General features: G+C 50.1%; 215 protein-coding genes, 7 tRNA genes, 1 other RNA gene and 1 pseudogene (2 of these 224 only partly in view). 98 read left to right on the top strand and 126 right to left on the bottom strand.

The genetic code is table 11. The annotated features are described in order from the left end of the window. Both M0220_RS16540 and metH read right to left on the bottom strand, forming a co-directional pair. Positions 1–825 carry the 5' portion of an MATE family efflux transporter gene (locus M0220_RS16540; RefSeq protein ID WP_264018251.1) on the bottom strand. The gene continues 492 nt to the left of window position 1, outside the view, so 825 of the gene's 1,317 nt are visible here — the first part of the coding sequence; it begins with the start codon at positions 823–825; its stop codon lies beyond the left edge, outside the window. A 10-nt stretch (positions 826–835) separates the two neighbouring features. After that, the gene (metH, locus tag M0220_RS16535) at positions 836–4,531 is read right to left on the bottom strand and encodes a methionine synthase (protein ID WP_264018250.1); all 3,696 of its coding nucleotides are present in this window, start codon (positions 4,529–4,531) and stop codon (positions 836–838) included. A 287-nt stretch (positions 4,532–4,818) separates the two neighbouring features. On the opposite strand from metH, the gene nfuA reads away from it, so the two are divergent. Further along, entirely contained in the window at positions 4,819–5,430 is a 612-nt protein-coding gene (gene nfuA, locus M0220_RS16530) for a Fe-S biogenesis protein NfuA (RefSeq protein WP_030072999.1), read from the top strand. 73 nt (positions 5,431–5,503) lie between these two features. Here nfuA and M0220_RS16525 read toward each other — a convergent pair whose 3' ends face one another. Further along, complete coding sequence (locus M0220_RS16525; protein WP_264018249.1) at positions 5,504–6,538, bottom strand: DNA-binding protein; 1,035 nt, start codon at positions 6,536–6,538, stop codon at positions 5,504–5,506. A gap of 198 nt (positions 6,539–6,736) precedes the next feature. Between M0220_RS16525 and M0220_RS16520 the strand changes: the two genes are divergently transcribed. Beyond that, a complete protein-coding gene (locus tag M0220_RS16520) occupies positions 6,737–7,936 on the top strand; it encodes a tyrosine-type recombinase/integrase (protein ID WP_264018248.1) in 1,200 nt (399 codons plus the stop codon). Between the two features lie 37 nt (positions 7,937–7,973). Further along, positions 7,974–8,393, top strand: coding sequence for a SufE family protein (locus M0220_RS16515; RefSeq protein WP_030072993.1), 420 nt, complete (start codon positions 7,974–7,976; stop codon positions 8,391–8,393). A gap of 30 nt (positions 8,394–8,423) precedes the next feature. Here M0220_RS16515 and yidD read toward each other — a convergent pair whose 3' ends face one another. From yidD to M0220_RS16485, 6 genes are read right to left on the bottom strand one after another with little or no spacing between them, the layout of a single operon-like run. Then, on the bottom strand, positions 8,424–8,699 hold the full coding sequence (gene yidD, locus M0220_RS16510; RefSeq protein WP_232222383.1) for a membrane protein insertion efficiency factor YidD: 276 nt from the start codon (positions 8,697–8,699) through the stop codon (positions 8,424–8,426). 56 nt (positions 8,700–8,755) lie between these two features. After that, positions 8,756–9,223 (bottom strand): phosphoribosyl-AMP cyclohydrolase, encoded by a 468-nt coding sequence (hisI, locus tag M0220_RS16505; protein WP_030072991.1) that lies wholly within the window; start codon positions 9,221–9,223, stop codon positions 8,756–8,758. Continuing rightward, positions 9,223–9,672 (bottom strand): transcriptional repressor, encoded by a 450-nt coding sequence (locus M0220_RS16500; protein WP_030072989.1) that lies wholly within the window; start codon positions 9,670–9,672, stop codon positions 9,223–9,225. Before M0220_RS16500 ends, hisI begins: the two co-directional genes overlap by 1 nt. 31 nt (positions 9,673–9,703) lie before the next feature. Continuing rightward, positions 9,704–10,702, bottom strand: a complete 999-nt coding sequence (locus M0220_RS16495; RefSeq protein WP_264018247.1) for an alpha-L-glutamate ligase-like protein — start codon at positions 10,700–10,702, stop codon at positions 9,704–9,706. Next, positions 10,699–12,222 (bottom strand): inactive transglutaminase family protein, encoded by a 1,524-nt coding sequence (locus M0220_RS16490; RefSeq protein ID WP_030072986.1) that lies wholly within the window; start codon positions 12,220–12,222, stop codon positions 10,699–10,701. The genes M0220_RS16495 and M0220_RS16490 overlap by 4 nt, the downstream gene beginning before the upstream one ends. 38 nt (positions 12,223–12,260) lie before the next feature. Beyond that, entirely contained in the window at positions 12,261–13,097 is an 837-nt protein-coding gene (locus tag M0220_RS16485; RefSeq protein ID WP_030072984.1) for an ATP-dependent zinc protease family protein, read from the bottom strand. A gap of 222 nt (positions 13,098–13,319) precedes the next feature. Here M0220_RS16485 and M0220_RS16480 point away from each other — a divergent pair, with 222 nt between their 5' ends. Then, on the top strand, positions 13,320–13,856 hold the full coding sequence (locus tag M0220_RS16480) for a DUF3833 domain-containing protein (RefSeq protein WP_030072983.1): 537 nt from the start codon (positions 13,320–13,322) through the stop codon (positions 13,854–13,856). Positions 13,857–13,974: 118 nt separating this feature from the next. On the opposite strand, the gene M0220_RS16475 is transcribed toward M0220_RS16480, so the two are convergent. The 4 genes from M0220_RS16475 to gorA all read right to left on the bottom strand — a co-directional run bounded on the left by M0220_RS16475 (position 13,975) and on the right by gorA (position 18,084). Then, on the bottom strand, positions 13,975–14,367 hold the full coding sequence (locus M0220_RS16475; protein WP_030072981.1) for an ectoine synthase: 393 nt from the start codon (positions 14,365–14,367) through the stop codon (positions 13,975–13,977). Between the two features lie 101 nt (positions 14,368–14,468). Next, positions 14,469–15,737: a diaminobutyrate--2-oxoglutarate transaminase gene (gene ectB / locus M0220_RS16470; protein ID WP_264018246.1), complete on the bottom strand. Its 1,269-nt coding sequence runs from the start codon at positions 15,735–15,737 to the stop codon at positions 14,469–14,471. 114 nt (positions 15,738–15,851) lie between these two features. Beyond that, a complete protein-coding gene (gene ectA / locus M0220_RS16465; protein WP_030072977.1) occupies positions 15,852–16,430 on the bottom strand; it encodes a diaminobutyrate acetyltransferase in 579 nt (192 codons plus the stop codon). A gap of 271 nt (positions 16,431–16,701) precedes the next feature. Next, complete coding sequence (gene gorA, locus M0220_RS16460) at positions 16,702–18,084, bottom strand: glutathione-disulfide reductase (RefSeq protein WP_264018245.1); 1,383 nt, start codon at positions 18,082–18,084, stop codon at positions 16,702–16,704. A gap of 171 nt (positions 18,085–18,255) precedes the next feature. Here gorA and can point away from each other — a divergent pair, with 171 nt between their 5' ends. After that, positions 18,256–18,903, top strand: coding sequence for a carbonate dehydratase (gene can, locus M0220_RS16455; protein ID WP_030072973.1), 648 nt, complete (start codon positions 18,256–18,258; stop codon positions 18,901–18,903). Between the two features lie 59 nt (positions 18,904–18,962). Here the strand turns inward: can and M0220_RS16450 are convergent, their stop codons facing one another. The 6 genes from M0220_RS16450 to M0220_RS16425 form a co-directional block, all read right to left on the bottom strand. After that, the gene (locus M0220_RS16450; RefSeq protein WP_264018244.1) at positions 18,963–19,493 is read right to left on the bottom strand and encodes a c-type cytochrome; all 531 of its coding nucleotides are present in this window, start codon (positions 19,491–19,493) and stop codon (positions 18,963–18,965) included. A 43-nt stretch (positions 19,494–19,536) separates the two neighbouring features. Then, complete coding sequence (gene msrA / locus M0220_RS16445; RefSeq protein WP_030072969.1) at positions 19,537–20,154, bottom strand: peptide-methionine (S)-S-oxide reductase MsrA; 618 nt, start codon at positions 20,152–20,154, stop codon at positions 19,537–19,539. Between the two features lie 9 nt (positions 20,155–20,163). Next, a complete protein-coding gene (tamB, locus tag M0220_RS16440) occupies positions 20,164–24,171 on the bottom strand; it encodes an autotransporter assembly complex protein TamB (RefSeq protein WP_264018243.1) in 4,008 nt (1,335 codons plus the stop codon). A gap of 9 nt (positions 24,172–24,180) precedes the next feature. Further along, entirely contained in the window at positions 24,181–26,034 is a 1,854-nt protein-coding gene (tamA, locus tag M0220_RS16435; RefSeq protein WP_030072964.1) for an autotransporter assembly complex protein TamA, read from the bottom strand. Between the two features lie 82 nt (positions 26,035–26,116). After that, on the bottom strand, positions 26,117–26,965 hold the full coding sequence (locus tag M0220_RS16430; RefSeq protein ID WP_030072962.1) for a hypothetical protein: 849 nt from the start codon (positions 26,963–26,965) through the stop codon (positions 26,117–26,119). A gap of 9 nt (positions 26,966–26,974) precedes the next feature. Then, positions 26,975–28,267, bottom strand: coding sequence for a nucleotide sugar dehydrogenase (locus M0220_RS16425; RefSeq protein ID WP_264018242.1), 1,293 nt, complete (start codon positions 28,265–28,267; stop codon positions 26,975–26,977). Positions 28,268–28,432: 165 nt separating this feature from the next. On the opposite strand from M0220_RS16425, the gene ubiG reads away from it, so the two are divergent. Both ubiG and M0220_RS16415 read left to right on the top strand, forming a co-directional pair. Continuing rightward, positions 28,433–29,176 carry a bifunctional 2-polyprenyl-6-hydroxyphenol methylase/3-demethylubiquinol 3-O-methyltransferase UbiG gene (gene ubiG, locus M0220_RS16420; protein WP_030072959.1) on the top strand — a complete coding sequence of 248 codons (744 nt, stop codon included), beginning with the start codon at positions 28,433–28,435 and terminating at the stop codon, positions 29,174–29,176. Continuing rightward, the gene (locus M0220_RS16415) at positions 29,177–29,845 is read left to right on the top strand and encodes an HAD-IA family hydrolase (RefSeq protein ID WP_030072957.1); all 669 of its coding nucleotides are present in this window, start codon (positions 29,177–29,179) and stop codon (positions 29,843–29,845) included. It begins immediately after the preceding gene. 154 nt (positions 29,846–29,999) lie between these two features. Here M0220_RS16415 and M0220_RS16410 read toward each other — a convergent pair whose 3' ends face one another. The 13 genes from M0220_RS16410 to M0220_RS16350 all read right to left on the bottom strand — a co-directional run bounded on the left by M0220_RS16410 (position 30,000) and on the right by M0220_RS16350 (position 40,966). Further along, on the bottom strand, positions 30,000–30,761 hold the full coding sequence (locus M0220_RS16410) for a YciK family oxidoreductase (protein WP_030072955.1): 762 nt from the start codon (positions 30,759–30,761) through the stop codon (positions 30,000–30,002). A 32-nt stretch (positions 30,762–30,793) separates the two neighbouring features. After that, positions 30,794–31,585, bottom strand: coding sequence for a tol-pal system protein YbgF (ybgF, locus tag M0220_RS16405; protein ID WP_264018240.1), 792 nt, complete (start codon positions 31,583–31,585; stop codon positions 30,794–30,796). Positions 31,586–31,668: 83 nt separating this feature from the next. Further along, positions 31,669–32,214 carry a peptidoglycan-associated lipoprotein Pal gene (gene pal / locus M0220_RS16400; RefSeq protein ID WP_030072951.1) on the bottom strand — a complete coding sequence of 182 codons (546 nt, stop codon included), beginning with the start codon at positions 32,212–32,214 and terminating at the stop codon, positions 31,669–31,671. 46 nt (positions 32,215–32,260) lie between these two features. Then, the gene (tolB, locus tag M0220_RS16395; protein ID WP_030072949.1) at positions 32,261–33,547 is read right to left on the bottom strand and encodes a Tol-Pal system beta propeller repeat protein TolB; all 1,287 of its coding nucleotides are present in this window, start codon (positions 33,545–33,547) and stop codon (positions 32,261–32,263) included. Next, on the bottom strand, positions 33,547–34,713 hold the full coding sequence (gene tolA / locus M0220_RS16390; RefSeq protein WP_264018239.1) for a cell envelope integrity protein TolA: 1,167 nt from the start codon (positions 34,711–34,713) through the stop codon (positions 33,547–33,549). The genes tolB and tolA overlap by 1 nt, the downstream gene beginning before the upstream one ends. A gap of 13 nt (positions 34,714–34,726) precedes the next feature. After that, positions 34,727–35,164 carry a protein TolR gene (gene tolR / locus M0220_RS16385; RefSeq protein ID WP_030072945.1) on the bottom strand — a complete coding sequence of 146 codons (438 nt, stop codon included), beginning with the start codon at positions 35,162–35,164 and terminating at the stop codon, positions 34,727–34,729. 11 nt (positions 35,165–35,175) lie between these two features. Then, the gene (gene tolQ, locus M0220_RS16380; RefSeq protein WP_030072943.1) at positions 35,176–35,871 is read right to left on the bottom strand and encodes a protein TolQ; all 696 of its coding nucleotides are present in this window, start codon (positions 35,869–35,871) and stop codon (positions 35,176–35,178) included. Positions 35,872–36,000: 129 nt separating this feature from the next. After that, positions 36,001–36,393, bottom strand: a complete 393-nt coding sequence (gene ybgC, locus M0220_RS16375; RefSeq protein WP_318784687.1) for a tol-pal system-associated acyl-CoA thioesterase — start codon at positions 36,391–36,393, stop codon at positions 36,001–36,003. After that, positions 36,390–37,427 (bottom strand): Holliday junction branch migration DNA helicase RuvB, encoded by a 1,038-nt coding sequence (gene ruvB, locus M0220_RS16370; RefSeq protein WP_030072937.1) that lies wholly within the window; start codon positions 37,425–37,427, stop codon positions 36,390–36,392. Before ruvB ends, ybgC begins: the two co-directional genes overlap by 4 nt. A gap of 42 nt (positions 37,428–37,469) precedes the next feature. After that, positions 37,470–38,078, bottom strand: a complete 609-nt coding sequence (ruvA, locus tag M0220_RS16365) for a Holliday junction branch migration protein RuvA (protein ID WP_030072935.1) — start codon at positions 38,076–38,078, stop codon at positions 37,470–37,472. 70 nt (positions 38,079–38,148) lie between these two features. Continuing rightward, the gene (gene ruvC, locus M0220_RS16360) at positions 38,149–38,706 is read right to left on the bottom strand and encodes a crossover junction endodeoxyribonuclease RuvC (protein WP_264018238.1); all 558 of its coding nucleotides are present in this window, start codon (positions 38,704–38,706) and stop codon (positions 38,149–38,151) included. Between the two features lie 130 nt (positions 38,707–38,836). Continuing rightward, positions 38,837–40,618 carry an aspartate--tRNA ligase gene (gene aspS, locus M0220_RS16355; RefSeq protein WP_264018237.1) on the bottom strand — a complete coding sequence of 594 codons (1,782 nt, stop codon included), beginning with the start codon at positions 40,616–40,618 and terminating at the stop codon, positions 38,837–38,839. 66 nt (positions 40,619–40,684) lie between these two features. After that, positions 40,685–40,966 (bottom strand): FmdB family zinc ribbon protein, encoded by a 282-nt coding sequence (locus M0220_RS16350; protein WP_264018236.1) that lies wholly within the window; start codon positions 40,964–40,966, stop codon positions 40,685–40,687. 202 nt (positions 40,967–41,168) lie between these two features. Between M0220_RS16350 and M0220_RS16345 the strand changes: the two genes are divergently transcribed. Beyond that, positions 41,169–42,119 (top strand): D-2-hydroxyacid dehydrogenase, encoded by a 951-nt coding sequence (locus tag M0220_RS16345; RefSeq protein WP_264018235.1) that lies wholly within the window; start codon positions 41,169–41,171, stop codon positions 42,117–42,119. Between the two features lie 11 nt (positions 42,120–42,130). On the opposite strand, the gene yccX is transcribed toward M0220_RS16345, so the two are convergent. Next, a complete protein-coding gene (gene yccX, locus M0220_RS16340) occupies positions 42,131–42,406 on the bottom strand; it encodes an acylphosphatase (RefSeq protein ID WP_264018234.1) in 276 nt (91 codons plus the stop codon). A 172-nt stretch (positions 42,407–42,578) separates the two neighbouring features. Next, positions 42,579–43,478, bottom strand: a complete 900-nt coding sequence (locus M0220_RS16335) for a YihY/virulence factor BrkB family protein (RefSeq protein ID WP_030072926.1) — start codon at positions 43,476–43,478, stop codon at positions 42,579–42,581. A gap of 162 nt (positions 43,479–43,640) precedes the next feature. On the opposite strand from M0220_RS16335, the gene M0220_RS16330 reads away from it, so the two are divergent. Then, positions 43,641–44,735 (top strand): bifunctional nicotinamide-nucleotide adenylyltransferase/Nudix hydroxylase, encoded by a 1,095-nt coding sequence (locus tag M0220_RS16330; RefSeq protein ID WP_030072924.1) that lies wholly within the window; start codon positions 43,641–43,643, stop codon positions 44,733–44,735. 47 nt (positions 44,736–44,782) lie between these two features. Here M0220_RS16330 and M0220_RS16325 read toward each other — a convergent pair whose 3' ends face one another. From M0220_RS16325 to M0220_RS16295, 7 genes are all read right to left on the bottom strand, one after another. After that, the gene (locus M0220_RS16325) at positions 44,783–45,700 is read right to left on the bottom strand and encodes a LysR substrate-binding domain-containing protein (protein ID WP_030072922.1); all 918 of its coding nucleotides are present in this window, start codon (positions 45,698–45,700) and stop codon (positions 44,783–44,785) included. A 53-nt stretch (positions 45,701–45,753) separates the two neighbouring features. Next, entirely contained in the window at positions 45,754–47,172 is a 1,419-nt protein-coding gene (cls, locus tag M0220_RS16320; protein ID WP_030072920.1) for a cardiolipin synthase, read from the bottom strand. 117 nt (positions 47,173–47,289) lie between these two features. After that, the gene (locus tag M0220_RS16315; RefSeq protein WP_030072918.1) at positions 47,290–48,795 is read right to left on the bottom strand and encodes a fumarate hydratase; all 1,506 of its coding nucleotides are present in this window, start codon (positions 48,793–48,795) and stop codon (positions 47,290–47,292) included. Between the two features lie 180 nt (positions 48,796–48,975). Continuing rightward, entirely contained in the window at positions 48,976–49,800 is an 825-nt protein-coding gene (gene nei / locus M0220_RS16310) for an endonuclease VIII (RefSeq protein WP_264018233.1), read from the bottom strand. A 3-nt stretch (positions 49,801–49,803) separates the two neighbouring features. Continuing rightward, positions 49,804–51,828, bottom strand: a complete 2,025-nt coding sequence (gene uvrB / locus M0220_RS16305) for an excinuclease ABC subunit UvrB (RefSeq protein ID WP_030072914.1) — start codon at positions 51,826–51,828, stop codon at positions 49,804–49,806. 26 nt (positions 51,829–51,854) lie between these two features. After that, a complete protein-coding gene (locus tag M0220_RS16300) occupies positions 51,855–52,262 on the bottom strand; it encodes an OsmC family protein (RefSeq protein WP_030072912.1) in 408 nt (135 codons plus the stop codon). Next, positions 52,262–52,459, bottom strand: coding sequence for a hypothetical protein (locus M0220_RS16295; RefSeq protein WP_030072910.1), 198 nt, complete (start codon positions 52,457–52,459; stop codon positions 52,262–52,264). Before M0220_RS16295 ends, M0220_RS16300 begins: the two co-directional genes overlap by 1 nt. A 207-nt stretch (positions 52,460–52,666) precedes the next feature. Between M0220_RS16295 and ygfZ the strand changes: the two genes are divergently transcribed. Next, complete coding sequence (gene ygfZ, locus M0220_RS16290; protein WP_030072908.1) at positions 52,667–53,635, top strand: CAF17-like 4Fe-4S cluster assembly/insertion protein YgfZ; 969 nt, start codon at positions 52,667–52,669, stop codon at positions 53,633–53,635. Here ygfZ and M0220_RS16285 read toward each other — a convergent pair. From M0220_RS16285 to M0220_RS16250, 8 genes are all read right to left on the bottom strand, one after another. After that, positions 53,612–54,409 carry a TatD family hydrolase gene (locus tag M0220_RS16285; RefSeq protein WP_030072906.1) on the bottom strand — a complete coding sequence of 266 codons (798 nt, stop codon included), beginning with the start codon at positions 54,407–54,409 and terminating at the stop codon, positions 53,612–53,614. The genes ygfZ and M0220_RS16285 overlap by 24 nt on opposite strands. Before the next feature lie 16 nt (positions 54,410–54,425). After that, the gene (locus M0220_RS16280; protein ID WP_264018232.1) at positions 54,426–56,015 is read right to left on the bottom strand and encodes a peptide chain release factor 3; all 1,590 of its coding nucleotides are present in this window, start codon (positions 56,013–56,015) and stop codon (positions 54,426–54,428) included. 246 nt (positions 56,016–56,261) lie between these two features. Further along, positions 56,262–56,471, bottom strand: coding sequence for a putative motility protein (locus M0220_RS16275; protein ID WP_030072901.1), 210 nt, complete (start codon positions 56,469–56,471; stop codon positions 56,262–56,264). A 105-nt stretch (positions 56,472–56,576) separates the two neighbouring features. Then, a complete protein-coding gene (locus M0220_RS16270; RefSeq protein ID WP_264018231.1) occupies positions 56,577–57,818 on the bottom strand; it encodes an NAD(P)/FAD-dependent oxidoreductase in 1,242 nt (413 codons plus the stop codon). A 535-nt stretch (positions 57,819–58,353) separates the two neighbouring features. After that, positions 58,354–58,428 (bottom strand) — tRNA-His (locus M0220_RS16265). Between the two features lie 40 nt (positions 58,429–58,468). Then, positions 58,469–58,543, bottom strand: a tRNA-His gene (locus tag M0220_RS16260). 58 nt (positions 58,544–58,601) lie between these two features. Next, positions 58,602–58,678, bottom strand: a tRNA-Arg gene (locus M0220_RS16255). A 92-nt stretch (positions 58,679–58,770) separates the two neighbouring features. Then, positions 58,771–58,847, bottom strand: a tRNA-Pro gene (locus M0220_RS16250). Between the two features lie 232 nt (positions 58,848–59,079). Between M0220_RS16250 and folD the strand changes: the two genes are divergently transcribed. After that, positions 59,080–59,946, top strand: coding sequence for a bifunctional methylenetetrahydrofolate dehydrogenase/methenyltetrahydrofolate cyclohydrolase FolD (gene folD / locus M0220_RS16245; protein ID WP_030072896.1), 867 nt, complete (start codon positions 59,080–59,082; stop codon positions 59,944–59,946). A 50-nt stretch (positions 59,947–59,996) separates the two neighbouring features. Continuing rightward, entirely contained in the window at positions 59,997–60,704 is a 708-nt protein-coding gene (gene mtnN / locus M0220_RS16240; RefSeq protein WP_264018230.1) for a 5'-methylthioadenosine/S-adenosylhomocysteine nucleosidase, read from the top strand. 134 nt (positions 60,705–60,838) lie between these two features. On the opposite strand, the gene pyrC is transcribed toward mtnN, so the two are convergent. After that, on the bottom strand, positions 60,839–61,876 hold the full coding sequence (gene pyrC, locus M0220_RS16235) for a dihydroorotase (RefSeq protein ID WP_264018229.1): 1,038 nt from the start codon (positions 61,874–61,876) through the stop codon (positions 60,839–60,841). 149 nt (positions 61,877–62,025) lie between these two features. On the opposite strand from pyrC, the gene M0220_RS16230 reads away from it, so the two are divergent. The 3 genes from M0220_RS16230 to M0220_RS16220 are packed head-to-tail and all read left to right on the top strand — an operon-like array spanning position 62,026 to position 64,299. After that, entirely contained in the window at positions 62,026–62,442 is a 417-nt protein-coding gene (locus M0220_RS16230; protein ID WP_030072890.1) for a hypothetical protein, read from the top strand. Positions 62,443–62,449: 7 nt separating this feature from the next. Then, positions 62,450–63,724 carry an ATP-binding protein gene (locus M0220_RS16225; RefSeq protein WP_264018228.1) on the top strand — a complete coding sequence of 425 codons (1,275 nt, stop codon included), beginning with the start codon at positions 62,450–62,452 and terminating at the stop codon, positions 63,722–63,724. Between the two features lie 35 nt (positions 63,725–63,759). Continuing rightward, positions 63,760–64,299: a response regulator transcription factor gene (locus tag M0220_RS16220; protein ID WP_030072886.1), complete on the top strand. Its 540-nt coding sequence runs from the start codon at positions 63,760–63,762 to the stop codon at positions 64,297–64,299. Between the two features lie 51 nt (positions 64,300–64,350). Here M0220_RS16220 and M0220_RS16215 read toward each other — a convergent pair whose 3' ends face one another. Together M0220_RS16215 and hybE are read right to left on the bottom strand one after the other, a co-directional pair. After that, positions 64,351–65,124 (bottom strand): 3-hydroxybutyrate dehydrogenase, encoded by a 774-nt coding sequence (locus M0220_RS16215; protein ID WP_264018227.1) that lies wholly within the window; start codon positions 65,122–65,124, stop codon positions 64,351–64,353. 91 nt (positions 65,125–65,215) lie between these two features. Next, positions 65,216–65,665: a [NiFe]-hydrogenase assembly chaperone HybE gene (gene hybE / locus M0220_RS16210; RefSeq protein WP_264018226.1), complete on the bottom strand. Its 450-nt coding sequence runs from the start codon at positions 65,663–65,665 to the stop codon at positions 65,216–65,218. Positions 65,666–65,807: 142 nt separating this feature from the next. Between hybE and M0220_RS16205 the strand changes: the two genes are divergently transcribed. Further along, on the top strand, positions 65,808–66,071 hold the full coding sequence (locus M0220_RS16205) for a GrxA family glutaredoxin (protein ID WP_030072880.1): 264 nt from the start codon (positions 65,808–65,810) through the stop codon (positions 66,069–66,071). Between the two features lie 134 nt (positions 66,072–66,205). Further along, positions 66,206–66,973, top strand: coding sequence for a VOC family protein (locus tag M0220_RS16200; protein WP_030072878.1), 768 nt, complete (start codon positions 66,206–66,208; stop codon positions 66,971–66,973). A 41-nt stretch (positions 66,974–67,014) separates the two neighbouring features. Here the strand turns inward: M0220_RS16200 and M0220_RS16195 are convergent, their stop codons facing one another. Beyond that, a complete protein-coding gene (locus M0220_RS16195; RefSeq protein ID WP_030072876.1) occupies positions 67,015–67,680 on the bottom strand; it encodes a CoA transferase subunit B in 666 nt (221 codons plus the stop codon). A gap of 45 nt (positions 67,681–67,725) precedes the next feature. After that, entirely contained in the window at positions 67,726–68,424 is a 699-nt protein-coding gene (locus M0220_RS16190; RefSeq protein ID WP_009724478.1) for a CoA transferase subunit A, read from the bottom strand. A gap of 147 nt (positions 68,425–68,571) precedes the next feature. On the opposite strand from M0220_RS16190, the gene M0220_RS16185 reads away from it, so the two are divergent. The 3 genes from M0220_RS16185 (at position 68,572) to M0220_RS16175 (ending at position 71,402) form a co-directional block, all read left to right on the top strand. Further along, positions 68,572–69,465, top strand: a complete 894-nt coding sequence (locus M0220_RS16185; protein WP_264018225.1) for a LysR family transcriptional regulator — start codon at positions 68,572–68,574, stop codon at positions 69,463–69,465. A 165-nt stretch (positions 69,466–69,630) separates the two neighbouring features. Beyond that, positions 69,631–70,512, top strand: a complete 882-nt coding sequence (locus M0220_RS16180) for an acyltransferase (RefSeq protein ID WP_030072872.1) — start codon at positions 69,631–69,633, stop codon at positions 70,510–70,512. A gap of 83 nt (positions 70,513–70,595) precedes the next feature. Then, complete coding sequence (locus tag M0220_RS16175) at positions 70,596–71,402, top strand: LysM peptidoglycan-binding domain-containing protein (protein WP_264019240.1); 807 nt, start codon at positions 70,596–70,598, stop codon at positions 71,400–71,402. A gap of 157 nt (positions 71,403–71,559) precedes the next feature. Here M0220_RS16175 and gcvT read toward each other — a convergent pair whose 3' ends face one another. Continuing rightward, entirely contained in the window at positions 71,560–72,672 is a 1,113-nt protein-coding gene (gene gcvT, locus M0220_RS16170) for a glycine cleavage system aminomethyltransferase GcvT (RefSeq protein WP_264018224.1), read from the bottom strand. A gap of 93 nt (positions 72,673–72,765) precedes the next feature. Continuing rightward, positions 72,766–74,184: an alanine/glycine:cation symporter family protein gene (locus tag M0220_RS16165; protein ID WP_264018223.1), complete on the bottom strand. Its 1,419-nt coding sequence runs from the start codon at positions 74,182–74,184 to the stop codon at positions 72,766–72,768. 411 nt (positions 74,185–74,595) lie between these two features. Between M0220_RS16165 and gcvH the strand changes: the two genes are divergently transcribed. Beyond that, entirely contained in the window at positions 74,596–74,985 is a 390-nt protein-coding gene (gene gcvH, locus M0220_RS16160; protein ID WP_030072864.1) for a glycine cleavage system protein GcvH, read from the top strand. 78 nt (positions 74,986–75,063) lie between these two features. Next, positions 75,064–77,958: an aminomethyl-transferring glycine dehydrogenase gene (gene gcvP, locus M0220_RS16155; RefSeq protein WP_264018221.1), complete on the top strand. Its 2,895-nt coding sequence runs from the start codon at positions 75,064–75,066 to the stop codon at positions 77,956–77,958. Between the two features lie 39 nt (positions 77,959–77,997). Here the strand turns inward: gcvP and M0220_RS16150 are convergent, their stop codons facing one another. After that, positions 77,998–78,900 (bottom strand): LysR family transcriptional regulator, encoded by a 903-nt coding sequence (locus M0220_RS16150; protein WP_264018220.1) that lies wholly within the window; start codon positions 78,898–78,900, stop codon positions 77,998–78,000. Between the two features lie 175 nt (positions 78,901–79,075). On the opposite strand from M0220_RS16150, the gene ppnN reads away from it, so the two are divergent. The 3 genes from ppnN to M0220_RS16135 all read left to right on the top strand — a co-directional run bounded on the left by ppnN (position 79,076) and on the right by M0220_RS16135 (position 81,591). Continuing rightward, positions 79,076–80,458, top strand: a complete 1,383-nt coding sequence (gene ppnN / locus M0220_RS16145; RefSeq protein WP_030072858.1) for a nucleotide 5'-monophosphate nucleosidase PpnN — start codon at positions 79,076–79,078, stop codon at positions 80,456–80,458. 86 nt (positions 80,459–80,544) lie between these two features. Next, a complete protein-coding gene (locus M0220_RS16140; RefSeq protein WP_264018219.1) occupies positions 80,545–81,270 on the top strand; it encodes a sulfite exporter TauE/SafE family protein in 726 nt (241 codons plus the stop codon). Between the two features lie 120 nt (positions 81,271–81,390). After that, positions 81,391–81,591: a hypothetical protein gene (locus M0220_RS16135; protein ID WP_030072854.1), complete on the top strand. Its 201-nt coding sequence runs from the start codon at positions 81,391–81,393 to the stop codon at positions 81,589–81,591. Positions 81,592–81,791: 200 nt separating this feature from the next. Here the strand turns inward: M0220_RS16135 and M0220_RS16130 are convergent, their stop codons facing one another. From M0220_RS16130 to M0220_RS16105, 6 genes are all read right to left on the bottom strand, one after another. After that, complete coding sequence (locus tag M0220_RS16130; protein WP_264018218.1) at positions 81,792–84,536, bottom strand: HAD-IC family P-type ATPase; 2,745 nt, start codon at positions 84,534–84,536, stop codon at positions 81,792–81,794. Positions 84,537–85,335: 799 nt separating this feature from the next. Continuing rightward, a tRNA-Pro gene (locus M0220_RS16125) sits at positions 85,336–85,412 on the bottom strand. Positions 85,413–85,537: 125 nt separating this feature from the next. Beyond that, complete coding sequence (locus tag M0220_RS16120; RefSeq protein WP_030072848.1) at positions 85,538–86,347, bottom strand: inositol monophosphatase family protein; 810 nt, start codon at positions 86,345–86,347, stop codon at positions 85,538–85,540. Between the two features lie 90 nt (positions 86,348–86,437). Further along, positions 86,438–86,896 (bottom strand): anti-virulence regulator CigR family protein, encoded by a 459-nt coding sequence (locus M0220_RS16115; protein ID WP_264019238.1) that lies wholly within the window; start codon positions 86,894–86,896, stop codon positions 86,438–86,440. A gap of 93 nt (positions 86,897–86,989) precedes the next feature. Beyond that, positions 86,990–87,379 carry a pilin gene (locus M0220_RS16110; RefSeq protein ID WP_035536546.1) on the bottom strand — a complete coding sequence of 130 codons (390 nt, stop codon included), beginning with the start codon at positions 87,377–87,379 and terminating at the stop codon, positions 86,990–86,992. 94 nt (positions 87,380–87,473) lie between these two features. After that, complete coding sequence (locus M0220_RS16105) at positions 87,474–87,881, bottom strand: pilin (protein WP_264018217.1); 408 nt, start codon at positions 87,879–87,881, stop codon at positions 87,474–87,476. Positions 87,882–88,122: 241 nt separating this feature from the next. Here M0220_RS16105 and pilB point away from each other — a divergent pair, with 241 nt between their 5' ends. The 6 genes from pilB to M0220_RS16075 all read left to right on the top strand — a co-directional run bounded on the left by pilB (position 88,123) and on the right by M0220_RS16075 (position 94,000). Beyond that, positions 88,123–89,877 carry a type IV-A pilus assembly ATPase PilB gene (pilB, locus tag M0220_RS16100; protein WP_030072841.1) on the top strand — a complete coding sequence of 585 codons (1,755 nt, stop codon included), beginning with the start codon at positions 88,123–88,125 and terminating at the stop codon, positions 89,875–89,877. Between the two features lie 8 nt (positions 89,878–89,885). Continuing rightward, entirely contained in the window at positions 89,886–91,115 is a 1,230-nt protein-coding gene (locus M0220_RS16095) for a type II secretion system F family protein (protein ID WP_264018216.1), read from the top strand. Between the two features lie 41 nt (positions 91,116–91,156). Beyond that, on the top strand, positions 91,157–92,002 hold the full coding sequence (locus M0220_RS16090) for a prepilin peptidase (RefSeq protein ID WP_264018215.1): 846 nt from the start codon (positions 91,157–91,159) through the stop codon (positions 92,000–92,002). 40 nt (positions 92,003–92,042) lie between these two features. Then, on the top strand, positions 92,043–92,639 hold the full coding sequence (coaE, locus tag M0220_RS16085) for a dephospho-CoA kinase (RefSeq protein ID WP_264018214.1): 597 nt from the start codon (positions 92,043–92,045) through the stop codon (positions 92,637–92,639). A gap of 67 nt (positions 92,640–92,706) precedes the next feature. Beyond that, the gene (yacG, locus tag M0220_RS16080; RefSeq protein WP_030072834.1) at positions 92,707–92,940 is read left to right on the top strand and encodes a DNA gyrase inhibitor YacG; all 234 of its coding nucleotides are present in this window, start codon (positions 92,707–92,709) and stop codon (positions 92,938–92,940) included. Positions 92,941–93,127: 187 nt separating this feature from the next. Continuing rightward, on the top strand, positions 93,128–94,000 hold the full coding sequence (locus M0220_RS16075) for a hypothetical protein (protein ID WP_030072832.1): 873 nt from the start codon (positions 93,128–93,130) through the stop codon (positions 93,998–94,000). A 14-nt stretch (positions 94,001–94,014) separates the two neighbouring features. On the opposite strand, the gene M0220_RS16070 is transcribed toward M0220_RS16075, so the two are convergent. From M0220_RS16070 to M0220_RS16030, 9 genes are all read right to left on the bottom strand, one after another. Beyond that, positions 94,015–94,350, bottom strand: coding sequence for a hypothetical protein (locus tag M0220_RS16070; protein WP_030072830.1), 336 nt, complete (start codon positions 94,348–94,350; stop codon positions 94,015–94,017). A 1,064-nt stretch (positions 94,351–95,414) separates the two neighbouring features. After that, positions 95,415–95,789 (bottom strand): histone-like nucleoid-structuring protein, MvaT/MvaU family, encoded by a 375-nt coding sequence (locus tag M0220_RS16065; protein WP_264018213.1) that lies wholly within the window; start codon positions 95,787–95,789, stop codon positions 95,415–95,417. 290 nt (positions 95,790–96,079) lie between these two features. Then, the gene (gene rpsA, locus M0220_RS16060; protein WP_264018212.1) at positions 96,080–97,756 is read right to left on the bottom strand and encodes a 30S ribosomal protein S1; all 1,677 of its coding nucleotides are present in this window, start codon (positions 97,754–97,756) and stop codon (positions 96,080–96,082) included. A gap of 184 nt (positions 97,757–97,940) precedes the next feature. Beyond that, entirely contained in the window at positions 97,941–98,630 is a 690-nt protein-coding gene (cmk, locus tag M0220_RS16055) for a (d)CMP kinase (RefSeq protein ID WP_264018211.1), read from the bottom strand. Beyond that, complete coding sequence (locus tag M0220_RS16050) at positions 98,620–100,926, bottom strand: bifunctional prephenate dehydrogenase/3-phosphoshikimate 1-carboxyvinyltransferase (RefSeq protein ID WP_404813838.1); 2,307 nt, start codon at positions 100,924–100,926, stop codon at positions 98,620–98,622. Before M0220_RS16050 ends, cmk begins: the two co-directional genes overlap by 11 nt. Further along, positions 100,923–102,014 carry a prephenate dehydratase gene (gene pheA / locus M0220_RS16045; RefSeq protein ID WP_030072822.1) on the bottom strand — a complete coding sequence of 364 codons (1,092 nt, stop codon included), beginning with the start codon at positions 102,012–102,014 and terminating at the stop codon, positions 100,923–100,925. Before pheA ends, M0220_RS16050 begins: the two co-directional genes overlap by 4 nt. A gap of 5 nt (positions 102,015–102,019) precedes the next feature. Next, on the bottom strand, positions 102,020–103,123 hold the full coding sequence (gene serC, locus M0220_RS16040) for a 3-phosphoserine/phosphohydroxythreonine transaminase (protein WP_030072820.1): 1,104 nt from the start codon (positions 103,121–103,123) through the stop codon (positions 102,020–102,022). Continuing rightward, positions 103,107–105,866 carry a DNA gyrase subunit A gene (gyrA, locus tag M0220_RS16035; RefSeq protein ID WP_030072818.1) on the bottom strand — a complete coding sequence of 920 codons (2,760 nt, stop codon included), beginning with the start codon at positions 105,864–105,866 and terminating at the stop codon, positions 103,107–103,109. The genes serC and gyrA overlap by 17 nt, the downstream gene beginning before the upstream one ends. A gap of 152 nt (positions 105,867–106,018) precedes the next feature. Beyond that, positions 106,019–106,453: an acyl-CoA thioesterase gene (locus M0220_RS16030; protein ID WP_030072816.1), complete on the bottom strand. Its 435-nt coding sequence runs from the start codon at positions 106,451–106,453 to the stop codon at positions 106,019–106,021. A 178-nt stretch (positions 106,454–106,631) separates the two neighbouring features. Here M0220_RS16030 and M0220_RS16025 point away from each other — a divergent pair, with 178 nt between their 5' ends. From M0220_RS16025 to M0220_RS15965, 13 genes are all read left to right on the top strand, one after another. Continuing rightward, positions 106,632–107,570, top strand: a complete 939-nt coding sequence (locus tag M0220_RS16025; RefSeq protein WP_030072814.1) for a recombination-associated protein RdgC — start codon at positions 106,632–106,634, stop codon at positions 107,568–107,570. Between the two features lie 58 nt (positions 107,571–107,628). Further along, a complete protein-coding gene (locus M0220_RS16020; protein WP_030072812.1) occupies positions 107,629–108,810 on the top strand; it encodes a 1-acyl-sn-glycerol-3-phosphate acyltransferase in 1,182 nt (393 codons plus the stop codon). A 170-nt stretch (positions 108,811–108,980) separates the two neighbouring features. Continuing rightward, positions 108,981–109,262: a hypothetical protein gene (locus tag M0220_RS16015; protein WP_030072810.1), complete on the top strand. Its 282-nt coding sequence runs from the start codon at positions 108,981–108,983 to the stop codon at positions 109,260–109,262. A 114-nt stretch (positions 109,263–109,376) separates the two neighbouring features. Then, positions 109,377–111,413, top strand: a complete 2,037-nt coding sequence (gene metG, locus M0220_RS16010; protein ID WP_030072808.1) for a methionine--tRNA ligase — start codon at positions 109,377–109,379, stop codon at positions 111,411–111,413. A 91-nt stretch (positions 111,414–111,504) separates the two neighbouring features. Continuing rightward, positions 111,505–113,106, top strand: coding sequence for a sensor domain-containing diguanylate cyclase (locus M0220_RS16005; protein ID WP_264018210.1), 1,602 nt, complete (start codon positions 111,505–111,507; stop codon positions 113,104–113,106). Then, the gene (rsxA, locus tag M0220_RS16000) at positions 113,103–113,684 is read left to right on the top strand and encodes an electron transport complex subunit RsxA (RefSeq protein WP_009724749.1); all 582 of its coding nucleotides are present in this window, start codon (positions 113,103–113,105) and stop codon (positions 113,682–113,684) included. The genes M0220_RS16005 and rsxA overlap by 4 nt, the downstream gene beginning before the upstream one ends. A gap of 5 nt (positions 113,685–113,689) precedes the next feature. Then, positions 113,690–114,292 carry an electron transport complex subunit RsxB gene (gene rsxB, locus M0220_RS15995; protein ID WP_030072803.1) on the top strand — a complete coding sequence of 201 codons (603 nt, stop codon included), beginning with the start codon at positions 113,690–113,692 and terminating at the stop codon, positions 114,290–114,292. Then, a complete protein-coding gene (gene rsxC / locus M0220_RS15990) occupies positions 114,279–115,958 on the top strand; it encodes an electron transport complex subunit RsxC (RefSeq protein ID WP_264018209.1) in 1,680 nt (559 codons plus the stop codon). The genes rsxB and rsxC overlap by 14 nt, the downstream gene beginning before the upstream one ends. Then, positions 115,955–117,004, top strand: a complete 1,050-nt coding sequence (locus M0220_RS15985) for an RnfABCDGE type electron transport complex subunit D (protein ID WP_264018208.1) — start codon at positions 115,955–115,957, stop codon at positions 117,002–117,004. Before rsxC ends, M0220_RS15985 begins: the two co-directional genes overlap by 4 nt. After that, positions 117,001–117,660 (top strand): electron transport complex subunit RsxG, encoded by a 660-nt coding sequence (gene rsxG / locus M0220_RS15980; protein ID WP_264018207.1) that lies wholly within the window; start codon positions 117,001–117,003, stop codon positions 117,658–117,660. The genes M0220_RS15985 and rsxG overlap by 4 nt, the downstream gene beginning before the upstream one ends. Then, positions 117,657–118,358, top strand: a complete 702-nt coding sequence (locus tag M0220_RS15975) for an electron transport complex subunit E (RefSeq protein WP_030072795.1) — start codon at positions 117,657–117,659, stop codon at positions 118,356–118,358. The genes rsxG and M0220_RS15975 overlap by 4 nt, the downstream gene beginning before the upstream one ends. Positions 118,359–118,373: 15 nt before the next feature. Further along, a complete protein-coding gene (gene nth / locus M0220_RS15970) occupies positions 118,374–119,012 on the top strand; it encodes an endonuclease III (protein ID WP_264018206.1) in 639 nt (212 codons plus the stop codon). A gap of 30 nt (positions 119,013–119,042) precedes the next feature. After that, positions 119,043–120,113 (top strand): carboxysome shell carbonic anhydrase, encoded by a 1,071-nt coding sequence (locus M0220_RS15965; protein WP_264018205.1) that lies wholly within the window; start codon positions 119,043–119,045, stop codon positions 120,111–120,113. 12 nt (positions 120,114–120,125) lie between these two features. Here M0220_RS15965 and M0220_RS15960 read toward each other — a convergent pair whose 3' ends face one another. Next, complete coding sequence (locus M0220_RS15960; RefSeq protein ID WP_264018204.1) at positions 120,126–121,184, bottom strand: tRNA-queuosine alpha-mannosyltransferase domain-containing protein; 1,059 nt, start codon at positions 121,182–121,184, stop codon at positions 120,126–120,128. 165 nt (positions 121,185–121,349) lie between these two features. Between M0220_RS15960 and M0220_RS15955 the strand changes: the two genes are divergently transcribed. Genes M0220_RS15955 through M0220_RS15940 form a run of 4 tightly spaced genes read left to right on the top strand, consistent with a single transcriptional unit; the run spans position 121,350 to position 126,740 of the window. After that, on the top strand, positions 121,350–121,724 hold the full coding sequence (locus tag M0220_RS15955; protein ID WP_030072786.1) for a response regulator transcription factor: 375 nt from the start codon (positions 121,350–121,352) through the stop codon (positions 121,722–121,724). Continuing rightward, positions 121,721–123,781 carry a 3'-5' exonuclease gene (locus M0220_RS15950; RefSeq protein ID WP_030072784.1) on the top strand — a complete coding sequence of 687 codons (2,061 nt, stop codon included), beginning with the start codon at positions 121,721–121,723 and terminating at the stop codon, positions 123,779–123,781. Before M0220_RS15955 ends, M0220_RS15950 begins: the two co-directional genes overlap by 4 nt. Further along, entirely contained in the window at positions 123,778–123,981 is a 204-nt protein-coding gene (locus tag M0220_RS15945) for an Asp23/Gls24 family envelope stress response protein (protein ID WP_030072782.1), read from the top strand. The genes M0220_RS15950 and M0220_RS15945 overlap by 4 nt, the downstream gene beginning before the upstream one ends. A gap of 2 nt (positions 123,982–123,983) precedes the next feature. Continuing rightward, complete coding sequence (locus M0220_RS15940; RefSeq protein ID WP_030072780.1) at positions 123,984–126,740, top strand: sensor histidine kinase; 2,757 nt, start codon at positions 123,984–123,986, stop codon at positions 126,738–126,740. Between the two features lie 3 nt (positions 126,741–126,743). Here the strand turns inward: M0220_RS15940 and M0220_RS15935 are convergent, their stop codons facing one another. From M0220_RS15935 to M0220_RS15925, 3 genes are read right to left on the bottom strand one after another with little or no spacing between them, the layout of a single operon-like run. Continuing rightward, positions 126,744–127,871 (bottom strand): DUF294 nucleotidyltransferase-like domain-containing protein, encoded by a 1,128-nt coding sequence (locus M0220_RS15935; RefSeq protein WP_030072778.1) that lies wholly within the window; start codon positions 127,869–127,871, stop codon positions 126,744–126,746. A 34-nt stretch (positions 127,872–127,905) separates the two neighbouring features. Next, complete coding sequence (locus M0220_RS15930) at positions 127,906–128,232, bottom strand: HlyU family transcriptional regulator (RefSeq protein ID WP_030072777.1); 327 nt, start codon at positions 128,230–128,232, stop codon at positions 127,906–127,908. A 53-nt stretch (positions 128,233–128,285) separates the two neighbouring features. Continuing rightward, positions 128,286–129,506, bottom strand: coding sequence for an argininosuccinate synthase (locus tag M0220_RS15925; protein WP_030072775.1), 1,221 nt, complete (start codon positions 129,504–129,506; stop codon positions 128,286–128,288). Positions 129,507–129,715: 209 nt separating this feature from the next. Here M0220_RS15925 and rnt point away from each other — a divergent pair, with 209 nt between their 5' ends. Then, positions 129,716–130,384: a ribonuclease T gene (gene rnt / locus M0220_RS15920; protein WP_030072773.1), complete on the top strand. Its 669-nt coding sequence runs from the start codon at positions 129,716–129,718 to the stop codon at positions 130,382–130,384. Between the two features lie 205 nt (positions 130,385–130,589). Beyond that, entirely contained in the window at positions 130,590–131,849 is a 1,260-nt protein-coding gene (locus M0220_RS15915; RefSeq protein ID WP_030072771.1) for a 6-phosphofructokinase, read from the top strand. 88 nt (positions 131,850–131,937) lie between these two features. Here M0220_RS15915 and M0220_RS15910 read toward each other — a convergent pair whose 3' ends face one another. Beyond that, positions 131,938–133,653: a bifunctional protein-serine/threonine kinase/phosphatase gene (locus M0220_RS15910; RefSeq protein ID WP_030072769.1), complete on the bottom strand. Its 1,716-nt coding sequence runs from the start codon at positions 133,651–133,653 to the stop codon at positions 131,938–131,940. Between the two features lie 278 nt (positions 133,654–133,931). Between M0220_RS15910 and ppa the strand changes: the two genes are divergently transcribed. From ppa to purH, 8 genes are all read left to right on the top strand, one after another. Beyond that, entirely contained in the window at positions 133,932–134,462 is a 531-nt protein-coding gene (ppa, locus tag M0220_RS15905) for an inorganic diphosphatase (RefSeq protein WP_009724723.1), read from the top strand. A 233-nt stretch (positions 134,463–134,695) separates the two neighbouring features. Beyond that, a complete protein-coding gene (gene dsbD / locus M0220_RS15900) occupies positions 134,696–136,579 on the top strand; it encodes a protein-disulfide reductase DsbD (protein WP_264018203.1) in 1,884 nt (627 codons plus the stop codon). A 296-nt stretch (positions 136,580–136,875) separates the two neighbouring features. Beyond that, positions 136,876–137,337 carry an acetyl-CoA carboxylase biotin carboxyl carrier protein gene (accB, locus tag M0220_RS15895; protein ID WP_030072766.1) on the top strand — a complete coding sequence of 154 codons (462 nt, stop codon included), beginning with the start codon at positions 136,876–136,878 and terminating at the stop codon, positions 137,335–137,337. Between the two features lie 30 nt (positions 137,338–137,367). Further along, complete coding sequence (accC, locus tag M0220_RS15890) at positions 137,368–138,708, top strand: acetyl-CoA carboxylase biotin carboxylase subunit (protein ID WP_030072764.1); 1,341 nt, start codon at positions 137,368–137,370, stop codon at positions 138,706–138,708. A 123-nt stretch (positions 138,709–138,831) separates the two neighbouring features. After that, positions 138,832–139,743 (top strand): 50S ribosomal protein L11 methyltransferase, encoded by a 912-nt coding sequence (prmA, locus tag M0220_RS15885; RefSeq protein ID WP_264018202.1) that lies wholly within the window; start codon positions 138,832–138,834, stop codon positions 139,741–139,743. 98 nt (positions 139,744–139,841) lie between these two features. Next, positions 139,842–140,882: a tRNA dihydrouridine synthase DusB gene (gene dusB, locus M0220_RS15880; RefSeq protein ID WP_084180449.1), complete on the top strand. Its 1,041-nt coding sequence runs from the start codon at positions 139,842–139,844 to the stop codon at positions 140,880–140,882. Continuing rightward, positions 140,879–141,202: a DNA-binding transcriptional regulator Fis gene (fis, locus tag M0220_RS15875; protein WP_030072758.1), complete on the top strand. Its 324-nt coding sequence runs from the start codon at positions 140,879–140,881 to the stop codon at positions 141,200–141,202. The genes dusB and fis overlap by 4 nt, the downstream gene beginning before the upstream one ends. Positions 141,203–141,262: 60 nt before the next feature. Beyond that, a complete protein-coding gene (gene purH / locus M0220_RS15870; RefSeq protein ID WP_030072756.1) occupies positions 141,263–142,843 on the top strand; it encodes a bifunctional phosphoribosylaminoimidazolecarboxamide formyltransferase/IMP cyclohydrolase in 1,581 nt (526 codons plus the stop codon). 123 nt (positions 142,844–142,966) lie between these two features. On the opposite strand, the gene M0220_RS15865 is transcribed toward purH, so the two are convergent. After that, positions 142,967–144,424 carry an NAD-dependent succinate-semialdehyde dehydrogenase gene (locus tag M0220_RS15865; protein WP_030072754.1) on the bottom strand — a complete coding sequence of 486 codons (1,458 nt, stop codon included), beginning with the start codon at positions 144,422–144,424 and terminating at the stop codon, positions 142,967–142,969. Between the two features lie 119 nt (positions 144,425–144,543). Next, a complete protein-coding gene (folE, locus tag M0220_RS15860) occupies positions 144,544–145,095 on the bottom strand; it encodes a GTP cyclohydrolase I FolE (protein ID WP_030072751.1) in 552 nt (183 codons plus the stop codon). A 297-nt stretch (positions 145,096–145,392) separates the two neighbouring features. On the opposite strand from folE, the gene M0220_RS15855 reads away from it, so the two are divergent. Beyond that, complete coding sequence (locus tag M0220_RS15855) at positions 145,393–145,986, top strand: hypothetical protein (protein ID WP_030072749.1); 594 nt, start codon at positions 145,393–145,395, stop codon at positions 145,984–145,986. Between the two features lie 46 nt (positions 145,987–146,032). On the opposite strand, the gene M0220_RS15850 is transcribed toward M0220_RS15855, so the two are convergent. Both M0220_RS15850 and M0220_RS15845 read right to left on the bottom strand, forming a co-directional pair. Further along, a complete protein-coding gene (locus M0220_RS15850; protein WP_030072747.1) occupies positions 146,033–147,007 on the bottom strand; it encodes a serine/threonine protein kinase in 975 nt (324 codons plus the stop codon). Between the two features lie 33 nt (positions 147,008–147,040). Then, positions 147,041–147,640 carry a ComF family protein gene (locus tag M0220_RS15845; RefSeq protein ID WP_264018201.1) on the bottom strand — a complete coding sequence of 200 codons (600 nt, stop codon included), beginning with the start codon at positions 147,638–147,640 and terminating at the stop codon, positions 147,041–147,043. Positions 147,641–147,843: 203 nt separating this feature from the next. Between M0220_RS15845 and M0220_RS15840 the strand changes: the two genes are divergently transcribed. The 3 genes from M0220_RS15840 to M0220_RS15830 all read left to right on the top strand — a co-directional run bounded on the left by M0220_RS15840 (position 147,844) and on the right by M0220_RS15830 (position 149,846). Further along, a tRNA-Leu gene (locus M0220_RS15840) sits at positions 147,844–147,928 on the top strand. 175 nt (positions 147,929–148,103) lie between these two features. Next, on the top strand, positions 148,104–148,733 hold the full coding sequence (locus tag M0220_RS15835) for a hypothetical protein (RefSeq protein ID WP_264018200.1): 630 nt from the start codon (positions 148,104–148,106) through the stop codon (positions 148,731–148,733). 39 nt (positions 148,734–148,772) lie between these two features. Next, a complete protein-coding gene (locus tag M0220_RS15830) occupies positions 148,773–149,846 on the top strand; it encodes a hypothetical protein (RefSeq protein WP_264018199.1) in 1,074 nt (357 codons plus the stop codon). Positions 149,847–149,932: 86 nt separating this feature from the next. On the opposite strand, the gene M0220_RS15825 is transcribed toward M0220_RS15830, so the two are convergent. Then, the gene (locus tag M0220_RS15825) at positions 149,933–150,694 is read right to left on the bottom strand and encodes an SDR family oxidoreductase (RefSeq protein WP_264018198.1); all 762 of its coding nucleotides are present in this window, start codon (positions 150,692–150,694) and stop codon (positions 149,933–149,935) included. A gap of 228 nt (positions 150,695–150,922) precedes the next feature. Here M0220_RS15825 and M0220_RS15820 point away from each other — a divergent pair, with 228 nt between their 5' ends. The 4 genes from M0220_RS15820 (at position 150,923) to M0220_RS15805 (ending at position 154,511) form a co-directional block, all read left to right on the top strand. Then, entirely contained in the window at positions 150,923–151,390 is a 468-nt protein-coding gene (locus M0220_RS15820; RefSeq protein WP_264018197.1) for an FxsA family protein, read from the top strand. Positions 151,391–151,619: 229 nt separating this feature from the next. Continuing rightward, positions 151,620–151,913: a co-chaperone GroES gene (locus M0220_RS15815; protein ID WP_030072732.1), complete on the top strand. Its 294-nt coding sequence runs from the start codon at positions 151,620–151,622 to the stop codon at positions 151,911–151,913. 58 nt (positions 151,914–151,971) lie between these two features. Continuing rightward, complete coding sequence (gene groL, locus M0220_RS15810) at positions 151,972–153,615, top strand: chaperonin GroEL (RefSeq protein ID WP_030072731.1); 1,644 nt, start codon at positions 151,972–151,974, stop codon at positions 153,613–153,615. Between the two features lie 161 nt (positions 153,616–153,776). Next, positions 153,777–154,511: an RNA methyltransferase gene (locus tag M0220_RS15805; protein ID WP_264018195.1), complete on the top strand. Its 735-nt coding sequence runs from the start codon at positions 153,777–153,779 to the stop codon at positions 154,509–154,511. Between the two features lie 75 nt (positions 154,512–154,586). Here the strand turns inward: M0220_RS15805 and M0220_RS15800 are convergent, their stop codons facing one another. From M0220_RS15800 to fabI, 4 genes are all read right to left on the bottom strand, one after another. Continuing rightward, the gene (locus tag M0220_RS15800) at positions 154,587–155,933 is read right to left on the bottom strand and encodes a Na+/H+ antiporter family protein (protein WP_264018194.1); all 1,347 of its coding nucleotides are present in this window, start codon (positions 155,931–155,933) and stop codon (positions 154,587–154,589) included. A 153-nt stretch (positions 155,934–156,086) separates the two neighbouring features. After that, on the bottom strand, positions 156,087–157,340 hold the full coding sequence (locus M0220_RS15795) for an acetate/propionate family kinase (RefSeq protein ID WP_264018193.1): 1,254 nt from the start codon (positions 157,338–157,340) through the stop codon (positions 156,087–156,089). A 2-nt stretch (positions 157,341–157,342) separates the two neighbouring features. After that, positions 157,343–158,773, bottom strand: a complete 1,431-nt coding sequence (locus M0220_RS15790; protein ID WP_030072722.1) for a bifunctional enoyl-CoA hydratase/phosphate acetyltransferase — start codon at positions 158,771–158,773, stop codon at positions 157,343–157,345. Positions 158,774–158,831: 58 nt separating this feature from the next. Continuing rightward, positions 158,832–159,605, bottom strand: a complete 774-nt coding sequence (gene fabI / locus M0220_RS15785; protein ID WP_264018192.1) for an enoyl-ACP reductase FabI — start codon at positions 159,603–159,605, stop codon at positions 158,832–158,834. A 333-nt stretch (positions 159,606–159,938) separates the two neighbouring features. Between fabI and M0220_RS15780 the strand changes: the two genes are divergently transcribed. From M0220_RS15780 to M0220_RS15750, 7 genes are all read left to right on the top strand, one after another. Then, complete coding sequence (locus M0220_RS15780) at positions 159,939–161,354, top strand: GntP family permease (RefSeq protein ID WP_264018191.1); 1,416 nt, start codon at positions 159,939–159,941, stop codon at positions 161,352–161,354. A gap of 72 nt (positions 161,355–161,426) precedes the next feature. Next, on the top strand, positions 161,427–162,638 hold the full coding sequence (locus tag M0220_RS15775) for an MFS transporter (protein WP_030072715.1): 1,212 nt from the start codon (positions 161,427–161,429) through the stop codon (positions 162,636–162,638). Continuing rightward, positions 162,635–162,766, top strand: a complete 132-nt coding sequence (locus M0220_RS15770; RefSeq protein ID WP_264018190.1) for a hypothetical protein — start codon at positions 162,635–162,637, stop codon at positions 162,764–162,766. Before M0220_RS15775 ends, M0220_RS15770 begins: the two co-directional genes overlap by 4 nt. A gap of 133 nt (positions 162,767–162,899) precedes the next feature. Further along, entirely contained in the window at positions 162,900–163,664 is a 765-nt protein-coding gene (locus M0220_RS15765; RefSeq protein ID WP_264018188.1) for a DUF1538 domain-containing protein, read from the top strand. Beyond that, the gene (umpB, locus tag M0220_RS15760) at positions 163,664–164,479 is read left to right on the top strand and encodes a Na,Li,K/H(+) antiporter subunit UmpB (RefSeq protein WP_030072711.1); all 816 of its coding nucleotides are present in this window, start codon (positions 163,664–163,666) and stop codon (positions 164,477–164,479) included. Before M0220_RS15765 ends, umpB begins: the two co-directional genes overlap by 1 nt. Further along, on the top strand, positions 164,469–164,822 hold the full coding sequence (locus tag M0220_RS15755; RefSeq protein WP_030072709.1) for a P-II family nitrogen regulator: 354 nt from the start codon (positions 164,469–164,471) through the stop codon (positions 164,820–164,822). Before umpB ends, M0220_RS15755 begins: the two co-directional genes overlap by 11 nt. A gap of 10 nt (positions 164,823–164,832) precedes the next feature. Beyond that, positions 164,833–165,249: a CBS domain-containing protein gene (locus M0220_RS15750; RefSeq protein ID WP_051690165.1), complete on the top strand. Its 417-nt coding sequence runs from the start codon at positions 164,833–164,835 to the stop codon at positions 165,247–165,249. Here M0220_RS15750 and M0220_RS15745 read toward each other — a convergent pair. The 3 genes from M0220_RS15745 to M0220_RS15735 are packed head-to-tail and all read right to left on the bottom strand — an operon-like array spanning position 165,239 to position 167,919. Then, complete coding sequence (locus M0220_RS15745) at positions 165,239–166,177, bottom strand: metal ABC transporter permease (protein WP_301583708.1); 939 nt, start codon at positions 166,175–166,177, stop codon at positions 165,239–165,241. The genes M0220_RS15750 and M0220_RS15745 overlap by 11 nt on opposite strands. Before the next feature lie 14 nt (positions 166,178–166,191). Beyond that, positions 166,192–167,016: a metal ABC transporter ATP-binding protein gene (locus M0220_RS15740; protein WP_035536538.1), complete on the bottom strand. Its 825-nt coding sequence runs from the start codon at positions 167,014–167,016 to the stop codon at positions 166,192–166,194. Positions 167,017–167,022: 6 nt separating this feature from the next. After that, positions 167,023–167,919, bottom strand: coding sequence for a metal ABC transporter solute-binding protein, Zn/Mn family (locus tag M0220_RS15735; RefSeq protein WP_404813864.1), 897 nt, complete (start codon positions 167,917–167,919; stop codon positions 167,023–167,025). A 192-nt stretch (positions 167,920–168,111) separates the two neighbouring features. Here M0220_RS15735 and mntR point away from each other — a divergent pair, with 192 nt between their 5' ends. Together mntR and M0220_RS15725 are read left to right on the top strand one after the other, a co-directional pair. Continuing rightward, entirely contained in the window at positions 168,112–168,624 is a 513-nt protein-coding gene (gene mntR, locus M0220_RS15730; RefSeq protein WP_051690164.1) for a manganese-binding transcriptional regulator MntR, read from the top strand. A 236-nt stretch (positions 168,625–168,860) separates the two neighbouring features. Continuing rightward, a complete protein-coding gene (locus tag M0220_RS15725) occupies positions 168,861–170,141 on the top strand; it encodes an MgtC/SapB family protein (protein ID WP_030072698.1) in 1,281 nt (426 codons plus the stop codon). Between the two features lie 102 nt (positions 170,142–170,243). On the opposite strand, the gene M0220_RS15720 is transcribed toward M0220_RS15725, so the two are convergent. The 5 genes from M0220_RS15720 to M0220_RS15700 form a co-directional block, all read right to left on the bottom strand. Then, entirely contained in the window at positions 170,244–170,588 is a 345-nt protein-coding gene (locus tag M0220_RS15720; RefSeq protein WP_264018186.1) for a hypothetical protein, read from the bottom strand. Between the two features lie 164 nt (positions 170,589–170,752). Continuing rightward, positions 170,753–171,514, bottom strand: a complete 762-nt coding sequence (locus M0220_RS15715; RefSeq protein ID WP_264018185.1) for a DUF3750 domain-containing protein — start codon at positions 171,512–171,514, stop codon at positions 170,753–170,755. Between the two features lie 155 nt (positions 171,515–171,669). Beyond that, an RNA gene (ffs, locus tag M0220_RS15710) (signal recognition particle sRNA small type) lies at positions 171,670–171,766 on the bottom strand. A gap of 56 nt (positions 171,767–171,822) precedes the next feature. Next, positions 171,823–171,899: transfer RNA gene (locus M0220_RS15705), tRNA-Met, on the bottom strand. Positions 171,900–172,018: 119 nt separating this feature from the next. Further along, positions 172,019–172,951: a choline ABC transporter substrate-binding protein gene (locus M0220_RS15700; RefSeq protein ID WP_264018184.1), complete on the bottom strand. Its 933-nt coding sequence runs from the start codon at positions 172,949–172,951 to the stop codon at positions 172,019–172,021. Positions 172,952–173,155: 204 nt separating this feature from the next. Between M0220_RS15700 and betI the strand changes: the two genes are divergently transcribed. The 11 genes from betI to M0220_RS15645 all read left to right on the top strand — a co-directional run bounded on the left by betI (position 173,156) and on the right by M0220_RS15645 (position 187,902). Beyond that, a complete protein-coding gene (gene betI, locus M0220_RS15695) occupies positions 173,156–173,764 on the top strand; it encodes a transcriptional regulator BetI (RefSeq protein WP_030072644.1) in 609 nt (202 codons plus the stop codon). 10 nt (positions 173,765–173,774) lie between these two features. Then, positions 173,775–175,244, top strand: a complete 1,470-nt coding sequence (betB, locus tag M0220_RS15690) for a betaine-aldehyde dehydrogenase (RefSeq protein WP_264018183.1) — start codon at positions 173,775–173,777, stop codon at positions 175,242–175,244. Positions 175,245–175,343: 99 nt separating this feature from the next. Then, positions 175,344–177,020, top strand: a complete 1,677-nt coding sequence (gene betA, locus M0220_RS15685) for a choline dehydrogenase (RefSeq protein WP_264018182.1) — start codon at positions 175,344–175,346, stop codon at positions 177,018–177,020. Positions 177,021–177,219: 199 nt separating this feature from the next. Next, a complete protein-coding gene (locus M0220_RS15680; RefSeq protein WP_264018181.1) occupies positions 177,220–179,706 on the top strand; it encodes an acyl-CoA dehydrogenase in 2,487 nt (828 codons plus the stop codon). Positions 179,707–180,011: 305 nt separating this feature from the next. Further along, on the top strand, positions 180,012–181,100 hold the full coding sequence (locus tag M0220_RS15675) for an ABC transporter ATP-binding protein (RefSeq protein WP_264018180.1): 1,089 nt from the start codon (positions 180,012–180,014) through the stop codon (positions 181,098–181,100). A 1-nt stretch (position 181,101) separates the two neighbouring features. Then, entirely contained in the window at positions 181,102–182,199 is a 1,098-nt protein-coding gene (locus M0220_RS15670) for an ABC transporter ATP-binding protein (RefSeq protein ID WP_264018179.1), read from the top strand. Further along, positions 182,196–183,083, top strand: a complete 888-nt coding sequence (locus M0220_RS15665; protein ID WP_030072632.1) for a carbohydrate ABC transporter permease — start codon at positions 182,196–182,198, stop codon at positions 183,081–183,083. Before M0220_RS15670 ends, M0220_RS15665 begins: the two co-directional genes overlap by 4 nt. A gap of 1 nt (position 183,084) precedes the next feature. Further along, complete coding sequence (locus tag M0220_RS15660; RefSeq protein WP_030072630.1) at positions 183,085–183,981, top strand: carbohydrate ABC transporter permease; 897 nt, start codon at positions 183,085–183,087, stop codon at positions 183,979–183,981. A gap of 14 nt (positions 183,982–183,995) precedes the next feature. Beyond that, entirely contained in the window at positions 183,996–184,268 is a 273-nt protein-coding gene (locus M0220_RS15655) for a DUF2160 domain-containing protein (RefSeq protein WP_009724636.1), read from the top strand. A 72-nt stretch (positions 184,269–184,340) separates the two neighbouring features. Beyond that, a complete protein-coding gene (locus tag M0220_RS15650; RefSeq protein ID WP_264018178.1) occupies positions 184,341–186,080 on the top strand; it encodes an ABC transporter substrate-binding protein in 1,740 nt (579 codons plus the stop codon). A 166-nt stretch (positions 186,081–186,246) separates the two neighbouring features. Next, on the top strand, positions 186,247–187,902 hold the full coding sequence (locus M0220_RS15645; protein ID WP_264018176.1) for a glycerol-3-phosphate dehydrogenase/oxidase: 1,656 nt from the start codon (positions 186,247–186,249) through the stop codon (positions 187,900–187,902). Between the two features lie 76 nt (positions 187,903–187,978). On the opposite strand, the gene glpK is transcribed toward M0220_RS15645, so the two are convergent. The 5 genes from glpK to M0220_RS15620 form a co-directional block, all read right to left on the bottom strand. After that, a complete protein-coding gene (gene glpK / locus M0220_RS15640) occupies positions 187,979–189,463 on the bottom strand; it encodes a glycerol kinase GlpK (protein ID WP_030072624.1) in 1,485 nt (494 codons plus the stop codon). A gap of 163 nt (positions 189,464–189,626) precedes the next feature. Next, a complete protein-coding gene (locus M0220_RS15635; protein WP_030072622.1) occupies positions 189,627–190,385 on the bottom strand; it encodes a DeoR/GlpR family transcriptional regulator in 759 nt (252 codons plus the stop codon). Positions 190,386–190,515: 130 nt separating this feature from the next. Beyond that, complete coding sequence (locus tag M0220_RS15630; RefSeq protein ID WP_264018175.1) at positions 190,516–192,369, bottom strand: SLC13 family permease; 1,854 nt, start codon at positions 192,367–192,369, stop codon at positions 190,516–190,518. 152 nt (positions 192,370–192,521) lie between these two features. Next, on the bottom strand, positions 192,522–193,325 hold the full coding sequence (locus M0220_RS15625) for an enoyl-CoA hydratase-related protein (RefSeq protein ID WP_264018174.1): 804 nt from the start codon (positions 193,323–193,325) through the stop codon (positions 192,522–192,524). A gap of 25 nt (positions 193,326–193,350) precedes the next feature. Next, complete coding sequence (locus M0220_RS15620) at positions 193,351–194,328, bottom strand: NADPH:quinone reductase (protein WP_264018173.1); 978 nt, start codon at positions 194,326–194,328, stop codon at positions 193,351–193,353. A 201-nt stretch (positions 194,329–194,529) separates the two neighbouring features. Here M0220_RS15620 and M0220_RS15615 point away from each other — a divergent pair, with 201 nt between their 5' ends. Both M0220_RS15615 and nfo read left to right on the top strand, forming a co-directional pair. Then, the gene (locus tag M0220_RS15615) at positions 194,530–195,297 is read left to right on the top strand and encodes a glycerophosphodiester phosphodiesterase family protein (protein ID WP_030072614.1); all 768 of its coding nucleotides are present in this window, start codon (positions 194,530–194,532) and stop codon (positions 195,295–195,297) included. A gap of 36 nt (positions 195,298–195,333) precedes the next feature. Then, a complete protein-coding gene (gene nfo, locus M0220_RS15610; protein WP_264018172.1) occupies positions 195,334–196,209 on the top strand; it encodes a deoxyribonuclease IV in 876 nt (291 codons plus the stop codon). Here nfo and M0220_RS15605 read toward each other — a convergent pair. Next, on the bottom strand, positions 196,179–196,766 hold the full coding sequence (locus M0220_RS15605) for a helix-turn-helix domain-containing protein (protein ID WP_264018171.1): 588 nt from the start codon (positions 196,764–196,766) through the stop codon (positions 196,179–196,181). The two genes, nfo and M0220_RS15605, sit on opposite strands and share 31 nt — an antisense overlap. Positions 196,767–196,916: 150 nt before the next feature. Between M0220_RS15605 and M0220_RS15600 the strand changes: the two genes are divergently transcribed. Next, positions 196,917–198,125 carry a benzoate/H(+) symporter BenE family transporter gene (locus M0220_RS15600; RefSeq protein WP_264018170.1) on the top strand — a complete coding sequence of 403 codons (1,209 nt, stop codon included), beginning with the start codon at positions 196,917–196,919 and terminating at the stop codon, positions 198,123–198,125. Positions 198,126–198,688: 563 nt separating this feature from the next. Here the strand turns inward: M0220_RS15600 and M0220_RS15595 are convergent. Further along, positions 198,689–199,123, bottom strand: coding sequence for a hypothetical protein (locus M0220_RS15595; protein ID WP_264018169.1), 435 nt, complete (start codon positions 199,121–199,123; stop codon positions 198,689–198,691). 242 nt (positions 199,124–199,365) lie between these two features. Here M0220_RS15595 and M0220_RS15590 point away from each other — a divergent pair, with 242 nt between their 5' ends. Together M0220_RS15590 and M0220_RS15585 are read left to right on the top strand one after the other, a co-directional pair. After that, entirely contained in the window at positions 199,366–201,099 is a 1,734-nt protein-coding gene (locus M0220_RS15590) for a proline--tRNA ligase (protein WP_264018168.1), read from the top strand. Positions 201,100–201,170: 71 nt separating this feature from the next. After that, positions 201,171–201,686: a lytic transglycosylase domain-containing protein gene (locus tag M0220_RS15585; RefSeq protein ID WP_232222370.1), complete on the top strand. Its 516-nt coding sequence runs from the start codon at positions 201,171–201,173 to the stop codon at positions 201,684–201,686. Here the strand turns inward: M0220_RS15585 and M0220_RS15580 are convergent. The 6 genes from M0220_RS15580 to M0220_RS15560 form a co-directional block, all read right to left on the bottom strand. Beyond that, complete coding sequence (locus M0220_RS15580) at positions 201,683–202,906, bottom strand: PqqD family protein (protein WP_264018166.1); 1,224 nt, start codon at positions 202,904–202,906, stop codon at positions 201,683–201,685. The two genes, M0220_RS15585 and M0220_RS15580, sit on opposite strands and share 4 nt — an antisense overlap. 31 nt (positions 202,907–202,937) lie before the next feature. Beyond that, positions 202,938–203,216 (bottom strand): hypothetical protein, encoded by a 279-nt coding sequence (locus M0220_RS15575; protein ID WP_264018165.1) that lies wholly within the window; start codon positions 203,214–203,216, stop codon positions 202,938–202,940. Between the two features lie 218 nt (positions 203,217–203,434). Continuing rightward, on the bottom strand, positions 203,435–204,511 hold the full coding sequence (locus M0220_RS15570; protein ID WP_084180443.1) for a GGDEF domain-containing protein: 1,077 nt from the start codon (positions 204,509–204,511) through the stop codon (positions 203,435–203,437). A 44-nt stretch (positions 204,512–204,555) separates the two neighbouring features. Continuing rightward, entirely contained in the window at positions 204,556–205,068 is a 513-nt protein-coding gene (locus M0220_RS15565; RefSeq protein ID WP_264018164.1) for a hypothetical protein, read from the bottom strand. Between the two features lie 228 nt (positions 205,069–205,296). After that, positions 205,297–205,422 (bottom strand): cytochrome c oxidase subunit CcoM, encoded by a 126-nt coding sequence (gene ccoM / locus M0220_RS17450; protein ID WP_009724614.1) that lies wholly within the window; start codon positions 205,420–205,422, stop codon positions 205,297–205,299. A 255-nt stretch (positions 205,423–205,677) separates the two neighbouring features. Further along, positions 205,678–206,196: an FKBP-type peptidyl-prolyl cis-trans isomerase gene (locus M0220_RS15560; RefSeq protein WP_030072591.1), complete on the bottom strand. Its 519-nt coding sequence runs from the start codon at positions 206,194–206,196 to the stop codon at positions 205,678–205,680. 118 nt (positions 206,197–206,314) lie between these two features. Here M0220_RS15560 and M0220_RS15555 point away from each other — a divergent pair, with 118 nt between their 5' ends. Further along, positions 206,315–207,685 carry an AmpG family muropeptide MFS transporter gene (locus M0220_RS15555; RefSeq protein WP_030072589.1) on the top strand — a complete coding sequence of 457 codons (1,371 nt, stop codon included), beginning with the start codon at positions 206,315–206,317 and terminating at the stop codon, positions 207,683–207,685. 2 nt (positions 207,686–207,687) lie between these two features. Here the strand turns inward: M0220_RS15555 and M0220_RS15550 are convergent, their stop codons facing one another. Both M0220_RS15550 and M0220_RS15545 read right to left on the bottom strand, forming a co-directional pair. After that, positions 207,688–209,508, bottom strand: coding sequence for an SEC-C domain-containing protein (locus tag M0220_RS15550; protein WP_030072587.1), 1,821 nt, complete (start codon positions 209,506–209,508; stop codon positions 207,688–207,690). Positions 209,509–209,590: 82 nt separating this feature from the next. Next, complete coding sequence (locus M0220_RS15545; RefSeq protein ID WP_264018163.1) at positions 209,591–210,838, bottom strand: ABC1 kinase family protein; 1,248 nt, start codon at positions 210,836–210,838, stop codon at positions 209,591–209,593. Between the two features lie 195 nt (positions 210,839–211,033). Here M0220_RS15545 and M0220_RS15540 point away from each other — a divergent pair, with 195 nt between their 5' ends. After that, positions 211,034–212,968, top strand: coding sequence for a DNA topoisomerase III (locus tag M0220_RS15540; RefSeq protein WP_264018162.1), 1,935 nt, complete (start codon positions 211,034–211,036; stop codon positions 212,966–212,968). 5 nt (positions 212,969–212,973) lie between these two features. Here M0220_RS15540 and M0220_RS15535 read toward each other — a convergent pair whose 3' ends face one another. Genes M0220_RS15535 through M0220_RS15520 form a run of 4 tightly spaced genes read right to left on the bottom strand, consistent with a single transcriptional unit; the run spans position 212,974 to position 216,778 of the window. Continuing rightward, positions 212,974–213,693 carry a ZIP family metal transporter gene (locus M0220_RS15535; RefSeq protein WP_030072581.1) on the bottom strand — a complete coding sequence of 240 codons (720 nt, stop codon included), beginning with the start codon at positions 213,691–213,693 and terminating at the stop codon, positions 212,974–212,976. 60 nt (positions 213,694–213,753) lie between these two features. After that, a complete protein-coding gene (locus M0220_RS15530) occupies positions 213,754–215,697 on the bottom strand; it encodes a M48 family metallopeptidase (protein ID WP_264018161.1) in 1,944 nt (647 codons plus the stop codon). A gap of 25 nt (positions 215,698–215,722) precedes the next feature. Beyond that, positions 215,723–216,316: a LemA family protein gene (locus M0220_RS15525; protein WP_030072578.1), complete on the bottom strand. Its 594-nt coding sequence runs from the start codon at positions 216,314–216,316 to the stop codon at positions 215,723–215,725. A gap of 54 nt (positions 216,317–216,370) precedes the next feature. Then, positions 216,371–216,778 (bottom strand): DUF2784 domain-containing protein, encoded by a 408-nt coding sequence (locus tag M0220_RS15520; protein WP_030072576.1) that lies wholly within the window; start codon positions 216,776–216,778, stop codon positions 216,371–216,373. A 303-nt stretch (positions 216,779–217,081) separates the two neighbouring features. Between M0220_RS15520 and M0220_RS15515 the strand changes: the two genes are divergently transcribed. Next, the gene (locus M0220_RS15515; protein WP_030072575.1) at positions 217,082–217,681 is read left to right on the top strand and encodes a cysteine hydrolase family protein; all 600 of its coding nucleotides are present in this window, start codon (positions 217,082–217,084) and stop codon (positions 217,679–217,681) included. Positions 217,682–217,799: 118 nt separating this feature from the next. Here M0220_RS15515 and M0220_RS15510 read toward each other — a convergent pair whose 3' ends face one another. The 4 genes from M0220_RS15510 to M0220_RS15495 all read right to left on the bottom strand — a co-directional run bounded on the left by M0220_RS15510 (position 217,800) and on the right by M0220_RS15495 (position 221,038). After that, positions 217,800–218,702: an extracellular catalytic domain type 1 short-chain-length polyhydroxyalkanoate depolymerase gene (locus M0220_RS15510; protein ID WP_264018160.1), complete on the bottom strand. Its 903-nt coding sequence runs from the start codon at positions 218,700–218,702 to the stop codon at positions 217,800–217,802. Positions 218,703–218,770: 68 nt separating this feature from the next. Then, positions 218,771–219,022, bottom strand: coding sequence for a hypothetical protein (locus M0220_RS15505; protein ID WP_264018159.1), 252 nt, complete (start codon positions 219,020–219,022; stop codon positions 218,771–218,773). A gap of 802 nt (positions 219,023–219,824) precedes the next feature. Continuing rightward, positions 219,825–220,166 (bottom strand): GNAT family N-acetyltransferase, encoded by a 342-nt coding sequence (locus M0220_RS17445; RefSeq protein ID WP_404813837.1) that lies wholly within the window; start codon positions 220,164–220,166, stop codon positions 219,825–219,827. Between the two features lie 413 nt (positions 220,167–220,579). After that, positions 220,580–221,038: a general glycosylation pathway protein gene (locus M0220_RS15495; protein WP_264018157.1), complete on the bottom strand. Its 459-nt coding sequence runs from the start codon at positions 221,036–221,038 to the stop codon at positions 220,580–220,582. A gap of 241 nt (positions 221,039–221,279) precedes the next feature. Here M0220_RS15495 and M0220_RS15490 point away from each other — a divergent pair, with 241 nt between their 5' ends. Then, on the top strand, positions 221,280–221,576 hold the full coding sequence (locus tag M0220_RS15490) for a hypothetical protein (RefSeq protein ID WP_449768894.1): 297 nt from the start codon (positions 221,280–221,282) through the stop codon (positions 221,574–221,576). A gap of 377 nt (positions 221,577–221,953) precedes the next feature. Here M0220_RS15490 and M0220_RS15485 read toward each other — a convergent pair whose 3' ends face one another. Beyond that, positions 221,954–222,172, bottom strand: a complete 219-nt coding sequence (locus tag M0220_RS15485; RefSeq protein WP_264018156.1) for a hypothetical protein — start codon at positions 222,170–222,172, stop codon at positions 221,954–221,956. A 303-nt stretch (positions 222,173–222,475) separates the two neighbouring features. Between M0220_RS15485 and M0220_RS15480 the strand changes: the two are divergent. Beyond that, positions 222,476–222,586, top strand: a pseudogene (locus M0220_RS15480) (IS1595 family transposase); the annotation flags it as partial. A gap of 135 nt (positions 222,587–222,721) precedes the next feature. On the opposite strand, the gene M0220_RS15475 reads toward M0220_RS15480, so the two are convergent. Continuing rightward, positions 222,722–223,414 carry a hypothetical protein gene (locus M0220_RS15475; protein ID WP_264018155.1) on the bottom strand — a complete coding sequence of 231 codons (693 nt, stop codon included), beginning with the start codon at positions 223,412–223,414 and terminating at the stop codon, positions 222,722–222,724. 257 nt (positions 223,415–223,671) lie between these two features. Continuing rightward, entirely contained in the window at positions 223,672–224,712 is a 1,041-nt protein-coding gene (locus tag M0220_RS15470; protein WP_264018151.1) for a fatty acid desaturase, read from the bottom strand. Positions 224,713–225,033: 321 nt separating this feature from the next. On the opposite strand from M0220_RS15470, the gene M0220_RS17460 reads away from it, so the two are divergent. Beyond that, positions 225,034–225,330 carry a hypothetical protein gene (locus M0220_RS17460; RefSeq protein ID WP_449768893.1) on the top strand — a complete coding sequence of 99 codons (297 nt, stop codon included), beginning with the start codon at positions 225,034–225,036 and terminating at the stop codon, positions 225,328–225,330. On the opposite strand, the gene M0220_RS15460 is transcribed toward M0220_RS17460, so the two are convergent. The 6 genes from M0220_RS15460 to M0220_RS15435 form a co-directional block, all read right to left on the bottom strand. Next, complete coding sequence (locus M0220_RS15460; RefSeq protein WP_198036709.1) at positions 225,314–225,481, bottom strand: hypothetical protein; 168 nt, start codon at positions 225,479–225,481, stop codon at positions 225,314–225,316. The two genes, M0220_RS17460 and M0220_RS15460, sit on opposite strands and share 17 nt — an antisense overlap. 355 nt (positions 225,482–225,836) lie before the next feature. Continuing rightward, positions 225,837–226,712 carry a hypothetical protein gene (locus tag M0220_RS15455; RefSeq protein WP_264018148.1) on the bottom strand — a complete coding sequence of 292 codons (876 nt, stop codon included), beginning with the start codon at positions 226,710–226,712 and terminating at the stop codon, positions 225,837–225,839. Between the two features lie 64 nt (positions 226,713–226,776). Next, a complete protein-coding gene (locus M0220_RS15450) occupies positions 226,777–227,784 on the bottom strand; it encodes a PIN domain-containing protein (RefSeq protein ID WP_264018146.1) in 1,008 nt (335 codons plus the stop codon). A gap of 135 nt (positions 227,785–227,919) precedes the next feature. Next, positions 227,920–228,291, bottom strand: coding sequence for a hypothetical protein (locus M0220_RS15445; RefSeq protein WP_136938103.1), 372 nt, complete (start codon positions 228,289–228,291; stop codon positions 227,920–227,922). A 35-nt stretch (positions 228,292–228,326) separates the two neighbouring features. Next, complete coding sequence (locus M0220_RS15440; protein ID WP_136938102.1) at positions 228,327–229,187, bottom strand: S1 family peptidase; 861 nt, start codon at positions 229,185–229,187, stop codon at positions 228,327–228,329. A gap of 242 nt (positions 229,188–229,429) precedes the next feature. Then, positions 229,430–229,843: a hypothetical protein gene (locus M0220_RS15435; protein WP_264018145.1), complete on the bottom strand. Its 414-nt coding sequence runs from the start codon at positions 229,841–229,843 to the stop codon at positions 229,430–229,432. A gap of 410 nt (positions 229,844–230,253) precedes the next feature. On the opposite strand from M0220_RS15435, the gene M0220_RS15430 reads away from it, so the two are divergent. Continuing rightward, on the top strand, positions 230,254–230,686 hold the 5' end (the start) of the coding sequence (locus M0220_RS15430) for a ketopantoate reductase family protein (RefSeq protein WP_264018144.1). It continues 488 nt past the right edge of the window; only the first 433 of its 921 coding nucleotides appear in the window; it begins with the start codon at positions 230,254–230,256; its stop codon lies beyond the right edge, outside the window.

Here is a 230,686-nt window from a genome sequence, read left to right as displayed (position 1 = left end):
CAGCAACGATAAATTCACTAACACATGGCCAACAGCGACACTTTCCGTGCCCATCCTGCCTAATAGCCAGAACAACACCACATAACCTGCTGCGAACCACACTTGTTGCATGGAGTGGGGAAAGGCGAGTAATAGCGTTTTTTTTAGTGAGTGCAACGTCTGCTTCTGTTGGGTAAGCGCACCAGCGTGATACGTTACGCCCGCCCAAATGAGTAGCCCAAGCAGTAAAGAAAGCGTTGTACCAATACCCGCGCCACTGATACCCAGCGCCGGAAGGCCGCCGATGCCGTAAATTAGACCGGCGCTGGCAATTACGTTAAACACATGCACAATCACAATAATGCGGAGGTAAAGGTGCGTGTGCTGTCGCCCGTTCCAGTAACCACGAAAGCAAAGTGTCAGGGCAATCGCTGTTAACGACACCACGCGCCAGCGGAAATACTCCACGGCAATGGCCGTCACATCATCGGCAGGCGCAATCACTTGTATTAGCCAAGGCGCTTGCCACCATGCCAGGCACGAGAGTGGAAGGGCGACGATTACCGCGATAAGCAAGCCCGAGTGAAGTGAGCGAGTTAGTGGGAAGTGTCTTGCGCCCAGGTCCTGAGAGGTTTGTGACTGGACGCTGGAGGAGAGGCCAAATACCAGCGCTGTCATCATAAACATGGCATAGCCGCCGATACCAACCCCTGCCAAGGCTTCTTGTCCTAAATGCCCGACCAATGCAGCGTCAATAAGGTTGAGCATGCTTTGTGAGAGCATGCCCAACATGATGGGTAAGGCTAGGCGCATTACCTTACCTTGGCGGCGACCCACTGGCGACATCAGCTAAACGTTAGCTAGGATCGTAGGAAAGCACCGGAGAGAGCCAGCGCTCCATTTCTACTAGTGGCATTTGCTTACGCTGTGCAATCGCTTCCACTTGATCCCGAGTGATTTTGCCCGTAGAGAAGTATTTTGACTGTGGGTGGGCGAAGTACCAACCAGATACTGCCGCCGCAGGCCACATGGCAAAGTTTTCGGTCAGTGCCAAGCCGGTGTTTTGTGTCGCATCAAGCAGCCGGAACAGCGTGGCCTTTTCGGTATGGTCAGGGCAGGCTGGGTAGCCGGGAGCAGGGCGGATACCCTGGTATTTCTCGGCAATTAGGGCGTCGTTATCTAGTGTTTCTTCCGGTACGTAGCCCCAAAACTCTTTGCGCACACGCTCGTGCATGCGTTCGGCAAACGCCTCTGCCAAACGGTCAGTTAATGCTTGCACCATGATGGCGTTGTAATCGTCACCAGCTGCTTCATAGGCTTTGGAAAGTTCATCAACCCCATGGCCTGTGGTAACCGCAAAGCCCCCAATCCAGTCGGCTTTGCCGCTCTCTTTAGGCGCAATAAAATCTGCTAGGCTGTAGCAAATACCATCACGCCCTTTGGTGGTCTGCTGGCGAATGTGATGTAAACGCTCAATAACCTCGCTGCGGCTTTCATCGGCATAGACTTCAATGACATCGTCATCAACGCTGTTAGCGGGCCATAAGCCAATCACACCACGCGCCTGTACACGTTTTTCGTCGATTAGCTTGCGCAGCATTACTTTAGCATCGGCAAACAAATTGCGTGCAGCATCGCCAACTATTTCATCTTCAAGGATTTTGGGGTACTTACCGGCCAACTGCCAGCTCATAAAGAATGGCGTCCAGTCGATTCGCTCCACCAGCTCTTCAAGGTCGTAGTTATCAAAGGTTTTTAGACCCAATATTTGGGGCTTAACCGGGGTATGGCTGCTCCAGTCGGTACGAAAGCGCCGTTTTCGAGCTTGGGTGTAATCCAAATCCGCCGCTTTCGGGCGACGTTTGGCGTTACGCTCGCGTACTTTTTCATACTCTTCACGAATTTCGCTAACGTAGGCTTCTTTCAGATTAGGTGCCAGCAAGCGACCCGCTACCCCAACGGCTCGGGAAGCATCTGTCACGTAAATCACCGGGTGATCGTACTGTGGCTCAATTTTTACCGCGGTATGCGCTTTAGAGGTGGTGGCACCGCCAATTAGCAGCGGCAAATCCATTCCTCTACGCTTCATTTCTTTGGCAACGTGCACCATTTCATCAAGCGATGGGGTGATTAGCCCAGAAAGCCCAATAATATCGGCGTTATGATCCAGCGCTGCCTGGAGGATTTTTTCGGTGGGCACCATCACGCCTAGATCGATAACTTCATAGTTATTACACTGCAGCACCACGCCGACAATGTTTTTGCCAATATCGTGAACATCGCCTTTAACCGTGGCCATTACGATTTTGCCTTTGGCTTTGGTCTCTTCGCTTTTTTCCGCTTCGATATAGGGAATCAGATAGGCGACTGCCTGTTTCATGACACGGGCCGACTTAACCACCTGGGGAAGGAACATTTTTCCTGCGCCAAACAGGTCGCCAACCACGTTCATGCCGTCCATCAACGGGCCTTCAATCACTTCTATAGGTCTTGCAGCCTGGGCGCGAGCTTCTTCGGTATCCTCTTCTATGTACGCCGTTACGCCTTTTACTAACGCGTGCTCGATACGCTTATTAACTGGCCAGCTGCGCCACTCCAGATCCTCTTTTTTGTCCGCGCCGCTGCCGTCGCCCTTGTACTTGTCGGCAAGGTCAAGTAGCCGCTCGGTGCCATCGCTACGACGGTTAAGTACAACGTCTTCTACGGCATCACGCAGCTCGGCGGGTAGGTCGTCATACACCGCCAATTGGCCCGCATTGACGATGCCCATGGAGAGGCCAGCGCGAATGGCGTGGTAGAGAAACACCGAGTGGATGGCTTCACGAACGGGATTATTACCCCGAAATGAAAACGAGACGTTCGATACGCCGCCGGAAATCATCGCATGGGGCAGGTGTTCACGAATCCACTGGGTGGCCTCAATAAAATCGACGGCGTAGTTATTGTGCTCGTCTATGCCGGTAGCGATGGCAAAGATATTAGGGTCAAAAATAATATCTTCGGCAGGGAAGCCAATGTCATCGACCAGTAAGCGATAGGCGCGCTCACATATTTCAGTTTTGCGAGCGAAAGTATCCGCCTGACCTTCTTCATCAAACGCCATGACCACGATGGCAGCGCCAAAGCGGCGACACTTGGTGGCTTGTTCACGGAACGCGGCTTCGCCTTCTTTCAGCGAGATTGAGTTCACCACCGCTTTGCCTTGAACACACTTTAAACCCGCTTCGATGATGTCCCACTTAGAGGAGTCGATCATGATCGGCACGCGAGCGATATCGGGTTCGCCAGCGATTAAATTCAGGAAACGAACCATCGCTTCCTGGGACTCCAACATGCCTTCATCCATGTTGATGTCAATAATTTGTGCGCCGTTTTCGACTTGCTCAAGGGCAACTTCAAGCGCGGTAGTGAAATCTTCTTCGACGATTAACCGCTTGAAGCGCGCAGAGCCTGTCACGTTAGTGCGCTCGCCCACGTTGACGAACAGCGAGTCGGCTTCAATGTTGAAGGGCTCTAAGCCAGATAGGCGGCAGGCATGGCTGCGCTTAGCCACGTTACGAGGCGCCATGGAGCTAACAGCCTCAGCAATGGCTCGAATATGCTCAGGGGTTGAACCACAGCAGCCACCAATAATATTGACCAGTCCGCTTTGTGCGAATTCGCTGACAATAGCGGCCATTTCCTCTGGTGTTTGGTCATACTCACCAAACTCATTGGGCAGACCCGCATTAGGATGCGCAGAGACAAAAGTATCGGCTTTAGTGGAAAGCTCTTCGATATACGGGCGCAGCTCTTCAGCACCTAGGGCACAGTTCAAGCCAACCGAAAGCGGCTGGGCATGGCGAACTGAGTTCCAGAATGCTTCGGTAGTTTGGCCAGAAAGCGTACGACCTGACGCATCAGTGATCGTACCGGAAATCATCACCGGTAGCCGTGTGCCCAGATCATCAAATAGCTCTTCAAGAGCGTAAATAGCGGCTTTGGCATTAAGTGTGTCGAAGATGGTTTCGATCATAATAAGATCGGCACCGCCTTCGATTAACGCACTAGCAGCTTCATAATAGTTCTCGCGAAGCTCATCAAAGGTGACGTTGCGTTTCGATGGATCGTTCACATCCGGCGACAGCGACGCGGTGCGCGAAGTTGGCCCAAGTACCCCGGCAACATAACGCGGGATATCCGTTTCGGCAGCTACGGCGTCACAAACGTTGCGCGCCAGGCGCGCCGACTCGCGGTTTAACTCGGGCACTAGGTCTTCCATGCCATAGTCTGACTGGGAAAGACGCGTGCTGTTAAACGTATTGGTTTCGATGATGTCTGCGCCAGCTTCTAAGTAATCGCGGTGGATACGCGCTACTAAATCAGGGCAGGTAAGTGCTAATAAATCGTTATTACCCTTAAGATCCGATGGCCAGTCACGGAAACGGTCACTACGAAAATCGTCCTCGCTGAGTTCGGCGTTCTGCAACATGGTGCCCATGCCGCCGTCCAAAATCAGGATACGTTGGGCAAGGCGTTGGGTGAGGGAAGCAGTCAAATCACTAGCAGCCATGGCAGGGGGGAATCTCCAGCGTCTCGGTCAAAAAAGGATATTTTTATAGTCGTCGTTACAGTGTGAGCGGCCACTATCATAACAAAGGGCACACCATAGGGCAGCAAGTAAGGGCGTGAAGTTATTGCAGTATCTGCATTAGGCACGCTCATATACCTAACCAATAGCCTACTAAAATGGTCGGGATTGTGCTGGCGAGCACTTTTGCTTACCATAGGCGTTAATGAAATAGTTATAAATGACATGTGATGTGGCCACGCCACAACCACGGGAGGATAACATCCCTTATGACCGCGACTACCGAAACTGAAACTCAAGGTATTGATATTACTGACAGTGCTCAGGAGTATCTTGCTGAGCTGCTGGAAAAACAGAACGTTGAGGGTATCGCTGTACGCATTTTTATCACCCAGCCAGGCACACCCTACGCAGAAACCTGCCTAGCGTATTGCCGCCCAGGTGAAGAAGAGCCAACTGACGTTAAGCTTGAGCTTGAAAAGATTAACGTATTTCTTGATAAAAACAGCCTGGCGTTTCTAGATGAAGCAGTAGTTGATTTTAATGCAGATCGTATGGGAGGCCAGTTAACCATTAAGGCTCCTAACGCGAAAATGCCTAAAGTCAATGCCAATAGTCCGCTGGAAGACCGTATCAATTATACGCTTTACAGTGAGATTAACCCTGGGTTGGCAGCTCATGGCGGTGAAATCAAACTGGTCGAACTCACTGAAGACAACGTGGCAATTCTTGCCTTCGGTGGCGGTTGCCAAGGCTGTGCTGCGGTCGATCTAACGCTAAAAGATGGTGTTGAGAAAACACTCATGGAGCGGATTCCCGAATTAGCAGGCATCCGTGATGTGACTGACCATACCGATACAACGAACGCCTATTACCGCTAACGTTATAGTAGTGACATTGTGTTCGCTCCAAAAGCCCAGCAGTAATTTGCTGGGCTTTTTTATGAGTGAACGGTCACTCGTCGTTTGTTCTGTTCTCTTTTTCTTGGAAAGAGAGCGTCTTTGGCAAAGCCGTTAGCTGTTCCTGAAGCGCTTCCATACGCTGCCAAAGCTGCTGCTGCCAGTTATCATCCTTAAGCGCTGTTTGATGCTGTTTTTCTAATGCTTGGTAGGCCTTATTAAGATCATTTTTTAGGCTGTTGTGCTGCTCTTCAAGCGATGCGTTCATGCGCTCAAGTTCATCAATGCGCTGTTGCAAGCTACTGTTGTCTAACTGGTAGTGCTGTAGCGTCTCTTTTTTTAGCTGAAGCTCCTTCGTAAGCGTGTCTGCACGTTGCTCCGTCTGTTGCAGGCGTTTTTGCAGTGCTTTTTCTTCTTGGGCCCGCTCTTGCCTCAACGTATCTAGCAGCGCCATCAGTTTTCCTTCTGCTGCTTCGTTACGCTGCTCTTCCTGCGTAAGACGCTGTTCCCAAACGGCTTGTCGCTGTTGCTGCTCTTCAGCAAAGCGCTCTTTAAGTGTAGCTACTTCATACTCAGATTTCGTTAACAGCTGCTGATACTGCTTGGCATCTTTAGCGGCTTGTTCTGCCTGGTGTTGCCATTGATGCTCATTGGCTTGGCTAGCCGCCAGCTCCCGGTTTAGCGTTTCCAGGCGCTGCTCTGTATGTCTCAAATGCTCCGCAAGGGCGCTTTCACGTTGTTCGGCATTTGCCGCTTGCTGAAGGGCTTCAGCGGCTTCCTGCTGGGCGTTCTCCACTTGTCGATTGGCATCCTCGCGATAGTGGATGAGAGCCTGGTTAGCGACTTCTTGCGCTTCTCTCCACAGCTCGCTTGCCACATTAACGATGACTTCTGGAACGCCCTTAGGTGGCGGAACGTCACGATTTTGCTCTCGCTCAATACGCCAACTACGGAAATGCTCACTGATCGTGGTGAAGCTGCCTGTGCCCAGTACTTCCCGAATGCGTTGAACGCTTGGGGTATCGCCACGAGCGAGCAGGGTATCGACTGCTTGCTGAACATCACTGTATTGAATCCCGCTGCGAGCCATGGCGCTTATCCTTATCAGATTGATAACACTATTTTCATAGCATTTGGTTAAAATTACAATAATTACGTAATACATAAAACGTAATATTATTTACATTTGGCGCTATAAATTCAAGATTACCCCCATAATCTTGAATTTCTTCGCTCGTAACGTCACACTTAACCCATTGAAGAAGCACTCATAGAGGGAAGCGTAGCGATGCCCACAGAGGTAACAAAACAGCGATCGATAGGGAGTAGTAAGCGTCTAGAAAAGGACAGCTGGCCTGATTTGTTGCCTAAACTCTCCTTGCTTGATGCGCCACAAACTGACGTTTTGTTAATTGACGCCCAAAACGATGTCGAGGCGGTGGCTGCGTGGCTGCAGGAGTATCAAGATAGCCCTCAAACGCTGAAAAGTTACCGCCGGGAAGCAGAGCGACTGTTGCTTTGGCTGGCTAGCCAAAACAATCAGTTACGCGATATGAATCGTGAATTGTTGCGCCAATACGAGGCTTTTTTGGAAGATCCACAGCCAGCTGAGCAGTGGGTGGGGCCAAGTAAGCCTCGTTATCATGCCCAATGGCGGCCTTTTCGTGGCGGGCTTTCACCGGCAAGCCGGCGTCAAAGCCTGACTATTCTGCAGGGTTTGTATAGCTGGCTGGTAGAAGCCGGATGGGCAAAGCACAACCCATTTGTGCTGATGCGTGACAAGGCAAGGCGGCTAAATAACCAGACTCAAACCATTGAGCGCTATTTAGAAGGCGATCTCTGGGCCTGGTTTTGGCAGTGGCTAAATACACCAGCAAAGCTCACTAGTGAGCGAGAAGCTTACGAGCAAGCGCGGCGACGGTTTATCGTCAGCTTCGCTTATCTGTTAGCCCCTAGGATTAGTGAAATGGCTAACGCACGGATGGATGATTTTCAGGAAAGAGAGGGGCGCTGGTGGTGGGTAGTGGTTGGCAAGGGCAGTAAGCTTGCGCGCATTCCGGTGCCCAACGACATGCTGGAATGCTTAATCGAGTGGCGAGGAGCGCTTGAGTTACAAGGATTGCCCAGTTACCACGAGCCTACTCCACTCATTCGCGCGCTTGATAAGCATCGTGGCATTAGCGATAACCAGCTCTACCGGTTGCTTAAAAGCACATTTAGCGAAGCCGCTGATGCGCTAGAGGCGCAAAATGGCAAGCTCGCTTATGTTAGTGCGCTGCGTAGGGCGACTCCCCACTGGCTACGGCACACGGCGATCACTCATCAGGCGCAGTCGGGGGTAAGTCTGCGCTATTTATCTGAAAGTGCCCGTCACTCTAAGCTAGATACAACAAGCCGCTATTTGCATATCGAGGACAACGAATGGCACCAAGAGCAGCAACGCCATCGCTTGAAATCAGCCCCCAAAACCCCCTCTAAACCGTTATAATATCAGCCACATTAGCCATCAACCCAAAGGTAACGCCATGGCAACTTCAGGCGCTGAGCTGGCCCAGCAAGAGTTGGTCGAAGAGTTTGAAATTTTTGATAACTGGATGGATCGTTATCAATACATCATCGATATGGGGAAGCAACTGCCTGACTTCCCCGAGGAGCAGCGAACCGAGGAGTTTAAGATTCAAGGCTGTCAATCCAACGTATGGATGTGTCATGAAGAGAAGGGCGACAAGCTGGTCTTCAAGGCAACCTCAGATGCTGCCATCGTGTCTGGCTTAATTGCGCTGCTGCTGAGAATCTATAGCGATCGCACACCCGATGAGATTAATCATACCCAGCCACACTTCTTGAAAGATTTAGGCTTAGATAAGCACTTATCACCGACCCGCAGCAACGGCTTACATGCCATGTTGGAGCGTATTTACCAAGTGGCAAAGCAGCCAGAATAAAAAGCTAAAGAACAATCGACTTGAGGTATATCAGCGCCGGTGATTGCAGGTTGAGCACGGCGCCTCGGCTAGGTCGGGATCTTCCTGGCATAATCGTTCGCTTCTACCGCCGGGAACCGGGTCAATACCGCCAGCGCTGCCTGGGTGACACTTTATAATGCGTTTTATCGCCATCCAGCCCCCTTTAAAAGGGCCATGTACTTGGATGGCTTCAACGGTATAGGAAGAGCAGCTAGGCCAGAATCGGCAGCGAGGCCCCAGCAGTGGGCTAATAGTGTATTGGTAGACTTTAATAAAGCCTATCATCACCAATGAAAGTGTGTTCAAAGTCCAGTGCTTTATTAACGTTAGCAGGCGTAACACTATTTTTTGCCGTAAAGGGTCGCTGGATCGATAAGCGGTTCACTGGTAATCGCTGCGTGCTCATTACTAAGCGATACGTAGAAGCAACTGCGTCGGCCGGTGTGACAGGCGGGACCCGTTTGGTCAACTTGGAGTAGCAGCGTGTCGCCATCACAGTCAAGCGCAGCGCTTTTTAGTTGCTGCTGCTGGCCAGAGGTTTCACCTTTACGCCACAGCTTTTGACGCGAACGGGAGTAGTAGCAAACACGCTGAGTGGTTAGCGTTTCTTCGAGTGCCTCGCGGTTCATCCATGCCATCATTAGCACTTCGCCTGAATCAAACTGTTGGGCGATGGCAGGAAGCAATCCGCCTTCATTAAATCGTACGGCATCTAACAAGGCATTTATCTGGGGCAGATCATCAGAAGGGCTGGCAACTTCCAATGCCTTGAAGAGATCACCAGGAGGTAATTGATCAAAACGGGACATCACTCATTACTCGCAGTTCGACATTGTTGACACAAGCCTTGAAGCTCTATGGTTTGACGCTCGACATTAAACCCTTGATGCTTAGCTAACGCGGCCAGCTGGTCACTTATTTCATCTAAGTGAAGCTCTTCAACATAACCGCATTTGCGACAAATCAATAGTTGAAAGCCGTGGACATGCTCGGGGCAGGCGCAGGCCACATAAGCATTCTGAGACTCAATGCGATGTACTAGGCCTTGCTCAATCAGAAAATCGAGAGCGCGATAAACGGTTGGAGGGCGGGCAGCAGCATGCTCAGTAGATAGTTGATCTAGCAAATCATATGCTTTTAAGCCGCCACCATTTTCCGCAATCAGTTCCAACACCCTGCGACGAATAGGCGTAAACCTGACGCCACGGGTATGGCACTGAGACTCCGCTTGTTGTAATAGCGTATTAGCTTCTGTCATTAGGTAACTCGTTGAACGTCTTAGGCGTAGTCTACGCCGTTACCGAAGGCGTGTCAGGGGTTTCGACGAGCTCACTTTGTCGGGCGAAATGATGTTGTGCAAACGTCACCCGCTTAGCAACAGGAACACCGTCTGGCTGTTGTTCGATTAGATCGAGCCGACGCCTCAGCCCTTCACCGTTTGTCATTTGAATAGCAAGACCTGGGCGTGCATTAAGCTCTAGCAGCATAGGGCCATGCTGACGATCAAGTACCATGTCGGTACCTAGGTAGCCAAGCCCAGTCATCTCGTAGCAGCTAGCGGCAAGGTGAAGTAGGGTGTCCCACTGAGGCACGACCAAGCTTGCTAAATCGTGGCCTGTATCAGGGTGGCTATAACAGGGCCTATCAAACTGTACGCCGCGCAATGCCGCCCCTGTCGCAATGTTTAAACCCACCCCAACAGCACCTTGGTGAAGGTTGGCCTTACCATCTGAGGCGGCAGTAGAAAGCCGCATCATCGCCATGACGGGGTAGCCTTTAAACACAATGACACGGATGTCTGGTACACCTTCGTAGGTATAAGCCATCAAGCTTTCATCAAAATTGATCAGTGTTTCGATGACCGCGACATCTGGTGAGCCGCCTAGTGAGTACAGCCCAGAAAGTATGTTCGAAACGTGGCGCTCAATGTCTTCAATCGTCAAGCTGACACCGCTGGGCTTGATAAAGGCACCCTCGTGTACTTTCTCTATAACGAGGATTCCTTTGCCGCCACTGCCTTTGGCTGGCTTGATCACAAAGCCTGAGTGGCCACTCAGCATCTCATCGATATGTTTCACACCAAACTGAGTTGTTACCGTACCGATGAGCTCAGGTGTCGTGATGCCGTAGCGTTGAGCAATCAGCTTGGTTTTCAACTTATCATCAACAAGTGGGTACAGGCGACGTGAATTATAGCGGCCAATGTAGCGAATGTTTCGCCGGTTCATGCCGATAATTCCCTTATCTCTGAGCCGAGAGGGCCACGTCCAGTTCTTTAGCCAACTCATGAGGATTTCTCTTCATCGGTAATGGGCTTAAAGCGACGTAACTCTAATAGACGATAACCGGTGTAATTACCTAACAATAAGATCAGCGCCATCAGAATGAACTGAACACCAAGGAAATTGAAGGTGATATGACGGATCCAGGGGTTGTTCATCGCGAGGAACGCTAATACAGCCGTTAAAAGACTGCCCCCACCTTGAATCAATACCTGCTTTGGCCCTTCCTCTTCCCAAAGAATCGACATCCGCTCAATCGTCCACGCTAGAATAATCATCGGGAAAAAAGTGACGGTTAACCCCGCGCTTAGGCCCATACGATAAGCAATGACAGTGAAAATTGAGATAATTGCTATGACGGTAATGATGACCGCTGAAACCCTCGCTACCAAAAGTAAATTAAGGTAGGAGAGGTAGTTGCGAATAATCAGTCCCATCGCCACGATGAGCAGAAACCCTATCAAGCCAGTCAGCAGCGTCGTTTGAATAAATGCTAATGCAATAAGCACCGGCATAAATGTGCCCGACGTTTTCACCCCAACTAGCACTCGCAAGAACACCACTACCAGTGCGCCAATGGGAATCAGTAGAATCGTTTGGAAAAGCGCTTGCTCTTCCAAAGGAAGGCTATGGATAGAGAAGTTCAGTAGCGTGTCGTCGGAATAGTGATTACGAACCGCAGCAGAGGCAGGCTGATAGTGCGTCAGCATAGAAAAAGTGACGCGAGAATTGGTGCCGCCTTGAACCTCTAGAACAGCACGACCACCCGTTTCCCAAAGCAGCAAGTTATCTGGCTTTCCTTGTTCTCCAGTGGCAGGGTTAAATAGTGTCCACGATTCAGCAGCTTCATCGAACACCTGAATCCAGCTGCTCAGGGTTTGGCGTCGACGGCCATCTTCCATCAACAGCCCACTAACTTCTCTTGCTTGCACACCGGCTTGATTTAACAAGCGCACAATCAGTGCCGAAGGCTGCTCTTGTGTCAAAAGCAGCCGCGCGTTTTCACCTTGTCTTTCACTATTGATATCTAAAATCAACTCTCTGGCAAAGGTGGCATTATTGGCACTGCGTGACCAAGCTCTATCAATGAGCTGGCTGGCCGCTGTGTCATAAGGGCTCTCCCAAGGAGGTATAGTTGATAATTCTGGCGGCGTTTGTACCGGCGAACGTGCATCAGGCGAAACGAGCATTTGGACGGAATAGTAAAGCTGTTGACTACCAGCTGCCTCCCGAATCGTCCATTCAGCCTGGCGACCTAATTCATCCGCTTTATAGGCAAGCCCATAACCTGAGGAAGCGGTGTTTTCCGTTAAAACCCGGTAGCCGGCCTGATGAGAAGGTAGCGCCAAGTCAACCTGGACAGGACCGTTTTGGGCATTAAAGTTGATAACCGCTTCAATTTCCCACACTTGGCGCTGTTCACCAGGCAGCCAAGGAATTTCGAATTGAATGTGTCGATGCACACTGGCCGCAATGCCAACCAGCAATAGTAATCCTACAATCAAATAAAACGGCAACCGTGACATCATGATTCCTTTCAGCGAAAAACGGCGGGGGAGAGCTGTTATTCTTCAGTGTCGTCCTGATCAGCGGCTTCATCTTCAGCGGCTTGATCGGCGGGTTCACCACCCGGGAATTCTGGGCGTTCGTAGAGATACGTTTGAGCCACATCGATAGTGGCAATATCCATCATAAATCGCCGTCCTAATAGCACTGGATAGTCCAGATGAGAACGGTCATTAAGCGTGAACTCAACATTTTCGCGTATCGGGCCTAGGGTCATTAACAGTGAGATTACCGGACGAGATTCTTCACCTGACGCTTGCACAATACGCACGCGGCGAACAATAGGAGCTTCAATCCACTCATCGCGAACACGATCTACCACCACGTCATCGTCATTAAGTGCCAGTTTAAAACGCACCCAGTTTTCACCATCACGCTCAAAGCGGGTAATATCCGATGCTGATAGAGAGGATGTGTTTGCACCGGAATCAACCCGTGCTTTCAAATAAGTGCCAATACTGGGCAGCCCAACCCATTCACTGCGGCCGAGCAGAGTTTTGGTGTCATGAGTGGGATCAATATCACACTCTTCGCGAACAATAACCGGTTCTTCACCCCGTGCTTGGAGGTTGGCCACGTCTTGACGCAAATTGCGCAGCAAGCTGCCAACTTCGCGAACATCAGCCGTTAAACCCTGCTGTTGGCTGAGCTGTTGCTCATGCAAGGCCGAAGAGGAAGCACACTGCCTGGTAAGAGAGGTTTCAAGCTCAAGGATACGAGTGTTAAATGACGCTTCGCTTAATGGCGGTGGTTCATTCGTTTCTGGCGGCGTCACAGCACAGCCTGCAAACGAAAGCGACAAACCAGCCATTAGCCACAATACACCTGAGCGCATAACGAGAGATATCCTTAAACAATAAGAGAAGGAATGATAAGGAGAAGGACATTGTATTGTCCAACCTGAGCATGGCGTTTTGATACCTTTATTTACCGATTTAACATAATATATATTATGCGAACTACGATGAAGACAATTTTATACGCTGTTGGTACTTTGCTTCACTTTTTTCTCCTACAATAGCTATACGAAAACCATTCTCTATGTAAGGGATTTATAATGATTAGCATGCGCAAGCTTATCTATATTGCCACTGCGTTTGTACTAGCAGGCTGTGCCAATGTCGACATCGAAAATTATGCCAGCACAACGCCCCGTTTAGATATCGCTGAGTACTTCACTGGTGACACCCGGGCCTGGGGCATGGTGCAAGACTACTCTGGTGAAGTACAGCGCCGTTTTACAGTCGATATTGTTGGTACTTATGAAAACAACACGCTAACGCTTGATGAAGCCTTTGTGTTTGCGGATGGTGAAACAGATCGTCGGGTCTGGGTATTTGAGCGTGTTGACGATCACCACTGGATTGGCACGGCTAATGATGTGGAGGGCCAAGTAGATGCTCGTCAGTATGGGCATGCCTTTCATATGCGCTATCCGCTTGATATTGAAGTCAGTGGTCGCACTATTCGTTTTACCATGGATGATTGGATGTACTTACAGCCTGATGGGCGTTTAATTAATCGGACTGCCATGCGTAAATTTGGCCTTACATTAGGAGAAATCACGCTGGTTTTTGAGCAGATTGTTCCTTAAGCGACCAACTTAGCGACCTTTTACTTGCTCTCCATCAACCTTGTCTCAATTGTTGATCAAAAAAACAGCCTGCTAGTTAAGCAGGCTGTTTTTATAAGCCATTAATCTAATTGAGGTTTTATTCACTTGCAGGTGCGTAAGAACCGTCTTCCTGATGTACTTCATTGCCAGTAATAGGTGGCGTAAACACACATGCTAAATGCATCGTTTTGTGCGCACGCAGCAGATGTTCATCATGCTGGTCCAGGATATAAATATCGCCTGGCTTGATTGGCCAGATTTTACCATCTGCCAACGTCTCTACTTCGCCTTCACCTTCGATGCAGTATACGGATTCGTAGTGATGCTTGTAATGAATATGAGTCTCAGTACCTTCAAAGATACGAGTAATGTGGAACGAGAAGTTTCCGCCATCATTGGCAAGCACTAGGCGCGTACTATCCCAGTTGCCATTTTCTGCGGTTACCAAACGATCCGTTTTGCGTGCTTCTTCAATATTGCGAACGATCATAGAAGTACTCCATAGTGAGGCGTTTAGCTGAGTCGCTCAACGGCCCAGTACTGAATCGATGCTACTTATTCAAGTGACTGAAAAAGTAGCCTAAAACTGCATTACTCTTGGATAACAGCATTAACCGACGCTTCAAGAATATCCAGTGCTTCCAGTAGATCTTCATCACTAATTGTTAGCGGACATAGGCACTTCACTACTTCGCCATCTTGGCCGCTGGTTTCAATAATGAGCCCATGCTCAAACGCTTTGCTGGTGATCTTGTCAGCAATATCACCTGAGACAACATCAATACCACGCATAAGGCCGCGGCCACGCTCGGTTGCCGGCATGCCGTTATCACTAAGTAAGGCCGCTAGCTTCTGGAAACGTTCTTCAACGATACGCGCTTTACGCTGAATATCACGCTCAAAGATGTCGTTTGACCAATATTTTTTAAGTGCAGCGGTGGCAGTTACCATCGCCAAACTGAAGCCACGGAAAGTGCCGTTGTATTGACCGGGCTTCCATTTATCTAGTTCAGGGCGCATCAATACGTGGGCAAAAGGTAGCCCAAAACCAGAAAGAGATTTCGAATTGGTGATGATATCTGGCGTAATACCGGCATGTTCGAAACTAAAGAATTTACCTGTACGGCCACAACCCGCCTGGATGTCATCAACGATTAATAAAATGTCGTGGGCGTGGCAAATACCTTCTAGGCGTTTGAGCCACTCAAGACCTGCCACGTTAATACCGCCCTCGCCTTGCACGGTTTCAACAATAACGCCCGCGGGAATATCTAGCCCGCCAGACTTATCATTAAGCAGTTTTTCAAAGTAGTCTAGCGTATCTGCGTGTTCACCCATATAGCCATCAAAGGGTAGAAAACTTGCGCCCTGGGTGGGAATGCCGCCAGTTGCTTCACGGAACTTACGGTTACCCGTAGTCGCTAATGCGCCCATAGTAACGCCGTGGAAGCCGTTGGTGAAGGTCACAATATTATGGCGACCTTTAGCAACACGGGCCAATCGGATGGCCGCTTCGACTGCGTTAGTCCCTGTTGGCCCAGGTAGATGTACTTTGTAATCTAAGCCGCGTGGTTTGAAGACAACTTCTTCTAAGGTCTCTAAATAATCACGTTTTGCTGCGGTCCACATATCCAAACCATGCACGATGCCATCTGTAGACAGATAGTCAATCATCGCTTGTTTGAGATGCGGGTTATTATGACCGTAATTAAGCGTACCGGCGCCGGCTAGGAAATCAATGTACTCACGTCCATTCTCGTCAGTTAAACGAGCATTCTGGGCTTTCGTAAACACAACGGGAAATGAGCGCGAATAAGTACGTACGTTGGATTCCATGCGTTCAAGCGTCTGGGTCTGCATTAACGACCTCCTTTTTTAATCATTGAGCCAAGCGTGAGACAAACTGGCAGAAATAGCAGAATCTATTCAAAATGTGGGTCAGCGGGAATAGTTGAGTTGAGCTGATCAGCTTTGTTACATGCTGTCAGTTTGAAATGGACCTATACGAACTAGATTTTCTGGATCATGTTCTCCACCTAGCTGTTCGGTAGAGAAATATTCTCGGCTGTTTAATGGGGCTTGCCAACGTGCTGCTAGACGGCGAAACAACCCCCATGAAGCCTGGTTATCTGGTGTGATGGTGGTTTCTAGGTGATGCACATTGTCGAGTTCTGGACGCGACATGATAGCTTCAACTAAACGGCGTGCTAGGCCTGTACCACGCGCTTTCTCACCAACGGCAACTTGCCATAAGAAGTAGGTGTCTGGTGCGTTGTCTTTCACATAACCAGATACAAAACCTACTATTTCGCCCTCTTCATTTGTCGCAACGGCACAGGTGTCACGAAACTGAGTTGCCAGCAATAGATAGGCATAAGCAGAGTTAACATCAAGTGGTGGGCATGCTTTGATTAATTCATAAACGCCCCAGCCATCATCTGCATTTGGCTTACGAATAAATAGCGGCGTAGACGCATGACCCACGACAGCATCTGCAACTGTCGGGCGTGCAAGATCCGCAGAAGGGGTAAAAGGTGTTATTGGCGTACTCATGGTTATGCTTCGCTGTAGCGAATTTGAGAATCATTATAACAGCTGATTATGAGCAATTCAAAAATCATATTATCCATCCTTACGTTTTCCATAATTTTTGGTTATCAAACGCCGTGTGGTATGCCGAAAGGCTAGGGGGGTAAAAAAACAGTTGCGGTAAAAATTACTGGTGATAGAAAACAGTCGTACTGAAGGAGTTTAGATCAACCTGCCATAGTGCGAGATAAAAAAAGGCGAGCTAAGGCTCGCCATAAATAGTGTTGCTAAAATATCAATTGCGTGCAGGTGTTCTCATTGTGACAAACTCTTCTGCGCCTGTTGGATGGATACCGATGGTGCGATCAAAATCTTCTTTTGTAAGACCAGCCCTGACCGCAATTGCAATCCCTTGTATTAATTCACCAGCCTCATCCCCTACCATATGCGCCCCTACGACAACATCCGACGCATCATCCACAATCAATTTCATTAGGGTTCGTTCTTGGCTACCTGACAACGTGTGTTTCATTGCTTTGAAATTCGTACAATAGACGCGTATGTTGCCAATTTTTTTTCTGGCAGCCTCCTCAGATAGCCCTACGGTTCCGATGTTAGGATGGCAAAAAATAGCGGTAGGAATAGTGGCGTAGTCCAGTGGTTTGGGCAGTGTCTTTGTGTAGTGGATGTCCACTAGTTGCATTGCTTCGGCTAAAGCGACAGGGGTTAATTCAGGCCCTTGAGTTAAATCGCCAAGCGCCAAAATGGAAGGAATCGCCGTCTCATAACGCTCGTTGACAGGGATTTTTCCACTGCTGTCGAGGTGAATTCCTAACGCTTCAAGGCCCAGTCCCTGCGTATTGGCATTACGTCCTGTTGCGGCTAAAACGGCATCTACTTCTTGGCACTCACCGTTAGTTAAATACACCTTAAACGCAGAACCATGCGGTTCAATACGCTCAATATTAGTATTGAAATGGAGGTTGACACCCTTTTTAATCATTTCATCGCGAGTAAACGCTCGAACTTCCTCATCAAAGCCCTTCAGAAACAAGTCGCCCCGATAAATCAAGTGAGTATCGCTACCGAGGCCGTTAAAAATACTTGCAAACTCGACTGCAATATAGCCACCACCTAAAACCAAAAAGCGCTCTGGAAATGCATCTAGGTCAAATATTTGGTTAGAAGTGACGGTGTGTTCACTGCCAGGAAAGTCAGGAACCCATGGCCAGCCACCCGTGGCGAGTAGTATCTTTTGCGCGGTGACCTGGTTAACACCCTCTTCCGAAGTCAACGCAACGGTGTGCGGCCCCGTTACCGTTGCTCTGGCATTTAATAACATCACTCCAGCGCCTTCCAACATCCGTTGATAAATGCCATTTAATCTTTTTATTTCGCTGGTTTTATTGTCACGTAAAACGGACCATTCAAATGTTGCAGGACCTGGTAAATGCCAACCAAAGCCTTCAGCATCATCAAAACTATCGTGAAAATGGGCAGCATAAGAGTAAAGCTTTTTTGGAACACAGCCGACATTGACACACGTGCCGCCTAAGTAACGATCTTCTGCTATGGCGACTCTGGCTCCTGCTGCAGCGGCCATTCGCGCAGCGCGAACACCGCCTGAACCTGCTCCTATCACCAGTAAATCGAATTCATATTGCGCATTTTCCGACATGTGCTACTCCTGTCCTAAACCACTGCATATACTTGCCATCATCTGCTTAGCACTAACGAGCACTAAGCACAAAGATTGACCTTAGATTCTGAGAAGGTTAAAAACGCTCTCTCTGTAACCTAGTGTGCTCTATCTTGAACCTAACAGCTTTTAACCTGTAGCGGAGATTCAATGTCAAACCCTATTGCGACGCTCCTGGATAATAATCGTGCCTGGGCTGAGCGTATGTGCGATGAAGACCCGGAATATTTCAAGCGCCTTTCTAACCAACAGAACCCTGACTATTTATGGATTGGTTGTTCAGATAGTCGTGTGCCCGCTAATCAGATAATCGCACTTCCACCGGGCGAAGTGTTTGTCCACCGTAACGTCGCTAACCTTCTCCATCATACCGACATGAATGCCTTGTCTGTTGTCCAATATGCGGTGGATGTACTTCACGTTAGTCACATAATGATTGTGGGGCATTATGGTTGCGGTGGTATTAAAGCAGCAGTGACTGGTGGTGAGTGCGGCGTGGTGGACTATTGGCTTCACTCGGTTCGCGAACAATATAATCGCCATCGCGATGCGCTTGAGCATCTCCCACTTGAAGATCAAATCAATCGCATGTGCGAATTGAACGTTAAAGCTCAGGTTAATAGCCTATGCCGGACTAAAATCTTACAACGCGCATGGCAAAGGGGCCAAGATATCTCAGTTCACGGCTGGGTTTACGGGTTAAGCGATGGCCGAGTAAAGGATCTCAATTGCACCATAACTGGTCTGGAACAGGTTGAAACCCTTTACCGTATCGACCGCCTTCAGCAAAGCGACTGACAATAGCCGCGTCTATCTCTGTGAGGTCTATCTCTATTAGTTATAACTCCCCCCCCCGGCTAGTTATAGCGATAGGCGCGATGACAGCTTTTACAGCTCAAACCAACATCCGAAAATGCTTGCGTGGCCGCGCGATAATCCTCTTGCTCGGCGGCATCCACTAGCGTTTCCACTTTTTGCTCAAGATCTGTGAAGCCCTCAGCAAAATCTTCCCACTCTTCCCAAATTTCTGGACGGGCATCAGATCCGCGCCCATGAGTGCCGACGATAAACGCGGGTAAAAAATGTGCTTGGGTAGCTCGCTCTTGGAGCATTACTAGACGTGGAGCAGCCCCGCGCGCATCTTGGTTATTGACCAAGTCAAAACGCAGCTGACGAAGAAGCCTTTCTAACTCCTTCAGCTCGTCTTGGCGCCAAATAACGGCTTCTCTCTCACTTGCAAAGGGGCTGTCTTCAATCGTTTGTGGCATCGGCGGCACAGTATTTTCGGCTACCATTTCTTCTGCCATAGCATCGGTAGCAATGCCACCAGAGATAACCACGAACCACACCGAAGGTATGAGCCATAGGCGTTTAAATGTGTGTGGCATGTTAATGACCTTGTGATGGGTTATTTTGCCGATTTCACCACGATTAAATTGGGCACGTGACGCCGGTACCTTTGAGACCACAGTATCCATTAGGATTCTTGTCCAAATACTGCTGGTGATAAGCTTCCGCATAATAAAAAACGTCCAGGGGTTTGATCTCGGTGGTAATCGCACCACGCCCCGCACTATCAAGAGCTTTTTGATAGGCGTCGGCGCTTTTTTCAGCGGCAATTAATTGTGCAGCTGTTGTCGTAAAAATAGCCGAACGGTATTGGCTACCCACATCGTTGCCTTGACGATTCCCTTGAGTAGGGTCGTGTTGTTCCCAAAAAATTTGCAACAGTGTTTCTAGAGCAGTGGTGCTTGGGTCGTAGACTACCCTGACGACTTCGGTATGACCGGTTTGGCCCGTACAGGTTTCTTGATAAGTGGGGTTTTGTGTTTCGCCTCCGGCATAGCCTGCAGCGGTAACATAAACCCCTGGCACTTGCCAAAATAGACGCTCAACTCCCCAAAAGCATCCCATTCCTAACACGATTTCTTCATACCCTGCTGGAAAAGGAGGATGAAGTGAATGTCCGTTAACGGTATGTGTATGACTCGTTTCAATCGGCGTTAAGCGGCCAAGTGGTGCTGAACTTGCTTTAGAAAATAGCGTCATAACGCCCTCTTACTGCCGTGGAAAAATAGTAGGGTCACCTGAACGAGTGAAGGTATAAATTAAGTCAACTGCTTGGTTAGCGCCCGATACTGCTTGAACGTACAAGTTACGCCAAAGGGTATAGCGAAGTGTTAATTCTGCGATAGGAGAGAAAATGCCGACGCCATAGCTAATGCGAATATCATCGGTTAACTGCCCAGTAAGTGCTACTTGGCTATTATCACCTGCACCTGTGGTATCTAACGTTAAATCGCTAATACCGAATGCTTCCCCAATAGAGCCAACAGCGCCCCCCGTTCGGCCGAGTGACATCCCAATTAGCGCAGTCGTCAGCGCACTATCAATCCCCCCACCAGACGCATCGGGTGCACGCCCTCTTAATAAATATGACAGCGCTCGAGTTTCATCCATACCTGGTTCAGAAAAAATTAATACGTTGGGTTCTTCTGCATTACCACTGACCCGAAGACCGGCAATAACTTCATCTTCGGTGATATCTGGATTGCGAATTGCTTCGAAATCGAGAATTGGAAGCCCCGGAGGGCCACTGAAAATGAGCTGCCCCCTACGGATCAAAAGGTCTTGACCAAAGGCTTGAAAACGCCCATCAACTAGGTTGACATCACCAAATAGCTGAAGTGCCCCACTGTCTTGACGAATTTCTAACGTACCACCTAAGCCAGAATTAAGCCCATATGCTGAGATCTGCATATCACGGCCTAACGTTAGAGTAATGAGCACATCAAGGGCCATGCCTGACTGTGATAATTCGTCAGCAGCACTTGGCTCACCATTCGTTGCCCGTTGCTGGGCTAGCCGCTCAGCTTCTTGGTCGTCACGTTCCGTGATAATGACTTCATCAGAGCTTGGACTAACAGCCGAAGCAGGAAGATCACCAACCTCCAAGCGCGCCCACGGTAAATCCACATTACCTCGCACTTGCAGGCGATCTGGCGTTACCCGGATACGAATATCAGGCGCTGCTTCTAAACGTCCAAACTGTGGCAGCACGATTAATAATGGCTCTTGGATAGCATTAACATCGACCCCAATACGCCAATCGTCACCCGCGGGCCAGTAGGCATCCCCGGTGATATTTAAGCGGCCACGTTCAGCAGCAACAAACCCATTTATGTCGCCTTGCTCACCATCAAATGCAACGACCAGCTCGCCATCTTTGATATCGATAGGAATATCTGGACCATGAACGCTTAGGTTACGAAGTGCAAGCTGACCTTGTAAGTCTGGCTGATTGGTTGTTCCAGAAATCTGTATACTGCCATTTAAATCGCCTTCTAAGCGATCCATGCCTACCACTAATGGACGATATGGGGTTAAAGAAACTTGCTGGGCTCGTAGCTCGCCATTTAAACCACCACTGCCAAGGGGGTCGCTAACAGTAAGATCAAGGGTAAGTTCACCTGCTTCTTCAAACGACAGCAAAATATTGGCATCGGCCTGAGCTTGGTTGGCTTCCAGCTGTGTATCCAAACGAATCACGGGAAGCTGTACTGGCTGGCCGTAATCGTTAACCGCAGTAATCGCCAACTCACTTAATACTTGAACATCCGCCTGCCACTGTGTTCCGCCCTGGCGCCAAGCTGCAACGATGTCTGCCGTCGTGTCACCTTCTAAGCTCCACGCTTCTGGCAGTACCGGCTCCACTGCTTCCATTGGTACTTCTCTAATGCTCAGTACCGCTCGTCCTTGGTCAGCCGATGCGCTAATCGGTTCTTCCGAACAAACGATCCCTCCTTCTTCGCGACGTATACAAAAAGGTGAAAGCTGTGCTTGGCCGTCAGCAAGGCTGTAACGAATATCAAGGGGGGCTTCTAAACGTAGATTGCCAAACTCGGAGTCAACTTCCAGCGGTGTGAGCTGACCCTGATACTGCTGTGCTTGCTGATCAAAACCTCCCTCTAAAGAGACAAATGCACGGCTTAGCATGTTATCGGCTTGGCCGTCGACACTGACAGTCATTGCATGCTGTGATAAACGACCGTTAAGCTCCAGGGCAATATTTGAAAATGCCTGACCACTTGCACTGACTTGCTGCAAGCCAAGGTCAATGTCTAGCGACGGGTCTTCGATCCCGTCGATATTGCTGGTCAGTGATAAGGCGTCAATCCGGTTTTCGGCAAACTGTAAATCACGACCAGTCAATTCGGCTTCCACTCGAGGTTGACTAAAGCTACCCCTAGCGAGAATATTACCCGTTAATGTACCCGCCAAATCTGGATGCAGCGTCTGTAATTGTCGCAATGCAATCTCGGTATCTAGCGACATTGCTTGCTCACTCATCTGGCCAGAGGCCGTTAATCGGTTGTCTCCTTGAGTGAAAAGAAGTTCTTGAATATCAACTTCGAGAGCACTGTTAGCCTCTAAAACGGCCTGTAATGTTAAAGGATACTCCTGAAGCTGCCCGTCAATATCAAGCACCGGTAGACTGACTTCCCACAGGTCACCGGTTTGGCGCACGCTAGCCGTAATATTACCATTGAGATTGCCGTTAAGTTGTTCGATAAAGTGTGAAGGGTCGAACTGCTCCAGCTTGATGGTGGTGTCAACCCGAAGTGTCGAAGCCCAGTTAACTTCCCCTTCACTGCTAAGTGAACTGTCATCAATCGCTAGGGTTAGCGGCGTCCAACGGAATGATGAAAGATCGCCGTCGCCACTGAGTCGGATAGTGGTGGCTGGTACTTGAGGACCTTGAGCGTTCAAGGAAAGCGTCGTTTGGTACGCCTCCAAACTGCCACTGGCAATGATATCTATATCTTCAGCAATATAGGGCTCTGCCGTTGACTCATCACTATTAGGCTGGGTGAGTGGCCACTGCAGGCGGCTACTCTGTAGTCGTAAATCGAAGGGTAGCGTCGGCGCTAACGCATCAACTTGAGCCTCCAGTGACGCATCAACGACACCGGATGCTTCTAAATTGGCTGTAAGCGCTTCTAGTGATCCCGATAGCTCGAGAACAAGCTCTTCGCCACTTAGCTCAGGAAATATCTCGGGTAAAAACAAGGTTGACGTTAATTGGGCATCTAGCGGATAACTGCCTGATAATGTAGCACTGGCTGTTAAATTGGCCTCAGCATCAGGCGTAAGCAACTCTAACGAGCGGAGGTTTATTTGGCTACCCTCTGCACTAGCAACGACAGCTAATCGTTCGACTTGGTAATCAACTGATCCGCTGATAATGACGTCGGCCACGGTAAGAGATGCTAAGTCGATATCAATAGGTAGCACTATCTCGGGTAGTTCAATTCGTTCCCGTGCGGCCAATGCTTCGGACGCTTCATCAGATTCTGCTTTGATAGGCTGGGTAGACTTAATAGCACCATCAATGCCAGATGCATGTAACGGCGTTTGGATACCTTCAGTCAGTTGAGTGCCAGCAGAGGTAGGTAAATAGAGTGTTGGACGCATGAGCGTGGTGGGCGCGACATTAACAAGATGCTGCTGTGCAGTCATTGCGGTTGAAAACGATTCCCAGCCGATACGTGTTCCGTCAGCCAGCTGCAGCTGAACGTTATTCAACTCAACCGAGCGTAGTTCAATAGGAAAAGGAAGTTGGATGCTAGGCATCCCTTCCGATTCAGTTGATTCTGGCGCCGATTCGGTGCTCTCGCCCAAACGAATATCCGCACCTTCTAGATGAAATTTGTCCAGGCACAGCTTACCTGACAGCACACAATCTTCAGCCCAGGCTAGCGTTAGGCTGTCAACGTTGATTCGTGTCTCACCAAGCGACAGCTGAAAACCTTGCAATTCAAAGTGATCAAGCAGTGCGCCTGCTTGATGTTCATAGGTGAAATAGCCTCGCTGCTCGCCCTGAGAGAATAGCTGGCCAGTACCCCAGGGCGAAAGCGCAACGCCGAGCAGTAGCGCAATCAAACCAAATAACCATAGTGGCAGTACAATAACTAGCCGCACTAAACTCCACAGTAATAATCCAAAGCGATGTTGAACTGAGAGCGGTTGACGCTTAGTAGATGCCGCTGTTGCAACCTTAGCCAAAGTGCTCTCCTAGAATTCCGGTCCGATGGAAAAATGCAGGCGCCAATCATCTTCATCGTCAAAGGGATGTGCTACGTCTAGTCGAATAGGCCCGACTGGTGAGATCCAGCGTACGCCAAGCCCTGCGCCTGTTTTCAACTCCTCAGGGCCCCAGTTATCGAAGGCGTCACCGCTATCAATAAAAGTGGCTCCCCACCAATCCCCAGAGACTCTGCGCTGGTACTCGAATGTCGAGGTCAACATTTGTTGGCCACCACGTAAGCGCCCTTCTTCATTTCGCGGGGATAGGCTTTCGTAAGAGTAACCCCGAACACTTCGGTCACCGCCTGCAAAAAAGCGTAGCGATGGAGGCAGTTTATCGAAATTATCTGTTTCAATAGCGCCAATGCTTAGTCTTGCTGAAAAACGGTTGTCATTGCCGATGGTTCGGATCCATTCGGTATCGCCTGTTAAACGTGTAAATTGTGCGTCAGATCCCCATAGAGGGTCTGAATATTCGATTGATAGCTGTTGTCGGTCTCCCCATAGGGGGAACCGCTGCGGACGCGTTCTTGTGCGTGACCATTGAATGCCTGGATAAAAGAGCAACACTTCATCGGATACCCCACCTTGGGTAAAGTCTTCGAAGGTGCTACGGAAGTAAAGTGTTTGTACCCAGCGGTTTTCAAATTCCCAGCGCCTCGCGATTTCTACGGTGCCTTCTAACGACTGAGTATCGCCATCATCTAGGTTGCGCAGGCCATACTGCAGCCGGTAGCTATCACGTAAGGGATCGTCTAGCGGAATATTGTAGTTACCTGTAAAACGTTGGTCGGGTGCTGAAATATATAAATCATGATTTAAGCTATGACCAAAACGATTAATCCATGGTTGTTGCCAACCAAAGCGCAAACGTGGCCCTACATCGGTAGCAAAGCCAACCCCCACTTCGAATTGATGACGGTCAGCAGGCTCTACACTTACGTCAATAGGTAGGCGTGTATCGTCGCGCTGAGTAACACTTAGTGCACTTGCGAACGCAGCACTAGAAAGTCGGGGGCGCTTAGGCTGCGACGCCGTTGCCTCATCCCACCACGGCGAGCCACCTGTTGGCGGTGATAGGGCCAGCTCACGTGCTGTTTCTAAGCGTGGTCGAACCGTTACCGAGCTAAACCAACCTGTCTCGGCTAAGCGTTGATTATAAAGTGCTACTGATTCCGCTAGATAAGGCTCCCCTTCCGCAAAGGTCTGCATTTTATGCAAGCGTTCAGGCTCAATATGACTGCCTGAAATAAACGTATTGCCAAATTGATAACGTGGTCCACTATCGAAATCCATATAGAGGCGCGCACTTTCAAGATATGGCCTTATTTCCATACGGCGGTCGGTGAACCCCCAATCAAAATAGCCACGTTCCAGCGCTAAGCCTGAAAATTGATTACGCAGGCGATCCCAGGGTGCATGGCGTAATGTATCTCCCTCCGCTAAGGGAAATGCGTCGAGCGCTTCCTGAAAGGGCGGGTCATCTCTTGCTTCGCCGGCGATATTGATAGACAGCACGTCGATTTTGACCTGTGAACCAGGTTCAATGCGAAGCGTGATGGGAGAGCTTTCAACGTCAACTGTAATGTCAGGTTCGTAATAGCCGAAAACACGCATCGCTTCTCGCGTACGTTTACGTATTTCACCTTCTAACCTGACATCGGTGTACTGGCCCTCATCAATATTTTGTAAATACGCATCAATATTAGCTTCCACTTCACTGCTGACACCATTGATGGAGGCATTAAGCGCCCATCCGGGAGCGGCCCACGTTATAAAAAGTGGTAAAACCACCCCACAAGTCGCTTTTTTGACGGTAGGCCATCGCCGTTTACTTTCCATGCAGTTCATCCCTAACCAAATCAGCGACTCGGTGGCTTTATTACCAATTGCCCCATAACAGACAATTCCTAGCGTTTCATTTCTAGCGGAGCATCTCCATTTGGGCACTAAATGCCAGCTGAGCTTGCCGCACTTGACGGATATCACTCTCTAAGGTGTTAAGCTGTTGTGCCCATTGTTGCTCAAGCGCTTCTAGAGCTTCCACAGTTGCTGGAGTGTCAGTACTGCTTAGAGTCTCAAGTGTTGAGTTTACCTCACTAAAGCGCTGATCAATCTCTTCTTGCCATGCGGTAACTTTTGTTACCAATTCAGTGCTCTCATTTTCCAACTGCTCAATGTCTTCTAATCGGCTTGAAGTAGCTGCTAAGCGCTGTGATAGCACCTCTTCGAGGTAAGTAACCTCTTCGGCTAGGTTTTGGCGCCCAGCAATACCAGCTTGCTCAAGTGCATCAAGCGACGTCCTAATGGCAGCGAGTTGTTGGTCACGCAGTGCTGCCTGCTCTTCTAATTGGTTGATACGCTCTGCAATACTGCTGAGCGCATCGTTATTTACAAGCTCTTCGTTAGACGTTAAAAGCCCATACAGTTCTTCACGAGTGTCCGTTACTGCGACAGCCAGCATCTCCTGTTCTTGGAACAGTGTTGTCATTTGAGCTTGTACAAAGGCTATCGCATCTTGCGTATCCGTGTCACCTGAGTCCAGCCTTGCATGTAGGTTTGATACTTCTCCACTTACTCGATGAACCTCCTCTAGTAAACGTTCTCTTTCATACCAAAGACCTACCCCTGCGGCACCTAATGAAATAATGATAAGCACTATAAATAGCCACAATGGCCACAATGTAGGCCCCTTGCGATGACGCAAGTGTTGTGCAGTCAAGCTTTGATCCACATCGGGAACAATGCGAGAAGACCCAGTGCTATTGGGCATGTTTTTTCCTCAATGCGTTGTAGGGTCGGCACGGCGACCAATTCCTCTATACCTTAAGCCACAGCTAGCTACGAAGGCTGGATCATAGATATTACGCCCATCCAATACTAACTTAGCGCTCAATAATGAGGCTAAACGATGCCAGTCTGGGTTCCAATAAGATTTCCACTCAGTTACTAACATCAGTACATCTGCACCTTCACATGCTTGGTAAGGATCACTGGTAAACGTAGTTAGATCGTTTCGCTGGCCTACTGCTTCATGAAGCGCTGGGGTTGCCGCTGGATCATGAAGGTTTACCTTTACTCCTTGTGCCCATAAAGCGGCAAGAAGCGTGAGTACTGGCGCATGATCGATTCGAGTGGTGCCAGGTTTAAAAGCAGCCCCCCATATAGCAACCGTTTTGCCTGCTAAATCTCCCTCAAAGAATGTCCATAATTTCCTGAACAAGGTCTCTTTTTTCTGCTCATTAATGTCCATTACTTGCTCTAATAACGCCGAATTACGACCGCTGGCAGACTGAACGTCCGCTAAGCGCATCAGATCGCGAGAGAAATTAGGGCCACCAAAGCCACAGCCAGGATATAAATACTCATAGCCAATACGTGTGTCCGCTCCCATACCACGACGCACATGCTCAACGTCTACGCCCAACGTGTCTGCCAGTCCTGCAATTTCGTTCATATAGCTGATGCGTGTTGCCAACATGCCATTAATAGCTAGCTTAGTGAGCTCAGCAGCTCTACAGGGCATGCGCTGAAATACATCATTGCGACGATTAAAAGCGCGCAAAAGTTCACGTGCCACTTGCTCACCGACGGCATCATCACAGCCCAAAAGCCAACGTGTGGGGCGAGTAAATGCTATCCAAGCTCGTCCTTCTTCAAGCGTGTCGGGTAAAGCAACACTACTGTGCTGAGCTCCCATAAGCGCATGCAGCTTTTCTGTCTCTCCTACAGGAAAAGTAGAATTATTAATTAAGACCGCACCGGGATGGTGTTCAAAAATAGGTATTTTGAGCAGCTGTTTAGCCGCTGGACGCTGGTCTGGAGAAAGTGCCAGCCACACAATATCAGGGGAACTTGCCTGATCCGGAGTGTCAATAATCTTAAGTGTTCCGCCCGCTATCGCCTGATCAATATGAGTCATTAATTCGGGTTCGCGGCGTAGCCAGTCTGCCTTTGAAAGCGCTGACCATGGTGCGCTCTTATGAGGCAACCACTCAACTTGATGTCCCACCCAGGCTAATGCAGCGGCGGCGGTGGCGGCACTTAATTCACTACCATGGAGTAACACTTGCATTCATTACGCTCCCTGAGAAGATAAAAGCCGCGAAAGTAGAAGGTTAAAAATCATGTCGCGTTCCTTTTCATGCGTTGTGCTCCAGGAGTGGTTAGAATGACATCATACTGAACGGCTGGTTGGATGCCACCTTCATGCCAACATAACGACGACGGGAGTCAGAATATGCAAGCGATATCTCAGGATAGCACTACTCATCGCAACCACGACAATGTCGACGCAGCAGAAGTTGCTAAATTTGAAGCACTTGCTAGCCGTTGGTGGGACTTAGAGGGTGAATTTAAACCACTGCATGAGATTAACCCTTTACGTCTTGATTTTATCGACGCTCGCGCAGGGCTAGCCGGCAAACGCGTAGTGGATGTTGGATGTGGTGGCGGCATCTTAAGCGAGTCTATGGCCCATCGTGGGGCCAACGTTACTGGCATTGATCTTGGAGATGCTCCTCTGAGTGTTGCTCGTTTACATGCTGCAGAAAGTGGCGTAACAGTAGATTATCGATTGATAAGTGTTGAAGCCTTAGCAGCAGAAAAGCCAGGGCATTATGATGTTGTCACTTGTATGGAAATGCTTGAGCACGTCCCAGACCCGGCATCTGTTATCCGCGCTTGCAGTAAACTGGTTCGCCCAGGGGGATATATTTTCTTCTCGACCTTAAATCGCACCCCTAAATCCTATGCTTTTGCGATTTTAGGTGCTGAGTACGTGCTTAAACTGTTGCCCCGTGGCACCCATGATTATGCGAAATTTATACGCCCTTCTGAGATGGCTGCTTGGGCAAGAGCTGCCGATCTTGAGATTAACGAACAAACCGGGCTGACATATAATCCCATAACTCGTCACTACCGTTTAGTAGCTAATGATGTGTCGGTTAACTATATGATGTATTGCCGTAAAGCGAGTCAATAAATGTCAACGTCTCTCCCTGAAGCCATACTGTTTGATCTAGACGGAACTCTCGTTGACACAGCCCCAGACCTTGCTGAAGCGACAAATGCATTGAGACGGCATCATGGTCTGGTATCACTGCCTTACAGCCAAATACGTGGTCAAGTATCTAATGGGGGTAGCGCCTTAGTTACCCTGGCTATTGGTATCGAAAGTGGTTCTACTGAGCATGATACAGCGCGCCAGTATTTGCTAGATGCTTACGAACAGGCCGTTGCTGTCCACAGTCGACTATTTGAACCCCTTGATCAATGGCTCGTCCGCTGGCATGCCGAATCACGCTTATGGGGAATTGTAACGAACAAGCCTCGGCGCTATACCCTTCCACTGCTTGAAGCCTTGGCACTGACGCCAGGTGCGCTTTTATGTGCGGATGATCTTGCGGTTAAAAAACCTGCCCCTGAACCTCTGTGGGAAGCTGCGCGCAGGCTTAACGTGGCGCCGCAAGCGTGTTGGTACGTTGGTGACCATATCCGTGATATTGAGGCGGCAAAAGCAGCGGGAATGACGGCTGTCGCAGTTGGGTACGGGTATATCAGTGAGGAAGACGATTACCATCAGTGGCCAGCTGACTTATGGTTTGAAACCTGTAAAGACTTAGTCGATGCCCTAACGGCCTTTCATCGGTAGGGTTATTGGGAAACGCTATTTGATGAAAATGCGTAGAACATCGACAAGCGGCACGTCAAAAGCTATGTATCAAAAAGCTATGTATCAAAAAACTGTGTATCAAAAAACTGTGTATCAAAAAGCTGTGTGTCAAAAAGCTATGGGAAGCGTACGCTCATGCACGTGGTGGTTGAGCATCAAATTTTTGACCACTGGTGCCGGCACTATCAGGACCCATCAACCATAAGTAGGTGGGCATTATCTCTTCGGGAGTACGCAGAGTAAGAGGGTCTTCACCAGGATAAGCAGTGCGACGCATTTGAGTACGTGTTGCACCTGGGTTTAGGGTGTTAACCCTTACAGTTGACTGGTTATCAAGTTCGTCAGCAAGCACTTCCACGAAGCCTTCAGTGGCGAACTTGGACACTGAGTACGCCCCCCAATAAGCTCGGCCTTTTCGCCCAACGCTTGATGAAGTGAAAATGACAGAGGCATCTTTTGATTGCTGAAGCAGTGGCAACAACGCTTGGGTCATCCAAATAGGTCCATTGATATTGACCTGCATGACTTGCTCCCACAGCTCTGGGTTGTATTGCTCAAAAGGGGTAATTCTTCCCAGTAAGCCAGCGTTATGAAGCAACCCATCTAAACGGCCAAATTCCTTATCTAGGGTTTCAGCCATGTCGTGGAAGTCTTTAAGCGTTGCACCTTCAAAATTGAGCGGAAAAATTGCGGGCTGAGGCCCACCTTCTGCTTCAATTTCATCATAAACACGTTCAAGTTTTGCAATTGTACGGCCAAGCAGTATTACAGTTGCCCCATGACGGGCGTAGCTAAGTGCCGCAGCACGTCCAATACCATCACCCGCACCGGTTACCAACACGACGCGGTTTTCCAAAAGATTGGACGCTGGTTGATAGTCGATTTTGCAGCTCATGAGGTTTCCTTGATGCGAAAGTGTAATCAATATTATCCTGCAGACTGACGTAAAAAGTCATTTGCAAGCCCTGCAGCGCTACTCTGCGGATAATCATCACGTACTTGTTCCAGCAATTCACGGCTGCGTTCAGCCTCGCCTTGGCGTGCTTTCACTAACCCCAGTTTATAGAGCGCGTCGGGCACTTTGCTACTACCGTTGTACTGCTCAATGACGCGACTAAACGACGCATCAGCTGCGCTAAGTTCGCCTTCCGCCGCATAGAGCTCACCCAGCCAGTAATAACCGTTAGCCGTCAAACTACTGTCGGGATGATCGCTGACAAAAGCTTTGAACGCATCGATAGCATCTTCAAATTGACGTGCTTGAACATGGGCGAAGGCCGCCTGATAGTCAGCCTGAGCATCTTCACTGACGTCACGGCTAGAAGGAGCATTGACTACTTGCTCAGCTGCTTCTGGCTCTACTTCCGGTGTGGATTGCTCAATTTGATTTGAAGCGCTATTCATTAAGCGATCTTCAATGTCTAGGTACTGTTGCTGGGATTGTCGACGAAGCTGCTCTAGCTGATGCCGTAGTTCTTCGATCTGGCCACGTAGTTGCTGAATTTCCTTCTGATGCTCTTGTACTTGATTAAACAATACAAGGTTTCCGCCAGATGATTCCTGACGTTGAGTTTGCTGATAAAAGCCACTCGAACCGCTGGATAAATCTTGAACGAGGGGCTGCTGACCAAAGGCCGTCAGGGGCAATACGGACAACGGGAGCACTATGGCTCCCGCACCGCACAGCCTCTCAAAATAACGTTTGAGACTGTGATTCATGATGACTCCAATCATTACTTAGTTAGCGTACCTAGCGCCTAATAACGCGTACTTAATGTTCAGCACTAGGTACACCAATGCCATCAGTAGTTAAAGACAACGCGACGGTTTTGAGAGTAGGCACTCTCACCTTGGCCACTAGCGGCTGGGCGCTCTTCACCGTAGCTCACCACGCTCATTTGCGAAGGAGATACGCCTTGAATATTCAAGAAACGCTGAACAGCTCCGGCACGACGCTCACCAAGGGCCATGTTGTATTCGCGAGTACCACGCTCGTCGGTGTGACCATGCAGAACAACTTGAGCGCTGGGGTTGGCGCGTAGGTAGCGAGCATGGGCCATCACTACTGATTCGTACTCGCTTTTGATTGTATCGCGGTCAAAATCAAAATAGATGGTGCGTACTTCTGGAATGCGTGAGTCTGCTTGTTGATTAGAGCCGGCACCTGAACCAGATGTGGAGCCATACTGACCACCAGCGCCCGCACCGGAGGTACTAGACCCCATGCTGCTGCCATCCTGGCTTCCATAAGAATCACCGTCCTGGGTGCCGCCGGTGCTGGAACAGCCAGCGATAACTACGATAGATAGCGCTACTGCCAATGAGCGAGCCAACGGTTTGAGTTGCATAATCAGACTCCTTGCCTGAAAACAAAAAATTAATACTTTTCGTCAATTAATTTAAAAAAGGTGACCACGCGGGATCACGGACATCACCCTGCGCTGCGGGTAATCTAAATGACGAGCGGCCATCCGCTGAAACGGCACTTAATACCCCATTGCTACCCTGTTGGGTAGCGAAGATTACCATGGTCCCGTTCGGGGCAACACTAGGAGATTCATCTCTTGTTGTTTCACTTATGACAACAAGGCGTCCTCCATCACGTTCTTGCCGTGCAACTTGATAACCACGGCTAGAGCGGTGAATCAAAAAGATGTACTCACCATCAGGAGAGTAACGCGCGCGGGCATTATAGTTGCCTGTAAACGTTATGCGGTTTGCCTCACCGCTACCTAGTGAATACTCATAAATTTGTGGTCCGCCGCTACGGTCAGAGGTAAATAGTAAGCTACGCCCATCCGGTGCCCAAGCGGGCTCGGTATCAATACTGCTATTTTGAGTAATACGTTCTACCGAGCGATTATTGATATCTAGAATATAAATTTCAGGTTGTCCATCTTTAGACAATGACATCGCGATGCGGCGGCCATCCGGTGACCATGTTGGGGCGCCATTAATGCCTTCAAAAGACGTAGCCTGGACCCGCTGACCAGTCGAGACATCTTGAATATAGATCGCTGGGCGCTCTGTTTCGAAAGAAACATAAGCAAGCTTACGACCATCAGGAGACCAAGCGGGCGACATAATCGGTTGGTCTGAAGTAAGTATCTGTTGGCTATTACGCCCATCAGCATCGGCAACATACAGGCCAAATTGCATGTTATCGCCAAGCCCTTGCGCGGTGACATAGGCAATCCGAGTAGAGAAAGCTCCTCGGATATCGGTGATCTCTTCAAAAATTTGATCACTAATATAGTGTGCGGCTCCACGTAAATCATTTGTGCTCGCAGTAACCGTTTCACTAATCATGCGACGCTGCCCACTAATATCCATTAGCTCAAACTGAATCTGATAACCGCTATCCGTTTGTTGCGCACGACCTACCACTAAATATCGCACGTCTAGCGAACGCCAAGTTCCAAATTCAACGTCATCCGCTTGGTTTGGCCTATCAAACATGGCATCGCGTTCTAAGGGCGCAAAAAAGCCACTGCGTTCGAGATTATCCTGAATGATTTGAGCGACGTCTTCAGGCATATTGTCGCCGCCTGCAAAGGGTACAACACCGATCGGTAAGGCCTGATCACTCCCTCGTGTTATCTCGATCGTTAGGTTTGCATTTGCGTAACTACTCACAAAAAGCAGTACACACAATAGCCATACTTTGCTTATGGTTTGCATCAGCGAACATCCCCCGGGGTAAATCGCAGATTAAATTGACGTAAATTGCGCTGCTGCTCTGCGGGCAAGTCCCTCAGCTCGCTGAACGGTGCAGCGTGTTCTACGGCCTGCATCGCAGATCGGTCAAAGGCGCTATCACCGCTTGATGAGGCGATAGTGGTTAAAAGGACTTCTCCTGACGGGCCAAGCCTTACTTGAATCGTAGCACTCATCGTGTCACTAGCTCCCGCTGGAATTAACCATGCTTGCTCTACCGCACGACGCACAATATTAATAAAACTATTCGCGGCTTGCTGAGCCTGCTGTGCATTAGCGGCAGCCTGAGCTTCCCCTTCTAGCTGACGCTGTCTAGCTGCCTCGGCTTCACGCTGGCGTTGGGCTTCTGCCTCAGCTTCACGCTGGCGTTGGGCTTCTGCCTCGGCTTCACGTTGGCGCTGGGCTTCTGCCTCGGCTTCACGCTGGCGCTGGGCTTCTGCCTCAGCTTCACGTTGGCGCTGGGCTTCTGCCTCGGCTTCACGCTGGCGCTGGGCTTCTGCCTCGGCTTCACGTTGGCGCTGGGCTTCTGCCTCAGCTTCACGTTGGCGCTGGGCTTCTGCCTCGGCCTCACGTTGGCGCTGGGCTTCTGCCTCAGCTTCACGCTGGCGCTGGGCTTCTGCCTCGGCCTCACGTTGGCGCTGGGCTTCTGCCTCAGCTTCACGTTGAGCGTCTTCCCGAGCTTGAGCTTCTACCTCTTGCTGTTCGGCTAGACGCTGGGCTTCTTCTGCCCTTCGCTGCGCTTCAGCTTCGGCCTGAGCTTGAGCCTCTTGAAGCTCGCGTGCTTGCTCTTCTGCCTGCGCTTGAGCCTCTTCTCTCGCAGCAGCTTCATCGGCTTGCTGTTGTAAGGCTTCTTGTTCACTTGTATCAGGTTCAGGCGCTGGTTCAGCTTCGTCAGGTTCACTCGAACTATTAAGTGCAGCCTGTTGCTCCGTTGCCTGCTGGGCCTGATCGGTAAATGTCTCAGTACTGACGAAGGTAGCTTGCACAATAGACGAAGAGTCTGGTTCTGTTGTAGAGCTTGGCAAACTCACTAAACTAAAAAACACTACTAATAGATGCACTGCAACCGCTAGAACGGTAGGCCAAGTATAGCCAACATCCTGCGGGTCACGTGGTGGTTTAACTGCCATTTGCGCGCTACCTTTAACCATCTTGTGGTGGCTCAGATAACAGCCCTACATTAGCAACACCTGAACGTTGTAGTGTGCTCATCAATAACACTATTTGTCCATAAGGCACATTGCGGTCACCACGCACCATGACTGGCGTGCCAGGTCGACGCTGCAATATTGCTACTACCCGTTCGGACATTTGTTCAAGCGAAACAGACGTTGAGTCTTCACCTAACGTAATGAAATAACCACCCTCTCGATCAACTGAAATGATGATTGGGTCACTTTCTTCTTGGCTTTCAATCGGCTCTGAGGTGACTTGTGGAAGGTCTACTTGTACCCCTTGCGTCAGCATCGGTGCGGTAATCATGAAGATCACCAGCAAAACCAGCATGACATCAATGAAGGGCACTACGTTGATTTCCGCCATCGGCTTTTTATTGCCGCTACGATTAAACGGGCCTTGCATAGCGTACTCCCTTAGCTAGCGCTGGACTTACTTTCACGGCCTTGCAAATTACGATGCAAAATGGCGTGAAATTCCTCGGCAAAGTCTTCGTACTTACCCAGCAAGCGTGCAGCATCATTAGATAGGCGGTTATAGAAAATCACCGCTGGGATAGCTGCAAAAAGACCCATTGCTGTTGCGATTAGCGCCTCAGCAATCCACGGGGCAACGGTAGCCAGCGTAGCTTGTTGTGTCATCGAAAGGGATTGAAAGGAACCCATGATTCCCCACACCGTGCCAAACAAGCCAATGTAAGGGCTCGCTGACGCGACGGTGGCAAGAAACACCAAGTGCTGAGTTAGGCGATCTTCTTCTCGAGACCAGGCAACGCGCATACTACGCTGCACACCTTCCAAGATTGTGTCGGGGTTACGTGTTTTTGGCATTAAGCGATTAAATTCACGGAAGCCTGCCTGAAAGATATGTTCTGCACCATAGTGCGGGTCATCCGCGGGAATTTCTCGATACAGCTCGTTTAAATCGACCCCCGACCAAAACGATTCTTCAAATTGGTTGTATTCCTGTTTTGCCCTACGTAGGGCAATGCTACGTTGGAAAATAACCACCCATGAGAGGATTGAACCCACCACCAGCAGCAACATCACCAGCTGAACAACCGTGCTGGCACTCATTATCAAGTGGGGAATAGACATGGTGTTATCGTTCACAGTTACCCTCGTCAAGCTATTAGCGTCGGAAGTTCCGAACAGTGGTGGTGTCTAAAGGTAATGAGGTAGCGCGCTACATCGCACTACTTCATAGATTTACGCAAGTTATCAGCGTTCGCCTAAAATGAATCATCTAAGTGCTTTCAATGCTTGTGGCCATGCCTTAGGCCGCATCTTGTCTGCGCACAGGCAGGCTATCTCGACTGTAGCAGCGCATAAGAGTTCCTCATCTCGCTGAACTTGCTGTAAAAAAGTCATGCGGCATTTGCCAACACTCTCAACAGTTGTGCTGACAATAAGCGAGTCATCTAAGCGAGCTGGCTTGCTGTAGTGGCAGGCTAGGCGATATACCACTAGCTGGGTACCTGCGTCTAGTAACGTTTGCTGATTAAGCCCTAATGTACGCAACCACTCACTACGAGCACGCTCCATAAACTTCAAATAGTTAACGTAGTAGACAATTCCGCCGGCGTCAGTATCTTCCATATATACTCGCACCGGCATCGTGGCCCCATTTTTCATGGGCGACGCTCTCCCTCTGGGTCAATAGCATTCTCGTGAGGCGTTTTATTGAAGTGTAACCATGCTTGTCGCGTCACTACACGTCCTCTTGGTGTGCGCATCATTAGTCCTTGCTGGATCAAGTAAGGCTCGATGACATCTTCAATGGTGCCGCGCTCTTCACTGATAGCCGCTGAAATCGAATCTACCCCGACAGGGCCGCCATCAAATTTATCGATCATTGCCAGTAAAAGGCGCCGATCCATATGATCCAGCCCATGGTGATCGACATTTAGCATATTAAGGGCTGCATCGGCGAGCGTTACATCAACGATGCCATTGCCCTTTATTTCTGCGTAGTCACGCACCCGACGCAGCAGTCTATTGGCGATACGAGGGGTCCCTCTTGAGCGTCGTGCGACTTCTACTGCTCCTTCATAGCTGGTTTCTACACCAAGCAAGCGAGCCGAGCGCGTGACAATCTCAGTAAGTTCTTCGAGATTGTAAAACTCCAGCCGCTGTACAATGCCAAAGCGGTCACGTAGGGGGGAAGTTAGTAGGCCTGCGCGCGTTGTCGCGCCCACCAAGGTAAAACGAGGCAAATCGAGCTTGATTGACCGGGCTGCTGGCCCTTCGCCAATCATAATGTCTAACTGAAAATCTTCCATCGCCGGGTACAGTACTTCCTCTACCACAGGGGACAGGCGATGAATTTCATCAATAAACAGTACATCACCGGGTTCTAGATTTGTCAGCATGGCTGCCAAATCACCTGCACGCTCAAGCACGGGGCCAGAAGTTGATTTCAGCCCTACCCCCATCTCAGTAGCAATAATATTAGCAAGCGTTGTTTTACCAAGCCCTGGCGGGCCAAATACCAAGGTATGATCTAGGCTTTCCTGACGTAGTTTTGCAGCCCCCATGAAGATTTCGAGCTGCTCACGTACGCGTGGTTGCCCAATATAATCCTTGAGATGTTTAGGACGAATCGCATGATCAATACGCCCTTCCCCGTGCTCGGGCTGTGCTGCAATTAATCGGTCATGTTCTAACATAAGGTGCGCACTATCCGTCGTTCCATGAAATAACCTACGTTGTTACCCAGCCATGCGTTTGGTCAGCGCGGCTTTAATAATTGCCTCTGTTGACTGCTTAGGGTTGATATCAGCCAACATCTTTGATGCTTCAGTGAGCTTATAGCCCAAACTTACCAGGGCAGCTTCTGCATCTGCCAGTGTGTCGCGTGGAGCAGGTTCACCATTGGTCGCTTCTAAAGCTAGGGGCGCATCCGCCCCGTTTTCCCATTCAGGGAAGCGATCACGCATTTCAATAATTAACCGCTCTGCGGTTTTTTTACCAACGCCAGGAAGTTTCGTCAGTGCTTTGCTATCGTCGTCACGGATACAGCGCATAAACGCGGCTTCGTCCATACCAGAAAGGATGGCTAATGCTAGTTTAGGCCCTACGCCGTTGACTTTAATTAAGGCCCGAAACAATGCGCGCTCTTGCTCACGCCCGAAACCGTAAAGCAAATGGGCATCATCACGAATCGTAAGGTGCGTATACATAGATACGCTCTCTCCCACAGCAGGGAGCGCTATTAATGTGTTCATGGAGGCTTCTAGCTCGTAACCGACGCCATGTACATCTACTACTATCCAAGGGGGATGCTTTTCTAATAAAAAACCATTGATACGACCGATCATAAGCACGCTCACAATAATAAAAAGCTGTTATTTACTATAAAGATACTCTGTACAAATGACCAGTAGACGGCTAAAGCCGCCATCGACCGGTACTGCGCCTACGGCCACCTCTAGCAGTAGACGATACTGGTAAAAGACCATGCCCAGCGTAGGCATGGGTAAGCGCGATTGCTAGCGCGTCCGCAGCGTCAGCCTGTGGCGTTGATGATAGCTGGAGAATGGCGGTTACCATATGCTGAACTTGGCTTTTATCCGCACCGCCCTGACCTGTAACGGCTTGTTTGATCTGTCTTGCTGCGTATTCCGCAATGTTTAAGCCGTGATTCGCAATGCAAACAAGTGCTGTGCCCCGTGCTTGACCAAGCTTCAGCGCTGAATCAGGGTTTTTAGCCATAAAGACGCGCTCAATTGCCACTGTATTGGGTCGATGTAACCCGACCACTTCGCTCAAGCCTGCATAAATTTGCGCTAAGCGCTGCTCTAAAGGGCCATCGGTGGTTCTAATACAGCCACTGGAGACATAATGAGGCTTAACACCCACTAAATCGATGACACCATAGCCTGTGATACGCGAACCTGGATCGATACCCAAAATTCTAATTGCAGGGACGGGCTGCTTTTCATCCATGTCACCTTTCCTATAATTGCGAGCTGTTCAAACAAAAACACCGACGCCTAAACGTCGGTGCTGAACTACTCATCATTGATCTAATTGTTGCTGAACCATTCGTTACTGAACGACAAGCAGAGCTGAGCAATTATTCGCTGGTGGTTTCTGCTTTTGCTTTTTGGCGCAGGCGGATATTTAGGTCTTTCAACTGGTCTGCGCTGACTTCACCCGGTGCGTCGGTCATTAAGCAGCCGGCACTTTGGGTTTTCGGGAAGGCAATGACTTCACGAATTGTCTTAGCGCCGGCCATCAGCATGACTAGGCGATCTAAACCGAACGCTAGGCCGCCATGGGGAGGTGCGCCATACTGGAGTGCATCCAGCAAGAAGCCAAATTTTTCTTGCGCTTCTTCTTGGCCAATTCCCAAAATTTCAAACACTGTGCTCTGCATGGTTTGATCGTGAATACGAATGGAACCACCGCCTAGCTCGGTACCGTTAAGCACCATATCGTAAGCGCGTGAAAGTGCGCTTGCAGGGTCAGCTTTCAGCGCTTCTGGCGAGCAAGAAGGGGCTGTGAACGGATGGTGTAGCGGGCTAAGACGACCGTTGTCATCCGCTTCAAACATCGGGAAATCAACAACCCATAATGGTGCCCACGCCTGGGTGTAAAGCTCAAGGTCGGCACCTAACTTGACGCGTAATGCACCAATTGCCTCATTGACGATGCGCGCTTTGTCGGCACCGAAGAAAATGATGTCGCCATCTTCAGCTCCGACCCGATCAAGCAGCTCTTCAACGATGTTTTCCATGAACTTAACAATCGGCGACTGCAGACCCTCAAGCCCTTTTGCGCGCTCATTGACTTTAATCCATGCCAGGCCTTTTGCACCGTAAATACCAACGAACTTAGTGTATTCATCGATTTCTTTACGCGACAGTTTGGCACCACCGGGCACTTTCAATGCCGCTACACGGCCATCTTCAGCACTTGCTGGACCTGAGAAAACCTTGAAGTCAACCTGCTTCATCAGATCGTCAACATCGGTCAACTCTAGCGGAATGCGTAGATCCGGCTTATCAGAACCAAAACGATCCATGGCTTCTTGCCACGTCATGCGTGGAAACTCAGGCAGCTCAACGCTCATCACTTCTTGGAAGAGTTGACGAATCATGGCTTCGGTAATGTCCATGATGTCGTCTTCTTCGACAAAAGAGGCTTCGATATCAATTTGCGTGAATTCGGGCTGACGGTCAGCGCGCAAATCTTCATCACGGAAACATTTTGCTATTTGGTAGTAACGGTCAAAACCAGCCACCATTAACAGCTGTTTAAACAACTGTGGTGACTGTGGTAGTGCAAAGAAGCTGCCTGCATGAGTTCGGCTAGGAACTAGGTAGTCGCGGGCACCTTCGGGCGTTGCGCGAGTTAATACCGGCGTCTCGATATCCAAGAAGCCTTGGTTTTCCAAATAGGCGCGAACGTTATGAGAAATACGCGAACGCAAGCGTAGCTTCTCAATCATATCCGGACGACGAAGATCGATATAACGATGCTTTAAGCGAACTTCCTCGCCTACTTTGTTATGTTCATCCAGCTGAAAAGGGGGTGTGGCAGCAGTGTTGAGTACTTCCACCTCTTTAGCTAATACCTCAATCATGCCCGTTGGCATATTGGGGTTTTGCGTTCCTTCAGGGCGCAGCCGGACACGGCCAGTAATACGAAGTACGTACTCACTGCGAGCACGGTCAGCATTAGCAAATGCTTCGGCGGTGTCAGGGTCGACAACGAACTGAGCGATGCCATCGCGATCGCGCATATCTAGAAAGATGACCCCACCATGATCACGGCGGCGATGAACCCAACCGCAGACAGTGACCGTTTGTTCCACCAAAGTTTCGTTAAGCTGGCCGCAATAATGGCTGCGCATGTCTAATCCTGTTCTGTTACGTGGCAATGAGATTGTCGTGGGTCTTTCTGACCCTGACAACCGCGGCTAAGCCGCGGCGCCCTTTTTCGTTGATGCGCTACTGGTATCGTTTGTAGCACCAGCGCTGGAAGTAGATTGGCCATCTGCCGCCAAGTTTTTCTTACTTCCTGTTTTAAAATCGGTTTCATACCAACCGCCGCCAGCAAGGCGGAAACCAGCTGCTGAGACCAAGCGCTCAAGACTGGCTCCCTGGCACGCGGGGCAATCCTTCAGCGGATCCGCGCTGATTTTCTGCAATTTTTCCATGCGATGACCGCAGGCCTTGCACTCGTACTCATAGATGGGCATGTTGATAACTCCTGAAAAGCTCAACTCCGACAGGCTAAGTTTGTATAGACTAGCGGCAAATATAACGGTTGCCAGGCAAAGAATATGTGGCCTACCGGGATAAATTCCAAGACTGCGGTTGATAGAGCGACACATTATACCCTTTTGTGCCCCCTGCTGAGCAAGGCCAAGCGCCTTTCGACAGATAATGGAGAAAAGAAAAATGCCCAATGCGGTAATGCTAGATGCCGAGAGCTTAGGTGCGGATATCGATCTCACAGCAATTCGTCACATTGTTAATCATTTAGAGGTGTATCAGCAAAGTACCTCCGAGCAAGCAAGTGAGCGCTTGGCGGAGGCGGACATAGCGATTGTCAACAAGGTTGTACTGAACGCAGAAACACTAGCAACATTGCCTAAACTGAAGCTGATATGTGTGCTAGCTACTGGGCTTAACAACATTGACATTCACACAGCTAAAGCCCAGAACATAATGGTAAAAAACGTCACTGCCTACGGAACAGCTAGTGTCTCTCAGCATACGTTAATGCTAATGCTGGCATTGGCAAATCGGTTGCCACGCTATCAAGCCGACATTGCTCAGGGTGAATGGCAGCGCAGCGATTTCTTTTGCTTACAAGGCCACCCAACGCTACAACTGTCGGATAAGCATTTAGTAATGGTCGGCCAAGGGGAGCTAGGAACCGAGGTGGCGCGCTTAGCTGAAGCGTTTGGTATGAAAGTAACCTTTGCTGCTCGACCTGGAAATGAAACAGACGACAAACGCCCCTCTCTAGACGACTTATTACCGACGGCAGATATTATTAGCTTGCATTGCCCGCTTAACGAAACAACCAAGCACCTTATCAATCGCACACGATTGGCAAGCGCAAAGCCATCACTACTACTTATTAACTGTGCTCGTGGTGGCATTATTGACGAGGAAGCCGCGCTTGAAGCGCTTCGCGATGGAAAAATTGGCGGGCTAGCGGTTGATGTGCTTCCCACAGAGCCGCCGAAAGAAGGCCATCCTCTATTAACCGCGTTAGCAGAAGGCGAGGCACTCAATTTGATAGTGACTCCTCATAATGCCTGGGTCACGCCAGAGGCTCGCCAAAATATCGTGGCCCTCACCGCTGATAATATAAAACAGTGGCAAAGTGAGGCGAATTAATCGAGCGCCGCTTAATAAGTAGCGAAATGATCAGGAGCGCGGTGATCATCCAGTACTTCAATTGTGACATGGGTGACTCGCGCTCCTTCTGGCCCCTGCCATAGCCACTCTGTTAGAGCAGACACAGCCGCTGAATCACCGCATAGAACGACTTCAACACGCCCGTCAGGTAGATTTTTAGCATACCCCGTTAGGCCTCGTTGTAGCGCTTGCTCTTGTGTTGATCGCCGAAACCATACTCCCTGCACTTTCCCCGTTACATAGGCACGCACACAACAAGTCGACATAAACTGTCCTCCCAGTGTTTATAAATCAGTGCTTATAAGAACAGTACTTTTAGAATTCAGCCTGATAAAGATACAAACTGAACTCTGTTGATACCCGTACTTCTAAAACAAACCTTTTCTAGGACCATCTACCTATCTGTTTTAAAACAACATTTTTAAATCAACACACGCTTTATAACAACTCTCGTTTCACCAGCACTGCACTATTACGCGGTACCAATGGTCGTCCACGACGGAGTAACAAAGAGCGAGTAAACGCAGCGCCAAATAACAATATTAATGAACTGTAATATACCCATAGCAAAATCATCACAACAGACCCCGCTGCTCCATAGGTAGATGCTGTGGCGGTATATGCCAAATAGATAGCAATGACGCTGCGACCAATTGTAAATAGCACGGCGGTCACTACCGCACCAATTAGTACATCTTGCCAACGGAGAACAACATCTGGCAACACTTTGAAAATAGTAGCGAACAATAGCGCTACCATCGCCAGTGAAATTAATGACTCAAGCGATGTAGTTAATAAGCTAGCATAGGGTAATAAATTACCGGCTCCATGGAGCATACCCCGCAAGATAACTCCCAACACTAACGATACTAGTAGGATGAAGCCAATAGACAAAACAACCGTTAAAGACAGTAAACGATTTTTTATAAAGATAAGAGCACTATTAGAGGTGGGCTTTGCAGTGACGCCCCATATGGTATTAAGCGAAAATTGCATTTGCGCAAATACGGTCGTGGCCCCTACCAATAAGGCCACAAAGCCAAGTATTGTTGGTAAGATACCTGACTCTTCGATACGTGATTGGGCAACGGCCTGCTCAATCGCAAGTGCAGCTTCAGCGCCTAATGTACCCTGAAGCTGAGCAACAATCTGACCTTGAGCAGCCTCTTCCCCCAGGACGACTCCAATAACAGTCACCGCTATGATGACGGTGGGTGCTAAAGAGAACAGTGTGTAAAACGCTAATGATCCTGCATAGCTGAAGGCATTTCGTTCAAGCCATAACGCTGTTGCATCTTGAACCACATTCCACCAAAAAATGATCGTTTTTTTCAGCATATTCATTCCCTTAACAAAAAGTGTCCCTATTAAGCACTTACATAAGCTACATCTGACAATCATACCGAACTAAAACGTTGAGCGCAGGTGGAGACACATTGCGCCCCTTAACTACCCACTTCATAATGGCTCTCCTTTCTCTCTTACGACCAAGGAAGCGTTATGAATTCGGATGCTGTTACACCTGCTACGGCTTACGACTTTGATTGCTTGGTGTTTATTGGTCGTTTTCAGCCGCCTCATCTTGGCCATCTTGCTATTATCCGTGAGGCGTTAAAACAGGCACGTCAAGTCATTGTATTAGTGGGGTCTGCCTGGCAGGCGCGCTCTTTACGCAACCCGTGGAAGTTCGATGAGCGTCAAGCAATGATTCGCTCTGGATTTGATGACCTAGACAATCAACGTCTAGAGATTACGCCATTACTTGATGCGCTTTACAACGATGATGTGTGGGTACGAGACGTGCAACGTAAAGTGCGCGACTTAACTTCGCCTGCGAACGCTCGCTTACCCCGTATTGGTTTGATTGGTGCCAGCAGGGGGCAATCAAGCTACTACTTATCGCTATTCCCCCAATGGGAATCCGTCAGTGTTCCACTCGTTGAAGGTATCTCGGCGAGCCAAATACGTGAGCGCCTATTCCGTTCTCTCGGCTCTACTGATGACTATTTGAGCACGGGGGCTTACCATGATTTACCACCAGAAGTTGTTAAAAGCGTTGATAAATTTTGTAAAGGTATTGACTACCATTGCCTATTAGAAGAGCAGCAGTTACTGGATCAGTATAAGCAAGCGTGGGCACAAGCCCCCTACCCGCCAATTTTTGTAACCGTTAATGCGGTTGTTGTCCAATCGGGCCATATTCTGCTGGTGAAGCGAACGGCTGCGCCAGGAAAAGGGCTTTTTGCATTACCGGGTGGCTTCATAAATCCCCATGAGCGTTTATTAGATGCTTGTCTGAGAGAGCTTCGCGAACGTTTAAGGCTGAAAGTACCCGAACCGGTTTTGAAAGGCTCGCTGCGCGGACAACGATTGTTTGATGAGCCTCATCGAAGTTGGCGAGGAAGAACACTAGCGGAAGCTTTCTATTTTGCCCTTAGACCTGACCAGCAGTTGCCCCGCTTAAAACCAGTCAAAGGTGGCGACCATGCTCGCTGGGTTGCTCTCGCAGACTTGGAACCTGAAAGTTTGTTTGAAGATCACTTTTTTATTATTCAAAACTTCCTCGGTTTGCCGGCAGATTTAAGTACATTTTAGTATCCTGGCGCTTTCTCACATCAATTTTCTAGCTATTATTCTGCAGGCTATGCCTGCAGAAAATCGCGGGGCAGCTTCATCATTTGACGCCAAAGACGCTCAACGCCAGGCTTATGGACTAACGAACAGCGGTAAAGTCTTATTTCTAGAGGAATATCCCAATTTTCATCGCCAGCTCTTACTAATTTGCCGGTTTTGAGCTCTTCACGGATACAAAAATCAGGAATCCAAGCGATCCCCACTCCTTGCAGCACCATACCTTTCAAACCTTCTGCCATGGCTGTTTCATAAACCGTACGAAGCTTGAGTCGCAATGGATCGTTTTTGAGCAGCATGCGTACGCTTCGCCCCAGAAATGCCCCCTGCGTATATGCTAGATAAGGAATTGAACTGTCGTTTTGAATTGAGAACAGTGGTTTGCCTTGTTCATCCGGCAATGAAACCGGCAACATTTTCACTTGGCCAATAGAAAAAGAGGGAAAGACTTCTGCGTCCAGCTGCATAGTGGCAAAGGGGTCATAATATGCCAACATCAGATCACAGTTACCTTCGCGCAGAACATGGATGGCCTCGCCAACGTTCATGGCGACTAACCGAGTAGGTAGTTCACCTAACCCTTTTTGTAGGCGAGAAATCCAAGGGGGATAAAAACTTAACGCTAACGAATGAGCGGCTACGATATCAAGCGCTTCATTAGCAATCGAAACGCCTCTGAGGTGGCTTAAGGATTCATTTAATTGCTCTACTAGGTTCCGCGCGGTGATTAAAAATAACTGCCCCTCTGATGTAAGGCCAATTGGAGTCGTAGAGCGATCAACCAAGGTGACCCCCACTGCTTGTTCTAGCGCACGAATACGACGGCTAAAGGCAGGCTGTGTGACGTGGCGCTGCCTGGCAGATGCCGAAAAGCTTCGTGTGTTTGCTAACGCAACGAAATCTTCGAGCCATTTTGTTTCTAAATTCACCCAAAACTCCTTGTGACTAATCATTGTTAGCAGCGTGCAGGGGGGATTGTTAATTACTGAATAGGCGCGGTTAAATATGCCGCACGTGAAATCACTTTTTTCCACATTGGGCGCTGGCTAATTTCGTCAATGGTAACGCGACGACATTGAGCAAAATCTTGCTCTAGCATGGCATGTACTTTACTAGCAAACACTGTGCTTGGGATGAAAGCTGTTATCTCAAAGTTAAGCCTAAAAGACCGATTATCCAGGTTTATTGTGCCGACTGTCGCGGCACTGCTATCAATCAGCATCACTTTTTGGTGTAAAAACCCAGGGAGATAACGGTATATTTTTACGCCTGCTCTTAACATATCCGGTAGAAATGAAAATGCTGATAAAAACACAAGCAAATGATCTGGCCGTTCGGGAATCATCACACGAACATCGACACCTCGCATTGCTGCCAATCTCAGCGCATCCTGTACTCCCTGATCAGGAACAAAATACGGGCTAGTTACCCAGAGTCGTTCATTGGCACTATGAATTAATTGTTGAATTAAAAGACTAGCCGTGTCCTGTTTATCGGCAGGGCCAGATGGCACAATCACTACGTGATGGTCATCTTGTGGATGACTCTCTGCATGCCAGTTTAGGGTAATGACTTCACCTGTAGCCCAGTGCCAGTCTTCCCAAAAAGCTTCCTGTAACCCCAGCACACAAGGGCCGCTCAGGGCTAAATGGGTATCACGCCAAGGACCATGGCGGGGATTTTGCCCAAGATATTCAACACCAACATTAAATCCACCTACCCATCCCTGCTTCCCATCCACTACTGCTATTTTTCTATGATTACGAAAATTAAGCTGAAAGCGATGTTTAAAGCCACGAGAAGAACGAAATGCTTTAACCTCAACGCCTTCTTTCACCATTTCGTTTAAAAAACCATCATTTAACTTTCGGCTACCCACTTCATCGTAAAGAAAATAAACACGCACGCCGCGCTGTGCCGCTTTTATTAAATGATGCTGCAATCGTTTACCTAAGGCATCATTACGCACAATAAAAAATTGTAGCAACAAATAATCTTTAGCCTGATCGATTCCTTCAAAAAGACTTGCGAAGGTCGCTTCACCATCAATTAATAAGTCGGCACTGTTGCCCTTAGTCAACGGCATCATAGCTAGTTGCTCTACTGCTTGGATATCAGTGCTAGTTGGTAATGAAAGGTGGGGCTTAATATTATGGCGATAACGCACTAACACTCGGCGTAACACATTATCTCGTGCACCCCTTGCTGTTACATAGCCATAAAAGCGCGGCCGTCCGAAAAACCAATAGGCGGGTAGCGCCACATAAGGAAACGTTAACAGTGAAATAATCCACGCCACAGCACCCTGGGACGTTCGGCTTGACATAAGCGCCATGACCGCTGACACAATACCCAATAGATGTATCAGCATAATGCTGGTCCCTAGCAACCATGAGGTCATTGACTTTTCCTCGTATGTAGTGAGCTGTTTACTGGGTTATTTCACCGCTAATGCACAAAAGCCCCGTGCGAGACGGGGCTTATTTGCAACCGATAGCAGCTTTACGCCGTCATTGTGCTACGCCTTTTGGGCGATAATTTCCTTCCACTTAGCCGGACCTGTTTGATGAACAGACGTACCTTGGCTGTCGACAGCGACGGTAACCGGCATATCTTCAACCTCAAATTCGTAGATGGCTTCCATGCCTAAATCTTCAAAGCCAACGACACGGGATTTTTTAATTGCTTGGGCAACAAGGTAAGCAGAACCACCAACGGCCATCAGGTAAACCGCATTGTTGTCACGAATGGCATCAATCGCAGTCTGACCACGTTCAGCTTTACCGACCATACCAAGCAAGCCAGTCTCTTCAAGCATAGTACGAGTAAATTTATCCATCCGAGTAGCGGTAGTTGGGCCAGCAGGGCCAACAACTTCATCACCGATTGGATCAACAGGCCCCACGTAGTATATAAACCTTCCTTTCATATCAACGGGAAGCGGCTCGCCTTTTGCAATCATATCTACCATACGTTTATGTGCTGCATCTCGGCCAGTTAATAACTTGCCGTTCAGCAGTAACGTATCACCTGGCTGCCAGGTTTTCACTTCTTCAGGAGTAACCGTATCAAGGTTAACGCGTTTAACGTTGTCGCCCGTTTCCCGAGTAATTTCTGGCCAATCTTCAAGTTTAGGAGCAGGAAGAGCCACTGGGCCACTGCCATCAAGTGTGAAATGTGCGTGGCGGGTAGCTGCACAGTTCGGGATGATCGCCACGGGTTTATTGGCCGCATGGGTCGGATAGTCTTTAACTTTGATATCCAGCACTGTGGTTAAACCACCTAAACCTTGAGCCCCGATACCGCTTTTATTAACTTTATCAAACAGTTCAAGACGCAGCTCTTCAGCGCGATTGCTAGGACCACGCGCTTGTAAATCTTGAATATCGATAGGATCCAGCAACGCCTCTTTGGCAATCATCATTGCCTTTTCAGCAGTACCACCGATGCCAATACCCAGCATACCGGGCGGGCACCAACCAGCACCCATTTTGGGCAATTGCTCCATCACCCAATCAACCACACTATCAGAGGGGTTTAACATCGCGAACTTAGATTTTGCTTCACTGCCACCGCCCTTAGCGGCCACATGGATATCAACCTTATCGCCAGGCACAATTGAGTGATGAATAATCGCTGGCGTGTTGTCTTTAGTGTTTGCTCGCTTACCGTCTGGATCTGCTAGAACGGAGGCACGCAGCACGTTATCCGGCAGCTTGTATGCACGCCGAACGCCTTCGTTAATCATATCGTCAAGGCTAAGTTCGGCGTCCCAAGTGACGTTCATACCCACATGGACAAATACCGTCACAATGCCGGTATCTTGGCAAATCGGACGATGGCCAGTAGCGCACATTCTCGAGTTAATTAAGATTTGTGCTATTGCATCTTTTGCAGCAGGGTTCTCTTCACGCTCGTAAGCGGCTGACATTGCATCAATAAAATCTTTTGGGTGGTAGTAAGAGATGTACTGTAGAGCATCGGCAACGCTCTGAATGACGTCGTCCTGGCGAATCACGGTCATGGACTAACAACTCCTCGGTTATCGTCTTGGCTGCGACCTTTGTAATGGCCGTCTAGATGTGTAGTAAGTATACCGTATTGGCCTTTATGCGGCAGCCACATAGGCGGTGAACCTGTTGGTAACATCTACGGCATTAGTCTGATGCAATTAATCGAATTAGAAAGATAACGGTATAAAATATTAATCCAAAGGCTGGCACACTGGGCACAAATACAGCCGACGAGAACCAATCATCATCCGCTCTATCACTGAGCCACAGCGATGACAGGAAAGACCAGCGCGTTCAAACACGCTAAAACGCCATTGTCGGCGTGGTTCACCGGCGGCAATGGCCTGTTTAATCCATGCCTCGCGATTAGTAACACCTGCTTCTAGATACGCTTGACGGGTCGTTTCCACGATCATAGCGGCGAGCTGGCTTAACTGATTTTCAGTTAAGTCAACGGGGCGCTTTTTAGGGTGCAAATTAGCTAGAAAAAGAATTTCAGAGCGCAAGTAGTTTCCTAGCCCAGCGACAAGCCCTTGATCAAGTAACAATGCGCCGAGGCTTCTACGTATAAATACTGGATCAGTAAGACGTTGTTTCACATCATCAGGAGATATGTTTTGACTTAATAAATCAGGCCCAAGGCGCGACAAGAAAGGATGTTGGTTTAGCTCGCTCTCATGCCACAGCGAAATATCAGACGCGCTGTAAAGACTGGCCGCCCTGCCCTCGGCAACCAGCCGAACACGTAACGATCTTTTCGTGCTTGGCAGCTTATCTTCGCTATGCAGCTTCCATACGCCATAGAGCTGATTGTGGGAATACAGCACACGATGGTCTGCAAAACGAATGAGCATGGCTTTGCCCCACGTATCGACTGCCTGAACCCGCTGACCAATCAGCGTTCCTGCTTGCTGGGCGAGTTCAGGAAATGCAAACCAGACATCATCAAGGTGCTTGCCGCCTATCTGTTTCTGTATTTTATCCGCAGCACGACGAATCTCAGGACCTTCAGGCATTATTTATCCTAGCGCCAGCTGTTTTTCTTTCATCTGATGAAGCTGATCACGAAGCCTCGCTGCTTCTTCAAACTCCAAATTTTGAGCAGCCTCGAACATGGCATCCTCTAACTTACTAATAGCGCCCAGCAAATCATGCTTGCTCATCGTGGCAACATCATACTCAGCCGTATTTTCAGCTACTTTCCGGTCGTTGCCACGCCGGCGACTACTCTTTTTGCCCGGTGCTTGGGCGGCTTCAAGAATATCCGCTACCGAGCGTGTCACCGTCGTTGGGGTAATACCATGCTCTTCATTATGAGCGGTCTGCTTGGCACGGCGACGCTCGGTTTCATCAATTGCCTTTCGCATTGAATCAGTGATTTTGTCACCGTATAAAATAGCTTTACCATGAGCGTTACGTGCTGCACGGCCAATGGTTTGAATCAGTGAGCGCTCAGCGCGTAAAAAGCCCTCTTTATCCGCATCTAAGATGGCAACCAGCGACACTTCAGGAATATCCAAGCCTTCTCGAAGTAAGTTAATGCCGACTAATACATCGAACTTACCAAGACGCAGATCGCGAATGATTTCTACACGCTCAACGGTATCAATATCCGAGTGCAAATAACGCACGCGGATACCGTGCTCATCAAAGTACTCGGTCAGATCTTCTGCCATGCGCTTGGTCAGCGTAGTTACAAGAACACGCTCACCAACAGCGGTACGTAAGCCAATTTCTGAGAGCAGGTCATCAACCTGGGTGCTGGCAGGGCGAACCTCTATTTCCGGGTCTAACAACCCCGTTGGACGCACCACCTGTTCAACAATTTGACTGGCATGCTCGGCTTCATACTTGCCTGGTGTTGCCGACACAAAGATGGTTTGTGGCGAAATAGATTCCCACTCTTCAAATTTCATTGGGCGGTTATCTAGCGCTGAGGGTAGCCGAAAGCCATATTCAACCAGGGTCTCTTTTCTAGAACGGTCGCCCTTATACATACCGCCAACCTGGGGTACGCTTACATGAGACTCATCAATAAACAGCAACGCGTCATCCGGCAGATAGTCGAAGAACGTCGGGGGTGGCTCGCCAGGCGCGCGGCCTGAAAGATAGCGTGAGTAGTTTTCAATACCGTTGCAGTAGCCGAGTTCTAGCATCATTTCGATATCGTAGAGAGTGCGCTGTTCTAATCGCTGCGCTTCAACTAAACGCTCATGTTTGCGCATCCACTCAAGACGCTCTTTAAGCTCTGATTTAATCGCATCAATCGCGCCTAAAATAGTTTCTCGCGGTGTGACATAGTGTGATTTTGGATAGATAGTCATGCGAGGCACGTGGGTACGCACCTCGCCGGTTAAGGGGTCAAATAGGCGAATAGAATCAACTTCATTGTCAAACAATTCGACCCTCACCGCTTCCTCGTCAGAGTCCGCAGGAAAAATATCGATGACATCGCCACGTACCCGATAGGTACCTCGGCGGAAATCCATATCGTTACGGGTATATTGCAGCTCGGCTAAGCGGCGTAAAAATGCACGCTGGTCAATCAGCTCCCCGCGGGTAAAATGCAGCCGCATTTTAAGATACTGATCCGGATCACCTAAACCATAGATCGCCGATACCGAGACAACGATAAGCGCATCACGACGCTCCAGCAGCGCTTTCGTAGCAGATAAGCGCATTTGCTCGATATGGTCATTGATAGAAGCGTCTTTCTCGATAAAGGTGTCTGAAGAAGGGACATAGGCTTCTGGCTGATAATAGTCATAGTAAGAGACAAAGTACTCTACTGCGTTATCCGGGAAAAATGCTTTGAACTCGCCATATAGCTGGGCAGCTAGCGTTTTATTGGGAGCCATGACGATCGTTGGTCGCTGCTGCTGCTGCACAACATTTGCCATCGTGAACGTCTTACCCGAGCCAGTCACCCCTAACAAGGTCTGATGGGCAAGCCCCGACTCAAGCCCGCTAATCAGGCTGCGTATCGCGGCGGGCTGATCACCAGCAGGCTTAAATTTGGACTGCAGCCGGAATTCCTTGCTCATCATGACTCCTTCAGAGGGAAAGTGAACTACTCGGTAAACGTGGAAATTTCTACCGTCGCCTGGGTCATCAACCGCTGTATTGGGCAGCGGTGGCTAATATCTTCGAGCTTTGCCCGCTGTTCAGGGTCATCAATACCGTGGAAAGTCATCGTCACGGCTAACTTATAGACACCTTTTCTTTCCTCACTATCATCGCGCTGAACTTTAACGGTGATGCCTTCTAGAGGCCACTCTTTGCGCTTGGCATACATTTGCACGGTAATTGCTTTGCAGGTACCTAGTGCAATATCAAAGTAATCATGCGGATCTGGTGCACTACCGTCTCCGCCTACTACCGGAGGCACGTCCCCATAGAGGTCTTCCAAACCATCCACTTCAATACGCTGACGAAAGGTATGGTTTCGTTCACTGATAATCGTAATTGGCTTATGCATCAGGATACCTTTATGCCGAGATTTAATTTATCGACCGCTTTTATAAGTGCTTCACGCTTCGCCCGCCCCTCCACCTCGGCACCGTAGCGACCTACCTCGGCACTATCGACCCCATCCAGCATCATCAGTGCCGTGGTAATCTTATTTACCTGATCTGCTGTTTTGACACCTTGAAACGTCAATGATTGATACGCCATTCCTTGCCCTTTTCTACGCTGGATTGAAGTCACTATGTTGAAGTCACTACGTTAGTGTAAGTAGACAACTAAAAGCTATGCAAAACTGATACGGACGTAAAATTCTAGCACGCACTAGAACCCTTGCAATCTGCAAGCATTGCCCGCACCTTTGGTACAAATACGATTACGTTACATTTACCCTACCTTGCCTCTTATGGAGTTTATATGGCGACTGCCTCTTCGCTACTCAACATAAACGGCTGCGTCCGTTTGCCTCACCTCGCCGCCTTAGATATCAAAGGAGCAGATGCTGAGAAATTCCTGCAAGGACAAACAAGTGCTCAAGTAGCGTTAGCTGATGGCTTTTTTGCCCCTCTTACCTGCTTTTGTACGCCAAAAGGAAGAATGCTGGCGAATGCTCAACTGCTAAAAGTCAGTGACGGGCATTATAGACTACTGCTGAGCACGTCATTAATAGAGATGCTTGCCAGTCATTTAGCTAAGTTTGCCGCTTTCTATCGCGTCGAATTGCAGACTCAGTCATCAATGCTTATCGTGGGCGCTAGCGAAAGTGCCAACAAGGCCGCCCAGGCGTTTGATTTAGCTCTTCCTAACCAACCCTTTACCCATCATAGTAATGCCCAAGCGACAGCCTTGTGCCAGCCAGGTCACGGGCGTTGGTTAATCACTATAGAGAATGCTGCTGAACAACACGCCATTGAAGTTAATGATAATGAAGATGCGTTCAACACGTGGCTATTAGAAGATATCCGCAGTGGTTTGGCGTGGTTAACAGCCTCTCAACAAGACCACTTTTTGCCACAAATGCTCAACTGGGAAGCGCTAGGGGGGATTAGCTTTAAGAAAGGTTGTTATACAGGACAAGAGGTTGTCGCTCGGGCGCATTTTCGTGGCCAAGTGAAAAAACGCTTGGTGCGCGTTACAACCACCGCTGACACTTTACCCCGTGTTGGTGACACGTTAGTGGATGAGCAGGATAAAACCGTAGGGGAAGTGGTTAGCAGCGCGTTTAGCGATAAACAGCAAATTGAGATGCTCGCGGTAGCAAATACTAAGGTCACTGAAGCGCTAACCCCCCTTTATTGGCAAGGACATTCGATAACACTCTGCGATTTGCCTTATGCTGTTGAGCGCCTAGATCCTGAACAGTTAGTTAACACTCTCACATCGTAATGGCAGGTCAAATAACCGAATAGCATTTGCACTACTTAGTGCTGCTATCCGTTCAAATGGCTGATGTCGTAGCGCTGCCACCACGTTACCTACCTTCGCCACCCTGCACGGTTCATTACGTTGGCCCTGATAGCCGCTCAGCGGCATATCGGGGCTGTCAGTTTCCAACACAAACCCATTGTCAGGTAAGCGTGCCACCACCTCACGAAGACGCTGCGCGCGCTCGTAAGTAACCGCTCCTCCCAAGCCAAGAGTAAATCCTAGATCGAGAAACTTAGCAGCCTGGTCATAAGAACCTGAAAACGCGTGAATGAGCCCACCACGAGGAAGCGCCAGCTGACGCAGCCGTTTACTCACCTGATCATTAGCTTTTACGCAGTGCACCACGACAGGCAAATCAAATTGTTTAGCTAAGCGGAGCTGCGCGTTGAAGTACTTCCACTGTTCTTCTAATGACTCAGTAAAACGGCCATCGATACCGCACTCACCTACTGCCACAAAGCGTTTTCCCGCCTCAGCTTCGTGCTTAGCTAACAGCGTTTCAAGGGCGACTAAATCGTGGTCAGAGTGCGCATCAATAAAGTAAGGGTGTAAACCGACACACAGGCTTACATCCGTTCGTGAGCCCAGCGCCAGCACATTCGGCCAATGGGAACGTGTCGTTGCTGGCACGACAAAGTGTTCAACACCCACCGCCTTGGCATTTTCGATAACCGCATCGCGATCATCATCAAACGCTGTAAAATCCAGGTGGCAGTGGGCATCAATCAACATAGCAAGGAACGCTAGATCAGTGCTCGCGAGTGGGCTGGAAACGAATATCCGGCCAACGCTCTTGGGTCATCTGAAGGTTAACTCGCGTTGGTGCGATATAGGTCAAGTATCCACCGCCATCGATGGCAAGGTTGGAACTCGCTTTACGTTTAAACTCTTCCAACATCTTGGCATCTTCGCAATAGACCCAGCGTGCGGTTTGTACATTGACCCCTTCATACAGGCAGTCAACTTTGTACTCTTCCTTCAAACGGTGAGCAACAACATCAAACTGCAGCGTACCGACAGCACCAAGAATCAGGTCGTTATTATCCATCGGCATAAAGACCTGAGTAGCGCCTTCTTCAGAGAGCTGCTGGAGCCCTTTTTGCAACGCTTTCATTTTTAACGGATCTTTTAAACGAACCCGTTTGAACAATTCTGGCGCAAAGTGGGGAATGCCGGTAAAGCGCATATCCTCACCCACAGTGAAAGTATCACCAATCTGAATCGTGCCGTGATTGTGCAAGCCAATAATATCGCCTGGCCAAGCTTCCTCTACCTGAGAACGGTCTGATGCCATAAACGTTAGCGCATCAGCAATTTTCACGTCTTTGCCTATGCGTACGTGGCGCATCTTCATATTCTTTTCGTACTTACCGGAACACACACGCAAAAAGGCAATACGGTCACGATGGTTCGGATCCATATTCGCCTGAATTTTAAACACGAAACCAGTAAAGCGGTCATCTTGAGCGGTTACTTCACGGGTATCAGTCTCACGCGGCTGGGGCGGCGGCGCATACTCGACAAATCCATCCATCATTTCGCGCACGCCGAAGTTACCCATCGCGGTGCCGAAGTACACAGGTGACAGCTCACCACGACGATAGGCTTCCAGATCAAACTCATGAGAAGCACCGCGAACCAACTCGACTTCCATGCGTAATTCTTCGGCTTGCTCCTCGCCAAGCACAGCTTCAACTTCCGGGTTATCTAAGCCCTCAATCCGCTTGTCGTCTGGAATGCGGCTGCCTTGACCCTGGGTATATAAATGAATGACATCATTATAGAGGTGATACACACCCTTAAAGTGCCGCCCCATACCAATTGGCCATGTCATGGGCGCGCATTGAATGTTGAGCACTGTCTCCACCTCGTCCATAACTTCGATGGGATCGCGAATATCACGATCCATTTTGTTGATGAACGTTAGAATAGGTGTCGTGCGCAAACGGCAGACTTCCATCAGCTTGATGGTACGATCCTCAACACCTTTTGCACCATCAATCACCATTAACGCGGAATCCACCGCGGTTAACGTACGGTAAGTATCTTCGGAAAAGTCTTCGTGCCCCGGAGTATCCAGCAAGTTCACGATACGGCCGCCGTAGGGGAACTGCATCACCGACGTTGTGACCGAGATCCCCCGCTCTTGCTCCATCTTCATCCAGTCTGATGTCGCATGCCGATCATTGCGCTTACTCTTAACAGAGCCAGCTAACTGAATCGCATTTCCAAACAACAGCATTTTTTCGGTGATGGTGGTCTTACCAGCGTCAGGGTGCGAAATAATCGCAAACGTACGGCGTAGTTCAGCTTCGCGCGCTAATTTGGCGTCAGACATGGAGTTCTCTAAAAATGGTACAACGTTATGACTGGGGTGGCGCCTTAAATATCGGCGTTTACATGGATATATGGTAACGCAACTAGGACGCTGCGGCATACCATGGATAGCAAAGGAGGGATCAAGAAAGTAACCACTTGCGGAGTAAAAAGAAAAGCTTCGGCATACGCTAGTAAAGTCGTTAAGTGAACTCTTAAAAAAAGCGCCGAACTTGTCGGCGCTTTTCTCGTACTGATTTCTGTTTGACTAGGCGTAAGTATTAACTTGCGTGCCTACGCTGCCCTCTTGGGCAAGGTCTGGCTGGGCCCCCATATTAGCAGAGGCAAGCACTTCAGATACTTGCTGAGCCTGCATATCAAGAGACTGTTTAAAAATCTGCATCTGTGCTTGCTCAGCAGATTGCGCTTGATTCATATAAAGTGCGGTGCTCACTGCGTTGCTTACGGCAACATCCATCTTTCACCTCACGATTGGCTGCATGTTTTACCAAGATAGCAAACATCATGCTTTACTACCAAGAGTCTCTCCCCTTAAACACTTAGGCAACCATCACTCACTGCTTTAGAAACGATCAGCCCTAAAAGGGGTCATATCAATCTCAGTCGGCTTACCTTCAATCATATCCGCCAACAATTGCCCAGTAGCAGGGCCTAAGGTGAATCCCTGATGCCCATGTCCAAAAGCTAGCCATAGACCACGATGCTTAGGAGCCGGACCTATAACAGGCTTCATGTCAGGCAAGCATGGCCGCGCACCCTTCCAAGCAGATGCATCTCGCCGTTCACCAAGCGGAAATACTGAACGAGCCACTTTTTCTGCAGCTCCTAACTGCTGCTCATCTGCCGGTGACTCAAGGCGATCAAGCTCAGCCCCTGTTGTTAACCGAACGCCTGCGTTCATTGGCGCAAGTAAATACCCCACCTCAGCATCCATCAGCCAGTAATGAAGCTTCGCAGGTGCTTGGGTGGCGTAGTGCATATGATAGCCACGTTTAACAAACGTCGGAAAATGATAGCCCAGCCCTTTCATCCAGCTGCCTGCCCAAGGCCCTAATGCAACAGCAACATTGTCTGCTTCAAGACACTCAGCGGCAGTATCAACTTGCCAACGATCTCCCTGCTGCTTCAACCCTTGGATATCTGTTTGTAGAATACGTCCGCCTAACTGAGTAAATGCTTCTGCATAAGCAGCAACTAAACCACCGGGATCTGCAACCGTCCAAGGGTCAAGCCAATGAATAGCGCCGATAATGTCACTGCTTATATCAGGCTCTTTTTCAACTAGTGTGTCACGGTCTAAAACTGAGAACTGGACACCGTAAAGGTCCCGCGCCTCTTCTGCTTCTTTCACTCGCTGGGAGAGCTTGCTTGGCGTGCGATAAATCTCCAGCCACCCTTCGCGGCGAACCAAATGATCCGCCTTAGCCGCTTCAATCATAGGCGCATGAGTTTTCAAACAGAGCTGTATCAATGATGCGTATTCAGGCACTATTTTTTTATAAAGTCGGCTAGACGAATTATGCCAGTAACTGAGCAATGGCGATGCTGCGTTAATCATACCGGCAGGACGATAGCGGATATCAACACGATTGTTTGGCAGTACACTCAGTATCGTTTTCATATCCCGTGGAAAAGGATAAGGACGCACCGCTTCCCGCTGAATAATACCGGCATTGCCGAAAGAGGTTTCACGGCCTGGTTGGCGGCGATCAACCAACGTTACTTGATGACCACGCTGCTGTAGGTGCCAAGCAATACTGACACCAACCATACCTGCCCCTAAAACCACCGTTTGACACGCCATTGTGTTGCACTCCCTGAAAGAAAATACCAACTAAAGTTCAGATAATTATTTTCAACAAATAACCTGCTAAAAAATATCACTAACCAAACAGCTTTAATATAGCTAAAAAAACTGTTTTCAAGCCAGCCAACAGCAATAAACGCCAAATAAATAATGAATATAGATGACTTTACTATCTGTGACGTTAACATTATCAAAATGTACTCACACACCTTATTAAAGAGCTTTTTAAGTGGCTCATCAGGCGCAAGCTGCGCACGCGATTAAGGCGACATCGCGATAAGAAGGCTAGAAAAGAATCTCAGTAACGTCAGGTAGACAGGACATGTTTTTGGCGGGATCAATCAAAAGATAGACAGGCATTGCCTAGCAAATAAGATAACAGATGTTTAAAACACGAGCGATCAAAGCGAAAAAGCCGAATATGAGTCAGCTTGGCTTAAAAAAAGAGTAGTTTAATTAAAAAAAACAGAGGGGTTAGCAAGGAAGGAAAAACGAAGTAAAGAGGGAATTTTCAAAATAACACTGAGGTTAATGGGGTGGATGATGGGGATCGAACCCACGACCACCGGAGCCACAATCCGGGGCTCTACCACTGAGCTACATCCACCACAACCTAAAACTACACATAAATAATACGTTACATCAAATGGGGTGGATGATGGGGATCGAACCCACGACCACCGGAGCCACAATCCGGGGCTCTACCACTGAGCTACATCCACCATTGATGAAGTACTGATTTGCATGTCTTACCGAATGCGTCCACTTAAAAGCTTTTAGTGGCACGCCCAGCAGGACTCGAACCCGCAACCTACGGCTTAGAAGGCCGTTGCTCTATCCGGTTGAGCTATGGGCGCACATAAAGCATTCTAAGAGACTGAATACTGATGAGCACTTGACCACAACCAATGTTTGGAAAAGCAAATTACTACCTTCCGCGCTAGGTATGTGGTCGGGATGGAGGGATTCGAACCCCCGACATCCTGCTCCCAAAGCAGGCGCGCTACCAGACTGCGCTACATCCCGATTTCTTACCTTAGACGCTGCTGCATGTCCCGTCTCAAGCGAGGCATATATTACTATTTCTGAGTTTAAAGTCAACACCTAAAATGAATGATTCGTTAGATGCTTTGCCTTACCGCCCTAGCGTGCGAAAATTAGCCCTTCTTGAAAGCCCGTGACCGCCTGCGCTCTGGCGAGCAATTTTAGAACAGTAGTCACTTTGTTCCGCACCTAACCTTCACAGGGATTCTATTACATGACCGCCCAACTCATCGATGGTAAAGCCATCGCCGCTAATGTCCGCCAGCAAGTTGCCGAGAAAATCAGCGCACGCCAGAAGGCCGGCGAGCGGGCACCTGGACTAGCTGTTGTTGTGGTCGGGCAAGACCCAGCTTCTCATGTCTATGTCAGTAACAAACACCGCGCCTGTGAGCAGGCGGGCATCCTCTCCTTTCAGCATGCACTATCAGCCGATACGCAGCAGCACGAACTAGAAGCGCTGGTCGATCAGTTAAACGACGATGCAACAGTCGACGGCATTCTTGTTCAGCTGCCTTTGCCAGAGCACTTAGACTCTCGCCCCATTCTTGAGCGAATTCGACCTGATAAGGACGTTGATGGCTTTCACCCCTACAACATTGGGCGACTAGCTCAACGCATGCCATCACTAAGGCCTTGTACGCCCAAAGGCATTATGACCATGCTGGCCCACAGCGGCATCGCTGTTCGAGGCTTAGACGCCACTGTTGTAGGCGCTTCTAACATTGTCGGCCGACCTATGGCTTTGGAACTGATGCTAGCAGGCTGCACAACGACGGTATGCCATCGCTTTACTCAGCAGCTTGAGACCCATGTTCGCCGTGCAGACCTAGTTGTGGTGGCAGTCGGCAAGCCTGGTATTGTTAAGGGCGAATGGATCAAACCCGGTGCTATCGTGATTGATGTCGGCATTAACCGCCAAGAAGATGGCACCCTCATCGGTGATGTTGATTTTAACGCCGCAGCAGAGCGCGCCAGCTTTATTACCCCAGTGCCTGGAGGGGTGGGCCCAATGACAGTGGCGACGCTGCTTGAGAACACTCTAGAGGCTGCTGAACGTCACGATCAAAGCCAAGGCCAGTAGTCTCTTCTTAACGCTACTGTAAATAACGCTTTCTTAAGGAGTATTGACGCGTGCGACGCATTGGAATTATTGGCGCTATGGCGCAGGAAGTGAAGCAACTAGCTGGTCAGTTAGAAGACGCTCAACGCTACGAGCACGCTGGCTTTGTTTTTTATACAGGTACGCGTCATGGCTTGGAAATCATTGTGCTGCAGTCGGGGATAGGCAAGGTCAACGCGGCGGTAGGCACTGCGATTCTACTTGAGCGGCACCAGCCAGATGCAATCATTAATACCGGCTCCGCAGGCGGCTTTGCGACCGACCTCACTATTGGTGATGTCATCATCTCGGATGAAGTACGCCACCATGACGTAGATGCGGTGGTCTTTGGCTACGAGCTTGGCCAGGTTCCAGGGATGCCTGCAGCCTACCAAGCAGACAAGCAACTTCGTGATATCGCCCGCAACGCCATTGCCGCATTAGGTGAAGTCAATGTACGTGAGGGGCTCATCGCCACAGGCGATGCCTTCATGGCCGACCCCGATCGTGTCGCTACTACCCGTGCACAGTTTCCAACCATGCTAGCCGTCGAAATGGAAGGCGCCGCTATTGCACAAACGTGCCATCTTTATAACTGTCCGTTTGTAGTCATTCGCGCACTTTCCGACATTCCCGGCAGTGGTGATAACCACCTATCATTCGAGCAATTTTTGGACGTAGCCGCTGATCACTCATCACGCATGGTAGACCAGATGCTCATCGACCTTGGCAAGCAATAGACCTCAAGAAACACGCCTTAATGAATAGCTTTTTAAAACAGCATTCATAAACAGCATTTATAAATTTCTACTAAAAAAACGGAGCCCATCAGCTCCGTTTTTTGTTCAGCTACACTACTGTTCAGATGTTCGAGCTACGCTTTCAGCTTCCATGCCAAGCTCTCACCTGCCATTAACGGGATAATATGCTGACCAGCCGTATAGGGATAATGTGCTGGCAGACTCCAGGAACGACGCTCCAACGTCACGCTATCGGCATTAGTTGGTAATCCATAAAAACGCGGTCCGTTTAGGCTGGCAAACGCTTCTAACTTGTCCAAAGCATCCATTTCTTCAAAGGCTGCTGCATACAGCTCAATGGCAGCTGGAGCTGTATACGCGCCTGCGCAGCCACAACTCGATTCCTTATCGCCCTGAGCATGAGGAGCACTATCGGTGCCCAAAAAGAATTTGGGGCTACCACTGGTCGCCGCTTTTAATAGTGCTTGACGATGCTGTTCACGCTTCAAAATAGGTAGGCAGTAATAATGCGGACGAATACCACCCGCCAGTATTTTGTTGCGGTTAAACAACAGGTGATGAGCCGTAATCGTAGCGGCAATGTTATCAGGTGCAGCGGCGACAAACTCGGCGGCTTGCTGGGTGGTAATGTGCTCAAATACCACGTTTAGGCTAGGATGACGAGCCAAAAGCGGTTTCATGATCTGCTCAATAAACACCGCCTCGCGATCAAAAATATCAATTGCATGATCGGTCACTTCACCATGCACCAACAAGGGCATACCAACTTTTGCTAGCATTGCAATAGTGTCATCGCAGTGCGCAATGTCAGTGACACCCGATGCAGAGTTAGTAGTAGCACCGGCAGGATAGAGCTTTACGGCTTTTACGACACCACTTTCAGCAGCGCGCTCAATTTCTTCAGGGGGCGTTGTGTCTGTTAAATAGAGCGTCATCAATGGCTCAAAAGCACTCCCTTCAGGCAACGCTGCTAAAATTCTCTGACGATACGCTAGTGCTTGAGCGGTAGTCGTTACCGGCGGCTTTAGATTAGGCATTATAATCGCACGCCCCATTTGGGCGGCGGTATGACCTACCACAGCGCTTAGCGCCTCATCATCACGTAAATGAAGATGCCAATCATCGGGGCGAGTCAACGTAATAGCGTCCACGGCAAGTCCTGTGCAGAAATGAATTAAGTAAAAGGGTTAGAACAGTATACCCAATACCGGTAAGGGATAAATCTCCCCTATCCATCCCACAGCCGTTCCCAAGTGTCGTATCATGGCGGCACTTTGTAAGATCAAGGATTAAGTTTGTTATGCAGAATGTGCGTCGCTATGCGGACATTATCGCCAGCATCGAGGGTTTACTATGGCTAGGTCTTGCCTGGTCGATATCTTTTTCGATGCATTTTGGGAGTACCGAACCGACGCTGGCAGTTATCTTCGTTGTGGGTGCACTGGTCTTATTCGGCTGGGCACATCGTCCGATGCGTTATTTATTAAAACGTTATCATGTGCGTAAACGCCGTACTGACATGTGGATTCACACGCTGGCGTTGCCACTCCTGCTCGCCATGTTTTTCCATATTATGCTAGAAGCCATACTAGGCAGCGCTTGGCTTCCTCCTAAAATACTGTTGTTCAACTTACTCGCCTCTGCGGGATGGCTGACGTTTGTTATGACATTATTTATTAAATTTGTTATTCACAACGTGAAAACATCGAGCAAATAGCAACGCTATGCCTACCGCCCTTCCTCTTCCACTTTCGACGCCGAACCGCAACCTCGTTAGACTAACAATCGTACGAGGCATTACCTGGACCGGCTTTTTACTGGCCATTATTGTTGGCATTGAACTACTCACTTTCGATTTGCCCGTAACTGCAGTTGTCAGCGTCGTGATAGCCATGGGCATACTCAATATCGCCACTTGGTGGCGGTTAGGTAGACCCAAAGCGGTTAATCATTTCGAATATCTTGCCCACTTATTGGCGGATATTGCTGGCTTAACGCTGCTATTTTATTTTTCAGGTGGGTCAACAAATCCCTTTATTACTTACTATTTAGTGCCTGTCACTATTGCCGCAGCAACCCTCCCATGGCGCTACGCTTGGATCATTGCCGCTTGCGCAATGGCGGGTTATACCTATTTGATGTTCTTTTACCACCCAATACCACAGCTAGGGCACATTAATAGCGACGGCCCATTAAGCCTTCACGTATTGGGGATGTGGCTTAATTTCGGCCTGTCCGCCGGCTTGGTCACATTTTTTATCTATAAAATGGCACACGCCCTGCGTAATCGAGACAAAGCTCTATCTCGAACCAGAGAGGCTGCGCTGCGCAATGAACAAGTGCTGGCGGTTGCCACTCAGGCCGCTGGCACGGCCCATGAGCTTGGCACGCCGCTTTCAACCATGGCCGTGCTGCTCAATGAAATGCACCAGGACGCGCCCGATGGCTCTACTTTGCAACAAGATATAGCCATACTTCGTCAGCAAGTAGATGTGTGCAAATCACGTTTACAGCACCTTGTTACAACAGCTGACCGTCGGCGCATGGCAGAACCAGAAGTACTAGACGCTGAAGTATGGCTAGCCACTGTGGTGCAACGCTGGCTGGTTATTAGGCCTGATGTTAGCCACTTTTTTGAAGTTGCCGAAAAACGTGGCCGGCCCTGGATAGCCGTAGATGCCACATTAGATCAAGCGCTAACCAATTTGCTGAATAACGCTGCCGACGCCAACCCAGAGCAAATAGCTATTCGCTTGGATTGGCAAGATGAAAGTGTTGTCATTGATATACGCGACCATGGGCCCGGAATCGCGATGTCGATTGCTGATCAGCTAGGCGACACATTTATTTCCACTAAAAGCAAAGGCATGGGAATTGGCCTGTTTTTAACCCATGCCACCATTAATCGTTTCGGTGGTGGAGTAAGCCTGTACAATCATCCTGAAGGCGGTACGTTAACAGAAGTAACGCTGCCTCTTTGTTCCGCCCCTGACAAGTAACCGTGGCAAGCATTCGTAAGAAAAACGAGGACATCATGCAGACGCAAGACCAACGCCTTTTAATCGTCGACGATGATGAAATGTTTTGTCACGTGTTGAGCAGAGCACTTATACGCCGTGGTTTTGAGGTCAACGTTGCTCACGATGCTGAACAAGCAATGGCACTTGTAGCGCAATTTATGCCAACAATGGCAACACTTGATCTAAAACTTGAGCACAGCTCTGGCCTTAAGTTGCTACCGGATATGCTGGCAAGTGCGCCGAACTGCCGTATTGTTGTGTTAACAGGATATTCAAGTATTGCCACGGCAGTAGAAGCAATCAAACTTGGTGCTGTTAACTACCTATGTAAGCCAGCAGATGCTGACGATGTTATTGCTGCCTTTGAGCACCAGGGGGGCGACCCAAATATTGAATTAGCCGACAACCCTCCCTCTATCAACCGTATTACCTGGGAGCATATTCAGAAGGTGCTGCAAGAGCATGATGGCAATATTTCAGCTACGGCTAGGGCACTTGGTATGCATCGGCGAACATTACAACGTAAATTACAGAAGCGCCCGGTACGCCGATAATTCTCCACTCTTTGCGCAACAACGCCGCAAAGAGTGGACTTCAACTTGATGTTATTGGGCGGTCCATCCTAGATCAATGTTCCAACTGGAGCCTGTTACAGCTCCTGCTGCGTCGGATGCCAAATAGGCGACTAACTGAGCAACCTCGGAAGGTTCAATCAGGCGCTTAACCGCGGCGTTTTTCAGCATAATTTTTTCAATGACTTCTTGCTCATCCATGCCATGAAGCTTGGCTTGGTCAGCAATCTGGTTATCTACCAACGGTGTTTTCACATAGGCGGGACAAATAGTATTAGCGGTAATCCCCTGCTCGCCACCTTCCAATGCAGCGGTTTTGGTCAGCCCTATCATGCCATGCTTGGCGCTGATATAAGCGGCTTTACCTGGTGAAGCCACTTGCGCATGAACAGACGCAATATTAATCACGCGCCCCCAGCCTTTTTTACGCATATGGGGCCAGGCGGCCTGGGTAAGCAAAAAAGGCGCCGTTAGCATTAGATCGATAATTTGACGCCACTTCTCTTCAGGGAACGTTTCAATAGAAGCGACGTGTTGAATACCCGCATTATTTACCAAAATATCGACGCCACCGAAGCGCTTAACCGCATCAGCAATGGCTCCACGACACGCATCGGGGTCGGTTAAATCCCCTTGATAAAACGCTGCGCCAGCCGCATCCGCTACTTCTTTTCCAGCAGGATTAAAGTCTACTGCTAACACTTGAAAACCCTGTTCACAAAAATGCTTCACCACCGCTTCACCGATACCGCTGCTGGTGCCAGTGACCACTGCAACACGGGGGGTAACAGCTTTTTCAGAAGACATAAACGTTCCTTTTGTTGAGATTATTCAAAGTGATAATGTAAGTTGTCATCCTATAAGAACAGACAGTGTAGATAGTGGCTGACGTTTCTGCCTATTCAACCTCTGGAGAAGCGTCGGGAGGTACCATTAATTGCCCCATCATACGCTGAGCCAACCGCGCCGCTTCCTGCATACTGTCAAGATCCGTTAAATCTTCAAGGACAATGCGTTTATAGAGAGCATTGCCTTCAGGCAGTTGCTCCAGTGTGAGCGAATAGACACCAGAAGGAAGTTTTAGACGCAGCGTAGTGGTTAGTGGCCCCTGCTGAATAGCACCTGGCAAGGCCACTAACCACATTGCACATGGCGTAATTAACGCACCTACCAGCAACGACTCTTGCTGCTCCTTAAAGGGCGCTTCTAAGAACTGGAAACACAAGGCATCAACACCGAGGCGGGGATTAAAATGATGCTTCTGCTTCATTGAACGTAAGTGTATATCTCGATAATGCACCGCTAAATCGGCTAAGCGTTCATAGTCGTGAGGAGCTAAAGTTCGCATAATGTTTGTCCGATTATGTAACAGCCGCCCATAACGCGGCTTAATAGCCCATGTAGCGTGGCACTATTAGCCAAATACAGCAGGCTAAGCCACAATGGGTAATCAATCTTTCATAGACCATCATCCTAAAGGAGTTTATGCGATGTTTGTGGTAATTTTTGGCCGTATGTCATGCCCTTTCTGCGTTCGTGCAAAGCGTCTTGCTGAATATTTAGAAAGCAATGGAAAGATAGAGGGGTATCGTTACGTTGATATGCCCTCAGAAGGCGTTACCAAAGAGGATATTGCAAAAACGGCTGGCAAACCTATTCATACCGTTCCCCAAATATTTGTCGACCAACAGCACATAGGCGGATTTACCGAATTCGACCATTTTGTGCGTCAACAACAGCTTCTGGCCTCTTAACTCAGACGTTAAAACTGGCGTTTATACCCGTTGAACACCGAAATCTTCGCTTGCCTATACTGAAGTAGCACAGATTATATGACAGTTCATATAACGGCTCATGTGACGTTCGATTAGGCGGCGAGGGTACCCCAATGCAGCAAAAGGAGTTTGTTCAACAGCTTTGGCTAGATTATGTCCACACGCATCCAGATCTCGGTGGGCTTAGATTGTGGCCACTAAGTACGTCAGCTGAATATTTAACCTTGGTCACCTTAAACTACGGGCCTTTTGCAGCCAGCGAACTCAATACCAACCTTGCCCACATGGGTTATCGCTCAGTAGGCCATTACGCTATGGCCGACAAAGGTCTGTTAGTGCACTTGCTGTCACCCAACGACAATAGCAGCTGGCTGGTATTAGCAGAGTTACAGCTTGGTACTCTTTCAAAAGCACCGCGTGAAGCACTGACGCAACTTATCCTGCAAAGCCACCCTGCCGACTGCAAAGGACAAAATCTGTTATGCCGAGGTCGTCCATGGCCAATGCCCTCTTGGGCACTTTATCAACAGCTGCAACAAGCACATCCCCTTGCTGCTTGGCTGGCGATTATGGGTCCCAGACTGCATCATGCAGGCTTTGACTGCTCAACCATTGGCGAATCTTTAGATACGCTGCATAACCAACTTGAGGCTTGCGGCATGCCGAGCTTTGAAGGCCAACAAAATGGCGTGTTTTCCGTTTCACCACTCCTTGAACATCGGTTTTATCCTGCGATGCCGCAAAAAACTGTTTTTAGCTTAGGAGACGAGCATCGCCTTTGTTTAGGCGGTTTAGCACTTGTACAAAAGCATGTTGGCGATGACCATGAACGTATTGCAGAAATCCTACTCCCCTTCCACACTCGCTGTGAAATGGCGTGAGCTGATTAGCTCACGCCTAGCAGGATTTATACGGCTAAAGATTATTCAGCGTCGAACGTCATTTCAGGTACATGATCAGGCACAATCAGTTTACCCGCTGTTTTTTCAACAATTTCTTCGACACTGACACCTGGTGCGCGTTCTTTAAGGATAAAAGCACCGTCTTTAATTTCCAGGTAAGCGAGATCGGTCAACACTCGATTGATGCAGCCTGCTCCCGTTAAAGGAAGCGTGCACTTCTCAAGTAGCTTGGACTCACCATGCTTCGAGGCATGTGTCATGGTGCAAATAATATTTTCTGCGCCAGCAACTAAGTCCATGGCACCCCCCATCCCTTTGATGAGCTTGCCAGGCACCATCCATGATGCAATGTTGCCTTCTTGATCTACCTCAAAAGCACCCAATACGGTCAAATCAACATGACCACCACGAATCATGGCAAATGATTCTGCAGAAGAAAAAATAGCAGCACCTGGACGAGCAGTGACCGTTTGCTTACCAGCGTTGATCATATCTGCATCTACTTCTTCCTCGGTGGGGAAACGCCCCATTCCCAACAGACCATTTTCAGACTGCAGCATGACATCAATGCCGTCAGGCACGTAGTTAGCAACCAACGTGGGAATACCGATACCTAAATTGACGTAAAAGCCATCTTCAAGTTCACGTGCGACGCGTTGTGCCATTTGCTCACGTGTTAAAGCCATGGTGTATACCTCTTAATGAGTGAAAGTGTCTAAACCAAAGAGCGATCAGCTACGCACCGTACGTTTCTCGATTCGCTTCTCGAAGGAGCCTTGGATAATGCGATCCACATAAATACCGGGAGTATGGATCTGACTCGGCTCCAATTCGCCTGGCTCAACAATTTCCTCAACTTCTACAACCGTTATTTTTCCCGCGGTGGCTGCCATGGGATTAAAGTTCTGGGCCGTATGCCGATACATGACGTTGCCGTACCGATCTGCTTTCCAGCCTTTAACAATCGCAAAGTCACCGGTAATGGCTTCTTCTAGAATATAGTGCCGGCCGTTAAATTCACGCACCTCTTTACCTTCACCAATAGGCGTGCCGTAACCAGTGGCAGTGTAAAAGGCGGGTATACCGGCACCACCAGCGCGCATTTTCTCGGCTAACGTACCTTGAGGGGTAAGCACAACTTCAATTTCATCATTCAGCATTTGCTGTTCAAACATAGCGTTCTCGCCGACATAAGAAGCGAGAATTTTACGAATCTGACGATCTTCAAGCAGCACACCAAGGCCAAAACCATCAACGCCGCAATTATTGGAGACAACCGTTAGATCGGTGACAGCCCGACGTTTAATCTCAGCAATCAAGTTTTCAGGAATGCCACAGAGGCCGAAACCGCCAGCAATGACGGTCATGCCGCTTTCGATTCCTTCCATTGCTTCCTCATAGGAAGATACACGCTTATCAAATCCTGCCATTGTTATGCCTCGCATTGTTATCGGTGGTACGTTGCACGCGTCGTTATGATGCGGTTGGATCTGTGTAGCCAGTGTTGTACTAGATGATATATTTGTTAAGTTTGTTTTTCTTATCAATTTATATAAATAACTTATAAAAGGGTCAGTATGACCGTCAAGCAACTTCGAGCTTTTCTTGCGGTAGCGCAAACCCTGAGCTTCACCCAAGCCTGTGAACGCCTGCACCTATCTCAACCAGCGCTTAGCTTAGCCATCAAAGGGCTTGAGGACTCCCTCGGGGGGAAACTGTTAATACGCAGTACCCGTAGTGTTCGGCTCACTCCCGAAGGCGAGTCACTTCTCCCCCTGGCAAAGCACCTGCTCGCCCAGTGGGACAATACCGAAGAGCGATTACGCCAGCGCTTTACACTCCAGCTTGGTCGTTTAAGCGTAGCAGCCATGCCTTCTTTTGCGTGCAATTTACTGCCAAGCGCGCTAGTAACCTTCCGGCGGCAATACCCTAAGATTAATATTACTGTTCATGATGTTATCAATGAAGAAGTCATCGACATGGTGCGCTCACGCCAAGTGGAAATCGGTATTGCCTTTTCGCCTGAAGGAGACAACAGCCTAACGTTTACGCCACTTTTTGAAGATCAGTTTATTGCAGTGGTCCCACCGCATTCCGTTTTGGCTAAGGCTAGCAAGCTCAGTTGGGCGACCTTGTTGCAACAAGATTTTATTACCTTGCAGCGCCCCTCAATGGTACGGCGATTGTTAGAACAAGAGCTTGCCAAACAGCACATTGAATTACCGGTTGCTTTTGAAAGCCATCAGCTGTCGACCGTTGGTAGAATGGTGGCAGATGGTTTAGGTGCAAGTGCGGTGCCTTCTATGTGTTTTCAGCAAATGCACCAACTCGGCGCTCGCTGTGTGCCCCTAACCTCACCGAGCATTGCCTGTCGGGTTGGAATTCTGACACATCACGAGCTATCGGTTGCTGCACAGGCCCTGCGTAAGGTGCTTATCGAAAACATTAATACACCTGTGCTCGCGTCCTGATCTCTGTCCTAATACTGCTGCCAATGCAAAGGTTTCGTAATGTGCTGGGCAGCATGAGCGAGATCCTTTAGCATTTACGCTAGGTTACGTATCGGGTTGCGTATATCGAGCCACGATAACTAGCATTGCGTCACTGCTGTCATCATTTGTAAAAGGAAATGGGGTATGTCTACTGTCAAAGGAGTCGTCAGCTTATTATTGCTGACGCTAACGACGCTATTTTGGGGCGTGCCGCTCATTTTATTAACGCTATTAAAAGTTATTATTCCTGGGCGGCACCAAAAACAGTGGGTGCTTAAAGGGTTATGCAGCGTGGCACTCAATTGGATCGGTGCAAACCTATGGTGGATGCGCCGCTGGATAAAACCTCACGTCAGCATCACGATTCCCGAATCACTCAGCCCACATCAATGGTGGCTGGTTATTTCTAATCATCGTAGCTGGACAGATATATTTATCCTTTTTATGGCACTGCATCGTCGTATTCCCATGCCTAGGTTTTTTTTAAAACATCAATTAATCTGGATTCCTATCGTCGGACTGGCATTTTGGGCGTTAGAATTCCCTTTTATGCGACGCTTCAGTCGCGAGCAAATAGCCAAGAATCCAAAACTTGCCACCATCGATCGTGAATCCACCGAGCGCGTTTGTAGGCAAGCTAGAAATTCACCAATTGCTATATTTAATTTTGTTGAGGGAACACGATTTACCGTAGAAAAACGGGAAAAGCAGCAAAGTCCTTTTCAGCATTTGCTCAGGCCTAAAGCAGGCGGTGTGTCACAGGTACTCAGCCTGCTTGGCGACAAACTAGATGGCATTTTGGATGTAACCATCAGCTATGAAAATCCAACACCCACCTTTTGGGGTTTTCTATGCGGAAAAGAAGCTGGCATTACACTTAACGCAAGGCAACTCGCTATTCCCCAGTGGATGAACGAAGCCAACTATCATGAAGAACAGCAGCACAAGGAACGTTTCCACGCATGGATCAACTCACTCTGGCAGGAAAAAGACGCCTTACTAGCAAAGCAAACCAACCACGACTAGCCCATTGGCTCGCGGTCTGTTTACTGGCTACAGTATTAGTCGGGTGTGCTGGCTCGCCTTCTTCGAACAGCCAAAATAACCCCATGCCAAGCAGTACCGTCGGCCAAATAAACGGCGAATGGATAGAGGTACAGCGTGGTGATACGTTGGGGAAACTTGCGAACCGAGCAAACGTTCCACTGGAGCGTCTTGAACGCTTCAACCCTGGAACAAATGCGCAACGCTTAAACGTTGGACAACGTCTATTAATACCTACCCAGCAAGAGCGTGCCCCCTCTGGCGGGCCATATCGATACCAAATTCGTCCCGGCGACACATACTCAAGTATCGCCCGCCACTTTGGCACTACCTCTGGGCGCATACAGAGTGCCAATCCAGGTACATCTCCAACCGCCCTTAGAGTAGGGCAAATTGTCAGTGTGCCCTTAAGCGGCAGCGGAACTACCAACCGTTCCACAGCAAGCAGTAACCAAACTAGCCAGCCAGCGCCTGCCCCTAGCGCTAGCTTACCGGCTTCTGCACGCCGTTGGCCTTGGCCGCTGGAAGATTACCGTATTGTGCGGCGCTTTGGAGCCGATAGCCGTGGCACGCTACAACCCATGTTGCTCGCTACTCAGGCGGGTGCGAAAGCCCAAGCAGTGGCGCCAGGCGAAGTACGCTTTGCAGATGGTATGCGCCAACTGGGTGACGTGGTCATTGTGCATCACGCAGACAACTTACAAACGGTGTATGCGCTATGCGAACGGATCCTGGTCAGCGTCGGCCAACAAGTAAGCACCGGAGACGCTCTATGCGATGTCGGCCAAAGCAGCGCTAGCCAGCGTTATGACCTTCTTTTCGACTTACGCCAAGGCGGCAAACCGATTGACCCACGACAGGTGTTGAAATAGCTGTTGAGATAGATATTGAGATAGCTGTTGAACCAAGTGTTGAGACAGTTTTAAGATTGCTATTGAAACAGCCATTGCGCAAAAAACCTCAAGCAAAAAACCTTAAACTACAAAAAAGCCCCTGGTGTGGGGCTTTTCGTATTATCGATTTTTTACATTACCCGCGATAGTAATTGGGCTTAACAAACGGCGTTGCCGCCACCGTCATAGGCAACTGTTTACCACGTACTACCGCATAAACCGTTGTTCCTGGCACTTCCCATTCACGACCCACATAGCCCATAGCAATCGGCTTACCAACACTTGGCCCAAAACCACCCGAGGTGACTTCACCAATTTGGTTGCCCTCGGCATCCACTAACGGAGCTCCTTCTCTTACGGGCGCACGCCCTTCTGCTAACAATCCTACCCGCTTACGCGTATGATCTTTGGCCTCTACTTGGTGCAGAATAAGATCCGCCCCCGGGAAACCTGCTGGACGCTGACCACCATGACGCCGCGGCTTACCAATTGCCCAGATAAGTCCAGCTTCCACAGGCGTTGTCGTCATATCCATATCGTGCCCGTATAAACACAGCCCTGCCTCTAACCGAAGCGAATCCCGTGCTCCCAAGCCAATGGCTTCTACTTCCGGCGCTGCCAATAACTGCTCGGCGAATGCCTGACAGGCATCAGCAGCAACTGATATCTCAAAGCCGTCTTCCCCGGTATAACCGCTGCGACTGACCCACACTTCCTGACCAGCTATCGTGAAACGCCCATGCTGCATAAACGTTAAATCACAGGCGGCTGGACACAAGCGCTGCATCACCTCTCGTGCTTGCGGGCCCTGCAAGGCCAGTAAGCCACGGTCTACCACTTCGATGTGATGTGTGGAGCCAAGATTGGTGCGCAAATGAGCGATATCCTGCTCTTTGCAGGCCGCATTAACGACCAGATAAAAGTGATCACCAGCATTGACGGCCATGAGGTCATCAATTATTCCGCCCTCAGTGCTAGTTAGTAGACCATAGCGCTGCTCACCTTTATTTAATCCCACAAGATCTGCTGGAATCAGTGACTCAAGCGCCTCGGCTACCTTGTCGCCAGAAACAATTATTTGACCCATATGAGAAACATCAAACAGCCCACATTGCTTGCGCGTGTGTTCATGCTCTTTTTTGACACCTAATGGATATTGCACCGGCATGTCATAACCCGCGAAAGGTACCATTTTGGCCCCTAGCGAAAGATGCAATTCATGGAGGGGCGTCTGCTTAAGGTTGGTCATGGGATTTCCTTGGTCGAGAAAGAGAAACGGGAAGCCATGACTGGCTTCCCGGCTCTATTACAACTTACTGACCCCGATTACATTGAACAGGGCTTACTTATCATGATCAAGTGCTTCGCCTGGCAGCACTTCTTTACCAGCAAAGTAATCACGCGTCAGTTTGAATACTACCGGTGAAAGTAGCGCCAACGCGATTAAGTTCGGAATGGCCATCATAGCGTTGAAGGTATCGGCCATCAGCCAAATAAAACCAAGCTGCGCGATAGCGCCCAGCGGAATTGCCAAAACGAACAGCACGCGATACAGCATAATCGAACGTGTGCCGAACAGGAACTGAAAGCACTTCTCACCATAAAAAGACCAACCAAGGATAGTGGTAAACGCAAACACCGCCAAGGCCACTGCAACAATCTGATTTCCAAAACCGGGCAATGCAGCATCAAACGAAAGAGCGGTTAGCGATGCGCCCGCCTCACCATCAATCCACACTGTGGAGGTCAAAATAACCAATGCCGTAATGGTACAAACGATGATGGTATCGATAAAGGTACCCAGCATGGCGATAAGACCTTGGCGAACGGGGTTTTTGGTTTGCGCTGCTGCGTGTGCAATTGGCGCGCTACCTAAACCTGCTTCGTTCGAGAAAATACCGCGTGCCACACCAAACCGAATAGCTGCCATTACTGCCGCGCCAGCAAAACCACCCGCTGCTGCCATCGGATTAAAGGCGTAATAGAAAATCAAACCAAACGCTTCGCCAATTTGGCTTGCGTTAACGATCAGTACTAATAGCCCAGCAATCACGTAAGCAATACCCATAATTGGCACTAGCTTACCGGCTACTTTTGCAATGCGCTTAATGCCACCCAGAATGACAGCACCCGCTAGCACCATGATAATGACGCCGGTTAGCCAGTGTGGCACCCCAAAGGTGGAGTCCATGGCATCTGCCACCGAGTTAGACTGTACGGTATTACCGATACCAAAGGCAGCGATTGCCCCAAAAAATGAGAATAAACCACCTAGCCATAGCCACTTTTTGCCCAAGCCATTTTTGATGTAGAACATCGGGCCACCCACGTGGTAACCGGTGCTGTCGGTTTCACGGTAACGCACTGCCAAAACGGCTTCGGCAAACTTAGTGGCCATGCCAACTAACGCAGTGATCCACATCCAGAACACTGCACCGGGGCCACCCAGCGCAATAGCGGTTGCCACGCCAGCAATATTACCGGTACCAATCGTTGCAGAAAGCGCCGTCATTAGCGCATCAAAAGGCGAAATTTCACCGTCACTGTCTGCTTTGCTAGTTGTTGTTTTATCAGCATCAGCGGTGCCAGGTTTCGGGTCTCGACCTTGCCACATTAGCTTGAAACCTACACCGAGCTTTCTAATCGGCATTAGTTTCAAGCCAATCTGTAGGTATATCCCCACACCTAGCAACAAGATCAACATTAACGGTCCCCAAACGACGCCGTTAATCGCCCCCAAGAGGCTAGTTAAAGTTTCCACTCAATTCTCCTTACCCTGTTCATTAGCTGATTTATTATGGGTGTCGGGCAGTCAGGCTGCCTTCATTCAATGTCGCTGTATCATCAAACGTTCCCACCATAGCGCGTCTCGCGCTTTGAAAAAACGCATGATCTGCATGTTTTACACCATTTTCCTAGTGCGCATCCATCGTAATGTCGCAACTTGGCAGAGAAAGCATCTGTTTTTACAACTTGCGACAGTCACAAAGCAACTGGCAACGCAACGTAATGAATTTACCACTATGGGGTGTTTAAGAAATTTGTTTCCGATTGGAAACACGTTAATATAGGACACCAATCGCCTTATTCAGAGCAGGCCAATAGTCGCCAAGGCGAACGACAGACGTTAGTATGCTCCTGTCCAGACAACTGTTTCATAAAGGGAATCATCATGAGCAATCTTCCTGCTAATCTTCGTTATGCCGAAAGCCACGAATGGGTACTCGACCATCAAGATGGTACCGTCACAATCGGCATTACTGATCATGCCCAAGAAGCACTGGGCGACGTTGTTTTTGTTGAGTTGCCAGAAGTCGGCCAAGAACTCAATAAGGGTGTTGAGTTTGGCGTCATTGAATCGGTTAAAGCAGCCTCTGACTTATACTCGCCAGTAAACGGCGAAGTTATCGAAGTTAACGAAGCGCTTGAAGATTCACCTGAGACCGTTAACGAAGCCCCTTATGAAGGCGGCTGGATCATGAAAGTGCGCTTGGCAGACACAGCCCTTGACGGCTTGTTAGACGCAGACGCTTATCAAGCGACGCTTAGTTCAGACGATTAATTAGCCGGAAAGCCTGCATCCTGCAGGCTTTCTAGTTTTGCCGCTGCACGGTTTTCTCATTACGTTCGGAACCTTCCCATGCCATTTGAAACACGCCGTTTGGCCGAACTGGCCGACCACGATGCTTTTATCAAACGCCACAATGGGCCTAGCCCCGCTGACGTCGACACCATGTTAAAAGCGCTCAATATGCAGCGCATGGAAGACCTAATTGAGCAAACCGTGCCTAGCGATATTCGCCTGGGCCGCGAGCTAGCCTTAGACGACCCGCGCAGCGAAGCAGAAGCGCTAGACTACTTAAGCCAGCTAGCGCGCCAAAACCGCGTTGCCAAAAGTTATATTGGTCAAGGCTATTACGGCACTCACATGCCCGCCGTCATACAGCGCAATGTGCTGGAGAACCCAGGCTGGTATACCGCCTATACGCCCTACCAACCAGAAATTTCCCAAGGCCGCCTAGAAGGCCTGCTTAATTTTCAGCAGGTCATTATGGATTTAACCGGCATGGAGCTTGCCAATGCTTCGCTACTTGACGAAGCAACCGCCGCTGCTGAAGCAATGGCACTTTGCAAGCGTAGCAATAAAAAAAGTAAGTCCAATGCCTTTTTTGTTGCCGATGACCTGTTTCCGCAAACGCTAGACGTGATAAAAACTCGCGCGGAGTTCTTTGGTTTTGAGCTTATCAGTGGCCCTGCCGCTACGCTGGCAGAACACGATGTGTTTGGCGCACTGGTACAGTACCCCTCCGCCAGTGGCAGTATTACCGATATCTCGCCTCTGCTAAGCGCTGCCAAAGAACACGGCATCATGACTTGCGTCGCCACGGACCTACTGAGCCTAGTACTACTTAAAGAGCCAGGAGCAATGGGGGTTGATATCGTCGTCGGTAACTCTCAACGTTTTGGGGTTCCCATGGGCTTTGGTGGCCCGCACGCTGCCTTCTTCGCCACATCGGACAAATTGAAACGCTCAATTCCTGGCCGCATTATCGGTGTATCTAAAGATAGCCGCGGTAACACTGCATTACGCATGGCCATGCAGACCCGCGAGCAGCATATTCGCCGCGAAAAAGCGACCTCTAATATCTGTACTGCTCAGGCATTACTGGCCAATATTGCTGGCTTCTACGCCACTTACCATGGTGCTGAAGGCTTACGCAAAATTGCAGGCCGCGTGCATCGCCTCACTACCTTGCTAGCAGAAGGTCTTAAGCAAGCGGGTATCACATTAGCTAACGACAGCTGGTTTGACACGCTGCGTCTTACCCAAGTGGATGCCGGTAAGATTCATGGCCGTGCCATGACCCATGACATCAACCTACACTATTTCGCCAATGGCGATGTGGGCATTAGCTTGGATGAAACCACGACGGCTCATGACGTCGCGACGCTACTTGATGTCCTGTTAGGCGATGAGCACGGCTTGTCAGTGGCAGCGCTCGATGAAAAAGTCATTAACGACAAGATCAGTGGCATTCCAGCGGCATACCATCGTGATAGCAGCTTTTTGCAACACCCCACCTTTAAGCGCTATCGCAGCGAAACTGAGATGCTGCGTTACTTGAAACGTCTCGAGAATAAAGATCTTTCCTTGGCCCATGCCATGATCCCGCTGGGATCGTGCACTATGAAGCTAAATGCTACCAGTGAAATGATCCCGGTCTCCTGGCCTGCGTTTGCGCACCTCCACCCATTCGCTCCTCGCGATCAGGTGGCAGGCTATCATCAAATGATTGATGAGCTAGCCGCTTTCTTAGTGGAAGTAACGGGTTACGATCATATTTCTATGCAACCCAACTCAGGTGCCCAGGGTGAATATGCGGGCTTGCTGGCCATTCGCCGCTATCAGGCAGCCCAAGGGGAAGCCCATCGCGACGTGTGCTTGATTCCCAGCTCAGCCCACGGCACTAACCCTGCCTCTGCTGCTATGCTTAGCATGGACGTGGTGGTGGTTGAGTGTGACGCTAACGGTAACATTGACCTAGATGATCTGACACGCAAAGCCGAGCAGCACAGTGATCGACTTTCTGCGGTGATGATTACGTATCCGTCTACCCATGGCGTATTTGAGTCCCATGTGCGTAAGGTGTGTGATGTGGTTCATCAGCACGGCGGACAAGTGTACGTAGACGGCGCTAACATGAATGCTCAGGTTGGTTTAACGCGCCCCGGTGATTTTGGTGGCGATGTTTCTCACCTCAACCTGCACAAAACATTCTGCATTCCTCACGGTGGCGGTGGCCCAGGCATGGGGCCAATTGGCGTTAAAGCTCATCTTGCACCTTTCGTCTCCAATCATGTGGTCACGCCTATTAATGGCGTTAACCCTGAAAACGGTGCTGTCTCCGCTGCGGCATTTGGCAGCGCGTCGATTCTACCCATTTCGTGGGCTTACATTAAGATGATGGGCGCACGTGGGCTTCGTGAAGCAACCGAACTGGCTATTCTTAATGCCAACTATATTGCCAAGCGATTAGAGAATGCCTACCCGATTCTCTACCGCGGTCAGAACGGCAATGTGGCACACGAGTGCATTATCGACATTCGTCCGCTGAAAAGTGCGTCTGGTATCAGTGAGGAAGATATTGCCAAGCGTTTGATGGATTACGGTTTCCATGCGCCCACTATGTCGTTCCCCGTTCCAGGAACGTTAATGATCGAGCCAACAGAGTCTGAGTCACTCTACGAAATCGATCGTTTCTGTGATGCCATGATTGCAATACGCGAAGAAGTTGCTCGTGTAGAGAGTGGTGAGTGGCCGCTGGATAATAATCCGTTAGTGAATGCCCCTCATACTCAAGCAGATTTGATGGACAGCGAATGGCAGCGCCCCTATGACCGCAAACTTGGCGCTTTCCCAACAGACGCCGTCGCTGCGTCTAAGTATTGGCCTGCGGTTAACCGCGTTGACAACGTATTTGGTGATCGGCAGCTCATCTGCTCTTGCCCAAGCATTGACGAATACCGCCGCTAATACTTACTACTGGCGAACTCTAAACGCTCCTGGCGCTCGTTATTCGGGCATCAGGGGCGTTTTTTCTTGCAGACGTTGACGATGAAAACCCTCTAACAGTTTTTCATACCGTTTTGGCAACACGGAGTCTCGTCGACGCAACAAGTAAAGCACTTCATTGATCCCTTGGGGTAATGCCAATGCTTTTACCTGGCGCTGCCAAGGAGAAGTTTCCAATACCAAACGAGACACCACGGTAAAACCGAGACCACGCGCAACCGCATCTAGCACCATGCTCACTTCGTTGGTAAACCCTTGATGACGAAAATGAGTCATTGAACGAAATTCGTCTGGATAATTGGCGCGCAACAGTGCATTGGCGTGATTAATACCGTCGTAGTAATTAAGAAAACCAATACCCATTAGATCGGATAGCGTGCTGCCAGCAAAATCAGCGGGTACGACTAAGCATAGTGGCTCTTTATGCCATACCGTACAGGTAAGCTCAGTATGATTAACCTGCTCAGTCACGATACCAATATCGTAGCGGCCTTCAAGCAAGTCATTAACGATTTCATGATTAAACGCAAAACTGTAATTGACCGTTAAATTGGGATGCATCTGCTGCTGGCCAAGAATAAAAGGATAAAACATAAGCCCAACGCTTCCAGGGGAGGCAATCCGGCACTCGCCGCTATCAAGCGAGTCATCATCTAACCCATGGCGAAACTGTTCATGTTCAGCAAACAGTTTTAAGGCGTAATCATAAGCCCTGCGGCCAGACTCTGTTAACGTAAAACTTCGCCCCTTTCTTTCAATCAGCGGTTTATCTAAATAGCTTTCCAACTTACGAATGTGCTGGCTGACGCCAGGCTGCGTCATCTCCAAACGGCGCGCGGTACGTGTGAAGCTCCCCGTTTCTACCAACGTTATAAACGTCCGAAAATACTGGGCATTAAACATAATAAAGCGCCATCTTAACTAGCCACCGTGTGCTTTCAACGAACGTACAGGGTAGCACAAACCACCTACTAAACGGATGCTAGGCTGGATCGCGGCACTTTTGCTTGAATTCAGTCGGTAATGGTCATGATAGTATGTAGATTCATTAATACTATGATTAGGGACAGCCAGACTAATGACGCAACTCCCAGAGCCACGGGCAACTATTTCCAGCATTATTTCCCCAGAGGGAAGCCTTGAAGTACTTTCTCAGCATGAGGTTAATCGCTTAAAAAGCACCTCTAAGAGTGGCTTGCACGATTTACTGCGCCGCTGTGCACTTGCAGTACTTAATTGCGGCAGCCCAACCGATGATAGCGTAGCCATAATGGAAGCTTACAAGGACTTCGATATTGAAGTTCTACAACAAGACCGTGGCATTCGTCTTAAGCTGACCAACGCGCCTGCCGAGGCGTTTGTAGACGGACGTATGATTCGCGGTATTCGCGAACATCTCTCATCGGTTCTGCGCGACATTGTTTACGTTTACAATGAAATCCAGCACCACAAGCGGTTTGATCTGACCACCGGAGAAGGCACCACCAACGCGGTGTTTCATATCTTACGTAAGGCCGGCACCCTAAAACCCGGCCTTGAACCTAGTTTGGTGGTGTGCTGGGGCGGCCACTCCATTTCCAGGGAAGAGTATGAATACACTAAAGATGTCGGTTATCACCTAGGTCTGCGGGAGTTAGATATCTGTACGGGCTGCGGTCCGGGTGCTATGAAAGGCCCTATGAAAGGAGCTAACGTTGCCCATGCCAAACAGCGTCGCAAGGATGGTCGCTATTTAGGCATTTCTGAGCCTGGCATTATCGCCGCTGAAGCGCCCAACCCGATTGTTAACGAACTGGTTGTTATGCCTGATATCGAAAAGCGCCTGGAAGCCTTTGTGCGCTTAGGACATGGCATTATTGTCTTTCCTGGTGGCGTTGGCACAGCAGAAGAAATTCTATACTTGCTGGGCATTCTGCTTCACCCCAGCAATCACGACATTCCCTTCCCTCTCGTATTTACCGGCCCAGCCGACTCCGCTGCATATTTCCAGAAAATTGATGAATTTTTGGTTTATACATTGGGCGAGGATATCCGCCGCTACTACACCATTATTACTGGTGACCCAGTGGCCGTTGCACGCAAGATGCGCCAGGAAATCGACGAAGTTGCTAACTTCCGCCGTACGCACCAGGATGCATTCTATTACAACTGGCGGTTAACCATTGCCCGCGACTTCCAGGCACCCTTTGAACCCACCCATGAAGCCATGCGCGGCCTTGCCCTTCACCGCCAACAGCCTACCCATGAGCTAGCAGCTAACCTGCGACGCGCCTTTTCAGGCATAGTGGCAGGTAATGTTAAAGAACCAGGCATTCGCGCCATTGCAGCCCATGGCCCCTTTGAGCTAACCGCTGAACCAGCACTCATGCAGCGCTTAGATGAGCTGTTAACTTCGTTTGTCGCCCAAGGACGCATGAAGCTTGACGGGCAAGCTTATACACCCTGCTATGTTCTAAAGTAACGTACTGTTCTAAAGTAACGCATTTAGCAAAATCATTATCTGTTAGGCACAGTAACCGCTGTGCCTAATCCGTCAGGAAACTCCCAGTGATTATTGCTCTTTTAACGCTAGTTGCAGCAGGCATCGTCAAAGGTGCTATCGGTTCCGGTGTACCCGTTATCGTAGTACCTGTACTTACCATGCTATATGACGTGAAGCTGGCGATTGCTGTGTTGATTGCGCCCAATTTGTTTAGCAATGTTTTACAGGTATGGCAATATCGGCACCATCTGTTACCGCTGCGTTTTCTTGCCGCTTTCTCTCTATCAGGTGGGTTAGGCATTGTACTCGGCACCTGGGGGCTAGTCGTGCTATCACCCACGCTTTTATCACTGGGTGTCGCGACTGCGATTGTGCTCTATTTAGTAGTTAAACTGGCTAATCGTCAGGTAATTCTTCCTTTCACTACCGCTAAGCGCGTTGTAATGCCTGTCGGTTTGCTAGCTGGCGTACTGCAAGGCGCGGCGGGCATGTCTGCGCCCGCATCCGTAACATTTCTTAACGCCATGCAGCTAGAGCGTCAGGTATTTATTGGCTCTATTTCAGTCTTTTTTGTCGCGATTACCTGCGTTCAAATACCGGTACTACTAAGTGCGGAAATACTCACACTGGAACGCGCATATTACAGTTTCATAGCACTATTCATCATTCTTGCCGCCATGCCAATTGGCGCGCGGCTCGGCAAACGCCTACCACATCGCTGGTTCGATAATCTCATCATGCTGCTGTTAGCGAGTATTGCGGTAAAAATCATTGTAGATGCTGTACTTTAATGTGCGAGCGCTTCACCGTTGGGCAAACATGGCGTCAAACCGCTACACTCATGGTGCAGTACTCAAACCTTGCCAGCATAAGCAAGCGGGAGACCACCCACCAAGGAAAGGATAAACAGGATGGAAATGATTAATCAGCTCCAAGACGGCAAAACCAAAGCATTCGCCAAGCACTGCTTTGAACGCTATTCGCCTGAAGAACTAAATGCCGCTTCAGAAGGCGCGCCAGATCAAGATGAAATGGCGCACTGGGAAATTACCGCAGGCCAATGGGAAGAAGCCGTTGCAACTGCGCTCGCAGATCACAAAGCGCAAGGCTAAATAAGCGGCACCTGTGCTTATATTAAAAACGCCACCTACATTAGCTAATCGCTTAACGTAGGTGGCGTTTTTTTGGGTCTTGCTGTTTTACTTACCTTTTGTATTTATGCCAGCTGTACTTAGACCAAAAGTGCTTAGATCCAAAGTGCTTAGATCAGCTGTACTTAGACCAGTTTGTACGATCATCAGTCTGCACATAATTAATTTACCTTAGCGTGGGTTTGCTTAGATTCAAGTAAGCGCCACACCTTTTTTTCAATCTCAATGAACAGATAAATCGCTAAACTACCGATTAAGATAGCGAACCAATGCGTAAGGCTTAACCCTTCACTTCCAAAAATAAGCTGCATAAAGGGCAGATACGTAAACGCCATTTGGAGCAACATCACCATCATAATGGCAATCCATACCGGCCGACTGCCAAAAATACCGGCAAACGACAGCGTGCTGTTGATTAAAAAGCGGCTATTGATTAAATAAGCGGCACTGCCTGTAACCAGCATATTGACCGCCCCAGCTCGCGCTAACGCTTCACTACCCCCTTGGTCGAGTATCCAAGAGAACATGCCGAAGACGCCGATAAGTAGCAGCACAGACACAAAAATCACCCGCCACAGTAAAAACAGATCAAGCAGCGGTGCTTTCGGGTCTCTTGGCTGGCGCGCCATTAAGTCTTTTTCCCCTGTCTCAAACGCCAATGCCAAGCCTAGCGTAATCGCTACCACCATATTTACCCATAATGCCTGTAACGGCGTTACCGGTAGCACCGAGCCTGACAGCACGGCCAGCATAATCGCCAAGCCCTGAGCGCCGTTGGTAGGAAGAATAAACGTAATTGTTTTACGAATATTATCGTAAACCTTACGCCCTTCTTCGATCGCACTAACAATCGTTGCAAAGTTATCGTCAGCCAATACCATTTCAGAAGCATCTTTAGCCGCTTCAGTTCCTTGCACGCCCATGGCAACACCAACATCAGCACGTTTTAAGGCCGGTCCATCGTTAACGCCATCCCCCGTCATCGAACAAACCCCGCCCCGAGCCTGCATGGCCTTAACCAAACGCAGTTTATGCTCGGGCGATGCGCGAGCGAACACATCAATATCTAAAATAATCTCCTCGAGTGCCTGATCGCTCATTGCTTCAATTTCTCTTCCAGTTAGCGCTTTTTCCGTTTGTGAAAAGCCTAACTGCTTAGCAATAGCAAGCGCTGTCGACGCATGGTCACCAGTAATCATAACGGGGCGAATACCGGCTTGTTGGCAACGCTTAACCGCTTCAATCACTTCTGCTCTGGGTGGATCCAGCAGGCCGATAATACCCAACAAGCGCAGCTTGCCTTCAATATGGTGATGATCAAGTGCATCAATCGCCGCCGCTGGTTTATCTGCAATGGCCAGAACGCGTAAACCACGGGAAGATAGCTCGTGAATGCGGTGCTCCCACTCATGACGGTCAATTTCGACCGAGCCTTCCTTAGTAGCGACGCTATCGCACATTTCTATCAAGCGATCAGGCGCCCCCTTCACAATGACACGCTGCCCGTCATTTTCTGTATGCAGCGTGGCCATGTACTTAAACTCTGACTCGAAAGGGATCGCATCCAGGCGCGGAAATTGCTGGCGCACCTCTAATGTTTTTACACCCGCTTTTTCACCAGCGACCACCAGCGCACCCTCTGTTGGGTCGCCATATATCTGATACTGACCTGACTGCTGGTGCAACTCGGTGTCGTTGCACAATACGCCTGCACGCAAAAAATCACTTAAGCCTGGCGCACTGGCGAGATCGACGTGACCAGGTTCTTTTTCACCATCCGGCTGAACACGATAAAAACGTCCCTTTGGTTCAAAGCCAATACCATCGATTTGGAACTGCTCGTCACCTAACCAAATCGCCTGAGCGGTCATTTCATTACGTGTTAAGGTACCGGTCTTATCGGAAAAAATAGTCGAAATAGACCCCAGCGTTTCTACCGCAGGAAGCCGGCGGATAATAGCGTTGCGCTTAGCCATGCTTTGCACGCCAAGTGCAAGTCCAATCGTCACAATGGCCGGCAAGCCTTCTGGGATAGCGGCTACCGCCAGCCCAACCGCCGCCATAAACATATCTGCAGCGGGCTGGTCATGGATTAAGGTGCCTAGCAAGGCAGTGATGGCTGCCGCTGCTAAGATAAAAATCGCCAGCACCCTGCCTGCCCGATCAAGCTGCTGGATCAGCGGCGTTTTGATTTGTTCTACGCCACGCAGGAGTTCAGAAATTTTGCCGATTTCAGTATAACGGCCTGTCTCAACCACCAAACCACGGGCATTACCTTGCACTACGATCGTGCTGGCAAACGCCATACTACTTCGCTCAGCAAGGTCTGTATCTGCTTTCACGGGGTCAGACAACTTTTCCACAGGCACCGACTCGCCTGTTAATGCCGCCTCATCCGTGCGAAAACGCCGCGCTTCAATCAGCCGCAGATCTGCTGGCACACGGTCACCACTTTCGACCAATACAATATCCCCTGGCACTAACTCCTCTGCAGGAATGGTGGAACGCTTTCCATCACGCAAGACATTCGCCTGGGGAGATAACATATTACGAATGCTATCAAGTGCTTGTTCAGCTTTTCCCTCCTGGATAAACCCAATCAACGCAATGATAGCCACCACGGCAACAATCGCCGCTGCGTCGATCGTATGCCCTAACAAAAAGCTAGCAACAGCAGCAACCAACAAAATAAGAATTAAAATATTATTCAGCTGATCCAGTAAACGTCGATACCAGGGACGCCCTTGAGCCTGCTGAAGTTTATTTGGCCCATAGCGCTGCAGACGCGTCTGCGCTTCAGTGCTCGATAGCCCGTCCACTGACGTAGATTGCCACTCCAGCGCTTGATCCGCTGAAGCACTGTGCCAGTCACGCGATGGCTTAGCAGGTGATTGAGGGTTTTCCATCCATAAGCTCCCTTAATGAATATATCGTCAGCTTACAGCAGGTTGTTGCGCTGCAGTACTGTCATTATTTATAAAGTACCGAGGAAATGATGCAACGCAAAAAACCCGCACCCGATCCTTCCCTCATAATAAGCTAATGGGCAGTAGCTAGGGTTAAATGAAGTTTTGTTTTTAGTAAAGCGAGTGCTGTTGACGCTATGAAGCTGGCGATATGCTGCCAATGACTGGGTATGCATAAGGTTGACATCTACCCTACGATAGCAAACGTCAACCTCACGCTTACTCTTGGAGCTAATGCTTGAACGTTACCCATTTAGAGCATGTTGTGATCGCCCTATGCATTCAGCTTGCCCTTCTCCCCTTTTTTACCCCCCGGGCAGCAGGCGCTATTGCTATTACTCTTTTTTTAGGACGGGAAATTGCACAGCACGAATATAAACTGGGTATACAACGTGGGTGGGAATGGGGGGAAACTTTACCAGTCGGCATGTTCGAGGGCGTGTGGCGGGGCTGGACACTTGATTCCGCTCTTGACGTACTTCTACCTGCACTTGTATGCATATTGGTCGCAACGGTGCTGAATGCGCGAAACAAGTCAAAATAAAAACAGTCCGCTCCGACTGACTTTCCCTCTAGGCTATTCTCGCCAAGGCCATCAAGACCAAGCCAACATGATCGTGAATGGATCACCCACTATGACTGCGCCCATTATTTAAACAAGCCAGATACAACGTTTTGGACATGCACAAAAAACCGCCGCTCGGTGTTACCCGTAAGCGGCGGTTTCATTAGGAATTCTTGGTCGGAGTGACAGGATTCGAACCTGCGACCTTTGCAACCCCATTGCAACGCGCTACCAAGCTGCGCCACACTCCGATGTCTTAATTAGCAACGACTGTTAACCAACATCGTTTGCCTCAAGACGGTGCGTATACTAGCGTTTTATTAACCAAATGAAAAGCTCTTTTTGCGCTTTCTTTTCAATTGGTTGCCGCTTGCGCTCAATCGATGCTTTTCAGTAACGATGCCATTGCATCATATACCTTGGGCGTGGTGACAAGCAGTTGCTTTGGGTACAAGTCAGCTGGCACGCCGTCTGGCACGTCTGTTAAGTGGCCTACTTTTGCGCCTGCTTCGCGGGCGATTACCCAGCCCGCAACAAAGTCCCACGGGGAAACACTTTCGTAATACGCATCTAAGCGCCCACAGGCAACGTCGCACAAATCAATCGCAGCGGCACCGTTACGGCGAACATCCTGGCAGTTCGTCAATACGGCTTCTAAACGAGGCAAGAGTTGTTTGCGGGCCTCTTTATCATAGGGAAAGCCGGTCGCTACCAGGGTACTTTCAAGCGTCTCCGCCTGGCTTGGTTTGATCGGCTGCTGATTGCAAAATGCTCCTAGCCCTTGCGCGGCACTAAAGGTATCACCTAGAAAAGGCGCATGAACAACACCAACTTTACCAATGCCATCTTCAATCCAGCCTATCGATACGGCCACATGGCGCAGGCCTTGAGCAAAATTAACGGTACCATCGATGGGGTCCACCACCCACAGCTGCTTAGCGGGGGTTTGCAAGGCACGCTCGGGGCTTAACTCTTCGCTCAACCTTGCCTCACCAGGAAAATGATCTTCCAGGCGCTGGCTAATAAGCGTATCCACTGCCACATCCACATCGGTGACCAGCTCAATGCCGCCTTTCAAACGCTGGCTAAAGTCTTGCTGTTCACGGGCGCGACGAATCATGTCGCCCGCTTCTTCTGCAATACGTACTGCCAGCGCCAGCCGCGCTTCTAGGGTATAGGCCGTCATTAACGCTCCTTACTTGTTGCACGTTAGCTAATATCAACTCAGCATAAGCGGTGGCGTTTGGCATTACTATGACAGTAAGCAAATCAATTATTAACGAAGCGCATTTACCAACACATCAACAACAACGCGGGTAGCAGCTTCAATAAGCACCACATCGGCCCCAACCCGCTCCCACTCGTAGCCTGGGTATTGGGGCAGTTGAGATGCCAGTTGGCCATCAAAACGTTTGGCAATGCCTGGGGGCAGTGGCTTACCGCGTTCTACGTTGCGCTGTAAGCCGGGCGGTAAAGGCTGGGCACGCGGCACATCGTATTGGCGTAGAAGGTGCAACAACTCACGCTCATTGATACGGGGAAGATCTATACCACGCTCATCACGATGGCGACGCTCGTAGCGTCCTAAATCTTGCTCATCACGCTGGCGCTCAGAATGGTGGCCATTATTGTCTCTAGCACCATGTGCGGGTGCGTGAGCAGGCTGTGCAATAGCCGCTATCTGCCAAAATAGAGTGAAAACTAATAGGCAAGCGCTAAGGGGGATCGATCTCATCATTGGCTCCTTCTGGTCAGGAGCGTTAAGTGTAGAGAGCAAATGCGCAGGCAGTGTGAAGGTTTAGAAAGAGCTAGCGAAAAACAAAGTGAGCTAAGGGGCTACCACCCGCTCAACGCGCCCCTGCTGAGTGATTTGGGCTTGAACGCTCTGGCGTTGGGTATCAATCAGCAGCGCGGTATTTTCTCCTTCGAATATGCCACCAAACGCTGCGGCCACAGCCGCTTGATTGGGCTGGCCATCCCCACCAATGGCGCAAGCACCAAACGCAAACGGCACCAAGGTATCGTCAAGGTGGTCACTTGCTAAGACCTGGGTCTTAAACGTGCCCAGCTCCCGCTGACAAGCACCAAACGCGGAGTGGTCGAGGTAGGTTAAGTAGGCGGGAAGGCTTACTGTTGCCAAGATTCCGACAATGGCAATTACAATGAGAAGTTCAATTAAAGAGAAACCGCTAAACACTGAGTTGATATTTTTTTGCATTAAAATAACCAAAGCTAAATCGCCCCAATGGGCGATTTAGGTCAAATTTTAATGCATTTAAACTTAGGCGCAACAATTACCTACTCTAGTGCAGCTACTGAACAACAATACGGCCGTTTTCAATATCAATTACTCCAGCATCGCTGCGACTTGTTGTAATACCTGTTGCGCTCTCATCAGTAATGAAAGCCGTAGCAACCGCTTCATTAGAAGGAGTCGTATCAGCAGTGATGTTACATGCGTCGAAATTAAACTCGACTGCCGTAACCACATCAGTAGCATTAGCGTTACTAGTGGCCGACTCAGCAATAACGGCACTTCTGAAAGATGATAGCTCTGCCTGACAAGCACCTATAGCTGAACGATCCAAATAATTCCCATACTGCGGCACGCCGACGGCGGCGAGTACACCAATGATCGCGACAACGATCAGTAGCTCAATCAGGGTGAAACCGCGTTGCTTAAAGCGGCGCGGGTGGTGCGGTTGGGTAGTTTGCATCATAAGAATCCCTTGCAGTTGTTAATCATTTTTAGTTGGTGAGCAGCCACATTAGCTAATAGAAACTCGGCTAACATTATCCGACCCTTTTCAACTTGGCAATTAGCGATTTCATGCTGTTATTGCCCGCTATTCAGCCTTTTGAGCGAGTTAAGACTGCACTTTATCATGACGAGCACAAGTACCGTGCATAGGCCAAATATGGTACAAGGTGGCTTACATTCGCCATCCTGCCGAGACCACTATGAGCCACCCTGCCCCAGAGTCTACGCTAAGTCATGCGACCTCACATGGTGGTCTACGCGGCATTGCTAAACGACTTGTGAATCACGGTGTGCTTACCGATGCGCAGGCTGCCGTTGCTGAACAAACGGCGGCAGAACTCGAAATATCGCTACTTCAGCATGTCGTGGACAGCGGCTTGGTAGAAACCCATGCTGCTGCGCTGGCCGCCGCCTGGGAGTACGGTTTACCGGTTGTGGATCTTGATGCTATTCGTATTAATGCCCTGCCACCCGCCAACGACTATCCCGTTAAAATTTTAGAACGATTAGACATTCTGCCCCTGGCACGCCACGGGCATCGTCTTACCGTTGCGGTGCCCTACCCTGCAACGCTTACCCAGCTTGATGAGCTGCAGTTTGCTACCGGGCTAAGTGTGGATGGCGTACTGGCACCCGCTGACCAGCTAAAGAGCTCTCTGACGCAGTACCTAGCGCAAAATGAACGCAGCATGCTGGATGAGCTGGAAAACGTTGACGACGCCGTCAGCGCACTCAATATCGTTCAGCTTGGCGAAGATGAGGCGACATTTGATAAGGCAATAAAAGATAGCGAAGACGCCCCAGTGGTTAAATTCGTTAACAAAATATTGCTTGATGCCATCAGCCGTGGCGCGTCCGATATTCACTTTGAGCCCTATGAAACCCAGTACCGGGTGCGCTTTCGTATCGATGGCATGCTAATTGAAATTGCGCGCCCGCCTTTCGCGCTGCGGCACCGTATTGCAGCCCGTTTAAAAATCATGTCACGGCTAGATATTTCCGAACGCCGCCTGCCTCAGGATGGCGCGATTAAGCTACAGCTTTCCCGTACCCGCTCAATTGATTTCCGGGTGAACTCACTGCCCACCGTGTTTGGTGAGAAAATAGTATTGCGCCTGCTAGACCCAGCCTCTGCGCAGTTGGGCATCGAACAGCTAGGCTTTAGCCCTGAACAACAGGCCGCCTATGAGCACGCCCTAAAAAAGCCGCAAGGGATGATTCTGGTAACGGGGCCTACCGGTAGCGGTAAAACCGTCACGCTTTACACAGGCATTAATATCCTCAACCAAATCGAGCGCAATATTTGTACCGCAGAAGACCCGGTCGAAATTAAAGTATCGGGCATTAACCAAGTGAACGTTCTTCCTAAAATCGGCCTAAACTTTGCCAGCGCGCTGCGTGCCTTTTTGCGTCAAGACCCGGATGTCGTGATGGTAGGCGAGATTCGTGACTTAGAAACCGCCGAAATTGCCGTGAAAGCAGCCCAAACAGGCCACTTGGTGCTATCTACCGTACACACTAACTCAGCTGCTGAAACACTAACCCGTTTAGCCAATATGGGCGTTGCGTCTTATAACATTGCCAGCTCGGTGAGTTTAATCATTGCCCAGCGCTTAGCGCGTAAGCTATGCAACCTGTGTAAAAAGCCCGCCAATATGCCAGCGGAAGCACTGCGAAAAGCTGGCTTTAGCCAGCAGGATATTCGTAATGGCACTATTTACACGGCAGTTGGCTGCAAACAGTGTACTCAAGGTTATAAAGGGCGTATTGGCATTTACGAAGTAGTGCCAATTACCGATGCTATGCGCCAGTTGATCATGCGCGATGGCAACGCGCTGGATATTGACCAGCAAGCCCGCCGTGAAGGCTACCCCAGCCTGTATCAGCGCTGTTTAAGCCGCGTGTTGGATGGCAGCACTAGCCTGGAAGAAGTTAACCGCATTAGTAAGGAGTAACGCGCGACATGGCTAACGCTAAAGCACGCCGCATAAAGCCAGCGCCGCTGCATCGCTGGAAGTGGGAAGGGAAAGGGCCACAAGACCGAGCAATGCGCGGCGAGCTAATTGGGCGCACTAAACCCGATATTGTTGAACAGCTGGCTAAGCAGCGTATTGTCGCTACAAAGGTGCAAAAGCGCAGTAGCTTTAGCGGCCGAGGCAAAGTCACCAACGTCGACATTATGATTTTTGCCCGGCAAATGGCTACCATGGTGCGGGCTGGTATACCTATTCTTCAAGCACTACAGGCCGTTTCGGAAAGCCTAAAAAAACCCGCCATGGTGGCACTCACCCAGCAAATTATGGAAGACGTTTCTTCAGGCGATAGCCTTTCCAGCGCCATGGCAAAACACCCCAAACAATTTGACCGCCTGTTTGTTAACCTAGTGGAAGCGGGGGAACAAGCAGGTGCGCTTGACCAGATGCTAGAGCGCATTGCCAGCTACAAAGAAAAAGTTGAATCGCTCAAAAATCGCGTTAAAAAAGCACTCTGGTACCCTACAGCGGTAATGACCATTGGCGTTGCGGTTACCATGCTGTTGCTTATCAAAGTCGTACCTGAATTTGAAAGCATGTTCCAAGGTTTTGGCGCGGAACTGCCTGCGCTGACGCAATTCACTGTTAACTTATCAGAGATAGCCCAGACATATTGGTTACACGCCTTAGGCGCGCTAATCGCCAGTTTTATACTCCTTAAAGCCGCTGTACGGCGATCATCCCGCGTTGCCTATCGGTTGGACAGTCTAATGCTTCACCTACCTATCCTTGGCGATATTTTGCATAAGTCGGCTGTCTCACGGTTTACCCGCACCTTAGCGACCACCTTTACATCAGGTGTTCCACTGATAGAGGGGCTTGAAACCGCCGCTGGGGCAGCGGATAACCGGGTTTACATTAAGGCCATTAATGAGGTGCGCCAAGATGTAACTACCGGACAACAGCTACATTTTGCAATGCGCATGACCAACCGATTTCCCGCCCTGGCTGTACAAATGGTCAGCATTGGTGAAGAAGCGGGTTCGTTGGATGCGATGCTAAACCGTGTTGCCGATTACTACGAAGAAGAGGTTGATAATAAAGTCGATGCCCTGACCTCATTAATGGAACCTATTATTATCGTAGTACTGGGTGCTCTGGTCGGTGGCGTGGTCGTTTCCATGTATTTGCCTATCTTCGAAATTGGCACCGCTCTATAAATCATCCCTCTACTGGCATTTTCACACATAGCAGGAGCACCATGGGCTTACCGCCGAGCGTTATTACTCTTTTTGCGTTACTGATTGGCCTCTGTTTTGGCAGTTTTCTTAATGTTGTCATCACCCGCTTGCCCGTGATGTTAATGCGCGGCTGGCGCAGTGAGGCACGCGCCTCTCTTGAGTTACCCGAAGAGTCGTCACCCCGCTTTAATCTTGCGACCCCTGGATCGATGTGCCCGCGTTGCGAACAGCCCATTGCCTGGCACGACAATCTTCCCTTAGTAGGCTGGTTAAAAAGAAGGGGCAAATGCGCGCATTGCCAAACGACCATTAGCGCCCAATATCCGCTCGTTGAGCTAATGGGCGGACTGCTTGCCGTAGTTGTTGTTATGTTACATGGGGCTACGCTAAGCGCGGCGTTTATTTATGGCGCTTGTTTAACGCTACTTGCCTTGGCAGTCATTGATTTTCGCACCTATTTACTGCCTGATATATTGACCTTGCCACTGCTATGGGCCGGCTTGGTATACCAGTTACTTTTTCAGCCTCTGTTGCTATCAGGCGCTGTCATGGGCGCAATAGCGGGCTATCTTGTGCTGTGGAGCTTTTATTGGCTGTTTAAGCTAGTAACCGGTAAAGAAGGCATGGGCTATGGGGATTTCAAATTGCTCGCAGCACTTGGCGCTTGGTTAGGTTGGGGTATGTTACCGCTGTTGCTTATTTTATCGGCAGGCGTTGGCGCAATAGTTGGATTAGTTGCCCAGGCCCTCTCCCCACGCTTACGTGGACAACCTCTCCCCTTTGGCCCCTTTCTCGCCCTGGCAGGCTGGGTTTGCTTACTTGTCGGCAACGAGTTAATAGCACTGTATACGTCGTTGCTTTATTAACCCTCACGCCAATTTTGGTTCGTCCTTTTTGGGAGCTTGCATGATCATTGGGCTAACAGGTGGTATTGGCTCGGGAAAGTCTACCGTTGCTCGGGCGTTTGCAGAACTGGGTATTGGCTGGGTGGATGCCGATGATGTGGCAAGAGAAGTCGTTGCCCTTGGTGAACCTGCGCTAACAGCCATTGCCGAACACTTTGGCACCCACGTTTTGAATACCGATGGCACGCTAAACAGATCAGCACTGCGCACCATCATTTTTGAAGACCCTCAACAACGCCAGTGGTTAGAATCTGTCACCCATCCCAGGGTTCGTGAGCGTCTACTTTTGCATATTAACCGCCTAAAGCAGCACTCTCCTTACGTTCTACTTGTATCGCCACTGCTGTTTGAATCTGGACAAGATAAGCTTGTTGATCGCACGTTAGTCATCGATGTCCCCGAATCGCTCCAGTTGGAACGCACGCTTGCACGGGATGGCGTGAGTGAAAACCAGGTGCGTGCTATCCTCGCCGCCCAACTTCCACGCGAAGAGCGACTTGCTAAAGGCGATGATGTTATCGATAACAGTGGGAACCACGCTGATATGATGCGCCAAGTCGTTAAGCTGGATCAGCGTTATCGGGCAACATGTGATTAACAACTGTTCCATTCTTGCGTCAGCTTTTGGCACAGTAATAATAGTAGCTTTAAAATAGGAGTATTAAATGCCTATACCGGCAAACGATTCACCGCTTGAGGTTGCTTGCCCTCAATGCGGCAAAAAAATCATCTGGGGGCCAGAAAGCACCTATCGCCCTTTTTGTAGCAAGCGCTGCCAACTGCTTGATTTAGGTGCTTGGGCGGAAGAGTCGCATCGCATTGCAGGTGAATCTGCCATGGACGAAGCAGACTTGGATACTCTGCTTGCTCAAGCGGATAGAGATGCGCCACTTTCTTAAAGAATGACTTAGGTATTAAGTATCATCTTAGCGCTTAACTAACGTCCTAGGGCTTAAGGAACGTCTTAGGTAACAGCATAAGTGCTTAATTATTGGTACCTTAACTTCTTTTAGCGGTGATCAGAAAGAGTGTTGCTGATAAAGTGGTGCTGATAGAGTGTCACTTTACTCGCATTAAGGCCCGCCCATGACTGATGCTCCGCTGTCTTTGTATCACCTACTCCATGAGCTTGATACACACTTTGACCAACTGGTGGCCACTATTGAGCAGGCCGCAGCGCTGTATGAAGCTCACCAACCGCCTACCTGGCGATTTCAGCATGCCTCTAGCAACTCTTTTTGGCTGCGTGAAGCACTGCTAGATATGTGGCATCAGCAAGGTCAAGATGGACGCGAAACGCGTAATTATATAGCTGTTATTGCCGCTGATACTGCATTAATTGATGCGTGTCATCATATTAACCATGCAAAAGCGCGCATCAGCGATCTGCTTGCTCATATTAAACAAGCTCACCCAAATGCATTGAATGATGCCAAATCGCGCCTGCCCCATCGCCACCCACATATTAATGATGTACTGCGTAAAAGCGGTTTTGCAAGGCTCCATCTAAAGCAGTGCTGGCGGCAACTCCCTATTGCCCCTGCGCCTGTGTCCAGAGTTAGGCTGGCGTGGTATAGCAGCGGTCGCTCAATTAAAAGAATAAGCGTTCAGGAAGCAGAACAAAAGTTATTGCAACTTGATAGCGACGCACCCCATATTCGTATACAGCTACGCAAGCTCGCCAATCTTCCAAGTGCAGAAATATTGGCACAGGTACAACCTCAGGCACCATTAATGCGCGCTAATCTGTTTTTTGTGGAGCCCCTGGATGATGGACACACGCGACGAGCGCTTAATATTGCTATGCCGTTGATAGTGCCTGCCAATGAAGGGCGGTTGCCGCACCTCAAAGCACCTGCCGAAACGCCTCCAACAACGCGAACTAGAGCCAAGCGGCGTGACGAAAAATTAGAAGAAAACGTTTACTTACCAAGTCTAAGAGTCTTTCGCTATCGCTAGGTAGCCATATCTACCTAGTGAGTTGCTACTGGTGTCTTATCAAGCTCCCATAGCTGATAGTCAACGAGGATCTGAATGACCTCACTGACATCTCGCTCAGATAAACCATACTCTTCAATCAGTGCTTTTAGACGTTGATTAAATAAGCGATCCTGCTCACTCGCGCGTGCAGCTTGATCGTCAGCTTCTAATGCTGCAATTGAGCGTACTGGCGGTCCTGTGGGAATATCGAAACCGCTATTGGGATCTTCTAACTGACGCAACGCCTGAGCGAAGGCATCATCCAACTCACGAAACTTACGAAGCTTTTCACGCTCATCGAGCTGTTTTTGAACCTTTTGATATTTCATTGATGTTTCATTTACACCTTACTTGAAATGGACGACAAGCCTGCTGGTTAGGCCCTTTCCAGAGAGCTATGGTCAAACGCATAAAATCTTCGGGTAAACGTGACGTTGCTCTCTTCTCTCCGAAAAAAACAGCCAATCAACTCTCTTAATCGATTCTCTCAACCAACTATCTCAACCAACTATCTCAATCGACTATCTCTCATAGTGGGCGAGCATCTTGCTAGCAAATCAAACAGCAACTCACAATCACCATTCTCTAATATCACCGGACAGTGGTCTTATAGGTGATACACAGTGGTCTTATAGGTGATACACATAGGAGGCACTGGTGCTTTCTAAAAACGATACGCATACATCGCTAATTGCAGTGTAGGCTAGGCAAACCAGCACACGTAGAGGCGATAAGCCACTTGATCACCCTGGACACTGTTTAGTGCCGTACGGCCTTCACTGCTAGAACACCCTAAAGCAGCTCTATCTTCACTCAATTTACCAAATATAGCGCAAATTGCTGTTTGGTGTGGAGATAAATCCTAAAGCCGCGGGCGGGTAAAAAAGTACGCCTGGACAATAGATGCTAGGCCAGCCACATCGCACATTATCTAACGAGACGTTATCGTGCAGCCAGGACCTAAAGTTCACTTACGAACAGCCTGTGTTAAACAATGCGAAAATTCCCTTAAGGCTGCCTCTCGTCAAAAAGCTACTCATCACAAGCAGACCTTCAAAAAATCGCCTATCAAAACACGGGGCATGGCCAAAGGATTAACACCGCTTCCACTATCCATCATTAGGGTGCTAAGCCGTCACACTAATCTGCAAAATATCGATAAAATTTTGTAGAAGTCTTATACAACAGCCATAACATCAATAAACGGATGAATAAGTACTCAATAGCAGCGATTCATCGTAAATACGATAGCAGTGAATACGACAGCTATAAATACTATGATATCGAAAATATTCGCAATGTGTCATTTTCATCAGTCAGTCCAGCACGGCTACTAGACTAACTATCCAAACTAAAACCGGCACTTCTAATTAGAAATGCCGGCCCCGATTACTCAGTCTTCCATACGCTCAAGCCAAGATTCAACGGCTTCATCACCATGCTCGTCTTTCCAGCTACGCAAGCCTTTATGGTTACCGCCACGAGTTTCAATGACTTCGCCAGTATGTGGATTTTTATAAATTTTCAAGCGGCGTTTACGACGTGTTGAAGCCACTGCTGTGCCTTTAGAGCCGCGTTGTTCCGCGTTAGGGTCAAGCAATGCGATAACATCAGCAGGACGCTTACCAAACTCATTCATTAGTGCTTCAAGCTTAGCTTTAAACTCAAGCTCGCCTTTCAGGCGCTGGTCGCTTTCCAAACGCTGCAAATCTTCTTGCAGTTGTTTTAACTGCTGTTCCTTTTGAATATACTCATTTAATAGCGACATACTAATTCCTTTTTAGAGTAGGTTTAGCTGTGTGAGTTATTCGATTGACCAACTCAACACGCACAAGTTCAGGATGCGCATATATTATTGCTGTAAATGAGCTAACTGACAATAGTCTAGTTGATTTTGGCTTAATTACTAATCGATTTTATAGCTTAGGCTTAGTCATTACTAAAAGGGCAAGCTTTACACTCAGCCAAAACAATTACTAATCTCTGTTTAAAATCATACATATTTATAAAAAACGCCGCCCATTAGGGCGGCGTTTTTATAGGCTATCGACTAATTTATTAGTCTTGACCCATTTGCTGCTTGATCAAATCACCGATGGTGGTTGGACCACCCGCTTCCGGCTCTTGGTCACGCAGTTTCTTCAGGTTTTGGCGAGTATCGTCTTGCTCTTTCGCTTTAACCGACAGATTAATCTGGCGGCTCTTACGATCGACGCTAACAATACGAGCTTCAACGCTGTCGCCTTCATTCAGCACATTGCGTGCGTCTTCAATGCGGTCAGCACTGATTTCAGACGCTTTGAGGATAGCGATAACATCAGTCGCCAGCTCGACATGTGCTTCTTTAGCATCTACTTCGACAATACGACCAGTAACAATGCTTCCTTTGTCATTTACTGACAGGTATTCAGCAACCGGATCAGAATCCATTTGCTTAATACCTAAGGAGATACGCTCACGCTCAGGGTCGATTGAAAGAATAACGGCTTCAGCTTCGTCACCCTTCTTGAAGTTACGAACCGCTTCTTCACCGGTTTCTGTCCAAGAGATATCAGACAGATGAACCAGACCATCAATACCGCCTTCAAGGCCGATAAAGATACCAAAGTCAGTGATTGACTTAATGGTACCGGAAACACGGTCGCCCTTGTTGTATTCAGCGTTGAATGTTTCCCATGGGTTAGCAGTGCACTGCTTGATACCCAGAGAAATACGACGACGCTCTTCGTCGATATCAAGAACCATAACGTCAACATCGTCGCCCACTTGGACAACTTTAGACGGATGGATATTCTTGTTAGTCCAATCCATTTCTGAAACGTGAACCAGACCTTCAACGCCCTCTTCCAGCTCAGCAAAGCAGCCGTAGTCAGTCAGGTTAGTGACGACTGCGTGTACTTTGGTGCCTTCCGGGTAACGGTCTTTGATGTTGACCCAAGGATCTTCACCCAGCTGCTTAAGACCTAGCGATACGCGGTTACGCTCACGGTCAAACTTCAGTACTTTGACGTTGATCTCGTCGCCAACAGCAACGATTTCAGACGGATGCTTGATACGCTTCCACGCCATGTCGGTGATGTGAAGCAGACCATCAACGCCGCCTAAATCAACGAAAGCACCGTAATCAGTCAGGTTCTTAACGATACCTTTGATTTGCTGACCTTCCTGCAAGGTCGCCAGCAGTGCTTCGCGCTCAGCGCTGTTTTCTGCTTCTAGCACGGCACGACGCGAAACAACAACGTTGTTGCGCTTCGGATCAAGCTTGATAACTTTAAAATCTAGCTCTTTGTTCTCTAGGTGCGCAGTGTCGCGAACAGGGCGAACATCTACCAAAGAACCCGGCAAGAAGGCACGGATAGAGTCGACGTCGACAGTGAAGCCGCCTTTGACCTTACCGTTGATCACGCCCTTGATAACTTCATCTTTCTCGAAGGCCGCTTCCAGAATCTTCCAAGCTTCTGCGCGCTTGGCTTTTTCACGGGACAGACGCGTTTCACCGAAGCCATCTTCTACAGCTTCTAGAGCAACGTGTACGTCATCACCGATAGCGATGGTCAGTTCACCATTCTCATCGCGGAATTGTGATGCAGGGATCTGACCTTCAGATTTCAGACCAGCGTTAACGGTAACCCAGTCACCGTCAATGTCGACAACTTGAGCCGCGACAATAGCGCCTGGCTCCATGTTGATGTCGTTAAGAGACTGTTCAAACAGTTCAGCAAAGCTTTCGCTCATGGTTTTCCTACGTGATCAACGTTGTTGAGGCATAACTGCCTTCTCCGTACCACCAGCAAGTACGGGCCTAATGTCATTCAGCTTTTGGAGGTGTTAGCGCTGGTTAGACCTGACCGGGCTCTCTGATATGGAGTAGTCGCCCTGCCACGTCGTGACACCTTTCCAAAAACGCCGCAAGGGGGAATCAAATGCCGTTTGCCATTCCACGCTGGATTAGCAATTCGGTCAGCTGATCTACCACTTCCGGTATGCTCAGGCGTGTGGTATCAAGCGTTATGGCATCATCTGCCGGCTTGAGAGGAGCCACACGGCGCTGCGTATCGCGTGCATCGCGTGCCTGAATCTCCTTTAAAAGACTCGATAGACTAGCACCCACCCCTGCTTCCTGCAACTGTAGATGCCGTCTCCGTGCCCGTTCTTCGGCACTGGCGGTTAGAAAAATTTTCAATGGCGCTTCCGGAAACACCACGGTTCCCATATCGCGACCATCGGCCACCAAGCCAGGCGATCGCCGAAAATCTTGCTGACGCTGAAGCAACGCCTTACGAACCTGTGGTAGCGCTGCTACACGAGAAGCACGCTCCCCAGCGTGCTCTGTGCGTATTTCCCGAGAAACATCTTCACCTTCTAAAAGTGTCCGAGGCTGACCATCCTTTACGGGGAAAGCAACGTCAAGTTGGCTTGCGAGCGATGCTAACGATGCCTCATCATCTAAGGCTACGTTATGTTTTAAGGCTGCCTGGGCGGTAAGCCGATATAACGCCCCGCTATCTAATAGGTGCCACCCCAAGCGCTCAGCCACCAACCCACTAATGGTGCCTTTACCAGCCCCACCTGGGCCATCGATCGTTAGCACGGGGACATTAAGCGTCATTAGCACCCTCCACGCTGACACGCATGCCAATGTGTTGTGCTAGGGCCACGAAGTCAGGGAAAGAAGTTGCCACATTGGCACAGTCATCGATAATGATTTCTTCATTCGCGCGCAATGAGGCAATTGCAAAGGCCATGGCAATACGGTGGTCGCCTAAACTATCAATACGTCCGCCGCCGTAGCTAGCAACGTTATCGTCAGCATTGCCAACGATATCTATACCGTCTTCAACCACTGTATGTTCAACGCCTAGTATCGCTAGCCCATCGGCCATTGCTTGAATCCGGTCAGACTCTTTGACCCGCAGCTCCTCAGCGCCGCGCAAGCGTGTTTTACCCTGCGCATTGGCAGCGGCAATAAACAGTGCGGGAAATTCATCTATCGCCAGCGGCACCTGGTCAACAGGAATATCAATACCCTTCAACGGCGTGTAACGAATGCGGATATCCGCCACTGGCTCACCACCAACCTCATGCTCATTTTCAAGTGTTAAATCAGCACCCATCAAACTGAGAATATTAATCACGCCAATACGCGTAGGATTAATGCCTACGTGTTCAAGGGTAATATCTGCCCCTGGTGTAATAGCTGCTGCCACTAAAAAGAACGTTGCCGACGAGATATCCGAAGGCACGTCAATCGGTCCTGCCGTTAGCTTACCGCCACCTTGCAACCAGCAGGTATCACCCTCCCGTGAGACGCTATAGCCAAAGCCATTGAGCATGCGTTCAGTGTGATCGCGAGTAGGCGCTGGCTCACGCACGCGCGTTTCACCTTCGGCGTACATGCCGGCTAACAGCAAGCAGGATTTCACCTGCGCACTGGCCATGGGCATGTCGTAATTGATTCCCTTGAGCGCAGCACCACCTTTAATCCTGAGCGGCGGACGACCGCCCTCAGCGGTGTCGATAGTGGCGCCCATCAAACGCAATGGGTCAGCAACACGTCCCATTGGCCGTTTGGTTAACGACTCATCACCAGTTAGCTCGCTGTCAAATGCCTGACCAGCCAATAGCCCAGCAAACAAACGCATGGCAGTGCCAGAGTTACCCACATAAAGCGGGCCTGCTGGGGCTTTCAGTCCATGCATGCCCACGCCGTGAATAGTAACCCGCCCCTGATGAGGCCCTTCAATGGCGACACCCATTTCACGGAAGGACTGCAAAGTCGCGAGGCTATCCTCACCCTCTAAAAACCCTTTAACTTCGGTAACACCCTCTGCCAAGGCGCCCAGCATAATTGAACGATGGGACATTGATTTGTCCCCTGGCACGCGAAGACGACCTTGCGCCTGGCCGCCGGGCTGCACCCGATAAGTCACTTTACCGTGTGGTTGCATATGATATTCCGCCTGATAGCTGGTTTTATTCAATAACGTATCAAAATAATGGCGTGCATGACTGGCACGATCAAACGTTGCAATGAGGGTGTCGCTATCGCCGCTTTCTACCGCCTGCCGTAATCTTGCAAGGCCTGCTTCGAAATCATCTAACGATGACAAGACGGCATCGCGGTTGGCAATAAAGATATCTCGCCACATCACAGGGTCACTGCCAGCAATCCGGGTAAAATCACGAAACCCACCGGCAGCATAGCGAAAAATTTCTAACCGCTCGTCTTGGCGCGCCAGCGTGTCGACCAACGAAAATGCTAGTAAATGCGGCAAATGACTAGTGCGCGCCAGCACTTGGTCATGCCGCTCTACACTCATTTGCAGTACGTCTGCGCCAGCAGCGCGCCACAGCGCCTCAACCCGCGTAAGCGCGTCTGAATCTGTCGTAGGCTCGGGGGTCAAAATCACTTTATGATTGATATAAAGCGCTGCATTAGCGGCTGCAACACCACTTTTTTCAGAACCAGCAATCGGATGGCCCAGCACCATTGCAGGGGGCATTTCACCAAAGGTACGCACAGCACAGTCACGGATTGTCGCTTTCGTACTGCCTACGTCAGTGATGACCACGTGCTCAGACGCACGGTGAAGAGCCGCCGACAACGTCGACATTACGCTCTCCATGGCTAAGACCGGCACGGCCAGCACCACCATAGAGACACCGTCCAGCAGCTCTGTTAATTGTGATCCGCCGCTATCTATTAACCCTAAATTTATCCCCAAGGCGATTTCTGACGGGTTGGGGTCACACGCTGAAATGCGGCCTTTGAAGCCTGATTGCCGCAGTGCGGCAGCCAGCGATCCCCCAATCAAACCAAGGCCAACAATCAGTAGATGTGACTCTTGACATGGCGGCCAAACGTCAGCGCTAGCTTCCAACGCCTCAAAGGTACACGCCGTCACAGCACGCCTAAAGGATAGGAGCCAAGCACACGCAACTCAGAAGCGCGTAGCCTGACTTCTTCAAGCACAGCTGCCACCTGAGGCTCATCACGATGCCCTTTAAAATCAATAAAGAACACGTAGTTCCAAACACCCGTACGTGAAGGACGTGTTTCGATCCGCGTTAAGTCAATACGATGACGATGAAACGGTTCTAATAAGTCATGCAGCGCCCCAGGCTGGTTGCGCATAGCAACAACAATGGAGGTTTTATCCTCGCCTGATAGTGGCACATCTTGATTACCAATAATCAGAAAACGCGTCGAGTTATCAGGCCGGTCTTCGATCTTGTCAGCTATACGTTCTAAACCATACAGTTTTGCCGCCATATCACCTGCAATTGCCGCGCTGTGCCACTCGGTTTTTACCAATTTGGCTGCTTCTGCGTTAGAAGAAACAGGCACTCTCTCAGCATGAGGGTAATGGGCATCAAGCCATTTACGGCATTGACCAAATGACTGCGGATGAGAATAAATCCGCGAGACCTTATCACGCCGCGTGGTTTCGCTAATTAGCAGATGATGATGAATACGCAGAACCACTTCACCGCAGATTTTGATTGACGAGTCCATAAAGGTGTCGAGCGTGTGATTAACAACGCCTTCGGTAGAGTTCTCTACCGGCACCACCCCGTAATGAACGGCGCCCGCCTCAACTTCACGAAAGACTTCGTCAATTGCCGCCATCGGCAGGCTAACAGCGCTCTCACCAAAGTGTTTAAGTGCCGCCTGCTGGGTAAATGTACCCTCTGGCCCCAAGTAAGCAACTTTGACAGGTTGCTCCAGCGCAAGGCACGCTGACATAATTTCACGGAACAGCCTCGCCATTTCCTCTGAATCTAGCGGGCCTTGGTTCAACGACATAATGCGGCGCAACACCTGCGCCTCCCGCTCAGGACGATAAAATATGGCGTCTTTATCTTGAGCAAGTTTAACGTGTGCCACCTGCTGGGCGCAGTTGGCGCGCTCACTAATCAAGCGCAGAATATCGCCATCCAACTGGTCGATACGTTGACGTAAGTCGTCTAAATTAATCGGCGTATCGGACATGATGGTTAGCCTCTTCGTTGTTCAAAATCCGCCATAAAGGCGATTAGCGCATCAACGGCCTCTTCAGGCACCGCGTTATATAAACTCGCACGCATGCCGCCAACACTACGATGGCCCTTCAGGTTAAGAAGCCCCGCCTCGTCAGCTTCTTGCAGGAATACGTTGTCTAAACCACTATCGGCTAACACAAACGGAACATTCATGCGGGACCGGTTACGGCTGGCAATGGGATTGCTATAGAAATCACTGGCATCAATAGCAGCATAAAGCTTCTGCGCTTTGCGCTGGTTTATGTCATCCATCGCCTCTAAACCACCGATGTCATCCTTTAACCACTGGAAAACAAGGCCTGCCAAGTACCATGCAAAGGTTGGCGGCGTATTTACCATAGAACCGGCATCGGCAAGCATTTGATAGTCAAACAGTGACGGAATGGAGCTAGGCGCTTTGCCAAGCAAGTCATCACGGACAGCGACCAACGTTAAGCCAGCTGGGCCAATGTTTTTCTGAGCTCCCGCGTAAATCACTCCAAACTGCGCCACATCGATAGGACCGGATAGAATGTTCGAAGACATATCGCAAACCAGCGGTATGTCCATGCCATCAGCGCGCTGAACCCTTGGCGTGTAGTCGAACTCTAGACCACCGATGGTTTCATTTGAGGTGTAATGCAAATAGGCGGCATCGCTACTTACTGCCAGCGCTTCTGCTTCAGGCACCGCTGTATGGCCATTGCTTTCGCTACTCGCCGCTACATGACAGTTAAACCCTAATCGCCGCGCTTCACTGATCGCCTTTTTACCCCAAATACCCGTTTGGATAAAATTGGCGCTACCCCCCTGCCCAAGCAAGTTCATCGGCAACATCGCAAACTGCATGCTGGCCCCGCCCTGCAAGAAAAGCACTTTGTAGTTACTTGGAATATCCAGCAACTGGCGCAGGTCGGCTTCAGCGCGATCCGCAATAGCGACAAACTCGTCGCTACGGTGGCTCATCTCCATAACAGACAGGCCACGCCCTTGAAAATCCAGCAGTTCGCTGCGCGCACGTTCAAGCACTGCGACAGGCAGGGCCGCTGGCCCTGCACAAAAATTATAATGACGTGTCATCGGTTCCCGGTTCCTGTTCGCCATTGTCAGTGTTGGCTGACTCACCCGTATCAACGGTATCTGTATCGACCGTGTCCGTGCTATGAACGTCTGTATCTGAAATGTCTGATTCAAATACATCAATTTCTGCAGGCTCATCCACGCGGACAGTTTTGACTAGTTTTTCTTCTTTACCCAGGCGAATCAGCATAACCCCTTGGGTATTACGTGAGGTCGTTGATACCTCTTCGACTCGGGTACGAACTAAGGTGCCTCGGTCGGTGATCAGCATCATTTCGTCACTGTCGTAAACCTGCATTGCCGCCACCAAAGCGCCGTTACGCTCGCTGGTTTGCATCGCAATTACGCCTTGCCCACCACGGCCGCGCAGCGGAAATTCTTCCAGGCGCGTGCGCTTACCATAGCCATTCTCACTGGCTGTGAGAATATAGATCTGACCTTCCGCTTGAGCATTCTCGGCCGCAACAACTTGGGTATCCGCATCTACGTCAGCGTCATCTTCAGCGTCAATTTGCTGGCTCTTAGGTATGATCAAGCTAATAACTTCAGCGGCACCTGCCAGACGCATACCACGCACACCACGTGCGGTACGGCCCATCGCTCGCACATTGCCTTCTTCGAAGCGAATAGCCTTACCGTTAGAAGAAAGCAGCATGGCGTGATCAGAGCCAGACGTAATAGCAGCCCCCACCAAACGATCGCCCTCTTCCAAATCAATAGCAATCAAACCAACACTACGTGGACGAGAGAACTGCTCAAGACTGGTGCGTTTTACGGTGCCTTTCGCCGTTGCAAAGAAAATGTAGTGTTCAGGATCGTAGTCACGCACCGGCAAAATGGCATTGACGGCTTCACCTTCTTCTAGCGGTAACATGTTGACCAGCGGCTTGCCCCGAGAGCCACGACTGGCATTTGGCATCTCGTACACTTTCAGCCAATACACCTTGCCACGGTTAGAGAACAGCAGCACGGTGTCATGGGTAGACGCCACCAGCAGGTGCTCAATAACATCTTCATCTTTCATCGCGGTGGCTGACTTACCGCGTCCACCACGGCGTTGAGCCTGATAATCAGACAACGGCTGTGTCTTGGCGTAGCCAGAGCGGGAGACAGTCACCACCATATCTTCTTCAGCGATTAGATCTTCAATCGACAGATCAAGGTGGCTCGCCTGAATTTCCGTACGACGGTCATCGCCATACTGGTCACGTACGGCATGCAGCTCTTCTCGAATCACTTCCATCAGACGATCTGGAGACGCCAAAATAGTCGTGAACTCGGCTATCTTTTCAAGAATCGACAGGTATTCGTCTAATAGCTTCTCGGTTTCAAGACCCGTTAGGCGATGCAAGCGAAGCTCAAGAATTGCCTGAGCCTGCGCCGGCGACAGCCGATACTCTGTTGCCGCCGTATTTAGACCAAACCCTTCATCTAGCTCTTCAGGCTTACATGAAGTTGCGCCCGCGCGCTCCAGCATCGCGGTCACCTGACCAGGCTTCCACGTTTTCGCCAATAACTTTTCGCGCGCCTCAGCAGCATTGGGAGATGCTTTGATCAGCTCGATAACGTCATCAATGTTGGAGATGGCAACTGCCAAACCTTCCAACAGATGTCCACGCTCACGGGCTTTCTTTAGTTCATATAAAGTTCGGCGAGTAACAACTTCACGGCGGTGGCGAATAAACGCCTCTAGCATCTCTTTAATATTCAGAGTGCGCGGCTGGCCGTTTTCCAGTGCCACCATGTTGATGCCAAACACATTCTGCAGCTGTGTTTGTGCAAATAGGTTGTTGACAACAACATCACCCGATTCACCACGCTTGATCTCGATTACCACACGCAGACCATCTTTATCCGACTCATCGCGGAGTTCTGCAATACCTTCGATTTTCTTCTCTTTTACCAGCTCAGCGATCTTCTCGATCAATCGCGCTTTATTCACCTGGTAAGGCAGCTCAGTGATGATAATGTGATCTCGACCACTCTTATCATCATGCTCAATCGTGTGGCAGGCACGCACGTAGATGCGCCCACGCCCAGTGCGATAAGCGTCTAAAATACCCGCACGACCATTGATAATACCGCCGGTAGGGAAATCCGGTCCTGGAATGTACTGCATGAGGTCATCGACGGTGAGCGTGTAGTCATCAATTAACGCCAGACAACCATCAATTATTTCCCGCATATTATGGGGCGGGATATTGGTAGCCATGCCCACTGCAATCCCTGATGACCCATTGATCAACAGGTTAGGAACTTTGGTTGGCAGCACAGCCGGAATGCGCTCAGTACCGTCGTAGTTATCGACCCAATCGACGGTGTCTTTTTCCAGGTCAGCTAACAGCTCGTGGGCAAGGCGTGCCATGCGCACTTCGGTGTAACGCATGGCAGCCGCGTTATCACCATCAATGGAACCAAAGTTACCCTGACCATCCACCAGTACGTGACGCATGGAAAAGTGCTGGGCCATACGAACGATAGTGTCATAAACCGCACTGTCACCGTGCGGATGGTATTTACCGATGACATCGCCGACGACACGCGCCGACTTCTTGTACGGTTTATTCCAATCGTTGCTCAGCTCGTGCATGGCAAAAAGCACACGCCGGTGAACAGGCTTGAGGCCGTCACGCACATCGGGAAGAGCGCGACCGATAATGACACTCATCGCGTAGTCGAGGTACGACTGTTTAAGCTCGTCTTCAATATTGACGGGCAAGATTTCTCTGGCGATGTCACCCATGAAAGTCAGATCCTTTGCACTGCATTGGCACTGCGAGAGTTAAAAGCGCTTAAAAAGCCGCCCTTGATACCACAACAAGGCGGCGCGCAGAGTCAGCACCATCATACCACTGCATAAGCACCATGGGCAGTCAGTGGCAGCGGCATTACGATTTACGCTAAAAAGGTCGATTTATCGACTACAAGGCCATTAAGCACCTCTCGCACGTCTCCCTCGATAGGAGCCGCTTTATTAGCCTTCATATCCAGCAGTACAAAGGTCAAATCTGCTTGAGCAACGAGTACGCCGTCTTGTCGCACAATTCGATGATGACAAATCGCACTACGCTCCCCCACATCGACAATACCGGTCATAATCCGCAAATCATCGTTTTGTACGGCAGCAGCTCGATAATCAATATTTAAATTGACCACGACAAAAGCTCGTCCGGCCTTATGAAGTTGATTGATCAGACGCGGGTGATCATCAAAAAAAGCCCAACGTCCTTCTTCCATAAATTCAAGATAACGTGCGTTGTTGACGTGACCATAGCCATCTAGATGGTAACCACGTACACGAAGCGAAACGCTGGAAATCGATGTAGACATAACCATCCTTTATTCAAAATTCATTAGCGACTAATTTTAAATTCCGTGAACTAGACAAAGCCTCTCAAATCAAACACAAGTTTTAAACTAGCACAACAACCAGGTTAACCCCCTAAGGCGCTGGTAGGAAGGGCTTGGTTTCGCCATAATGTGCCACCTTTTAAATAGGATCGGTGACATGTGGTTTAAGCACCTACATTTATATCGCCTTCATGGCGCCCCTGAACTAGATAGCGCGACACTAGAGGATGCGTTAAACGAGTTTGCAGCCAAACCGCTAGGAAGCGCCGACGCGCGTCGTTTAGGGTGGACAGCCCCCGCAGGCAGATTAGGTAGTGGCCAGCGACTACACGAACTCCAGGGCCATCGGCTACTTTCTGCCCTACGCCAGGAGCGCCTACTGCCTGCTTCTGTAGTTAAAGAGGAAGTGGACGAAAAAGTCGCTGATATCGAAGCTAGCGAAGGACGAAAAGTCACCCGCAAAGAAAAAACAGCGCTAAAAGAGCAGGTCACAGAGGAACTAATGCCCCGGGCATTTGTTCGCAGTCAGAAAATCGATTTATGGTGGGACACGCGTCACCAGTTAATCGGTATCAATGCAAGCTCCCGCACACGCGCTGAAGATGTGCTGGACCTATTACGCGAAACACTGGGTAGCTTGAAAGTCACGCCACTCACATCGCAAACCCTGCCGATACGCGCGATGACTCAATGGTTGGGCGAAGCGGCTAGCCGCCCTGCTGATCTTCAATTAGGGGATCAAGTTGAGTTAAAAGCGAAAGGCGATGACGGCGTGCTACGTGCTCGCCAGGTTGATCTGGACAGTGACGAGATCCAGCAATTACTGGAAAGTGGACGGCAAGCCAGTAAGCTCGCGATTAGCTTGGAGGGCCGTTTAAGCTTTGTTCTGCATGATGACTTGGCGCTGAAATCACTGCGCTTTGGCGATGCATTAATTGAAGAAGCCGATCACGCAGACGATGGCGATGATGCGCTTGCCCGCTTAGAAACTGATTTTATTTTGATGGCGCAGGCACTGTCAGAGGATATTCCTCGCCTAATCGAGTGGCTAGGTGGGGAAGCTCAGCGCGAAGCTGTCACGCAGCCAGACGCTTAATTTAGCCTTCAGCCTGCTGATGTAAACTGTTTATATTTGCCTATATCCAACGGATCGCATGACTCATCACAACAACGCACTTAACGCTGACAACGCCAACGACCCCTGGGCTGACATTCGTCCCTATATGGATCATGAAGTGGCCAATGTTCTTGAGCGTCTATCGCACGATAGCGAGCTTTTAAACGCATTGACCCGCTTCAGGCTACCGCGCATGGCCAAATGGGCGCCTCCCGTTGCCCGCGCTCTGGCGGGCTATGCGATACGTCGTGAAGTAAAGGGCGTTACCTCTGTCTACGACTTCCAAATGCGTATCGCAAGCTACATGGAGCGCATGATCCGCACCACCACGGATGCTTTCGAGGTCTCCGGGCTTGATAAGCTCGACAACGACAGCGCTTATCTGTTTATAGGCAATCATCGCGATATATCGCTAGATCCTGCATTTGTGAACTACGCGCTTTACCAAGCTGGCCGCGATACGGTTCGTATCGCGATCGGAGACAACTTACTTAAAAAGCCCTACGTCACTGATCTGATGCGGCTAAACAAAAGCTTTATCGTACCGCGCAGCGCCCGCGGCAAGCGTGCCATGCTGGCGGCCTATCAGCAGCTATCGGCCTATATTCGCCACTCAATCACCGTTGACCAACACTCTATTTGGATGGCGCAACGCGAGGGACGCGCGAAAAATGGCATTGATCGAACTGACCCCGCTATCATTAAAATGCTAACCATGGCCAGACGGAACGCAGAGCGAGATATGGTGTTTGGTGACGCCATCGCCGAGTTAAAATTAGTGCCAGTATCGATTAGTTATGAATACGATCCGTGTGATCGGCAAAAAGCTCAGGAACTTCATGATATTGCGACTGAAGGCAGCTACGCGAAAAGCGAATTCGAAGATATTAGCTCTATTGTGTCAGGCATCACTGGCTCTAAAGGGCGGGTTCAGCTGCGTTTTGGAAGCCCGGTAGGTGCTGATATGGCGACACCTGATGAAGTAGCAGCAGAAATTGACCGTCAAGTGATCGGCGGCTACCGCCTATTTCCTAGCCACTATTTAGCTCTAGAAGCGCTTGGCGAGTCACCAGAACTCATCGCCCGCAAAACGATCACCCGTCAAGACAGAGAACGCTTTAACGCACGGCTAGCCAGCATACCTGAAGCGTTGCGGCCTTATTGGTTGGAACAGTACGCCAATCCGGTCAAACATAAGGCAGGCCGTTTGAGTTTATAAACCTTGCCTTGGTGGAAGCGCTGTGGCACCAGAGTGCTATTAGAATTGGCAATAAACGGTGCCCAATACCTACTAGGAACCGATGCTCAGCGGTAAAAAAAGTGCTATGGTCAAAGCATTCATTGGTCTCGCTTGAATATTCCTCAAGCGCGGTCTTAAGGAGAACTCCAATGTCCGCATCAGAAATTCAAAAAACCCGCATTATTAACGAACTGCGTGGTTTTATTCGCAAGCTGCTTCAAGATCCAAAAATTTTGGAACAATCGCTGACGATTGCACGGCAACAGCTGCTTGAAGGCAACAGCCCTGCTGTAATGGCCAAAATTGCCAACGAAATCTCCGATACTACTAGCGTTCATATTCCCGAAGACCCCGCTGAGCACTCTGAAGCGGATAAGCTGTTTTTAGAGCTTCTGCGGGAAGTCGTTCAGGAAGAACAGGCTCTCTACTAGCCGATGAGCAGCTTGCGAAAAAGAAATATTCAGTAACTTATTGTCGTTACCGGCGAAGCGCACGCCTACTTCGCCGTCTTTATTTGCCCTGCCTAACCGGAATTATCATTCACCATGTCAAATACTGCTCCGCGCAACATTTTGGTGACAAGCGCGCTTCCTTATGCCAACGGCGCCATTCACTTGGGACACCTTCTTGAGTACATCCAAACCGACATTTGGGTGCGTTTTCAAAAAAGTCGTGGCCAGCAGTGCTACTACGTATGTGCCGATGATGCCCATGGCACTGCCATTATGCTACGCGCCGAGCAGGAAGGTATTACGCCCGAGGCTTTAATTGAACGTGTTTCCCAAGATCATCAAGAAGATTTCGCCCGTTTTGGCGTTGAGTTTGATAACTATCACTCCACTCACTCTGACGAAAACCGTTACTTCAGCGAACTGATTTACACCCGCTTACGTGATAAAGGCCATATTGCCACCCGCGATATTGAGCAAATGTTTGATCCGCAAAAAGGCCTGTTCTTAGCTGACCGCTTTATTAAAGGAACGTGCCCTAAGTGCGGCGCCGATGATCAATATGGCGATAACTGTGAAAAGTGTGGCGCTACTTACACGCCTGCTGACTTAATCAATCCCGTTTCTGCTATTTCAGGGGCAACGCCTGAAGTACGCAGCTCAACTCATTACTTTTTCAAGCTGCCAGATTTTGCTGAGTTTCTTCAGCAGTGGATTAATGACGACCATGTCCAGCCGCAAATTCGCAACAAGCTAATGGAGTGGTTCGAGTCAGGCTTCAATGAGTGGGACATCTCTCGAGATGCACCCTACTTTGGCTTTGAAATTCCTGATGCGCCTGGCAAATACTTCTATGTCTGGTTAGATGCCCCTATTGGCTACCTAGCAAGCTTCAAACACCTGTGTGACCGGAAGGGCATCGACTTCGATACTTTTTGGAAAAAGGATTCGGACGCAGAGGTTTACCACTTCATTGGCAAAGATATCGTCTATTTCCATGCCCTATTTTGGCCTGCCATGTTGCATGGTGCAGACCTTCGAACGCCTACTGCGGTTAACTGTCACGGTTTCCTAACGGTTGACGGTGCCAAAATGTCTAAATCGCGTGGCACTTTTATCAAAGCAGCAACTTATGCTGAACATTTAAATCCAGAGTACTTACGCTACTATTTTGCCGCTAAATTAACGTCCAAAGTAGATGACTTGGATCTCAACCTCGACGATTTTTCTGCACGGGTTAACTCTGATCTGGTAGGAAAAGTTGTCAATATCGCCAGCCGTTGCGCCGGTTTTGTGAAAAAACTGGGCGGCGGTAAGCTAGCTGATCATTGCGCCGAGCCACAAATGGTTGCGCGTTTTATTGCTGCTGGCGACCAAATTGCTGACGATTTTGAGGCACGTGAATTTAGCCGGGCCATGCGCAAAATCATGGAATTGGCCGATGAAGCCAATACCTATATTGCTGATAAGGCCCCCTGGGCACTGGCTAAACAAGGTGGTCAGGATACCGAGGTACTGGAAATCTGTTCAGTCGGTATCAACTTGTTCCGGCAACTGATGGTCTATCTTGCTCCCGTGGTGCCCGTTATGGCTGAGCAGGCGCGCGACTTTTTAAATATTGAGTCACTCGACTGGAACAGCCGTGGTGATGTGCTGGTCAATCACCCAATCAACAAATTTAAGCCACTGATGACTCGGGTTGAGCGAGATAAAATTGACGCTATGATTGAGGCATCCAAGGAGGATTTAGTGGAAGAACAGAAGCTAAAAAACACGCCCAAAGGCCCTCTGTCGGAAGAGCCAATTGCCGATGAAATCAGCTTTGACGATTTTGCTAAAGTTGATTTACGCATTGCCCGTATCGCCAAAGCGCAGTACGTTGAAGGTGCAGATAAACTGCTTCAGCTTACGCTGGATCTAGGCGGTGAAACACGTAATGTCTTTTCAGGCATTCGTTCGGCTTATTCACCAGAAGCCCTAGAAGGCCGTTTGACTATCATGGTGGCTAATTTAGCCCCTCGCAAAATGCGTTTCGGCTTGTCGGAAGGTATGGTGTTAGCATCGGCCAATAAAGATGGGATTTACTTGCTCTCCCCCGACGCAGGCGCGGAACCAGGGCAGCGCGTTACTTAATTAGGTATAGGTTGGCGAAGGGGCTGAGTGAGCAACCTCAGCCCTTTTTTATGAGTCTGCGCTAATATTTTAACCCTACTGAGTTTGCTATATGCACCAGCGTATCCCACGCTCATTGCGTTTTCGTTTTTTTGTTGCACTTGGCGGATTACTTCTATGTGCAATAGCCTCGCTGGCGGCTATCAGCGCATGGCTTATCTTTCCGACATTACAAGCAGAAGAGCGCGCAACGGTCAAACGGGAGCTGGATCGTGTTGAACGTAGTTTTAAACTAGATCAACAACAGCTGCATGCCCAGGTAAGGGACTGGGCTCACTGGGATGACACTTATCAGTTTATACGGGGTGATTATCCACGTTACGCAGACGTCAATTTCAGTCAAGAAATGTTTGAAGATATGCGTTATCAGTTCATGGCGTTTTTCACTAGCAGCGGAGAGGTCCACTTTCTAGCTGGCATTAACCCTGAGACAGGTAGTTATCAAACCTGCAGAGCTACCATTGGTGACTGCAGCTGGATGACGCCATGGGTAAACAGCATGCAGGCTGCCATTGAAGATAATAGAACCGATCAAATTAGCATCTACGCTAACCACCCCCCAGCCATCGTTGCTTCCAGCCCCGTGTTACGTACTGACAAACGTGGCGTATCACCCGGATGGTTGTTTAAGACGCGCACACTAAATAGCGAATGGCTAAGTTTTATGGAGGTTTATACAGGCCTACCAATCAGCCTTAGCCTCAGTCACGAGTCAGCGCCTCTCAGCGACTCTTTTAGCTTCTCAGGCAACACGGTAGTTGCTGAACGTTACTTCCCCGTTTCAGGCTCGCCGACGCCTATGTCGTTAAGTATTGGTATAGAACTTAATCGCACGAGCTATTTGACCAGTTTAACCACCTTTCGTTATGTACTGCTATGGACAGCGGGCTTGATGATCATGGTCATTGCTTTAGTGCTATTGCTACTTGAGAAAATTGTGCTTAAGCCGCTGCGGTTATTAACCCAATTTACCCAGCAAGTAGGAACAGATGGGACAGATACCTATGGACTTACCAAGCGCAATGATGAGATTGGCTTGCTGTCACGTACGTTTCAAGAGCAGTTCGCCTGCCAGCAGCAACTCAATGCTGAGCTACTAAAGCTATCTACCCATGACGCTCTGACAGGGCTACCTAATCGTCGGCTTTTTGATCAACGCCTGGAAACAGCTTTTGCAGAGGCAGTCTTAGCACCCAATGCTTTAGCGGTGATGATGTTAGATATCGATCACTTTAAGCTATATAACGATCACTATGGTCACCAATGTGGCGATGAATGCTTGCAGCAAGTGGCGGGGGCCTTTAATAGCATCGCAACCGCATTTAATTTCTTAATTGCCAGAACGGGAGGAGAAGAGTTCAGTGCCATTTTACCCGGTGTTTCCCCAGAGTCTGCCAAAGAAATTGGCGAGCAGCTAACCCAAGCCATCGACCACCTACAGTTGCCCCACGCGACATCTCCTGTGAAGCCTTATGTAACAGTAAGCGTTGGCATTGCTATGCTGAAAGACAGCAAATCGCCTTCAGCAAGCGCAGTAATGAGCGCTGCCGACCAAGCCCTGTATCTTGCTAAGGCAGCCGGGCGGCACCAAGTTGTGCTATTCAAACCACCCCTAGCCAACACTACGTTTTCTGCGCACAATACGCCGCTATGAATGAACTTTTTCTAATTTTGATTAGCACTGCGCTGGTCAATAACTTTGTATTGGTGCAGTTTTTAGGGCTTTGCCCATTTATGGGGGTTTCAAATAAACTGGAATCCGCCATGGGCATGTCTCTGGCGACCACGTTCGTACTCACACTGGCATCTGCCGCTAGTTATGTGGTCTATCATGGCTTACTTGTGCCCTTGGATGTTACCTATCTGCGCACCATCAGTTTTATCGTTGTTATTGCCGCTGTCGTGCAATTTACCGAAATTATGGTGCGCCAACTAAGTCCCCTATTGCATCAAGTGCTGGGGATTTTTCTACCGCTGATTACCACTAACTGTGCGGTACTTGGTGTCGCCCTGTTATCGCTTAACCGCGAGCTGAGTTTCTTTCATACTACCCTTTATGGGCTGGGTGCAGCGCTTGGTTTTTCGATGATTTTGGTGCTGTTCGCAGCAATGCGCGAGCGATTGGCCAATGCTGATATACCAACTCCTTTTAGAGGTGCCGCCATTGCTATGGTCACAGCGAGCCTTATGTCACTGGCCTTTCTCGGTTTTTCAGGATTAGCGCAGGGGTAACCGCCATGGGAGATATATTTTCTTGGTGGAGCATTCTCAGTGCAGTGGGTGTGTTGACCGGAATTGGAATAACGTTTGGAGCACTACTGGGTATGGCCAGTGTGCGCTTCAAAGGAGAAGATAATCCGTTAGTAGAGCAGATTGATGCACTATTACCACAAACCCAATGTGGCCAGTGCGGTTACCCAGGCTGTCGGCCGTATGCGGAAGCTATCAATCAGGGTGATGCGTTGAATAAGTGCCCGCCTGGCGGCGAAGCGACTATTCACGCATTAGCAGACTTATTAGGCCGAGAGCCTGTGCCACTAGATGGCGAAGCAGCTACTGAAGACACTGTCGCGTTTATTCGTGAAGCTGAATGCATTGGCTGTACTAAGTGCATTCAAGCATGCCCGGTGGATGCCATTATTGGCGCTGCAAAGCAAATGCATACGGTGATAGAAGATGAATGCACCGGCTGCGATTTGTGCGTTGCGCCCTGCCCCGTCGACTGTATTGATATGTTGCCTCGAAGCAAGCCTCTCAACCAATGGCAACCTGTGGTCACCATCGCACCTTTAATCGCCAGCGATCGACAGCCAACTAGGAGTCAGCATGCCAGCCTATAAATTCCCAGGTGGCATTACTCCGCCAGAACGTAAAGATCGCTCGAATCAATTACCGCTTCGAAACGCGATTCTGCCTACCCAAGTAACACTTCCGCTCAAACAACACTCAGGTAATCCTGCGATCCCCTGTGTTGATATCGGTGATGCAGTTCAGGTGGGTAGCCTAATTGCCGAGCGAAACGGCATGGTATCGGCCAACTTGCACGCCAGTATTAGCGGGACAGTGACTCAGATTAGTGATAACGCCATCACCATCGATGCTGATGGATTGGACCACTGGCAAGTGCTGCCCTCACTTGATTGGCGAGCCGATAACCACCAAACGATCATTGATCGGCTCGACAGCTGCGGCCTAGTAGGCCTTGGTGGTGCCGGCTTTCCCGCTTATATCAAAGCCCAAATAGCGGATCATCATCGGATTGATACACTCGTTGTTAATGCCGCCGAATGCGAGCCATATATCACAGCAGACGACTTGGCTCTTCGCCATTATCCAACCGAGATACTGGAAAGTGCGCAAATGGTCGCTAAGCTCTGCGGCGCCCGTCAGATTGTAGTGGGTATTGAAGATAATAAGCCCGAAGCGATCCATGGATTAAAAAAGGGACTCTCTCACTTTCAACCGCCTGACCACCAGCAATCAGTAGGCATAACCATCAAGGTCATCGAGACCCGTTATCCCAGCGGTGGTGAGCGCCAATTGATCAAGAAATTGCTCAACCTTGATGTACCCAGTGGCGGCCTTCCTGCCGATGTCGGTGTTCTCTGCCACAACCCCGGCACGCTGCTGGCAGCGCTATACGCAGTACGTGATGGTAAACCTTTAGTCGAGCGAATCGTCACCTTGACGGGAGACGCCATCAGAAATCCAGGCAACTACTGGGTGCGCCTTGGCACATCTGTTGAAACGCTGCTTCAGCAGGTAGGAGTAGCAAACCAACAACTTCATCAAGTCATTGTGGGCGGCCCAATGATGGGGACACCTCTCCCAATACTTAATACGCCGATGATCAAAACGACAAACTGTTTGATTGCTGCCACTCGTGAAGAGCTGCCCCCTCTTCCCGAGGAGTCTCCCTGTATTCGCTGTGGTGCTTGTGAAAGCGTGTGCCCGGTCCAGCTGCTTCCGCAACAGCTGCATTGGCATGCCCGTGCGGAGAACGACGATACATTGGAAAAGCTTCACTTATTTGACTGTATTGAGTGTGGTGCCTGCAGCTATGTTTGCCCAAGTTATATTCCATTAGTGCAGGATTATCGCTTAGCAAAACAGCGTATTCGCATTAAACGTATTGAGACCGCTAAAGCCGATCACGCTAAGCATCGATTTGAATTTCGTCAGGCTCGGCTGGCGCGCGAGGATGCAGAGAAGCAAGCTCGCCGCCAAGCCAGACAAGCACAAAGCCGTCAGACGTCAGATAGCTCAAAGGTAGCCGACAGTGCCACACCAGTGGTTGATTTGCGCAGTTTGCGCATTGCTCAGACCGCCGCTAAAGCAGCAGTGAGAAAAGCTGAAAAAACCCTCGCAAGGGCCGCAGCACAAGACCCAAGCCAGCGCCACGATGATTTAGAAACTCAACTGGCCACCGCCCAGGAAAATCTTAAGGCAGCTGATACTCGGCTGGCTGAAGCTCGCGCCACAATGGCACAACAGGAATCGCCATGAGCATGATGCACGCCTCGCAGCGAACGACTGAATCATTCAATACGATGCCACCCACCGCCTATTTAATGCGTTGGGTGATTGTCGCTACCGTGCCTGGACTTGGCGCGATGACGTTTTACTTCGGCCTGGGCATTATTAGCAATGTGCTTTTAGCCGCCCTGTTTGCACTCGGCGCAGAAGCGCTGGTGTTAAAACTGCGCCAGCGCCCGTTACGGCCTGCACTGAGAGATTCAAGTGCGTTATTAACCGGCGTACTGTTAGGTGCATCGCTACCACCTGCTAGCCCCTGGTGGCTCATAGGGATAGGTGTTATTACCGCTGTTGTAGTTGCTAAACAACTGTATGGCGGTCTAGGCCAGAATCCTTTCAACCCCGCTATGGTAGGCTATGCCCTGCTACTCATATCATTTCCCACTCACATGACGTTATGGTCACCTCCACAGCCTCTTATCTCCGACAATTTATGGGCCCAGATCAGCGGCATTTTACCGGCTTCCACGCTTGATGCGCTAAGTGGGGCTACGCCGCTAGATGCCTTTAAACATAAAGGTGAAACGGTGCTGGCCAGCGAATTTTGGGCTAGTCAACCGTTACCTGAAGGCGCATTGAACGCTTGGCGCAACGTAGCGCTGGCTTGGTTAGCAGGTGGGGTGTTGCTAATTGCGAAACGAATTATCAGCTGGCACATTCCTGTTTCAATGCTTGTTAGCATGGCAGTGCTTGCCACACTTTTTTATGCCAGCGACCCAAGCCACTTTGCTTCACCGCTGTTTCACCTAACCACAGGTGCAGCCATATTCGGGGCCTTTTTCATTGCCACTGATCCTGTTTCAGCAGCGACTAGCCGCCGAGGAAAACTTATTTTTGGCGCTGGGGTTGGCGCGTTGGTCATGATTATTCGCACGTTTGGCGGCTACCCCGATGCAGTAGCATTTGCCGTTTTACTAATGAACTTATGTGTACCGCTACTGGATATTTATACCGTGCCACGCCCTACAGGCCAGCCTAAAACACAGCAACATGCAAAGCACGGTGACTCAACATGACACCCCGCCAAGCAATGCTTCGCGGCGCTTTCGCCTTAGGAATGTTCTCTCTAGTCACCGCAGGCAGCGTTGCGTTGACTCGGGCGGTAACTGCCGAGCGTATCGATGATCATCAGCGAGCCTATCAACACCGCCAACTTCAGGAGGTATTACCAGCCGTTTTGAAAGATATAGCGGTTCAAACGGTCTTAGACAGCGCATTTCAATTACCCAACTCAGAACAGCTGGGCCATCGCGAACCTCAATATGGGTGGCACGTTGAACACGATCATCAGCAGGTCGTTATTCTGCCGGTCGTTACTCGTCAAGGGTACAATGGCGAAATTCGGCTACTGGTGGGCATTGATCAGCAGCAACGCATTACCGGTGTACGCGTTACCCAACACCAAGAAACGCCTGGGCTTGGCGATGACATTGAGCGCCAGCGAAGTGACTGGATAACCGAGTTTAATGGCTTGAGTTTAAACAGCCTGCCGCCGGGTGGATGGGCAGTACGTAAAGATGGCGGCCACTTTGACGCTTTTACAGGCGCCACCATTACGCCACGTGCAGTCGTCAACGCCGTCCAGCGTGCACTGAGCTATGTCACCGAACATGTCACCGAAAACGCCGCTGAAATAGAACTCCCTATCACTTTTGAAGAGACCACCCAATGAGTCAGTGGCGCGAACTAGCCCGAAACGGTCTATGGTCGAATAATCCTGCTCTCGTACAGTTACTGGGGCTATGCCCCTTACTGGCCGTCAGTGGTAGCGTTGTCAATGCACTGGGGTTAGCATTCGCCACCCTGCTTGTCATGGTGGGCGCTAGCACTACTATTTCACTGATTCGCCATCAGGTTCCCAGCGCAGTAAGACTACCCGCCTTTGTCATGGTGATTGCTGCCTTTGTTACCTGTGCTGAGCTTTTAATGGCTGCATTTGCCTATTCGCTTTACCAAGTATTGGGAATTTTTATTCCGCTGATTGTCACTAATTGCGCCATTTTAGGCCGTGCTGATGCGTTCGCTTCCCGCCAGCCAGTATTACCGGCTGCCATCGATGGATTTATGATGGGCCTAGGATTCGGTGCCGTATTGGTTCTGCTAGGAGCTCTACGCGAGCTGCTTGGGCAAGGCACACTGTTTAGCGATATGACGCTGCTATTTGGGCCTATTGCCACCAACTGGCAAATCACGTTCGTAGATGATTATCAGTTTTTGTTTTTCGTGCTGCCTCCTGGGGCTTTTTTCGTTGCGGGGCTATTGATTGCGTTAAAGAATGTACTTGATCAACGCCGTAGCGCTCACGCGCAACCTGCTAAAACAGCGCCCCGAATAGAGCGTCGAGTACGTGTTACCGGCACTATCAAATAACCAAGAGAGCATCCTATGAATGCCCAAAAGCGTCATGAAATTTTTGCTCGTCTACAGGCAGAGAATCCGCATCCCACGACTGAGCTAAACTGGAGCACGCCGTTTGAACTGTTGGCCGCTGTGCTGCTATCTGCTCAAGCGACAGACGTAGGTGTTAATAAGGCCACTGACAAGCTCTTCCCTGTGGCCAATACGCCCCAAGGAATTATTGATCTAGGTATCGATGGGCTAAAGAGTTACATTAAAACCATCGGACTATTTAACACGAAAGCCGAAAACCTGATGAAAACCTGTCACTTGCTGATCAGTCAACATGATGGCGAGGTGCCACAAACACGTCAGGCGCTGGAAGCCTTACCGGGTGTAGGAAGAAAGACCGCCAATGTGATTCTCAATACTGCCTTTGGTCAACCCACCATTGCCGTGGACACGCATATTTTTCGAGTTTCTAACCGCACGGGTATCGCCAAAGGCAAAGATGTCGTTGAGGTTGAGCAAAAGCTACTGCGTCATATTCCTAGTGCTTTTAAACAGGATGCTCACCACTGGCTGATTCTGCATGGGCGCTATACCTGCATTGCCCGCAAGCCACGCTGCGGTAGCTGTATTATTGAAGACTTATGCGACTATAAAGATAAAACCGAACTTGCCTAAGGGCGCTGGTTGTTAACACGAGATAACAAGATGCCAACCCCAGCCAAGCTTCTTCATGACCAGCCCATTGCCCAACGTATTGATGCGCTATTGGATCTCTCCAAACAGCACGCTGAGCATTTTTGTAGCCCTGGTGCGTGGCTGGCACGGCAACGTTACAGGGCACAGCACCCTACCTCAATCGTCGTGATGAAGTGCATGGATGGTCGTATTCATATTCCACACGCCACCCGCACTCCTCTGGGCATTATTACTCCATTTAGGAACTTAGGGGGTATTTTTGATTTAGGCTGGCCCTATTTAGGGGAACTGCTAACCGATGCTGTCATAGACGCTGCAAGCGTGGGTCACGCTACCCTCATGCTGATTACCTACCACTTTTCAAGCGGCCATCAGGCCCGCGGCTGTGCAGGGTTTGATTGTGACACTGAAGCCGCCAAAGCCCATGCCTACGCAATCGCTAAACAGGCAGGCCAGCTATTCGGCAATGACTATCAGCAGGTTTATCCGTTAGTGTGTGGCTTTGAGACCGACAGCGATGCGCTGATTATTCACGGCCACCATAATGAAGTACTTGATATACGCGACTGGCGAAACCAGCCTGTTGAAGACTTAGCCGTAGCGCTTGCCAGTGTATGTCCCGATATGCCTAAAGAAATCCAACGGGATTTACTGCCATTACTTAAGGGTAACCTAGCGCATATCTCTGATTTGCAGAGTGCTGAGCGGGTATTGGATATTGAACATCGCGAATGGGTGATTTGCATAGGTCGTGGGTTTGACTTTCTACACCTTCCCAACACCGCGCTAATTATTGGCCCTTACGGCCCCAATTTAGCGGAACCTATTGGCACTGCCGCCGTCATCATTGATGCGAACATGCGCGCAGGGAGAATCCCTGACGATGGCTTTATGCTGCTTGCCTCAACGCCCTATCAGCATAGCGGCGTGGATCGGGCACGCGCCGAGCTGAAATCGCGCTTTTTATCCGACTTCGCCGAACACGTTATTCAGCGCGAACACCCTGCTCTGGCTAAAAAAATGCGCCGCCATACGGCGGTAGTACACTGGCCCACTAGGCGATTGGATTCACTAACGTGAGTCTCAAGTGGTTCAATGCTCCATCAACAACGCACGATAAGCGCCACGCCATTCAGGCCACTGCCATTGCTCGGTAGCCAACAGTGATGGTTGGCTAACGGGGTCGATTAGCCACGCGCGCAACCGCTGATAAAGCCCCTCTTGCGTACCATCAAAACGATACTCATTCGGGTACAGCTCAGGGAAACACAGCCTGTCAGGCACCAGCGGAATCGCGCCCCGCTGGGCGGCTTCCATAATGGCTAGCCCTTGGAACTCGTGCCAGGTAGTGGAGACCACAATGCCACCGCCCATTAGCAATGCTCGGTACTCCGCTTCTGGCTGTGGCCCCCAGCAAATCGTGTGCGCCGTCAAGCGCTCTTCTGCCTCAGCAAAAATGGCGGGGACATCCCTAAAGCGCTGGCCTAGCACTGCTAGTTCAAAAGGCACCTGCTGCTCACTCAGCTTGAACAGCACGGCAAAAAAATCCTCAGGATTTTTATCGTACTCCCAGCGATGATTCCAAATAATGCGTCGTGGGTGGGTGTTAGCGTGGGGAGTCTCACCCAGCGGCATGATTGGCACGGGCAATACTTTTGCCTGCTGGCGTAAGCGCTCTAACGGTTTGGCTGCTGGCAGGTTTTCAGGCAATTTTTTTAAAAACTGCCGCGCGCCGTCGAAAAAAGAATCACGGTTGTAGGTGGTATTAAACACCAACGTATCCGCCGCCAAAGCCGCGTACAAATTAACCATTTTGGCCTCTACTTGGGAAATTTGATCGCTAGATTCTGGATAGGCAAACTGGTTTTCATGGAAGTAAATAATCTTTCTAGCTCGTCCTAAGTGGGGAAATAAGCCAACGAGCGTGGCAATATCCACCATCGAAGTAGCTAGCACAACCTCATAAGATTCACTAAGGGTTTCGTACTCTTTTAACCACCAACTCAATGGATTACCACGAATTCGCCATGAAAAGTGACGTGGCGGCAAGCTAAGTAGTGTCCACGACACATCATCAACTTCGGCCATCAAGCTTTGTGCCCAATAGCGATGACTAACAGCCTCATAAGCAGACAACAATAAAACGCGCATAAACACCTTACTTAAAAGTCCATTAAGCTTGAATTCAGCTAAGCAAAAGCAGCCGGTTGCTACGGTACTTTGCGAGCATTCGGCCAAGGTCGTCTTGGCCTAACCTGCCGCGCTACATACACTCTAATTAAATACCTAACAACGACACCTTTGGGGAGGGGCATCATGGCCAAAGTACTCGTGGTCGACGACGAGCCCAACATTGTACTGTCTCTGGAATTTTTAATGGAGCAGGCAGGCTTTCAAGTCGTCACTGCTTATGATGGCGAGGCCGCACTTGAACGCATCAATGATTCAGCCCCTGACCTGCTGCTGCTTGATATCAGCCTGCCAGGCATCAGCGGTTTTGATGTACTCGAACACCTTCGCCATTCAGAAGCGACTGCCCAGCTGCCCGTTATTATGCTGACAGCACATGGGCGAGATATTGAACGCGAGAAAGGCCTAGCGCTAGGGGCTGATGACTACATCACCAAGCCTTTTTCGACCCAGTCGTTAATAGAGAAAGTTAAATCACTGCTAAAGGGTAACTCGCAATGACCCGTGACGGGCTCCCTAAACGTCAGCGACTCATTGGCCTATGGCTGTTACTAAGTGGTATCAGCCTACTGGGGGGCGCTATTTTTGCTGCCTGGCTGGATGCTCAGCTTTCGCCTACGGGCATTACCCGGGTAGCACTCTGGCTGGGCAGTTTTTCCGGCGGTGCAACGATATTTTTAGTTGGCCTGCTACTAGAACGCATGCTGTTCACTCCCCTGCGTCATTTACAGGTACAGCTGGCCAGATTAGTAGCTAACCCAGATGCCCGTGATGAGCACCCGCCCGAGGGTTGGCTGAAAGGGCTTGGGCCTGACCTGCGCAGAGTGCGTGAAAGTTGGCGCGTTGACCGCAACCAACTGGCTACCGCTCACGCAGATGGTGCACGCAGTGCCGCCAAAATTCGTCGTGAATTAGAAACGCTACTGCAAGTACTCGAAACCCCCTTGTTACTATGTGACCACCATCGCCGTTTAATGCTATTCAATCAGGCTGCGGAAGACTTTTTCGTCGATAACACGGCGTTAGGCTTGGGTAAACGCCTAGAAGCGCTACTGCCCGTTGCCAGCCTGCAACAAGCTCTTAGCCAGCTACCAGCGGATGGTTCACCTCGCGAGCTGCTTGCTCCCTGTGATAACCGCTGGTTAAAAGTTGTGTTACGCCGTGTGCCAGGCAGTGACGGCGAAACACTGCTAACGTTTAGCGATGCGACTGCATCCTGGTCAAATGAAATGGGGGTTAGAGCGGAACTTGCTACTAAGCTCCCCCTCTTACGCCAACATACGGCAAGCCTAACCAGCGCTGCGGATGCACTGATACAGCTGCGCCATAATGGCTCGGATAACCCTACATTACGCCAGCGGTTTGAACAGGTGATTCAAGAAGAGAGTGCCACTCTGGGGAATAATGTTGGTCAAATCGGGCAGCTATTGGACGATTTACAACATCAAGGTGAACGCCTGACCCCCATGTGGTCGAATGATTTCTGGCAAGCTTTAGATGAACGCTTAGATCCAGCACACCGGCTAATCACCCCCGTCGGTATGCCTGCATGGTTTAAAGGCGATGCACCGGCACTGATTGTTCTTTTTGATTCCTTAGTGAAACATCTTAATTCTCATCTTCCGGTTAGCCATTTTGAAGGTGAAATATGCCTTGGTAACAAGCGAGTTTATTTGGACTTAATTTGGCAAGGCAGCCCCTTACCAGAGCATGAGCTAGCGAAATGGCGGCGTCAGCCTCTGCCGTCGCTACCGCTTAATCCGCTGGTATCTGATGTGTTGCGCCAACATGCCAGCGATATTTGGAGCCTGGCTGACGATGATGCTGTTCATGCGCGCCTGCGTCTGCCGCTACCAGCCATGGATCGCGTTGGGGCACCACGAGAAACAGCACCTCCGCGCCCAGAGTTCCATGACTTCGGCATTGCTGACCTGCCTCCACCCGATGAAGAATTGGCTAACCGCACGTTACGTAGTCTTGAGGTAGTTGCATTTGATACCGAAACCACCGGCCTTGAGCTGCGCCGAGGGGATACGGTGATTAGTCTAGGGGCTTGTCGGGTGGTTAACGCACGTCTACTAGCCAGTGAAGTCTTTGATCAAAAAGTAGATCCAAAACGTCCCATACCTCCTAACAGTACGGCGATACACGGTTTAACTGATGCTGATGTAGCCGGTGCACCGCCCCTTGACATTGTTCTAACGCGCTTTCGAGATTACGTCGGTGAAGCGGTTCTATTAGCGCATAATGCCGCGTTTGATATGCTCGCCATTACTAACAAGGGGGTTGTATTTGATCTGCCTGTCATTGATACCTTATTGATATCAAGAGCATTAGACGAAGCATTAGATGGGCATGATTTAGATACGTTGGCCCAACGATACGACCTTACGTTTCCACCTGGCACTCGCCACACGGCGCTTGGGGACGCCCGTGTAACCGCTGAATTATGGCTAGCGTTGTTACCCCGGCTTGAAGCACGTGGCGTGGACACGTTAGAGCAGTTGCTAGCTCTGCAGGCCAATGCATTTGATCGCCAGGATGCCAGCGCCTCATGAAACAACCAGGCTCACGCAAACTAGAGCGTCTAATCGCGCTATTCGCAGTAGCTATCTTACTGTTCAGCCCCCCGCTGATTATCATGGTTGACCAGCTCTCCTCTTTGCGTATGAGCTGGCTGCCGCTTTATCTCTTTATTGCTTGGGGCACAGTGATTGGCCTCACCGCATGGTTAATGGAACAACGGTCGGGTCGCTGATCATGCGCACAGATGCAGTTATCCTAGGAACAGCATTTGGCTATTTAGCGCTGCTATTTGTAGTCGCTGCCTGGGGTGATCGTCGTGCCGAGCAAGGTCGATCATTAATTGGCTCACCTACGGTATATGCGCTATCAATTGCAGTGTACTGCACTGCCTGGACGTTCTACGGAAGCGTAGGACGCGCAGCTGAGCATGGTCCCAGTTTCCTGCTTATTTATCTTGGGCCCACGCTGGCGATGCTCCTCGCCCCTGTCGTCATTCGTAAAATGGTCCGCATTGCCGCCCGCCAGCGTATTACCTCCATCGCTGACTTTATTAGTGCTCGCTATGGCAAGAGCACCAGCTTAGGCGCTCTTGTCGCTCTGATGGCGCTTATTTGTATAACGCCTTACATTGCCCTGCAGTTAAAAGCGATCACCGTTAGCCATGCGGTGCTAGTCAACTACCCCAATACAGCGGATACCACGCTAGTGGATGAGCGTTTCTGGCTGGATAAATCGCTTTGGGTCGCTTTAGTACTTGCGGTATTTATTATTCTCTTCGGCACTCGCCATCTCGATGCAAGTGAGCGGCATGAGGGAATGGTCGCTGCCATTGCCTTAGAATCACTGGTGAAGCTAATTGCGTTCATGGCCGTCGGCATTTTTGTAGTATTTGTGCTGTATGAAGGCCCCAGTGCATTATTTACCAGCGTTGCTACGATGCCTGACGTGGCAGAAAAAATGGGGCTAAGCAGTGTGCCAGGCGGCGCCACTGGCTGGGTCGGAATGCTAATCCTGGCCTTTTTAGCTTTTTTAACCCTGCCTCGTCAGTTCCAGGTGTTGGTGGTCGAAAATGTCGATGAACAGCATTTAGCCAGAGCGAGCTGGTTATTTCCGCTTTATATGCTGCTTATCAACCTGTTTGTTATTCCTATCGCCTTTGCTGGCCTTATGTTGGGTGCTAGCGCGGGTGATTCTGATAGCTTTGTACTGACCCTGCCCCTGTCTGCAGGGCTTGAAGGGTTACCCTTACTGGTATTTATCGGCGGTCTGTCAGCCGCCACTGGCATGGTGATTGTTGAAACAATTGCACTTTCTACCATGGTGAGTAATCAACTCGTCATGCCCTTACTACTTAGAACACAACGCCTTCACCTGAGCACGTCCGGCGAGCTGGCAGGCTGGCTGTTGGGTATTCGCCGCATTGCTATTGTGCTGATTCTGCTGCTTGGCTATCTGTATCACGCGCTGATCGGGGACTCCTACAGTCTTGTTACTATCGGGCTTGTCTCGTTTGCGGGAGTGGCTCAATTCGCTCCTGCCCTGTTAATTGGCCTTTACTGGCGTAGCGCGACTCGTCAAGGGGCCACCGCTGGCTTAATTGCAGGCTTTTTAGTCTGGTGCTATACCTTACTGCTGCCAGGCTTTGCTCAATCTGGCTGGTTAGATGCAAGCTTTCTTACACAGGGGCCGTGGGGCATTTCATGGCTAATGCCTTACCGCCTATTTGGTCTGGAAGATTGGGATATTTATTCACACGCCCTGCTATGGAGCATGCTAGCGAATGTCGGTTTGCTGATTGGCGTGTCACTTTTTACCCGCCCTACGCCTCTCGAACAAACCCAAGCCGCCCTTTTCACTGAGGCGCTACACCCTAACTTGCAAACGACTTCTCTATGGAAGGGACAGACAACCCAAGGTGCCTTGAAAGAATTACTTATTCGCTATCTTGGTAACCAAGTCACACAACGCGTGTTTAATCAAAGCATTAATAAAAACGACTATCGCTCAGACGAACCAGCAACAGCCGATCTAATTACCCGTTCAGAGCAGGCGCTTGCAGGCTCTCTTGGCAGTGCATCAGCGCGCGTACTGATCAACTCAGTGGTCCGTGGAGAAGCACTAGACCTTGAGTCGATTTTAAGTATTTTAGACACCACCTCTCAAACTCTAGAATACAATCGTCGGCTCGAGCAAAAATCTCAAGAACTCTTAGCAGTGAGTGACGAGCTACGCAGTGCCAATGAGCAGCTACGCGAGCTAGATCGCTTGAAAGATGAGTTTGTCGCCATGGTGAGTCATGAGCTGCGAACTCCGCTAACGTCAATACGGGCCTTTGCTGAAATATTACGCGATAGCGAACAACTACCTGATGAAAAACGCCAACATTTTCTGGGGGTTATTGTCCATGAGAGTCAGCGCCTTTCGCGTCTGATCGAGGAAATTCTTGACCTGGCGCGTTTAGAGAGCGGTCGCTTGACGCTTCACCCTGTCACCCTTGACCTGGCTGCCCTAGCGAGGCAAAGCATCGATGCAGTTGCCCGCTTACATGAAGATCGAGGTATTACCCTTGATATCAGTTTAGAGGCTGACCCTGCCATGGTGGTCGGTGACCAGGACCGCTTGGAGCAAGTCATTATTAATTTGCTGGATAACGCCAGTAAATTTGCCGACCGACAGCAACCTCAAGTGCGGCTGGCACTTTATCGGCACCGTAATCATTTTCGATTAAGCGTTGAAGATAACGGGCCGGGTATCAGCGCTGACGAACGTGAGCGCGTGTTTGAGAAATTTCATCAAATACAGCAAAGCGGTGAGACTCCGCGCGGACGACCCAAAGGTAGCGGGCTAGGCTTACCTATTAGTCGCGGTATTATTGCTCACCTTGGTGGAAGACTTTGGGTGGAAGACGCTAAAACTCTCGGTGGTGCCTGCTTAACCCTAGAACTGCCAGCAGCGCCCAGCGAGTCTACTCCGCAAACAGCCCCGGAATAATCGCTATAAACGCTTTACCTGATTAACAAACGCCTTGATCTGCTGCAAATCAAACTTCAGTAGTAGTCGTTCATCATCACGAAGACGACGCAGATCCACCCAGCCGTCGGCTGTCTGCCCGTGCGACTTATTATGGCGTTGTTGCTCTAGAAGCAAGTGCTGCATCCGATTAAAAGCAGCTAACAGTAAGGCAGATTGCTCCTTCGTCAATGCACGAGTGAAATGGGCGAGTGCCGTTAGCCGTTCACGTGTGCCTATCTCACTTCGCTGGTAGCGAACACAGAGTAAACGGGCAGCGCTAATTAAGGGCATCAATCCTTGGTGCTTAAGATCGATTGCTTGGTCATAAGGAGCAGCTAATCCAGGATGTGAGGCAATGCGTCCAAACCGATCAAGCGCTACCGGCAACTCATCTAGCAATGCCACCATTTCATTCATAAACAAGGGGGCGCTTGAGAGAGTTGAACGCACCTGCTGGCCTAACGCTTCAGCAAGCTCAGCATTCCCTGCCACAGGATAAAAATCGAGCCATATATTGGTTTGCTGCACTCGCTTAACCTGTCGGTCAGCACTCCAAATTTCAAATTGTTGCTGCCATTCGCTCAAGCGCTTGCGCCACATTGGCCAACGCGCCATGACATGACCACGGCAAAGGGGAATGCCTGCTGCATCAAGATGCTGTGTAAAACGTTCACCTAGCGCCTGAAAATAACCATCAACTTCAACATGTCGAGCGTCAGGGTAGTCGTCAATAATCAGCGCATTGTCTTGATCAGGACCCAATAAGCTTTCAAAGCGAGCCGCCGAACCAAGCGTGAGCACACAAAAATCTACTGGCGGCTTCCCCCATCCTTGCGCCTGCATCTCATCCAGTGCCATTGCAATCGATTGGCGATAAAGCCAAGCGATGTGGTCACTAATGAGTTCGCTAATACGCCAAGCAGGCAAGTCATAACGCACTAGCGTCTCAACAAAAGAGAGCTGTGCGGCATAGGCGTCAGATAAGGATGGACTGAAGATAGTGGCATTCGCGCGAAAATCGCGAAGTGAAGCAGTTAGCGCCGATGTATCCAATAAGCCATCATGACTAACTAAGGAGCGCCAAGGTGAAGCCCGGTATACGATGCGCATACGCTACTCCTTAACGAAACGTAAAGCAGACTGGCTAGGCTTCGCTAGCGTTACGAGGATCCGGTGCAAACATCTCCTCACCCACCTCGTCAATAAAGCGCTGCGCCTTAGCAATCATCATCGCATCGCAAGCGTCTCGACCCGGCAGCATATCAGAACGTTCGAAGCGATGTTCATGGGTTACCCCCTCGCTATCTATCTTACGAATCCAGCCACTCACCCGAAATTGTCCACTCTGATTATCAGGCTGAGACACAATTAAATAATCTTTATATTCAACCGGCTCAGCTGCTTTGGTGTTTCCTTCCGTGACATCCTTATCGGCGCCACCCAACAGGCCAGAAAATAGTTTTTTAAACATTCGCTCTCCCTCAACGTAAAAGCGGCCAGGATAGACCTGACCGCTTAACATGCTTAGCTCTGTTGACGACCTTTACCGGCAGCAATCCGCAGACGCAATGCGTTCAGCTTGATAAAGCCTTCTGCGTCTTTTTGATCGTAGGCACCTGCATCATCTTCAAACGTTGCAATCGACTCATCAAACAACGACTGTTCAGACTTGCGTCCCACAACCGTTGCATTGCCTTTATAGAGCTTCATGCGCACAACGCCCGCGACGTTTTTCTGTGTTTCATCGATCGCCGCTTGCAGCATACGACGCTCGGGGCTCCACCAATAACCGTTATAGATCACTTCTGCATACTTGGGCATTAGCTGATCTTTCAGGTGCGCTTCTTCACGGTCAAGGGTCAGCGACTCAATGGCGCGGTGAGCGCGAAGCATTATTGTGCCACCAGGCGTTTCGTAACAACCACGTGACTTCATACCGACATAGCGGTTTTCAACGATATCTAGACGGCCAATACCGTTATCGCCACCCAGCTTGTTGAGCTTTTCCAGCACTTCATGAGGCTTGAGCGCTTCGCCGTCGATGGCCACAATATCGCCATTCTCAAACGTCAGCTCTACGTAAGTCGGCTGCTCAGGTGCGGCTTCAGGAGAAACGCTCCAACGCCACATATCTTCTTCTGCTTCGGCCCATGGATCTTCCAAAATGCCGCCTTCATAAGAAATATGCAGCAGGTTGGCATCCATAGAGTACGGAGATTTTTTCTTTTTATTAGAAAAATCAACAGGAATTTTGTGCTCTTCACAGTAGGCCATCAACTTCTCACGAGAAGTCAAATCCCACAAACGCCAAGGAGCAATAACCTTTACGCCAGGTTTGAGCGCGTAGCCACCCAATTCAAAACGAACCTGATCATTACCTTTGCCCGTTGCACCGTGAGAAATGGCATCAGCGCCCGTCTCATTAGCAATTTCAATCAAGCGCTTGGCAATTAAAGGGCGCGCAATAGACGTACCTAGTAAGTACTCGCCTTCATAAATGGTGTTCGCCCGAAACATGGGGAAAACATAGTCACGAACAAACTCTTCGCGAAGGTCTTCAATATAGATCTCTTTAACACCCAGTGCTTGAGCCTTGGCGCGTGCGGGCTCGACTTCTTCACCTTGACCGATGTCGGCTGTAAAGGTCACTACCTCGCAGTTGTAGGTCTCTTGCAACCACTTAACGATAACGGATGTGTCCAGGCCGCCTGAATACGCCAGCACAACCTTTTTGACATCGGACATTCTTTGCTCCTTGTTTATGAAAAGTAGTTCACCAAACAACACCGCGCTGGGCGCAGTGCAATAACATAAACTACGAGTATAGCGCTCTCGATGCTCAGCGAATACCGTCAACGACGCCTTAGGGGTAAAGCTGCTAGAATCATACCCAGCAAAGGGGTTGCTTAAACCGCTTATTCTGACTAATTACTCGCTTTACTAAGGAGAGCTGCATGAGCGAGGCATTTGCCCGCGAATTGATGGCACAACGTTTTCGCAGTTATCTGCCGGTTGTCATCGATTTAGAAACGGGAGGGTTTAACGCCCAAAGTGACGCAGTACTTGAAATTGCCGCGGTGACGCTCACTATGGATCCTGACGGTAATTTATTACCTGACGCCACTTATGCGTACCATATTCACCCGTTTGAAGGCGCAAACGTTGAACAGTCTGCCCTCGATTTCACAGGCATTAATCTTGACGATCCACTGCGTCGTCAAGTGGCGCTAAGTGAATCTGAAGCGCTAGGTGAAATTTTTCGCCCTATCAGAAAATCAATCAAAGCACACGGCTGCTCACGGGCAATACTTGTTGGTCATAATGCTGCCTTTGATCAGGGTTTTCTCAACGCGGCAGCGAATCGCTGTAACGTAAAACGCAACCCATTCCACCCTTTTTCCAGCTTTGATACTGCAACCTTGGCGGGCTTTGTATACGGTCAAACCGTACTTGCTCGTGCGTGCCGTGCAGCAGGTATTGAATTTGATAACAAATCTGCCCACTCCGCCCGCTATGATACCGAACGCACAGCTGAACTCTTTTGTGCCATGGTTAACCGCTATAAAGACTTAGGCGGGTGGCGATTAGCCCAGCAGGAGCAAGAGCTGGACGATACCGAGTAGCATGCTACCAAGATGCACCTGCAGTGGCTTTGCGCTAAACTTCGCGGCAGCTACATGTTATGCGGTGTACGCAGTTAATTTGTAAACGCGTGTCTGAAAGACACGCGTTTCAACACGCACCACGATCACTACAAGCAAAGGAAAGTCATTTTCCTTTGCTTGAATACTGTTTTAACTACCCGTTTTCAGGAGATGAGACGTTTCCATGGCCCAGCATAATGCCTTTTACGCCCAGTCCGGTGGCGTTACCGCCGTCATCAATGCCAGCGCCTGCGGCGTTATCGAAGCTTGCAGGCAAGCGCCCGACCAGATTGGCAAGGTCTATGCCGGTCATAACGGCATTATCGGTGCCTTGACAGAAGATCTCATCGATGTGACCCAAGAGAGCGATGAATCCATCGCTGCCTTGCGCCATACACCTGGCGGTGCGTTTGGCTCCTGCCGTTATAAGTTGAAAGATATTGATACTCACCGTGCCCAATATGAGCGCTTGATCGAGGTCTTTAAAGCCCACGATATTCGTTACTTCTTTTATAATGGCGGCGGCGATAGCGCAGACACCTGCCTTAAAGTGTCCCAACTTTCAGAAAAGCTAGGCTACCCGTTAACAGCAATCCATGTACCGAAAACTGTTGATAATGACCTGCCTATTACCGATAACAGCCCCGGGTTTGGTAGCGTTGCCAAATATATTGCTACCTCTACACTTGAAGCTTCGCTAGATATTGCGTCCATGTGTGCCACATCTACTAAGGTATTCGTCCTTGAAGTGATGGGTCGTCATGCTGGCTGGATTGCAGCGGCGGGCGGTTTAGCGGGAGAAAGTGAAGGCGAGCCACCACACTTGATTATCTTCCCTGAGGTTTCTTTTGATCGGAAAGCGGTCATGGCCCGCGTTGAAGAGTGCGTCCAGAAGTATGGTTATTGTGTCATCGTTGTTTCTGAAGGTGCGCGCTATGAAGATGGCACCTTCCTTGCTGATGCGGGCAATACCGATGCCTTTGGCCACCGCCAACTAGGTGGCGTGGCACCAACGCTTGCGGGCATGGTGAAGCAAGACCTTGGTTATAAGTACCACTGGGCAGTGGCCGATTATTTGCAGCGTGCGGCGCGGCACCTAGCGTCTAAAACCGACGTTGAGCAAGCCTATGCCGTAGGCCGCGAGGCAGTCACCTTAGCGCTTGCTGGCAAAAATGCCATGATGCCCGCCATACGCCGTATTTCACAGTCTCCCTATCAGTGGGACGTGATCTCGGCCCCGCTGTCACAAGTGGCTAACCAAGAAAAGTTCATGCCGCGGGATTTTATCAGCGAAAACGGCTTTGCAATTACGCCTGCTTGCCGAGACTACCTCTCTCCACTTATTCAGGGTGAAGATTTCCCACCGTTCGAAAATGGCCTACCCAAAGTAGCTAAGCTAAAGCTTGCAAAAGTGGAACGAAAGCTGCCTACCTTCACGCTATAAGCGTTTAGCGTGTTGTAAAAACGCGGCGATGAAATTATTCATCGCCGCGTTTTTAATGGCTGTCGTTTAGTAATTGAACAACCTTTATTTACCGCAGTAGCCAGGAAAGCACCAGAAGCAGAAGAAGAATACCTGCCACGCCCTGCCAAAAACGCCTTGACTCTTGGCGCGGCTCCTCGCGGCTAGGCGCTCGTCCTAGGGGCACTTTTAATGCATGAAGAAATTCAGACAATCTTCTATAGCGCAACGCACGCTGGGGATCCAACGCGCGCCGCAGTGCATCGTCAAGTTCAGGCGATATCTCTGGATTCGTCGTGCGGGCACTGCGGTAGCTGAGCTCTTCGAGGTCGGTGTGGCTGCGCAGCCGATTAGGGGTTAACGTATAGGGCAACGCCCCCGTCAATAACCAGTAGACCGTTGATGCCAGTGAGTACTGGTCACTACGTCGCCCAACGCTATCACCCAGTGCGTATTCAGGAGCGGTGTGCTCATTAAAGCCAATTTGACGAAGTAACTCGCCAGAGTGACGGTGCCCATCTACCTCGCGCATATGACAGGCGCTGAAATCAGCTAATACCAGTTTGCCATGGGTATCAATTAATACGTTATCAGGGGTGATCTGTTGATGAATAATATCCCTGTTGTGTAATGCTTTAACTGCTTTACCTAGTTGATTGGCAATCTCTAAACGCTGAACCAAGCTAGCTTGCGGATGCCTTTCTGCCCACTGCCTTAACGTTTCACCTTCAATGTGCTGCATTAAGTAATACAAGTAACGTCGTGGTCGCGACGACTCCATCACCTTGACGACAAAGGGTGAGTTTACCCGCTCGACTACCCACTGCTGGAGTAGAAAGTGCTCTAGATAAGCATTACGAAGTGATAGCTCAGGGCTTGGAGCTTTCATCACCATTTCACGTTCTGAATAGACATCACGGACGCGATAAACTCTAGATTGCGCGTTTCGCGATAGTACTGCCAGTATTTCAAGCCCATCAAACCGCTCTCCGGGTGACAGCTCTGGGGGTATAGGCAGATCACCATAGATAAGCCCTGGGTGGTCTTCTGACTCTTCCGGTAGCTCATCAATACGCAGCAGTTGGAAGCAAAACTGATCGCCACCATATCCCCTGTCTTGCGCGCGCTGCTTTGCTTCGCTTGCCAAACATTCACAAGCAGTATCTAGATCACTGGCATTTTGACGAATAAGACGCACGTAATCCGATGGCATCAAAGTGCCACGCACACCCTGGGTAGTGAAAACGAAAAAATCGCCCTGTTTAAGTGGTAGGTGGGTATAGTCGATATCCACACTACCATCCATTCCTAAAGCGCGAGATGGATAACGATAGCCGCCAACATCAGTAATATGGTCGCGGGTAAGCTGTTCAAATTCAGCCCCCCGCAAGCGAAATACTAATGTGTCCCCCATATGAAAAAGATGCGCTTCACGCTCACGAAATACCATTGCTGATAGCGAAGAAACGAAACTTCCTTCTTTAACATGCTGGCTTTGGCTATAGCACCAGCTGTTAAGAGCCCTAAGCACTCGGGTAGCCGACGTTTTCGTATCCCAGTGATCAGGCGTAGAGTAATAATCAGCCAAAAAACCCCGTACGCTTAAATCACCCGCCTGCTTGGCCATGGTGTTACGGGAAATCGAGTCACTAATAACCGCACAGCCCCCTTTTACTTTCAATAGAGGCGCATCAGGCAGCCGTACCGACATAGAACTACGGTGCAAACGCCGATTAGGGGCCACAAAGGCTTGACCATAACTGATTAGTAACTGGGCGTGCGCCAACTCATCCTCCTAGGCTTTAGGCTCTTCATGGGAACCACACAGCGGTTATGATACACGCTGAACAATAGAAACGATGCCCGCCAAACGTCGCGAAGGTGAAAAACGAGGGGTATTTTGAAATTAACAACCATTGTTAGTGGCACACACCTATGTCGCATTGGTAATCCACTAGCCAACTTCGTATAATTCTTCGCATTAATGCAATGCATCAACTGCTATGCATCAACTGCTTAGTGATCGCACTACATAAGCACATAAGCCAAGCCAAGGAATAGACGATGAACTTCGATAACATCCCCGCTGGAAAGGATCTGCCCAACGACATTTACGTGGCGATCGAAATTCCCGCTAATCACGCGCCGATTAAGTATGAAATCGACAAAGACATGGGCGCTCTTCTAGTTGACCGTTTCATGGCGACCCCCATGTTCTATCCGGCTAACTACGGCTTCATCCCACACACCCTGGCCGATGATGGTGACCCATTGGACGCGCTGGTTGTCACCCCGCACCCGGTAGCTCCTGGTAGCATTATCCGTGCTCGCCCTGTTGGCATTTTGAACATGACCGACGAAGCAGGCGAAGACGCAAAATTGGTCTGTGTCCCTCACCCCAAATTGAGCACTCTGTACGATGACGTTCAAGAAGTGACAGACCTTCCTGAACTGCTGCGTCAGCAGATCGCTCACTTTTTCGAGAACTATAAAGATCTCGAAAAAGGCAAATGGGTAAAAGTAGAATCTTGGGAAGGTGTTGAAGCAGCACGCAAAGCAATTGAAAAATCAGTCGCAGCTTACCAAAAAGCGTAACCGACTGGGTTAGGCCATGAAGCCAATCCCCAGTCACTATCATCCCCAGTCACTATCAAAGGCTGCCTACGGGCAGCCTTTTCTATTATTAGCCGTTAAAATTCTAAAAGTTACGTTTTAACATTAACGCAGCATGAACAAGCGCGTCACGTCACCGCAGCATCTACGCTGCTATCTTAAGGTAGGATATGCTGTTTCAACATTTCCCCGATACGTCTGCGTAAGGATACTTCGTGTTGTCTTTTAAGCGTTTAAGCCTGTTACTTTTACTCTGCTGGCTCCCCCTGCTAGCCCATGCCCAATGGTTTTCTTCTTCCAGTAATCAAAGCGAATTTTTGCCGGTTTTGGAAGCATTCCAGCCCGCTGCTTGGCATGATGGCAACGCCGTTTATATTGGTATCGATATTGCTGACGACTATTATTTGTACCGCCACCAATTTAGCGTTAGCAGCAAAACGGAAGCCGTGACGCTGAATAATCCCCGGCTTCCTGAAGGGACGTTTACCAATGATGAATTTATGGGTGATGTCTATATTTTTCGTGACAAACTAGTCTTTGAAACTCCATTTTCACCCTCCTACAGTGGCCCAATTGATATTGAATTGACGTTCCAGGGTTGCGCTGATGCAGGGCTTTGTTATCCCCCAGAAACCATTTTGCTTGAAGCATCAGAGTCGTCACCCCCTAACGCCTTTGCAGACTGGTCGGCTGAAGACCAAGCTTTATCCACGGAGCAACAAAGCAACAATTCGCAACCATCTAAACAAGCCACCGGGGTAAATGACAGCCCTGAATTTTCAGCGCCGCAAAGCGAAGACAGCCGCTTTAGCGCGTTACTTAGCGATACCAGCCTGCCTCTCGCATTAGGGTTATTTTTTATCGCTGGTTTGGGGCTAACGTTTACACCCTGCGTGCTACCGATGATCCCCATTTTATCGTCTATTGTGGTTGGGCAAAAACCAACCAAGCCTCGTGCGTTTGTACTCTCGGCTAGCTATGTTTTGGGCATGGCGTCAACCTATGCGCTAGTCGGTGTTTTAATGGGTCTGTTTGGCGCAGGCTTAAATCTTCAGGCTCATCTGCAATCAGCACCGGTGCTGATTACCTTTGCTGTTCTCTTCAGCTTATTTGCCTTAGCTATGTTTGGGGCGTTTGATTTACGGGTTTCACCACGCCTAGCGTCTAAAGTTGATGGCTGGCAAGCACGTGCCCAGCAAAGTGGCCCTGCAGGCTTAGCCATCGCAGGTGCACTATCAGTATTAGTAGTTTCCCCTTGTGTAACAGCTCCGCTTGCAGGTGCCTTGGTATTTATTTCCTCAACGGGAGACGCCGCTATGGGGGGCGCAGTTTTATTTGCGTTAGGTTTAGGCATGGGGGTACCACTACTATTGGTTGGCACCTTTGGAGCAACGTTGCTACCCCGCTCCGGCGCTTGGATGAACGGGGTCAAAATTGCTTTCGGATTACTGCTATTGGGCGTTGCCATTTGGATGATTGAGCGTCTAGTTCCACCATCGCTAGCACTATTACTCTGGGCTGGGCTGGCGATAGGCAGCGCGCTGGTGCTGGGGGCTTTAAATATGAATCAACCCCAAGGCTGGCCTAAAGCACGACAAACGTTAGGATTGATGTTACTGGCATGGGGCGTTGCTCTTGTCATTGGCGCTGCCCAGGGCGGCAGCAACCCACTGCGCCCCTTGTCGGTATCAAGTTCCTCAACGGTCAGTGGAGCGTCGCAGGCAACACTCGCTTTTCAGAAAGTTGATGAACTGAGTGCGCTAGAAACGGCACTCTCTGAAGCCGCGAACGCCCAACAACCTGTCTTTGTCAACTTCACGGCTGATTGGTGCATCTCTTGTAAATTGATGGAACGTGATGTCTTTCCTGATCCAAACGTAGTCGCCGCACTGAACGATTTTCACCTAATTGAGGTCGATGTTACGAATACAGATGCTCAAAGTCGGGAACTGCTCAACCGGTTCAACTTATTTGGGCCTCCAAGCTTACTTTTTTTTAGCCAAGGTGAAGAAGTCCGTGATGCACGTATTCAAGGTGAAATTACAGCTGCCGGGTTGACGCAACATCTGCAAACGTTACGGCGCTGGCAGCAAGGCTGACCAGATGCCTATAGCAGCCTTGTGTCGCGATCTTCGTCAAACGGTTGTTTAAACAGCGATGAACAAGCATCTATTAGCCGCGACTAGACATGCCCGTACTTTTTCGGCAAACTTCGCAGCCATATTAGCTAAAATCCTCATTTTTTAGGACTTAGCACCGGGTAACGTTCAACATCGTGCAGCGTTCTCTGCATTTTCAATCAAGGTTTACTGCGCTAGAGCAGCGGCCAATGCTTGTTGGCAACACACGCCTTACAGCATTGCGATTAACTTTCATCACATTTGGGGCGACAGGTATGGATATTCGTAAAGTCAAAAAATTGATTGAGCTTCTCGAAGAATCAAATATTAGTGAGATTGAAATTCAGGAAGGTGAAGAATCTGTCCGGATCAGCCGCCACCCTAATGGTGCAACATGGCAGCCACAAGCCATGCCTCAATATAATATGCCTCCTATGCAACAGGCACCTGCTCCGGCGACTGCTCCTGCAGCTAACGCAGAGCCACAAGGTGTAAGCTACCAAGGTGAAGCCGTTAACTCACCGATGGTAGGTACGTTCTACCGTAGCCCAGCTCCGGGCGCGAAATCGTTTGTGGAAGTGGGCGATACAGTTAAGCAGGGCGATACGGTATGTATCGTTGAAGCAATGAAAATGATGAACCAAATTGAAGCCGATCGCGACGGCGTGGTTGAGGCCATCCTAGTGGAAGACGGCGAGCCGGTAGAGTTCGATCAGCCTATGATCGTCATCGCTTAATCTTTCAAATCAACACGGGTGGATACTCCCATGCTGGACAAGGTACTTATCGCAAACCGCGGCGAGATTGCCCTTCGCATTCTTCGGGCCTGCAAAGAGCTAGGGATTAAAACCGTTGCGGTTCACTCCAAAGCTGACCGTGAGTTAATGCATGTTCGCTTAGCCGACGAGGCGGTATGTATTGGCCCGGCCTCCTCAGCTCAGTCGTACTTAAACATTCCGGCCTTAATCAGCGCTGCCGAAGTGACGGATTCTAGCGCTATTCATCCTGGCTATGGTTTTCTTTCAGAAAACGCTAATTTTGCAGAACAGGTGGAGCGCTCTGGCTTTACCTTTATTGGCCCACGTGCGGAAACCATTCGCTTAATGGGGGATAAAGTTAGCGCCATTGAAGCAATGAAGATAGCTGGCGTTCCTACCGTGCCTGGTTCGGATGGTCCGTTAGGAGATGATGATGCCACTAACCTAGCCACTGCACGCCGCATTGGTTATCCGGTTATTATCAAAGCCGCTGCCGGTGGTGGTGGCCGCGGCATGCGGGTGGTGCACACGGAAGGTCATCTGCTTTCAGCCATTACGGTTACTCGGACAGAGGCGCATTCAGCGTTTGGCGACGGCACGGTTTACATGGAAAAATTCCTTGAAAAACCCCGCCATGTAGAAGTCCAGGTACTCGCTGATGGCCAAGGCAATGCTATCCATCTTTATGACCGTGACTGCTCGTTGCAGCGTCGTCACCAAAAAGTATTGGAAGAAGCGCCTGCCCCTGGTATTGACCCAGAAGCGCGTGCGAAGGTATTAGAAGCCTGTCGCCAAGCGTGCCTCGAAATTAACTATCGTGGCGCGGGCACTTTTGAATTTCTTTATGAAGACGGCGACTTCTTCTTTATAGAGATGAACACGCGTGTACAGGTAGAACACCCTGTTACCGAGATGGTAACCGGTGTTGATATTGTCAAAGAGCAGCTGCGCATCGCCTCCGGCTTACCGCTATCCATTCGTCAGGAAGACGTAAAAATTAGCGGCCATGCCTTTGAGTGCAGGATCAACGCAGAAGACGCACGTACGTTCATGCCTTCTCCGGGCAAAGTCACACTGTTCCATGCACCAGGTGGTCTTGGAGTGCGTATGGATTCTCACCTATACACTGGCTACACCGTACCGCCACATTACGACTCACTTATCGGCAAGCTGATTACCTGGGGGGCAGACCGGGAAATTGCGCTGACGCGAATGCGCAATGCCCTAGATGAGCTTCTAGTCGAGGGGATCAAAACCAACATTGATCTGCAAAAAGACTTGGTGAGGGACAGTTATTTCCGCCAAGGCGGTGTCAATATCCACTATCTTGAAAAGAAACTCAGTAGCTAATATCAGAAATTAATAGCTGTAAAAGCGCTGAATAGATAGCTGATAATACTCAACGGGGTGGCCATAGCCACCCCGTTATTGTTTTACCTTTGCGTGAATGCACTTACGCCGTGGAGATTGCTGATGCCCTGGCTCCAACTCAAAGCCCATGTTGCTCCAGAACAAGCCGAACTGCTAGAAGATTTACTGTTAGAGGAAGGTGCGACAGCCATTGGCCTTCAAGATGCCCACGATGATCCTGTTTTCGAACCTGAGCGGGGTACTACACCGCTTTGGCAGGACACTATTCTGACAGGGCTCTATGACGACTTAGATGGAATCGACGCCATGCTTGAACGTATTCGAGCAGCCTGGTCTGAGCGAATGCCCGACGAACCCTGCCCAGTGATTGAGTATGAACTATTAGCTGATCGAGATTGGGAAAGGGAGTGGATGGATGATTTTACACCGCTACGGATGGGACAACGACTATGGATTGTGCCTAGCTGGCACGAACCACCAGAGGCAAATGCCGTTAATCTGATACTCGACCCTGGTCTGGCATTTGGCACCGGCACCCACCCAACGACAGCGCTTTGTTTGGAATGGCTAGATAGCTTGGCGGTTAACGGTGGATTAGAAAATAAACACGTTCTGGATGTTGGGTGTGGCTCAGGCATCCTGGCTATTGCCGCTTTAAAGCTAGGGGCAACTCGCGCGGATGGTACTGATATCGACCCCCAGGCACTACAAGCAAGCCGTGATAATGCCGCACGGAATGACATTAACGAAGCGCAATTGTCACTCTACTATCCTGAGCAGTTAGCTAACGGCCTATATCCGATCGTCACGGCCAATATTTTAGCAGGCCCACTGGTTGAACTGGCCTCAATGATTGCAGGTCATGTAGCGTCGGGCGGGCAGATAGCACTATCTGGCATTTTAGCGAACCAGGCAGATGAGGTGTTACAGGCCTACGAGTTACAGGGTCTGATAATGGAAGAACCCACAATTCGTGAAGGATGGGTCCGTCTATCAGGCTACCGGCCCGTTTAATCTAGCCTTCGGCCTTCACCCCATCGCCGAGTAGGCGTATCATACGCCCCCTCTAAACGCCTACTCGGCGACGTTTATCGGTACTACAGCGCAGCATAATGACCACACAAAACTTTCAGCCACCCAAGGTTGGGCCTTACCAGTTACCTAACCACGTTATTTTGGCGCCGATGGCAGGCGTTACCGACCGCCCATTTCGCCAACTTTGTCGACGTTTGGGGGCTGGCTGGGTGGTTGGTGAAATGGTCACCGCCGATCCTTCTCTTTGGCACACCCGAAAATCCAAGCTACGCATGGATCATGAAGGTGAACCCGACCCACGGGTTGTGCAAATTGCCGGGGGCGATGCTGAGATGCTGGCGAATGCTGCGCGCCTGAATGCAGAACTTGGCGCTCAAGTGATTGATATCAACATGGGCTGTCCGGCAAAAAAGGTCTGCAATAAGGCCGCTGGCTCTGCCCTAATGCGTGATGAAGCACTAGTCGCTGAGATTCTCGATGCTGTTGTAAAAGCCGTTGATATACCCGTTACTTTAAAAATTCGCACTGGCTGGTCTGCTGACGCCAACAACGGTTTACGCATTGCTAAACTTGCAGAATCAGCAGGCATTCAGGCCTTGGCAGTACATGGACGTCATCGAGAGCAGCGCTATACTGGATGGGCTGAGTACGACACTATTGCCGACATTAAATCGCGTTTGACAATCCCGGTGGTCGCTAATGGGGATATTACCAGCCCACAAAAAGCCAAAGAGGTATTGTCATATACAGGCGCCGATGCAGTAATGATTGGTCGTGGAGCGCAAGGTAATCCGTGGATCTTTCAGCAAATCACACACTATCTTACCCATGGGGAATTGTTAGCACCGCCTACTCTTAGTGAGCGGCGCCAGGTTCTCGAAGCGCATTTAAGGGCTCTACACGCTTTTTATGGCGAGACTATGGGGGTGCGAATAGCACGCAAACATCTAGGGTGGTATTTAGCTGAAGATCCGCGCTTCAATGAAAAACAACATTATCTGTTAAAGCAGCAATTTAATGCGCTTGCTACACCAGAATCACAATTCGATTGGATTAATGATGCCATGACGCAAGACGCTGCAGGGCGTCTGCTAGCCAAAGGAAGCCATGCTGCATGACTGAACGCGACCTGCTTTCGAACGAGCTCTCTCACCGCCTTTCCGGGACACTCGCAGACCCCGCCGCGAGTGCCCCGCCGCAACCATTAAGGGAAGCAGTTGAGACAGCAATACGCCGTTACTTCGAGCATCTCGATGGCAGCCAGGCAACCGATCTCTACACGATGGTGATGGCCGAAGTGGAAGCACCGTTACTTAGCTGTGTAATGGAGCACACCGAGGGCAACCAAACCCGTGCCGCGGATGTATTAGGCTTAAATCGTGGCACATTGCGCAAAAAACTTAAGCTATATGGCTTGATTGAAGGTGACGCCCCATAAGGGGCGTTATTGTTTGTAATTTTCGACGTTAACTCCTTGACTCTGCACACGAGCACTCTAATGGCTGATAGCACTGCTACCCCCGTCCGTCGCGCCCTTTTGAGCGTATCCGATAAAACTGGCATTGTTGAATTCGCCCGCGGTTTGAGCCAGCACGGCGTGGAACTCCTCTCGACTGGCGGCACCTTCCGTTTACTTCAAGAAAATGCCATTCCTGTTAAAGAAGTTTCTGAGCACACCGGGTTTCCCGAAATCATGGATGGTCGTGTGAAAACACTGCACCCGAAGATCCATGGCGGTATTCTAGCGCGCCGCGGCCAGGATGATGCCGTAATGGCCGAGAACGACATTACCCCTATCGACATGGTGGTGGTTAATCTTTATCCCTTTGCCGCCACCGTTGCCAACCCGGACTGCACCCTAGAAGACGCCATTGAAAATATTGATATCGGTGGACCGACCATGGTGCGGGCATGCGCAAAAAATCACGCCTACACCACTATTGTGGTAAATGCTGAAGACTATGCCCGAGTGTTAGGAGAGCTGGCAGCGCAAGACGGTCAAGTAAGCGCTGCGACCCGCTTTGATTTGGCAGTAAAAGCGTTTGAACACACCGCTGGTTATGATGGTGCTATTGCCAATTATCTTGGTCGCAAAGTCACCAGCGAAGACTCAACGTTCGCCCGCACCTTTAACCTGCAATTAGCTAAAAAGCAGGACATGCGATACGGTGAAAACCCGCATCAGCAAGCAGCATTTTACGTAGACCCAATGGCCAACGAGCCAAGTGTTGCTACAGCCAAAACCCTACAAGGCAAGCCACTTTCTTTTAATAATGTGGCTGATACAGACGCAGCATTTGAATGCGTTAAAGCGTTTGATGAAACGGCTTGTGTGATCGTGAAACATGCCAATCCTTGCGGGGTAGCCATTGGCACTACTGCGCTTGAGGCATATGAAAAAGCCTTTGCTACCGATCCGACGAGTGCTTTTGGCGGCATTATTGCATTTAACGTAACGCTGGATACTGAAACAGCCCGTGCCATTATCGACCGCCAGTTTGTAGAAGTTATTATTGCCCCGGGTGTAAGTGATGAGGCAGCTGCCATCATTGCAGAAAAACAGAATGTTCGCCTGCTTGATGTCAGCGCCCACTGGCCTGGCGAAGCACAACCAGCGTTTGACTTTAAACGGGTTAACGGTGGGCTGTTAGTACAAGAGCGTGACCAGGGCATGGTAACGCGGGAAGAACTGACCGTGGTTAGCGACCGCTCACCGTCAGAACAAGAACTGCGTGATCTAGGCTTTGCTTGGAGAGTCGCTAAATTTGTTAAATCGAACGCCATTGTATATGCCAAAGAAGGGCAAACCATTGGCGTTGGCGCTGGTCAAATGAGTCGAGTTTACTCGGCCAAAATTGCAGGTATTAAAGCAGCCGATGAGGGCCTTTCCGTGCCTGGCTCAGTAATGGCATCGGATGCCTTCTTCCCCTTCCGTGATGGCATTGATGCCGCTGCAGCCGCAGGCATTACCGCGGTAATTCAGCCAGGCGGTTCAATGCGTGACCAGGAAGTGATTGATGCTGCTAACGAAGCAGGCATTGCTATGGTATTTACGGGCATGCGCCACTTCCGCCATTAATCATCTGGCCATAAAAGCAGGCCCCCACTGGTTTTCCGGTGGGGGCCTGCTTGCTGATAGCGCTATTTATTAGTAGCGCTATTTATTAGTAATGCTATTTATTAGTAGTAATTGTGCCTGCGCTTAACCGAGATCAATGCATAGATATTTTGTCTCAAGGTACTCTTCCAAGCCTTGATGCCCACCTTCTCGCCCAAGGCCAGATGCTTTTACGCCACCAAAGGGGGCAGCTGCATTAGAAATAAGACCGGTATTAACTCCTACCATGCCGTACTCAAGTGCATCAGCAACACGCCAGACGCGACCCAGATCTCGCGAATAGAAATAAGAGGCTAAGCCATACTCGGTGTCATTAGCCATCTCAATGGCCGTTTCCTCATCATCGAAGGGAAAGACCGCTGCTAATGGCCCAAACGTTTCTTCCTGAGCAACTTTCATTTTATCCGTTGCAAAACTGATCAATGTGGGTGTAAAAAAGTTTCCACCCAACGGGTGCGGATGACCACCTAATAGCAGCTCAGCCCCTTTATCGACTGCATCTTGCACGTGCTCACTCACCTTTTTGACCGCGTCACTGTCGATAAGCGGCCCAATGTTGATGTTGGGCTCGGTGCCATTGCCCACATACAACTCACTATTCATAGCAACTGCCAACTTCTCACAGAAAGCATTGATAACACTGGACTGCACCAAAAACCGATTAGTACAGACACATGTCTGGCCCGCATTACGAAACTTAGCCGCCATGGCACCCTCAACAGCGGCATCAAGGTCTGCATCTTCAAAAACGATGAAAGGCGCATTACCCCCTAACTCAAGAGAGATTTTTTGGACATGCTCAGCCGCTTGGGCCATAAGCTTACGCCCAACTTCCGTCGATCCTGTAAAGGTGATTTTGCGCACTTTGGGAGATTGGGTAAGCGCCTTAGCGATATCCGCCGCACTGCCGGGGACTACATTGAATACGCCACGGGGTATACCTGCTCTTTCTGCCAACATAGCAAGCGCAGTGGCAGAAAAAGGCGTTTGGCTAGCAGGCTTAACAACAATCGTACAACCTGCTGCTAACGCAGCACCCGCTTTACGGGTAATCATGGCAGCTGGGAAATTCCAAGGAGTAATAGCCCCCACAACCCCAACTGGCTGCTTTGTTACCACGATGCGCTGGTTAGCTTTAGCGGCAGGAATCGTCTCGCCGTAGACACGACGCGCCTCTTCTGCAAACCAACGCAAGAAGCTTGCGGCATAAACAATTTCGCCTTCGGCCTCTTTTACCGGCTTGCCTTGCTCATAGGTCATAAGCAAAGCAAGATCATGTTTATGTTCCAGCATGAGATCATGCCACTTCAGCAACAGATCAGCTCGTTCCTGAGCGGTCAAAGCACGCCAAGCGGGTAAGGCAGCATCCGCTGCATCAATAGCACGCTCAGTTTCAGCCTTGCCCAGCCGGGGCATGTCGCCAACAGGCTCGCCCGTAGCTGGGTTTAAGACATTAATTTGCTCGCCGCTGTCGGCGGCAACCCAACTGCCATCAATATAGGCAAACGGGCAATATAGCTGTGTTTCTTTCAGCGCTTCCATGACAGACTCCTGACCAAAATTTGGCCTCACGGGCTCATTGACCTGTTCATGCTAAGACGAAACCGCGTAATTAACCAAATCTTTGCGATGAAATCTGCCAAAGGTTTTCTGCCAACGCCTCAGCTGATAAGCGTTAAAAACTCCTGCCTTGTCGCCTGGTTAGTGCGGAAACCACCCAACATCACAGAAGACGTCATACTTGAATTTTGCTTTTCCACACCGCGCATCATCATGCAAAGATGGCGTGCTTCAATCACCACTGCGACACCTCTTGACTGGGTCACTTGCTGCACTGCCTCAGCAATCTCACGGGTCAAATTTTCTTGAATTTGCATACGCCTAGCGTACATATCAACAATACGGGCAAATTTTGACAAACCTAATACTTTACCGCTGGGAAGATAGGCAATATGACATTTACCAATAAATGGCAGCAGGTGGTGCTCACACATCGAGTACATCTCAATGTCTTTTACCAGTACCATTTCATCTGTTTGTGACTCAAATACCGCCCCATTGACAATTTCTTCAAGCGATTGCTGATAACCAGCATTCAAGAACTGCATAGCTTTTGCAGCTCTTTTAGGCGTGTCGCGCAGCCCCTCGCGATCAGGGTTTTCGCCAATTGCTGAAATAATATGGCGGTAGTGCTGAGCAATGTCGTCGGTCATTTGTAGCCTCATCAAAACTGTACGTACCAGCAATTAGATAAACGCATGAAATACAAGAGCGTTTTATCGCCAGCGAAAATATAGATACTTTCAATAGCTTGAACTGTGCATCAATAATGTACAAAAAATATACTTGAAACAACTTTTGCACAATAAAAAACACGGTAGATCACTATTTTAACGCACCTAACTCTGCTGTGGCAGAGTGCCGCGCTCCCCCCTTTGAGACTATTTAAGCTGTGCTATCATTCATCTAACTAGTCAGCTTAATTCGTAGTGCTCATCTGAGAGTTTCTTATGTCATTCAAACCTGCATCATTTTTCTTAACCGCCCTACTCGGAACTGCATTGGCCACCCCTACTCTGGCCGCCGAGCAAACATTAACCCTACCCAGTGGGGCGAGTGTCGGCGTTGAAGTCACCGAAGAATTTACTTTTACCGACAGCCAAACGCGCCATGAAGAGATCTTACTTCACCCTACCCAAGCTGAGGGTGCTTCCCATGAGTTGCCTGAATATTGTGTGCTCGTCGCCAATGCTCAGCTTTCCAATGGACGAATTCGTATCACGACACAAGACGCAACCTGTATTGAGACAAACGACGCTGAAAGCGCTATTTTCACAGGGTCATTTAGTGCAAGTGCATATGCGCAAGATGGTCAGTATGGGCTTGCCTGCGACGATGCTTCGTGCACCTTATCGCCAGGTCAATCGTTTGTAGTTACGCTAGACAAAGATATCGACATAAACGCGCAAGATAATCCTTCAGCAGAGATTAACGCGGCTCGGCGACAAGCGGATGGAGAGGGCGTCGCCAACCCCATCCCATCGGATCAGCCTGACCCCGATGAGAGCGCTGAAAACCCACGCTCTGTTAACCAACCTGAATAGTCCCTCACTTCACTAGCAGGCAATGGCTGCATGACTTTAACCATTGTCATGCTAGCCAAATAGGCCTTTCAAGCTGTAATAGTTGCTGCTCAAGCTGGCGGATGTGCTGGTCCCAATAACCGCGCTCTGCCAGCCATGGAAAAGCACGCGGAAAGGCAGGGTCTTCCCAGCGAGAAACCAGCCATGCGGTATAACGGATAAGGCGATAAGCCCTTAGTGGCTCAATTAATGAAAGCTGGTCATGCGGAAAGGCCCGTTCTTCCTCATATCCTTCAACAATTTCACTTAACTGTGCTCGCCAACTAGAGGGGTCACCCTCGGGGAGCAGCATCCAAATATCTTGTATTGCAGGTGCCATAAGACAATCATCAAAATCTACTAAGGTGAATGCCTCGTCTCTTCCTAGCACATTGCCTAAATGACAATCGCCATGCGTTCGAATCAGCCGGTTGTGGGCAAGGGGATAGTTATCTAACTGGCCAAGAATTTTTTGAACGACATTTCTATAAGCACGCTGCTGATGCTTGCTTAGTCTTTCGCTTTTGATAACACGAGCTTCTGCATCATTAATATCGCTTTGCCAATCAAGTGTTGGCCGGTGGTGAAATGCCTGTCGAGCGGATACCGCATGCAGCCGCCCTATTACGTTACCGAGTGCAAAAAGATGCGCGGGATTGTCTAATTCAGGCGCTTGGCCACTACACTGAGGATAAAGCGTGAAGCGAAACTGCTGATAGGTATGGAGTGATTCACCACACTGATCTCGCCAGGGCGCGATAACAGGCACGTCGGCATTAGCCAACTCTTGAAGAAAATCATGCTCTTCCTGAATAACGCTATCCGCCCAACGACCAGGACGATAAAATTTCACGACCCAACGCTCACCGTCCTCGTCGCGAAACATCAATACGCGATTTTCATAGCTGTTCAGTGCAAACGGCTCACCAGCTGGCCAAATGCCTACCGATTCCGCAGCAGACATCACTAAATCGGGAGAAAGCGTGCTAAACGGGTGTGGCATAAACCGCTCCTATCCAATAAAGCCTGCATTCTATCAATTATGTATCAGCGGTGTTCGCGCAACCGCCCAAATATCGACCCGCTGAGCACCGGCACGGAGTGCTTCTCTTGCGAGCGCATGGCCAGTTGCTCCGGTGGTCACAACATCGTCAATAATTGTGAGATGTTTGGGAAGTGGACCATTAATACGAAAAGCGCCCATTAAATTGTGCATGCGCTCGTTCCTATTTAATGTACGCTGAGAAGGCTGTTGCTTGAGGCATTCCGCTTTTATAACGGGCAATTCGACCTGCCTTCCTAGCTGCGTAGCCAACCAATAAGACTGATTAAAACCACGCTTTCGGGCTCGAACAGTGTGCATAGGGACAGGCAAAAGAGCGCTACCTAACTCGTTAGGTACATTCGCCATCATCAGCTCTACTAACAACATACCCGCACGCGGTGACGCATTGAATTTAAAGTCATGAACTAACGCTCGTATAGGCCCTTCAAATAACAGCTCCACCGTCGCGGCGGTAAATGCTGGCGGTTGCTCTCGGCAGTGACCGCAAACAGCTTGAACGGACGCCACGCCTCCAGCATCCAAGGGCTCTTTACAGCGAAAGCAGCCACTATCATTCCATGGCAACTGCATAAAACACTCCTGGCACCAACTGGCCCGACTCTCAGGAGAAAGACAAAACGCGCAATAACCTGGCAACCCATTCTTGGCCCAAGTACTGGCGTAATGCGCTAGCCGCGTAAAAATCATCTACCCCCCTCACACGCCAATTTTATATTTTTCATAACACAGCGTTGACATTTACAAGGATGCTGTTAATATACGCCTCGTCTTCAGCGGATGTGGTGGAATTGGTAGACACGCTAGATTTAGGTTCTAGTGCCGTAAGGTGTGGGAGTTCGAGTCTCCCCATCCGCACCAATTAAAAAGTATTTACCTTACTCAAGGTGCTTACTTCCAAGAAAATTCGGTAGCCTTGAGCTAACCGAATTTTTTTGTTTAAGACTCTGCATAACCCGACTAGCTGACCTCAACTCATTTTTGCGCTACGTTAGCAGTTATCCATACCACTTTGATTTGAGAAGGATCTCAACCTATGGAATGGCTTAACGATAATGCCCAAGCAATATCTGCCATCGCCAGCATTTGCACTCTGTTCGTATGGGTGTTTTATGCCCAACTGCTTTATAACGGCTATGTCCGCCAGCGCCGCCCTAGGATTATTGTCAACCGTGGCAAGGGCGTAGGTAAAGACGCATTGTGCTTAATAAGCAATATGAGTAGTGAAGCTGTTTATATTCAACATTTAGTCGCTGTACTGCACACAGATGAGCACTGCTATGAACTTGATGTAGTCGAGTATCAACAACAAAGCGCTGACGATGAAAGCGAGCGTTACCGCACACACCAAGGTCCCCTAGCATCAGGCGATTATCTCCATATACAATCCTTTGGCACAATCGTCGAGCAGCTCATCAGCCATTATAATATTGATGAACAGTCATTAAGACAGCAAAAACCTCAGCTTGAAATACGTGTTATTGCTATCTATGGCTCTGAAGATATGCCGATTGGCGCATCGCGGCACTTTAAATTAGACCTTTCTGCCGACTCACTGCACCAACTCAACCCGCTGCAGGTCGACACAAAACGCATGACCAGCCGCCAAGAACGCAAGCGCGTCTTACAATGGGCTAAAGATATTGAAATGTACAAAGCAAAATAACATGCCATCTTCGGGCAATATTTTTCTAGGAACTCTTCGATGAAACCAGTGCTCGCGGTCGTTTGTCTAGGCATACTTTGTGCACTGTCTCCAGACGTCTATGCTGCCAATAGCAACGCGGATCAGAGCTATGAAACTGAGAGCTATGAAACTGAGAGCTATGAGACTGGCACCTATGAAACTGAAGAAGATAGCGACAGCGACTTACCTGAATGGGCTGAAACACACGTTGAGCCATTTCGAGCACGCATCGGCAACTGGGTAGATAATACCTCACGAAATATTGACTCTTTTTTTGGCGGCGACCAATCCTCTTCTGCCGATAACAGATCTTACCTTCGTCTTGGCCAAGAGATTGACTGGATGGAAGGTGAAGGCACAAGTGGCGATATTAGCGTACGTTATCGCATTGACCTTCCCACTACAGAAGATCGCCTTCGCCTAATTATCGAGAGCGATCCAGAAGAATCGCAGGGTACGCTAGCCGAACAAGGCTCTGGGCGACTCTACAACGACCAGCGCGATCGCCGAACATCAACCTTTGGTCTTGATTGGTTAGAAAGTAGAGACAAACGCGAGAACTGGAGCAATCGCTTTGGCGCAGGCGTTCGTCTACGCCTTCCACTTGATCCCTATGTACGCTTTACCAGCGAACGTCTGTGGGATTTTAAGGATAGCCCCTGGCAGCTCGAATCATTCAATCGACTATCTTGGTTTAACAACTCCGGGTATTCAGCACGTACTGAGTGGGATATTGGACGTCCGCTGTCTACCAATCGCCACCTGAGATTTATCACCAATGTGCAATGGCGTGAAGAGGAAGACACGCTTGAGTACAGTGAGATAGTGCAGTTAAACCAACGCTTAAATAGCCGTAGCGCGCTGCGTTATTCGGCTATTGCCATTGGTGAAAGCCTATCTAATCCTCGAATGACAAACTACTATTTGCAAACTCGCTACCGCAGAGATATCCATAAAGGGATACTATTTGCAGATGTCATCCCAGAACTACATTTTCAACGCGAGGTCAGCTATGACCCACGATGGGCAATGACACTACGCGTGGAAATGTATTTCCAACGCGAAATACAGCGGGATTATTTTCACTTCTAGTTGCGAACACTCTTTACTAAGACTGCATCAATTGAAACGTACTACAAGGCACTGGCACGGCTACCAGCGCCCCGTCTGTTAACCGATTAAAGCCGCAACCCACCATCACACTCAATAATTCGCGCGGTAAAGTAATCGTTTTCAAAAATGAAAGCGACGCTTTGTGCGATGTTATCGGGATGGCCCAACTGCTTAAGTGGAACACTAGAGGCGATTCTTTCTAGCATATCTGGGCGCATGGCAGCGGTCATTTCGGTTTCAATAAACCCTGGCGCTACGGTTCCTGTACGAATCCCGTAACGGGCAAGTTCTTTACCCCAAGTCACTGTTAACGCATGCACACCCGCTTTGGCGGCTGCATAATTGCTTTGGCCCATATTACCAGCGCGAGAAATACTCGAAATATTAACAATAACGCCTTGATGCCCAGCTTCTACCATCTGCGTTGCGGCTTCGCGTCCACATAGAAAAACGCCTGTTAAATTCACATCAAGCACTTTTTGCCATGATGCTAACGACATACGTTTTTCAACCACACCTTCCTTCGCTTTAATCAAGAGACCGTCGTCAGTGATACCAGCATTATTGACACAACCGCCAACCGGACCCATGCGCGATGCAATGTCAGCAAATGCCTGCTGTACAGATTGCTCATCAGCCACATTCGTTACAAATGCTTTTGCTTGGATATCGTGAGATTCCAACACTGATACAGCATCATCCAATGCTTCGGCACTCATATCCAAAAGTGCCAGTCGTGCGCCCTGCTTACCTAAACGCTGCGCTATAGCAAAGCCTAGACCGCGAGCACCACCCGTAATGGCAATTACTTTATTCGTCAGGTTCATGTGATTCTCCTTAGATCAACACTTCGTAAATGCACCAATGCATAATAATTAGCATCGTGATACGTCAACGCCTCTATTGTGCATTGCAGCATAGAAGTTTCAGCGCAAAATATCGAGTTTTAGAATAGCTAAGAGAGTAGCTAAGACAGCATCCACCCACTGGCAAGCTGCTTGTTTTTTCAATTTCTGTCACCATATTCACCGATTACGCCTGTCATGGAGTTTGTCATGCCCCTTCTTCTTTTTATATCGTTGTTTACGTTAGTTGATTTTGTACTGTTGTTTTCAATTGGTAGCCAAATCGGTTTATTAACCACCCTGCTAATGGTGCTAGGCACTGGTTTTATTGGGCTGCACCTAATTCGCAAAGAGGGCGTTTCCACCTTGGCGCGCGCGCGCCAACGTATGCAGGTAGGCGAAATTCCTTCTCAAGAACTATTTACCGGAGCGGCACTAATTTTTGGCGGCGCTCTGTTATTAGCACCTGGTTTTTTGTCCGATGCGCTAGGCATTGCCTGCCTGCTACCTAACGCTCGACAACTAATGTTCAAGGTGCTCACCTGGCTAGGCTTAAAAAGCACCGGTAGCCAGCAGCAGGCAAGCTATGAGCAGGGCAATACATCACGATCAAACGATCAACAAGGGCCGATTGAAGGTGAATTCATTAGTCGAGATGAAACCGCAAGACGGCGCTGAAGCCTCATTCAAGAAGAATGTCACAAAACCACATTTTTTTATCACTTACCCCTTGAAAGGTTCTCGCCAGCCCCCACTTTTGAGTCAGCATACAAATTCGGCGAAGGCTTTAGCATTCGCCATTAACATGAAGGTGTTTAACCTTCACTTTTCGCGGGCTGCTGCCCACGAAAATCTCATTTAGCTAACCGCCCTAATGGGCCCAGACGATACTCAGGAGAACGTGAGCATGAATATCCGTCCTTTGCACGATCGCGTCGTTGTTCGTCGCGTGGAAGAAGAGCAGAAAACCGCTGGCGGCATCGTGCTACCGGGCAATGCCCAGGAAAAACCCACCCGTGGCGAAATCCTGGCAGCTGGTAATGGCCGTATTCTAGATAACGGCGACGTTCGCCCGCTGGACGTAAAAGTTGGCGACACAGTGATTTTCAAAGACGGTTTCGGCGTTGAGAAGCAAAAAATCAATGGCGAAGAAGTTCTGATCATGAGCGAAGCCGATATTTTGGCGGTTGTCGAAGGCTAATCAGCGCCTCGACCACTCACTTTTCCTTTTAAATTTCACTGTTTAGGAAATAACGAACATGGCAGCTAAGCAAGTTAAGTTTTCCGATGATGCCCGCAAACGCATGGCGCGTGGTGTAGACGTTCTGGCTAACGCAGTAAAAGTTACTCTCGGCCCGAAAGGTCGGAATGTGGTACTGGACAAGTCCTTTGGCGCACCGACCGTCACTAAAGATGGTGTTTCTGTTGCTAAAGAGATCGAACTAAAAGACAAGTTCGAAAACATGGGTGCTCAGATGGTTAAGGAAGTTGCTTCCAAGACCTCTGACGCTGCCGGCGATGGCACCACGACGGCTACCGTTCTGGCTCAAGCGATTGTTGCGGAAGGCCTAAAAGGCGTGACTGCGGGCATGAACCCGATGGATCTTAAGCGTGGCATCGATCAAGCGGTGAGCGCGGCTGTTAAAGAGATTCAGGCAATGTCTGTTCCATGCACCGACACCAAGTCGATTGCTCAGGTAGGCACCATCTCTGCTAACGGCGACAAGCGCATCGGCGAAATCATTGCTGAAGCAATGGAAAAAGTTGGTAAAGAAGGCGTTATCACCGTCGATGAAGGCCGTGGCTTTGAAGATGAGCTAGAAGTAGTAGAAGGTATGCAGTTTGATCGCGGCTACCTATCGCCCTACTTTGTCACCAATCAAGACACCATGGCCGTCGAGCTGGAAGACCCCTACATCCTGCTCGTCGACAAGAAAATCTCCAACATCCGTGAACTACTACCGGTGCTGGAAGCTGTTGCTAAGCAAGGCAAACCGCTCGCGATTATCGCTGAAGACATCGAAGGCGAAGCGCTGGCAACCTTGGTTGTAAACAACATGCGCGGCATCGTCAAAGTGGCTGCTGCTAAGGCACCTGGCTTCGGCGACCGTCGTAAAGCAATGCTGCAGGATATCGCTATCCTGACCAACGGTACTGTGATTTCTGAAGAAGTCGGCCTAACGCTTGAACAAGCGAACCTAGATCACCTGGGTACCGCTAAGCGCATGACGATGTCTAAAGAAAACACCACCATCATCGATGGCGCGGGTGTAGAAAACGACATCGAAGCTCGTGTTAATCAGATTCGTGCGCAAATCGAAGAGACCTCTTCTGATTACGACAAAGAGAAGCTGCAAGAGCGCGTTGCCAAACTGGCAGGCGGCGTTGCGGTTATCCGCGTCGGTGCGGCTACCGAAGTAGAAATGAAAGAGAAGAAAGCTCGCGTTGAAGATGCTCTGCACTCAACTCGCGCTGCAGTAGAAGAAGGCGTTGTACCTGGTGGTGGTACTGCACTGGTTCGCGTCATGGCTAAAGTACAAGGCCTGACTGGCGACAACGAAGACCAGAACCATGGCATCAACATGGCGCTGCGCGCTATGCAGTCTCCGCTGCGCCAGATTGTTACCAACGCCGGCGAAGAAGCCGCTGTTGTTATCAACCGCGTAAAAGATGGCGAAGGCAACTTCGGCTACAACGCACAAACTGGCGAGTACGGTGACCTGTTCGAAATGGGCGTTCTCGACCCGGCTAAAGTAACCCGTACTGCCCTGCAGTCCGCTGGTTCCGTTGCTGGTCTGATGATCACCACAGAGTGCATGATCGCTGACGACCCTGAAGAGAAAGACGCCGCTCCAGACATGGGTGGCATGGGCGGAATGGGTGGTATGGGTGGAATGATGTAATCCACCCCTGAGCCTATCGCTCTGACGTTTAACGTCGCTAAGAACCCCGCCATGTGCGGGGTTCTTTTATTTAAAGACGCCCCACCTTCCTGCCTCTGACGATAGTTAAAAGCATGCTACCATCAGCGCCTTTATCCGGCAGCTTGTAGGTCTTCATTACCGTGCTCTCCAATATTCGCATCGTACTAGTGCAAACCTTCCACCCAGGCAACATTGGCGCTACCGCTCGCGCAATGAAAACCATGGGCTTATCTGAGCTCATCTTGGTTAATCCCCGGGCGTTTCCTGATGACGAAGCAACTCGCATGGCCGCAGGTGCAACGGATGTGCTTGAACATGCCCGTTGTGTAAGCAGCCTTGAAGAGGCAGTTAGTGATTGCGTACAAGTGGTGGGCGCGAGTGCAAGGCTCCGCAGCCTGCCGCTCCCGCATTTTGATGAACCCGATGACATGGCGCAGCAAGTGATTGAGAACGCCACACAAGCGCCGGTTGCGCTGGTGTTCGGACGCGAGCGTTCAGGCCTCACTAACGATGAGATACGCTGCTGCACACACCAGGTAAGTATCCCAGCCAACCCTGAATACGGTATTTTAAATCTCTCACAGGCCGTGCAGATTTTAGCCTATGAAGTGCACCGCGCTTGGCGTAGGCGCGACGATAGCGCCTTCATTTATCAACGCCCGATTGAAGCTACGCTACCTAGCCGCGAGCAGTTTTTACACTTTCAAGACCACCTTGGACGTTTAATGCAGCAAAGTGGCTTTCTAACTCAGCCTCATGCTCGCACGGAAGAGCAGCTTCAGGCGCTGTTTGCTCGCGCACAGCCCAGCCGTAAGGAACTCTCCTTACTTCGTGGCCTGCTCAGCGCTTTTGAAACGCATTTACCTAAGCAGTAGTTACAGTTTTAACGTAAAGAAGGGCAGCTCATAGCTGCCCTTCTGTTGGTCTGTAAGAAAACTGTGAAAAAGCGCCTACAGCGACATTGCTGCCAGCCACCCAAATGCAATCAGCGGTACGTTGTAATGCAAAAAGGTAGGCACCACGCTGTCCCACATATGATCATGCTGGCCGTCCACATTTAACCCAGACGTGGGCCCCAGCGTAGAATCAGACGCTGGCGAGCCAGCGTCGCCCAGTGCGGCTGCAGTACCTACTAGCACTACCGTTGCCATCGGCGAGAAGCCAAACTGTACCGATAATGGAACAAAAATCGCCGCGATAATAGGAATGGTCGAAAACGATGAGCCAATTCCTAGGGTAATAAACAAGCCCACTAGCAGCATCACGAGCGCCGCCAAACCGCGGTTATCACCAAACAGTTCAAACGCACCTGCCACTAGCGAGTCAATGGCCCCTGTCGCCTTCATGACTTCTGCAAAACCAGCTGCTGAAATCATAATAAAGCCGATCAATGCCATCATGCGCATACCGCTGGTAAAGAGATCATCCGCTTCACGCCACTTAAAAATACCGCCCAGCGACAGCAAGCCAATCCCCACTAGCCCACCCACAATCATAGAACCGGTATAAAGCTGCAGCCCTAGTGCGGCTACAATCGCCACACCCGACATCACAAGCCCAAATGTATGAGGCTTTGCAGGCGTGTGGCCTTGGTGAGCATTCGTCGCCACAAGGTCTTTACTGGTGTATTCGCGCTGTCCACGGTAGCTGAAAAAAAGTGCTACGAGTAAGCCAATCGCCATCCCACCTACCGGAATAGCCATTGCCATGGGCACCATGCCCCGGGTAATTTCCAAGCCTAGCGACTCGCCAGCGCTATTTAAATTCGCCAGCAGAATATCATTTAGAAAGATCGCGCCGAATCCTACTGGTAGTAGCATATAGGGGGCAGTTAACCCAAAGGTGAGCGCACAAGCCACGGCGCGCCGATCAAGCTGAAGGCGATTCATCACCACTAATAGCGGTGGTATCAGTACGGGGATAAACGCAATATGCACAGGAATGGCATTTTGCGATGAAATAGCCACCAAGAGTACAGCAACAAGCAAAAACACTTTTACTCGCGCTTGATGTGCTGCGGTGGCTTCTTTCCCCAGCATCGTAATTAGCCGATTTGCCAGCATATCGGGAAGCCCCGAACGGGAAATAGCCACCGCAAAGGCTCCAAGAGTGGCATAAGCAAGGGCTACTTGCGCGCCTCCACCAACACCATCATTGAAAGCACTAAGCGTTTCATCCAGTGATAAACCGCCAACTAATCCCCCTACTAACGCACCAACAACAAGCGCAAATACCACGGATACCCGAGCAAGCGAAAGTGCCACCATGACTAGCACAGCAAGAATTACCGCGTTCATGAAAATTCCCAGTAAGATAAGTGAGTGAGCTTACAAAAGCTGGGGATTCTATCAGATCAGTGGTTTCTCGGTAGCGGTAATCACTATAGAAATAGCAACAATCACAATGTCTAACGTCGCACGTGTCGCCTCTGACACCAGGGGACTGGCTGGTTAATCTGCTTTGTTAAGAAGCGTTAGGCAATCAATGGCAATCACGCGCTCTTCATCCGTTGGTATCACCCAAACACCGACACCACTGTCCGCTGCAGAAATACAAATAGCATTATGATGATTCGCCTGCTCATCAAGCTGCATGTCAAGCCACTCACACTGCGCCACAATACGCGCACGCACAGCGGCGGCATGTTCGCCAATCCCCGCCGTAAACACTAATTGGTCAAGCCCACCAAGCGCCCCGGCTAAGCTGGCAATTTCCCGCGCGGCTCGATAGCAATAAAGCTCAACAGCTTCTTCAGCCTCGGGAGCATCACTTGCAAGTAACTCGCGCATATCACTACTGATACCTGAAACACCCAACAGGCCTGATTGCTTATATAAGAGTGACGACACTTCCTCGACACTCATTTTTTCCTGACCAATTAAGTGCAGCACCAACCCAGGATCCAACGTCCCGGAACGTGTGCCCATCGGCAGACCATCAAGTGCGGTAAAGCCCATAGTTGAAGCGATACTGACGCCATCACGGATAGCGCAAAGACTGGCACCATTACCCAAGTGCGCAACGATCACACGCGAACGAGGTGCATTTTTAGGCAAAACATTCGGCAAAGTGCGCTGAATATAATCATAGGAAAGCCCATGGAAGCCGTAGCGAATTAGCCCCTTGGCGGTAAGCTCACGCGGCAGCGCAAATTGCCGAGCCACCCAAGGTTGGCGAGCATGAAACGCAGTATCGAAACATGCGATCTGTGGCACATCGGGTACTTGTTCCATTAATAGCTTAATAGGGGCAAGACCATGGGGCTGATGCAACGGCGCTAGGCTTGAAAACTTCTCCAACTCAGCTACATCATTAGCGCTTAACCTAACCGCTTCGTGGTAGGTTTGGCCTCCATGAACAACGCGATGCCCTATAGCGATCAGCGTGCCTTTATCGTCACGTTGGTCAAGCCACACCATAAGTTTTGTAATGGCTTCTTCATGATTCGTTGCAGGCGTTAGTCCCATCGCCTGCAGCGCTTGCAGCTCATAGTGATGCGGTTGTTGTCCGACCTTTTTATGTACCAACGACACACGGCACTGAGACGTAGCCAAACCCGAAAAATGACCACTGTAGCTAAGCGTCAACGCTTCTTTGGGTGTGCCAGTAGCGTCTTCATCCATCGCATAATAAGCAGTTCCAACATGATAAAGGGCAAACTTAACGCTAGAAGAGCCGCTATTTAGCACCAATATTTCTTGCATTATTAAGCTCCTGAAGTCCTACCAAGCATGCCACAACGACGCTGATGATCAGCCAGCAGTAACGCTAACGCACTGGACGCCATACGCGTCAACGCGTCGTCTGCACGGCTTGTTAGCATAATCGGCACTCTAGCACCGACAACAACGCCTGCGCCCGTTGCATCCGCTAAGTGGGTAAGCTGCTTCATTAACATATTGGCTGCTTCAAGATCTGGCGCTAAGAGAATATCGGCACGCCCAGCGACTGGCGAAACGATACCTTTAGTTCTTGCCGCTGCTTCTGAAACGGCATTATCAAACGCTAGCGGACCATCTAAGGTGCCACCGGTTATCTGACCACGCTCTGCCATCTTACACAGTGCCGCCGCATCAATCGTGGAGGTGATTTTAGGATTAACGGTCTCGACAGCAGAAAGAATCGCCACAAGAGGATTGTCATTACCCAGCGCATGAGCCAACTCAATGGCGTTTTGAACAATATCGCGCTTTTCCGCCAACTTAGGATAAATATTAATCGCCGCATCGGTGATTAACAGCGGTCTTGGGTAAGTTGGTACATCAAAGGCCATCACATGACTCAGACACCGTTCGGTGCGCAACCCCGTGTCACGCTTAAGTACTTCACGTAAAAGCTCATCAGTGTGCAGTGCGCCTTTCATCAACGCACCTACGCGCCCCTGGCGGGCTAATGCTACTGCCTGCTCGGCTGCGGCGTGGCTATGGGGTACATCCACCAGCTCAAAGGCGCTGATATCAACCTGAGCTTTTTCAGCCGCAAGCTGTATTTTCCCTTTGGGCCCAACCAGTACGGGAATGATTAACCCTTGTGCCGCTGACTCAACCGCTCCGCAAATGGCGCTTTGATCCACTGGGTGAACGACTGCGGTGGGCATCGGTTCTGGACGATCAGCAGCCGTTAAGATTTCATGTAACCTGCCACGCTCAGTTAAGCGTACTTTTGGCAGCAGCGCGCGAGGACGACTAATTTTTTTAACCGGCGCTAAGACACTAGCTTCTCCTTCGATGACCGTATCGCCTCGTTGATTTTCACAGCGACAGGCGAAGGTAATTCGGTGACGCTGGTCGTCTTTTTCAGTAGCCCGCACGGATACCCGCAGTACATCGCCGAGCCTTACTGGCGCCTTAAACTTCAGCGTCTGGCCAAGATAGACCGTACCCGGCCCAGGCAGCTGGGTACCCAATACGGTAGAGATCAACGCCCCACCCCACATACCGTGGGCAATCACTTCCTGAAAACGGCTGCTTTTGGCGAAGTCGCTATCGACGTGTGACGGATTAACATCCCCTGACATCACAGCAAATAACTTGATGTCCTCCATGGTCAGGCGTTTTTCCAAATGGGCTTCATCACCAACGCTTATTTCGTCATAAGTGCGGTTTTCAATTAGATCATTTACGTCATTGACCGACATCGAGTTACTCCTTTTGAACGCTTCCTTAAGCTAGGCCGTTTGCTTAGCCCACCATATGTTAAAAACGAAGGTGATGGCCTGCATCAACGTAGTGAGTCAACCCCGTCAGTGAAGCGCCAGCGTCAGAGGCTAAATAAACCACTGCATTGCCAACATCTTGCACGCTAGCAAGCCGGCGTAGTGGCGAGCGCATTTCGCCATCATGAGCTAGTTCATCAAACGCTTTAAGCCCAGACGCTGCCCGTGTACGAATAGCACCTGGCGATACTGCATGCACACGGATGCCCTGGGGGCCAAGCTCAGCAGCCATATAGCGCGTGGCAGATTCAAGCGCGGCTTTTACGGGGCCCATTAAGTTGTAGTTATCAACCACCTTTTCGGCCCCGTAGTAGGTCATGTTGAACAGGCTCCCTCCCTCTTTCATCAACGGTTCGGCATGCTTAGCCATGCGAATAAAGGAGTGGCAGGAAATATCCATAGCGAGTAAAAACCCCTCTTTTGAGCAGTCCACTACCCGTCCATGCAAGTCGTCAAGGGGCGCATAGGCAATCGAGTGAACAACAAAATCTAGTCGGCCCCAGCGCGCTCTGGCCCGTTCAAACAGGGCCTCAAGCTGATCATCATGCTGCACATCACACAGTATTAATTCCGGCTCCCCCATATCAACTGCCAGTGGTGTCACGAACTTTTCAGCACGGGGAGAAGCGTAAGTGACTAGGCATTCAGCACCAGCATGATGCAGCGCCTGAGCACAGCCGAACGCAATACTGTCTTGATTGGCAACACCCGCAACAATACCGACCTTGCCTTGCATAGAAAAAGGATTTGACACCGTTGGCCTCCTAAGAAGTTGATAATAAGAAAATCAAGCCATCGTTAATGTCGTAAAAGGCTTTATTGAATAACGCTTGCTTTCAGGTCTTAACGAGAAGAGTCACTAATAAACGTGGAGCCTTTGTGACACAGGCCTACGACTTTAGTAAAAGCACCCTTGCTGCTGTGCAACATACTACCTAGTATGCCGCCCTCAACTTATTACCGACACTGCTAATTTAACGATACGTCTTTTTTAGCTGCGTTTCTCAGTGACGTTTTCTAACTGCGTGTCTTGTCGTTTAACCCTGTGGCTAACCACATCATTTGTAACCATATCTTGGGAGCCTGTATGGGCATGCTAGCGATTATTATTTCTTTACTGCTACTGATGTTTTTCGCCTACCGCGGCATCTCTGTACTGCTGTTAGCGCCACTTATGGCCTCTCTTGCAGTGCTGTTATCCGGCGATGTGGCATTTCTACTACCGGTCTATACCGATACATTCATGAAGGCACTGGGAAATTACGTCATTCAGTTCTTTCCGTTATTTCTATTAGGAGCGCTGTTTGGCCAATTAATGGCTGACTCGGGAGCAGCGCAGTCAATCTCAAATGGCATCGTTAATCGGCTCGGCACCCATCACGTGGTACTGACCGTCGTTATTGCCTGTGCAGTGCTGACCTATGGCGGCGTATCGCTCTTTGTCGTTGCCTTCGCGATTTATCCCATCAGCCGTGAGTTATTTCGCCAAGCGAATGTGCCAAAGCGCTTAATACCCGCCTCTATTGCGCTGGGATCATTCACGTTTACTATGACTGCCTTACCCGGCACACCTTCTATCCAAAATGCCATTCCTATCCCTTACTTTGGTACCAACAGCTTCGCAGCGCCGGGATTAGGGGTGATTGCGGGGCTGATCATGCTAGGTTTGGGCATTCTCTATCTGCAATCACGCGTTAAAAAAGCGGCAGCGTGTGGCGAAGGCTATGGCACCCATACAGAGCGGGAAGCAACTGACACAACTGACACAACTACAGCTGACACCGCGACTAACTCAGCACCTACCATGCCACTGGCTATTGCATTGATTCCACTGGTCATGGTGATTGGTCTTAACGCCCTGTTTACTTACGGCATCTTTCCAGCGATGGACCTTAGCTTTATCAGCGACAACTTCGAGAACGTGACGCCCAGCAGGCAAACCGGGCTCTGGGCTGTATTAATTGCCCTGCTCAGCGCTTCTGCTTGGTTGATTATTACTCGCTGGCGTTACTGGCAGGATTTGAAAGCCACGGTTAACCAGGGGTGCTTAGGCTCGCTTCTGCCAATTTTCAATACTGCTTCTGAAGTTGGGTATGGAGCGGTTATTGCAACTCTGGCAGGCTTCGCCATTATTCGCGATGCCGTGCTGAATGTTTCCCCAGGAAATCCGTTAATATCCGAAGCCATGGCTATGAGTGTGCTCGCTGGGATTACGGGCTCTTCATCAGGCGGCCTTTCCATTGCGTTGCAAACACTTGGCAGCGAATACCTCGCGATGGCGGAGCAAGCGGGAATTAGTCCAGAGCTCATGCACCGGGTAGCAACACTCGCCGCGGGCGGTATGGATACGCTGCCTCACTCTGGCGCAGTGATTACACTTTTGGCTATTTGTGGCTTAACCCACCGCCAGTCTTACGGTAATTTGGCAATGGTAACGATTTTGCTGCCTATTGCCGCACTCGTTAGCGTCATCACTCTAGGCACGCTGTTTGGCAGCTTCTAAAAAAACGCACCACATGCGATAGTTAAGTAATGAGTTAAGCATTTATTAGCCTGAACAATAACGAGACCTTATATGGCTATCGCACGACAAAACGCCTTACTTCTGATACTGCTGGCAAGCTTGGTTATTTCCACGGCCATGGGGCTTCGCCATGGCTTTGGGCTTTTCCTTGAACCGATGAGCAGCGACTTCGGCTGGGGTCGGGGTGTATTTGCCTTTGCGCTCGCGCTTCAGAACCTTGTATGGGGCCTGTCGCAGCCATTCACCGGCGCACTGGCCGACCGTTTTGGAGCGGCCAAAATTATTGTGGTTGGGGCCGTTTTGTATGTCGCTGGACTGTGCTTTATGAGCCTTTCCACCAGCGCGCTTGGCATGACGTTAAGCGCTGGGTTACTGATTGGGCTGGGCCTTTCTGGAACAACATTTTCAGTGATTTTGGGAGCAGTCGGTCGTGCGGTAGCGCCTGAAAAACGTAGCATGGCGATGGGTATTGTGAGTGCTGCTGGCTCTTTTGGTCAGTTTGCGATGCTACCCGGTACATTAGGACTAATTGAATGGCTTGGCTGGTCAGCGGCATTACTGGCCATGGGGGTTATTGCCGCGCTGATGGTTCCCCTGGGGGCAATGCTCAAAGACCGCCCAAGCCCTAACGCGCTGGGCGACTTAAGCCTACGCGATGCGCTCAACGAAGCGGCGGGACAAAAAGGCTTTTGGCTGTTGTGCCTAGGTTTTTTCGTGTGCGGCTTTCAAGTAGTCTTTATCGCGGTTCATCTGCCTGGGTACCTATTTGATAATGGGCTGGCCATTCAAGTGGGTACCACAGTGTTAGCCTTAGTGGGGTTGTTTAATATCCTGGGCACCTACACAGCGGGGTGGATGGGGGGAATTTGGTCGAAGCCACGCCTGCTCAGCTGGTTATATCTGATTCGTGGCGTGGTCATTGCTGTGTTTATTATGCTGCCGCTGTCAGCTACCAGCGCCTATATATTTGGTATCGCCATGGGCCTACTGTGGCTTTCAACTGTTCCTTTAACCAATGGCATTGTGGCATCAGTATTTGGTGTTCGCCATTTATCTATGCTGGGCGGTATTGTGTTCTTATTTCACCAGCTAGGCTCTTTTATGGGCGTCTGGCTCGGCGGCTATCTCTATGATATCACTGGCCATTATGACACTGTCTGGAAAATTGCCATTGTACTTTCACTGGTCGCCGCTGGTTTGCACTGGTTTATCAGCGAGAAACCGTTGGCACGCAACGCAACGGCTCCCCAGGTGGCCTCATGAAGCCACTGTCAACATTGGCCGTATTTGTGGTAATTACAGCCCTCTTGCTGGGTGGAACTGCTCTCGCTTGGTGGGGCTGGCATTCGCTGGATAGCTCACTACTACTGTTTGGCAGCCGACTATGCTGAAACGTTCAAAACCCTGAGCTGCATCACGCTGATATCTCTTTTTTACTTTATACTTTCCGCTTAAAGGCACGTTCACTAGATGCCAATCCGCGCATAATAATCACGTAAACGCCCCGGTGAAAATAAACGCTCAATGAATATCGTTACGTCGCTTGCACATCAGCTTAAAGATAGCCTCAGAGACCTATTACCTGTTGTACTGGTCATGGGCTTTTTCCAAATTGTCGTCATACGCCAACCACTACCTGATTCACTCGCTCTGTTAGATTTAGTGCTTGGACTCGTGTTCGTTGTCATGGGGCTAACATTATTTATTAAAGGGCTGGAGCTAGGGCTTTTCCCGCTAGGCGAAAATTTAGCACGTGCATTTGTGCAAAAAGGATCTGTTGCTTGGCTGCTGCTATTTGCCTTTGCCCTTGGCTTTGGCTCAACCGTCGCTGAACCGGCGCTTATCGCTGTTGCTGCTCGCGCAGGTGAAGTGGTATCAGAAAGTGGGTTAATTGCGAATACCAGCGAAGCTCAGACTTCTTTTGCTTTTACCCTACGCATGGTAGTGGCCGTTTCAGTAGGTACCGCCGTGGTTGTCGGTGTATTAAGAATTTTCAAAGGCTGGCCGCTACATCTGATGATTATTGGCGGCTATATCATTGTCTTATTACTAACACTTGTGGCACCTAGTGAGTTGATTGGTATTGCCTATGATTCCGGCGGCGTTACCACATCAACTATTACTGTTCCGCTCGTCACGGCGCTAGGAGTAGGCTTAGCCTCGACTATAAAAGGACGAAATCCAATGCTTGATGGCTTCGGGCTTATTGCATTTGCATCCGTCATGCCCATCATTTTTGTATTACTGTTCGGCATATTTGGTCTTAATGTAGTCGCTGGGAGCTCATGATGAACTTAATCACTATTTTCTGGGACACCTTGCGCGATATTTTGCCCATTGCAGCTATTATTTTTGGTTTTCAGTTCATTGTGATCCGCAAACGCGTTAAACATTTATCTCAAGTATTGATTGGCTTTTTCATGGTTTGGGTCGGGCTGTCGCTGTTTCTTGTGGGGCTTGAACAAGCGCTATTCCCTATGGGGGAATTAATGGCCACCCAATTAACCAATTATGACTTTTTACCCACCGTTGCAGAGGGTGCTCAGCGGCACTGGAGCGACTATTATTGGGTTTATATATTTGCTTTTGCGATTGGTGCGAGCACTACTATTGCAGAACCATCGCTGATTGCGGTATCCATTAAAGCTGGCGAAATTTCAGGCGGTACTATAAACCCATTTATGCTGCGGCTAGCAGTGGCGTTGGGCATGGCTTTTGGTATTACCCTTGGCGCATGGCGCATTGTGATGGGTTGGCCACTCCAATGGTTTGTTTTTGCAGCGTACTGTTTAGTCATCCTTCAAACCCTGCGCTCACCAAAATCCATTATTCCTCTTGCCTTTGACTCCGGTGGTGTTACTACTTCGACGATTACGGTACCCATAATCGCTGCATTAGGTTTGGGGCTGGCGTCATCGATACCTGGGCGCAGTGCATTAATGGATGGTTTTGGCATGATTGCGCTCGCTTGTTTATTCCCCATTATTACAGTAATGGGATATGCACAAATTGCTCAGTGGAAAGATAAACGCAAGCAAACCACAGACAACCTCTCTTACAGCAAAGCTCCGTCGTCTATTAAAGGAGATAAGAATGCGCTTTAAACTGATTGTAGCGTTAGTTGAGGATGAACTAAGCGACGATATCCTTCAGGCTGCTCGCGATGCTGGTGCTACTGGCGCAACGGTAATCAACAACGCACGGGGCGAAGGTCTTAAAAAAGCACGGGGCATTTTTGGTATGGAAATTACCGCCCAACGTGACGTGTTGCTTTTTTTAGCAGAAGAACATATCAGCCGACATATTCTCCAAGCCATCGCTAACGTGGGTGAGTTCGACGAAACCTCTGGTACAGGCATTGCGTTTCAGCTCGATGTAGAAGATGCCCTAGGTGTCAAACATCAAATTAAATCTCTTTCAGAAACGCTAAACCAGCCTCTGGGCTAAGGAGTTTAAGATGTCGAACATCAAGCCAACGACGGCTGAGCGCACTGTCCGCGATGTCATGCACTCTGACTATGTAATAACAGATGGATTCCTAACGGTTGCAGATGGCATTACATTAATGCGCCAGCACAGGGCTAGCGTCATCATTATCAATAGGAGAACTGAGCATGACGAGTTAGGCATTGTTTTACCTTCTGATATCGCCAAGAAAGTACTTGCGCCTAACCGCCCGGCAGAACGCATCAATCTCTATGAAATTATGAGTAAACCTGTTGTTAGCGTCCGTCCGGAAATGAACGTTCGCTACTGCGCACGGCTTTTTGATCAATTTGGTTTATCCCTAGCGCCCGTTGTAGATGCGAACCAGGAAGTATTAGGTATCGTGGATTACCATAAAATGGTCTTGGGTTGGATGGCTAGTCATTAAGATGACCAATCTTGCGATGTCGCCATAGGCGCATAAGTACACCATGCCTAGGTGAAAACAACAGTGCTAGAAAAAAGCAACCCGTCGCGACTAAGACAATCGTGCCACCGGAAGCTACATCTAGTGCATAGGAAAGCCAGAGCCCAACCACAGCCGAGCCAACGCCCACTGCTACAGAAATTAACAGCATTGTTTTAAAACGATCGGTTAACAGATGGGCAGTGGCTCCTGGGGTAATCAGCATCGCCACCACCAGGATGATACCAACGGTTTCCAAGCTAGCCACAATAGTCAGCGTTAGTAATAGGATCAGCCCGTAATGGATGATACCTGTATTAAAACCAAGCGCCTGTGCCTGGGTTGGATCAAATGCATAAAGCATTAACGGCCTGAAAGCGAGCCAAACGACTAATAAAGCAACAAGGCTGGCAGCCAAGGTAAGTAATAATGCCGACTGCTGAACACCCAGCACATTGCCAAACAAGATGTGCATTAAATGGGTACTGGAGGCAATTTTACTGATCAGTACAATGCCAAGCGCAAAGGCTCCGGTAAACATAATGCCCATGGCCGCATCTGACTTGATTCGCGTATGGCGTTCAATTGCGCCTATCCCTAACGAGGTAAGCGCGCCGGTGACGAAAGCACCGATAAAAAAAGGCAGCCCGACCAAATAAGCGATGGCGACACCAGGCAGCACCGCATGGGAAATCGCATCACCCAGTAGCGACCAACGTTTCAGCACCACATAACAGGAGAGCATGCCGCAGATAGCGCCCACCATCATCGATGTCAGCAACGCTCGCTGCATAAAAGCATACTGAAACGCATCGGAAATACTGTCTGGCAGAAGGTTAACAGGCACCATTAGCGCTGCAATTAACCCACTAACCACGGCGCTACTTATCGTATCTAACAGTTGTAACATCTCAATTGTGCCCATTACTTATGCGCTAGCGCAGAATCTTTAGCGCGCTGCGTACGATCGTTTGCCGACTGCTCGATGGAACTGACAGCTAGCTCGGCTAGCTTGGTATCACTTAGCATCTCTTCAGGCGATCCTTCGCCACGAATAAAGCGGTTGATGAGCACAACATGATCCACATAACGACGTGCCCCAGGCATATCGTGGGTAACCATTACGATTGTCCTGCCTGCTTCTCGCTCGCGTTTTAAAACATCTAGAATGAGCTGCTCACTGGGTGGATCAACGCCCGCTAAAGGTTCGTCCAACAACAGAATATTGGCTTCTTGAGCTAGTGCTCTAGCGAGCAAAACCCGCTTCTTTTGGCCGCCAGAGAGGGCCCCAATCGGTCGTTCCGCCAGTGCCAACATATCAACATCGGTTAACGCTTTCTGAACAGCTTGGTGATGGCGAGCGGCCTGCCAGCGCGCAGGTAACAGTTGCCTCCATAAAGGATCACGGCGCATGTGGCCATAACGCGCGCTCATTACGGTGTCCCGAACCGAAATAGGAAAATCCCACTCGATCGCTTCACGCTGAGCCATATACGCAATACTGCCCGCCTTGCGATGATGTTCAATCGCCTCGCCAAACGCTTTTATATGCCCGCGAAGCGGCTTCATGCTACCCGTTAAAATATGAAATAACGTCGACTTACCTGCCCCGTTAGGGCCAACGATAGCTGTCCATTGGCCAGCAGGAAACGCCAAGTGAATATTCTCTAAAACGGGCTGCCGTTGATAGGCTGCATAAAGCCCCTTCACCTCAATCGCGGCGATTGCACCTGAAACGGACGTGGTCATATAAACTTACTCAGTTGCCAAGTAACGACGCAGTAATTCCACGTTATGGCGTTGCATTGAAAAGTAATCGGCAGCTTCACCGTCAGGCTCGCTTAACGAATCAACGTAAAGTGGTCCAGCCACGGGCAGGCCCGTATCACGCGCAATACTGGTTACATGCCGATCTGAAATAGTGCTTTCCCAAAAAAGCGCTGCGGGCTGGCGTTCATTAATCATATCAATGACCCGCATCAACTGGCGAGGAGAGCCTTCCGTTTCTGAGTTGGTTCCCCAGATACCATCGTGTTCAAAATGGTAAGCGTCCGAAAAATAGAGAAACGCCGCTTCGCTTGAAAGCAGAACCCGACGATCTTCAGGAATAACTTCCAGCGCTTCCTGCAATTCAACATGTAGCTCATGGAGTTGGTTTTTCAACTCAGCGGCACGCTGCTGAATAGCATCCGCTTTTTGCGGCAAGCTATCTTCTAGTACGTTGGCAATCGCCTGCACGTAGGCGCCAGCCGCACGAGGATCCATCCACAAGTGTGGGTCGATATCGCCTTCCATCTCACCTGTAACGATAGATTGAGTGGGGTACTCCGATGCCTCAGCAACCGCTACGATGGGAACATCTTCAGTGACCGTAGCCTCCACTTGGCGCATCCACTGCTCTAGCTGGTAGCCGTTATAGAACACCACGTCGGCATCTTCCAACGCAGCAAAGTTATCGGGTGTTAGCTCCCATTCATGTACTTCAGCATTCACAGGAGTAAGCACAGTTACGCTGGCGTCTTCACCCGCCACGCCTTTAACCAAATCACCCAGCACCGAAAATGTCACGGCTATGTTAATAGGTGCCTGATTCAGTTCTTCCGCCTGTGCAGAGGATATCGCGCCTGAAAAGATCACTGAGGCGCTTAACATTACCCAACCGTACTGCGTGCTCCCAAGCTGCTTAGTCATTAGTTACTTCTCCTGTGCTAGGATCCCAACACGTACAACTGTAGCTTAATAAAAAAGCTTTGTGCAAACAGTTTAGCCTTGGCTAACAATTATCTGAAAAAATGCGCTACCATCACCAATTAACGTTTCCACTAACCTTGATAAACTTTGCCAATGAGTGAATACCAACAGCAGCACTCTTCAACTGACTTGCCGTCTGACTCTCCTGCTAGCTCTTCCACTGCGCAGGGGCAAAGTGGAGATGCACTTCCTCCCGTGGAGCAGCATGCACAGCAGTATGAAACCGTACGCAATGCTCACGAAACCGAGTTAATTGAAGACTATGTCGAGTTAATCGGCGATTTATTACGTCACCGTGGGGAAGCTCGCGCTGCAGATATCGCAAATCGAATGGCAGTGAGCCAGGCCACCGTTTCTAAAATGATTCGCCGCCTGAACGAGCTAGGCTTGGTGACAAGCAAGCCCTATCGCTCGCTTTTCCTTACCGAGGAAGGGCAAAAAATGGCCGAAATTTCCCGGGCACGCCACGATGTTGTGTTGCATTTTTTGCGAGCTTTGGGAGTAGATGACAGCACGGCCCGCATTGATGCCGAAGGCATGGAACACCATGTTAGCGATACAACGCTGTCCATCATGAAGCGCTTTACTGAACAGCAGCAAAAATAGCCAAAAATAGTTATTTATCAGCATTTTACAACATAAATTTATAACAGAGCCTTATAATAAAACTTTCTATTAGTACTGTTTATTGACACTTTCTAAGTATAGTTATTCATTATCGCTTACTCATTACGCGTGCGGGCATACCCACACGCCTTACTACCATCAATGTCCATGTTAGGGCATACAATGTTCAGCATTACTATTTTCGTTGACTGGCTATCTTGATAGCGGAGCACTCCATGGATGACGTCACCAGTCAGTTTATTATTGACAACCAAACTAGCCTTCATCTAGCCATTGCCCTGCTATTGGGCGCTATTATTGGTTTAGAGCGCGGATGGGATGCCAGGAAACAAGCCAGCGGAGAACGAATTGCCGGTATTCGCACCTTTGCCCTGATTGGCCTGCTAGGGGGCGTGGCTGCCCTGCTGGCAAAAGAAGTTACCGAGTGGGCCTTTCCAGTCCTGCTCATTAGCGTAGTGGCTATGGCTCTGGTGGCATTTAATGAAAGGCTCACCCATATACGTAATTTCAGTATCACTGGCACCATCGGCATCGTGCTCACCTTCTGCTATGGCGCTATTGCCGTTGCCATAGACCCAGCCATCGCCACCGCTGCCGCGGTAGTAACAGCACTACTGTTAGATAACAAGCAGGAGATACATGGGCTAATCGATAAGCTGCAAGAACACGAGTTAGATGCAGCTTTAAAGCTGCTGGTTATCTCAGTCGTGATGCTGCCCTTGCTGCCGAATGAAGACTTAGGCCCTGGCGGCGTTCTCAACCCGCAAGAAATTTGGTGGATGGTTGTACTGATCGCCTCGGTTTCCTTTGTAGGCTACTTCGCCATTCGGCTGGCAGGTACTAGCAAAGGCATTCTGTTTACCAGCCTGTTTGCGGGACTCAGCTCCTCTACCGCTTTAACACTGCACTATGCTAGGCAATCCAAGCTCTCGCCAGACGTAAGCCCACAGTTTGCTAGTGGCATTCTCATTGCTTGCGGCACTATGTTCCCACGCATTCTGATCTACTGTGCCTTGATTAACCCTGCGCTATTACCCAGGCTGGTATGGCCTATTGTGGTGATGACCCTGTTACTGTACATACCTGCCTTTTTCATCTGGAAGCGATACGCGAAGCGCCTAAACGTAGGTCGACCGGAACTTACCCAAAATCCTTTAGATTTAAAACCCGCGCTGCTGTTTGGCCTATTATTGGTGGCTATCCTTCTGTTGGGGGAGTTCCTGCAGGCATGGCTAGGTGATTTGGGCATTTACGTGCTGGCAGCCACCTCCGGAATAGCCGATGTAGATGCTATCACCCTGTCACTAACTCGGATGTCTCAGGACTCGCTAGCCCTGCAAACAGCCGTCATCGGCATTGTCATCGCAGCAGCCACCAACAACTTAGTAAAATCGGCTATCGCTGGTGCCATTGGCTGCAAAGAATTGGGTATACAGGTGGCGGGGCCTATGCTGTTGTCATTAGCGGCTGGGTTAACAGTCGCATGGCTTCAATAGATCAGATTAACGTGGTGGGCAATAAAACGCTTTCAACAACTCGTTTTCAGACACGCATTTTCAAGTACTCGCTTTCAAGTACTCGCTCCTTTAAGACGGTACTTAAAGACGTCTTGAGGCAAGGGCGTGGTCGAACTCTTCGCGGTAGGCCATGCGATGCGATGCAGGATCTTCCGGCAGGCGGCCAAGCGCCACTGCCAACTCAAAGAACCCCGGCCCGGGCAGGTCGCCCCGCCGACTGATCACTAGAGCTGCCATCATTGGGCGTTCGGCGGCAATATCCTCGCGCATCATAATTTCCAGCGCTTCCGTGACCTGCCGTATGGTACCAGGCGGCGTTAACTGCATGGCTGCCGCGGCGTCTCGATAGGTAGTAGGCACGGCGTTATCAGGCAGCGACTGCAGCCATGCACGCAAACAAAGCACCAACGAGGTTTGATGTGTCACTGGAGTGCTCCTTTTGCTTGATGATTGGTTTTGCTTGATGATTCGTTTTGCTTGATTATTGAGCTGTACTGCCGCTTAGCAGGTTAACTGAACCAAGGGCCGGGGCGTATGGAGTGCGCTGCCGCGTCATGCATCTGCCTATTAACTGGCCGTCTATTAACTAGCTATTCATTACCTGCCACCTTGGCAGGCATGCCAAGACGACCGATACCAGGCAGCTTGATAGCAGGACGCATAAAATCAATGCCCGCGCTCAGCCCCAACAGGTTAATTTCCAATCCCTCTTCAAGCGCAATCATAATACCCATCACCCCACCAAGGGAAAGCTGATAGCCAGAGCCGCTGGGCACTGTGGCAGCAACACCATTAAACAAATAATCTTTACCAACCGCAGTGGTTGGCAATGCAACGTCTAAGCCTTCGACCTCTCTTATGACCCAGGCAATAAAGCTATTACTGTTAGGGCCAGGCCATACCCGATAAAGGTCGGCTTGGGGATAGCGCGCCACGGCTTCGGCAATCATTGGTATCAAGCGTGCAGCTTCTTCACCACGGTAGTCTGCCAGTAGTTCTGGAGGATTACCAAACCACGCCCGGTCAGGGGTATCGATTGACGAAACCACGGTTGGCCGACGCCAGCTCAATACCTGGTGCAGCCGATAGTCCGCCGCCCCTTCTGCTTTTGTTGCAATCCAGATATGGACACCAAATGCTCCGCGCCAGTTATAAGCACGCGCGGCATAAACCTGAACAACGGCCTCTTGCACGCTCTCAGGGTCAGGCGCTAAACCCGCTGAAGAACGATCAAGGGTTGACCAGTGACCATCAGTGTCTACTTGATTGCTCGCCAATAGCCAGGCAGGCCCCGCAAGCAGTAGCGCTAATAACGCGACCAGGCCAAACAGCCAGCGCAGTATAGGTTTCATAGGGTTATCCAGAGCAAAAGTATCTGAATACCTGAATTAACGAGAATGCGCAAACAAAGGCACAACAACCAATGGTGCTGGTAAGAGGGTAATAATAGGGCAAATACAAGAAAAAATAGAACGGCGGGGAAAAACCAAAGCAGAAATGGAGGCGGCCCCAAAAGCCACATCCCGGCACACGCAGCCACCGCTACCGTTGCTCCCTTCCGGGCCTGGCGGGGTTTGCAGTTTAGCGTTGCGGGAGGACCTAAGGGGCCACCATAACGGCACACTCTGATACTTAACATATGAATGTGCTAACGCTGATGTGGTGGCTACGCCCTGATTTGAACAGGGGACCCCATCATTATGAGTGATGTGCTCTAACCAGCTGAGCTACGTAGCCTTTTCCTCATCAACGGGTGCAGATTATGCCTATCTTAACGACGAAAGGCAAGCCGAAAACGACCTGCCTTTTGTTCAATAACCTTGAATGTGAAAAATACGCTTAGAGGCAGTGCGTGCTTATAAAGCTTCTCGGACTGCCGACAGCGCTTCTCCGCCATCACGGGTCGTCACCCCTTCAAGCCACACTTCTAACACATCACTGTTGTCGTTAAGATAACTGCGTGCGGCCTCTCGCGGGTCTACCCCATCGTCCATGATGGCACTCATCAATTGGTTTTCCATTTCCAGCGTGAACGTCATATTTTTTAGCAGTTCACCAACATTTGGACACGCATCAACAAACCCTGCCCGGGTATTGGTATGCACAGTTGCACCGCCCAAGTTGGGTCCAAAATAGTCATCGGCACCCGATAAATATGCCATCTCAAAATTAGTGTTCATGGGATGTGGCTCCCAGCCTAAAAACACCATCCATTTTTCATTGGGCACCCGCGCGCGAAGCTCAGCCAGCATGCCCGCCTCGCTCGAATCAACGACTTGCCAATCACCTAGCCCATAAGCGTTGTCATCAATCATTTGCTCAATGAGTTCATTGCCATCGTTGCCAGCTTCGATACCGTGCAAGCGTTGCTCAAACTGATCAGCATGCTCTGCCAAATCGTTAACCGAGGTTACGCCCGCATCATAAACATATTGTGGTACTGCCAGGGTGTACTTGGCACCTTCAAGGTTGACCACTAAACGCTCAACCTCACCGCGCTCTACATAGGGGTCACTGATTGAAGCCATCGAGGGCATCCAGTTCCCTAAAAAAACGTCAAAATCATTGTTACGCATACCCGCGTAAGCAATGGGCACCGAAACGGTATCAACACGGGTTTCATAGCCAAGCGCTTCTAACACTTCGGTAGCCAGCGCCGTCGTTGCGGTGATATCGGTCCAACCCACTTCTGCGAAGCGAACGCTACTACACTCGTTTGCATAGGCAGCCGCCGGTAAACAGGCTGTCAGTAATAACGTGCTTACGCTTCGTGTATATATGCGTTTCATCTGATTTTCCCCATTATCGGTTTTATATGAACACGCCCTGTACGTATAAGTCGTAGGAACAGGATAACAATGCACCCTTTATTGATTGAACGTTCAATAAAAAAATGCCATCATGGTCAGGTAATCATGCCTACTCCTGGTTTTCAAGGGCAGGAGCCAATGGGCATTCAACGTCAGTAGGAGATAGCTGTGCCTAAGGTGGGAATGGAACCGATACGCCGCCAGCAGTTAATTAAGGCTACCATGGCGGCCATTGACGAGGTTGGTTTAGCAGAAGCGACTGTCATGCGGATTGCCCGTCATGCTGGCGTCTCAGCCGGCATTATCAGCCACTATTTTGGCGGTAAGGATGGCCTACTAGAAGCAACAATGCGGCAAATTTTGACTGACCTCAGCGACGCCGTTGCCGCACGCCGCCGCGCGTTAGAAGACGACTCTCCTCGCGCTCACATCGGCGCCATCATCGAAGGTAACTTTGATCGCACTCAGGTGACCGGCCCTGCCGCTAAAACGTGGCTCGCCTTTTGGGCTAGCAGCATGCATAAGCCGGTGCTTCAACGGCTTCAGAATGTCAACGACCGCCGTTTGTACGCCAATTTATGCCATCAATTTCAGCGTGTAATGCCCCGAACAGATGCCCGCAATGCCGCCCGTGGGCTGGCCGCGATGATTGATGGTCTATGGCTGCGTGGTGCGCTTACGCCTGAAGGGCTCGATGCCCCTGAAGCGCGACATCTTGCGCACACCTATCTCGACCAACTGCTTATTCATTATGGATGTCATCAACGCGCATCCACTGCAGAAACACAGTAAGGAGACCAACATGGCCGCTCAAGATATACAGCCACTTTATATTGATGGTCGCCCGGTAGATGCCACCTCCGGCGAAACATTTACCGTTACCAACCCCTATAACGGCAGCCTGCTGGCCACCATTGGCCAAGCAAGCCAAGCCGATGTCGATAGCGCTGTAGAAGCCGCCCAGCACGGCCAGCGTGAATGGGCAGCAATGACCGGCATGGAGCGCTCACGCATCTTGCTGCGCGCGGTTGCACTGTTACGAGATCGTAATGATGAGCTTGCTGCACTGGAAACTCACAACACCGGTAAGCCGATCAGCGAGACTGCCAGCGTCGATATTGTGACCGGTGCCGATGCCTTGGAATACTACGCAGGCCTTGCCCCTGCCATTGAAGGCAGCCAAATTCCACTGCGCGATAGCTCCTTTGTGTATACACGCCGCGAGCCACTCGGCGTCATTGGCGCTATTGGTGCCTGGAACTACCCTATTCAAATCGCCTGCTGGAAAGCCGCGCCTGCGCTGGCAGCGGGTAACGCGATTGTCTTCAAGCCCAGTGAAGTCACACCGCTAACCGCTCTCAAGCTTGCCGAAATTTTCACAGAAGCAGGCCTACCCAACGGTGTTTTCAATGTCGTTCAAGGCGATGGCCGCGTTGGCGCGATGCTGACTGGGCACCCAGGTATCGCCAAGGTATCGTTTACTGGCGAAGTAGGCACTGGCAAAAAGGTCATGGCCGCTGCCGGTGGCTCTACCCTGAAAGATGTCACTATGGAACTGGGCGGCAAATCGCCACTGATCGTGTTTGCCGATGCCGATTTAGATCGTGCCGCCGATGCCGCGATGATGGCCAACTTCTACTCCAGTGGCCAGATTTGCACTAACGGCACTCGCGTATTCGTTGAGCGCAGCGTTAAAGAGGCCTTTGAGGCGAAGCTGGTTGAGCGCGTTCAGCGCATTAAAGCGGGCGATCCGATGGACCCCAGCGTTAACTTTGGCCCGCTAGTCAGCTTTGAACACCAGCAAAAAGTGCTTTCCTACATTGCCCTGGGTAAAGAGCAAGGCGCGCGGGTATTGGCTGGCGGTGATGAGTGGAATACCGGTGACTGGGCGAATGGTGCCTGGGCGGCGCCCACTATCTTCACTGACTGCAATGACGATATGCGCATCGTCAAAGAAGAGATCTTTGGCCCGGTGATGTCCGTACTTGCCTTTGACGACGAAGACGAGGTTATTTGTCGCGCCAATGACACCAACTACGGCTTGGCAGCGGGTGTGTTCAGCGAAAGCTTGAATCGCGCTCATCGGGTTATTCACCAGCTAGAAGCGGGTATTTGCTGGATCAACACCTGGGGCGAGTCGCCTTCCGAAATGCCGGTAGGCGGTTACAAAGAGTCGGGCATTGGCCGTGAAAACGGCGTTGAGACACTGAGTCATTACACCCAGACCAAGTCTGTGCAAATCGAAATGGGGCCGTTTGAGTCGGTGTTTTAATCGAAGTAATGGACGCTACCGGTAGGCATATAGAAAAGAAGCTTTTCAGTTATACCTGCCGGTTCATTACCCATCATTCGGCTCTTTCAAGGTAAAAGCATGTCTCAATCACGTGAATATGATTACATCATTATCGGCGCCGGCTCAGCGGGTAACGTGCTGGCCACCCGCCTGACCGAAGACAGCGACGTCAGCGTTTTGCTGCTTGAAGCAGGCGGCCCCGATTACCGTTTCGATTTTCGTACCCAAATGCCCGCTGCACTGGCGTATCCACTACAGGGCAAACGCTACAACTGGGCGTTTGAAACCGATCCCGAACCGCATATGGATGGCCGCCGTATGGAGTGTGGTCGGGGTAAAGGCCTGGGCGGCTCATCGCTGATCAACGGCATGTGCTATATCCGCGGCAACGCGCTAGATTACGATAACTGGGCCAAAGAACCCGGTTTGGAAGAGTGGGATTACCTCAGTTGCCTGCCCTATTTTAAAAAGTGCGAAACCCGCGATATTGGCCCTAATGATTACCACGGCGGCGATGGTCCGGTCAGCGTGACCACGCCTAAAGCTGGCAATAACCCGCTTTACCGCACGTTTATCGAAGCGGGTAAGCAGGCGGGCTATCCTGAAACAGACGATGTAAACGGCTATCAGCAAGAGGGCTTTGGCCCCATGGACCGTTTCGTCACGCCCAATGGCCGCCGCGCGTCTACGGCACGCGGTTATCTGGACATTGCCAAGCAGCGCAGCAACCTGACCATCGAAACCCACGCCGTCACGAATGTGATTGAGTTTGATGGCAAGCGTGCTGTTGGTGTGCGTTACGAGCAAAAAGGCCAGCCACACCAGGCTCGCGCCCGCCGAGAAGTACTGCTGTGTGGTGGCGCCATTGCCTCACCGCAGATTCTCCAGCGTTCTGGGGTAGGCAATCCCGAGTGGCTTAAAGAACTGGGTATTTCGTTGGTTCATGAGCTTCCCGGTGTAGGCGAAAATCTCCAAGATCACCTTGAAATGTACATTCAATACGAATGCAAAGAGCCCATTTCGCTGTATCCAGCGCTGAAATGGTACAACCAGCCAAAAATCGGCGCTGAGTGGCTGTTTAAAGGCACTGGCGTGGGTGCCAGTAACCAGTTTGAATCCTGTGGCTTTATTCGTAGCAATGATGAGGAAGCGTGGCCAAATCTGCAGTACCACTTTCTACCCATCGCGATTAGTTACAACGGTAAAAGCGCCGTCCAAGCACATGGCTTCCAGGCCCACGTTGGCTCAATGCGCTCGGAAAGCCGCGGGCGGATTCGCCTCACTTCAAAAGACCCGCACGCGGCCCCCAGCATCTTGTTTAACTACATGGCCAAAGAGAAAGATTGGCAAGAGTTCCGCGATGCGATTCGCTTAACCCGCGATATCATCGCGCAACCCGCCTTTGATAAGTACCGTGGTCGTGAAATTTCACCTGGCCCTAGCGTACAAAGTGACCAAGAGCTTGACACCTTTGTTAAACAGCACGCTGAAACCGCCTATCACCCTTGTGGCAGTTGCCGCATGGGCGAAGGTGAGATGGCAGTCACCGATGGTCAAGGCCGTGTGCACGGGCTCGAAGGCTTACGCGTCGTTGATGCATCGCTATTCCCTGTTATTCCCACCGGCAACCTCAACGCGCCAACCATCATGCTGGCGGAGAAAATTGCTGACCAGATTCGCGGCCGCGAGCCACTACCCCGCGCCAACGTTGATTACTATGTCGCTCACGGCGCGCCAGCTAAACAGGCTTCATAAAACGCAGTCTATCAACCTATAAAGTAACGCTAAACGCTATGGCCATATGCCATGGCGTTTTTTATGCCTTATGTACGCTACAGTAGGGATATAACGCGAACGTATGACAGTGAAACGCTTGCACTTTGGCTAGTGACTCTGCCAATATTCAAACATACGTTTAAATGCGTTCATTATAAACCCCGATGGAGATACAACCATGCTCACCCTACTGCTCATTGTGCTTGCCGTTATCGGCTTGCTCGTGGTGATGCGCCGCGAAGCAGGCGCAACGCCAGCCTTCGCTCTGCTTGGCGTACTAGGCTTGGTCGGCTTAGTGCTTGACGCGCCTGTTATTGGCACGCTGCTACTGATAGCAGCCGTTGCGGTTGCGGTTGCTGGTCTGCCTGCACTGCGCAGCAAGTGGCTAACACCGCGCATTTTCGCCACCTTTAAAAAGGTAGCGCCAAAAGTATCCGACACGGAGCGCACAGCGCTAGAAGCTGGCACTGTCTCCTGGGATGGCGAACTCTTCTCTGGCAAACCGCAATGGGAATCGCTGCTCAACTATAAAGACGACGGCCTGAGCGAAGCAGAGCAAGCTTTCTTGGATAACCAGTGTGCCAAAGCAGCCGGCATGTGTAATGCCTGGGATATCGCCCAAGAGCGCGCTGACCTACCCCAACAACTGTGGGATTATCTAAAGAAAGAAGGCTTCTTCGGCATGATTATTCCGAAGGAGTACGGCGGCCTAGGGTTCTCGGCGAAAGCACAATCCATGGTGCTGCAGAAACTCTCTGCTAATGAGACGCTAATGGTCACCGTTGGCGTACCTAACTCACTCGGCCCAGGCGAGCTGCTACTTAAATACGGCACCCAGGAACAGAAAGACCACTACCTGCCACGCTTATCCGATGGCCGCGAGATCCCTTGCTTTGGCTTAACCGGCCCACGTGCTGGCTCTGATGCCACGTCGCTGCCGGATACCGGCGTCGTCTGTAAACAAGTCATCAACGGCGAAGAAGTGCTTGGCCTAAGGCTTAACTTCGAAAAACGCTGGATCACTCTGGCCCCCATCGCCACGGTGGTAGGCCTAGCCTTCCGCCTGTTCGACCCAGAAAAACTGCTCGGTGACGAAGAAGATCGTGGCATTACTCTGGCGCTCATCCCCCGCGACACGCAGGGCATGGACATCGGCCGCCGCCACCACCCCATCGGCAGTCCGTTTATGAATGGCCCAATTAAAGGTAACGACGTGTTTGTGCCGTTGGATACCATTATCGGTGGCCCCGATATGATCGGCCAAGGCTGGCGCATGCTGGTCGAGTGTCTCTCAATTGGTCGCTGCATTACTCTACCTTCTGGCGCCACCGGCACCGCCCGCTACGCGCTAGGCTGGAGCGGCGGCTTTACTCGCGTTCGTCGTCAGTTCAACGTCCCCGTCGCAGAAATGGAGGGCGTACAGGAGCCGTTAGCACGCATGGCTTCGCTGGCTTACATCTCTGCTGCGACGGTTTATCAAACCGCCAACCTGATCGACCACGGCGAAAAACCTGCCGTTCCTTCAGCAATTTTGAAAAGCCAGTTGACCGAATTCCAGCGCGTATTGCTTAGCGACGCTATGGATGTTCATGGTGGTAAAGCCGTTACCCTTGGCCCACGCAACTATCTAGGCATTGGCTACAGCGCTAACCCGGTGGCTATTACCGTGGAAGGCGCGAACATTATGACCCGCAACTTGATGATCTTTGGTCAAGGTGCGATTCGCTGCCACCCTTATGTGCTGGACGAGCTAGCCGCTAAAGATGCCAACGATGTTAAAGCCTTCGACAAAGCCTTCTTTGGTCATGCAGGGCTGATCTTCGGCAATGCTGCTCGTGCCTTTACGCTTGGTTTTGGGCTAGGTAAACAGAGCGTTCCCTTCAGCGGACCTGCAGCTACCTACGCGCAAGATATCGCACGCCTTTCTGCAGGCTTTGGTTTATGCGCCGATGCCGCCATGGCAAGCCTTGGCTCTACGCTGAAAAAGCGCGAAATGCTATCAGCGCGCCTGGGTGATGTCCTGTCGAACCTTTACTTGGCCTCGATGGTGCTAAAGCAGTGGCACACAGGCAATAAAGTGGAAGGTGAAGAAGCACTGTTGCATTACAGCCTGCAGTTCCTACTTAACCGTGCAGAGCAAGCGTTTGTGGAAATTTTCGATAACCTGCCAAACCGTGCGTTAGGTAAGGTGTTGAAAGTTGTGGTCATGCCGACGGGCCGCCGCTGGAACAAGCCCCATGACGACCTGGCCCGCGATATCGCGCAGCGTGTATCTACACACAGCGCTCTACGCAGCAAGCTGCTTTCTAATACCTGGGATAAAGATGATGGCGCAGAGTCTAACCCCCTTGCTCGCTACAACGCGCTGCTGGTGGACTATGACCGTGCCGAAGCTCTCTACCGCACGGTGAACAAAGCTTACGCCAAAGGTGAGCTGCCACAAACGGCGCTACACCCTGAAGCACGCATAGAAGCCGCGCTGGAAAAAGGGCTTATCAAAGAAGACGACGCACAGTTTATGCGTACCTTCGAAGCAGAAGTGCTGGAAATGCTGACGGTAGATGACTTCGCCTATGACGCGTTTGCTAAGGATAAATCAACGTTGATTAATCACAACGCAGCGCCTGTAGCACCGCCCCTACAAGAAGAAACCAGCGTTAAGTAGTCACACCCCACTTTAACTAGCCTTCCCAACCGGCCTCTTCAGGCCGGTTTTTTTACGCGCATTTTCAAAAACGAAACAAACGAACATTTGTTTATCACCTCAAGAGCTTGAAAAGCCACCAGTTAACTTTCTTTGATGGCCAATGTACGCCTAAAAGCGAATACAAACAGCCTCAAAAGTCGTTGCAAGTTCGCAAGTGATCAACTAGCCTTTCGTTATTGAAAATAAAGCGCGTAAAAATTACGATCAACGCAAGACTTCTACCGACAACATCTACCAATAACAATGACGTTAGCGAGATCGGCATGTCCTTACATCTGCAAAATATCGACCATATCGTCGGTGGTGAATCCCATATCAGTGGGATAAACCTTGAGCTGGAGCCGGGTTCTTTCAATGTGCTGCTAGGACGAACCTTAGCAGGTAAAACAACGCTCATGCGCTTAATGGCAGGCTTGGAGCCCCCAACTCGTGGGCGTATTTATATGGATGGCAACGACGTTACTGGTGTGTCAGTACGTAACCGTAATGTCTCCATGGTGTATCAGCAATTCATCAATTACCCAGGCCTTAACGTTTATAACAACATAGCGTCTCCTCTTAAGTTAGCTAAGACATCGAAGAAAGAAATCGACAAGCGCGTCAGAGAAACCGCCGCTATGCTGGGTATAGACCACTTATTAGATCGCTTACCACTAGAGCTTTCTGGTGGGCAGCAGCAGCGTACCGCCATGGGGCGTGCGCTGGTTAAAGATGCTGACCTGATCTTGTTTGATGAACCTTTGGTCAATCTTGATTACAAACTGCGTGAAGCGCTACGCGATGAACTTCGCGAGTTATTCAAAGCGCGTAACTGCATTGCTGTCTATGCCACCACTGAGCCTAATGAAGCATTAGCACTAGGCGGCAATACTGCCGTGTTGCATGAAGGCAAACTGCTGCAGTACGGCCCCACCGAGCAAATTTATCGCGAGCCTAAGAGTATCTTGAGTGCTGAGATGTTCTCAGAACCGCCAATTAATATTGTGCCGGGGCATCTTACTGACAATGAAATTACCTTTGACCAAACTATTCACTTCCCTTGCGACGTGGCTCTGCGCAATCTGCCCCCTGGGGCGTATCGTTTTGGCGTCCGCGCCTCTCACGTTAGCTTAACGCCGAATGCGGCGGATGACTTAGAGCTGGAAGTTGAAGTAGAAGTCGCTGAAATCAGCGGCTCGGAAACCTTTCTGCATGTGCGACACAGCTTATTTCCTTTAGTACTTCATTTGCTGGGCATTCATACGCCTAAAGTCAACCAACGCCTTAAGGTCTACTTCCCCACGCACAAGCTGTTTGTGTTTGATCAGCAGGGCTCTATCGTCCATACGCCGGAAACGCGGGGAGGCAACTAACATGGCTGAGATTGTACTGAAATCCCTTGCCCATACTTATAGCGCGAATCCTCAATCGCCTGAAGACTACGCAATCCGTCAGATGGAACACGTATGGCACCAAGGTGGTGCCTATGCCCTACTTGGGCCATCGGGCTGTGGCAAGTCCACCCTGCTGAATATTATCTCTGGGCTACTTGAGCCTTCCGAAGGGGATGTATTGTTTGATGGACAGCGCGTGAATGAGCTGCCGCCTGAGGAGCGTAATATCGCTCAGGTTTTCCAGTTCCCAGTGATCTACGACACCATGACGGTGTTTGATAATCTCGCCTTTCCATTGCGCAATATCAATATTCCAGGTCATCGCATCACGCCAAAGGTAGAGGAAGTCGCCGAAATTCTGGAGTTAACTCCGCTGCTCAAGCGCAAAGCAAAAGGGTTAACGGCCGATGAGAAACAGAAGGTCTCTATGGGGCGCGGCCTTGTCCGCGATGATGTCTCAGCAATTCTGTTCGACGAGCCATTGACGGTGATCGACCCTCAGCTCAAGTGGAAGTTACGCCGTAAGCTGAAGGAAATTCACCAGCGCTTCAATATCACCATGATTTACGTCACTCATGACCAGCTGGAAGCCTCGACCTTTGCCGATAAAATTGCCGTAATGTATGAAGGTCAGGTGGTCCAGTTTGGTACCCCCCAAGAGCTGTTTGAAACCCCCGCCCATACCTTTGTTGGCTATTTTATCGGCAGCCCCGGCATGAATTTTATGGATGTTCACTACCATGCGGGTGACGTCATCTTTGCTGATATTCTACTGCCCATGCCGCAAGCGTTTGTGGATGCTATTGCTACTGCGAAAAGCTCGAATATAAAAGTCGGTATTCGCCCCGAGTTTGTCTCTGTACATGCCTCTAAGCGTGAAGGCGCTTTACCCGCTCTTAAGCGCCAAGTTCAGGACCTAGGCACTTATTCAATTGTTACCTTTGAGCTAGCTGGCCAGACGTTTAAGGCACGCTTGCCGGAAGGTCACCCTGAATTCGGAGACGATATTTATCTCACCTTCGATCACGATCAGTTAGGGCTGTTTGTGGACGAATACCGGGTGGAGGTTACCTCATGAATAATAAAGTCTATAACAACCGCGCCTGGCTATTAGTCCTGCCAATGCTGGTACTGGTAGCGTTTTCGGCCATCATTCCTTTAATGACCGTCGTCAACTATTCAGTACAGGACGTACTAGGCCCCAACGCTAGCTTCTTTACTGGCACCGAGTGGTTTCGCACCATGCTTAACGACTCGGCGCTGCAAGCTGCATTTGGTCGGCAGATACTGTTTTCACTGATTATTCTCACCATCCAGATCCCCCTGGGCATAGGCATTGCTTTGCTTATGCCTAAGAAAGGCTGGCAGGCGTCAGCAGTGCTGATTCTGATTACGCTCCCGTTGCTAATTCCATGGAACGTTGTTGGTAGTATCTGGCAAATTTTCACCCGCGGCGATATTGGGTTAATGGGCTGGGGTCTGCGCGAGCTAGGTATTAATTACAACATCACCCGTAATGCCGGTGACGCCTGGGCAACCATTATCTTAATGGATGTATGGCACTGGACACCGCTTGTCGCGATGCTCTGCTATAGCGGGTTGCGCTCTATTCCAGAAGCCTATTATCAAGCAGCAAGAATTGACCGGGCCTCTAAATGGGCAGTGTTTCGCTATATTCAGTTACCAAAGCTCACTAACGTTTTGGTTATCGCGGTACTACTGCGTTTTATGCACTCGTTCATGATCTACGCCGAACCGTTCGTTCTCACCGGTGGAGGACCTGGCAGTTCTACTACTTTCCTAAGTCAGTCGCTTGCCACTATGGCTATCGGTCAGCAGGACTTGGGCCCTTCTGCCGCCTTCTCAATCATTTACTTCCTGGTCATTTTGCTAGTGAGCTGGGTCTTCTACACCACCATCATGCATCTGCAAAAAGACAAGAATTCACAGGGAGGCGCGTGAGATGACTTACCAACTTGAAAACACCCAACAGGGTGAAAAATACAACACTATTTTCAGTAAGGTTCCAGCAGCTGAGCGGCGCAAGCGTAACTCACGCTCTCGGTTAAGAAAGCGAGTGCTACTGGGTATTTACATTGTGCTGCTGATGCTACCCCTTTATTGGCTACTCAATATGTCGCTGCAAACTAACAGCGAGATCCTTGGGTCAATGACGCTATGGCCGCAGAACCTGACCTTTGATAATTACATTGGCATCTTCACTAACCCAAGCTGGTACATGGGGTATGTCAACTCCATCATGTATGTGGTGATGAATATGATTATCACCATGTTAGTGGCACTGCCTGCCGCCTATGCCTTTAGCCGTTACAAGTTTATCGGTGATAAACACCTATTTTTCTGGCTATTAACAAACTTGATGGCACCGCCAGCGGTCTTCCTGCTGCCCTACTTCCAGCTGTATTACTCTGTTGGGCTATTTGACACCCACATTGCCGTGGCCATGGCGCATTGCTTGTTCAATATCCCGTTAGCTATTTGGATCTTGGAAGGCTTTATGAGCAGCGTTCCTAAAGAAATCGACGAAACCGCTTACATCGATGGTTACAGTTTTCCTAAGTTCTTCGTCAAGATTTTCATTCCCATGATCAGTTCTGGTATCGGCGTCGTACTGTTCTTCCTATTCATGTTCTCCTGGGTTGAACTGCTGCTGGCGCGAACATTAACTGCCACCGATGCACAGCCTATCGGCATGATTATGACAAGAACATCCACGGCTTCGGGTATCGACTGGGGCACACTGGCCGCCGCCGGTATGTTAACCATCGTTCCCGGCATTCTAGTGGTTTACTTCGTACGCAATCACATCGCTAAGGGCTTTGCCCTGGGCCGCACCTAAGAGGAGTAAATCTCATGTCCTGGATGGTATGGACCTTACCGACGGCTATTTTCTTTTCTTCCATTGCGGCCATGTTAGCAGGCATGACGATCTGGGAACTGCGTTCACCCAGCATTGAAAGAAAAGGCTTTTTACCTATATCGACCACCCGAGGTGACCGCCTGTTTATTAGCCTGTTGTCAGCCGCCTTTATTCACCTGGGTGTTATTGGATTCACGTCACTTTCGATTTGGATTGCACTGGCACTATCAGCGGTATGGCTGCTGGTGTTAATGCGCTGGGGATAGCCCTAGCGTTAAGTACGGCAGTATCAAGGACGCTCATGCTATCAAGGAAGAACACAATAAAACGAGGTCAACATGCGTAATAACAAGTTCAAACTTACTACTCTCGCCGCCAGTCTTATGCTCGCATCAGGGACACTGATAGCCGACGATCACGATGCACGGGCAATCGCGGAACGCTTGGTCGACGAACATTTCCAAAACTCGACCCTAAGTCGTGAAGAGCAAATTGAAGAGCTTCTTTGGTTTGCAAAAGCAGCTGAGCCATTCCGTGGTATGGATATCCAAACCGTCGCAGAAGGCTTAACCACCCACGTTTATGAAAGCGAAGTACTGGCAGAGGCGTTCAGTGAGCTAACCGGCATCAATATTACTCACAATATTATTGGTGAAGGCGACGTTGTCGACACCATGCAAAACCAGATGCAATCAGGTAACAGCATCTATGACGGCTTTGTTAATGATACCGACTCTATCGGCACGCACATCCGCTATGGCACTACCATCAACCTCACGCAGGCAATGGAAAACGAATGGGCAGATTACACACTGCCCACACTGGACCTAGACGACTTTATTGGCTTGCAGTATGGCACCGGCCCAGATGGTAGCTTATTCCAGCTACCTACTCAGCAATTTGCTAACCTTTACTGGTTCCGCTATGACTGGTTCCAGCGTGAAGACCTGCAAGAGCAGTTCCGAGAAATTTACGGCTATGATCTCGGAGTGCCCACCAACTGGACGGCTTACGAAGATATTGCCGAGTTCTTTACCGATCATGTCGGTGAAATCGATGGAACTACCGTCTATGGCCACATGGATTACGGCCGTCGTGATCCATCACTTGGCTGGCGTTTCCACGACTCCTGGCTCTCCATGGCAGGCATGGGCAGCCCTGGCGTGCCGTCTGGCAACCCAGTTGACGACTGGGGCATTCGTGTCAACGAAGATAGCCAGCCGGTAGGCGCTAGCGTTAGCCGTGGCGGTGCGACCAACTCGCCAGCGTCTGTCTTTGCAATGCAAAAAGCGGTTGATTGGCTTCGTGACTACGCTCCCGAAGAAGCCCAAGGCATGACCTTTGGTGAGGCCGGCCCAGTTCCCGCCCAAGGCCATATTGCCCAGCAAATTTTCTGGTATACCGCCTTCACAGCAGACATGACCGACCCTGCCGTGGCAGTAACCGACGATGAAGGCAACCCGCTATGGCGTATGGCCCCTTCCCCCACTGGCCCGTATTGGGAAGAAGGCATGAAAGTAGGCTATCAAGACGTGGGGGCATGGACATTCTTTGACTCCACACCTGAAGATCGCCGTACCGCTGCTTGGCTATTTGCCCAGTTTACGGTGGCCAAAACAACCTCACTTGAAAAACTGATGGCTGGCCTAACGCCAATTCGCGAGTCTGACATTTTCTCTGAACAGATGACCGAAATGGCACCTAAGCTTGGCGGTTTGGTTGAGTTCTACCGCAGCCCCAACGAATCCAACTGGACACCTACGGGCACCAACGTACCCGATTACCCACGTATGGCTCCACTGTGGTGGCAAAACCTAGCGCCGGTAATGAGTGGTGAAGTTACTCCTCAAGAGGGTTTGGATAAGCTAGCAGCAGACATGGATAACACCATGCACCGCTTAGCACGCGCAAACGTCTTCGACAGCTATGCCCCAATGCTTAACGAAGAGCGCGACCCGCAATACTGGCTGGATCAAGAAGGCTCTCCTAAGCAGAAGCTTGATGATGAAATGCCGCAAGGAACTACCGTTCCTTATGATGAAATGATGGAAGCTTGGATGGAAGCGGGTACCCGCTAATCCTTTTGGGCGGGCAGTTGCCCGCCCCTTTCAGGCCGACACTAGGTTTCATCAGCGGCAAGCAAATAACAGCAGGGCTGGCTGGTCTACTTAGGCTTATTGCTTTGTTGTCATGTTGAAACCGCTACCTAAATACGGGGCTTTTTCTTTGTTAATTGGAACCGCTATGAAACTGCGTAACCGGAATATTGAGAAATTGCACACTGACGACTTTGACGCACTAATCATCGGTGGCGGCATTAATGGTGCAGCGACCGCCGCTGCGCTTGCAGGAAAAGGTGCTAAGGTCGCTTTAATAGACCGCGGTGATTTTGCGGGAAGCACCAGTATGCACTCCTCTAACTTAGTTTGGGGGGGCATTAAATATATGGAAAGCAAGGATTTCGCATTAGTTCGTAAACTGTGTAAAAGCCGTAATCACTTGATTAAAAGTTACCCTTCTACCGTTCAGGAAATTCGCTTTCTTACCACTATCAGCAAAGGTTTCCGCCATTCGCCAAAGTACTTATGGGCGGGTACCTGGCTCTACTGGCTCATGGGCAACGGCTTTACTAAGTTGCCTCGTTTACTGTCCCCTAAAAACATTAAGCAAGAAGAGCCAATTATTGATATCGAAGGTTCAATAGGCGGGTTCGAATACTCAGATGCCTATCTACACGATAATGATGCCCGGTTTGTATTTAATTTTGTTCGTCATTCGCTTAATTATGGAGCGATTGCAGCCAATTATGTTGAGTCTCTTGGTGCTGAGCGCGAGGGACAGTACTGGATAACAAAAGCGCGTAATGTGATGGATGGCAGCACGTTTAACATTCGCTCAAAAGTATTAATTAATGCTGCTGGCCCGTGGGTAGACCAGCACAACGCGCTCACCGGAGAAAAAACCACCCATCAGCACCTTTATTCAAAAGGTATTCACCTTATCGTCCCGCAATTAACCAAAACAAAACGGGTTCTTGCGTTCTTTGCCGACGATGGACGACTGTTTTTTGTCATCCCTATGGGAAACCGTACTTGTATCGGCACCACTGATACGCATATGGAACACCCAGAGGTCGATGTCACTGCTGAAGATATCGACTTCGTATTAGAAAATATCAATAAGCGCCTAACGTTAGAAAAGCCACTGACACAAGACGATATTATTTCAACACGCTGTGGTGTTCGCCCGCTAGCCATCAAAGCGGATCAAGGTAGCGATCGCGATTTTCTCCAGCTGTCGCGTAAACACGTGATCGATACCAATGCGGATAGCGCCCACATCAGTATTTTTGGCGGTAAATTAACCGACTGCTTGAATGTAGGCGATGAAATCGCTGAAGAAGTAGTTAGATTAGGCGTTAACCTCAGCGATATTGACTATCGCTGGTATGGTGAGCCGCCAGAGCCCGTTAAACAGCAATTTATGGATCAGGCTAAGCGGATGGGGTTAGATGCGATGACCGCCCCGACATCCACTGAACCACTCTCCTCGCGGCTATGGCGTCGTTATGCTGAGCAGGCCATGCAAATGCTAGAAAAGATCCGCCAAGACCCTACGGAGGCTGATATTCTCATTGAAGGTACCGAGTATATTCGTTGCGAACTAGAGCATGCCCGGGACCATGAAATGATTACTCAATTGGAGGACTTCTTGCGCCGAAGAGCTAAGGTCTCGTTGGTTGTCCACCATGAGCAGTTGCGTCACTCTAAGGGGCTGAAAGAGGCGTGCCAAGTTCTATTTGGGGATCAAGCGGAAGAGCGCTTTGCCACCTACTTTGCGGAGAATCGCGACACATCACAGCCCTACGTTGCCCAAGCAGAGCCACAGCATACTCATTGATCAACCATCAACAACATCAAAAAGCCGCTATCATCGATAGCGGCTTTTGCGTATTGAAGTGACCAATAAATTGTTGTTAATTCGAACGCACGCGATTTACGGCGTCTAGCCAACCTTGGTATAACGCATCCCGGGTTGTCTCTTGCATTGTTGGCGTAAAGCTCTTTTCGCACCGCCAGAGTTGTTCAATTTCTTCCAGTGTGTCGTACCAGCCCAAACGCAAGCCTGCCAAGTAAGCGGCTCCCAGCGCTGTTGTTTCAAGAATCGTGGGTCTATCTACCTGAACGTTAAGCATATCGGCTAAGAACTGCATCACCCAGCTATTCTTTACCATGCCACCGTCTACACGTAGATTACCTGGCGTAGCTTCCATATCGTCGTTCATGCAGTGTTGTAGGTCACGGGTTTGGTAACACACTGCTTGAAGCCCTGCCGCAACAATTTCGGCAATGCCAGTATCTCGGGTCAGACCAAAAATTGCCCCTCGCGCTTTAGGATCCCAATGAGGAGCACCCAAGCCAGTAAAGGCTGGCACCAAGTAAACGCTATGTCCGCTGCGAGTTTCTTTGGCAAGCGCCTCGGTCTCTGACGCATCCGCAAACAAATTCAATCCATCTCGCAGCCATTGAACAGTCGCCCCTGCAACGAAAATACTGCCTTCCATTGCATAGGTGGGCTTGCCGTTAATTCGGTAGCCTATCGTCGTTAATAGGCGGTTGCGTGATACCGACGGCGTATCTCCGGTGTTGACGATCATAAAACAGCCGGTGCCATAGGTGCTTTTTCCCATCCCTGGCTGAAAGCACGCTTGACCAACCAGCGCGGCCTGCTGGTCACCTGCAACACCGGCAATGGGGATAGATGCCCCTAACCAATGCGCGTCAGTGGTACCAAAATCATCGCTGGAGTCTTTTACCTCAGGCAACATGTTGGCAGGAACGTTGAATAACGCTAACAGTTCCTCATCCCATGTTTGATTATGAATATTAAAAATAGCTGTCCGTGACGCATTGGTGGCATCAGTGACATGCTGTTTACCATTGGTTAATCGCCAAATTAAAAAGGTATCAATAGTGCCAAACAGTAACTCACCGCGCTGTGCACGCTCGCGGGCTCCTGCGACGTTATCGAGTATCCAGGCGAGTTTGGTGGCAGAAAAATAGGGGTCTATCAAGAGGCCAGTCTTCGCTTGTACTGCCTCAGTGTGCCCTTGATCGCGGAGTGTTTGACAAAGCTCAGAGGTGCGCCGATCTTGCCAAACAATTGCATTATAGAGAGGCTTACCCGTCTCTCTATCCCATACCACCGTGGTTTCACGCTGATTAGTAATGCCAATTCCATCAATCTGCTCTGGCAAAATACTCGCTTTTTCGAGCACCTCACGACAAGTGGCAATGACAGTCTCCCAAATATTTTCGGGATCATGTTCTATCCACCCATCTTGGGGGAAGTGCTGGGGGAATTCCTGTTGAGCAACCGCCTCTATTTGGCCTTGGCGGTCAAACAAAATGGCGCGCGAGCTGGTGGTACCTTGGTCAATGGCGAGAATAAAGGAGGACATATAGCGTTCACTTTGTTGTAGGTTCTTTCGATTTTGTATGTTTTGTTTCGCTTTATTATCATCCAAGGCTACTCCAGCCGCCCCAAATGCTCAAGTATGAAAATACTCTCCTTTATCCTTAACGCATTGGCGGCCATGCTACGCCATTGATTAGGCAACATACTTAGGCGATATGTAGCGCCACGCCATGCTGGGTCAACAACTGCTGAATGGCTTCGGGAGGCTTTCGATCGGTAAATAACGCATCAAGCTGAGAAATATTGCCCTGGCGAACCACTGGGTTGCGATGAAATTTAGAGTAATCGGCAGCCAAATAAACGCGGCGCGAATTGGCAATAATCGCCTGGGCAACACGCACTTCCTGGTAATCAAATTCAAGTAGCGAGCCATCCTCATCGATGCCGCTAATCCCGATAATGCCGTAATCGACTTTAAATTGGTTGATAAAATCGATCGTGGCTTCACCAATAATCCCGCCATCGCGAGAGCGAACTTGCCCACCAGCAATAATCACGGTGAAATCTTCTTTGTGCTGAAGAATAGCTGCCACATTTAAATTATTGGTAATGATTTCTAAGCCCTGGTGTTCAAGCAATGCCTGGGCAATCATTTCATTACTGGTACCAATATTAATAAACAGCGAAGAGTGATGAGGAATTTGCTGTGCCAAGCAGTACGCAATTCGCTCTTTTTCCTCTAAATGGAGTGTTTTACGCGTGCTATAAGCGGTATTAACAGTACTCGACTCTATACCTACACCACCATGCACACGACGCACCCGCCCTTCATTTGCTAGCGTATTTAAATCACGACGAATGGTTTGTGGTGTCACTGCAAAGTGATCGGTCAGCTGCTCAATACTCATATAGCCATGCTGGCGTACCAGCTCGACGATGGCATCCTGGCGAAACTGTTGGTTCATAAGCCCGGCCTGTCCGTTATTTATTGGTTTATAAGTGCTGTTCTCTATGGGCTATAGAGTAGCAAATTTTCGAAATTCAATAATACGAACATTGGGCCACTCCTCTTGTGCTCGCTAAGTAACTGCTCCATTAAAGGGGCCATACCCATAAAATGGCAGGGATAGCGACCACCATCACCACTAACGAAAGCGGCAATCCGAGCTTCCAATAATCACCAAATTGGTAACCACCCGGCCCAAGTACGAGAGTATTGGACTGGTGGCCTATCGGCGTTAAAAAAGCACAGGAGGCACTCACCGCTACCACCATTAGAAAAGGGTCGAGTGACACGCCAAAGCCTTTGGCAAGACTCGCAGCAATGGGTGCCATTAATAACGCGGCGGCGGCATTATTGACGACATTGGAAAGCAACATTGAAAGAATAAAGAGTCCCGCTAATGAAACAATAATGGGCCACTCAACGCCAAACCGGAGTAATGCGTCAGCAATAATGTCGGCACCACCACTCGTTTCAAGCGCCTCTCCTACCGGTAGCATGGCCGCAAGAAGAACAATCACGGGACCATCAATGGCCTGATATCCTTCCCTCAATGGCAGGACACCAATTAGCAGGGAAATCAGCGCTGCTGAACTCATCGCAACGGCTGCTGGCAGCAGATCAAATAGCATCGCAAGAATAGCGAGGGCAAAAATACCAATCGAGAGCGCTAATTTTCGTGGCTGCCCTAAATGAAGTTCACGGTTGGCCAGCGGCAAACACCCCAGGGTCGCTAAGCTATCAGCTATTTCGTTTTCACTGCCTTGTAACAGCAGAACATCGCCTGTTTGAAAACGAATGTCCCGAAGACGCTGCTTTAAACGCCCTCCATCGCGGGCCACCGCGACTAAATGCAGACCGAATTGCTGGTTTAGCCGCAGCTGGCGAACGCTTCGATTAACCATCATCGAATCGCTGCGCACTACTGCTTCAATTAACTGCAAACCCTCCGTATCAACAGGCTGGCGCTCATCCAACGGTTGTGAAGCCCCGTTTTCACTATCAGCTTCATCACGGTCAGTCTCATTATCTTCTTCTGGCTCTGCAATAGCACTCAGCCCTACTTTATCTTCTAGCAGTTTTAATTCATCAGGCCCTGCTTCTAATAATAAAATATCGCCTTCTTGAAGCACCCCATGAAATGAATACCCGGCTCTGCGATTATCTTCCCGCACCACGGCAAGTACCGGAATAGTCTCTTCTAGCTCATCATGAAGCTGATGCAGTGTCAGACCATTGGCCTTTGATTCTTCTGTCACCTTTAGCTCGACTAGGTAATTAGCCGTATCAAACATTTCCTCGGTCGACGCCTGTCCACTGCGCTTAGGCGTCAATCGCCAGCCTACCAGCACAATAAATACAAGGCCGACCAGTGCTACCACTACCCCCACTGGGGTAAAGCTGAACATACCGAAGTTTTCACCGGTGACATTGCCGCGGTAGGTAGAAATAATGATGTTAGGCGGCGTACCAATCAGCGTGGTTAAACCTCCCAGCAATGAACCAAAAGCAAGCGGCATCAACAGTAGCGATGGCGACGTATTATGTTCACGGGCAAGACGCATTGCCACCGGCAACAGCAGCGCCAGCGCACCCACATTATTCATTACCCCAGAAAGCACCACGACCGTACCAACCAACACCAGCAACTGCAGCAGCAGTCGCTCACCTACTTTCAGAACTTGGTTGGCAATAATATCGACGACACCAGAACGTTCAAAGCCACGGCTAATCACTAGCACTGCGGCCACTGTAATGACAGCCGGGTGCCCAAACCCCATAAAGGCATCATCTGCGGGAACCAGCCCTAGCATTACCGAACCGAGCAACGCCGCAAGCGCGACTAAATCATAGCGAAACCGCCCCCACATAAAAGCAGCAAGCGTTAACCCCAAAACGATAAAAACCAGCGTGCTGGGCGTAAGCCCAATGCTTTCCATTATCATGCGATGTCCTTCTCCTTGGGTTGGGTACGCTCGGCTTATGCGCCAACTAACAACACATTAGATGATGACTATACGACCGTATAGTCTTAGGAGAGCAGAACAATAAAAAGCCTGACGAGGCCAGGCTTTTATATAAAACAGTTGATTAAAAACTACTTTTTCATTCGTGCTAGCAATCGCTCAACCGCTTCAAGATGCTCCGGCTCGTTATGACACATGCCTTGAAAAACCGCACACACATCTAAAAATGCTTTTAACTCCATATCTGGTGCCAATTTCATCAACCGCTTGGTTAAGCGGGTCGCTTTTGGCGGCTGTGCCGCGATACGCGTAGCATGAGTCATGGCGGTAGTCATTAATGCATCCGGTGCAACCACTTCCAATACCACACCATAAGCTAACGCTTCTTCGGCATTGATAATCCGGCCTGAAAGCGTCAGCTCGAAAGCGCGTTGATAGCCTATCTGACGCTGCATAAACCAAGCGCCTCCATCACCTGGAATGATCCCTAGGTTTAAAAAGGTTTCACCAAACGTGGCGTTGCTAGAAGCAACGCGAATATCCGCCATATTGGCTAGGTCAAATCCCGCCCCAATGGCTGCGCCATTGACAGCTGCGATAATTGGCACCTCGACGTTACTTAGCGCCAACGGTATGCGCTGAATACCTCGACGGTAGCGTTCAGCCACTTCCGCTACGTCGCCTGCGAAATCGCCCCCACGTTCAGCCATGTCTTTGACGTTACCCCCGGCGCAGAAAGCAGATCCCGCACCAGTGATCACTAATACAGATACGTCGCTTGCGGTATTCAGCCACTCAGCCGTTGTGACGATATCATCAACCAGTGCGGTGCCCGTTAGCGCATTACGCACATCGTGGCGGTTTAAGGTCAGCGTTGCCACCCGGTGCTCCAGGGTCAGGGTAGCATCGATAAGTTTAGGTAACGTCTGGCTCATTGATTGCACTCCACAGGTATTCGGGCTAAGGCAGAAGAATAGTTGAGCCTGTTGTTTTGCGGCTTTGCAGGGCATCTTGTGCCTTTCCTGCATCCTGGAGCGGGTAGCGATTGGCTACATCAATACGAAGCTTGCCGCTTTCGATCATGGCAAAAAAGTCATCGCACATCATTTCAAGACGCTCACGGGTATCCGCATAGCCGTTCAGACTTGGCCGCGTTACATACAGCGCACCTTTTTGGTTCAGAATACCAATGTTCACACCATCTACTGGTCCAGATGCATTGCCAAAGCTAACCATTAGCGAACGAGGCTTTAGACAATCTAACGACATTTCCCAGGTATCTTTTCCTACCGAATCATAAACGACGTCGCACATATCACCATTGGTTAGCTCGCGCACCCGCTCAACCACATTCTCTTCGCTGTAGTTGATCGTCGCCCATGCCCCATTGGCCATGGCAAGGTCAGCTTTCTCCTTTGAGCTAACCGTACCGATTAACTTAACGCCCAGCGCCTTGGCCCACTGGCAAGCTATCGAACCAACGCCACCAGCAGCAGCATGAAAAAGAATGGTCTCGCCGCCCTTTAATTCATAGGTTTGGCGCAGCAAGTACTGCACGGTTAAGCCTTTCAGCATGCTGGCCGCTGCGGTTTCAAAATCAATAAAGTCCGGCAGCTTGACCACTTTGGCGGCTGGCAACGTATGCAATTCTGCATAGGCACCTAAGGGGCCTTGGGCATACGCTACTCGGTCTCCCTCTTTTAAATGGGTAACGCCTTCACCTACAGCGTCGACAACCCCGGCACCTTCCGTCCCTAAGCCAGAAGGCATGGAGGGAGCAGGATAAAGCCCCGTCCGAAAATAGATATCAATAAAATTCAGGCCTACTGCTTTATTCTCAATGCGCACTTCGCCAGCACCGGGAGCTTTAGGCTCTGTCTCGACCCACTCCAACACCTCTGAACTACCCGTTTTTGAAAATTGGATACGCTTTGGCATCTGGATAAACTCCTATTGTTAATTATTGGATATATAGCAGGCCATCCAACCGCGTTGAGCAATTAAAATCAAGCGATTAGCCATCCATACAGGACATATTGCTGTCATGCCAGCATGCTAAACTACTTATCATTATCGACGGTAACGTTGATCGGTTACGCCTACATCTCCGCCTACATCGACAGTTTATACGGATAGACTATGACGCACCCAGCCATCTGTTTGCCAACGCTTATTGCCCACCGTGGCTACTCAGCAGCCGCGCCTGAAAATACCTTAACGGCGGTGCGTGCCGCTCACCAAGCAGGTGCTACCTGGGTAGAACTGGACGTTCAGCTACTGGGCGATGGGACCCCTGTGATTTGGCACGATAGCGATATTAACCGCTGTTCTGACCAGCGTGGTGAACTTGCCAGCCTGACGTGGCAACAAGCGCAACAGCTTGACGTTGGCAGCTGGTTTGGCGATGCATTTGCAGGTGAAAGGATGGCCAGCCTTGAGGCAATGCTAGCGCTATTGAACGAGCTGAACATGGGGGTGAATTTAGAAATCAAGGTAAACAAAGGCCGCGACCCCATCGCCTTAGTGGAGACCGTCTTGCCAGTCGTATTAGCCGCCCTACCCGCCGAACGGCTGATTGTGTCCTCGTTTGATGCCCAAGCCTTAGCTCGTTGCCGCCTTATTGCACCTAAAGAAGCACTCGCGCTGGGCGTACTGTTTGGCAGTATACCGCCTACCTGGCGTAGCCAATGTGAAGCCGTCGAGGCGTTTAGCATTCACCCCCACTGGCCACGCTTAAAACATACACAGGCCGCTGCCATGCGCCGCGATGGTTATGAAATTTTATGCTATACCGCCAACGACCCAGGCGCGTTTGAAAGCCGTTGGAACTGGGGAATAGCCAGTGCGATTACCGATGAGCCTGAAGCGTTTCAACGCTATTTGAATAATCGACGGCAACACGGTTAAATTCGCTCACTGCCTAACTAATTGCTAAGGAAAATCATGCACTATCTTGGTGCCCATGTGAGCGCAGCGGGTGGCGCTGATCAAGCAGTGTTACGCGCGGTCGATATCGGCGCAAACGGCTTTGCCCTCTTCACTAAAAATCAGCGACAGTGGAAAGGTAAACCACTGACTGACGAAGCGATTGTAGCGTTTAAACACGCCTGCCAAACCCATGGGTTTGGCCCAGAACAAATTTTGCCCCATGACAGTTACCTGATTAACTTAGGCCACCCAGAAGCCGATGGGCTTGAAAAGTCACGCGTGGCATTTTTAGACGAAATGCAGCGCTGTGAGCAACTAGGCCTTACCTTATTGAACTTTCACCCTGGCAGTCACCTGAACAAAATTAGCGAAACCGACTGCCTCAAACGCATTGCGGACTCGATCAACGAAGCGTTGTTACCTACAAAAGGTGTCACGGCAGTGATTGAAAACACCGCCGGACAAGGCACTAACCTTGGCTGGCGCTTCGAGCATTTGGCAGAAATTATTGCTCACGTTGATGATAAAACCCGTGTTGGCGTCTGTATTGATACTTGCCATGCCTTCGCCGCCGGATATGACTTGCGTACCGCCGAGGCCACCAAGGCAACGTTGAATGAGCTAGGCAAGGTGGTCGGCTTTGAGTATTTACGTGGTATGCATTTAAACGATGCCAAGAGTGCTTTCGCCAGCCGTTTAGACCGCCACCACAGCCTGGGTAAGGGCAATATTGGCCTGGACGCGTTCACAACGATCATGCAAGACGAACGCATTCATGACATACCGATGATTTTGGAAACCGTCGAACCCGGCATTTGGGCTGACGAACTCAATTGGTTACGCTCGCAAGTGCTCGATGCTCAAGAGCCTGACGCAGCGCCTGGCAAATAGTGAATCACATCGTGAAACCGTAGCCGTGTCGTCGTACTGTTACGCATGGCGTGGGGGCGGTCGGCAAAAAAGCGCAGCCCCTCGCCAACCCGCAATGTTTGCCAGCGCTCGTCAATGCGCAGCTCCATCTCACCCTCGACAACGACAATGTGCTCTACCACCCCGCTAGCGTGGGGAGACGATTCACTGATGGCTCCGGGCGCCAGTTCAATCATAAACATTTCAAAGCCCAACAGCGGGTCATAAGGAAATAGCAACCTCGCCTGCATGCCAGCACTATCATCGCCCCAAACAGACTCCCAGCCATACCGGTGAAGTTCTCCTAGCGCAGGCTTGTCGCCATCAAATAGGGTTGAAAATGACACCCGAAAGCCGCTAGCAATTTTCCACAGCGTTGATACCGTTGGGCTTGATTCACCACGCTCTATCTGTCCCAACATGGCTTTACTCACCCCCGTTTTACTCGCCGCACGATCTAGGCTCCAGCCACGATCTTTGCGCAGTTTTTTAACGGTTCCCGCAACATGTTCAGCAATGGTGTGTGGCTCACTTGCCATGAGGCTCTCCTCGATATTCACCTAAGTAGTTTACCGATTCATTCATTGATACACACGGGCACTTAACACTTGTGCGTTATTACGCACAATGATAGCCTCTTGCGACCGTGCGTTATAACGCACAAACTACCGCGCTAGCGAGGCAACACAATGGAAGCGCCACAAACTCTGCCGACCAATGACACGCCCAACACCTCTTTCTGGCAAGACATCAGCGTCTCGACCGTTACCGCAGGTTTTGTGGCGGTAACCATTGGCTATACGAGCTCAGCGGCGATCATTTTCCAAGCGGCTGCCGCTGCGGGTGCCAGCACCGCACAAATTAGCTCCTGGCTGTGGGCGCTGGGTATTGGTATGGGCATTACCTCATTAGGGCTTTCGCTGCGCTATCGCATGCCTTTATTAACAGCATGGTCAACGCCAGGTGCAGCGTTTTTGGCGACGAACCTTCCTGGCGTTCCCATTGAAGAAGCTATCGGTGCTTTTCTATTCTCTGCGCTGCTGATTACGCTATGCGGGGTAACAGGGTTGTTTGAGCGCGTGATGCGTTATATACCCAGCGCGATTGCATCCGCTTTATTGGCAGGTATTCTGCTGCGCTTTGGCTTAGAGCTGTTTAACGTTATGGAAAACCAATGGCGGCTACCACTGGCTATGTTAGCCGCCTGGGTAGCAGGCCGACGTTTATGGCCGACACTCGCGGTGCCCGGCGTACTATTAATCGGCATTGCAATTACCCTGTGGCAGGGCCAACTAAACCTACAAAATATTCCGCTGACACCTACAGCCCCTGTTTTCATCACGCCCGTCTTTTCGCTGCCAACACTGATCAGCATTGGCATTCCTTTGTTTGTGATTACCATGGCGACCCAAAACTTACCTGGTGTAGCAGTGCTCCGGGCAGCAGGCTATCAGCCAAACAGTTCGCCACTTATCAGCTGGACAGGGGGTGCAACGCTTTTGCTCGCCCCCTTTGGTGGCTATGCGCTTAATATGGCGGCTATTAGCGCAGCAGTCTGTATTGGGCCAGATTCACATGCCGACCCGCGCAGACGCTATACCGCAGGCGTGGCAGCGGGTGTGTTCTATATTGCAATGGGGATCTTTGGGGGCACAGTTACCGGCGTCTTCAATACACTTCCCAGTGTCTTAGTCATGTCGCTAGCAGGTATTGCGTTACTGGGCACCTTAAGTGGTGGGTTAGCAAATGCATTTGAGAATAGCAGGCAACGAGATGCCGCCATTATCACCTTTTTACTCACTGGTTCTGGCATCACTTTGCTAGGTATAGGCGGCGCATTCTGGGGGCTTGTAGCAGGCTTGGTGGTACTAAAGCTGACAAAGCCCCCACACGGTTAGACGTAGATAAGACAATGCGCTAGTAAAAAGCCCCCAGAGCGTTCACTACTGGGCTAATGCCAGTCAGTTAAGCCTGACTGGCATTAGCCGATGGGCTGGTAAGTGCCTGACGGTGATTCCACCCCAGCCCTCCGTGTCGCCCTCGTCATTCCCGCAGGCCCTTAGCGGGAATCCATGTTGACCTGGGATTTCGGGCGGCTGCAGGCCAAGGTCAAGGTGGATTCCCGATTACCCCACTCGGGAATGACACTTTCCACCCCGTCATTCCCGCGTGCCTGCCGTCTTGTCATTCCCGCATGCTTTTAGCGGGAATCCAGTTTGATGTTGGTACGCTGGCCTCGGCGGGTAAGGTCAAGGTGGATTCCCGGTTACCCCACTCGGGAATGACACTTTCCACTCCGTCATTCCCGCGTGCCTGCCGTCTTGTCATTCCCGCATGCTTTTAGCGGGAATCCAGTTTGACGTTAGTACTCCGGCCTCGGCGGGTAAGGTCAGGGTGGTTTCCCGATCACCCCACTCGGGAATGACGTACGGTGACTCGGGAATGACGTGCGGTTTACGCGTTACATCGTCGCGAGGCGTTCTTCATCCATCACGCCCGACATCCTCACCATGGCTAATGCTTCATCCAGGCTTGCCACTTCTTCCATCATCAACAACTCGTTTTCCAAACTAACCGGCTGTCCAGCTTTATCTGATAACAGCTTCTCTAATGCAGCTACGTCCATAGCGTCGTCTAAGTGGTGAATATCTACCGACGCACTGCTCTCGCTGGGCAGGTAGATAGTGCCATTAGAGAAATCCACGGCATAGGCGATGACACCCGGCACAATGAAAAACAGTAACCCAACACCGTTGGCGATAGCCACGACCGGGTCTACATTACCACTTAATTGCCCTTTACGTTCAGGGTAAAAAAGCGTCCCACAACCACTTAACGTTACAATGGAGACACCTACAATGGCCCCCGTTAACCAACGGCGTACTACTTGCTGCATGAAGGTTCCCTCAAAGTCCTAACATACCGATAGCCGAAGAAAATGCTGTTATTAACCAGTGCTATCGAGCCACAAAACTTGGCGAGTTTAGCACATTTGATTACCAACACACGCCAAGCTGTTAACGTAGGATTTTGCCGCTTTACCCGCTTAGCCGTACAATGCCGCATTCAACGCTAGCTTAAGCGCTGCATTACCTAACGATTTTGCATTACCCCTACCAACAAGGAATACTCACGCCCATGCGCGCCAGCCAATTATTGATTGCGACATTAAAAGAAACTCCGGCCGACGCTGAAGTCATCAGCCACCAGTTAATGCTGCGCGCTGGTATGATCCGTCGTCTTACCTCTGGCCTCTATACGTGGCTGCCTCTTGGCCTACGCACGCTGCGTAAGGTTGAAGCCATTGTTCGCGAAGAGATGAACCGTGCTGGCGCTCAGGAAGTATTGATGCCCGCCGTGCAGCCTGCTGACCTATGGCAAGAGTCTGGCCGCTGGGAGCAGTACGGCCCGGAACTGCTGCGTCTGAAAGACCGTCACGAGCGCGATTACTGCGTAGGCCCAACCCATGAAGAAGTGATTACCGACCTGGTTCGTAAAGAAATTGCCAGCTATAAGCAATTACCGGTTAACTTCTATCAAATCCAGACAAAATTCCGTGATGAGATTCGCCCACGCTTTGGAGTGATGCGCTCTCGCGAGTTTATTATGAAGGATGCTTACTCCTTCCATCTGGACGAAGCCTCCCTCAAAGAGACTTACCAAGCGATGTATGATGCCTATACACGCATCTTCACTCGCCTAGGTCTCGACTTCCGCCCTGTCATTGCTGACAACGGCTCGATTGGCGGTACTGGCTCCCACGAGTTTCACGTATTAGCCGATTCAGGAGAAGATGATATTGTGTTCTCCAACGCCTCTAATTACGCCGCTAACATGGAAAAAGCTGAGGCTCTCCCCGCACCTCTCGGTAGCAACGTAGAGCGCGCAGCCCCCAGCGAAGAGATACGCTTGGTCGATACACCAAACGCTAAAACTATCGCCGCCCTGGTCGAGCAGTACGACCTGCCTATCGAAAAGACCATTAAAACGCTAATGGTGCACGCCGCCGAAGGTGGCTTGATTGCTCTTCTTATCCGTGGCGACCATGAGCTAAATGAAGTCAAAGCTGAAAACCTTCCCCAGGTGGCCGCTCCGCTGACCATGGCGAGTGAAGAAGAAATTCGTGCAGCCGTTGGAGCAGGGCCTGGCTCCCTCGGCCCTGTCGGCTTGGAAATGCCGATCATTATTGACCGCAGTGTAGCGCTAATAAGTGATTTTGGTGCCGGCGCAAATATCGATGGTCAGCACTACTTTGGCATTAACTGGGAGCGCGACGTTGCCCTACCCCAAGTTGCCGATCTACGTAACGTGGTAGAGGGTGACCCTTCGCCCGACGGTAAAGGCACGCTTTCTATCAAACGTGGCATAGAAGTGGGTCACGTCTTCCAGCTTGGACAAAAGTATTCCGAAGCAATGAACGCGACAGTACTGGGCGACAACGGTAAAACCAGTCACCCATGGATGGGCTGCTATGGCATCGGCGTTACCCGCGTGGTAGCTGCCGCCATTGAGCAAAACCACGATGATTCAGGCATTATCTGGCCAAACGCCATCGCACCGTTCCAAGTAGCGCTGGTACCGATGAACGCCCACAAATCACAACGTGTGCGCGAAGAGTCTGAACGCCTTTACCAAGCACTAACAGCGGCGGGCTTAGACGTGCTGCTTGACGACCGCGATACACGCCCCGGTGTTAAGTTTGCCGACCTGGAACTGATGGGTGTGCCCCACCGCTTGGTGATTGGTGATCGCGGCCTAGATAACGGTGAACTGGAATACAAAGGTCGCCGAGATAATGAGGCGACCATGATTCCTGCTGACACCATTATTGATTTCTTGCGTGAAAAAGCAGGGCTGAGTAGCAATAAGTAAGACCACGTATGTTGCTGGGCGCAATAGCGTGGCATTTTCGCTGGGTTAACCGGTGGCTTTTAGCAGGCAGCATGTTCATTGCTGCCTTGCTGACGGCCAATGCAGTGGCAGCACCGCTGCGACTGACCCTTGATGCTGCCCATCAACAAACATCTTATTCTCAGCAGCAGTTGCAACAGTGGCGTAGCCGTATGGATGCGCCACTATCACGGTTTATCCGCGAACCAGCACAACGCCACGAATTATTAACGAGGCTGTACCAAGAAGCCCATTTAGCGGGCTTACCACCTGAGCTAGTGCTAGCTCTCATTCAAGTAGAGAGCGCATTTGAAGCCGATGCGGTCTCGTCTGCTGGCGCTACCGGACTCATGCAAATTATGCCTTTCTGGGTCGAAGAGCTTGGCCTGCCAATAGACAACCTTAGCGATCCTAATCGTAATCTGCGTTATGGCTGCACTATTTTAGCCCACTACCTCGCCGTCGAACGCGGCGACTTCACCCGCGCATTGGCTCGTTATAACGGCAGCCTAGGACAAACATGGTACCCAGAACGGGTGCTAAAAGCATGGCGAGATGATTGGCGTTAATCGGCGACAGGCTGCACTAACCCTAAGCTGACTAGTTGGCCCAGTAAATGGCAGATATCCCGCTTGATACTTTGCCTGCTAGCACCAACAAAAAAAACCATTAAGGTATCAACAATGTCATCTTGGCATAGAGCCTCATGCTGCAGCAGCGCCCACACGGCTCTACTCGTCACATTCAAACGATGAATTTCGCCGCCCTCTTTCGCAATGACGAACAGCTCTTCACCCAATGGAAACTCATGAGCCACCGGGCTAATTTGCCACCTGCGCGTGTCGTTTGGTGCCAGTACATGGCTCTGTTTGAACGCCTCAGGCGCAGTTTGGCGACGACACATATTCGTCGCCACAGCACCGCCAAGAAACCCATCGTTATCTATCTCGGTTGCCAGCCACGTTGCCGCTTCGTAAGCATCTCGGTAACGCATTAAAAAACACGGCAAATCTTTTAAGAGTGGCAAAAAGCGTTCAATCAACGTTTTATCCGACTCATGCTCAGCAAAATTCTGCTGCAACAACTGCCAGAGTCCATCCCCTGGCTGCAGGCGAACAAGCTGTGGCTCACTGATCGATTCATCGCGCTCAATAAGGAGTATGGCGCCTAGCGGACAACGCACCCCATGTGATGCCAGCTGCTGCTCGTTTAACGCTAAGTAGCCGTAGCGATTATCATGCGGCCCAAGATGAGTGGCAACAAACTGATGAAACTCAGACGCTAGAGTCTCGGGCAACGGTAAACGCAATCTAGGTGCAACACCCAGCGCTATCCCTTCACCATAACTGTTAAGTGTAAGTACATCATCGCCGAACACCCGATAACCAGCCGCGGCAAACGCTGCGGTCAGAGTACTTTTACCCGCTCGGTGGCTATCCGGAAATATTACTAGCTGTTGATTAACCTCTACCGCCCCGCAGTGAATCCCAATATGCTCAGGATGATGCCGAAGATAGGCACCCGCTAAATCAGCAATCACACTGCATGCGGTCCCTGCGGGTGTATCTAATAACATGCCACCCGGTAATGCCGGCGCTTCCTGCCAGTAACCATTAGGATGCTGCCAAACGCAAATAGCAGGCGCATGCTGCTGAGGCTCACAGGGTGTTAACTGCCAGCCAGGCATTGCCTGTTGAATCACTGGAAGTAGGTTTTCAGCATCAACCAAGCGCAAGCAAGGACCAATATTTTCCAGTGCATAATCGTCAGTAATCGATGTGCTAGCCACGTTCAATCCTACCAGCGAGGTAATAAACGACTTATGCGAATCTCAATAACAGCATCTCTATCCCAACGAGAGCGCTGTGGGCGAGAGTAGTAAGGACGGGAATAACCTGGGCGTGAATGCTTTGTTTTTGAATAGCGGGGTCTTGAATAGCTATGTCTTGAATAGCTTGGTCTTGAATAGCTATGTCTTGAATAACGGGGCCTTGAATAGCTGGGCCGCGAGTAACGTGAACGGGAATGGTGATGTTCGCGCGCTTCAGCTTGCCCCATGGAAAACAGCGTAGGGGCAACGTAAAGTGCAGCGGCGCCAAGGCCTAAACTTGCTAGCACTTGACGGCGTGAACGCCGTTTATTCAGCAGGGAATCGGCTTCATTGCTCATATCAGCACTCCGGATTAATCGCTAGAAAGGTTATGAAACACTGTTTCAAAAACAATCCTAGCCCCGAAGCAAATGCCAAACCACCGGCTGGGCACCACTTTCCCATTGTTTACTTTTTTTAATTAACTTGCTGTGTTTTGTGAAAGCATTATGCAGCTGCGGTAATCTGCCAGTCATCACGCCCTGCGCTCTTTACTCGGTAAAGCGCTTTGTCAGCCGCTTCATAGGCAGTAGAGAGCGTGAACTCCCCTGCAGTAAAGCGCACAGCGCCAATACTCAGCGTTACCCTTTCATTATCTGGATGCGCAGGATGTTTAAAATCGGCTTCCTGTAAAGCAGAGGTCACTTGATCACAATAACTAACCAATAGCGCATCGTCATTACAAGGCACTACAGCAGCAAACTCATCACCTCCGAGTCGATACAGTTTTGCGTCTTTACCAAGCACGTGTTTGAGAAGGCGTGCTAGGCGCCGCAATAGTTGATCTCCTTCGGGGTGGCCCAAAAAATCGTTGTATTGCTTAAAAAAGTCAATATCAACCAAAATCAAGGCAAGGGATTCCCCTTCGTTATTGACGATATCTTGATGCAGCGCACTTCGATTGCCTATGCCTGTCAGGGGATCGCACATTGCCTGCTGCATCCAGATCAACATTTGCTCTGTGGCGTGCTCAGTACGTCGCAACTGACGCTCATGCATTCGCCAAAACAGTAGCCCCAGTACAAAAATCACCAAACTAGAATAGGTGACAACCTGATTATGACGGCGTGTGTTTTGAGAAAACTCATTAATCGCCATACCACGCAGATCAAGCTGGTTCATCTCAATGCGTGTTAAACATTCAATGGGGCCTAATAATTCAGCGGCGGCGTCAAACGGTGCCACGTTATTTTCATCGAGGCGTTGGGTCAGCAACGTTAGGGTCTGAAGACTGGTATTGGTGCAAGTATATTTTTGACGATACACATCAATGTCAATTAACCCATAGGCGAGATCTAGATTAAGCCTAAGCGCTTGCTGCTCATCTTCAAACAGCGATTCGCTAAGTAAATAGCGCTGTGCACGCTGTAAATACTCCCGTGATCGGGTGGCTAACTGTTGTCCTGTCAAACTGCCTGTTTGGCTAAAATACGCTTGTATCTCTGGGTATACCCAGCGAGCTTCGTATACTATCACCACCATTAGCGCCATAAAGCTCATTAGGCTTAACGATAGCCATGTCACATAGCGCCGCTTCCTAGCGAACGGATTAGGCGGCGGTTGGACGGTCACCACTGAGCCTCGATGCTACGAATCATCCAAATCCAATCATTGAATTCACGCAGATTTTCGATATCTCGTTGATCGTCGTACGACTGTTCTACCAAGCGCAATGGCCCACGAGAACGCAACGTAAGAGGCTCTCCATCCTCTTCCGTCACCATTAACCATTTAGGATCATCCCAGCCACTGAGCGTTACTTCGTAATCATCCCATGCTGTAAAGTGCAATGCAGGGGGAACTTCGCCAAACTGATCGATTAAAAAACGACGAAACTCAAGCCCACGCATAGCCACTTCGCGCCCTTGAAAGGGGTCGAATAGAGTCACCGTCGTTGTCGACTGCTGACGTAATTCATCGGTGGAGAGCGTTGTAGTTTTCTCACCATTAATAACACTTAATGCCTGAGCATAAGCTGGCATGCATAGCCAACTAAGTAATAGCAGAAAGCAAACAGCGCTAGCCTTTAGAAAATGATGCGTGAAACCGCGTATGGCAACAATGGAAGTAACAGCATTCATGGCAAACGTTTTCCTAGCAGTTTTATGCCTTAATTTTGCTGCTGTGTACTCTACCAGACAGATCAGCTAATTACTTAGAAACCATTCTTAACGAAACAGTTTTAGGATATCCATTTTTGCCAACAAAATTTTTTACCAACAAAAAAAGCCGGCCCAAATGGGCCGGCAACAGGAAGCTCACTATCAAAAGCAAGCCCCCTCCCCTGACGACTGTCACAACAAGCGGCGTTAATGCTTTTTACGTTCATCCTTTCGGAGATGATCACGCACGACAAAACCTACCCAACCAATCATAAAAACGATCATTAACGCGACAGTAACTAGACCGAAAATAACAGTATCATCCCAGTACATGGTGATCCCCTCCCGCCGTGATGTATGACACCATCGTAGTGTCTTAATACCGGCAGGAAGCTGACCTGGGTCAAGCTTTTTAAAGGGGCTAATCTCGGCCTATCAGGAACTTGATATGGATCAGTTTTTAACGCTTAAAGAGCCTTTCAGCGTTAAATACGTCGTACATTTTGTTCGCATTGACGTTTTGATGGCTCTTAAAATTAAAAGCCCCAGCAATGCACAAAGCAATAGACAATGTCTGCCCATTAACCATTAAAGCACTTTTCGATCTTCTACTTTGCTGTGTTCAGTTCCTGGAGGCAGTGGATGCCCTTTGGCCAATTCTGCACGGGTAGCATCCCGCACTTCTAATACATTAACCTGATAACGAAGTGTGTGACCTGCCAGCGGGTGGTTCGTATCGACCGTTACTATGTCACCATCAATGCTCAGCACCGTGACAATTTGCGGGCCTGCTTCTCCTTCAGTTTGGAAACGGCTGCCCGGTTCCAACACCGCGTTGCCAAACGACGCACGATTCACTTCTTGCACTAAGTCTTCATTGCGAATTCCGTAGGCATCAGCAGGTGCAAGCGTGACTCGCAGCTCATCTCCAGCCGTTTTATCTTCCAAAGCACGCTCTAAACCAGGCAAAATATTATCGTGCCCATGGAGATACTCTAGGGGCTTAGCACGCGCGTTGGAGTCGTCTAGCACGCGGGTGCTGCCATCGCTAAGCACATCGCTTAACACATAGTGTAAAGTGACTACCTGATGGGCTGTAATCGACATGGAAAACTCCTCTCCGGTAAGCTATCGGCTTTGTCATGGATATCAGGCCTAGTCTATCACTGACCAGTTTTTAGTGGGCCTAGATGCAGACGTTTTCTTTCTAGGAGTGTTAATCCACATGCCCACCCCGATACCCCGGCGTAGTTGGTCGAGTGCGCTCGGTATTTACTGTCGCGCCCCTGTCATCACTATGTTGTTTTTAGGTTTTTCTGCAGGCCTGCCTTTTTTGCTGGTGTTTTCTACCCTTTCTGCATGGTTACGCAGCGATGGTGTAGAAGTGGCCGCTATTGGCTTTTTCGCCTGGATTGGCATGCTCTACTCAATCAAGTTTTTTTGGGCACCTATTGTTGACCGACTTGCACTGCCAATCCTGACGCGTTCGTTTGGACAGCGCCGTGGTTGGATGCTGCTTGCCCAGGGAATGATTGCGATAGGGCTAATTGGCTTAGCGGGAGTAAGCCCGGTGGGCAATTTGGGCTGGGTGGCGACCTTTGCGCTGCTGGTAGCCTTTGGCTCGGCCACCCAGGATATCGCCATTGACGCGTATCGCATCGAATCAGCAGATGACGATGTACAGGCTGCGATGGCTTCTACTTACATTATCGGCTATCGCGGGGGGCTGCTAGCAGCGGGTGCGGGTGCGCTCTACGTTGCCTCAGCATTTTCCTGGAATGCCGCTTATCTTTCCATGGCGGCGCTAGTAGGCATTGGCGTGATCACTGTGCTTATTCGCCCTGAACCAAAGCGCGCTTCGCTCACGGTTCAACTCATTCACGAACCAAAGGTACGTGCCTTCATTCGTGCCAGCCGTGGCCAACCAAAAGTTTTGCGGCGTTTAGGTGCTTGGGTGATTGGTGCCATTGTGTGCCCTTTTACCGACTTCTTCCGTCGCTATGGGGTAAAGGCGCTAGGCATTTTAGTCTTTATCGCAGTGTTCCGAATTAGCGACCTTGCCATGGCCTCTATGGCAAATCCACTGTATATCGACTTAGGCTTTTCGCTGGCCACTATCGCTAACGTCACCAATATTTTTGGTATTGCCATGAGCATTACGGGAGGAATTCTTGGCGGTTTGCTGGTTGCTCGCTACGGCATTGGGCCACTGCTTATCATTGGCGCTGGCTTTGTCATGGTAACCAATCTACTGTTTGCAGCTTTGGCATTGATTGGCAACCAACTGCCCATGCTGGTGGTCACCATTATTGGCGACAACCTTGCCAACGGATTAGCTAGTGCGGTCTTTATTGCGTTTCTCTCTAGCTTAACGTCGCGGGCGTATACCGCGACTCAGTACGCACTGTTTTCGTCGCTGATGACACTACCAGGCAAATTTCTAAGTGGTTTTGGCGGGCTGGTCGTCACCGCTCAGGGATACGCCACTTTCTTCGTAGTGGCCACTCTGCTCGGGTTACCCGCCATTCTGCTAGCCATCTGGATCAGCCGAGATAAGCAGTTGGTGCCTACCCCAGTGATCGCAGAAGCAAAATAAAGCTAGCGGTGATCCGCTAACCACGCCAGCGCTCCTGGCGTGGTGCGCCACTGGTCACGCATCAACGTACGATATTGCCATGCTTCTGCGCGGGAGCCAGGATCGACCTGACCATCCGCGTGAGGCATTGAAGGCCGCGGGTTCTCGGCGCATAGCAGCTCAAGGGCGTAGCGATTATGGGCGATCACATCCGCCAGTGCTGCTTCAGCGGCATCGTGATTTTCCAACCGATACAGGGCTAGAGTACGGCCCATCAATAACCCCAATTCTAAAGAGCCATCGTCTTTTTGAGGCTCCTCAGTGAGCGCTAGCGCTTCTTCATTGCGGTCATCACGCAATAATTGATCAAGCACTAGCTCCCTCAAGCCGAGGCTGTCTTCCGGATCGATAGCGAGCAGCTCTTCGGCCAACTCGCGGGAGTGCTGGCGCGCTCCGCGCTCCATGCCTACCACCAGCGCAAGGCCTGTCCGCAGTAGCATGGCGTTATCTGCATCATCCCAACATAGGCTGCCGTCACCTGCAGCGCGAGCCTGCTCTAGCCAGCGGGAAAGGCGCAACGCCAGCGGTTCCAGCAACCCCGGTGCCATCCACGGCAGGCTACCAAAGCGACTGGTCAGTGCCAGGGTTAAATCTTGCACTACCTGGGGGGCATCCAACCATTCTGGGTGAGCACACAGCTCAGACATCCAGTCTATTGCATTCACCCACGGATCATCGCGAAAGCCCAAGGCAACTTCTTCATCGACCATCACTTGAAACTGTTCGTGCCAGGCCGCAAACAGGGTTTCTTCACGTGCAGTGGTGGTGTAGTGCAACCTTCCGGAATCGGCATCTTGCTCAATGGTAAGCTTTGGAGCGATAGGTAGTGCAGCTAACAGTGCCTGCAACGACACCAGCGGCGTCGCCATATCTTCTTCAGCACTCAACAGCTGGTCGGCTAGGGTGGCACCCGGGTTTTCTGCCAGGGCTGCTAGAAATTCAAGCTGCTCTTCATCTAGCTCACCCTGACGAACAAGACGGCGATACCAGAAATTAGCACGCTCTTTGGCCTCGGCTTCATGGCCTTCATGCAGCAGCAGCATGGCTTCAATATAGGCTAGCGTCGGTGAATCCGGCAGTGCCTGCTGCGCTTTTACGAACGCGGCACGGGCGCTGTCTAAGTCATCGTTATCCAGGTGCATTAAGCACAGCCTTTCTAGCGCTACACCGCGCAAAAACAGCGGGCCGCGTTCCATAACGTCGTCAAGCAGATCAGCACGCTTACGGGTAAAGCCACGCTCTTGATAAATATCTAGCAAAATTTCAAAGGCAGGCTCGGCCTGCTCCGGCAAACGCGACCAATCACTGCCATCAAACAGAGACTCAAGAATCTGCATTGAACGCCCGGTTTGGCCGCTTTCAGCAGCAATTAACCCGGCTTCTAATAGGGCCTGGGCAGGTGCTTGTTGGCTTTCTAGTGCTGCTTTAAGCGTAGCGCCCTTCCACTCACGCAGGGAAAGCATCCACATCATCTGTTCAGGTATATCCGTGGGGAAGTCAACGCGGTAGCAGCACTGTTTGAACTTGCGCCCTGAATCACACCAGCAAGGCTCATTGCGGCCTGGGGTGGCCAACGGTTCGCTTGCAAAATCAAGCCGCTCTAGCGGCGTTTGCGACCATAAAATAGGTGCAAGCGCCTGAGCGGTTGCCACATCGCCATTAAACGCATCCGCGCCTTCGGCACGCACCCAGGTCATAAAATCGGGGTAGTGTTCTTGCTGCCTAATTGCCGAGAGTGCCCCAGAGGCAAATCCCAGCAGTTGATCGACCCATACCGCCAGCATTGCCGTCTCCACTGTCTTCAAAACGCTATTGAAAAGCGCAATAGTCTAGCATGACAGGCGACGCTCCCGCAGCGGCTATTCATTATGGGGTGCGTGCCCAGGCTAGCAGTGGCTCGGTGCGGGTATGCATATCTAGACGTGCTTTAAGGCGCACTAAGTTCCAATAGTGCCCATTAAGCGCGCGGGAAAGCAGCAAAGTATCTGCTGGCGGTTGCAGACGATCCATGGCGGCCCACACTTTTGGCGTTAGCTCGCGCAAGCGACGGTGTACCCGCACATCACTGAAATCCTGCTCACCTGGGGCAAACAGCGGCGATACGCATTCTGCAGACTCCCGATAAAGTGCCAGCGGCGCACCCTGCCCCTGACGACCACCCATTTTCATTAGCGCATCATCCATCGCCATGGGGTCTTGAGCCAGCGTGGCATCTAATAACTGCATCATGGCTTTCAAGCGCGCTTCCGGCACTGGTATCACTGCGCCGAAATCATAGATAACCAAGCGCCCTTCTGCATCTGCTGCAAAGTTACCGGCATGGGGGTCAGCGTGCAGCTCACCATAGGTAAACAACTCCTCGGTAATCCAATCAGCCAGTGCCACTGCGACTTTCTGACGGGTGGCATCATCAGTGCTTTCTAAATCCCGCAGCGGTGTGCCTCCCACGTAACGCATCGCCAACACATGCTGCCCGGAAAGCTCAAACAGCGGCTCAGGTATCACCAGCTGAGGATTATCCTGATACCGCTCACGATAGCGGGCCAGCGCTTGCGCTTCAGCGTGATAATCTAACTCTTCACGCAGCCCCGCCGCTAACTCTTCAAAGAGCGCATCCAAACGCGCTTGGGGCACCTTGAACCAACGCCCCAGGCTCATAATACGTTTCACCTGTTTCAGATCGCTCTCAAGCACATCCGCAAGCCCAGGATACTGCACTTTAAGCACTACGGTTTCGCCTGCAAGGGTGATTGCTTTATGCACCTGCCCCATCGAGGCACTAGCAAACGGGCGCTCTTCTATTTGGCTAAAATACTCATCAATATCACCATACTGAAGCACCAACGCTTCACGAATACGCGGCCACGGCATGGGCTCTGCCTGACGTTGTAAGCGAGCGAGTTCGTTCGCTAAATCTGGGGGCAACAGGTCATCCCACTGAGACATAATTTGCGCCAGCTTCATGGCCGGGCCTTTTAGTTCAGAAAGCCCTTCAAACAGCGCTTCACCCAATGCCCGCCAATCAGCTTGGCCACCTAAACGGGTTTTCAGCAGCGCCCCGCCAGTGCGGGCACCTAGCCCTAATAAACGTCGTGTTCTACCGCGCTCGCGCATGTAAACCGCCTCAGTAATTGCTTTCTGACAGCTTAATCAATTTGCCAATTTTATACAAAAACTATACACAAAAATAAATCCATCTACTTATAAAACAACTCCATCTAATTATCTATGGCATAGACAACACGCTAACCTGTTGCAAGTTCTGCTAACATGGCAATTTGTTGACCAAACGCCAGGGCCACACACTGTATGCGCTTGATTATCGCCGAGAAACCCAGCCTTGCACGGGCCATTGCTGACGCACTACCCGGCAGCGCAAAACGCCAGGATGGCGCTATGGTCTGCGGCGACACCACGGTAACGTGGTGCCTAGGCCACTTGCTGGAACAGGCACCACCCGAAGCTTACGACCCTGCCGATAAACAGTGGCGACTAGACCGGCTGCCCATTGTGCCGCAGCAGTGGAAACTGATGCCGCGACCTAAGGCGCGTGGGCAACTGGCAGTGATTCGCAAGCTGATTAAGCAGGCCACCAGCGTGGTCCACGCTGGCGATCCAGATCGCGAAGGCCAACTACTGGTGCAGGAAGTAATTGAGTACATGAAGTATCGCGGCCCTGTTCAGAGGCTGCTGATCAGCGACCTTAACAAACCCGCCGTGAGCCGTGCACTTGCCAAGCTGCGCTCCAATATGGAATACCAGCCGCTGTTTCAAGCGGCACAGGCGCGCTCGCGTGCTGACTGGCTTTACGGCATTAACTTAACCCGCGCCTGGACGCTAACCGGCCGCCAAGCAGGGCATGACGGCGTGCTTTCCGTTGGCCGTGTGCAAACCCCAGTACTGGGGCTGATCGTGCGCCGCGACAATGCCATTAGTGACTTCAAGCCCCACCCGTTCTACCCGCTGTGGGCGGATTTACAGGTGGCCCAAGGCCAGCTGCGCGCCTGGTGGGCACCTAAAGCGCACCAGCCCTTAGATGAACAAGGACGGCTGATTGATCGCACTCCCGCCGATGCCTTAGCAGCACGGCTTCCCGGCGCTCGGGGCACCCTAACCACCCTCGATCAACAGGAAAAACGCCAAGCGCCGCCGCTGCCCTATTCGCTTTCTGCGCTACAAGTAGACGCCGCGCGCCGCCATGGGCTTTCCGCACAGATGGTGCTGGATATTTGCCAGCGGCTTTATGAACAGCACAAATTAATTACTTACCCTCGCTCCGACTGCCGCTACCTGCCCGAAGAGCATCTAGCGCTGGCCCAGCGTAGCTTAAGCAGCGCCAGCCAGAACGATGACACGCTGCGTCAGTGGCTGAATGGAGCCGACTTTACCCTGCGCTCAAAAGCCTGGAACGACAAACAAGTAGGCGCCCACCATGCCCTAGCACCAACGGGCAAGCCCGCCGACTTTAGCCAGCTTTCCGCTACTGAAGGCCATGTATTTCGGTTGATTGTGCGCAATGTGATGGCGCAGTTTTACCGGCCGCTGCGCACCTTTGAGGTGAAAGCTGAGTTCACCCTGTTAGATGAAGCGTTTCGTGCTCGCGGCCAAAGCATTCTTGATCACGGTTGGAAGCCACTCTTCACCACTCGCGATGAAACTCCACCGCTGCCGCCACTCACCCAGGGGGAAGCTTGCCAAGCACTTGACGCAGGCGTTGAAGAGAAAGAAACCCGCCCGCCGGAACCGTTCACTGATGCCAGTTTAATTAAAGCGATGATGAACATTGGTCGCTACGTAGATGACCCCAACGTGCGCCGTACGCTACGTGACACCGATGGCCTTGGCACCGAAGCAACCCGCGCAGGTATTATTGAAACACTGGTACAGCGTGGCTACTTGGTACGTCAGCAAAAAGCCCTGCGTGCCACTAAACTCGGCTGCGCGCTGATTGCCGCCTTGCCAAGCGCCGTAAGCACGCCAGAACGCACTGCGCTTTGGGAACAGCGGCTTAGGGCAATCTCAGAACAGCAGGATGACCCCGGCGCGTTTCAGCAAGCACTCTTGGATGATCTTCGCGGACTACTTACCCACAGCGATGCGGCTAAGCTGAGGCAGAGCCTGCAAACAGCCCAAGGCGAGGCCAGTGGGCAGACAAAGCGTGTTAGTAAGTCGAGAAAAAGCTATACGAAAAAGAAAAGCTATACGAAAAAGAAAAGTACCGGTGTCAGAAAAAAGACGAGCTGAAATTATTAACCACCGGCAATCATCATATTGCCGACTAAACCAAGCAAGAAGCCAGTAACCGCACCCACTGCAGGCATACTATGATGTGCAAGCTTAGATTCTGGTGCAATATCCTGGAAAACTAAATAAAGGATTCCCGCACTGGCAAACAGCATTAAAGCGCCCATCAACTCGTCATACTGAGACAATAAGTAATACCCTGTGGCGGCAGAAGCGGGCCCCACTAACGCTAAACCACTAAAAGCTAGCACGATTTTATTTGATGAGAGTTGAGAGTGACTGCTTAACTCCTCAAAAGCATTAAACCCTTCAGGTAAGTTTTGCAGAATCATTAACAGGGCCAACAATAATCCAGCGCTTCCTCCAGCGGCAAAGGCTGCGCCTAAAGCAATGGCTTCTGGGATAAAGTCAGAAAGCATCGCGACCAGCTGTCCAACAGAGCTGTTCAGCCTACTTAAAAAAGTATCCAAAAGATAAAAGCACACCCCTCCAGCGGCAAAACACAATGCGGAAAACAAAGGAGACAGTTTGCTCGTTCCCTCAGGAACTAGCACCAAAGCGACTGCCGATATAAGCGCACCCCCGCCAAAAGCAACAATGAAATGCCGCCACGAAGTACCCAAGAAATAAGGATGCACAAGATCAAGCCTAGCGAGCAATGCCCCCGTGGGCATCGCCGCGCCAGCTAGCAATGATAATAATAAGATATACGTAATTTCAGTCATCGATATTGGCTATCACTCTGCTTATAGACCATAGACTTCAAGCACTGCCCTCTCACGACTTTACAGCTCATCTGACAACAGTGGCGGCATCGGACAGTCGAGGATATCGGCCATTACCCGGAACAACTCAGCTTCAGCTGGGCGAATATGCCCGCTATGCTCAATGCAGCGCGCCATGGCTTGTAAAAGAACGGGCTTTTGCAGCGGCTTTAAGCGCCGTAAGCGCTCCACGGCCAAACTTAACGCCCGCATATCACTTACTTCGTTAGTGGCAGACAGGGCGAACGGCAGCTCGCTTTCCGCTGCGTTAAGCGCCGCGCTAACCTCTTCAGGGTTATCCTGGCCAGCTGCCGCTAGCACACTGAGTAGGCGCTGGCACTCTCGCTGTAAATCGCTGAGTTTAAGATGAGCGAGTCCACTGTTCTTTTCGCCCAGATTGTTCAGCAGCAGCTGATACAGCATCCATTCAAACAAACTGACGTGGCCATCCGCGTTGATCAACCGCTCCATACAGAGGCGAAAGTGTTGAGCCTGCTCAACGGAAAGTGACTTTAAGGCTGGTAATGCCAATTCAACTAGCGGCAGTCGTAACTCAATATCCAACCTCAATACTTCTGGCCCAATGTCCATTAGCACGCGATAAACATCTGGCAAGGCAATTTGTTGTAATGCCTCTAGCTGCTGCTCACGAACTGACGGTTCATCACTTAGTAGCAGCGCATAGATTATCGCACGAGCAGTATAAGGTTCATGGGCTGCGGTTTTGATTCGTTCTGGCAGCGCCTCTAGCGTTGCCCTGGCTTGTTCCAGATGGCGTTGAGTGGGCTGGCCGATAGCGTTAATGGCCGTTTGAGCAGAAGCTGCGGTTAATACAGCAGTCATTGTCCCTTTGCTTAGCTTCGCATCAGAACGGTCTTCACTGCCATCTTCACTATCTACGGAGCCGGGGGTGTCATGATCAGTTTGCTGCGAGTGCCAGCGAACCTCGAAGCGGCCATCCCAGTCTGGCATTACCCGTTGAATACGACTTTTAAGTGGCGGGTGGGTCGCCATCATACGAGTCAACCCCAGTTCTATGCCCTGGCCGAAAAACAGGTGGCTGAATTCCGCTGCCTGAGGCGCTTTCAGGTAGGAACCCTGACGATGCGAGCCGATCTTGACCAGCGCATTACCAATGCCATAGGGGTTACGAGTGAACTGTACTGCCGAAGCATCCGCCAAATATTCGCGCTGCCGACTGACCGCTGACTTAATCAGATTGCCAAAAAAGGTGCCTGCATAGCCGACCACCATCAGCGCCGCTCCCAGCCCCAAAATTACCGCCGCTGAGTTGTTACGTTTACTGCCGCCAGCACGCCGATAGCGCATGCTACGTAGCAAAGTGCCACCCAATAGCCCAATCAGAAGAATACCGTGGAGAATGCTGACCAAGCGTATGTTTAGCCGCATATCACCGTACAGAATATGACTAAACTCATGCGCAACGACACCTTGCAACTCTTCCCGCGTTAGATTGCGGATGGTGCCACGGGTAATACCAATCACCGCATCGGTGGTTTGGAAACCCGCGGCGAAAGCATTAATGCCCTCTTCTTCTACGACATAAACAGAAGGCACTGGCGTGCCCGATGCAATGGCCATTTCTTCAACCACATTGAGAATGCGGCGTTCATCGGCGTCGTGGGTCGTTAGATTAATCTCTCGTCCACCCAGCGCTTCAGCGACTGCCCGACCACCACCACTTAGCTGACGTTGTTTAAATAGACCGCCGAGCACCACAACAGCCAGCACCCCAATAGCCACACCAGCAACTAGCTGAAATGAGAGCGCGGACCACATTCCCTGTGCCGAAAGGCTGGTTTGTTCTGCACCACTCACCAGATGCAAGGCGATGGCAACGACCAATGTCGTCACGATCACCAACGCCAGCACTGCCAGTACCAGCAAGATAACCAGATGCCAGGTTTTGCGCTGAGCGTGTTCCTGAGCAGTGAAAAAATCCATGTAATCCTGGCTCCTGCGCTATAGCTTAGAACGACACCTTGGGTGCCACCTGGATCTGAGCGCTGTCTTCAAACTCTAACAGCGAAGCATCTTGGCCATGCCCAAACATGCCAGCCACCGCCACTGGGGGGAAGCTCTGCCGATAAGTGTTGTAGTGCATCACCGCATCGTTAAATGACTGACGCGCAAAAGCCACCTTGTTTTCCGTGCTGGTGAGCTCTTCTGACAGCTGCATCATATTTTGCGAAGCTTTCAGGTCTGGGTAAGCTTCCATGACGACATTGAGCCGCCCCATCGCCTGAGTTAGCGCACCTTCAGCACCGCCAAGATCAGCAATTGCTTTGGCGCTACCTGGATTCGCCGCTGCTGCTTTAAGTCCGGCCACTGCCGTGTTGCGAGCCTCAATGACCGACTGCAGCGTTTCCCGCTCATGGCTCAGATAGCCTTTGGCGGTCTCTACTAAGTTAGGAATTAGGTCATGCCGCCGCTTAAGCTGTACTTCAATCTGGGCAAAGGCATTTTGATAACGGTTTCGTAGCGAAACGAGCCGATTGTAGATGGCGACGACATAAAACACGATAATCGCCACTACCACTAAGATAATGATCGTGGTGAGCATATATCCCCTTCCCTAGAGTAAACATTGATAGTTAAAAAAACAGGCCGTGACAACCTATTGACGGGGACGCTTGTTAGGCCGCACAACCAACCAGCTAGCGAATACCAAGCTACCAAACGCCGTATAAATTAGTATAAACACCCACTCTGGTGCAGTGAAATAAAGCAGGCTATTCAACCAGTGTTGAATAAAGGAGCCTGCATAGGTAGCGGCTCCCGCTTCTACCCTCAACGCCATCTCCCAACGGGTAAGTGGGCAAACGATCCCAAGCCACGCCTGCACGACTACATAACCGATAGCGCAAAGATGGATGAGACGGAAAGTCCGGTTACGCACCCAACCCCAGTTAAGCAAATAGCCTGCGTAGACAGCAATGAGACCAAGTACCACAAAGGCCACAAATAGCACATGAATGACCAAAACGGTGTCTGCTAGAAATAACAGCAGCGCCTGTTGCGACATGACAAGTCACCCCTGAGAGTTAGACAGCTAATGAACTATTTGGTATCACGCTCAGCTGTCTCCAACATTGTCTTTAAAGCTATCTTCAAAACCATTTTCAAAACAATCTTCAAAACCATTCTCAAACAGTGGTTGGCGAATTGACAGAAACCTCTGTTTTCATCAACTATCAGTAGCGATATTGAATAACGACTCATGTACGCTGTGTTCTGCGTCATTCACGCTGGTCAACATACTTGGCGCAGCCCAGTGACGCCTTTGCTTTTTGAACAATAATTAATCAATAGTATTTAGGAGTTATTAATGAGCACATCTGTCACGCTACGTGAGCTTTCGGGGCTTGAACTCTCCCCTAGCAAGCTTTCCGAGTCTGCATTAATCCTTATCGACTGCCAAAACACCTACCGGGAAGGTGTCATGCAGTTAGAAGGCGTGGAAGAAGCCTTGGTAGAGGCCAAAAAACTCCTCGAAAAAGCGCGCGACGCAGGCATTCCGATCATTCATATTCAGCATGATAGTGGAGAAGGGTCGCCTTACGATACCAAGGCGCCCATTGGGCAGATAGCGGATATAGTGAAGCCAATCGCTGGCGAGCCGGTGATTACTAAAGCGTTCCCCAACGCCTTCGTTCAGACTGAACTTGAAGCGCAGTTGAAAAAGAGCGGCTGCAATAAACTGGTGCTAGCTGGTTTCATGACCCATATGTGTGTCAACTCCACCGCCCACGGGGCATTTAATCTTGGGTTTGAAGTCACAGTGGTTGCTAGCGCGACGGCTACCCGCTCGCTACAGGCTGACCAAGGCAAGATATTATCAGCTCAAGCGGTTCATGAGGGAGCACTAGCCTCAACACGAGACCTGTATGCTGCCGTAGTCGATACCGTTGACGACTTGCCCGTTTAATTAGTGGAGAGATCGTTTAGCGCGATGCGCGACAAGGTGGGGTTTATTCAGACGTTTACGCTTCGTCGCGCATCATCCTCAGAACTGCTTTACTTGGCTTAATGGCTACTGTTATGCACTAGGTAAGCGCCCAAAAGTGCGCTATGTGACGGGTCGAAGAAATACCGACTTCAAGCATATACTTGTCTTCTTCACCAAGGCCTTCGTCGCCGCCAGCCATAATTGGCGTGCCATGGCCCATTCCTTCGATGATGTACTCTTCAATCACTTCTTTTCCGTCTGTGTTGCACCAAACCTGGCGGGGAAAACCATCGACCTGCTCCACCCTTGTCGGCGATCCTTCAACGTTATGAACTTGCTGCCATTGGCGAACAATGGAGTCAGCATTAGCCTGATCGACAGTCGAATCGCTACCGCCATGCCAGACCGAAATCGTTGGCCAAGGACCCTCATATGTCGAGGCTCCGCGCACCAGCGCGTCGAGCTTGCTATCTGAAGGGCCGCCATATCCCTTCATACGAACAACCGCTTCCATCAGGTTATCAGCGCTGCGGTAAGGTAGCCCTGCGATAATCGCGCCGCCCGCAAACACTTCGGGATAAGTCGCCAGCATGACCGATGTCATTGCCCCGCCTGAAGACATCCCGGTAATAAAGACCCGCGTAGGATCAATATCATGATCCTTCACCACCTGCTCAATCATATGACGAATAGACAGTGGCTCGCCTTTACCGCGGCGGCTGTCGCCAGAACTGAACCAATTAAAGCTACTAATCGGATTATTGCTTTTCCTTTGCCCAGGATATAAAAGTGCTATCCCGCATTCATCCGCGAGCGCCGACCAGCCTGACCCGAGATCATAACTTTCCGCTGACTGGGTGCTGCCATGAAGAACAACCACAAGCGGCCCATTCTTAGAGAAGTTCTTTGGAATATAGGTATCCGCCTGCAACGCCCCAGGGTCCGACCCAAACTCTTTCAAATCAGTTAGTCGATCTTGGCTACTTGAAGTTCTCGGCATAAGGCCTCCTTGACCAGCGTAGTACGGCGCATACTGCTTATAGATACGGCTTGCAGTGGAAAGCATATTCAGAACGGTTCCTTCAGGAATTCTAGTTGCTTCCTGTAGAGAAGACCGCTCATCATTCCAACGATTGATACGTTCAGCTTGCGAGCCCTCGATGCCTTCTGTTCGCTGCCAACAGCCACTGGAATCAGCGCCACTGCATAGAGCGCAAGGCCCACAGAGGCAAGTAAGAGTCGAGCAATAAGTGAATCTTGAGCGGTGACTGCCAAGAGCATGGCTATCGTTCCGAGCGTTAGGGCAAAGATAATTTTCATAACATGTTCCTTACATTGGATCGACTTAATGCAGACTTCTGCGACCCTCTACTCGTAAATACCCTTCAGGCACGCCCGGCATGGTGGCTCACTATGTGTAGTAAATGCTGTTAAACCATCATGACGGCATCTGATCGGCCAAGGGTAAAGATTGCGTGTTGAAATCACTATAAAGCGACCGCCCCTAACAACAAGGACAGCCTGCAAGAAGAAAAGGAAGGTAATAGCAAAGTTTCAAATACGACAAGTAAAGCGCGCTGCATCCCTTGCAGCGCATGGCGCAACGTCCTTGTTTAGGCACTTCCTTTGCCACGCTCACCGTTAGGATGAACCTTAAAATATGCATTCACTGTGCGCTGGCGAACGTAATATTATGAATTTTTAAGCACAGGCTGTGGCTATATAATCCGAGAAATATTTATTGCTTAACAAAGAAGCAAAATAATTCTTTTAATATAACAATCTACCGCTAAACTTTAACCAGTGAAATCACTAAAAAGGGTGTCGCACCCCTTGCGACACCAAACTAATAGAATCATAGTGGCGCTGCCTTCCTGGCAGCGCATAGCGCAACGTCCTTGTTTAGACACTTCCTTTGTCCCGCTTAACCTCAGGATGGACCTTAAAAGACGCCGTCACTGTGCGCTGGCGAACGTAGTACTGTTTAATTTAAAAAATAAGAACTAAAGATTAAAAGAGAGTGCCAAAAAGGTGCTTAACGGCGTTTAATAAATTAATAAATCTCTACTAAACAATACGTTATAAACGCCTGTTTTAAGCGCTATTTTTGCGTCTAATATTTTTAAAAAGTACTTTCTGAAACACGGTGTAACGTCATCACCATAGGCTGCATCATAAGAAAAGAATCCCTTTGAAGCGGCCCCGGCTGCCCCGTCGCCATAAACCCAGACGACCGATAAAAGCAAACTGCCGCCTCATTGCTGGTTGTAACGTCAAGCGCGAGACACTCACACTCTTTATCTAACGCCCAGGTACTGATTTCACCCAGAAGCGCCTTGGCAATACCTTCCCCTCTTGCCGCAGGCGTGACCCACATTTGATAGATGTGAGCGATTTTCACCTCTGGCGCATGTATCAAGCCACATCGCCCGGCTACCCTGCTCTGCAACCAACGGCAAAGCATCAAGCTTCCGCGCGTTAAGATCCAAGCGTGCCTGCCAATCAGAATTCGACAATATCGATTCCTGCTCGTAAGTAGACCCAAACGAATCGGGAGAATCATTGAGCGATTCTAGCCTAACTGACTTGTACAGCGCCCAATCATCGGGGGTTAATACTTTGATGTTGAAATCATTCATATGGGTGGTTCGCTGCATGGTGCCCAGGTTTTGGTTGGTTAAGAGGCGTTATAGGCTTGTTACCAGCGCTTTGGTCAGCATCCGGCCAAGAAGCAGAAGTTCAGATAGTACCTATACAGTGCCAAGTTTAATCCGCCGCTTTAACGTTCAACGTAAGGCACATCGAGAGCGCTTGGTGGGCCTTGCGCTGAAACAGAAAAATCTACAAGAACGACGAATAGCCGGCTAGAGTTCCCACTTATTTGTCATCATCACGAGTCAATCTTTGATATACACCAAGACCGACTACTACCAGAACAGCTGAAATCAACAAGAAAGTGGGATAGATCAGCGTAGTAATATCTTCTGTTCCTGATTTAAACACGAAGACTAGAGCTTCCAGGCTTATGGCAATGGCAATTATGACAAAAAACTTTAATAAAGCCTCTCTCTGTTTTGCGGGCGACTTTGTAGCGCTGCTGCTAAAAACTTCTTCTTCCAAAAAAAACTTTGATACATCAAAGACAGCTATTCCAATCACGATCAAACCGATGGCATTAAGAAGAGCTGCAATAAGCAAGGTTCTTTCATGTATCGAGATCCATATATCCCATAGGGCAACGCCCATCATCGTGAGGCTGATAATACCTAGGCTCAAGCTGATGAGCCCATAAATAGCACGCCCTAACAAATTAGAAATGTTTCTCGCCTTGCTCATCTTTTCTCCGACCATCCAATTGGTTTTCTGAAATATACTACTCCGCCTCCTGCCGCAATGTTAAATATAACTAGACAGCATAATGCCAATCATAGTGCATGCGGTATAACCCGGACCGGGATACTTGCTATCTTTGTCGAGATGGCCGCTTTGGGTCGAGCCCTGACTATGAATTAACCTTAGCACATGATGAGCGTGAATTGAGCCATTCTTTGACCTCCACCCGATGGAGGACCATGCCATGAACTTTTCGACTCAAATCTCCTTTACACCTTGGAATAAAGGCAAGTTGGTTGGGCAGAAGGCACCTCTGCGCCTTCGAGATATCTGGGCCATTCGTGTGCGCCTACAGCTTGCCAAAAAGACGAGAGATCTCGCCCTCTTCAATTTAGCCATCGATAGCAAATTACGAGGCTGCGACCTCGTCAATTTACGAGTATGGGATATAGCCCATGGTGCGTGCATATCCCCACGAGCCATCGTGATGCAGCAAAAAACGCATCGACCTGTCCAGTTCGAAATAACCGAGCATCGCTGATATACCGTCGCACGAAAAACTTAAGGACAGTTCAGCTGCTCTTGGGCCACACGAAGCTGGAAAGCACCGTCAGATATCTAGGGATAAAGGTAGATGACGCGTTGGAAATGGCAGAACAGACAGAAGTGTGATAAGGATAAACGACTGCCTATTTCGGGCCGTCGTTGTCCGGCCAAGAAGCGGTCAATTCAAAATAGTTAATATAATGACAGCATGAAGAGAACCGCGTTTGAGCGCCGTACGCTTTCAAATGACGGGCGGCCAATCGTTAATATGAGCCAAGATTGTATCGCCGCCAAGAACCGACGTCATTGCGTCGAACCGCACGCTGGCCTAGTCAACTAAGTAGCGAGCGGGAATAAAAATTAGAACAGCTATCAACTTAGCTTTCTAGTAACCGTGCAGTGGCACACATCACCCTCGATGCGATCAATGCGAACAACAACTGTTCGATCCTCGGCTGGGTCTTCGGTAAACAGGAGCCAAGTATTGGTGTCGAGCGCCCGCACATACTCCATGCCCACCTCAGGCTCCTTAACCTGATCCGTACCAATCTTTGTGTTCATGCCAACCTCAAGTTGGGTTATATCTTGCATAAACCTCCCCTATATCAAGAAAAACTGAATTATTAAATGCAAGGTGCCCCTCTGGTGCATAAAAGGAGCGTTATACATACCATCAGAGCAGAATAACGTTCTTCATTCGGCCATGAGAAAACTTTGTAAGTGTCACGTTCCTAGAACTCTTAGTTGTCAAGCCCTGGCTAACCATACGCCCCATCGAAAAGAAACCTTGGTTTTCTTTACATTGTGACCCAAACAGGAAAAGAAACACTACCAAGGGCAGACACCACGCCACGATGCTGGGGTGTCGAATTCAGCACTCAAGGGCTCAGCCTTTTCAATCGGCGCTATGACCTCAAGACCATGATTCCGCGCTTTCTCACGGTGGCGGCGAGAACCCCACCGATTCCGTGCCGGTTCCTGAAAATAGCTGAACCGTATGCTTAATCAGGAAGGTATTTTTTCCACCTGCTTACGTTAGAACGAGAAAATCTAAGCCAATCGTCCGGGTGCTTCAGAAGACTCCCCTACAACCTGTGGTTAATGGCTGGTAATCCCTGACTGATCTCCCAAAACCTGGCCCTAACGTACGAGCTCTGCTGTGCGCCGTGTGGTCGAGCCGAAGAACAAGGGCTTGTCGACGACGAACTTCATCGAACGTTTCACCAGACCTTTGCCGGGGAAGAAGCCGAGATCGAGCGACAACCGGATCACCGCCTGAGCCTCAAGATCGATGGTCTGCTCGAGTGGCACCAGGAAACCTTCGTAATCACCTGCCGGAGTCACATACCGCTCTCGAGTGATGGGCATGACGTGGTGCTGGTACTCACCCGTGTGCTCGACCTCTCCCGTCTCTATGTTAACGACCGTCGCCCTACCAGAGGCGCTCCATGTCCGGTCGGGCACTATCCTGTTGGGTAGCAGTACCACGGGCGGCTCGTACTGCACGGTCTGACCTTGCGTGAGCACGTCCAGACCGGTGAGCAGCACGCTGCCATCCCGGAGCTTGGATAGATGGAAGATGTTGTAGTCGCCAAATCGAACTTCCCAGCGGCCCTCACCGTCTACGGAACTCAGTTCCATCACGACCTGCCGTCCCTCGCCGTCTCCGTCCACCACCTCGAACGTGCTTTCACTGGGGACCAGAGGGAAAAGCTCCTCAGACTCAACCTCCTGAACCGTCGACGCCGGAGACGCTGGCGTCTGCGCGAGGGTGGTTCCAGCGGTGCAGAGGCCGACACCGATCAGTATCGCTTGCGCGTAAGACAGGTACATTGGATCTCTCCTGGAGTGCGTGAACAAGGGCGGCGCATCACTCGTGGCAGTGAAGCGACGTTAAACGGCAGAACCAGCGCCACTGGCGAGGGATTGTGGAGACCTCGCCTAAATTGTAGAGGACGTCCGGGTCGTGGTCCTCGGCGATCCAGAGGTATTAGTCGGTTTCGTCGGTGAGTAAAAACATGGACGACCTCGTTGCCAAACGCATGGTTTCCTGAAGCGGTTAGAACTAATTCTTCAGTCAGGTTATGTGCTCACGCGCGTACCGGAGGCGTCTCCGCGTTCGCGTGGTCGAAGGCGACTAGGCGCTGCCGCTCCTCGTCCCACAGGGCAAGCCGGGGGCACTCGAGGCTTTGCTTGAGCGTGAGACGACTGATCTCGCGAAGCTGTGGGAAATCCGCCAGCACCTCAGGCAACCGGTAGAACGGAATGCGGTTGGCGAGATGATGGACGTGGTGTACCCCGATATTCGCGGTGATCCAGCGCAACGGCGCCGGAAGATCATAGTAGGAGCTCCCATAGAGCGCCGCTTCGCGGAACGACCACTCCTCGTCGTGCGCCCAGCGCGTATTCTCGAACTGGTGCTGAACATAGAACAGCCAGACGCCGATGGAAGAAGCCAGCACCGCGATCGGCAGGTGCACCAGAAGAAAGGTTCCCGCCCCCACCAGCGACATCATCGCAATGACAACCAGCACGATAGCCGCATTCGACCCCATGGTGCTCAGCCACGGCATCCATCCCGCGCGCATGAATCCGACGGGGACGCGGTTCTGCAACATGAACAGATAGACTGGACCCAGGCCGAACAGGATTAGCGGGTGGCGGTATAGCCGGTACCGCAGCCGCTGCAGCCGCGGCAGGGCCTGGTATTCACGCACGCTCAAGGTGTCGATGCTCCCCTCGTCAGCGCGATCCAGATTGCCTGAGTGCGCGTGATGAAGGGCGTGGGTGTGGCGCCAGAGGTCGTAGGGCGTGAGCGTCAACACCCCCAGAGCCCGTCCCAACCAATCGTTGGCGCGCCGGGACGGAAAGAAGGAGCCGTGACCGCAGTCATGCTGGATCATGAACAGCCGCACGAGAAATCCAGCGGCAGGTATCACCAGCAACAGGCCGAGCCAGTAGCCGGCACTCACGCTTGCCCAAGTCAAAAACCAGAAAAGGCCGAACGGGATCACCGTAACGAGCAGTTCGAAGACGCTGCGGGCGAGGCGCGGTGCACGATAAGCGGACAGTGCTCGCTGTAACGCTCGGGGATCACCGGTTGTTTCTTGGTGCAGTACTTCTAGATTCATGTATGGACTCCGTAAGAGGCTCGACCTCCAACCTTCGGGTTCGCAACCTATCGCCGGGGTACCGGTTTCTGACACAGAGCCATCATTCGGTACTGGGCACGATAGCTATAACCGTGTAAAACATACTGGACCCATTCACGGTCATTGTATGTTTGATACCGCACACACTGAACCCGCGATGCCGCTACACCGTGCGGCCGGCCGGCTCCACTTCCCTTACAAACCTCGACGCCTACCCAGTCTCCGTTAGAGCGTTCCGGCTCCTCGGTCGCGCCGATTGGACAGGCAGCGTGAGACTCCAAACGGTATGGTACGCACACGATGCGCCGCACCAAAGCGACGCTGATATACCGTAGAACGAAAAATTTAAGGGCAGTGCAACTGCTCCTGGGTCACACGAAGCTGGAAAGCACCGTCAGGTATCTAGGAATAGAGGTCGATGATGCGTTGGAAATGGCAGAACAGACAGAAGTGACGGCCTATCCTGGGCCGTCGTTACCCGGCCAAGAGCGGATATTAAAGAGTTTTCAGATTAATGATGTTCACAACATCTATTCCACGCCCCCTTCCCTAAAACGCGGAGCGTGGCGGGCTGGGAATGTCAGTTTCCGTCCTTGAATTTTGCTTTGCAATTGCCGCTCATGCACATGGTACAGTAGTGCTCTCTATCCTCATGCTGAGCACCCTCAGCGATGATAATGCCGCAGCCGTTGCAGAACAGGGTGCCAATCCCGTCTTCGAATTTCACAATTGCATGTTCGTAGTCCATAAAGTTCTCCGCGAAGACCCCATCCTGCAAGAACGGGTAGTAATAGCTAGTCAGCAAAAGCCTACCTTTATCTGATATTTCCTTCGATGGCGCTATCAGACGTCAGTTCAATTTCCTCTCGACCATCAGGTTGATACAGATAATAACAACACACCTAAACAGCACAGGCTAAGCAATTCTCTCCCTGGCAACAGATGCATTCAGTGCCATTATTCTCGGATATGCAACTCTGCATCACCAAAGTTGGCTTGGCCGCTATCGGCCAATTGCTGCCCTTTAGGCATCTCTGATATAACGCCTTGGGTAAGCTGCCGGTGCGGAGCGCAGTGTAGTACTGGTAAGCTTCACCCACTGGTTAGTTGCTTGCCTCGGCAAGAAACTGATCTTTCTCTTTGCACTCTTTTTCAAACTTGAAAGCTTCCTTTCTATCACCCAAGTATCGAGAAATGCCATTTAATCTCATAAACCCACCAATCGGCTTTTCATGGTGGCCAATGATCAATCCACCATAGCAGTTATGTGCATGGCATCCGCTCAAAACAGTGGCATTGTTGGTGACAAGGATGTTGGTCGGTCGAACCAGTATCTCAACGCCATTTCGAAGAAAGCGACCTCGGTTGATAACCACTTTGTTTGGGGGCTGAAAATCAAATTCTATAAGAATTTTCCGGTGTGCCTCTCTAACGGTTAAAGTAGTCCCAACCAACTGAATATCCCAAGGCTCGACTGAATAAAAAAGCTGATTGTTTTTTATGTGCAGGACAGGTGTATTGAACTCATCAAAAATCACCACGTTAAGCAAGAAATGACCATCAGCCAAGATAAGACCAATTAGCGGAGTTCCGTCGACGCTAATTGGTGCCATCGCGGTTCCATATCCTTGGTCTGCACACGTAAAACTATTGCCACCGATTTCAATGCACGCCTCGCGACCTGAAAAATAGAGATCATAAGGCTTTGATACACCTTCTCTCAGGTTATATGGATTACTGTTTGCCTCTCGTACAACCTCCTTTGGAAGTAATCCGCCGGTTTTCTCCCTATGGTGTTGATCACAGAGCAATGTGATTTCATCTGCGACGTGCCTTTGAACCTTAGCCCACTCTTCCATGTGCTCATATTCATACAACGGCATGCCGCACATCACACACCCAAATCCACATCGCTGCCTTACATCACGTTGGATTGGGAGCGGAATATTCCGGCTATCGCATTTTTGTTCGTTAGACATATAAACCTCGTTTTGGCAACTAACGCCGCATTCATCGGCTCGTCCGGTAAAATGCTTTGTTAACTTAGGTGTCCAACATATCCCATTCGTCACCTAGAACCCAACGCAGCGCTGATAACTTCCCGTTGATCATTCCCCACTCAAAGTCACTCCATGGGCCTGTATCTTCATACGTCTCTTCAATGCATTCAGCTGATTTAATAGCACCTTGGAGGATATGCTCATGAATTACATCTGAGCCATAGCGCTCAGTTCCTTCAGCTACGATTTCAATTTCACCGTTTTCGATGAGCCATATACGGTTTTGATGACGGTTGTACCAAACCTTATCGACCAGCTCATCCATGGAGTCTAATATTTCTCTCAACCCTCTGGTTTCTTCTGAAAAATCATGTTCAAACTCGACTTCGGCAAGCAAATCAGGATCAATGTGGTCAATAGCTGGAGCTAGATTATTGAAATAGAAAGAGTTCGAAAATGAAAATATCTCGTCAAAATCCGAATGCGGTTTTCGATGATCTTTCGAGGAAAAGTCGTTATGGTTATGGGTAACAAAAATGCAAGTATAACAGCTACGATTTAGGCTACTCATAAACTCGAAAAACTGCTCAATGATGACAGCATCTGCAACAGAGTTTTTGCTTATATGAAACGGTGCTCTTTTTTCTAGTCCTCGTTGAACGGCAGCGATTTTTGAACGCTCACTAACTGGAGTTACCACTGCCGATTCAATTAGTCTTTCAACTCTATAGATAGTTGCGTAATTTGCCTCGGTTAAAAGGGGCAGTCTTGCATTGATATCATTTAAAACGTCTATGGTCGCTCCTTGCTTTTCACCAGCAAACTCATTTACCACAGCCTTGACCTGCTTAAACTCTTGAGACAGTCGTTGTGCAGTTTTCTTCGCCACACTCTCCTTATTTCGCTCATACTCCTCAATAACCAGGTCAGCCAAGACTAATTTTACGCTGTTCGAACTCACAAGCTCCTCTAGTGCAGACACTAGAGGGAGATCACTTCTTTTCGTAGAAACATCCAGCAAAACACATGTATCGAGAAAGATGTAATTCATATAATGCTTATTCTCGCTTGTCTCTTGTCACTGATTCTGGCTCAAGTTAACGCTGATAGTAACCAGCGCCGGAGCGCAGCGGAGGGAACCAAAAGCGGTACGCTTTTGGCGTCCGGTTGACCTCTTGGTTATGTTTTATTTCGGCAGTAAGGTCAAAACACTCTGCACTAGACCGCTTTGGTACAACTGGAAGATGCCAGCAGAGACAGTTGTGATATCGGAACCTACTCCCAGCCAACTACGGAGTTTCGATGAGCTCACTTCTCGAATGACATCATCTTGACTCAAGTCCGGTTTGTTTATGGCTTCCAATACTGCGAGAAGGTCTTTGGGAGGAGTTCCTTCAGCTAGTCCCAACTGTTGCATGAGCGATGGTGGATCACGAAGGTCGATGGCACGCTCGCATCCTTCAATATTGAGCCCATCAGCTGTAATTGGAGCATCCGCAGGTGCGCTGATTCCAGTACCACAGTTCACGATCCTGACATTTTTCAGATTGACCGCCATACGGCTCTCCTACTCAAAAAAACATAACGCTCGAATCAGTGGCCAGCATTAGCGGATTCGCTGAATTCGCTTGTTAACAGCTTATCTGCCATAGCTTCAAGTGGCTCAAGTTCTAGCGATTTTATGACGTATCCCAAATTGTTGGGTATGGATGTCTCGGCGATGGGTCTGCTACTTGTGGGAATCGGAACTACAACAATTTCGCCATTTGCTCTATGCTGTGGCCCTGCGTATAAAACTCCAAGTAGCTTCACTCTTGAACCCACAGCTAAATTACCGTTGCGGTCGACGTAACTGCCAAAATTCGCTAAGAATACTGGGCTTCCGCTAGATCCTGGAAAACAGGCCATGTCCACTACAAACTGCTTTTTACCCAGATAGTCGTCACCCGGAATTGTGGCGATAATTCCTCTTCTGGCAATAGAACCATTATTAGCGCTATCCCATATACCGTTCGGGTAGCCAATCATCGTAACTTCTTCCATCGGGAGAAGTTCACTGAACTCCGACTCTATTGTGGATATATTCTTATCAAAGCTGTAAATTGCCGGCTGAAGATTTCTCCCCTTAAAGTGATTGTATATCGGTGCTGATAATATCGCGCATAGATCTACACTATCATCGGGGTGAAGAAGAACATTGCTTCCGTCAATTGAATATTGAATATTTTCAAACTTGCCTGTCAGATTTCCTTGCCTGTCTGCAGTGCTTACTGGAAAGGATATTTCAATTGCTCCATCTATGACGTGCTTGTTAGTCACTATTGCAGGCACATGAGAGCCGTCCTCCCTTACAGCAAACCGGTAAGCGAAGCCAGAGCCGGTTGAAATCTGGCCATTCCCCATTTTCGCCTCAATGCGAACTACACTTTTCATTAACTGATCAAGGATGTGCATAAGTTTCCTGTTAACACCGTATTATACAGCGCATTCTATGATTGAATGAACGTGCTGGCACTTCTTCCGGCAAAATTCAGCCTGCGAGCCCCCACCCTAAGCCTATGATTTTTTGGTCTAATAACTTCCATTAGGCCGTATAGTTAAAATTCGCGTTCCTACTGAATTTCCAAGAATAGCCGCTTTGGGTCGATAGTGCGCTTGTTTGATCTAGAGTTATTCGCCACTTTTTCTAACGGACATTACTGATCGCTACGCCTCCAATACTCTTCACGACTTATTGGATCAGTCATTAATCCATTACAAAGTTGATTATACTTTACAAATAGGATTTCAAGATTTGAAAAATCACGACGCATTTCATCAAACTGCTGGATGCGTGCCATCTCCGCCCTAGCCTTTGTAACCTCAATATTACTAAGGGTAACCCCCTTTAGGAATGCTTCATTCGCAAGAGCAGTGAATTGCTCGGCCAAGTCGCTCTGCCCGCCGCGACGTACGCCTTCAGAAGTAATTGTGTAGTAACTCCAACACTGTGCATAATCGGCTGCAAAGTTTGATCGGACGTAGTCCTCGTCGGCGGCTTGAGCATGGATAGAAAATGCCATTAATACAACGAATACAATAGCTATTACTTGAGACTTAATTATTATCATCTTCCGCCACCTTTAAGCCCATAACACCAATCATTGTGAATACCCCATATACTCAAAGAACGTGATCGTCGCTTTGATCGGCATGGCCGCTCAGGGTCGAAAGCCAACATTACATGCACCATTTCACACGTGCTCTCACTCTTCCCTATTGCGTGACTCAGCCTCTTGCACAAAATCTTCTTAGCCTTAACGCTAGCAGATAATCCTTCTGCCCGTCATTAGTCATTAGCCGCGCCTTGCGGTCTTCTGCCACGTCTAGAGCCTGTTCGCTCATAACGCCTTTTAGCTTCTTCTATCACCAAAACAAAAAAGCCGATGCAGTGAAGCTGCTGCTCACCTCTCCTTCATTTCCTTATGCGGAACACGGTAAGCTTGGCGGTAACACCGCTACTGATGGCTAAAAATCAACGATGACTTCCCATTGGATACTTGGCCCTGGGGCCATTGGTCGCCTGTTGGCGCATTCGCTTTCCCCCTTCACTGACGCCACATTGATTGGCCGACGTACGCTGCCTGAACACCAACGCCTAACAACACCAGAGGGTGAAGAGCGAACTCAGCGGCTGGCAACCGTTACGGTTGCGGAGCTGGCCTCTCACCCGCTCCCTTCACCTGGGTGTGTACACATCACCACCAAAGCCATGGCCGCTGAGACAGCGCTTGCCAGCATTGCTGATATGATTCCGCCCACTATCCCGCTGGTGCTGTGGCAGAACGGTTTTTTGGCGCAGCCACGGCTGACTGATAGGTGGCCAGGGCCAGTGCTGTGTGCAACGACGACCCAAGGCGCTTACTTAACTGGCAGTGATGGCGTGGTTCACGCCGGTCGGGGGCCGACCTTTA

The organism is Halomonas qinghailakensis (genome assembly GCF_025820815.1).
In the GTDB taxonomy this organism is placed as follows: Bacteria; Pseudomonadota; Gammaproteobacteria; order Pseudomonadales; family Halomonadaceae; genus Vreelandella; species Vreelandella qaidamensis.
The sequence above is the reverse complement of the archived record's forward strand: the minus strand, read 5'-3'. Positions and strand labels throughout refer to the sequence as shown.

Excerpts from the sequence above, each read along its gene's own strand:
- metH (WP_264018250.1), bottom strand. The coding sequence starts at position 4,531 with ATGGCTGCTAGTGATTTGACTGCTTCCCTCACCCAACGCCTTGCCCAA.
- nfuA (WP_030072999.1), top strand. The coding sequence starts at position 4,819 with ATGACCGCGACTACCGAAACTGAAACTCAAGGTATTGATATTACTGAC.
- M0220_RS16525 (WP_264018249.1), bottom strand. The coding sequence starts at position 6,538 with ATGGCTCGCAGCGGGATTCAATACAGTGATGTTCAGCAAGCAGTCGAT.
- M0220_RS16520 (WP_264018248.1), top strand. The coding sequence starts at position 6,737 with ATGCCCACAGAGGTAACAAAACAGCGATCGATAGGGAGTAGTAAGCGT.
- M0220_RS16515 (WP_030072993.1), top strand. The coding sequence starts at position 7,974 with ATGGCAACTTCAGGCGCTGAGCTGGCCCAGCAAGAGTTGGTCGAAGAG.
- yidD (WP_232222383.1), bottom strand. The coding sequence starts at position 8,699 with ATGATAGGCTTTATTAAAGTCTACCAATACACTATTAGCCCACTGCTG.
- hisI (WP_030072991.1), bottom strand. The coding sequence starts at position 9,223 with ATGTCCCGTTTTGATCAATTACCTCCTGGTGATCTCTTCAAGGCATTG.
- M0220_RS16500 (WP_030072989.1), bottom strand. The coding sequence starts at position 9,672 with ATGACAGAAGCTAATACGCTATTACAACAAGCGGAGTCTCAGTGCCAT.
- M0220_RS16495 (WP_264018247.1), bottom strand. The coding sequence starts at position 10,702 with ATGAGTTGGCTAAAGAACTGGACGTGGCCCTCTCGGCTCAGAGATAAG.
- M0220_RS16490 (WP_030072986.1), bottom strand. The coding sequence starts at position 12,222 with ATGTCACGGTTGCCGTTTTATTTGATTGTAGGATTACTATTGCTGGTT.
- M0220_RS16485 (WP_030072984.1), bottom strand. The coding sequence starts at position 13,097 with ATGCGCTCAGGTGTATTGTGGCTAATGGCTGGTTTGTCGCTTTCGTTT.
- M0220_RS16480 (WP_030072983.1), top strand. The coding sequence starts at position 13,320 with ATGATTAGCATGCGCAAGCTTATCTATATTGCCACTGCGTTTGTACTA.
- M0220_RS16475 (WP_030072981.1), bottom strand. The coding sequence starts at position 14,367 with ATGATCGTTCGCAATATTGAAGAAGCACGCAAAACGGATCGTTTGGTA.
- ectB (WP_264018246.1), bottom strand. The coding sequence starts at position 15,737 with ATGCAGACCCAGACGCTTGAACGCATGGAATCCAACGTACGTACTTAT.
- ectA (WP_030072977.1), bottom strand. The coding sequence starts at position 16,430 with ATGAGTACGCCAATAACACCTTTTACCCCTTCTGCGGATCTTGCACGC.
- gorA (WP_264018245.1), bottom strand. The coding sequence starts at position 18,084 with ATGTCGGAAAATGCGCAATATGAATTCGATTTACTGGTGATAGGAGCA.
- can (WP_030072973.1), top strand. The coding sequence starts at position 18,256 with ATGTCAAACCCTATTGCGACGCTCCTGGATAATAATCGTGCCTGGGCT.
- M0220_RS16450 (WP_264018244.1), bottom strand. The coding sequence starts at position 19,493 with ATGCCACACACATTTAAACGCCTATGGCTCATACCTTCGGTGTGGTTC.
- msrA (WP_030072969.1), bottom strand. The coding sequence starts at position 20,154 with ATGACGCTATTTTCTAAAGCAAGTTCAGCACCACTTGGCCGCTTAACG.
- tamA (WP_030072964.1), bottom strand. The coding sequence starts at position 26,034 with ATGGAAAGTAAACGGCGATGGCCTACCGTCAAAAAAGCGACTTGTGGG.
- M0220_RS16430 (WP_030072962.1), bottom strand. The coding sequence starts at position 26,965 with ATGCCCAATAGCACTGGGTCTTCTCGCATTGTTCCCGATGTGGATCAA.
- M0220_RS16425 (WP_264018242.1), bottom strand. The coding sequence starts at position 28,267 with ATGCAAGTGTTACTCCATGGTAGTGAATTAAGTGCCGCCACCGCCGCC.
- ubiG (WP_030072959.1), top strand. The coding sequence starts at position 28,433 with ATGCAAGCGATATCTCAGGATAGCACTACTCATCGCAACCACGACAAT.
- M0220_RS16415 (WP_030072957.1), top strand. The coding sequence starts at position 29,177 with ATGTCAACGTCTCTCCCTGAAGCCATACTGTTTGATCTAGACGGAACT.
- M0220_RS16410 (WP_030072955.1), bottom strand. The coding sequence starts at position 30,761 with ATGAGCTGCAAAATCGACTATCAACCAGCGTCCAATCTTTTGGAAAAC.
- ybgF (WP_264018240.1), bottom strand. The coding sequence starts at position 31,585 with ATGAATCACAGTCTCAAACGTTATTTTGAGAGGCTGTGCGGTGCGGGA.
- pal (WP_030072951.1), bottom strand. The coding sequence starts at position 32,214 with ATGCAACTCAAACCGTTGGCTCGCTCATTGGCAGTAGCGCTATCTATC.
- tolB (WP_030072949.1), bottom strand. The coding sequence starts at position 33,547 with ATGCAAACCATAAGCAAAGTATGGCTATTGTGTGTACTGCTTTTTGTG.
- tolA (WP_264018239.1), bottom strand. The coding sequence starts at position 34,713 with ATGGCAGTTAAACCACCACGTGACCCGCAGGATGTTGGCTATACTTGG.
- tolR (WP_030072945.1), bottom strand. The coding sequence starts at position 35,164 with ATGCAAGGCCCGTTTAATCGTAGCGGCAATAAAAAGCCGATGGCGGAA.
- ybgC (WP_318784687.1), bottom strand. The coding sequence starts at position 36,393 with ATGAAAAATGGGGCCACGATGCCGGTGCGAGTATATATGGAAGATACT.
- ruvB (WP_030072937.1), bottom strand. The coding sequence starts at position 37,427 with ATGTTAGAACATGACCGATTAATTGCAGCACAGCCCGAGCACGGGGAA.
- ruvA (WP_030072935.1), bottom strand. The coding sequence starts at position 38,078 with ATGATCGGTCGTATCAATGGTTTTTTATTAGAAAAGCATCCCCCTTGG.
- ruvC (WP_264018238.1), bottom strand. The coding sequence starts at position 38,706 with ATGGATGAAAAGCAGCCCGTCCCTGCAATTAGAATTTTGGGTATCGAT.
- aspS (WP_264018237.1), bottom strand. The coding sequence starts at position 40,618 with ATGCGCAGCCATTATTGCGGCCAGCTTAACGAAACTTTGGTGGAACAA.
- M0220_RS16350 (WP_264018236.1), bottom strand. The coding sequence starts at position 40,966 with ATGCCCATCTATGAGTACGAGTGCAAGGCCTGCGGTCATCGCATGGAA.
- M0220_RS16345 (WP_264018235.1), top strand. The coding sequence starts at position 41,169 with ATGCCCAATGCGGTAATGCTAGATGCCGAGAGCTTAGGTGCGGATATC.
- yccX (WP_264018234.1), bottom strand. The coding sequence starts at position 42,406 with ATGTCGACTTGTTGTGTGCGTGCCTATGTAACGGGGAAAGTGCAGGGA.
- M0220_RS16335 (WP_030072926.1), bottom strand. The coding sequence starts at position 43,478 with ATGCTGAAAAAAACGATCATTTTTTGGTGGAATGTGGTTCAAGATGCA.
- M0220_RS16330 (WP_030072924.1), top strand. The coding sequence starts at position 43,641 with ATGAATTCGGATGCTGTTACACCTGCTACGGCTTACGACTTTGATTGC.
- cls (WP_030072920.1), bottom strand. The coding sequence starts at position 47,172 with ATGACCTCATGGTTGCTAGGGACCAGCATTATGCTGATACATCTATTG.
- M0220_RS16315 (WP_030072918.1), bottom strand. The coding sequence starts at position 48,795 with ATGACCGTGATTCGCCAGGACGACGTCATTCAGAGCGTTGCCGATGCT.
- nei (WP_264018233.1), bottom strand. The coding sequence starts at position 49,800 with ATGCCTGAAGGTCCTGAGATTCGTCGTGCTGCGGATAAAATACAGAAA.
- uvrB (WP_030072914.1), bottom strand. The coding sequence starts at position 51,828 with ATGAGCAAGGAATTCCGGCTGCAGTCCAAATTTAAGCCTGCTGGTGAT.
- M0220_RS16300 (WP_030072912.1), bottom strand. The coding sequence starts at position 52,262 with ATGCATAAGCCAATTACGATTATCAGTGAACGAAACCATACCTTTCGT.
- M0220_RS16295 (WP_030072910.1), bottom strand. The coding sequence starts at position 52,459 with ATGGCGTATCAATCATTGACGTTTCAAGGTGTCAAAACAGCAGATCAG.
- ygfZ (WP_030072908.1), top strand. The coding sequence starts at position 52,667 with ATGGCGACTGCCTCTTCGCTACTCAACATAAACGGCTGCGTCCGTTTG.
- M0220_RS16285 (WP_030072906.1), bottom strand. The coding sequence starts at position 54,409 with ATGTTGATTGATGCCCACTGCCACCTGGATTTTACAGCGTTTGATGAT.
- M0220_RS16280 (WP_264018232.1), bottom strand. The coding sequence starts at position 56,015 with ATGTCTGACGCCAAATTAGCGCGCGAAGCTGAACTACGCCGTACGTTT.
- M0220_RS16275 (WP_030072901.1), bottom strand. The coding sequence starts at position 56,471 with ATGGATGTTGCCGTAAGCAACGCAGTGAGCACCGCACTTTATATGAAT.
- M0220_RS16270 (WP_264018231.1), bottom strand. The coding sequence starts at position 57,818 with ATGGCGTGTCAAACGGTGGTTTTAGGGGCAGGTATGGTTGGTGTCAGT.
- folD (WP_030072896.1), top strand. The coding sequence starts at position 59,080 with ATGACCGCCCAACTCATCGATGGTAAAGCCATCGCCGCTAATGTCCGC.
- M0220_RS16230 (WP_030072890.1), top strand. The coding sequence starts at position 62,026 with ATGCAGAATGTGCGTCGCTATGCGGACATTATCGCCAGCATCGAGGGT.
- M0220_RS16225 (WP_264018228.1), top strand. The coding sequence starts at position 62,450 with ATGCCTACCGCCCTTCCTCTTCCACTTTCGACGCCGAACCGCAACCTC.
- M0220_RS16220 (WP_030072886.1), top strand. The coding sequence starts at position 63,760 with ATGCAGACGCAAGACCAACGCCTTTTAATCGTCGACGATGATGAAATG.
- M0220_RS16215 (WP_264018227.1), bottom strand. The coding sequence starts at position 65,124 with ATGTCTTCTGAAAAAGCTGTTACCCCCCGTGTTGCAGTGGTCACTGGC.
- hybE (WP_264018226.1), bottom strand. The coding sequence starts at position 65,665 with ATGCGAACTTTAGCTCCTCACGACTATGAACGCTTAGCCGATTTAGCG.
- M0220_RS16205 (WP_030072880.1), top strand. The coding sequence starts at position 65,808 with ATGTTTGTGGTAATTTTTGGCCGTATGTCATGCCCTTTCTGCGTTCGT.
- M0220_RS16200 (WP_030072878.1), top strand. The coding sequence starts at position 66,206 with ATGCAGCAAAAGGAGTTTGTTCAACAGCTTTGGCTAGATTATGTCCAC.
- M0220_RS16195 (WP_030072876.1), bottom strand. The coding sequence starts at position 67,680 with ATGGCTTTAACACGTGAGCAAATGGCACAACGCGTCGCACGTGAACTT.
- M0220_RS16190 (WP_009724478.1), bottom strand. The coding sequence starts at position 68,424 with ATGGCAGGATTTGATAAGCGTGTATCTTCCTATGAGGAAGCAATGGAA.
- M0220_RS16185 (WP_264018225.1), top strand. The coding sequence starts at position 68,572 with ATGACCGTCAAGCAACTTCGAGCTTTTCTTGCGGTAGCGCAAACCCTG.
- M0220_RS16180 (WP_030072872.1), top strand. The coding sequence starts at position 69,631 with ATGTCTACTGTCAAAGGAGTCGTCAGCTTATTATTGCTGACGCTAACG.
- M0220_RS16175 (WP_264019240.1), top strand. The coding sequence starts at position 70,596 with ATGCCAAGCAGTACCGTCGGCCAAATAAACGGCGAATGGATAGAGGTA.
- gcvT (WP_264018224.1), bottom strand. The coding sequence starts at position 72,672 with ATGACCAACCTTAAGCAGACGCCCCTCCATGAATTGCATCTTTCGCTA.
- gcvH (WP_030072864.1), top strand. The coding sequence starts at position 74,596 with ATGAGCAATCTTCCTGCTAATCTTCGTTATGCCGAAAGCCACGAATGG.
- gcvP (WP_264018221.1), top strand. The coding sequence starts at position 75,064 with ATGCCATTTGAAACACGCCGTTTGGCCGAACTGGCCGACCACGATGCT.
- M0220_RS16150 (WP_264018220.1), bottom strand. The coding sequence starts at position 78,900 with ATGTTTAATGCCCAGTATTTTCGGACGTTTATAACGTTGGTAGAAACG.
- ppnN (WP_030072858.1), top strand. The coding sequence starts at position 79,076 with ATGACGCAACTCCCAGAGCCACGGGCAACTATTTCCAGCATTATTTCC.
- M0220_RS16135 (WP_030072854.1), top strand. The coding sequence starts at position 81,391 with ATGGAAATGATTAATCAGCTCCAAGACGGCAAAACCAAAGCATTCGCC.
- M0220_RS16130 (WP_264018218.1), bottom strand. The coding sequence starts at position 84,536 with ATGGAAAACCCTCAATCACCTGCTAAGCCATCGCGTGACTGGCACAGT.
- M0220_RS16120 (WP_030072848.1), bottom strand. The coding sequence starts at position 86,347 with ATGACGGCCTATACCCTAGAAGCGCGGCTGGCGCTGGCAGTACGTATT.
- M0220_RS16115 (WP_264019238.1), bottom strand. The coding sequence starts at position 86,896 with ATGAGATCGATCCCCCTTAGCGCTTGCCTATTAGTTTTCACTCTATTT.
- M0220_RS16110 (WP_035536546.1), bottom strand. The coding sequence starts at position 87,379 with ATGCAAAAAAATATCAACTCAGTGTTTAGCGGTTTCTCTTTAATTGAA.
- M0220_RS16105 (WP_264018217.1), bottom strand. The coding sequence starts at position 87,881 with ATGATGCAAACTACCCAACCGCACCACCCGCGCCGCTTTAAGCAACGC.
- pilB (WP_030072841.1), top strand. The coding sequence starts at position 88,123 with ATGAGCCACCCTGCCCCAGAGTCTACGCTAAGTCATGCGACCTCACAT.
- M0220_RS16095 (WP_264018216.1), top strand. The coding sequence starts at position 89,886 with ATGGCTAACGCTAAAGCACGCCGCATAAAGCCAGCGCCGCTGCATCGC.
- M0220_RS16090 (WP_264018215.1), top strand. The coding sequence starts at position 91,157 with ATGGGCTTACCGCCGAGCGTTATTACTCTTTTTGCGTTACTGATTGGC.
- coaE (WP_264018214.1), top strand. The coding sequence starts at position 92,043 with ATGATCATTGGGCTAACAGGTGGTATTGGCTCGGGAAAGTCTACCGTT.
- yacG (WP_030072834.1), top strand. The coding sequence starts at position 92,707 with ATGCCTATACCGGCAAACGATTCACCGCTTGAGGTTGCTTGCCCTCAA.
- M0220_RS16075 (WP_030072832.1), top strand. The coding sequence starts at position 93,128 with ATGACTGATGCTCCGCTGTCTTTGTATCACCTACTCCATGAGCTTGAT.
- M0220_RS16070 (WP_030072830.1), bottom strand. The coding sequence starts at position 94,350 with ATGAAATATCAAAAGGTTCAAAAACAGCTCGATGAGCGTGAAAAGCTT.
- M0220_RS16065 (WP_264018213.1), bottom strand. The coding sequence starts at position 95,789 with ATGTCGCTATTAAATGAGTATATTCAAAAGGAACAGCAGTTAAAACAA.
- rpsA (WP_264018212.1), bottom strand. The coding sequence starts at position 97,756 with ATGAGCGAAAGCTTTGCTGAACTGTTTGAACAGTCTCTTAACGACATC.
- cmk (WP_264018211.1), bottom strand. The coding sequence starts at position 98,630 with ATGACGCTTAATGTCCCCGTGCTAACGATCGATGGCCCAGGTGGGGCT.
- pheA (WP_030072822.1), bottom strand. The coding sequence starts at position 102,014 with ATGTCCGATACGCCGATTAATTTAGACGACTTACGTCAACGTATCGAC.
- serC (WP_030072820.1), bottom strand. The coding sequence starts at position 103,123 with ATGACACGTCATTATAATTTTTGTGCAGGGCCAGCGGCCCTGCCTGTC.
- gyrA (WP_030072818.1), bottom strand. The coding sequence starts at position 105,866 with ATGGGTGACATCGCCAGAGAAATCTTGCCCGTCAATATTGAAGACGAG.
- M0220_RS16030 (WP_030072816.1), bottom strand. The coding sequence starts at position 106,453 with ATGTCTACATCGATTTCCAGCGTTTCGCTTCGTGTACGTGGTTACCAT.
- M0220_RS16025 (WP_030072814.1), top strand. The coding sequence starts at position 106,632 with ATGTGGTTTAAGCACCTACATTTATATCGCCTTCATGGCGCCCCTGAA.
- M0220_RS16020 (WP_030072812.1), top strand. The coding sequence starts at position 107,629 with ATGACTCATCACAACAACGCACTTAACGCTGACAACGCCAACGACCCC.
- M0220_RS16015 (WP_030072810.1), top strand. The coding sequence starts at position 108,981 with ATGTCCGCATCAGAAATTCAAAAAACCCGCATTATTAACGAACTGCGT.
- metG (WP_030072808.1), top strand. The coding sequence starts at position 109,377 with ATGTCAAATACTGCTCCGCGCAACATTTTGGTGACAAGCGCGCTTCCT.
- M0220_RS16005 (WP_264018210.1), top strand. The coding sequence starts at position 111,505 with ATGCACCAGCGTATCCCACGCTCATTGCGTTTTCGTTTTTTTGTTGCA.
- rsxA (WP_009724749.1), top strand. The coding sequence starts at position 113,103 with ATGAATGAACTTTTTCTAATTTTGATTAGCACTGCGCTGGTCAATAAC.
- rsxB (WP_030072803.1), top strand. The coding sequence starts at position 113,690 with ATGGGAGATATATTTTCTTGGTGGAGCATTCTCAGTGCAGTGGGTGTG.
- rsxC (WP_264018209.1), top strand. The coding sequence starts at position 114,279 with ATGCCAGCCTATAAATTCCCAGGTGGCATTACTCCGCCAGAACGTAAA.
- M0220_RS15985 (WP_264018208.1), top strand. The coding sequence starts at position 115,955 with ATGAGCATGATGCACGCCTCGCAGCGAACGACTGAATCATTCAATACG.
- rsxG (WP_264018207.1), top strand. The coding sequence starts at position 117,001 with ATGACACCCCGCCAAGCAATGCTTCGCGGCGCTTTCGCCTTAGGAATG.
- M0220_RS15975 (WP_030072795.1), top strand. The coding sequence starts at position 117,657 with ATGAGTCAGTGGCGCGAACTAGCCCGAAACGGTCTATGGTCGAATAAT.
- nth (WP_264018206.1), top strand. The coding sequence starts at position 118,374 with ATGAATGCCCAAAAGCGTCATGAAATTTTTGCTCGTCTACAGGCAGAG.
- M0220_RS15965 (WP_264018205.1), top strand. The coding sequence starts at position 119,043 with ATGCCAACCCCAGCCAAGCTTCTTCATGACCAGCCCATTGCCCAACGT.
- M0220_RS15960 (WP_264018204.1), bottom strand. The coding sequence starts at position 121,184 with ATGCGCGTTTTATTGTTGTCTGCTTATGAGGCTGTTAGTCATCGCTAT.
- M0220_RS15955 (WP_030072786.1), top strand. The coding sequence starts at position 121,350 with ATGGCCAAAGTACTCGTGGTCGACGACGAGCCCAACATTGTACTGTCT.
- M0220_RS15950 (WP_030072784.1), top strand. The coding sequence starts at position 121,721 with ATGACCCGTGACGGGCTCCCTAAACGTCAGCGACTCATTGGCCTATGG.
- M0220_RS15945 (WP_030072782.1), top strand. The coding sequence starts at position 123,778 with ATGAAACAACCAGGCTCACGCAAACTAGAGCGTCTAATCGCGCTATTC.
- M0220_RS15940 (WP_030072780.1), top strand. The coding sequence starts at position 123,984 with ATGCGCACAGATGCAGTTATCCTAGGAACAGCATTTGGCTATTTAGCG.
- M0220_RS15935 (WP_030072778.1), bottom strand. The coding sequence starts at position 127,871 with ATGCGCATCGTATACCGGGCTTCACCTTGGCGCTCCTTAGTTAGTCAT.
- M0220_RS15930 (WP_030072777.1), bottom strand. The coding sequence starts at position 128,232 with ATGTTTAAAAAACTATTTTCTGGCCTGTTGGGTGGCGCCGATAAGGAT.
- M0220_RS15925 (WP_030072775.1), bottom strand. The coding sequence starts at position 129,506 with ATGTCCGATGTCAAAAAGGTTGTGCTGGCGTATTCAGGCGGCCTGGAC.
- rnt (WP_030072773.1), top strand. The coding sequence starts at position 129,716 with ATGAGCGAGGCATTTGCCCGCGAATTGATGGCACAACGTTTTCGCAGT.
- M0220_RS15915 (WP_030072771.1), top strand. The coding sequence starts at position 130,590 with ATGGCCCAGCATAATGCCTTTTACGCCCAGTCCGGTGGCGTTACCGCC.
- ppa (WP_009724723.1), top strand. The coding sequence starts at position 133,932 with ATGAACTTCGATAACATCCCCGCTGGAAAGGATCTGCCCAACGACATT.
- accB (WP_030072766.1), top strand. The coding sequence starts at position 136,876 with ATGGATATTCGTAAAGTCAAAAAATTGATTGAGCTTCTCGAAGAATCA.
- accC (WP_030072764.1), top strand. The coding sequence starts at position 137,368 with ATGCTGGACAAGGTACTTATCGCAAACCGCGGCGAGATTGCCCTTCGC.
- prmA (WP_264018202.1), top strand. The coding sequence starts at position 138,832 with ATGCCCTGGCTCCAACTCAAAGCCCATGTTGCTCCAGAACAAGCCGAA.
- dusB (WP_084180449.1), top strand. The coding sequence starts at position 139,842 with ATGACCACACAAAACTTTCAGCCACCCAAGGTTGGGCCTTACCAGTTA.
- fis (WP_030072758.1), top strand. The coding sequence starts at position 140,879 with ATGACTGAACGCGACCTGCTTTCGAACGAGCTCTCTCACCGCCTTTCC.
- purH (WP_030072756.1), top strand. The coding sequence starts at position 141,263 with ATGGCTGATAGCACTGCTACCCCCGTCCGTCGCGCCCTTTTGAGCGTA.
- M0220_RS15865 (WP_030072754.1), bottom strand. The coding sequence starts at position 144,424 with ATGGAAGCGCTGAAAGAAACACAGCTATATTGCCCGTTTGCCTATATT.
- folE (WP_030072751.1), bottom strand. The coding sequence starts at position 145,095 with ATGACCGACGACATTGCTCAGCACTACCGCCATATTATTTCAGCAATT.
- M0220_RS15855 (WP_030072749.1), top strand. The coding sequence starts at position 145,393 with ATGTCATTCAAACCTGCATCATTTTTCTTAACCGCCCTACTCGGAACT.
- M0220_RS15850 (WP_030072747.1), bottom strand. The coding sequence starts at position 147,007 with ATGCCACACCCGTTTAGCACGCTTTCTCCCGATTTAGTGATGTCTGCT.
- M0220_RS15845 (WP_264018201.1), bottom strand. The coding sequence starts at position 147,640 with ATGCAGTTGCCATGGAATGATAGTGGCTGCTTTCGCTGTAAAGAGCCC.
- M0220_RS15835 (WP_264018200.1), top strand. The coding sequence starts at position 148,104 with ATGGAATGGCTTAACGATAATGCCCAAGCAATATCTGCCATCGCCAGC.
- M0220_RS15830 (WP_264018199.1), top strand. The coding sequence starts at position 148,773 with ATGAAACCAGTGCTCGCGGTCGTTTGTCTAGGCATACTTTGTGCACTG.
- M0220_RS15825 (WP_264018198.1), bottom strand. The coding sequence starts at position 150,694 with ATGAACCTGACGAATAAAGTAATTGCCATTACGGGTGGTGCTCGCGGT.
- M0220_RS15820 (WP_264018197.1), top strand. The coding sequence starts at position 150,923 with ATGCCCCTTCTTCTTTTTATATCGTTGTTTACGTTAGTTGATTTTGTA.
- M0220_RS15815 (WP_030072732.1), top strand. The coding sequence starts at position 151,620 with ATGAATATCCGTCCTTTGCACGATCGCGTCGTTGTTCGTCGCGTGGAA.
- groL (WP_030072731.1), top strand. The coding sequence starts at position 151,972 with ATGGCAGCTAAGCAAGTTAAGTTTTCCGATGATGCCCGCAAACGCATG.
- M0220_RS15800 (WP_264018194.1), bottom strand. The coding sequence starts at position 155,933 with ATGAACGCGGTAATTCTTGCTGTGCTAGTCATGGTGGCACTTTCGCTT.
- M0220_RS15795 (WP_264018193.1), bottom strand. The coding sequence starts at position 157,340 with ATGCAAGAAATATTGGTGCTAAATAGCGGCTCTTCTAGCGTTAAGTTT.
- M0220_RS15790 (WP_030072722.1), bottom strand. The coding sequence starts at position 158,773 with ATGTCGGTCAATGACGTAAATGATCTAATTGAAAACCGCACTTATGAC.
- M0220_RS15780 (WP_264018191.1), top strand. The coding sequence starts at position 159,939 with ATGGGCATGCTAGCGATTATTATTTCTTTACTGCTACTGATGTTTTTC.
- M0220_RS15775 (WP_030072715.1), top strand. The coding sequence starts at position 161,427 with ATGGCTATCGCACGACAAAACGCCTTACTTCTGATACTGCTGGCAAGC.
- M0220_RS15770 (WP_264018190.1), top strand. The coding sequence starts at position 162,635 with ATGAAGCCACTGTCAACATTGGCCGTATTTGTGGTAATTACAGCCCTC.
- M0220_RS15765 (WP_264018188.1), top strand. The coding sequence starts at position 162,900 with ATGAATATCGTTACGTCGCTTGCACATCAGCTTAAAGATAGCCTCAGA.
- umpB (WP_030072711.1), top strand. The coding sequence starts at position 163,664 with ATGAACTTAATCACTATTTTCTGGGACACCTTGCGCGATATTTTGCCC.
- M0220_RS15755 (WP_030072709.1), top strand. The coding sequence starts at position 164,469 with ATGCGCTTTAAACTGATTGTAGCGTTAGTTGAGGATGAACTAAGCGAC.
- M0220_RS15750 (WP_051690165.1), top strand. The coding sequence starts at position 164,833 with ATGTCGAACATCAAGCCAACGACGGCTGAGCGCACTGTCCGCGATGTC.
- M0220_RS15745 (WP_301583708.1), bottom strand. The coding sequence starts at position 166,177 with ATGTTACAACTGTTAGATACGATAAGTAGCGCCGTGGTTAGTGGGTTA.
- M0220_RS15740 (WP_035536538.1), bottom strand. The coding sequence starts at position 167,016 with ATGACCACGTCCGTTTCAGGTGCAATCGCCGCGATTGAGGTGAAGGGG.
- M0220_RS15735 (WP_404813864.1), bottom strand. The coding sequence starts at position 167,919 with ATGTTAAGCGCCTCAGTGATCTTTTCAGGCGCGATATCCTCTGCACAG.
- mntR (WP_051690164.1), top strand. The coding sequence starts at position 168,112 with ATGAGTGAATACCAACAGCAGCACTCTTCAACTGACTTGCCGTCTGAC.
- M0220_RS15725 (WP_030072698.1), top strand. The coding sequence starts at position 168,861 with ATGGATGACGTCACCAGTCAGTTTATTATTGACAACCAAACTAGCCTT.
- M0220_RS15715 (WP_264018185.1), bottom strand. The coding sequence starts at position 171,514 with ATGAAACCTATACTGCGCTGGCTGTTTGGCCTGGTCGCGTTATTAGCG.
- M0220_RS15700 (WP_264018184.1), bottom strand. The coding sequence starts at position 172,951 with ATGAAACGCATATATACACGAAGCGTAAGCACGTTATTACTGACAGCC.
- betI (WP_030072644.1), top strand. The coding sequence starts at position 173,156 with ATGGAACCGATACGCCGCCAGCAGTTAATTAAGGCTACCATGGCGGCC.
- betB (WP_264018183.1), top strand. The coding sequence starts at position 173,775 with ATGGCCGCTCAAGATATACAGCCACTTTATATTGATGGTCGCCCGGTA.
- betA (WP_264018182.1), top strand. The coding sequence starts at position 175,344 with ATGTCTCAATCACGTGAATATGATTACATCATTATCGGCGCCGGCTCA.
- M0220_RS15680 (WP_264018181.1), top strand. The coding sequence starts at position 177,220 with ATGCTCACCCTACTGCTCATTGTGCTTGCCGTTATCGGCTTGCTCGTG.
- M0220_RS15675 (WP_264018180.1), top strand. The coding sequence starts at position 180,012 with ATGTCCTTACATCTGCAAAATATCGACCATATCGTCGGTGGTGAATCC.
- M0220_RS15670 (WP_264018179.1), top strand. The coding sequence starts at position 181,102 with ATGGCTGAGATTGTACTGAAATCCCTTGCCCATACTTATAGCGCGAAT.
- M0220_RS15665 (WP_030072632.1), top strand. The coding sequence starts at position 182,196 with ATGAATAATAAAGTCTATAACAACCGCGCCTGGCTATTAGTCCTGCCA.
- M0220_RS15660 (WP_030072630.1), top strand. The coding sequence starts at position 183,085 with ATGACTTACCAACTTGAAAACACCCAACAGGGTGAAAAATACAACACT.
- M0220_RS15655 (WP_009724636.1), top strand. The coding sequence starts at position 183,996 with ATGTCCTGGATGGTATGGACCTTACCGACGGCTATTTTCTTTTCTTCC.
- M0220_RS15650 (WP_264018178.1), top strand. The coding sequence starts at position 184,341 with ATGCGTAATAACAAGTTCAAACTTACTACTCTCGCCGCCAGTCTTATG.
- M0220_RS15645 (WP_264018176.1), top strand. The coding sequence starts at position 186,247 with ATGAAACTGCGTAACCGGAATATTGAGAAATTGCACACTGACGACTTT.
- glpK (WP_030072624.1), bottom strand. The coding sequence starts at position 189,463 with ATGTCCTCCTTTATTCTCGCCATTGACCAAGGTACCACCAGCTCGCGC.
- M0220_RS15635 (WP_030072622.1), bottom strand. The coding sequence starts at position 190,385 with ATGAACCAACAGTTTCGCCAGGATGCCATCGTCGAGCTGGTACGCCAG.
- M0220_RS15630 (WP_264018175.1), bottom strand. The coding sequence starts at position 192,369 with ATGATAATGGAAAGCATTGGGCTTACGCCCAGCACGCTGGTTTTTATC.
- M0220_RS15625 (WP_264018174.1), bottom strand. The coding sequence starts at position 193,325 with ATGAGCCAGACGTTACCTAAACTTATCGATGCTACCCTGACCCTGGAG.
- M0220_RS15620 (WP_264018173.1), bottom strand. The coding sequence starts at position 194,328 with ATGCCAAAGCGTATCCAATTTTCAAAAACGGGTAGTTCAGAGGTGTTG.
- M0220_RS15615 (WP_030072614.1), top strand. The coding sequence starts at position 194,530 with ATGACGCACCCAGCCATCTGTTTGCCAACGCTTATTGCCCACCGTGGC.
- nfo (WP_264018172.1), top strand. The coding sequence starts at position 195,334 with ATGCACTATCTTGGTGCCCATGTGAGCGCAGCGGGTGGCGCTGATCAA.
- M0220_RS15605 (WP_264018171.1), bottom strand. The coding sequence starts at position 196,766 with ATGGCAAGTGAGCCACACACCATTGCTGAACATGTTGCGGGAACCGTT.
- M0220_RS15600 (WP_264018170.1), top strand. The coding sequence starts at position 196,917 with ATGGAAGCGCCACAAACTCTGCCGACCAATGACACGCCCAACACCTCT.
- M0220_RS15595 (WP_264018169.1), bottom strand. The coding sequence starts at position 199,123 with ATGCAGCAAGTAGTACGCCGTTGGTTAACGGGGGCCATTGTAGGTGTC.
- M0220_RS15590 (WP_264018168.1), top strand. The coding sequence starts at position 199,366 with ATGCGCGCCAGCCAATTATTGATTGCGACATTAAAAGAAACTCCGGCC.
- M0220_RS15585 (WP_232222370.1), top strand. The coding sequence starts at position 201,171 with ATGTTCATTGCTGCCTTGCTGACGGCCAATGCAGTGGCAGCACCGCTG.
- M0220_RS15565 (WP_264018164.1), bottom strand. The coding sequence starts at position 205,068 with ATGAATGCTGTTACTTCCATTGTTGCCATACGCGGTTTCACGCATCAT.
- ccoM (WP_009724614.1), bottom strand. The coding sequence starts at position 205,422 with ATGTACTGGGATGATACTGTTATTTTCGGTCTAGTTACTGTCGCGTTA.
- M0220_RS15560 (WP_030072591.1), bottom strand. The coding sequence starts at position 206,196 with ATGTCGATTACAGCCCATCAGGTAGTCACTTTACACTATGTGTTAAGC.
- M0220_RS15555 (WP_030072589.1), top strand. The coding sequence starts at position 206,315 with ATGCCCACCCCGATACCCCGGCGTAGTTGGTCGAGTGCGCTCGGTATT.
- M0220_RS15550 (WP_030072587.1), bottom strand. The coding sequence starts at position 209,508 with ATGCTGGCGGTATGGGTCGATCAACTGCTGGGATTTGCCTCTGGGGCA.
- M0220_RS15545 (WP_264018163.1), bottom strand. The coding sequence starts at position 210,838 with ATGCGCGAGCGCGGTAGAACACGACGTTTATTAGGGCTAGGTGCCCGC.
- M0220_RS15540 (WP_264018162.1), top strand. The coding sequence starts at position 211,034 with ATGCGCTTGATTATCGCCGAGAAACCCAGCCTTGCACGGGCCATTGCT.
- M0220_RS15535 (WP_030072581.1), bottom strand. The coding sequence starts at position 213,693 with ATGACTGAAATTACGTATATCTTATTATTATCATTGCTAGCTGGCGCG.
- M0220_RS15530 (WP_264018161.1), bottom strand. The coding sequence starts at position 215,697 with ATGGATTTTTTCACTGCTCAGGAACACGCTCAGCGCAAAACCTGGCAT.
- M0220_RS15525 (WP_030072578.1), bottom strand. The coding sequence starts at position 216,316 with ATGCTCACCACGATCATTATCTTAGTGGTAGTGGCGATTATCGTGTTT.
- M0220_RS15520 (WP_030072576.1), bottom strand. The coding sequence starts at position 216,778 with ATGTCGCAACAGGCGCTGCTGTTATTTCTAGCAGACACCGTTTTGGTC.
- M0220_RS15515 (WP_030072575.1), top strand. The coding sequence starts at position 217,082 with ATGAGCACATCTGTCACGCTACGTGAGCTTTCGGGGCTTGAACTCTCC.
- M0220_RS15510 (WP_264018160.1), bottom strand. The coding sequence starts at position 218,702 with ATGCCGAGAACTTCAAGTAGCCAAGATCGACTAACTGATTTGAAAGAG.
- M0220_RS15505 (WP_264018159.1), bottom strand. The coding sequence starts at position 219,022 with ATGAAAATTATCTTTGCCCTAACGCTCGGAACGATAGCCATGCTCTTG.
- M0220_RS17445 (WP_404813837.1), bottom strand. The coding sequence starts at position 220,166 with ATGCTTTGCCGTTGGTTGCAGAGCAGGGTAGCCGGGCGATGTGGCTTG.
- M0220_RS15495 (WP_264018157.1), bottom strand. The coding sequence starts at position 221,038 with ATGAGCAAGGCGAGAAACATTTCTAATTTGTTAGGGCGTGCTATTTAT.
- M0220_RS15490 (WP_449768894.1), top strand. The coding sequence starts at position 221,280 with ATGAACTTTTCGACTCAAATCTCCTTTACACCTTGGAATAAAGGCAAG.
- M0220_RS15485 (WP_264018156.1), bottom strand. The coding sequence starts at position 222,172 with ATGCAAGATATAACCCAACTTGAGGTTGGCATGAACACAAAGATTGGT.
- M0220_RS15475 (WP_264018155.1), bottom strand. The coding sequence starts at position 223,414 with ATGTACCTGTCTTACGCGCAAGCGATACTGATCGGTGTCGGCCTCTGC.
- M0220_RS15470 (WP_264018151.1), bottom strand. The coding sequence starts at position 224,712 with ATGAATCTAGAAGTACTGCACCAAGAAACAACCGGTGATCCCCGAGCG.
- M0220_RS17460 (WP_449768893.1), top strand. The coding sequence starts at position 225,034 with ATGCGCCGCACCAAAGCGACGCTGATATACCGTAGAACGAAAAATTTA.
- M0220_RS15460 (WP_198036709.1), bottom strand. The coding sequence starts at position 225,481 with ATGGACTACGAACATGCAATTGTGAAATTCGAAGACGGGATTGGCACC.
- M0220_RS15455 (WP_264018148.1), bottom strand. The coding sequence starts at position 226,712 with ATGTCTAACGAACAAAAATGCGATAGCCGGAATATTCCGCTCCCAATC.
- M0220_RS15450 (WP_264018146.1), bottom strand. The coding sequence starts at position 227,784 with ATGAATTACATCTTTCTCGATACATGTGTTTTGCTGGATGTTTCTACG.
- M0220_RS15445 (WP_136938103.1), bottom strand. The coding sequence starts at position 228,291 with ATGGCGGTCAATCTGAAAAATGTCAGGATCGTGAACTGTGGTACTGGA.
- M0220_RS15440 (WP_136938102.1), bottom strand. The coding sequence starts at position 229,187 with ATGCACATCCTTGATCAGTTAATGAAAAGTGTAGTTCGCATTGAGGCG.
- M0220_RS15435 (WP_264018145.1), bottom strand. The coding sequence starts at position 229,843 with ATGATAATAATTAAGTCTCAAGTAATAGCTATTGTATTCGTTGTATTA.